The following is a 216740-nucleotide window of genomic DNA, read 5'->3' on the forward strand; positions in this document are numbered from 1 at the left end:
CGTGCTCCTCGACGAAAGCCGAAAGCGGTTCGAGACGCACGAGGCTTTGCAGTCTTCGCGCGGCTGGCACCTCGCGAGGCCCCGTCGCCGCGAAACGCACCGAGAGCCACAGGCTCATGCCCGGCGCATCGACACGTTCGACGTCAGGAGGCAACTGCCGGTCCCAGCCCGGCGCCACGAACGCGATAGCGCTCGGCTTGGTGAAACCGCGCGCATTGGCAAATTTGCCCGTCGACCAGACGACGTTCGTCCACATATCGAGCGCCCGGGCGTCGAGGTATTCGCCGCGCGTATTCGGCAGTAAGAGCACCATCGGCTCGGCGCTCAGATCGAGCCACGCCGTCGATGCCAGCGTGTCCACATCAGCGTGCGGCAACAGGCCGGCATCGTCCGCGGCCGGTAACGTGTCCTGGCGTTGCAGCGTGTTCACTCCCGCTCCGGGCGCCTGCCCCGCCGCGGCCGCCGCGCGGGCACTCGTCATCACGACGAGCGGGTAACCGAATACATAAGAGTCGGAGACTTCGTCCTTGGTCCAGCCAGGGTTACGAGGCGTGCTGGACGTGTGCATCGGCGCGGCACATCCGGCCAGCACGAGGACGGCAACGCCGACGATCCATGATGCAGCCCCGGCGGGTGAGAATGCGTGTCGCATTGTTGTTGTCTTTTTCATTTAGGAGTCGATGAAATATCCGCAAAACGGCATCGAGGATCCGACACATGGCACGCCGTCCGGCAAAGACGGCGCTCCCGGCTTCGTGTCGGATCGCGAAAGGGTTTTATCGTATCCTCAGGCGGTAAGCAAGGACAACACCGAAGCGAGGGTTTCCGGGGTGCGCGAAACTGCCGCTTGACCTTCCAATGATGGGAAGGTCAAAACTGTCGTTCATCGCGGCAGTGTCCGCTTGCCTATGCCGATTTCCATCATGACCGATCTCGCCTCTCCCCCAGCAGCGGCGGCCTCGCCGGCCGCGACCGCCGAACTCGATATCGGCGGCATGAGCTGTGCCTCGTGCGTGCGGCGCGTCGAAAAAGCGCTCTCGCGCGTTCCCGGCGTCGTCGACGTCTCGGTGAACCTCGCAACCGAGCGGGCCAGTGTAGGGCTCGCCACCGCCGCCGCGCCTGCGACGCTCGAGGCGCTCGTCGCGGCAGTCGCGGGGGCCGGCTACGAGGCGCGGCCCGTCGTGAATGCGCCAGGTCGATCGGACCGCGATTCGGGCACTGCGGCCGCAGGCACCGATGCCGATCGCGATGCCGCGCGCCATCGGCAATCGCGGCGCGAGCTGGCTGCGGTGGCCGTCGCCGCCGCTTTCTCTTTGCCACTGATGTTGCCGATGCTCGCCGAAGCCGTCGGCGGTCACTGGATGCTGCCGGCATGGCTGCAGTTGATATTGGCAAGCGTCGTGCAGTTCGCCTGCGGTGCGAGGTTTTATGTCGGGGCCTGGCATGCCGTGCGCGCTCGCACCGGCAACATGGATTTGCTCGTCGCGCTCGGCACTTCGGCCGCCTATGGGCTCAGCGTATGGCAGATGAGCGTGCATCCCGGCGACACGATGCACTTGTACTTCGAAGCCTCGGCCGTCGTCATTGCGCTCGTGCGGCTCGGCAAATGGCTCGAGACGCGCGCCAAGCGCGAGACCACTGCCGCGATCCGTGCCCTGAACGCGCTTCGGCCTGACCGCGCGCGGCTGCGGCAAGCTGACGGCAGCGAGCGCGAAGTGCCGCTCGACGAGGTGCGCGTCGGCATGGTCGTTCTCGTGCGGCCCGGCGAACGCGTGCCCGTCGACGGCTCGATTCTCGAAGGGCGCACCCACGTGGACGAAGCGCTGATCACGGGCGAAAGCCTGCCCGTCGCGAAAGCGCCCGGCGACCGGCTGACGGCCGGTTCGATCAACGGCGAGGGGCTCGTGGCCGTCACCACCACCGCGATCGGCGCGGAAACCACGCTCGCGCGCATCGTGCGGCTCGTCGAGACGGCGCAGGCCCACAAGGCGCCGATCCAGCGGCTCGTGGATCGCGTGAGTGCCGTATTCGTACCGGCGATCCTGCTGATCGCCGCGGCGACGCTCGCCGGCTGGCTGCTCTCGGGCGCATCGGCCGAGACCGCCATCCTCAACGCGGTGTCAGTGCTCGTCATTGCCTGCCCTTGCGCGCTCGGCCTGGCCACGCCCGCGGCCATCATGGCGGGCACGGGCGTCGCGGCACGGCACGGCGTGCTGATCAAGGACGCCGAAGCGCTTGAACTCGCGCAACGCGTCACGGTCGTCGCATTCGACAAGACCGGCACGCTCACGCTCGGCAAGCCGCGAGTCGTCGCATTCGAAAGCATCGGGATCGAGCGGAACCGGGCATGGACGCTCGCTGCCGCGCTCGAACGCGGCAGCGAACACCCGCTCGCGCGTGCGCTCGTCACCGCATTCGAAGCGCAAATGCGGACGGAAACGGGCGGCAACGTACCGGCGGTAGCACCTCTGCGGGCGCTTCACGTCCAGGCAGTGCCGGGCCGGGGCGTGCAAGGGGAAGTCGAAAGCACTACGCTCATGCTCGGCAATGGCGGCTGGCTCGACGCGCTCGGCATCGCCCCGCCAGCGCCCGTGCTCGCGCGGGCTCGCGAACTCGAGGCCGCCGGCAATACCGTATCGTGGCTCATGCGCGCCGAAGGGTCGGGCGTGAGCCCGACCGCGCTCGCACTGATCGCATTCGGTGACACGGTCAAGCCCGATGCACGCGCTGCCGTCGAACGTCTCGCGGCGCGCGGAATCGAGAGCGTGCTCGTGACCGGCGACAACCGCGGCGCCGCAGCTTCGGTGGCCGCTGCGCTCGGCATCGAAACGTTCCACGCCGGGGTGCTGCCCGAGGATAAAGCGCGCGTGGTGCGCGAAATCAAGGCGCAAAGCGGCGGCATCGTCGCGATGGCGGGTGACGGCATCAACAACGCGCCCGCCCTTGCGGCAGCCGATATCGGCCTCGCGTTCGCGAGCGGCACCGACATCGCGATGCATGCAGCCGGGATCACGCTCATGCGCGGCGAACCGTCGCTCGTCGCCGATGCGATCGACATCTCGCGGCGGACCTATCGCAAGATTCAGCAGAATTTGTTTTGGGCGTTCGTCTATAACCTGATCGGCATTCCGCTCGCCGCGCTCGGTTGGCTCAACCCGATGCTCGCGGGCGCCGCGATGGCGTTTTCGAGCGTCAGCGTCGTCACGAACGCATTGCTGCTCAAGCGTTGGAAACGCTAAACGGGAGCGGCTGGCGCATGGGTCCGTGGCAGCCGCCGGTCAACCGCCCCTGTGCGTGTGAGCGGTGCGCGCATGCCTGGCCGACGGCGTCAGCGTCGAAATAGATGCCGAAGGTGCGCCCGGCGCGGCGCCTTGGCGCGACGGGAGCGCGGCAAGCCTTCCCGCCATCGCGTCGGCCGTGCCGCGGATATCCGCCGCCGCACCGGAGGCCGTGTCGAGAAACGCCGCGAGCGCCAGCTGCTGGCTGCGCAGCAGCGCTTCGGTTTTTTGCTGTGCGGCGGCGCTTTCGCGCGCTACACGTGCAAGGACGACGAACTGTGCGATCGCGAGCGCCAGCATCAGGACACTCGCGCACGCCATGATAGTCAGCAGGCGCGCGCTGCGTCGACGGCTGGCGGCCGAGGCCCGGCGCTCTTCAGCGAGCGAGCGCGACAGCGCAGCGACGGTCTCGGCCAATGCCGCCGTCGATGCGGTTTGTGCGACCTGCGCCGCTCCGATGGCATCAGCGGAACCGGAAGCAGGCGAGTCGGCCGATGGCGGTGCCAATGACGATGACGATGACGATGAAGACCCCTGCGCGGCGCCCGATGTCCATGCGCGCTTGGCCGGCTGCAGCCTGTTGCGCGCCGGTCCGTCGGCCGGCCCGGCTTGGGCCGGGTCCGCACTGCCGGCGTCATCGACACGCAGATAAGCGGCGATGTCCGCGATCCGCGCGCCGGCCGGTTGCGGGATGACTTGCGCGCGCATCGAAGCGGGTGCCGGCTCGTGCAATGCCGCTGACGCAGCTCCCGTCTCGGGATCCGGGGACTGCGGGACCGTTTCGGCGTCCCGCTCGGCGGCGGCTCGCTGCGCTTCGGCGCGTGCGCGAAGCGAATCGAGCGCATCGGCCGGCACTTCGAAGCCGGCCAACGTGCCCTGACGCGGATCGAGGTTCAATGTTTCCAGGGCGCCGAAGAAATCGCTGTCGAGGCGTTCGGCGGGCGATTCCTCGCGCGAGTCTTGCGGATGGCCACGCCCGACCGAGCCCTCGCCGACGAGCGCAGCGCCTTCGTTGCCCTCAGGTCCCGCTGCAGCGATTGCAGGCGTGCTCGGTTCGGACACGGTGGGATTCGACGGCGCATCCGATGCGGGAGAAGCGGCACGCGCGCGCCGTCGGGCGGTCGCCGGGCGGCTGACGCGAGAGGTCGAAGATGCTGCGGAATCTGCCATAGCTGGAAAGCGGAAAGACGGTAAAGCGAAGAGCGCGGTCATGGCCGCGCGCGCGCGAATCTATTCGGTCGTCGTGTTCGGCGAACGCCGCATTGTCGCACGATCGGCAGGCGCGACAGCGTGGGAATCGAGCGGTGCGGCCGCGCCCGGTGCGGCGAATTTGAATTATCCTTTGCGCTTCGCGCGGTGGCCACCGCGTTCATCCGATAGGGCCGTTTGCCCCATACGCTTTATGTCCACTTCGATCGACGCTGCCATCGCGGCGCAAATCAGCGCCCTTCGCGAACACTATGCGCACGCGGTCATGCCGCTGTGGCGCGGAGCGGGCTACAACGCCGCCCTCCGCCTGCCGTACGAGGCCGTCAGCGCGGACGATCAGGCGCCGCTGCCTGTCGTCCGTTATCGCGCGATGGCCTGCGCGCGGCAACTGTTCGTGTTTTCGCTGGCCGGCGACGCCGAACATGCTCACACGCTGTTCGATTCAATGCGCCGCTATTTCCGCGACGCGCGCCACGGCGGATGGATCTATAGCGTCGATGCCGCCGGCGCGCCGCTCGACACGACGAAAGACCTCTATACACACGCATTCGTCATCTTCGCGTGCGCTCAGTATGCGAGCGCATTCGGCGAGCGCGATGCGCTCGACGTGCTGGCCGAAACGGCAGCATTGGTCGATGCGCGCTTTGCCGCGTCGGGTGGCCTTCTGCATGCCGCGCTCGACGAGAACTTCTCGACGGTGCGCACGAGCGCGCTGCAGAACCCGCTCATGCACTTGACCGAAGCGTACCTGGCCGCGCGTGCCGCCACGGGTGAGAGTGCCTATGACCGCTCGCTCGCGCGGCTTGCCGATGCCGTCGCCGGCACATTCGTGCATGCGCCGACAGGGGCGATCGCCGAATTGCCGATCGGCACGGCGGGCAACCGGCTCGAACCGGGCCACCAGTTCGAGTGGTTTTATCTGGCGGCGAGCGCCGGCAGCACGATCGCCGCATCGGGGCTGGCCGACTCGCTCGAGCGCGCGTTCGTCTTCGCGCAGCGCCACGGCGTGGACGCCGTCACGGGCGGCGTGTGCGCCGCGCTCAACGAGGACGGCTCGATTCAGGATGCAACGCAGCGCATCTGGGCGCAGACAGAATATCTGCGCGCGCTGGCGACACGCGGCACGGCCGACGATCTTCGAGCACTCGCATCGCAAATCGCCGCGTTTCGCGAGCGCTTTTTGCATTCTCGCGGCTGGTACGAGTGCAAGACTCCGGCCGGCGACGTTGCGCGCGCCGATATGCCGTCGACCACGCCCTACCATCTGGCGACGGCTTACGCGTCGTTGCCGGGCGCACGCTGACACCGTGCGTTACGGCGGATTCCCGCCTAGGGTTTACGGCAGTCACGGCGCTTGCTCGAGGGTCTCGGCCGGAGAATCGCATCCGCTCCTTGACTCCGCGCGCGAACGGTTCCTAGAGTGGAACCAATAGGACACGGGGCCGCGCCCCGCAAAGGGCCTCCCGATGACCGACTTCTTCGACCTGGCGCGCGGCGCGCTGCACGCTCAGCCGTTCAGCATGCTGCTCGGCACCGAGCTCGTGCAGATCGGCGAGCATGAAGTGACCTTGCGCCTGGCGATTCGCGACGAACTGCGGCAGCAGCACGGCTTCGTTCATGGCGGTGTCATCAGCTACCTTGCCGACAACGCGCTGACATTCGCCGGTGCGATCGCGCTCGGGCCCCGTGTCGTGACGGGCGAGTACAAGATCAACTATCTGCGTCCAGCCGTGCGCGGGGCACTGCTTGCTCGCGCGGAGCTCGTCTATGCCGGGCGCGGGCACGCCACATGCCAGTGCCGCATCTATCTGCTCGATGGCGACAAGGAAACCCTCGTTGCGCTGGCCCAAGGTACGATCAACCGCGTGGGAGACGGCCCGAACGCCGCGCCGGCGAACGGTCAGATCGAACAGGCATGACGCTCGAATCGAAAAGCACACTTCGGATCGAAGAAGCGAGCGTCGCCTACGCACTCATCGACGGCGACGCGGCCCTGCCTTACCTCGTCTTCCTGCACGAAGGTCTGGGCTGCACCGCCATGTGGGGCGACTTCCCCGAGCGGCTTTGCCGGGCAACCGGTTGCCCAGGGCTCGTCTACGATCGGGCCGGCTATGGACGGTCGTCGCCACTGCCGGCCGGGACGCAATGGGATACCGGCTATCTGCATCGTTCGGCCCAGCGCGAACTGCCGCAAGTGATGGCGCGGCTCGTGCCGCCAGCGGCACCCTATGTTCTCGTCGGTCATTCCGATGGCGGCAGCATCGCGCTCATTCACGGAGCCGAACGCAACCCGAGGTTGCGCGGCATCGTGACGATCGCGGCGCATGTGTTCGTCGAGGCAGTGACGCTCGCGGGCATACGCGATGCGCTCGCCGCGTGGCGCGCCGGCAAGCTGGCTGGACTCGCGCGATATCACGGCGAAAAGACGGCCGATGTCTTCCGCTTCTGGTCCGACGCATGGCTCGATCCGACCTTCGCGTCATGGAACATCGAGGCGCTGTTGCCGCGCATCGATGTGCCGCTGCTGGTCATGCAGGGCCAGGACGACCAGTACGGCACCGCGCGGCAAGTGCATTCGATCGCGCGGCATAGCGCGGGGCCGGCGAAAGAGGCACTGCTGCCCGCGTGCGGACACTCGCCGCACAAAGAGTGCCCCGAGGCCGTCCTGGCGGCGAGCGCGGAGTTTATTCGCTCGCTCGCAACGCGAATGCCTCTGGATCGCACGGCTGTCTGACGCTAGAATGGCGGCCCCTCGAACATTCGTGCCGGCGTATTCGCGCCCGGTGCATGTCGATCCGCGATCCGATCCATGGCAAAACTTCTGAACGACACCGAATTCCAGCGCTTCACCGAACTTCAGCACAAACAGGCGAGCTTCACGATCACGAGCGAAGAGGCCGACGAACTGCGGCTCATCGTCGAACGCGCGCAACAAAAACGCGACGATCGCGCCGCCGCCATGCGGGCCATCGAAGCCCACATCGAGCAATTCGAGATCACACCGGAAGAACTTTTCTCGCCCGAGCAGATCGGCGAAGCCGCGCGGACGTACGGGCTGATTGCCTCGTCGGCCAAGAAGGAGCGCGTCTTGCCGCCGACACTGACGTTCAACGGCAAGCCCTATCAATGGACGCGCACGTTGCCCGACGAAATTCGCTTGCCGCTCTTCGATGCATTCAAGGCCGGTGAATCGATCAAGCGTTTCCTCGCCACCCCGAAGGACACGACGCGAAACGCGACAACGATCGCTCGCCTCGAGCGCGAAACGGGCAACGTCTATGCCGAGGCATGGCTGGAGGAACTCTCGATCTCGCGCGGGCAAGTCGACGAAGCGGCCACAAAGCTCGCCGCCTAAGGCACGATCGGCGGCCGCCGCCCGAGCGCTCGGCGGGCGCGCCGGTTACAGCACCGCGAGCCGCACCGTGTCGCGGCCCGCACGCTTGGCCTCGTAAAGCATCCGATCGGCATGCCGATAAAGATCGTGGGGCAGATGGCGATTCTCGCTGCGGGCACCCCGCCATACGAAGCCGAAACTCGCCGTCAGCACCGCATCGCGCTTCGTGGGATGCGGCAACGCAAGCGCACGCACCGCCAGGCGCAGACGATCGATCGCAGCCAGCGCGTCGCTCGGCGATTCGGCGTTCAGCAGAATGCAGAACTCGTCGCCGCCAAGGCGAATCAGGCTGTCGCCCGCGTGCCGCAACTGATCGCGCACGGCTTGCGCGATTCTCTTCAGCGCATCGTCGCCGGCGCTGTGGCCGTACGTGTCGTTGTAAGCCTTGAAGCCGTCGATATCGAACAGGCAAAACGCAAGCGCGCCATCGACATGCCGCGACGACGCCCGCGCTCCGAACGTCTCGTCGATATGCCGGCGATTGAACGCGCCGGTCAGCTCATCCGTGACAGCAAGACGCGACAGTCTCGCCACTTCCGATTCCAGTTGGCGAATTCTCGCTTGCAAGCGTCCCCGTTGGGCGTCGTCGCCTTCAACGATCCCTTCTTTCCAGAGCCGCAGGAGAAACGCGCCTTCGGCAGCGAGACCCCGCCCGATGCGGCGGGCCCATGCCGCGCACAACGTCAGCCACGTCTGTCCGCGCGTCGGTCGAGCCCCCTTCCAGGACAGATCACTCATCGATTGCCAGCTCATTTCGGTACCTCGGAATTCATGATGCAGCGGGACGCTCAGGGCCGGTTCAGGCCTCGACGACGATCGTCGAGCAGCGCGGCGAGCTCAATTGAGTTCAGCGAGGCGATTATGCCAAGGCATATCCGGAGCAACTGCAAACAAGTGTCAGGCTCAGGGTGGGCGACGCCGACGAGGCGCGTCGCCAGGCCCGTCAGGAGGCTCGCGCCGGCTCGCCGGCCGGCCCGGGCTCGGCTTGCTCGGCTTGCTCGGCCAAGCGGGGCAGCGAAATCACGAATTCGGTTCCCTTGCCTTCCTCGCTGTGGACGGCCACCTCCCCGCCGTGCCGCACGATGACGGTCTTGACGAACGCCATGCCGAGCCCGGCACCGCCTACTTCGGGACGCTGCCCCGCATGGAAGCGGCGGAAGCGTTCGAACAAGCGGCCCTGCTTGTCGAGCGGAATGCCGTAACCCTGGTCGCGAATCGAGCAGGTCACGTGGGCGCCGCCCAGCGACGCTTGCGACGATTCGATCGAGCAGGTGATTTGCGTGCCGTCAGGGCTGTACTTGATGCCGTTTTGCAGGATGTTCACGAGCGAGCGCGTCAGCAGCGACCGCTCGGCGCAGATCCAGCATGCTTCCCTGTCTTCGTAGAAGGCATCGAGACGTATGCCCTTGGCATGTGCCTGCGGCCACACTTGGTCGCTCGCATCCAGCACGAGATCGGCGAGATTCACGGGCTCGAACTCATAGGCCTGCGATTCGGCGCGTGCAAGCTGGACGAAATCGTCCGCAAGCGTCAGCGCGCTCCTGGCATAGCGTGCGATGCGGTCCATGACATCGCGCACGGGCTCGGACTCGATGCGTGCGCGCTCGATCTCGACGAGCGCGAGGATCGATGCGTGCGGCGAGCGCATGTCGTGCGATAGCAGTTGCAAGGCGTCCTCACGCTGCCGTTCGGCTTCGTGCAGCGCCGTGATGTCGACCAAGCCGGCGATCCACCCGGCGGCTTCGCCGAACGCATTGCGGCACTCCGAATAACGCAGCAAGTAATCGCGCTCGTCGCGGCCGCGCACTTCGATGCCGGTCGTCATCATGCGCGCGTGCTCGGGCCGCGCCGGGTTCATGACGGCCGGCCAGTCCCTTCGGGCGATCCGCTCGTTTTCCACGTCCGCGTCGATCGTCTTCACGAACGAACAGTCGGCCAGCACGGCGTGCAATGGCCGCCCTTCCGGGCTCGGCGCCGCGAGCCGCGCGCAATACGCTCTTGCCGCACGGTTCGCGATCAACACGACGCCGTTCAGATCGGCAACGAGTATCGGCTCGGGCCCGCTGTCGAGACTGTCCCAGACGAAACGCTTCATGTCTCTCGCGCGTTGCGCCGCCTGAGCCATCAGCGACATCTGCTGTTCGAGTACGTCCCCCATGAATTCGCTCGGCCGCTTCGCCGCTTCGGGCAGCAGATAGGGCTCGGCCGCGAGCTGCCGCAGTTCCTTGCGCAGGTAGGCCATCGTCATTTCCAGACGGCGCCAGCTCCACAGCGGATAGACGACGATCAGTCCGAGGATCGCCGGTACGGGCGATACCCAAAGCCGCAGCCCATGCATCAGTACCGCGTCGCCCGCGAGCGCGAGCACGCCGAGCGCAATGGCGAGCGCCAGCGAGTACATCGGCGACAGCACGAGAAATCCAACGAGCAGCACCGCCAGCGGCAGGAGCGACGCGGCGAGCAACTCCGATGACGATGCGGGTCTGATGGCGCTGCCGCGCAGCAACATCTCGAGCACGCTCGCATGCGCATAGACGCCGGGCGTGACGCCGAACCGGCCCGACATCGGCGTGGCGAAGTGATCGTAGAGGCCGGATGCCGTCGAGCCGACGAGCACGATGCGGCCCCGCAGCAATTCGGGCGGCACGGTCCCCGCCAGCACCTGCGCAACCGAGACCTTCCGGAAGGACTCGTCGGGAACGAAAGGAACCAACACGCGCTGCTCTCCGCCCGGCCCGCCGGACTCGGCGAGCGGCACGGATTCGCGCGCCGGGCGGCCGTTACCGTCACCCATGCCGGCAACCCGTATCGCGCCGCGTTCGACGGCGCGCCGGACCGGAACGGTCAGCTGCGGCCAACGCGTGCGCGCGTCGCCCTCGTATAGCGCGACGCTGCGCACGACGCCGTCGCTGTCGACCTCGAAGTTGATATGGCCGAGCCCCGCGGCGGCGCCAGCCAATGCGGCAACGGGCAGCACCGCTTCGCGATGGCCGTCGGCGTCGGCCGGCGCAAGCAGAATCGGCAGATAAGTTTTACTGGCGGCGATCGCCCGGGCAAGCGCTGGATCGTCGGCGCCGGGCTCGGTGAATAGTACGTCGTAGACGATCGCGGCCGCGCCGCTCCGTGCGAGCGCATCGATCAGGCGAGCATGCACGCTGCGCGGCCACGGCCACCGGCCCAGCGCTTCGATGCTGTCATCGTCGATCTCGACGACGACGATATCGTTCGATACCGTCTTTGCGGACATCGCAAGAAAATCGTCGTAGACGAAGTGGTCCAGGCTCGCCGTCAGGCGCCAGCTCGAGCTCAGCGCGACGAACGCAATGGCGAGACACCCCGTGGCGATCCATTCGAGCAAAAACCGTCGCCCTATCGATCGGCCGAGCCGCGAGCGAATGATCCGGGCGAGCAGTGTCATTGCGACGGCCACACGCGCGCGATGGGGCGATCATGTTCGTATCGGCGCAGGTGCCCGGGCACCTGCCGGTTATCGTCGTCTCGCCTCATGGTTTCTCGTTTTCGATGCGATCGAGACGATAACCGAAACCGTGCATCGGCGCCAGGCGGGCGCCATGGCGGGGGTGCACGTCAAGCTTCGCGCGAACCATTTTCACAGGAGCCCCAATACTTATCGTTTACTATTCTCGCTGCCGCGAAAACGCAGGTTCGCGCGGAAAGCACCCAATCGGGGAATCGGTTCAACCCCCTTTTCTTCGGCGCAACGTTTCCATCGGTCAAACCATGCGAATCGCCATTCTTGACGATGATCCCAGTCAGTTGGAGTTTGCCACTCAATCGCTGAGCCCGGCAGGGCATACCTGTCACACGTTCAGCGAGGGCGGCGCGCTCATCCGCGAGCTGCGGCGCGAAAGCTTCGATCTGATCGTGCTCGACTGGAACGTCACCGACATGCAGGGCGACGAGGTGCTCGCCTGGGTGCGCAAACACTGCAACGAGACGCTGCCCGTGCTCTTCATGACCAGCCGGTCGCGCGAATCCGACATCGTCTCCGCGCTCAATGCCGGCGCCGACGACTACGTCGTGAAGCCAGTCGCGGCCCCGGTGCTGCTCGCACGCGTGTCCACTCTCCTGCGCAGAAGCTATCGCCGCGACCAAAGCATCGCGTCGCAGGAATTCGGCGACTATCTGTTCGATCTGCGCGAGAGCATCGTCTATCGCCAAACGGTGCCCGTCACGCTGTCGCAAAAGGAATTCCAGGTCGCGCTGCTGCTCTTCCGCAATCTCGGGCGCCCGCTCTCGCGCAGCCACATCGTCGAGACGGTCTGGAAGCAAACGTCCGACATCCCGTCGCGTACGCTCGATACGCACGTCTCATCGATCCGCATCAAGCTCGACCTGCGTCCGCAGAGCGGGTACTGCATCTACCCGGTCTACGGTTACGGGTATCGGCTCGAAAAGCTCGAAGCGGGCGAGGCCTGAGCCGGTGCCGCGGCGGCAGCGCCCTGCGGCACGCGCGCCGGCGGCCACCGCTCTCGTGGCCGCCGCAACTCACCACGACCAACGCACGCCGGCGTTCCCGCCAATCGTCCGCACGTGCTCCCCGTCGAGGTTCGCGCCCCAGTTGACGGCAGCATAGGCGCTGCCGTGCTTCGAGAAGCGCGTGACCAGGCCCGCGTCGATCCGGCCCGTCGTCTGATTGACCGGCGTTCCGATCGACGTAACGCTGTCATAGGTCTGGCGATCGCCGTTGGCAAACGCGTGCAGCACATTGAACGCCACAAAAGGCTGCCAGGCGGCACCCAGCGCGTCCCATGTCCCGGAGAACCGGACGCCGAACCTCGCCAGCACCGAATTCCCGCTGCCGAACGACACATTGGCCGCACCGTCGTTGAGATCCCGGATCGACAGGTGCTGGTAGACCAACTGGAGCTGCGGCTCCATCGTCAATCCATGTCCGATCGACAGCGGCAGACCGCCTTCGACCGAAGCCGTGACGGCAGTACCGTGCGTGCTGGCATGGACGTTCTCGCTCGATGTCGCATCCGCCGTGAGCGCGCTGCCCGAAACGACGGTATCCGTGTACCAGCCACTGGGCCCGATATGCGTCCAATAACCGGCGAGGCTATATGCGTTGACGGAAAGATGTCCCACGTCGGCACCCTGGACGCCCAGTGCCGAACCGCTCACGCCGCCCGTCGCGCGGGCCATGCCGAGATAGAAGCCGTAGTGGTTCCGGTGCCCCCCCTCCGCGCCGTCCGCATACACGTCGTGGCCGACCTGCAGCCCGCCCATCGAACCGTCGAATTGCGGGCTCACGTCGCCGCCCTCCGACAGCACGCTATGCGCACCCCAGACCCGGCCCCATGCCGCGGGCACCGCGCCCTTCTCTCCGAGGAGCGACTGATCGCCCTGCCGCTGATGGAACTCGTCGATTTGCATCCAGTCGAGCTGACGCATGACGCTCGGAATCTGCGCGTACAGCGCGACCTCGGGCCGGTACAGCGTGACCGGAGTGGCGCCGGCGGCCGGCAGCACGGGCGTGCCGGGGGCTGCGACGATATTGGCCGATGACGCGACGTTCGCGGCCGGCACCGTGTTGCGGAGGTACCAGTCCTGCGAGGTCCCCGCGGTCACGCCGCCTTTCACGAGGTAGTACTCGTACGCACCGGCCTTGACCACGCCGCCGGCCAACGCGAACGCACCGGCATCGGTGGTCGCGCCGTTGGCCGCCGCGACGACCTGGATGCCGTTCGACACGATCGGCGCGCCCTGACCGCCGACGTTCGTCACCTTCAGCGTCGTCGAACCCGTCGCCGTCCCGCCGTTGACGACCAGCTTGTCCGATGCCGCGTTGTCCCCGGCGAGTACGGTATTGAGCGCAATCGTGCCGTTTTGTCCAACATAGCTGTTGACGTTCAGCGTGTTGCCGGCCTGAGCGCCGCCGCCGAGTTGAACCAATCCCGCGTTCGTCAATTGACCGTTGATCGTAAAACTGCCCTGCGTGCCGGCTGCGACGGACGATTGCGCATGGCCCACCGCGATCGCGCTGCCTCGCGCGACTTCGGCGTTGGCGCTCGTCGCGGCCCCCGACAACGCATTCGCCACCGCGATCGTCCCATTATTCGTGACGTTGCCGTTGACCGAGCCATAACCGCCGAGCGTGGCACCCGGTGCGACGCTCGCCGGCCCGGCCACCGACGCACCGGTGTGCGACGCATCCCCGACGACGAGCGTGCCGGCCGCCACCGACGTCGCACCCGCATAGGTGTTGACGCCGTCGAGCACGAGCGTACCCGTGCCGGTCTTGGTCAAGCCGCCGGCACCCGTGACACCTTGCGCGATGGTCGACTGGAATGCCTGCGTATCGATCGTGCCGCCATTCGACGTGATCGTCACCGCACGCGTGCTGCTCAGATCGAAGCTGCTGCCCAACTGCAGCGTGCCGCCGTCGAACGTCATGCCGCCCAACGCACCGCCGAGCGCGCTATCCGCCGACACCGACAGCGTGCCCGCCTTCAGCAGCGTACCGCCCGTGTAGGTGTTGCCCCCGGCCGCGGAAGGCGCCAGCGTCAGCGTACCCGCCCCGTCTTTTTCGACGACACCCGTACCGCCGATCGCTCCGTTATAAACGCCGTCGACACCTTGCTCGAACTGCACGAGGCCATTGTCGGTCACCGTCGGGGGCAGGCTCTGTGCGCTCGCCTGCAGCACGGCGGGCTGATCGACCGTCACGCTCCCCGTGAACTGCGAACCGTCGCCATTGAGCACGAGCGTACCTTGCTGAACTTCGGCGGCGATCGAGCCGACCACTGCGCCGTTGACCGTCAGCGTCCCGGAGCCCGTTTTGTCGAGCGCGCCCGTCCCGTTGATGGTTTGATCGATCGTCGATTGGAAGCCCTGCGTATCGATCGTGCCGCCGTTCGAGGTGACCGAGATCGCTCGCGTATTGGCCAGATCGAAGCTGCTGCCCAACTGCAGCGTACCGCCGTCGAACGTCACACCGCCCGGGGTGCCGCCGAGCGCGCTGTCGGCCGACACCGAAAGCACGCCCTGCTTGAGCACTGTCCCGCCCGTGTAGGTATTGCCGCCGGCTGCGGATGGAGCGAGCGTCAGCGTGCCAACGCCGTCTTTTTCGACGGCACCCGAGCCACTCACGAGGCCCGTATACGTGCCCACCGTATCTTGCTGGAATTGGACGAGACCGTTGTCCGTCACGGCCAACGGCAAGCTTTGCGCACTGGCCCGCAGCGTGCCGGCCGAGTCGACTTGCATCGTGCCCGTATAGCTCGTGTTCGTGCCCGTCAGCACCAGCGTGCCTTGCTGAACTTCGGCCGAGGTGACGCCCATGCCGCCGATCGAATTCGCGATCGTCCAGGTGCCGCTATCCTTTTTCTGCAGCGTCTGGAAGCCGGTGATCGTCGCCGGCAACGTGTTGTTGCCGGTGCCATTGAGCGTCAGCAGGTTGCTGCCGCCGCCGCCGTTGATCGTGCCCGATACGCTCGAACCGGAGAACATGTTCAATGTGTCGTTGCCGCCCGCAAAAACCAGGTTGCCGATCACCTTGCCGAGATTGGTGAACACCACGGCGCCGTTGCCGGACGCTCCCATCACGTTGTTGGGTGCCTGGATGACGCCGGTCGCGTTATTGATGACCGTGTTCGTACCCGAGGTGTTCTGAAACCAGATAGCCGCGGAGTTGATGCCCCGGATCGTCCCGTTGTTCACGATCGTATTGCCGGTACCTTCCGGATTGACGGCCTCGGCGGTCGATTGTGTGCCGTTGGACAACACGGTCGCACCCTGTTGGACGGTCAGCGTGTTGTTATTGCGGAGATCGATCGTATTGCCGCCCGTACCGTACGTGCCGGTGGTATTCGTCGAGGCGTTCTGCACGAGCGCGCCGGAGCCCACCACGATGTTCGAGTTGTCCGACAGCGCGATCGCGCTGGTGTTGCCGACGACGATCTGCGCGTTCGGCCCCACGGTCACCTGAGCGCCGGACGCGGTTGTCGGCCCCGTTCCGATCGTCGTCGTCCAAGGCGACGGCGCCGAGGTGTCGCACGTCGTCGTCGCGCCCGAAGTCGTGCAGTTCGCGTGAGCCAGTGCCGGAATCAGCGCGACGTAGCCGAGAACGGCAAGCGTCGTCGCCTTAGGGCGCAGGCGCGATGCGTCCTTGGAGATTGGAGACCGAATTGCACGCGATTTCGTATGATCAATCGTTGCGTGCCGATGTAAATCTGAATTCCGCATATGCCCGTCCTCTCATCGTTTGTATTTGACGCTCGGCACTATAGCGGAACCGTTTTTAAAGAATTGCAAAGGATCGTAAAGCCTTTACCTGGTCGGTTAATTCGGCTTTTTGACGGCGCTTGAATTACGCCGAATCAGGTGCGAACCGATTGCCGCGGAGGCGATTGCCGGCGGCTGGCGAATCGGATGCCTACTGAAGCGGGAGTCGGACGGCGATCACCGAGGGATCGTCCGAGGCGTGGATCTCGAAGCCGTTCGCTCTCGCAAGCGCCAGCATAGGCGCGTTTTCGCGCAGGATTTCTCCCGTCACGAAGCGCGTGCCGCGAGTGCGCGCATAGTTGATGATCCGGGCGAGCAGTAATGTTCCGAGCCCTTTGCCCTTAATATCCGAGCGGACGGCCACGGCGAATTCGGCGCATTCATTATCGGGATCGGCGACAATACGCGCCACGCCAAACGTTTGCGCGACTCCATTTAGATCGATTTCCGCCGCGATGAGGGCCATTTCGCGGTCATAGTCGATTTGCGTCATACGCGCGAGTTGCGAATGATCGAAGCCGCGCACGGCGCCGAAGAATCGCAGCCGCAAATCGTCGGGCGACATGGCGGCAATCAATGCACGATGTGCCGCTTCGTCCTCGGGACGGATCGGGCGGATCGTCAAACGCTTGCCCTGCCAGTCCAGCGTCTCTTCCAGATGGCGTGGGTAGGGCACGATTGCAAGACGCCCGCGCGAGCTCGCAATCCGCAATCGCGGGGCGACAAGCACGACGCGGTCCGGCATGACACGCAGCACCGCACTCATACCCGCGATCTGCTCGACCGCGCACACCATCTCCGAGAGCGCGGTAAGCGCCTGCAAAAGCGGCTCGACGGGCACACGATTCGCGTACGGCGAGCGCGCGACGATCTCGCGTGCAAGAACGGGATTGAGCGGCGGCAGACCATAGGTGCAAAACGGCGCAGGCACACCGTTCGCCGGAGGCGCCGTAAAGCGGAACACGGGGCCGAAATCGGCATCGTCGTCGAGTTCGACCGTCACGTCGACGATCGCTTCGCCTTCGAACCGTTCGTCGAAGCTGGAGGTCCCGCCCTCGCCCTCGCCTTCCTTCGCATCGCCACCCTGCGCCAATCGTGCCGTCGTCGCGGCCGCTTCGGATTCCGGCCGGCTCGCGGCATGCGCCGCTACACGCAGGCCGAAGCACTCGACGAGATGCGCCGCTTCGTCGCCGTCGAGCGTCATCGTGCCCGCCGCCACGGCGTCGCGCACGCGCGCCTGGATCGCCGCAAGCGCTACCGGCACGTGCGCCGGCAAGCCCTGCGGAGTCTGCATCAGCAACTCGCGGCCGAGCCGGTAATCGACGAGTCGTGCAAACGCGCGTGCGAGGCGATGCGGCGTCGAATGCACGGCGATGCCATGCGTGCGCAACGCATCGCGCGCAGGCGCATCGAGCCCCCCGAAAAAGCAGGCGAGCATGCCGCGATGCGTAAAGCGCTGGCGCTCGATGAGCACGCGCGCCACCTCCTCGGCCGGTGCGCGATGTGTCGAGGCGTGCACGATAAACGCCGCACCCGTATCGTCGTGCGGCGCAAGCGCATCGAGCGCGCGGCCGAAATCCGCGGCATGAGCATCGTCGCCCAGCAGCACCGGGTTGCTCGGCGTCACGTGCGGCAAGGCCGACGCGAGCGCCTGCTTGGCGCCGTCGGACCATCGCGCGAGCTGAGCGCCGGCCGAAGCGAATGCATCGGATGCGAGCGCGGCCACGCCGCGGTCCGCCGCGATCAGTGTTGCGGTCGAACTTGCCGCAATCCGCCCGAGTCCGAGGGTTTCGATTTCGTCGAGCAGATCGTCGAGTGTTTCTACGCGCACCATCCCCGCACGGCGAAACGCCGCGGCATAAAGCGCATCGTCGGAATCGGCGCAACCTGTGCGCAGCACGAGCACGGGCTTGCCGCGAGCCGCAGCGCGCGCGGCCGACATGAACTTGCGTGCGGCCCGCACGGTCGAGAGCTCGAGCAGGATGGCGCGCGTCGCACCATCGCTGGCCAGGTAGTCGAGCACGTCGCCCGCATCGACATCGGCCTCGCCGCCGAGCGCGATCGCATGCGAAAAGCCCAGACCTCGAGCATCGGCCCAGCCGAGCACCGCATTCGTCAGCGCGTTCGATTGCGATACCCAGGCCACGCCGCCCGGCTTGACGATGCACGATGCGGCATCCAGTTGCGCCCCCAGCGCGGGCGTGATGACGCCAAGACTGCCCGGCCCTACGATGCGCAGCAAGTGCGGGCGGGCGGCGACGAGTACATCGTCGACGGCGGCCGATGCTTCGATACTGCGTGCGTCGCCGATCACGATCGCCGCGCGCGCTCCCATGCTGCCGAGCTTGTGCACGATGTCCGGCCATACCGCGCTCGGGGTGCAGAGCAACGCCACGCTTGGCGCTTCAGGGAGATCGGCCACATCGCCGAAAACGGGGTGACCGTCGAGTTCGTCGTATTTCGGATTGACAGGCCACACGGGGCCGGCGAAACCGCCGGTCAGCACGCGCTGCCAGACGATGGCGCCGAGGCTGCCCGGCCGAGAGGACGCGCCGATCACCGCGACCGATCGGGGCTTGAAAAGCGCATCGAGATTGCGGATGGTCATGAGCGATCCCTCGTTCGGGAAAAGGCACGGGACCTGCGTTGAGGCTGAAGCATCGCGGACTGCGCTTCACCGCAGCTCGGGTTGCGTCAGTTTACGACTTTCCGGGTGCGACGCTGGTATGTTGCCGCATTCCGGTGCACTCGATGTATTGGCCGTCAATCGTGCTCGGGAGAATCGCGGTCACCTCGAGGGCCATGCCAGCAGCTTGATACCTGCCGCGCCGAATGCGACGGCAAGGCCCCCTTCCAATGCGCGGCGCGTTCGTATGTAGAGCCGGCGCGCCGAATCCATGGAAAAGAGCGATGCATAACCGCTGAACACGAGCGATCCGATGACGGCGCAGCCGGGGATGACCGCGTCATGAGCGGACCCGGAGCGGCTGGACGAAAGCGCGACGATCGAAACCCACACAAGGACCGCCTTGGGATTCGTCAAATGCAGTAATGCCCCTCGGATGTATAAGCCTCTCGCAGTGTCCGGCCGCCCCGTTTTTCGCGGCGTCGCGGCAGCGGGTACGAGCGCGCTGCGTCCCGATTTGAAAGCCAACCAGAGAAGGTACAGCCCGCCAAAGAGTTTGACCGCGACGATGAATTGCGAATAGGCGACCAACGCCGCCGAGATACCGAGTTTCGCGACCGTCGCCCAGAACATCGATCCGGAAACGACGCCGAACGCGAACGCCAGCGCCGCCTTTCTTCCTTGGCTGGCCGCGATGGACATGATCGCCAGGTTGCTCGGTCCCGGGCTAGCGGTGCCGATGAAATAGGCGGTATAGGCGAGCAGCAGGTCTGCGGAAAGCCATGAATTTGCGGACACGTCAGGCCTTTTTCTCAGCCTCGGCCAACATCGCCTCGCTAATTGCGGTCTCGCCGCGCGCTTTCAGCGCGACAGCTGCCCCGCGAATATCGCGCGCCTCCTTGTTCTGGCCGAGCTTGGTCTTGCCGATCAGCCGCGTGATGTCGATTTCCAAGCCGACGATCGATTTGAGCATCGTATCGATATAGTCCTTCGGCGCATCCGACATCTTCCACGGCTCCGGCAGCGACGCCTCGTGCGTTCGGGTCAATCTGGCGACGACGCCGCGCACGTACCGCTCGTCGTCGTGGACGCGGATCCGGCCGTGTGCGTGGACGACGATGTAATTCCAGGTCGGCACCTGTTTGTGGAGCTCGTGCTTGCTCGGGTACCAGTTGGGCGAAATGTAGGCGTCCGCGGCGCGGAAGACCACGAGCACCTCGTCGCCGTCCGCGATGTCCTGCCATACAGGATTGGCTCGTGCGACATGGGCGCGCAAAACGCCGCACTCGCCTTCGCCGGCCGCCAGCTCGAACGGAATATGATTGGCGTCCAATCCGCTCTTGCCGTGCGTAATCAGCGTGCCAAACGGATGTTGCACGATGCAGGCGTGCAGGTTTTCGATCCGGGATTCGTTGAAAGCGGCTGGTATGTACATATCGGGTCCCGTAGCGGAGTAAGTGTGCCTGCTCGCCCTATTGCGTCTCGACAAAACCGAGTTTGCCTGAAAATGGACTCGTCCTGCAGGTCCAATCGTGAACGTTTTTACCAGGCCAGAGTCGTGTCGAACGTATTGCTAGACCGGGAGGCATCGTTGTCCAACAACGTAAGCGGCGCAGCAGGCTACGCCGAGAAGGCGCAGGTTCTCATCGCGCAATGGCGGGGCGTTACCTGGACCCGCTTGGCGTTCATTAACCGCGCATGAGGAAACTGCCGGCGCGATACGCCTTCGCGCCGTCCCAGGTGTGCCCGGTCGATTCGCGTGCCGGTGATGCCAGCATCGGGCGCCGCGTTCTGGCACGCTGCCTGCTAAGTTGACACAATGGGTGCACGACCCGTGCGCTCCCGGCGATGACTGCGCAATTACGTGTCGTTTCTTCGAGCCTTCGCCGTGCTCCGTCCACGGCCTTATGGAGCAATGCGCGCCATGCCAAGCGATTCGAATTCCATCGGCTCCGGTCATTCGGGGCGCGAAGCGGGCGCGCAGGGCGCTCTCTCGACTCAGGCTGCCAAGCGGCCAGCGCCCCCTTGCACAATTGTGATCTTCGGTGCGGGCGGCGACCTGACCCGGCGCCTGCTGATACCGGCTTTGTACCATCTTGCGCACGAAGCATTGCTCGACGACAGTCTTCGAATCATCGGCGTCAGTCACGGCGAGCGCGAAACACCCACCTGGCGCGACGCGTTACTCGAGTCGCTGCAGCAATCGATTGCGGACAAATCCAGCGAAGCGCATACGGACAAGCTGGACCGCAAGCCATGGGACTGGCTCGCGCAACGCATGCAATACCAAGCGGGCGAATTCGAAGACGATGCCACCTATGCGCAACTCAAACAACAAATCGATCAGGCCCAGCATGGCAATGTGATCTTCTATCTGGCCGTCGGTGCGCAGTTCTTCGAGCCCATCGTCGAGCGGCTCGGCAAGGCAGGCTTGCTGGAACAGAACGGGGGCTTTCGCCGTCTGATCGTCGAAAAGCCGTTCGGCAGCGATCTCGCATCGGCGCGCAAATTGAACGCACACATCCTGCGGTTCGCACAGGAATCGCAGGTGTACCGAATCGACCATTTTCTCGGTAAGGATACCGTGCAGAGCATCCTCGCCGTTCGCTTCGCGAACGCGATGTTCGAGCCGATCTGGCGGCGCGAATACATCGATAGCGTGCAGATTACAGCGGCCGAAACACTCGGCGTCGAAGGGCGCGGACAATTTTACGAACGCACCGGCGCGCTGCGCGACATGGTGCCGAATCACCTGTTCCAATTGCTCGCCGTAGTCGCACTGGAACCACCCAATTCGTTCGATGCGGAAGCGGTACGCGACAAGAAGGTCGAATTGTTCGAGGCGATCGAGCCGCTCATGCCCGACGATGTCGTGCTCGGTCAATACGAAGCGGGGCCGTCTGGAACAGCGTACCGCGACGAGCCGAACGTGGCGCCCGACAGCGCAACGGAAACCTACGTCGCGGCCCGCCTGCGAATCGACAACTGGCGCTGGGCCGGCGTACCGTTTTATCTGCGCACCGGCAAGCGGCTCGCGACGCGCCGCACCGAAATCGCAGTGCAATTGAAGCGCGTTCCATTCCTGCTGTTTCGCGATACCCCGGTGGAAACACTCACGCCCAACGTGCTGACGCTGCGCATCGACCCCTCGCACGGAACGAGCTTCGATTTCAACGTCAAGGTGCCGGGGCCGACGATGCTCATTGGCGCGGCGCGCTCGTCATTCGACTATGGCGATTTTTTCCCGCAGCGCCCGAACGTCGGGTATGAAACGTTGCTCTATGACTGCATGCTCGGCGACGCGACGCTCTTCCAGCGCGCGGACAGCATCGAGGCGAGTTGGGCTGCCGTCGATCGCATACTCCATCCGCAGCGCGGTACGGTACCTGTGCACGGCTACGCCGCCGGCAGCGCCGGTCCTGCCGAAGCCGACGCGCTCCTTGCCCGGGACGGCCGTGCGTGGCGGCCGCTAGACGAATAATATTGCGCGGTGCATCTGGAATAAATCGACGTAATAATCCGTTGTTCCCGGAGCACACGGCGGCCCATTGCGGGCTGCCGGATCGCGTTCACTCGAGAGACGGAGGCGGGGATGAAAGGTAACGTTAAGGCGGTCCGGCACATGCTCGGAGCCGGTTTGTGCGTGCTGATGTTGCACGGCGTGACGACCTATGCTGCGGAGGCGTTCGAGCTGACCTCGCCCGGCGTGCCCGACGGCGGCACGCTCGCCTCGATTCACGCGGGAAACCAAAACGATTGCGGTGGCCGCAACGTGTCGCCGGCATTGCAATGGCGCAATGCGCCCACCGGTACCCGCAGCTTCGCAATCACGATTTTCGATCCGGACGGGGCAAAGGGCCTCGGCGTCGTGCACTGGGTGATGTACCGCATTCCCGCTTCGACGACCTCGCTCACAGCGGGCGGCGAACCGCCAACGGGCGCGCTCATGGGACTGAACCTCAGCGGGCAGGCAGCATATCGCGGACCGTGCCCGCCCGCCGGGGAAATTCCACATCACTATGTCGTGCAGATTTACGCGCTCGACCTCGCGCCCGATTCGCTGCCGGCCGGACTGACACGCGATGCGCTACATGCGGCGATCAAGAATCATGTGCTGGCAAATACGAGCATCGTGATGCGTTTCGGGCGCTAGAGCGATCGGGGACGAGGCTTCGGCATGAGCGAATTGGACCTCCACACGATTTATCGCGATTACATCGATTGCCTGAATAGGCGGGATTGGGCGTCGCTCGGCCAGTTCGTCGGCGACGACGTCAGTCACAACGGTCGGCCGATCGGTTTATCGGGCTATCGAGAGATGTTGGAAAAAGATGTGCGCGATATACCGGACCTACGTTTTCAGATCGACCTGCTGGTGGTCGAGCCGCCTTTTGTGGCAAGCCGTCTGCGCTTCGATTGCTCGCCCAGATCCACCTTCCTCGGATTGGACGTCGGGGGCAGGCGGGTCGTCTTCGCCGAGAACGTCTTCTACGCGTTTCGCGGCGGCAAAATCGCGAACGTATGGTCCGTAATCGATAAGGGTGCGATCGAAGCTCAACTGTGAACCAGACCGCAGGGCCGCCGTTTTCGAGCAGGAACGGGTTTCACCGATGCCCGGCCGCCGGCACGGAAGCGGCGTTCGAACCGCCAGCGCGAGCCGCGCGCAGCAATTTCAATTGCGTCGTGAGCCATGCCTCGCTCGTCTGTGCCGGCGTATCGCCGCACTGAACCAGGTATGGCTTCCCGCTGATGCTGCTTTTCGTGGCGGCCAGTTCAATGAACTGTTCCGTGCTGCTCAGCGTAGTGCGCGCTTCGAGGTAGTGCAGCTTGGCGAGCATATGCGCCTTCGCTTTCTCCCCGGAATACCAACTGCCATTGCGATTGAACTTGCAATCCGATGTCTCGAGGCGTCCCATCAAGGAAGCAATCTCAGCCCGCACGATGGGCGGACTCTCGCCGGCTCTCACTGTCATCGCCATGCCGAGAGCCAACACCGTCAGCCCAACGCGAATATGCCGCAGCACCACGCGTGCTCCTCGAAATCGGCTGACGATCGCGCGCTACGACCGATCGCGGTTACGTGTGCGAGTCGCCGCCGTAATGACACCGATGCCCAGCATAATGACCGCGACGATGATCACCGTGTGTTGCGACACGTGCATCGCGATCAGCGCCCAGGAAACGCCGCCGATCAAGATCAGCCATCCGACTAGATATATGAGCAGGGTCATCGAATTCGCTCTCTCGTTTTGCAATGCCCAAGTTTAACGGATCGTAGAGCGATGACCGCATCGATGAAACGATGGAAATCTTCACGCGCCGCCCGTTACTGCCGGTTACACAAGCGACAGCCCGGTATCACCCGGCCTGTCCGCAATAAGTACCATGTAAGCAGGTGAACTACCGTCTGCGAGCCAACTTGCTGCAGGCGAAGCGAAAGGAAAATGAAACGAATTCTGTTGTCTGCTGCGCTCGGGGTTGCAGGTGTGTGCGCATCGGCCGGTGCCTTCGCGCACACCGATGTCGGCGTATATTTCGGCGTACCGGGGCCGGTGTACGAAGCGCCCCCACCCGTCTATTACGCGCCCCCGCCCCCGGTGGTCTACGAACAGCCCGCGCCCGTCTACTACGGTCCATATTATGGAGATGGCTATCGCCGGGAATGGCACGACAACGGCCGGCACCGGGGCTGGCGTCATCACCACCGCGACGACGATTGACCTTCAGACGATGCGGCCTTCGCGGCCGCATTTCATTTCGCGGCCCATGTCACCGCCACCTGCATCGAAACGAATCAAATCGCCTTACGAAACGGCGCACCCGACTGTTCACGCAATTCGTTGAACACGATCTTCGGCCAGGCCTTTTGCGCCACCTCGATCTCGGAGACATGCGAGGCAAGATAAGTCGGCGCGTTCGAAGCATCGAGCGCCATGCGCGCAGCGTACGCATCGGTGAACCGCCGCAACTCGCCCGCATCGTCGCATGTCACCCAACGTGACATCCGATAACGCGCCGGGAAAATGCGCACATCGACCTTGTATTCCGCCGAGAGGCGATGCGAGACCACTTCGAACTGCAGTTGCCCCACCGCCCCGAGAATCGTCGAGCCGCCGTGCGCGGGACGAAACACCTGAATCGCCCCTTCTTCGCCAAGCTGCTTGAGCGCTTCGCCAAGCTGCTTCGCACGCATCGGATCGACCACCTCGATGGTCTGAAAGATCTCGGGCGCAAAGAACGGCAAACCGACGAACTGCAGTTGCTCGCCCTCGGTCAACGTATCCCCGAGGCTTAGCGTGCCATGGTTAGGAATCCCGATGATGTCGCCGGGATAAGCCTCGCTGACCGTCTCGCGCCGCTGAGAAAGAAACGTCACGACGTTATTGGCCCGGAACGTCTTGCCCGAGCGCGTCACCTTCAACGCCATGCCGCGCTCGAAGCGCCCCGAGCACACGCGAATGAAGGCCACCCGATCGCGATGCGCCAGGTCCATATTCGCCTGGACTTTGAAAACGACACCGGTGAATTTCGGCTCGTCCGGCTGCACGGCCCGCTGCACCGCCATACGCATCGAAGGCGGCGGCGCGAGATCCACCAGCGCGTCGAGAATTTCCTTGACGCCGAAATTGTTGATGGCCGAGCCGAACAGCACCGGCGATTGGTCGCCCGCTAAAAACGCCTCGCGATCGAAAGCCGGCGTTGCCGCGCCGATCAGATCGATCTCTTCCTTCGCACGCTTCCAGGCGAAACCAAAGCGCGCTTCGCCCTGCTCCTCGCTGACGGCATGCAGCGTATCCACCGCACCGCCCGCCGTATCCTGCCCCGCGCGAAACACACGGACCTGATCGCGTTGAATATCGTAGACGCCCTGAAAGTCCTTACCCATGCCGATCGGCCAGGTGAACGGCACCGCGGCCACACCAAGGTGCCGCTCGATTTCATCGAGCAAATCGAGCGGCTCGCGTACCTCGCGATCGAGCTTGTTGATGAACGTGACGATCGGAGTGCGGCGCGCGCGGCAGACTTCGAGCAGCTTGAGCGTCTGTGCCTCGACGCCGTTGGCGCCGTCGATCACCATCACCGCGGCATCGACGGCCGTCAGCACCCGATAGGTATCTTCCGAGAAATCCTCGTGGCCCGGTGTATCGAGCAGATTGATGACGGCGTCGCCATACTCGAACTGCATGACCGAACTCGCCACGGAAATGCCGCGCTGCTTTTCGATCTCCATCCAGTCCGAGGTCGCATAACGGCTGCTCTTGCGGCCCTTGACGGTACCCGCGATCTGAATCGCGCCCGAAAACAACAGGAGCTTTTCGGTCAGCGTGGTCTTCCCCGCATCGGGGTGGGAGATAACCGCGAACGTGCGGCGGCGCTTGAGTTCGGCGACAGACATCGTGAATGGGCAAAAAAGGGCCAGCTCGCGAGTTCGAGCGGCGCGGGGGCGATGATACACGTGTCGCGCCGAGCGCGAGCGAACCGGTGCGCGGCGCATGGACGGAAAAGCCCGCCCGGGTATGCCGGGCGGGCGCGCCAATTCGATCGACGGTGGCCGTCGATGCCGGCCGGAAACTTTGGAGCGCTACCTAATACGGTATTCGCTGTACGCGCTTATGTGCTCAGAACGTCTGCCAGTCGAGGCTCTCGGCCGTGGCTGTCGCACTCGGAGCCGGCGCGCCAGCCGCGACAAGCGGCGCGGCAGACGCACGGCGTGGCGTCGCCGCGGACGCCGCAGTCGACGCACGTACCGCTGCGGGCACCGACGCCTTCACCGCGACAGAAGGCTTGACGGCACGACTCGGCGCGCGCGACGCGGCCCCTGCCGTCAACGCGGGTGCCGCACCGCGCGACGTACCCGCGCGCCGCGATTCGCTTCCATCGATCTTGAAAAACGCCACCGATTCGTTGAGTTGCTGCCCCTGGTGCTCGAGCGATTTCGACGCGGCCGCGGCTTCTTCGACGAGCGCGGCGTTTTGTTGCGTCACCTCGTCCATCTGCGTTATCGCCACATTGACCTGTTCGATGCCGCGGCTCTGTTCGTTCGATGCCGCCGCAATCTCACCCATGATGTCGGTCACGCGCGCAACTGCCTGCGTAACCTCGGCCATCGTTTCGCCGGCCTGGCTGGCATAGACCGCGCCGTCCTTCACACGCTGCACCGATTCGCCAATGAGATCCTTGATCTCCTTGGCCGCGCTCGACGAGCGTTGCGCAAGCGAGCGCACTTCGCTCGCCACCACAGCGAAGCCGCGACCTTGCTCGCCCGCGCGTGCCGCTTCCACCGCCGCGTTGAGCGCCAGGATATTGGTCTGGAACGCGATCCCCTCGATGAGGCCGGTGATGTCGGCGATCTTCGTCGAGCTGCTGCTGATCTCGTTCATCGTATTGACCACCCGGCTCACGACGCCGCTGCCTTTTTCCGCGACTTCCGAGGCGTTGGCCGCCAGCGCGCTCGCTTGCTGCGCATTATCGGCATTCTGGCGCACCGTCGAAGTCAGCTCTTCCATGCTCGCCGCCGTCTCCTGCAACGACGCAGCCTGCTGTTCCGTGCGAGAGGACAGATCCTGGTTGCCGGACGCGATCTGGCTCGAACCGGTGGCAATGCTGTCGGCGGCGGTACGGACCTGCCCGATCAGCTTCACGAGGCTCGCCTGCATTTCCCCCATCGACGCGAGCACGCTGCCCGCGGGCGCCGAGGGCGCGCCCGCGACCGGGCTCAAATCGCCCTCGGCCACGCGGCGGGTGATACCCGACAGCGCTCCCGGCTCTGCACCGAGCGAACGCGTGAGGCTACGCGTAATCAGGAAAGCCGCGAGCACCGCTGCCGCGAAGGATACGGCACAGATGACGAACATCACGATGCGCTGAGCGAGATACTGCTCGTGTGCCGCGTCCGCCATCCGATGGCCGCGTTCACGCGTATAGGCCGTGAAGGCATTCGTCGCCTTGATCAACTGGGCAAGCAGCGGACGGCACTGCGTATTCATCATCTCGACGGCTTCGGGGCGACGTCCCGCGAGCGCGGCGTCGGTAATGGCGCGTGCAACGGGGCCGTACTGCGTCTCGATGCGAACCATTTCGCCGACCAAGGCTTTCGCTTCCGGCGTCGCACTGGCAGAGGTCTCGATCGCTTCCTTGAGCTTGCCCATTCGCTGCGTCACATCGTTGTCCGCTGCCGCGACCTCGGTCTTTTCGATCTCGATGTCTTCGGGCTTCGTGACGAGGACGAGGTTGCGCGCCGCAATCGCGCGCCGATCCACGGCCGTACGCACCTCCGCGGCCAGGGTCGCGCGCGCATTGATTCCGTTGACATAGGTAGAAAAGCGTTCGTCGATGGTGCCGAGCGAATTCAACGCAAAACCCGATACCAGCAGCACCATTACGGCGAGCACGCCAAAAGCAGTAGTCAATTTGGCGCGCACCGTCATGTTTTTGAAGTCCATTTTCCTGCTCCCGATATATCGTCTTTAGAGACACCGGCATCTTCGCGGTTTACGCGATCGGAGCCAGTCTCAGGTGCTTTATCGGTGGAGCAGCGCAGCAACTTGACCTGCGCGGAGCACGCAAACGTTTGCCGTAGGGTTTTGGCGCATCGGTCCCTTCCCGCTCGGGAACTGCCCCGAGCAGGAAAACGCCGAATAATCATATGGTCTGAACAGAGGCCGCGTCGAAATGCTGCAGAAGTACGACGAATCAGATCGAATTGACGTTCATTAATGCTATTTTTCTTTTTATCGGCAATTCTGCATATTTATTTATGAACGTCCAAAACAGCAAAGGCGAGTCGCCTCTGCTGCTCTCGTCGCTCAAAGCGGTCCTTCCTTCACGGCCTCGCGATATACCTCGGCCACGCGCCGCGCAATCACCGAATTGTCGAAGTTGGCCATGGCGAAGTCACGGCAACGCTGCGCATCGGGCAACTTCAGCTTGCCGGAGAGCGCGTCGGTCAGACCCTCCGCGATGGCTTCGGCTCCCGTCGAACGCAGGATGAGATCGCGCGACAAGCCAGCCACGACTTCCGGCAGTCCACCAACGGGCGTAACGAGCACGGGCGTGCCTGCGGCGAGCGATTCGACCGTGATGAGGCCGAAGCCCTCGAGCGCGACCGTGGGCACGACGCTGATCGTCGCTGCCCGATAGAGCTCGGCTAAACGGTCGTCAGGCACGAAGCCCAGCAGCTTGACGTTGTTGCCCAGGCCGTGTTCGTCGATCCGGGCTTGCAGCTCGCCCGAGAGCCGGCCCTTGCCGGCGATCAGCAGCATGGCGTCGGGCCCGCGCTGCGCCTTGATGCGCGCCATCGCATCGATGAGATCTTCCAGGCCCATGCGGCGCACGAGTCGGCGCACCGCCACGACGATCGGCCGATCCTGGGGCAATTGCAATCGGGCCCGCGCCCGCGAGCGCGAGATATCGATGTCGAAACGGGCCACATCCACACAGCCGGGCACCACACGCACGCGCTCCGGCGCCACGCCGTAGCGCGAGGTCAGAATCTGTCCGAATGCCTCGGACAGCACGATGAAGCGCGTCGAACGCGCATAGACGCTGCGCTCGAGCCAATGCTTCGCGCGCTGCCCCAGTGTGGCGGCACCTTCGACACCGCTTTCGTCAGCCCACGGCCCCTGAAAATGCGAAACCCGCGCGATGTCGCGCGCCACATCGAGCCCAGGCCACGTATAAAGCGCGAAATGCGACGAGATGACATCGGGCCGCTCGACGCTGATCGCCTGCGCGAACGCCTTGCGCGCGGCCATCAGGCGCAACGGCAACGCGAGCGCGGCCGAGCCGAAACCGCGAATCGCGCCGTCGGTATCGTGCTCGACGCGCGGGGAGCCGGCCACCATTCCGCGCACCGAAACGCCCGCGCCCGGCAAGGCGTTCACGAGCGAGTAGTACATCCGATCCAGCCCCCCTTCCCGCTCGGGAAACCAGTGCATGCCGATCTGCAACGACTTGATGGCACTTTGACTCATTTCGAATCGCCCCCTTCGCTCGGCACCCAACGCGCACCCGGATGCGCATCGTCGATACCGCGCCCGGCACCGTTGCCGGCCTCGCTAGCTTTCGCCCGCAATACGCGGCGATAAATATCCATATAACGCGCCCCCATGCGCGACCATCCGAAGTCCCGCGCCACGCGGCCCGCCGCCACGCCCATCGAACAGGCCAGACGCACATCGCCCGCGAGCCGGGCCACCGCTCGAGCGAGCGCCGCGCTGTCGTCCGGATCGTCGAGCACGATGCCGCACTCGGCCGTGATGATCTCGGCACCGCCCGCCGTGCGTGCGGTCACCACGGGTAAGCTGGCCGCCATCGCTTCGAGCAACGACAGGCTCATCGCCTCATAGCGCGACGGAAACACGTACGCATCGACGCAGCGCATGAGGCCGGGCACGTCCTCGACGAAATCGAGAAAGTGCACACGGTCGGCCACGCCGAGCGCGCGCGCTTCATCCGGATACGGACTGCCCTTCACGCGCCCCGCAACGACCACCTGAACGCGCTCGGGCAACTGCTTGAGCGCGCGCAGCACGGTGCCCAGGTTCTTGCGCGGCGTACGCAAATCGCCGGCGAACAGCAACAAAAACGCATCGTCCGGCAAACCGAAGCGTTGCCGTGAGCCCGAGGCATGCTCGAACGTTTCGTTGTCCACACCGTTATGGACGACCTCGATATTCTCATCGGGCACGCCCGCGTTGCGCAGTTCGTCGGCAACTTTTTCGGAAACGGCGGCGACCACGCTCGAACGCCGGTACGCCCACCGCTCGAGGTGCGCGTTCAAGCGGGTATAGATGGCTTGATAGGCCGAGCGCGGACCGCCCACGAGCCGAAACGGATAATAAGGACTCTTCAGCCAACCGCTGTGCACGAAATGCGACGTGTTGACGTCCGCTTGCGCCCAGGTGATGAAGCCGTTCACATGCAGCACGTCGTATTCGTCGCGATGCGCATCGAGCCACTTGGCGCTTTTCAACGCGAAGAGCTGGTGCCGCAGCAAGGCACCGGGCCAGATGCGGCCGATCTCGATCGGTATCCACCGCACGCGCGGATGTTCGAGCAGCGAAGGCGCCACGTGAGAGGCGACGAGGGTCACGGCGCAGCCTTCGGCCAGCGCCGCGCGCGCCACTTCGTAATTGACGCGTCCCTGGCCGTCGTTGTGACGGACGGAATGCGTGACGATTGCTAATCTCATGGCGTCAATGCCTCGCTGACGAAGGAGGGGGCAAACCGCATCCTCGCATGCTGACGCTGCATCTTTCGCCAGTGCGCAGCCGCGATCAGCGACGCCATGCTCGTATAGAGCAGCAAACCGCCGGTACTGACGAGAGAATTGGTGAACACGAGCATCGCGAACATCGAGCATGCAAGCGCAAGACAGGCGGCACCGAACTTGTCGTCCTTGAGCGCAAACGACGCCCGCACGGTACGCGCCAGCAACCAGCCGATGCCGGACAAGTAGAGCAGCGTGCCGGGCCAGCCGAGCACGAATGGAATGTTCATGACGCCGCTATCGAAATTGCCGTATTTGCCGAGTTGATTGTCGGACTGCGTGAGCTTCGTCGAAGTACCGGTCGCGCCAAGCCCCATTCCAGCGATATTCGTGAATGCCGTCTCGGCGAAAGTCGCATAGAACTGGTTACGCTCGGCATAGCTGTGGTCGTCGTGCAAATTCGTGATCGTCTCCAGCCGCGCCTGCAAGCGGTCGGCAACCGGACCGATCGCCAGCAGCGGCATGGACAGACCCGCCAGCACGGCCAATCCGAGGATCGTGCGAACGCGCGTCCGGTTGCTCGACTTGGCGAGCTGGATGATGAGTGCGATCACCCAGCCTCCCCACGTCGAACGCACGAGACACAAGCCGAAGGATGCGAAGCCCGCCGCAGCGGCAGCCCAGCGCAAGCGCTGCGTCGCCGCCGGTACGAGCACGAGCGCGCCCATCATCGCGAACGCGAAAGGCCCCGACGAGTTCATCGTGCTGAACACGCGCACGCCGTAGCGGACGGGATCGCCCTCCGAGTTCATCTGCGAGCCGATCATCCACATCGCATCCCACGGCGGCATCAGAAAGAACTGAATGATGCCGTAGACGCCCATGACGAGCATGCCCCAGACGAACGTCGAGACGATGACTTGCCGGTACTGCGGAAAATCGCGGGCGTTGGCGATGATGTGCATGCCGATCAGCACCGGATACATCCAGTTCGCAAGGTCGTAAGTCGCCGCGAAAAACCCGACCGACGTCATACCGACGATGTACGCATAGCCGATGCCGAGCAAGATCAGCAGTATCGGCAAACCGCGCCAGCTTCCGAGCAGACGATAGCGCCGGATCAAGACGAAGCCGGAGATCATCGTCACTGCGACGGGCGCAACCTGCACGATGCTCGTGGGGGTAAATGCGCCCTTGAAGTAATCGGCAAGCCGCCGCACCTCGGGGCTCAGAAACCACATCCACCAAACGAAGCCGACGTAGCGCGCCGGACTCTTGAAATACAGCCAGAGGCCGACCGCGGTCGAGAGCGCCGGAAAGGCAAGCGTGAGCAACGCGCCCTGGTGCGCCGCGCACAGCGCGAGCGTAGCCAGCACCAGCAGCGCCTGCGGCAGCCAGTGCTTGGCGTCCGTACTGATAAAGCGCCCCGATACGCCCGGCCGCGCAGTGGTCGCGGCATACGTCACGGCGTCACCTTGCGCGCTTCGTGCGCGCCGAGGCGTGCCGCGCGCCAACGCTCGCGCACGGTCGAGCCGTTCTTCGAAACGAGTGCGAGCAACGGATGCACGAGACCCGGGTAGACGCGCGTGCCGACGAGCGTCCACCACCACCAGGCGAGCATGCGCTGCATCGGCGGCAAATACTCGCGCAACGTCAGATGCAGGTTGTACGCGGCGTTGCAAATCGAGACCGCCGATTGCGTATGGCGCTGATCCTCGCCGATGCGCGGCGCGGGGAAATGATCGACGGCGACTTGCGGGTCGTACATCACCTTCCATCCCGCCCGCTTCACGCGCATGCTGAACGCCATGTCGTTGTGCACCTGCGCGCCCGAGCCGCGCAAGCGCTCGTCAAAGCGAATGTCGTGAATCGCCGCGCGCCGGTAGCTCATATTGACGCCCTTGAGCAGATCGACTTCGCGCGCGCCGCCTACGCCGAGATGATGATTGCCGATGATTTTGCCGGTCAGCAAAATCCGGCCGACATCCTCGCGCCTGCCGTCGAGCAGGCGGCCGCGCTCGTGCACCCAGTCGCGCCCGCCGAGCGCCCCAAGCTTGGGCTCGGCGGCGAAGGCGGCCTCGATGCGCTGCAACCAGTCCCGGTGCGGCGCGGCGTCGTCGTCGGTGATTGCGATGATGTCGCCCGCCGACTTCTCGAGGCCGAGATTCAGCGCCGCGACGAGTCCCTTGGCTTCGACGATCACGCATTCGAGCGGGAGCGCGCCGGTCACCCCCGGCTCCGCCAGAACGGTATGCGTGACATAGTCGTCGGGTCTCACGACGACGACGACCTGATCGGCCGGCCGCACCTGTTGCTGCAGCGCCTTGAGACACCGCGCGAGATCGTCGGGCCGGCGATAAGAGGGAACGAGCACAGTCAGCTTCATGCGTTCAGATACTCCTGGACCGCCGCATAGCCCGCGCGCGAGAAGCTGCGCGAGCGAGGCGACACTGCGTTGAAGATACCGCCCTGAACCTGCACGCCGGCCGTCGCGAGCCGCTTGAGCGACGCCGCGATATCGGACTCGGCATGCACGCCCGAGCGCAATACGACAAAAGAGGCGCCGGCATGCGCGGCGATGATCGACGCATCGGTCACGGCCAGCAGCGGCGGGGTATCGATCAGCACGACGTCATAGCGTTTGCCCAATGCGTCGAGGTAGCTGTGCAGGTTCGACGACATCAGCAGCTCGGACGGATTGGTCGGCCGCGTGCCGCTCGGGATGAAATCGAGACCCGGCACGGGCGTCTTGCGCACCGCCTCTTCAACCGAAATCTGACCGGACAGCATTTCGGACAGGCCTGCCTGCAGACCGCCCCCGAAGTACTCGTGCAGCGTGCCGCGCCGCATGTCGGCATCGATGGCGAGCACTCGCTTGCCCGAATCCGCGAACAGCACGGCAAGATTGGCCGTCATGAACGTCTTGCCGATCCCGGGCGACGGCCCGGTGAGCAACAGCACGTTGTTCTTCGACTCGACGAGCGTGAACTGCATCGAGGTGCGCAGGCTGCGCAGACTTTCGATACAACTGTCGTTCGGTCTCGCGAGCGCGAGGATCGGCCGAGCACCCTTGCGATGACGCATATACGCGGCATCGAGCCGTTCGGCCTCGGTGCTCGACGGCACGAGCCCATACAACGGCAGACCGCAGGCGCGCTCCACGCGTTCGGGATCGTCGATCCCCTTGAGCAGATTGCGGCGCATGAAGACGACACCGGTACCGGCAATGAGGCCCAGCATCGTCGCGGCGGAAAGGATCAGCGCCTTCTTCGGCTTCGTGGGATCGCCCGGACGCAATGCGGCATCGATCAGATGGACGTTGCCGCCGGTACCGACTTTTTGAACTTGCAACTCCTGTACACGGTTGAGCAGCATCTCGTAGATGTCCTCCGCCACCTTCGCATTACGCTTCAACGTGACGCCCTTCACTTCCTTGGCAGGCAGATTGCGGAACCGCGAGGAGAAACTGTCGCGATCGGCCTTGAGCCGCTCGAGCTGCTGCTGCGCCGTGATGATGGCGGGATGGCTCGGGCCGTAGCGCTGATGGAGTTGATCCAGCTGCAATTGGAGCGCGGAAATCTGCTGCTCGTACTGGAGGCTGCCTTCGAGATAGCTCTTCGCCTCGTCACTCGGGTTGATCGAGCCCGATTGCGCTTGATAGGCGCTCAGTGCGGCCTCGGAACTTTCGAGATCCGCTTTCAGGCGCGGCGCTTCGCTTTCCAGAAAGTCCAGCATCTTCACCGCGTCGGCTTGCCGCGCGCTCGTGTATTCGTGCAGATACGACTGCGCCACGGCGTTGGCGAGCTGTGCCGCGCGCTCCGGGTTCTGGTTCTGCGTCGAGATCTGGATCACGCCGGTCTGCTTGCCCTGCTCCTGCACGTCGAGCGCCAGCTGAAAGCCGCTGATCGCATCGAGGTCGTTCGAGCGTACGACGGTAAAGCGCGTGCCGGGCAGCGCCACGAGTTGCTTGACGAGCATCGTCACACCGCCGCCCGAGGCCATGCGGCCCACTTCGCCATCGAGCAGCAGATTGCCCTGCTCGTCGCGCAGCGTGTAGTGATCGCCGCCCGTCACCGTCATCGTCAGTTTTTTGCCCTCGAGCGCGGGCGTGACTTGAAGCGAATCCACGTCCGCGATCTCGCCACCCCAGGCGTAGGAAGACAGGCCGAACCAGGGCTTGCCCGGCTCCCCGGGCGAAGCGAGACGCTCGGCAATTGCGCCGAGCACGGGAAACGTCTTCGGGGTCACCGAATAGTTGAGCTTGAACTGCTCGACCACCGGCGCGACCACGCCACGGCTTTTGATGATTTCGATCTCGGCATCGGTCGGCAGTGACGTGGATGCGCCCCCGCCCGCCGCCCCGCCGTTCGAATTCTGCGTGAGCCCCTGCGTGGCACTGCTCGGCGCCTCCACGCGAACGTGCGCATCGGCCGAATAGATCGGTTTGGCGAGAAAACAGTAAAGCGCCGCCAAGCCGATGATGGTTGCGGCAACGCCGATCAGCCAGCCGATATCGTCGAGCACGACATGCAGCAGCTGCCCGAGCACGACATCGTCCTCGTCGGATTGAAAAGCCGTCGGTAGGGGCGGTGCGATCGATTGGGCCAGAATGCTTGAGCTCGTCTTCATAGCGTCACTTCGTCAGCTGCTTCGTGAAAAAGATCGTCTGGAGCGTCGGCAGGATTTGCTGCATCACGCGGTTGAACTGCACCGCGGCGGACGTGCCGACATAGACGACATCGAAGGGTTGCAACGGGAACTGCGTCGACAGCAACAACGCATCGGGCTGCGTCATATCGAGCCGATAGATCTCGGGTGAGTTCGGATGCGCGCGCATGCCGCGGATCACATAGATCTGGCGCGGATTCGCGTCGGTATCGAGAATGCCGCCCGCCGTCGTCAGCGAATCGGCCACCGTCAGCGAGCCGCGGATCAACTGCACCGCGGTGGGCTGCTTCACTTCGCCCATCACGAAGACCCGGCTGTCGGTGCGATCGGGAATGTTGACGATATCGCCGTCCTGCAGCATGACGTTTTGCGAAATCTCGCCGCGGTCCAGCAGGCCGTTGGCATCGAGCGAGTATGACTTCCCGCCGCGCGTCAGGCGCACGCGCTGCAAGTCGGCGTTATCGGTCGCGCCGCCCGAGCGCGTGATCGCGTCGACGAGCGTGAGCGGCACGTCGGTAATGGCCAGCGGCCCCGGCGAATGCACGTCGCCCGTGACCTGCACGCGCTGCGAGCGGTAGGCAAGCACGCGCAGATCGAGCTGCGGATTATGGATATACGGCGCGAGCGCGGCGGAAAGGCGATCGCGCACTTGCTGTGGCGTTTGCCCGGCCACGTGAATGCGACCCACGAACGGGAAGAAGATCGAACCATCCGAGGCGACGGTCTGGCCGTAAGGGTCGGCCTGTCCTGGCAGCGCTGTCGTGTAAGGCTGAGCGAGTGCGCCCGCAACCGTCTGCGTCGTGTTGCCGCCCGAGGAGAACGACGTGCCTTGCGGCGTCGTCAGCTCGGGGTGATCCCAGACCGTAATGCCGAGAATGTCCTGCGGCCCGATGTGATAGCTGTACTGCTTGAGGCTCGGGAAGTGCGATTGGGGCAGCGGCCGCGGCGTGGCCTGCTGCGCCGCGACGAGCTCGGCAATCGTCTGCGCCGTGACACGGTGGACTTCGTATGTCGGTGCAGCGCCGGTGGGCTCCTCTTCGTGCAGGTGCGAGGTGTCGAGCGCGTTGCCCGGCGCGACGGCGCAGCCGGCGACGAGCGACGCGACAAGTGCAATGGCGGTCAGGGAAAGAAGGCTACGATTCATAGATGCGCGGGCTCAAGCTCAAGCGGAATAGGCGGCGACCGAGCCGCCGGGTCGTTTCGAACGCGCCGCTGCCGCTGTGGCATCGGGGCGTCCGATGGAGTGGTATTCGATGCCTGCTTCGGCGAGGGCGAGCGGGTCGTAAAGGTTGCGCCCGTCGAAGACGACGGCCTGCTTGAGCAGACGCTTGAATGCCTCGAAGTCAGGGCTCTTGAATGCCTTCCACTCCGTCAGGACGACCAGCGCATCGGAGCCGCTTACTGCGGCCATCTGGTCGTCGACGAGCGACAGGCGGCCAAGCGCCCCGGCGTCGTCGCGCAGATCGGACGCGAACGCGCGCTTCGCTTCGGTCATCGCGACCGGATCGTAAGCCACGATGCGCGCACCGCGCGCGAGCAACGCCGCGATCAACACGCGGCTCGGCGCTTCGCGCATGTCGTCGGTCTCCGGCTTGAACGCGAGCCCCCACACACCGAATGTGTGACCGGTCAGGTCTTCCCCGAAACGAGCCACGATCTTGCGCGCGAGCACCTGCTTTTGCGCGGCATTGACGGCCGATACGGCTTGCAGGATCTGCAGCGACTGCCCGCTTTCGTGCGCCGTGCGAACGAGCGCGTGCACATCTTTCGGAAAACAGGAGCCGCCGTAGCCGCAGCCGGCATACAGGAAGTGATAGCCGATGCGCGGATCGGAACCGATGCCGCGGCGCACGGCATCGATGTCGGCGCCGACGCGCTCGGCGAGGTTGGCCAGCTCGTTCATGAACGAAATGCGCGTGGCCAGCATCGCATTGGCGGCGTACTTCGTGAACTCGGCGGAGCGCACGTCCATGTTGAGCGTGCGCTCGTGATTGCGGTTGAAAGGCGCATACAGTCGCTTCATCAGCTCGCGCGCGCGTTCGCCGGGCATATCGTCATCGCAGCCGATGACGATGCGATCCGGCCGCGTGAAGTCCTCGATGGCGGCGCCTTCCTTGAGAAACTCGGGATTGGAGACCACCGAAAACAGCACGTCCTCGTTGCGCAGCTTCAGTTGCTCTGCGATCGTCTCGCGCACGCGCTCGGCCGTGCCCACGGGCACCGTCGATTTGTCGACGACGACGGTGAAGCCCTTCATGTATCGGCCGATGTCGCGAGCGGCCGCGAGCACGTATTGCAGATCGGCCGAGCCGTCTTCGTCGCTCGGCGTGCCGACGGCGATGAAGATCGCGTCGCCGTGCTCGATCGCGGGACGCACCTCGGTCGTAAACGACAGCCTGCCCGCCGCGCGATTGCGCGCGACGATCTCGCGCAGGCCCGGCTCGTGAATCGGCATGCCGCCCGATTCGAGGACGTCGATACGGTTCTTGTCGACGTCGAAGCAGCAGACGTCGTTACCGATGTCGGCAAGACATGCGCCTGTCACAAGACCGACGTATCCGCAGCCGATGATGGTCACGTTCATGTTTCGATGGCCTCAAGAAAAAACGAAGAAAACGTTGGACGCCACGCCGCAACTCGGCATGGCCCGATTCGGATCAATATGCGTTGCTGCCGGCAAAACCCTTCCATAGCGTGAGCACCACGATCTTGATGTCGAACCAGAACGTCCAGTTCTGGATGTAGTACAGATCTAGCTTGACGCGCCCGCTCATCTTTTCGATGCGGTCGGTCTCGCCGCGAAAACCGTGAATCTGCGCCCAGCCCGTGATGCCGGGCTTGATGCGATACCGGAACATGTAACCGTTGACGAGATCCTTGTAGAGATCGTCGTGCTCGAGTGCATGAGGACGCGGACCGACCACGGACATCTCGCCCTTGAGCACGTTGATGAACTGGGGCAGCTCATCGAGGCTCGTACGCCGCAAGAAACGCCCGACGCGCGTGATGCGCGGATCGTGCCGCGTCGCCTGCGTCACTTTGCCTTGCACCTCCTTGTGCACCTTCATCGTCCGGAACTTGTAGATCTCGAACGTATCGCCGTCGGCGCCTAAACGCCGCTGCCGAAAGAACACCGGCCCCGGCGAGGACAGTTTCACGAGCATCGCGATGACGAGCATGAGCGGCGCTAGAACGATCAGCGCAGCGAGCGCGAACATCCGGTCGAAGACGAGCTTCGGCCACGCACGCACATCGCCGAGCGGCGAGGCCGCCAGGTTGATGGCCGGCACGCCGAGCAAATCGACGACCTCCTGGTTCAGCAACGTGAGGCTGCTCACGTCGGGAATGAACCGGATGTTCACGAACTCGTGCTTCAACGCCGTGACGATTCGATGGATGGTCGGCTCCCGGGACATCGGCAACGCCAGCCAAAGCTCACGCACCTCCTTGCGCTTCACGAGCTCGATGAGCTCGTCGAAGTCGTACTTGAGCGGCACGCCGGCCATGGTGCGCCCGGCTTGCGCGCGATGCAGCTCATCGGGCTCGTCGTCGAAAACGCAAACGGGTGCGAAACCCGCCTCGGGCCGGGCCTTCATACGCTCGATGAGAAACGTCGCGTAAGGCCCCTTGCCGACGATCGCAACGGACTTCAGGTTGAACCCCTGCCGGCGCAGACGCTTCAGCGTCGTATAAACCAGCGCTTTCATCGCCAACAGCAAAGCGACCGTCGTGCATGCCCAAAAGGCAAGCCACGAACGCGACAGCGCGTCCACACGATGCACGCTGAAGCTCATCAGCACGCCGGTCGCTTCCACGATCAGCCACGCGAGCGCCGTGCGCCACAACAGATCGCTGAGCGGCTTGCCGCGCCACGAGCGATAAATTCCGAGCGCCGGAAACAAGACGACGACGAGCATGTCGTCGAACGCCATGGCGATGCTCTGCGTGTCGCTGAGCCACACCGGGTGCCCTGCATGCAGCGCGGCGGCGGCGAACGCGCCCAGGCTCGCCAACGCCACATCGATCATCCGGGAGAGAAGGCCCAGCATCGCAACACCTCGATTTCAGCCGTGTATTCATGGGCATCCATCAAGCGCTATCAAAAAGAACTGGGCAAGCAGACGAATATTCAAAAATATTTCAGAGGGGTTTTCCGGATTATTTTTCGATTTTTTTATTGATCGCGCTGCGGCAGTCGTCATATTTCGATGGCCAACCGCCCCGCGACGCCGTCAGGACGTGCGCCTCCCTCCCTTTTATCACCGGCTAATCCCCGGCTACCGCGCGTTTTCCGCCGACCCGCCAGCCGACGCCCGCGTTTTATTGTCGATTTCTTGCTGCCACACTTGCCTCATCGAATTCACCTCAAGTGGAGGCTCCAATGACCACGCCGATAGCCACCGTCGATGCAGATACAGCGGCCGCCCCGGTGATACGAGCTGTGCCGCCATCGCCGATGGCGCATACACGGTTCAAGATTCAACCCGTCATTCTGGCCGGGGGCTCGGGCACCCGCTTGTGGCCCATGTCGCGCGAGCAATATCCCAAGCAATTGATCGAGCTGCTTGGAGACGAATCGCTGCTGCAATCGACGGCGCACCGCCTCGACGGTCTCGAATCGGACTTTGCCCTTTCCGATCGGATCATGGTCGTGTGCGGCGACGATCATCGCTTCACCACCGCCGATCAACTGAGCGCACTCGGCGTCAATGCGCGTATCGTGCTCGAACCGCTCGGCCGCGACACCGCGCCCGCACTGACCATCGCAGCGCTCGATGCCCTTGCGCAAGCCGACGAAGATGCCGATGCGTTGATCGTCGCCATGCCGGCCGACCATGCCATTGCCGATCCCGAGAGCTTTCGCCGTGCCATCGCAAGCGCCGTGCGCTATGCGGCCAGGGGCATGGTTGCGACGCTCGGCATCGTGCCGACTGCCGCGGAGACCGGCTACGGCTACCTGCGACTCGGCGAGCCGATCGAAGACGACGCCGAGGCAAATACGCAAGGTCTTGCCGCGCGCATGCTCGCCCGCTTCGTCGAGAAGCCCGATCTCGAGCTCGCCGAACGGTACGTCGCCTCGGGCGAGTATTGGTGGAACAGCGGGATCTTCGTCGTGCGCGCCTCCACCTGGCTGCACGCACTGGCCCGGTTCGAGCCTGCCATCTACGAAGCGTGCGCGCATGCGCATGCGCGCGGCCGCCTGGACGGGGAGTTCTTCCGCCTCGATCGCGACGCGTTCGCCGCGTCGCCTTCCAATTCCATCGACTATGCCGTCATGGAGCGCCTCGCCGCCGACGCGACGTTGCCGCGCGGCGTAGCCGTGCCGCTCGCAGCCGGCTGGTCGGACGTCGGCTCCTGGAGCGCACTCTGGCAGATCCTGCCCAAGGACGACAGCGGCAACGTGAGCCGCGGCCGCGTCCTTTTCGAAGACTCGCAAGAAACGCTCGCTCACTCGGAAGGCAGGCTCGTCGCGTGCGTCGGCACGCGCGACCTCATCGTCGTCGAGACCGCGGATGCGGTGCTCGTCGCGGACAAATCGCATGTGCAGGACGTCAAAAAAGTCGTTTCACGGCTTCGCGCCGAAAGCGGCACAGAAGCGTCCGTCCACCGCAAGGTGCATCGCCCCTGGGGTTACTACGATTCCATCGATGCGGGCGAACGCTTCCAGGTCAAGCGCATCGTCGTGAAGCCCGGTGCACAGCTGTCGCTGCAGATGCATCACCATCGCGCCGAGCACTGGATCGTCGTACGCGGGACAGCCCGCGTCACGCGCGACGGCGAATCGTTCCTGCTTTCGGAGAACGAATCGACGTATATCCCGCTCGGCACGACGCACCGCCTCGAGAATCCCGGGAAGGTACCGCTCGAGATCATCGAAGTACAATCGGGCGCCTACCTCGGCGAAGACGACATCGTCCGCTTCGACGATACGTACGGACGCCAATAACGACACCCGCGGCGAGCGGCAAAGTCGCACAAAAAAGGCGGGCCAGCGATGGCCCGCTTTCCTTTTGACGGCTTCCTGACGGCTCCCACCGCGCTGCCTTCAGCCCGGCGCGTCCCGAGCTGCATTCGCTCGCACTTATCCCCGATAGTTGACGACAGGCGTCAGCAGGTCCAAATGCCCTTCAGGATAAGGCAGCCAGTCGAGCGCGCGGCGCCCGACGGCCGAGTCGAGCCTACGTGCAATGGATGGAGCGATGGCCGACAGCGGCGCGGGCAGAGGCCTTGCGGCGGCGTCCTTGGCTTCGCCACGCTGATCGGGATCGCCGCACGGTGATGGATCGAGTGCATCCTCGCTCGATGCGGCCGCCTCGGCAGCGCTGGCCGCCACGGATGCGCTCGATTGGCGATCGATCCAGTCGCGCGCCCATTCGAGCGCATGACGTTCCGCGCGCTCGTGATCCTCGAAGCGAGGGCCGATCAGCCCCGAGCGCTCGATCCGTTTGCCGTCCTTGGCGATTTCGGCCGAGGCACGATAGGCGGGCGGCGTTTGTCGCGTCACAGGCTGCGCCATCGCGCGGATGGTATAGCCGCAGTAGTCGTGCGTGCGCTCATGCACTTCGCTCGCGCTGAACGAGGGTAAGCCCAGCGACCTGCGCTCATGCATGGCACGCGATGCATCGCCGGCTGTCTGCAAGGGCCGCGAAGCGGCGACCGGCAGATCGCCCGCGCGCTGCGTGCAACTGCCTGCGTTCTGCCACGACTCGGGGTTGGTCCAGAACACGCCGCGCAAGCGAGGCGACTCCTGCGCCGGCTCAGGCTTGGGCTCGGGCAAGACAGTCGCCTGCGGCTGCGGCACATAGGCGAATGCGCGCCCCCCTTCGGAGAGAATCGAGACCATCTCGAACAAAGTGCCGTCGGCGAGCCACTCATCGAAGCGGCGCCGGCACGTCGGCCCTGACGGATAGCGTGCCGGCAGCTTCGACCAGCGCTCCCCCGTCGTAAGAATCCACAATACCGCGTTCGCCACTACGCGGGTCTCGGCGCGAGGCCTGCCGCGTCGATGCGGGTGAACAGGTTCGTCGGCCGCCAGCGCGGAAATACGCGCCCACTCGTCGTCGTTCAACTCTTCAAAATACATATTCTTCTCCACGCAGCCTGGCCCGGCTGCGACGCTCGGCTCATGCGAACGATCATTCACAAGAGCCGCGGGTTGCACAAAATGATTGTTATTTTGGCTATAACGACCAAATCCGCACTGGTAAAGTGCGAATTTGCCCTCCGGTGAAGCGCAAGAGGGGGTCTCGCTCGTGCGTGGGAAAGGAGTGCAGAAAGCGTACCATCGATGCCCGCACCCTCACTTGAATGCAAAGCTGAATCGATGCTATTCCGGGTTTCGATGAACCATACCGGGCACGCTGCTGCCAGCCCGCAACTCATCAAAGAGTCGCTATCTTAGAATATTTTTGCGACTGCGCAAACGCATAATGCATGGCGATTACAAAAAAAACCAATTGTCGCATCTCATGCAATTTGCTTAGCCTCCATACGCAAATTCGTCATCTACCCAATCGGAATAAATTTCACCATTCGAGTCGGAATTATTTGCGGATTGCCGAGCAGACGTGGCCCGCAGCTGGCGCCGGCGAGCCGTCTTGATTCAGGTCAGATCGCCCGCCAGGGAAGCGGCGACGCGTGATTCGATGCGGGCAACAGGGCTGGGATACGCGGGATGGTCGCATCCGGCCGATAGTCCCGCACCGTTGCGCAGGCGCTCCTTCATCGATGCCGTGAACTCGAATCGCAGAAAATGGACCGCCGAGGTCTTTTCATCATTGGCTCGATCCATGTCTTCGTCCGCTATGGCATAGACGCGCGGTTCCCCGTCGACCTCCAGAAACACGTGTGTTTCGATGCCCATGAGCCGCTTCAACGCGGCCCGCCGCTCCACCTCGTTCTCGTATTCGATCTGCATTGTAGCTTTCAAATTACTTCCATCTGGAACAAGAGGTAAATAGGCTTCCAATTCCCCTCGAATTCCCTCCTCATCGAAAATCTTCTCGATGTGTAACATTTCATGAATCTGGTAGCGAATTGTTAATTCGTCCTCGAATATCAAGGTCAAATGATTGCCGATGCGAACGATGCGCTGCTTCTTATGTTCGATCACTTCGTCGCGCATCGACTTGCGTGCTTTTGCGTAGGCTTCGAGCGTCATCAGCGATTCTCTGGAAATAGTCATCGGCCAATTCCTTGCAAGAAAAGAAAGCACAGTCGTTTAAATGTCATAAGCCTTACGCAGCAGCGTCAGCGGATGGGCCAGCGGCGCGCTGCCCAGCCCCGCCTCCTCGATGCCTTGCGCGATATGGTGCCCCGCCAGTTGGCAGTCCGAGGCAATGAAGGCCGGTTGAGGCTCCGCCATCGCCTTGAACACGGGCGCGCCGATTTTCATGGCCATGCGATGGAATTCCTTTTTGACGCCGAACGTGCCGGCATGCCCCGAGCAGCGTTCGACGACCTTGACCTCCGTGTCGGGCACGAGCGAGAGGGTGTCGTAAGTTTTACGTCCCAAGTTCTGTACGCGTCCGTGACAGGGCACGTGGTAGGAAATCTTACCGAGCGCGCGCTTGAAGTCGGTCTTCAGCAAACCGTCGCGGTGGCGCGACACGAAGTACTCGAATGGATCCCAAAATGCATCGCTGACCGCGCGAACGTCTTCGTCCTCCGGAAACATCAGCGGCAACTCGTGCTTGTACATGAGCACGCAGCTCGGAATCGCGGCCATGATGGCATAGCCGTCGCGCGCATATCGCGCGAGCACGGGAATGTTCTTCGCCTTCTTCGCGGCAACGCCTTCGAGGTTGCCTTGCTCCAGCAACGGCATGCCGCAGCACGCTTCGCTCGCCACCAGGACATAGGGAAGGTCGTTGTGCGCAAGCAGCGCCAACAGATCGTGGCCGATCCCCGGCTCGTTGAAGTTCACATAGCAGGTTGCATAGATCGCCACCTTGCCGGGCGTGCGCTCTCCGTCACGCACCGCGGTGCTGGGCGAACGCTTGGCCGTGCCGCGAAACTTGCGCGGGGCGAATTCAGGCAGCCAGGCGTTCTTGTCGACGCCGAGCGCTGATTCGAGCAGGCCGCGCGCGGGCTTCGACCGGTTCACGGCGTTCACCGTCTGGGTCACCACGGGAATACCCGCCAAGTGGCCGAGCGCATCCGTGCTCGAGAGCACTTTGTCGCGCAACGGCACTTCTCCCTTTTTGAACTTGGCTGCTTTCGCACGCAGCATCAGATGCGGGAAATCCACGTTCCACGGGTGAGGCGGCACGTACGGACACTTCGTCATGTAGCAGAGGTCGCACAGATAACACTGGTCGACCACTTTCGAGTAGGACTGACGATCGACGTCGTGGGCTTCGCCCGAGTCGGTTTCGTCCACGAGATCGAACAGCGTCGGAAAGGCGCCGCACAACGACACACAGCGGCGACATCCCGCGCAGATATCGAAAACCCGCGCCAGCTCCTTGTCGATCGCATCCGGATCGTAGAACGCTTCCGATTGCCAATCGAGCGGGTGTCGAATCGGCGCCTCCAGACTGCCTTCTTTATGCGGCATGAGGGCATGCTCCCCAGTTCTGCTGACGGTCTCCGGCACACGCGCAGTGCAAGGCGCGACGTACCGGCTCGAGCCGCGCGCCGCCGGAGGCTTGTGCGCCGCGCCGCGGCGTTCGCGGCGCGCGCATCGCTGCGGCCCGGTTCAGTCGGTGAGCGCTTCGAGCGCCTTCGTGTAGCGATTGGCGTGGCTGCGTTCAGCCTTGGCCAGCGTTTCGAACCAATTGGCGATTTCGTCGAAGCCTTCGTCGCGGGCCGTCTTCGCCATGCCCGGATACATGTCGGTGTACTCGTGGGTTTCGCCGGCAATCGCCGCTTGCAGGTTTTGCCGCGAAGTGCCGAACGGCAGGCCCGTGGCCGGATCGCCGACCGCCTCCAGGTATTCGAGGTGGCCGTGCGCGTGGCCCGTCTCGCCCTCCGCCGTCGAGCGGAACAGCGCAGCAACATCGTTTTGGCCTTCCACATCCGCTTTGGCCGCGAAATACAGATACCGGCGGTTCGCCTGCGACTCGCCCGCGAATGCGGCCTTCAGATTCTCTTCCGTTTTGGAGCCTTTCAACTGTCCCATCTGAATCTCCTGGTGGACCGGCAGACGCGGCGCAGCCGCGCGTTGCCGAAGTCTTGTACTGTAGGTAGGGAAACGGCGCGCACCACGACGCCCGCGAGCCGGACGCCGCTCTTTTAATCTAGGCGCTGGACGGGCCCATCCCCCAATTGGCATTTTCTATGCGGGCGATAGGCGTCGCCGCATCGCGATCGTCCGCAGTGCGCGGCCACCGCGGCACGCGCGGCAACCGGCTCGGATCCAACCGGCGCTTCGTCTGGGGATTGCCCGATCGGCGCCTAATGGGTATCGGCCACCGTTTCCGGCGCCTGCGCCACCGCTTCCTTGAGCGCGTCGAGAAACGACGTGCGCCACCAATGCACGTCGTATTGACGGATCGTCGTCATCAGCGCCGAATGCCGCTCGATGCGCTCGCCGAGCGGCATCGTGAGCGCGCGTTCGATCGCCTGCGCGGTACCTTGCGAATCGTAGGGATTCACGAGCAGCGCCTCTTTCAGTTGCTCGGCCGCCCCGGCAAAGCGCGAAAGCACGAGCACGCCCGGGTCGGCGGGGTCTTGCGCGGCAAGGAACTCCTTCGCGACGAGATTCATGCCGTCGCGCAGCGGCGTGACGAGCGCCACGTGCGCGGCGCGATAAACGCCCGGCAGCCGCCTGCGCGCGACGTTGCGGTGAATGTAGCGCACCGGCATCCAATCGAGCTCGCCATAGTCGCCGTTGATGGCGCCGCACAGGCTGTCCATCTCGCGACGCAGATGGTCATAGGCGCCGAGATCTTCGCGGCTCGGTGCGGCGATCTGAATCAGCGTCGCACGCTTGCGGTTCTCCGGATAGTGCTCGAGAAGATAACGAAATGCCTGGATGCGTTGCGGCAACCCCTTCGAGTAGTCGAGACGGTCGACGCCGATCAGCAACTGGCGGCGCGAGTACTCCTCCCGCATGCGGGCGAACATATCGAGGCCTTCACGCGCATCCGCAAGCGATGCGAACTCGCCGACGTCCATGCCGATCGGGAACGCACCCACCCGCAACGTGCGATTGAAAGCGCGCAAATAGCCGTCGGGCCGCCACTTCGCGCCCGCTTCGGTTTCGGCATAACGCACGAGGTGCATCATGTCCGATTCCGTTTGCAGACCGACGAGATCGTAGGCGAACAGCGAACGCATCAGCCATTCGTGCTCCGGAATGGCCGCCATGATGAGCGGCGGCGGCACGGGAATATGCAGGAAAAAGCCGATCGGATTCGTGCATCCCATTGCGCGTAACTCCGCGGCAAGCGGGATCAGGTGGTAATCGTGGACCCAGATGACGTCGCTCGGCTTGAGCAGCGGAAAGATGCGCTGAGCGAAGAGCTGATTGACGCGGCGATAGCCGGTTCCAAAGCGGACGTCGAACTGCGCGAGGTCGAGCCGGTTATGGAAGACCGGCCACAGCACGTTGTTCGAGTAGCCGAGGTAATACGTTTCGTAGTCCTGCTGACTGAGATCGACCGTTGCGAGCTGTACTTTGCCGACAGTCTGCGTATGCACGCCGCTGTGGCTGGCGACGCCCGGTGCATCGGTGAACGTCTTGCCGCTCCATCCGAACCACACGCCACCCGTTTGCTGCAAGCCGTCCTTGATCGCAACAGCAAGTCCGCCGGCCGCGGCCTTACGCGGATCCGCAACACGATTCGAAACTATGACTAGGCGACTCACTAAGGCTCCTTTGAAAAAGCGGGGAGTTGTTTTAGGTGAGCGGCTATGTTGTTGGTATTGCCGCGAGAGGTCTTCTGGTCGTAGTTATCGTTATTCGATTTGTTGTGCTGGCGATGGCTGCCGATGCGCGCTAATTTCGCATCACCCGCCGCATCTCCCGCCGCCTAACCAGCCGCATACCCGCGGCGTACATTGAGTGCCTGGCGGCATGCCCATCCAGCTTTATCTCGAAATTAAGCATGTAATGCTAACACATGCACCTGGCGGGAGCCATCCTTGCGGCGAATCGCAGTTTCCGCCCGTCGTCATGCCTCGGCGCGATTGGCCGCAACGAAGCGTGCGCAACATGGAACCAGAACGAGCAATCCAACCAACCACCAGAACGCGCTCGGCAGTCCGATGTTCTTCGCGATGAAGCCCATGCCGGCGGGTCCCGCAAGAATGCCGGCGTAGCCCGTGGTCGTGATCGCAGCGACAGCCAACCCAGTCGGCATCGAGCGCTGCGAGCCTGCTCGGCGAAACAACACCGGAACGATGTTCGAGGCACCGAGCCCGATCAGTAAAAAGCCGCCCATCGCCACCACCGCGATGGGCGCCGTCAACAAAACAGCAAACCCGGCAATCGCGAGCAATCCTCCCCAGAACATCGTCGATCGATCGCCGACGCGTGCGGTGACGGCATCGCCGCCGAAACGTCCGGCCGTCATCGCGATGGAGAACAGCATGTAGCCCAGCCCGCCCTGCGCTGCGCTGACGAGCCCCTTGCTCGTGATCAACAGCGCGCTCCAATCGAGCAGTGCGCCTTCGGCAAGGAACGTCACAGCGGCGAGCGCGGCGAGCAGCAGCACGATACCGCGCGGCATCGCGAAGAGCGGTCCCTCGGCGCTCGGAGCGGCATTCAGCAGTCTGGGCCTTGCAAGAAGGACGGCACCCAGCATTGCTGCCGAGCACAGCAGCGTACTGGCGAGCGCACCGAGGCGAATCGACAGCAAGAACGTCATGACCATCGAGCCCGCGAATCCCCCTACGCTGAACAGCGCGTGGAACCCCGACATCAACGGCCGGGCCGCCGCACGCTCGACTTCCACGGCATGAATGTTCATCGCGACATCCAATGAGCCGAGGGAGGCACCGAACGCGAATAGGGCGATGCCAAGCGCAAGCGGCGTGTTGACGAGCGTCAGGATCGGCAACAGCAGAACCAGCCCGATCCCCCCGCGACGATCACCGGCCGGCTGCCGTACCGCGCGCTGATCGCACCTGTGGCAATCATCGCGATGACCGATCCCAAGCCGATACACAGCAACAACACGCCGAGCACGGCGTCGTCGACGCCCAGCCTCAGCTTCGCAAACGGCACGAGCGGCGCCCAGCACGCTACGCCGAAGCCGGCCACAAAAAACGCAAGGCGCGTGGCGAGCCGGGTGGCGGCCCGGTCCGGGGAGATGTCTTCGATTTTCAAAGCGGGCCCTCGGTGCATGCGTGGCCGAGTACGGGCGCTGCCGCCGCGACGATGGAGGCGCCCGCCTCCGCCAACGCCAAGCGATGCGTGCGGGGCAGATCGTGCTCGACGATGAAACAGTCGATTTCCTCGATTGCGGCGACCCGGTATGGAGAGCGGGTGTCGAGTTTCTCGTTCGTCGAAAGGACTGCGCTGTGTTCGCTTACCGCAAGGACAGCGCGCTTGAATGCGGCATCGGCCATATCGAATACGCTGATGCCGCCCTTCGGGGAGACCGCGCAGGCCCCGAGAAAACAGCGGTCGATATTCATGCGGGCGACGCTTTGCAACGCGCTTGCATCGACACATCCGCCCACGACCGGATCGACCGTTCCGCCGATCATCACGAGCTGCAAATCGGATCGCCGCAGCGCGGCAGCGGCGATATCGATGGAATTCGTTGCGACAGTGAGCCCGAAGTCTTCGGGTAGGTAGCCAACCAGTGCGAGATTGGTGCTGCTGCTGTCGAGGAACAGGAACTCCCCTCTTTGAATCGACGGTACCGCGGCCCGCGCCAATGCCTGCTTGCGCTCGCTCGCCTCATCGATGCGCGCCGCCATAGGCCGGGACGCCGGCGTGACCGGCAACGCGCCGCCATAGACGCGGCGGCAAAGGCCTTGCGCCGCAAGCGCCCGCAGGTCGCGGCGTATGGCGTCTTCGGAAACGCCGAATTCGGCTGCCAGTACGGCAGCGACGACGGACTGGCCGTCGGCCAGCCGGCCGGCAATCGAATCGCGGCGCGCGAGCGGGAGTTCTTCGTTCATGCGCGAAATCATAACGTGCATAAACGAGAATGTAAACGTGCAACAACGTGCACTCATGCGAACACTCAGCGCGCCGATTGGCCCCTCGTCGGGGCACCGCAGGTTCGACTATGGGATAACCGACGAGCGCCGACGGCTCCTCAGCTGGTGTGCTGCCGTTCCTGCATGGCCGCTTGCATCCCACGCTGTATCGCCTCGGGTTCGAGATCGCGTACGTGCGATGCGATATGCCAACGGTGACCGAACGGGTCCTCGACGAAGCCCCAACGGTCGCCCCAGAACATGTCGGCCAACGGCATGACGACGGTCGCACCGGCCGCCACCGCGCGCTCGAAGGCCGCGTCGGCGTTTTCGACATACAAATAGAGACTCACCGGCGTGCCCTTGAGCGCTTTCGGGCCGAGCGAGCCGCACTCCGCGGACTCGTCCGTCAGCATGACCACGGAATTGCCGATCTTGATTTGCGCATGGCCGATGTTGCCGTCGGTGGTCAGCATGCGAAACAGTTCAACGGCGCCGAAAGCCCGCTTGTAGAAATCGATGGCGTCGGCAGCGCCTGCGCAGACGATCTGCGGCGTCAGCGAATGCATGCCTTCGGGAATGGGTTTGACGGAAGAGGTCGACATGACGGCTTGCTCCTATAAGTTGTTCGTAAAGTGAGCGCGGCCAGGAAGGCTTCGTTTTCGCCGGCTCTATCCGCACGACGAACGACGCGAACCGAAATCGACATCGACCTGCATTTTTTTCGCTATCGCCCCACCTTCGCGATATGAAGGAGATTTGCCGTGCCCGATTCGCCGAACGGCAAACCGGCGGCAATGGCGATCGAATCGCCGTCGCGCGCGAAGCCGGCGCCGCGCGCCGCCTCGCAAGCCAACGCGATCATGTCGTCCACGTCGTGCGCGTTGCGGTAAGGCATCGAGTGAATCCCCCAAACGAGCGCAAGCCTGCGCGCCACCTGCAACGAAGGTGTGAGCGCGATGATCGCGCTCGGGGCGCGCTCGCGTGCGGCGCGTACGCTCGTGAAACCCGAAAGCGTATAGGTCACCGTCACCGCCGGCCCGATCAGTTGCACGATCGTGCGCAACGCGCAGCAAATGGCGTCGGCCGTCGTCGATTGCGCGGGCGTATGCGACGCGTCGATGCCGAGCCGGTAGCCGGGATCGCGCTCCACCCGCTCGATGATGCGATTCATCATCGCGACGGCTTCGAGCGGGAACTTGCCGCTCGCGGATTCGGCGGACAGCATGACGGCATCGCTGCCTTCGTAGATCGCGCCGGCGACATCCGACGTCTCGGCGCGCGTCGGCACGGGCGAATTCGTCATCGATTCGAGCATTTGCGTGGCCACGACGACCGCCTTTCCCGCCGCCCGGCACGCGCCGACGATGCGCCGCTGCAGTTCGGGAATCTGCTCGGCCGGCAATTCGACGCCGAGATCGCCGCGGGCGACCATGATGCCGTCGCAGCGCGCGACGATGGCCTCGAGATGATCGATCGCAAGCGGTTTTTCGAGCTTGGCCATGATCCACGCGCGATCGCCGATCAGCGCGCGCGCTTCGTCGATATCCTCGGGCCGCTGCACGAACGACAATGCCACCCAATCGACGCCATGCTCGAGGCCGAACGCCAGATCCTCACGGTCCTTTGCGGTCAGCGCGGAAATGGGCAGCATGACGGCCGGCACGTTCACGCCTTTGCGATCGGAGATGCGTCCGCCCACCACCACGCGGGTTTCGGCGTAATCCGGGCCTTTCGATTCGACCGAAAGACGGATCTTGCCGTCGTCGAGCAGCAGTTCGGAACCGCGCTCGATCGCTTCGAAAATCTCCCGGTGCATGAGCGGCGCGCGGCGGTTCGTGCCGGCGGCCGGATTCATGTCGAGGCGAAACGACTCTCCCGCCAGGAGCTCGGCGCTCCCTCCTTCGAACGTGCCGAGCCGCAGCTTCGGTCCTTGCAGATCGAGCAGCACGCCGATCGGGCGCCCGCTTTCGCGCTCGAGCGCGCGGATGGCCGTGAGCCGCTGCAAATGGTCGCTTTGGGTTCCGTGGCTGAAGTTCAAGCGGAAAACGTCGACGCCGGCGTCGAACAGTTGCCGGATGACCTGCGGATCGGAACTCGACGGCCCGAGCGTGGCGATGATCTTTGCGTTGCGTTGCCGCTTCATTCCCGTGTCTCCCGTGTCCTGGATTCGATGGCCGCCATTAGAGTCGGCGCCAAAGTATCCCACTTTAGTGCTGCTCAAGAGTTTCGATAAGACCACCTCAAGTCGTCTGACTCGATACCCAATGTATCGAATTCACGGCTCTCCCACCACCCGTCCCGACGAATTATCAGCGCCTCCTCACCGAGGATGATCTCGTCAACGCTTCGAAGGAAGTGGTGGCAACGCTCATGCCCCCGCTCGACCCGTCCGTAATCGCACCCATTGCGACGTGCAAGTCGACGTGCGACAGTTGCGGGTTGTTTCGATTGCCGCCGCAGCGACAAGTCGGCAAAGCAAGACATTCGAAAACGAACTGCAAAATAAACAAAGAGGCGCAAATGTCCAATCAGAAATCGGCTGAAATAGCAGCACGCTTCGATCGCCTGCCGCCGTCGCGGACCGTCTGGACGATGGTCATTCTGATCTCGCTCGGCGGCATCTTCGAGTTCTACGATCTGTTCTTCACCGGCTACGTCGCGCCAGGGATGGTCCAGGCCGGTCTCTTCAAGCCCGAATCGCTCGGCTTTTTCGCGGCGCTCGCGCCCATCGCCGTGGCCGGCTTCGGCACATTCGTCTTCGCCACGTTCGCAGGACTCTGGATCGGCGCGCTCGTGTTCGGCTTCGTCGCCGATCGCCTCGGACGCCGGTTCATCTTTACGTGGTCGCTCATCTGGTACGTGATCTGCACGGCGATCATGGCATTCCAGCATTCCGGCCTTGCCATCAACCTCTGGCGCTTCGCCGCGGGCATCGGTATCGGCGTGGAACTCGTAACCATCGACTCCTACATCTCCGAACTCATCCCCAGCGGCGAGCGCGGCCGCGCGTATGCGGTCAATCAGTTCATCACCTTTTGCGCGGTGCCCGTCGTGGCATTTCTCGCCTTCATCCTCAAGGACACGCACCCACTGGGGCTCGAGTACTGGCGCGTCGTCATCCTGATCGGCACGCTCGGTGCGATCGCCGTCTGGATCATTCGCCGCAACGTTCCCGAAAGCCCGCGCTGGCTCGCGCGCCAAGGCCGTCTGGACGAGGCCGAGCGCATCGTCGCGGATATCGAACGCCGCGTCGCCGCGGAAAAGGGCATCGCGCTGCCGGCGCCGCAACCGATCTCGGCCGAAATGGAAGGCCGCGGCTCGATCGCCGAAATTTTCGGTCCGCTCTATCGGAAGCGCACGCTCATCCTGTCGATCTTCAACATGGCGCAGGTCATCGGCTTTTACGGCTTCGCCGCCTGGGTGCCGACGCTGCTGATCCATCGCGGCGTGCACGTGACCGCCAGCCTCGGCTACGCCTTCGTGATCGCCATCGCCAATCCGTTCGGCCCCCTGCTCGGCACGTTCTTCGCCGATAAGCTCGAACGCAAGACGCAAATCTGCGGCGGCCTGCTCATCATGGGCATCGTCATCGCGCTCTTTTCGCAAGCTTCGGAACCGGCCGTCCTCATCGTGCTCGGCGTGGTGTTCACGCTCGCCGCGAACGTCATGTCGTATGCCTACCACGGCTATCAGGCGGAACTCTTCCCAACTCGCATCCGAGCGCGCGCCGTCGGCTTCGTCTATTCGTGGAGCCGTATCGCCGCGGCGTTTGCAGGCCTGGCCATCGGCGTTTTGCTTCACAACTATGGCGTGCCCGGCGTGGCGACGTTCATCGGTGCGTCGATGGTCGTGGGCATCTGCATGATTCTGCTCGGGCCGTCTACCAAGGGACGCTCGCTCGAATCGATCAGCCACTGAAACAAAACACGCGCGGCCGATGCGCGCGCTGCCCGACAGGCGTACCCTTATCGCCAGGTGCCGGCGTGGCATTCCACGCCCCGCCGGCTTGCGAGGGAGGGTACTCATGAAGACGATCGTCCGGACCGGCGTGCATATCGAAGGCATTCACTGGACCGCCGAATACCTGGAAACGACGCATGAAATCCGCGTCTTCCGTGAAGGCGCCGAAGTCGGTGTCTACGATGCGCCGCCCACGCTGTTCGGCGAAGAAGCCGATGCGGGTTCGAAGAGCGTGGCAGATCATCGCGCCCTGGACGCCGCGTTGCGCGCCTACCTGATGCGCTTCGTTGCGGACCACGACGCCGAGGAGTAAGCCCGGCGCGCGGTCCTGGCCCAACCAGTGCTCACGGCGACGGTAAGCGCAGAAAGTCGAGTACCGTCTGCGTCAAAGCCGATGCCTGTTCCACATTGGGCAAATGCAGCGCCTCGAATGCGACGTGGCGTGCACCGGGAATGCGCGCCGCCAACGCCCTGCCTTCATCGACCGGAAAGCTCGCGTCGTGCGTGCCGCTCACGATGAGCGTCGGCGCCGCGATGCGCTCCACTTCTTGCGATAAATCCGTATCCGCGACCGCCGCGCAACTCGCGATGTACCCTTGCGCGTCCGTGTGCCGCACGACATCGCGAATCGCCTCGGCAACGAGGAGCTCGCGCGCACGAAACGCCGCGCTGAGCCAACGTTCGACCGACGCACTCGCCAGCGCGGGCATTCCGCCGCCTCGCGCCTGCTCCATGCGCTCGAGCCAGGTCTCCCGAGGCGCCAGATTGCGGGGCAGTGCGCTGATATCGACGAGCCGTCCGACGCGTTGGCCATGGCGTGCGGCCAGTGCCATGGCCGTCACGCCGCCCAGCGATATCCCGCATACATGTGCCTGATCGATCGCAAGCTCATCCATGAGCGCCAGGACATCCGCGCTCAGTTGCTCGATCGTGTACGGGCCCGGCGGCACACTCGAACGGCCATGCCCGCGCGCGTCGTAGCGCAGCACCCGGAAATGCCTCGCGAACGCGCCGATCTGCGGCGACCATAACGAAACGTCGGTGCCCAGGGCGTTCGACAATACCAGCCACGGCGCTCGTGCGTCGGCCGGGCCGTCGATTCGATAGTAGAGGCTGATTCCATTGACAGTGGCAAAGGGCATGAGCGTGAGACCTCCATGGCGAAAGCCCTATTGTGCTACAGCTCCCATGGCGCTCGCAGCGCACGCGGCCGCCCGTAAAACCCCTCCCCCGATTCTCGCGAAAACATGGAACAATGCCGCGCATGGGTGCGCGACTTGCACAATGCCGCACAGGATGTCCTACAACGACCAACCGGGAAAGGGGAGGAGTCAGTCATGAGCAGCACTAAATCGCGAGCCGGCAAGAAGAGCGCGTCGGGAAGCCGGTCGAAGGCGAGCGCTGCCGTCGATCTCGTCGAGCACGCTATCGCGCGTCCGACGCGCGAACAAGCCGAGGAAGCGGTGCGCGTGTTGCTGCGCTGGGCCGGAGACGATCCCGATCGCGAAGGACTGCGCGACACACCGGGACGCGTCACGCGCTCCTATGAGGAGTTCTTTGCCGGTTATCGCCTCGATCCGCGCGAAATACTCGCCCGAACGTTTTCGGAGGTCGACGGCTACGACGAGATGGTCGTACTCAAGGACATCCGCTTCGAAAGCTATTGCGAGCATCACATGGTGCCCATCGTCGGCCGCGCGCATGTCGCCTATCTGCCGAAACACCGCGTCGTCGGCATCTCGAAGCTCGCGAGGCTCGTCGATGCCTTCGCCAAACGGCTCCAGATTCAGGAAAAAATGACGGTCCAAATCGCCGACACGCTCAACGAGATTCTCCAGCCGCGCGGTGTCGGTGTCATCCTCGAAGCCGCGCATCAGTGCATCACCACGCGCGGCGTGCACAAGCCCGGCGTGGCAATGGTGACTTCGCGCATGCTGGGCTCGTTCAGGACCGATCCGTCGACACGCCGCGAGTTTCTCGCCATCGTCGGCAATCCGGGGGCGCTCGCGTTGCCCAACGTCTAACGCCCGGTGCCCGGTTTCGCCGAATTGCCGCACGCTGGGCCGCGCGTTCAGTGGCTCGTCAATCGAGGACCGGGAACACAGGCGAAGCTGCTCGCGAAGCGTCGATCGCCATGCCCCTTGTAGCGCGGCACATCCGGGTAGACGCACACAGGCCGTTCGAACTGGACGCCCGACGCCGGGTCGTCGTTGACATACTTCGTCGAAACGAACGACTCGGGCGCCCGCCCTTGCTCGACCCACGCCTGCAGCGCGCTGACGACGTCCCGCTCCGGGTCGAGGTGGACAGGCGGTAAGTTGCCGCCGACCGTATTGGGTCCCGGGCCGCCGCCGCAGTGGCTCATTCCCGGCGCCATGACGAGCCGATAAAACGACTGCGCCGCTCGGACGCCGCCGGCTTCATTCGCCACTTCCTCGAAATATTCGATCGGCAACGTCTGGGCGTTCAACGCGTCCGCCCAGCCCTGCGTCATGATCAGCTTGCCGCCGCGCCGACGAAAGCGCGAGAGATCGGGACTCATCGCATCGATGTTCGGCGACAAGACCGCATCGACACGATCGGCGTCGGCGGCAAAATCGAACGTCGTCCAGTCCCAGTCGGGATTGTCGAAGACGGTATTGGCCAACAACGGTTGCGCATAGTTCGGTACGAGCGCGCCTTGAATCAACGCCCACTGGCTTTCGCTGCCGCGCGCGAACCCGGGATAGAGCGCGCGGCCCGTGCGCGGGTCCAGCACCGGGGAATACAGCCGCTGTGCTTGCTGCACCTGCGCGGCACTCAGGCAGTGTGCGGGGTCCTCGCCCGCCTTGCACTGCAGGCGGGCCGGGTCGAAGTGGCACGTGAGCGGATTCGCAAGAAACCCGTCGCTGGCCGCATCGGTGCCTCCGCAGTGCTGCAGCACCGCCTGATTGAGCGTGGCCAGCGCGCTCGGCGTCAGTCGCGCCGCCGGCTGCTTCGCGGGCAGCAACGCGCCCCAGAGAAAGCTCTCCATGAGGTGGCTGTAATGCATGCCCGGCGAGCCGGCATGCACGCCGTCGTAGTCCTCGGGAAAGAACTCCGCCTCCTCCATCGCTTCGGCGCCGCCCGTCGAGCACCCGCTGTAGTAAGAGCGTGCGGGGGCCTGCCCGTAATACGCGCGAGTGATCGCCTTCGCCGCAACGGTCATCCAGTGAATCGACGTGTGTCCCCAATCCCGAAGCTGGACCGGATTCTGTGCCCATGACAACGGCTGACCGATCGCGCCCTGGGCACCGCCCCGGTGCCCCGTATCGGTGTTCGCGGCGACGAAGCCACGTGCCACCGCCGGCACGAGCGCGCTATAAACGATTGCGCCGCCGAAGCCGCCCGAGCCCACGCCCAGCAACCGGCCGTTCCAGCCACCGAGCGGCAGCCACACTTCGATGCCGATCTGCTCGGCGCTTTGCGTGCTGACCGTCGCGACCACGCGGCACACGGCCGTCGTCGTTTGGACGGGCGCGCCGCCCGGATCGTTGAATGTCGTGCCCGCCGGCACGGCCTCAGCCGATGAAACGCGTGTGTTCTCGATCGTCGCGCGCTCGAGCGCGCTGCATGCGCGCGTTTGTCCATCGTATCCGGCGGCTTGCGCCGCGCGCGCCGCACCGGCCTCGAGCATCGCCGCCGCGCATAGCGCGACGGCAAACAGCCAACGCGCGGCGATCGAGCGCCTCACAGTCATGCGGCGGTTCCCGCATCGATTCGGGCCGCTCCCATATTCGCCGCCATATCGGGTCGAAAGATCGCAATCCATCATCACACCTCCTCACAGGTAAGTCGTGCCGTCTCCTCGTGCGATTCGTTCGTCGCGGCAGCCCGAGTCAAGCGGGCGGCTCGATGTCGATGTCGATGTCCATATCGAGCAAGGCGGCGCTGATCGATTTCCCGTGCGCATCGAGCGCGAGGGAACGCGTCACGCCGCCACCGAGCGCGTGCTCGAGCACGAAGTTGAGCGCGCCTATTCGGGGCAACTCGTAGCGCCGCACCGGGCCGCGCACGATGCTCTGCAAATGCGCCTTCACACGCTCGGCGCTCAAATGGCGCACGAGATGCGGATAATCCCGCGCGTCGAAGCAAATGACCGATACGTTGAGCGTGTCGCCCTTATCGCCGGTTCGCCCATGCGCCAACTCGCGTAGTTTCATTTCAGGTTTCGAATATCTGGACCGATGGCGCGACCGTCTCGCGCGGCAGCAGCACCGATTGAACGGCAATGACCTCTCGCACGGACTTCGTGACGCCGCCTCCGGCGGCCGGGCCATTGGTATAGAGCGTTTCGACCTCGTTGCCGACCCGCGAAGCTTCATCGAACGAATCACAGCGTGCCACGACGCGCACGCGCACTTCGTATGGCTGCGTCTCGTGCGCAGCCGCCGTTTGTCCATAAAGCGAATCGACGCCGATGAGATCGCAGCGCAGCTCGCGTACCGCCACCCCTGTCATCGCCAATCGCTCGCGCACCACATCGAGCGCAAGACGCGCGCGTGCCAGTGCGCCCGGGCCCCCGTACGAGATCTGCCCTTCGCCGACAAAGCCGTCGAAGTACGCGACCGATGCCTTCAATGTGCCGGTGCGCGGCGTACCGCGCCCCCCGCTCACGGCGACACGGTCGGCACCGAGCCGCGTCACGCTGACCTGCGTGAAGTCGGCGACGACGTCGGGTTGAAGGTAGCGTTGCGGATCGTGGATCTCGTAGAGCAGTTGTTCCTTGCAGGTCGCCTCGGTCACGCATCCGCCCGCATGCGGCACCTTCGTCACGACGACGGTGCCGTCCTCGCGGACTTCGCCGATCGGAAAGCCGAGGCGCGCGAGGTTCGGGACCTCCTTGAGGCCCGGGTCCGCGAAATACCCGCCGGTGATCTGCCCAGCGCATTCGAGCAGATGGCCGACGACGGTACCCTGGCCCAGCCGCTCCCAATCGTCCATCGACCAACCGAACGCGTGGATCAGCGGCGCAAGAAACAGCGCGGGATCGGCGACGCGCCCGGTCAGCACGACGTCGGCGCCCGCGCGCAACGCATCGACGATCGGTTGCGCGCCGAGATAGGCATTCGCCGCGACGATTTTGTCCTTGAAAGCCGCCACCCGTTCGCCCGATTCCTCGAAGCGGTAGTGCCCGGCCAGTACCGCGTCGAGCACGTCGTCGCCCGTGACGGCCGCGATCTTCAACCGGTCGATACCGAGTTCCCGCGCGAGCTCCAGCGTCTTGCGCGCGGCAGCGACAGGATTGGCCGCACCCATGTTCGTCACGATACGCACGGCGCGTTTCGCTGCGAGCGGCAGTACCGCACACCAACGCGCCTCGAGCAGCGGGTCGTAGCCGAGTGACGCATCGCGGCGGCGCGCTTGCTGGGCCAGCGCGATCGTTCGCTCGGCCAGGCATTCGAAGACGAGATAGTCGAGCGAACCGTGCTCGACGAGTTCCACCGCCGGTTCGATGCGGTCGCCGGAGTACCCGGCGCCCGCACCGATTCGTATCGTGCGAGAAGGCGTGACTGTCGACATGACTTGCGGGGATCAAAGAGGAAAGATGCCGAAGACGACGCACGCGAGCGTCATCACGGCCGATGCGCCGAACAACAGCGGAAAGCTGAAGCGCTGGTGTTCCGCCAGATCGATACCGGTCAGGCCGATCACGAGGAACGTTGCCGGCGTCAACGGGCTGATGGGAAAGCCGGTCGTCATCTGGCCGAGTATCGCGGCCTGGCCGATCTTGACCGCCGGCACGCCGAGTTGCGCCGAGACCTCCGCAATCACGGGCAGCACACCGAAGTAGAACGAGTCCGGATCGAACAGCAGGCTGAGCGGCATCGAGACGAAGCCGAGAATGACCGGGATGTGCCCCGCCATCGAGGCCGGGACGAAACCGACCGCCGCCTGCGCCATCGCCTTGAGCATGCCGCTGCCCTGCATGATGCCGGTGAACACGCCCGCTGCCAGCAGGATGGCGGCCATCATCAGCGCCGCGCGCGCATGCGCGTCGATGCGCTTGCGCTGCATTTCCACGTTCGGGTAGTTGACGAGCAACGCGATGCACAACCCGATCATGAACATGAGGACGGGCGGAATTTTTTCGCCCATGGCGACCATCGTGCCCAGCACCGCCACCGTCAGCAGTATGTTGAACCAGAAATTGCGTGGGCGACGCAGGGCCTTTTCCTCATCGGTCAGATCGTGGCGCGCAAGCAGTACGTCGGTGGCCGCCAGGTTCGCGCCGAGCCGCCGCTCCTCGCGCTTGCCGAGCAGCCACGCCGTGCCGAAAACGAACACGAGACCGACGATCTGCACCGGGATCAGCGGGTTGAAAATCGCCGACACCGGCAGATGGAGGGATGCCGAGGCGCGGATCATCGGCCCGGTCCACGGCAGGAAGTTCACGCCGGCCGCGAGCGACACCGCCGCAGCCAACACGCGCCGATCCATGTTCAGCCGGTCGTAGAGCGGCAGCATGGCGGGTATCGCGATCAAAAAACAAACGGCACCCGAGCCGTCCAGATGAATGAGCAGTGCCAGCAACGCCGTTCCGACGACGATGCGGGTCGGGCGCGTGCCGACCGTGCGAAGAATGCGGTCGATGATCGGATCGAGCGTGCCCGCGTCAGTGATCGTGCCGAAGTAAAGAATGGCGAAGACGAACATGCCGACGACAGGTGCGAGCCCTTTTATGCCGGCGATGACGAAATGCGAGGTTTGCAGGCCGAATCCCCCGATCAATGAGGCGGCGACAGGCACTGCGATCAGCGCGACGAGCGCGGACATGCGTCGCGACAGGATCGCGACGAGCAATACGACGATGGCGGCAACGCCAAGTAAGGCCAGCACGGGTTTGTCTCCAATCTTGTCTTTTAATGGGCTAGAGCGTAGTGTCGGTACATCGATAAAACAATTGAAATGATTTGATTGCAGCAATCAACAAATGAAATGGATCTGAATCTGCGGGAGATACGTGCGTTCGTAGCCGTGGCACAGACGGGCAGCTTCACGCGCGCGGCGGCCAGGCTCAATTTGTCGCAGCCGGCATTGACGGTACAGATTCGTCGCCTCGAGGAAACGCTGGGCGCACGGCTTTTCGATCGAAACTCCCGGACGGTGACGTTGACGTCGGTGGGACGGGAGCTGTTGCCGGTTTTGCATAAGTCGCTGGCGGACATGCAGCGCGTACTCGACGATGCGCGTGCGTTGGGCGACGGCTCTCGCGGTGCGGTTCGTATCGCGTGCCTGCCATCGTTTGCCGCAGGGCGGCTGCCGGCTCTGATTCGGGACTTTCGGACCGATGCGCCGCATGTCACGTTCGAAATTCGCGATGTCGTGGCGAGCATGGTCAATCAGCTCGTGAAGGCCGGCGAATTCGATCTTGGGGTGACAGGCGGTGAAATCGTGGATCCGGAGCTCGAAATCCTGCACCGTGCGGAAGACCGACTCATGGTGGTCTGCCCGCGCGGGCATCCGCTTGCGAAAAAACGACGTGTTGGCGCTTCCGATCTTGCCGGTTACTCGCTGGTATTGACGGCTCCGGGGACCAGTGTGCGCGCCATCGTCGATGCCGCGTTCGACGAAGCCGAATGTACGCCTGACATTGCGTGCGAGCCGACCTACATGATGACCGCCGTGGCGATGGTTCGGGCGGGGCTCGGCATTACGATTCTGCCCGGCTCGGCGCCGGAGATTCGCGCCGAGCGCGAGCTGGTGGGCAGGCCCATCGACGATCGTCGATTCGTCCGACCCATCGCATTGATCAAGAAGCGGGCGAGAACGTTGCCGCCCGTGGCGTTGTCGTTCGCTGACGCGCTCAAGGCGGCGCTGCGAGGGTAGTGTCGGTCGTAGCGGCGCATACTGCGTGGCACATTCCCTGCTGGAATCAAACGCGAGCCTTTCAATGGCTCCTATTTGAATCCTTTACGAAAGGGAGGGCGCGATGAACAACGATATCGCTGCAGGGAAATGGAAACAGATGGTCGGGAAGGCGAAGGCTGCGTGGGGCGAGTTGACGGATGACGAGCTGACGCAGGCCGACGGGAATGCCGAACGGCTGGCGGGGTTGATCCAAGAGCGATATGGCAAGACGCGCGACGAAGCGGAATTGGAAGTTCGCCGCTTCTTCGATGCGAATCGGGATTAGGGATTAGCGATCACGACGGGCTGTAGCCGTCATGGTGGCCCCACGCGGCGCGCTTTGCGCGCTCGCGTGGGTCACCGATCGTCGCCATGCCTTCCCACGATGCCGGGAGGGGGCGGTCGCTATACGCTGCAACCGCCTAGACAGCGTGCTGCGCCTCGGAAATCCGGACGCGTCGCCCGCCATCGCGCGCGATGAGCGCTACCGCGCACAGCACACACCCCATGCCCCACCACTGGGCCGCGCCGATCGACTCGTGCAGTACAACAGCGGCAAGGCCGGCCGCCGACACGGGCACGAGAGCCGTCAACGCGCTCGCTTGCGCGCCTTCGATGCGCTGGACGCCCGCGAACCACAGCATGAAGCCAGCGACCGTCGGCACGAGCGCGTAATACGCCACACCGGCAAGTGCCACGGTATCGACAGGGCCCGCCGAATGCGGTTCGAGCAGCGCAGGAACGATCGATAGCGCGAGGCCGCCACCCGACATCAGCGTCGACAATTGCAGCGGCGACACCGGCGTGCGCAAGCGCTTATTGAGCAGGATGAAGAAGCCCTCGCAGAACACGGCCGCAACGACGAAAAGATCGCCGACCAACGAAGCGACCGCGCCTCTCGGGGCGAGCGATCCCGCCACGGCCGCCGTACCCGGTGCACCGATCGTGCAAACGAACACCCCCATCGTTGCAAGCGCAACGGCCGCGAACGTCATCGGCCCAGGCCGTTCCCGCAACGCGAACACGGCCACGAGTGCTGCGACCACCGGCATCGCCCCGGCGATGACACCCGCATCCGTCGCGGACGTCAGTCGCATTCCGCTCAGCAGAAGAACGGTATAGCCCACACTGCCCGAGGCAGCCTGGACGGCAAGCAGCGCCCTCTCCCGTGCGTCGAGCCGCGGCCACCGCTCGCCGGTCAAGCGCATCGCCACGACGAATATCGGAAAAGCGATCGCAAAACGCAGCGCCGTTGCCGTGAAAGGCGGCAGGCCGTGCGCGATCAACTTGCTGACGACTACCGTGCTGCCGACGCCGATCATCGCCAGCGTACAAAAGAGGTATCCCATCCAACGCGAAGCCATCTGCGCCACTCCGTTCTTCCAATGAATGGAACGCAGATTAGATACTCACGGGGGCGCAGGTCTTGAACGAAATTGCAGCGGGTTGGGCGATGGCCGATTAGCCTAGCCAATAGCTGCGGCAAAATTCGCCGGCGTGATCCCATAGAGGCGAACGAACGCGCGAGTCATATGGCTCTGATCGGCAAACCCCGCACCCGCTGCGGCGTCGGCTAGCGCGCAGCCCGTCGCGATCAATCGACGCGCGAGCGCGACACGCCGCTGAATCAGATAGGCATGCGGGGGCAGCCCCGTCTCGCGGGCAAACTCGCGCAACAATTGAAAGCGGCTCAATCCCGCATCGGCCGCCAGCGTGGCGAGCGTCACCGTATTGGCCGGATCGTCGTCAATGCGCATGCGCGCACGCGCCACCTCACGGGCAGCCGCATGTCCGCGCACGCCGGATCGGGCAGGCACGCATACGGTCGTATGCCGCGAAATGACATCCGCAAGCAAAGCGAACATCGCCTCCTCGCCCGCGAGCCGTCCGATGCTCGCGTCACCCGTGAGCGCGCCGCAATACGCGCGTTCGAATAGCGCGGCAAAACGCGCATCGCGTAGGACGGGGCGCTCGATTTCCAACGACGAGCCTGCGCGCACTTCCAGATCGCGGGCCACGTCATCCATGAGGGCGGGGGAAACATAGAGCATGTGCCAGACACGCCCCTGCTCATCGAGCGGGCTGCCGTCATGAACCTCGCCGGGATTGACCGTGATCGCATCACCGGCACGCGCCTCTACCGGCCCGCGCCCGCTCGACGAACGCTGTCCGCCGCGCACTACGAGACCGATACCGAAGCGCTCATGCGAATGACGCGCAAACGTTTGCGTCGTGTCCGCCGACGTGGCTTCGACTCCATCGATCGAGGAGCGATGCATCAAAACGCGTCCGCCCCTTTTCGTTTTCATTTACGTCCACGCTTGCCCGTTTCGGGCTCATCGTTGCGGCCGCCTTCGCGCACATTGCCCTGCGAAATGCTGGCGCCGGGCGCCACGCTATGCGTGAGCCAGACATTTCCGCCAATGACAGCGCCGCGGCCGATCGTCACACGCCCCAGGATCGTTGCGCCTGCATAGATCACGACATCGTCCTCGACGATCGGATGCCGCGCGTGGCCTTTCACGAGCGCGCCGTCGCTACCGGACGGAAAACTCTTCGCACCTAGCGTCACAGCCTGATAAAGCCGCACGCGCTCCCCGATCACAGCGGTTTGTCCAATCACGACGCCCGTGCCGTGATCGATGAAAAAGCTCGCGCCGATCTGCGCGCCGGGGTGAATATCGATGCCGGTCGCCGAGTGCGCGATCTCGTTGATGAAACGCGCAAGCAGCGGCACACCGAGCCGATGCAGCGCGTGCGCGAGCCGATGATGCATGACGGCCAGCACGCCCGGGTAGCAAAGCAGGATTTCCGTAATATGCTGCGCGGCGGGGTCCCCCGCGAACGCGGCTTGAATATCGCTGACGAGCAGCGCGCGAATGCGCGGCAACTCCGTGCCAAGCACACGCGTGATCTCGAACGCGCGCTCGACCAGCTCCAACTCCGAAGTCTGCGCATGCTCGGGCAAGAATCGCAGCGCCCGCCGTACCTGCTCGCATAGCAAACGCAACGTGGTTTCCAGCGTATGGCCGACGTAGTAGTCGACCGTTTCGTCAGTGAGGTCGGGCGCGCCGTAATGCGTGGGGAACATCGCCGCGCGCAGACCGTTGACGATGCCGACGATCGCCTCGCGCGAAGGCAGTTCGCGAATGCCGCGAGGATGACGCGTGCGATGCAGCTCTTCGCGCGAAGCACGAAGCTCGGCGACGATCTGCTCGAGTCCCCAATGACGGGAGGACGGAGTGGACATGATATGAAGGAACGCCGCTTGCGATGCGGCCGGGTAGTGACACTTCCGCAGAGATTACCGCGTTTTGCGAGAACGCCGCCAGCGGCGGGGTCACCCGCGATGCCCCGTCAAACGGTCAAGCTGCTGGCATCGATCCATCGCACGGCCCAATCGCGCGCATGTGCGATCGCCGCGGCTTCGTCGCAAAAGCGCAGTTCGGCCGGAAAAAAACGATTGGCCACGAGCTCCCCGTCGCTCGACCGTGAAATCACGACATATGGCTGGTATGCGCCATCCCCGGTCCGCGCGGGAGCGCAGTTCAGCAAATATCCGCGATGCGTGAATGCAGCGTCAGAATGCATGACTCGCCTGCCTCCGATACCCTTTTTATGTACTGCTACATACTGCTCGGCCGCCGGGCGCGTAGGTCTACAGCGCGGCGGCGAAGCAAGCGGGCAACCACGTTTTCGCCTGGCCGCCCGCTCGCAGGATAGGAATCATACTCCCTCGAAAACGCCTCTTCTATCGGAAATAAATCGGTCCAGTGCGGTCGGCGACAGCGACATGCGGCGACAGCATCCAGGCGACTGCGCGAGCCGAGCCCCGGAACGAGCCTTGCTCTCGATCGCCGGCGCCAAGACTGACCTCCCTACATGCCGCCATGCTCACGCCTTGCTTGAAGTTCGGCGCCGCTAAGCTACGATGGACAAAACACACACGCTGGCGCGAGCGCATCCGGCACCGGCGCGCTTGCCGCGCAGCACCGCTCACGCCGTCCTCCAGCGAGCAGACCATGATTGCGAGCCACCCCTTTCCCGGCAGGCCGCCGCGGCGCGCACCGCGCGCACTGCGCGCCAATCGGCATCCGCTCGATTCGGCCTCGGTCGGGCGCTTGAAGGCGGCGCTCGCTTGCCTTGTGCTTGGCTACGCGCTCGCGTGGATCGAGGTTCTGCTCGAGTTCCTCGTGCTTCCCGCCCCGGAGAATGCCGCGGGCGGCGTACCGCCGCTGCTCGCCGCCGTGCTGGCGCGCGTGCTGCTCGGTGCGCTTTATCTATTCGTTGCACTCCGTCATCGCTGGGCTCGCTGGCTCACCGTAACGCTTGGGTTTTTCTCGGCAATTTTTGTTACGCCGATGTTGCCAGGGGAGTGGCAGATTTTGCCAGTCGCATCGCTCGTTACCGGTCTGGGCGTGCTATGTCGGCTCGCAGCTGCGATACTGCTCGCGCTGCCGATGCGCGAACGCTGCAACGTGGCGTGATTCGGCCGTATCTTTCCAAGGAGATCGACATGAAGATCGTTGTGATCGGCGCGTCCGGCACCATTGGCCGGGCTGTCTGTGCGGAACTGAAACAACGTCACGAGATCGTCGAAGTCGGTGCGACGCGCGGCGACCACCACGTGGACGCAACCGATCTGCACAGCGTCGAACGGCTCTTTCATGACATCGGCCGCGTCGACGCCGTCGTGACGACGATGGGAGAAGTGCATTTCGGCCCGCTCGCCGAAATGACGGCCGATCAGTTCTGGATCGGTCTGCGCAACAAACTGATGGGACAAGTCAACGTCGTATTGGCGGCTCAGCATCACGTCAACGACGGCGGCTCGTTCACGTTGACGAGCGGCATTCTCTCCGACGAACCGATCCGGGGCGGCGTCAACGCCACCACCGCGAATCTCGCGCTCGAGGGTTTCGTGCGCGGCGCGGCAATCGAGTTGCCGCGCGGCATCCGGATCAATATCGTCAGCCCGACCCTGCTCGACGAATCGGTGGAGGCATACGGAGCGTACTTCAGAGGCTTCGAAACCGTCAGCGCGAAGCGCGTGGCGATTGCCTACAGCCGCAGTGTCGAAGGCGCTCAGACCGGGCGCGTTTATCGCGTCGGTGGCTGAGCCGATCGCCGTTCACACCGGCTCACGCAGGCAGCCGGCCCCGTGATCGGGCCGGCTGCCTGCTATGCACATCGCAGGTCAACGACGCTCGAACGTGCCGTCCCGCAGGCGCCAGAGCCCGAGCGGATTCTCATCGTGTACTGCTTGCGGCAACAATGCGGGCGGCAGATCCTGATAGCAAACCGGACGCAGGAAACGATCGATCGCAAGCGTGCCGACAGAAGTCGAACGTGGATCCGATGTCGCCGGGAACGGGCCACCGTGGACCATCGCGTGTGAGACCTCCACACCTGTCGGATAGCCGTTCGCGAGAATGCGGCCGGCCTTGCGTTCGAGAACCGGCAGCAGTTTGCGCGCAAGCTCGTGGTCGTCGCGCTCGAGGTGCAACGTGGCCGTCAGTTGGCCTTCGAGATGTTCCGCGAGTTCGACCATTTCGTCGATGTCACGACAAGTCACGATCAGCGACGTCGGACCGAAGATTTCATCTTCGAGCGGCGGTTGTTGCAGGAACTGCGATTGCGTCGTCGCGAACAGCGCCGGCAGTGCCGAATTCGGCGCATCGCTGGCCGCGCCGACAGCAACGCGCTTCACGCCTTCGACCCCACTGCGGCGCGTCACGCCGTCGCGATACGCCGAGGCGATTCCGGCCGTCAGCATCGTCTGTGCACCCTTCTTTTCGAGCGCTTTCACGGCCGCGTCGATGAACGCTTGCGTATTCGGCCCTTCGAGTACGACGACGAGACCGGGGTTCGTACAGAACTGACCGACGCCGAGCGTCAGCGATTCGACGAAACCGTTCGCCGTTTCCGCTGCACGCGACGCGAGCACGCCTGGCATTACGAACGTCGGATTGATACTGCTCATTTCGGCGTAGACCGGAATCGGCTCGCGGCGCTGCGCCGCGATCTTCATCAGTGCGATACCGCCGCCGCGCGAACCGGTGAAGCCAACGGCCTTGATGGCGGGGTGCGCGACAAGCGCTTCGCCGACCGCATTACCCGCACCGATCACGAGCGAGAAGACGCCGGCCGGCAAGCCGCACTCCTTGACCGCCTGCGCGATGGCACGGCCAACGAGTTCGGAAGTGCCCAGATGCGCCGGGTGCGCCTTGACGACGACGGGACAACCGGCGGCGAAAGCCGACGCGGTGTCGCCACCCGCCACCGAGAACGCCAGCGGGAAGTTGCTCGCACCGAAGACGGCCACCGGTCCCACTGGAATCTTCTGCAACCGCAAGTCGGAGCGCGGCAGCGGCTTGCGCTCGGGTTGTGCCGAGTCGAGCGTGGCGCCCAACCAGCGGCCATCGCGCACGAGCGCGGCGAACAGTTTCAACTGGCCGACAGTGCGACCGCGTTCGCCTTCGAGCCGCGCCTTCGGCAAGGCGGATTCGATATGCGCGCGCTCGATCAGCGCATCGCCCAACGCGATGATCTGCTCGGCGATCGCCTCCAGGAACCGGGCGCGCTGCTCGAGCGGGGCCTGGCGAAACGGGTCGAATGCCTCACGCGCGAGCCGGCAGGCACGATCGACGTCGTTCGCATCGCCCGCGCCGAACGCCGGCTCGATTTCCGCGTTGCGCGCGGGGTCGAACGCGCGCAGCGTGCCAGCCGTGCCGCGCACTGCCTCTGCGCCGATCAGCATGTGTCCGGTGATCTCCATCGTCAATCTCTCCTCAACTCAGGGATGCCGGGGCCGACTTGCCCCGGTCAGGGTCGCCACGACGCGCATACGCGACGTCGAAACCCACGATCTTCGCACGTTTCCGATTTTCGTGACGGACGTCGGATTGGCGGATGCCGAATTGCCAGTCCCGTAAAAGCTCACCCTTGTCAGCGCAAGCGACGTGGAAGCAGGTGCTCCCGTAAAAGCTCACCTCCGCCTTTCTTCCCTGTTGCCGGGTCTGCCGCGCTGGATGTCCCGATCGATCGGGAACGTTTCGCTCAGTGGCGCTAGCCCTCGCCGCTGGATGCAAGAAACCTCATGAGGAGGGACTACGCTGCCGTGCAGATCAACGTTAATCCACGGCCGTGCCGGCCGATGACCGGCGCGGGCGGCAGGAGTGAACCATGCCCCTACGGATCGGATCGTCCGCTGCACAGCTCGGCGATCACCACCCCGCGTCGACCAAAGATGGCAAAGCCCCCGGCGGGCTCCCCGCCGGCGCGGCACGCCCGGGGTTGAGCCGCGGCGACGCCATGCTGGGGGCGCTCACGCAACGCGCGAGCGCCGGCGGCGAGCGTCCCGCTGACGGCAATGGGTCGCTGCGACGCACGCAATCCATGAGCCGGCTGGCCGATTTTTCGCGCGTCGCGCTCGAACGGCAACGTACGCTGCCGGTGACCGCGAGAGAGCGATCGGACGCAGCGGCAAGCCTGCTTGTCGCGCGAGAACCTTCTCGGCCGGCGGAAAGCGGGCCCGCGTCGGCATCGGGCACGAATCCGCCGCGGCCGACGCTCAAGCCGGGTGCCGACAAGCCGAAGCCCGCTGCGCAGAACGCGAATCAATCGACGCCGGGGGCTCATGGCGCTCAGGGCGCTCATGCGGCAACCGTGGCACCCGCACCCGCCTACGGTTACCCGGTTTATTCGCCGCATTGGAGCGTGCCGGAATATCGCACGCACGTGGTGGGCGCGCATCGGCCGATCGGCTTTTCATACGGTCATGGAGAGGACGCATACGGCCGCGTGCATGCACACGTCGGCTTTCATTATTTCGGCCGTCGACATACGGTGCGCTTCGGGTTGCCGGGTTTGACGAGCGGATTCTTGAGCGGACTGCGCAGCGGCTTGTTCAACCCCGTCGTTTATCACGCGCCGCCGTCGGGCAGCTACTACGCTGGCTACGGCGCCCATACCGCGCCTTACGCGGGCCATTACGTTCAGCCGCAGGGTTATTTTGGGCATCCCGGTTATGCGATCGGGTATCCGCCCTCCTATGCGATCGGTTACCCCGCGGCTCGGCAAGCCTGACCGCTTCGTATATCTCATACACCAGGCACTCATGTTGACGTCAACGGCCAGCGATTTGCGCGCTTCCTAAAAATACTGTATATATATACTTGTTCATTTATACAGTATAGGCTCTGTATGGAACGGCTGATCCGAATTGCGAATGACGACGACCGGCAGGCGCTGGCTTGGCTCATGACCCACGCGGGGAACGTGCGCGTGACCGAAGCGGCGCGGCACTTGGCGCACTCGGGTCGTCCCGTGTTTGTCTCGGCACTGTGCCGCTATCTGGGGATCTGGCCGCCGGCACCGCGTCGGCCGGTTCGCGCCGCGCAAGACTGCGTGCTCGCGGAGCAGCATTTGGCGCAGATCCGACGAATTCTGGCCGGCGCGAAGCCAGCGACCGCGGCGGTCCACCACCGCTAGCCGCGACGCAGGTCGGGTTCACGCCGAGCGCGATCGCCACTACCCGACAATGCGCGCGACGAGCACTCCGTTCATCAGCAATACCGCCGCGGCAAACACGATGGCGAGCGACATTGCGAGCGGCCCCAGTCGATAGCCGCCCATCACCCGTCGCCGGCAGGCAACCGCCAACAACGCAATCATGGGTACGGGCACGGCGATGCTCAGTACGACCTGGCTCAGCACGAGCGCACGCGTGGCGTCCACACCCATTCCGACGACGATGAATCCCGGGAGCATCGTGACGAGCCGGCGCAACCAGAGCGGCACGGTAAAGCCCAGAAAATCCCGCATGATCATCTGCCCCGCCATCGTGCCGACGACCGAACTCGATATGCCCGATGCCATCAAGGCGGTCAGAAACAGCCCGCCTGCCATCGAACCGAAGAGCGGCATCAGCGTCCGATAGGCGACGTCGATCTGTGCCATCCGCGGGAATCCATAGTGAAACGCACCCGCGGCCATGGCCACCATCGTCATGTTGACGAGCCCCGCCACGCCGAGTGCGATGACGACTTCCGCGTTGGAATAGCGCAGCAGCGTGCGCCGTTCGCCATCGGTGAGCGGCGCGACGCGCTCGCCCGTCAGTCCCGAATGAAGAAACAGGGCATGCGGCATCACCGTGGCGCCCACGATACCCACAGCCACGAAGAGCGCCTCACGATCGGCGACCGTCGGCACGAACGTTCCGCGCGCAACTGCGCTCCAGTCGAGCGGCACGAACAGCAATTGCGCGAGATAGGCGATCACAATGACGCCGACCAGCGCACCGATCGCAAGCTCGAGCGGACGAAAACCGCGCCCCTGCATCAGCAGTAGCCCCCAGGTCAGCACAGCCGTGACGCCCATGCCGACGATGAGCGGCAGATGCGCAAGCAGCGAAAAACCGATAGCTGCCCCGAGGAACTCCGCCAGGTCGGTGGCCATCGCCGCGATCTCGGCGACGAACCACATCGCCAATGTCACCGGCTTGGGCGCAGCGCGTGCACAAACGCGGGCCAGGCTCTCGCCCGTCACCACCCCGACGCGCGCCGAAATCGACTGGAACAGCATCGCGACGACATTCGCAAACAGCACGACCCACAGCAACGCATATCCGTATCCCGCGCCTGCCTGCAGATTCGTTGCAATATTCCCGGGGTCCATGTAAGCGACCGAAACGACTACTGCCGGCCCGGCGAACGGCAGTAGCATGCGCGCGCCGCGGCGCCGGCCTTCGAGCACTTCGCGAAGCTGCCTGGCCGTACGAGCGCTCAAGCCTCGCCGACGATCTGACATGGGCACCTCGTTCATCGCGCCGTCTCGTAAGTGTTCATGCGTCCGATCGAATTCCTGCGGGAACAGAACGTGCTCTTCGGCTGACGTCCCACCCATTGTCGCCGCCGCATGAAACGACCCCGCACTTCGCATGCCAACCGCTGCGGTCCCACACCGCACGTCGGACGGTCTGTCATGTTCGGAAGGTCTGTCATGTTCGCCGCCGGTTGGATCACCGTCCTCGCACAAGCCACTCCACAGCACGATGCGCTCGCGCCTGCAGGAGTGCAAGCGGCCCATATCGCGCGCCTCTGGCACTTCACGCTCATCGTGACAGGCGCGGTCTTCGCCGCAGTGCTTCTGGCCGTACTCGTGGGGCTGGCGCGCCGCCGCGCCGATACGCCGGCCGCACCCGATCTGTCGGCCAATACCCGCCCGGAGCGCGGCCCGCGACGGGCCGTCATCGCGGCAACCACCGTTTCCGTCGTGCTGCTCGTCGGGCTGACAGTGGCCGACGCACTGACGGATCGGGCGCTTTCGAAACTGCCGGCCGCCCACGCGCTGCACGTCCAGGTTACCGGGTGGCAGTGGTGGTGGCAGGCAAACTACGCACCCGAGGACGGCGCACCCGGTTTCGCCGTCGCCAACGAACTGCACGTACCCGTAGGCCGGCCCGTGATCGTGTCGCTGGCGGCCGGCGATGTCATTCATAGTTTCTGGGTGCCGAACCTCCATGGCAAGAAGGACTTGTTGCCGGGCATCGGTTCGACGATCGAATTCCGCGCGGACCGGCCCGGCGCTTACCGCGGCCAATGCGCGGAGTTCTGCGGCACCGAACATGCGCTGATGGCCATGACTGTCATGGCCGACCCGCCCCAGCGCTATGCCGCCTGGGCAGCCGCGCAACGCCTGCCGGCCGCGCCGCCGGACAACGCACTGGCCGCGCGCGGCCGGGCGCTCTTCGAGGCGTCGGCATGCGCGAACTGCCATACCGTACGTGGCACGCATGCGCTCGGCATGCTCGCGCCCGACCTCACGCATCTGATGAGCCGCCGCACGCTGGCCGCGGGCGCGCTCGAAAACAATCCGGCCAACCTCGCCGCATGGATCCGTAATCCGCAGGCAGCCAAGCCCGGCGCGACCATGCCCGCGAGCGCGTTGCCGGCCCCCGACATTCAGGCGCTCGTCGCCTGGCTCACCACGCTCAAATGACGATGGCGCACACCGGCCCCGAGTTCTCGAGCAGCCGCGACGAACATCGAGTCGACGGCCCGACCGCCACCGATACCACGCGGCGCCTGCTCGCCCGCACATGGGACGACCCGCCGGGCATCGTCGGGATGCTCGCCGCGGTCAACCACAAGACCATCGCGCGCCGCTTCGTCGTCACGACGTTCGCATTTTTTGCGCTGGCAGGCATGCTCGCGCTCGCGATGCGTCTGCAGTTGGCACGGCCGGGCCTGCACCTCGTCGGCCCCGACCTGTACGACACGCTGTTCACGATGCACGGCACGACGATGATGTTTCTCTTCGGCGTCCCGGTCATGCAGGCCGTGGCGATTTATCTGATCCCATTGATGGTCGGCGCGCGCAGCATCGCCTTTCCGCGCATGAACGCCTATGCCTACTGGGTGTTCCTGTTCGGCGGACTCACGCTGTACGTCGCCTTCGTGCTCGGCGCCGGCCCGCGCGCGGGCTGGTTCAGCTATGTTCCGCTTGCGGGCCCCGACTACGCCACCGGCAAGGGCACCGACATCTGGGCGCAGATGATCACGTTCACCGAGCTTGCCTCGCTGCTCGAAGCCATCGTGCTGATCACGACGATCCTCAAGATGCGGGCACCCGGCATGTCGCTCAACCGCATACCGCTTTTCGCATGGGCCACGCTCGTCACGCAGTTCATGGTCATCTTCGCCATGCCGGCCGTGATGCTCGCCAGTACCGCGCTGATTCTCGACCGGCTCGTCGGGACGCAGTTCTTCAATCCGTCGCTCGGTGGCGACGTCCTGCTCTGGCAACACCTCTTCTGGTTCTTCGGCCACCCGGAGGTCTATCTGATCTTCATCCCGGCACTCGGTTTCATCTCGTCGATCCTGCCAACCTTCGCGCGGCGACCGATATTCGGCTACACCGCGATCGTCCTCGCGCTGATAGCGACCGCTTTCCTGGCCTTCGGGCTATGGGTTCACCACATGTTCGCCACCAGCGTTCCGCAGCTGGGCAAAAGTTTTTTCACCGCCGCGAGCGTGATGATCGCCCTTCCCTCCGGCCTGCAAATCTATTGCTGGATCGCCACGCTCCTCACAGGCCGCCTGAACCTCAAAACGCCGCTGCTGTTCGTCCTCGCATTCTTCTTCATTCTCGTGCTGGGCGGGATGACCGGCGTCATGCTCGGCTCGGTATCGCTCGATCTGCAGTTGCACGACACTTATTTCGTCGTCGCGCATCTGCACTACGTGCTGATCGGCGGTGCCGTCTTCCCGCTCTTCGCCGCCGTTCACTACTGGTTTCCGAAGGTCACGGGACGCATGCTCGACGAGCGGCTCGGACGCTGGCAGTTCTGGCTCTTCTTCATCGGCTTCAACGTCGCGTTTTTTCCGATGCACTGGCTGGGACTCCACGGCATGCCACGGCGCGTCTGGACCTATCCGGCCGGTATGGGCTGGTCCGCGATGAACCTGATCTCGACCGTCGGCGCGTGGACCATCGCGGCAAGTGTGCTGCTGTTCGTCTTCAACGTCTGGCGAAGCCTCCGGCATGGGCCCAGCGCGGGCCCGAATCCCTGGGGCGCCGGCACGCTCGAATGGGCCGCGCCGAGCCCGCCGCCGCCGCACAACTTCGATGCGCTGCCGGTCGTGCACGGCCGCGATCCGCTCTGGGATCCGCCAACGCATCCCGCCCATGTCAGCGGACTTGCGGCCGATGCCCGCGAGGTACTGCTCACGACGGTGCTCGACGCGCGCCCGGACCTGCGCTCGCTGTTCCCGACGCCATCGATCTGGCCGTTCGTCAGTGCCGTTGCCACGACCGTGCTCTTCATCGGTTCGATCTTCACGCCGTGGGCTGTCGTGTGGGGTTCCGTGCCGGTCGTCATTGCACTGACCGCATGGTTCTGGCCGACGCGGCGTCATCACGCGCAAGCCATGGCGCTGGAGCGCAAGCCATGAGCAGCGGCGATGCTTCCTCGCGCGACGGACGCGCTTCGGTCGATGTCCGCGATCTGCCGAGCTTCGGCTTCGGACATCGCAGCGCGATGTGGTGGGCGACGGCCGGACTGATGCTGATCGAGGGGACGGTCTTCGCGATCGCCGTCGCGATGTACTTCTACCTGCGCGATATCAACGCGGCGTGGCCGCTCGATGCCCCGCCGCCCGAGATGCGCTGGGGTACGGCAAACCTCGCGATTCTGCTCGTGAGCCTCGTGCCGAACGAATTGACGAAGCGGGCCGCGCAGCGTCTCGATCTACCGCGCTGCAGACTCTGGCTGACGATATGCCTCGCGTTTTCCCTCGCCTTTCTCGCCGTGCGCGGTCTCGAATTTGCGGCGCTCAACGTGAAGTGGTACGCGAACGCCTACGGATCGATCGTGTGGTTTCTGCTCGGCCTGCACACGACGCACCTGGTCACCGATACGATCGATACGGCCGTTCTGGGCGTGCTGCTGTTTACGGGACCGATCGAGGGTCGACGATTCGTCGATGTCAGCGAAAACGCGCTGTATTGGTATTTCGTCGTGCTCAGTTGGATACCGATTTACGCCGTCGTCTATCTGGCACCGCGAGCACTGTTTTGACGGCCGGCCGCGCCGGTCGAGCCGATGGAACCGGTCGAAGGAGAGGACGCACCGTATGAACGCAATGAAAACCTGGTTCGCGCTGCTGGCGGTACCCGCACTCGTGCTCGCGACACAAAGCGCCGACTATGCTCTCGTTCACTACGCCTGCGCGTGGCACACCCGAGCGCCGCTGAATGCCGTGAGCGGCATCGCGTTCGCTGTCTCGATTGCGGCGACTGCGCTGGCCTATCGTCGATGGCGCCAAACGTCCGTGCCGTTTTCGGCAAGTTATGAATCGCGCGACGCGCGCGAGGCATTTCTGGCGTTTGCCGCGACGATCGTCGGCGCGCTGGGCACGCTCGTGCAACTGATGATGTGGTTCCCGCAATGGCTGCTCTCCGCCTGCCGATGAGCGTGGGCGCCTGCGCGAGGTCGTCCGTGCGGTGTGCGACGGCGCTCTTCGCTGCCGCCCTCGCCGCGCCGGCCTCGGCGCATACGCCCGCCACGGTGGCCTCGGGTACACCCGTGTTTGGCTGGACGTTCGACTCGTGGGTGATCGCCTTACTCGCGCTGAGCCTGGCCGCGTATCTCGCGGGATTCGTCCGACTGACGCGACGTTCCCGTCTTGGACGTCGCGCGCGACAGACGCATCTGATGGCGTTCGCAGCGGGGTGGATCGTACTCGCCGCTGTGCTCGTCTCACCGCTCGACGCGTTGAGCGCGGCACTTTTTTCGGCGCACATGGTGCAGCATGAAGCGATGATGATCGTCGCCGCGCCGCTTCTCGTCGCGGGCCGGCCACTCGGCATCTGGATATGGGCGCTGCCGCAACGTGCCCGTATGGCGATCGGCCGTGTATTGCGCACGCGCGCATGGTCGGCCGCATGGCGCGCGCTGGTCGCTCCGCTGCCGGCCTGGGTTCTCCATGCCGTGGCGCTCTGGGCCTGGCACGCGCCGCCGTTCTTCGAGAGCGCACTCGCCCATTCCGCCGTTCATACCCTGCAACATGCAAGCTTCCTGGGGACCGCCCTGATCTTCTGGTGGTCGATTCTCGGCGAGGGGGCGGCACGGCGCGGTTCGGGCCATGCGATGCTTTCACTCTTCACGACGATGGTCCATACCGGCGCCCTCGGCGCGCTCATCACGCTCTCGCCGGGCGTCTGGTATCCGTCCTATGTCGAGCCGACGAGCGCACTCGGCATGGAGCCGCTCGGCGATCAACAACTTGGTGGGCTCGTCATGTGGGTGCCCGCCTCGCTCGCCTATTTGATCGGCGCGCTGATCGTTGCTGGACGATGGTTGACTCGCGCTCACTCTCCGCTCATTCCGCTCATATCGCACGCACCATCGGCAGAGCCGATTCCGGAGCCCAACGCTGCGTCGCTTCGGGAGCCCACGCGATGAAGGCCTCGCTCGCCCTGCGATTGCTGCTGCTGACGCTGCCTGCCATCGTCGCCATAGCGATGGGCAACGCCGGACGGGAAACAGCGCATGCCTCCACCGATGACGCAAAGCAGGCCGCCGCACCGCATCGGGCCGATGCTGTCTCGGGTGCCGACGCCACCCTGCTCGAACGCGGCGCGTACATCGCAAAAGCCGCTGACTGCGCAGGCTGCCATACAGCACCCGAAGGCGGGGCGCCTTACGCGGGCGGACTCGGCATGGGCTCGCCGTTCGGCACCATCGTAACCAGCAACATCACACCCGATGTGCGCTACGGCATCGGCCGCTACAGCTACGATGATTTCGCAAAAGCACTGCGCGAAGGCGTCGCGCGCGGCGGCAAGCGACTCTACCCGGCGATGCCGTACACGGCGTTCGCCAAAATGAGCGATGGCGACTTGCACGCGCTCTACACGTTCATGATGCAGGGCGTGCCACCGGTGTCGAAGCCGACGCCTCCCTCCGACGTCGCATTTCCGTTCAACCAGCGCTGGATGTTGCGTTTCTGGCAATGGGCGTTTATGCCGCACAAGGGCGTTCGGCAGCCATCGGGACGCGATGCGCAATGGTATCGTGGCGCCTATCTCGTTCAATCGCTGGGTCACTGCGGTGCATGCCATACGCCGCGCGGCTTCGCCTACGAAGAGCGCGGCTACGACGAATCGGCGCCGCGTTTCCTGACCGGTGGTATCAACGACCACTGGTTCGCGTCGAATCTGACAGGCGACGCGGGCTCCGGCTTAGGCCGCCTCAGCGAAATCGATATCGCGCGCTTCCTGAAGACGGGCCATGGCGCCGGCATCGTGGCCTACGGGAGCATGGTTCAGCAGATCGAGGACAGTACGCAATATCTCAGCGATGGCGACCTGCTCGCAATCGCCCACTACCTGAAGTCGCTGCCGGCGCGCGAACCTTCCGGCACGTTTGCACCGCAAGACGCATCGACTCAGCCGAGCGCGAACGGCAATCGCGTGGCCGACGATCAGTCGCTCGGAAACATCGTCTATCGATCGTTTTGCGCGCGTTGCCACAGGCTCGACGGCAAGGGCGTGCCCAATGTGTTCCCTGCGCTCGCGGGCAATCCGTCGGTGCTCGCGAAAGATACGACGTCGCTGATCCGCCTGCTCGTGGAGGGTGGAAACAGCCCCGCCACGAAGTCGGGTCCGCCTCGCCAACGGATGCCCGCGTTTGCCGGCACACTGGTCGACGCACAGATGGGACAAGTGCTGACCTACATCCGCAGCGCATGGGGCAACAGCGCTCAGCCGATCAGCGGCAACGACGTCAATGCGCTGCGGCAACTGCTGCATAAATGACATGACTCGAACGAAGCGCGCCGGTCGGTCCGACGCGCCGCTCGGCTACGGCTGACGCTGGCCGCCTTGGTGACGCGGCATCTTTTGCTGATTCTGTTGCTGCTGAGGCTGCCGGTGATCGCCACGATCATGCCCGCGCGGGTTGGTCGGCGCGGCCTGGCTGGGTTTTCGCGATGTCATCTGGTCCTCCTGTTGGCTGAAGAAAATCTCCGAGACTCGCCTCTATCGCGTCGCAACGGCTGTTCCCGGCCCGTGCGAGCGGGTCATACGAGCACATCCGCCATGTAAGGGGCGCATGCCGATGCGCGTGGTATCTTTGGGCCCGCCGGCGCTCACTGCCTGCCATCGAATGGCGCAAGCGGCGCGCCAGGATATATCCACAGACTTCGCGAGCCTCAAAGGCCAATTTCTCGATGGCAATGCAATTCGACGACGGGGAGCGCGCGGCCGTATATCGCGCCATCCATGAACGGCGGGACATGCGTCATTTCGTGCGCAAGCCGGTCGACCCGCACGTGCTCGCCCGCCTGTTCGATGCGGCGCATCACGCACCGAGCGTCGGATATATGCAGCCATGGAGAATCGTCAGGGTGACCGACGACGCACGGCGCAAAGCGCTGCACGATGCCGTCGAGCGCGAGCGCGCACGCACAGCCGTTGCGCTCGGCGAGCGCAGCGACGAATTCATGAAGCTCAAGGTGGAAGGCATGCTCGAGTGCGCCGAGCTGCTCGTCATGGCACTGATGGATGGCCGCGAAAAGCACGTATTCGGTCGCCGCACGATGCCCGATATGGATCTGGCGTCTGTTGCCTGCGCGATTCAGAACATGTGGCTCGCTGCACGCGCGGAAGGGCTCGGCATGGGATGGGTGTCGCTCTTCGAGGTGGACGACGTTCGCCGCTTGTTGCGGATGCCGGTGGGCGCCCGGCCTGTCGCCATACTATGCCTCGGGCACGTCGAGCGCTTCTATCCTCGGCCGATGCTCGAAATCGAACACTGGGCCCAACGAATGCCGCTATCCGAGTGCGTTTTCGAAAACGAATGGCCGCCGACGGACTCCGAGCGCTGAAGGCCCCAGGCCTCGCGCCCGGTTATCCCTCGCAGCGATAGAAATCCATATTCTGTCCGGCGGCGACGGCACGACGCAACCAATCCGGCGGATCTCCGTAGCCATCCCACGTATTGCCCATCGCATCGCGGTAAAGGATGGGCCGTTCAGCCTGCTTGTCGGCGGAAATCGATTCCGCCACAGCTTCGACCGTAATGCCGTATTCGTCCATGCGACGCCGGAGCCAGCGAATCAATCGTTCGCGAGCCTCGCCTTCAAGCTGTTCCATCGATGATTCCGGTTGTAGTTGATGCGGGGGTGTGGAGCCCCTTATTTGACCCGAGCCGAATCATACTCGACTCGCGGCAGCAGGCGGTTACAACCGCCCAACGGCGGGTCCGGATGGACGCGCGCCAGATTGTGTTTCAGGCCGTCGATGTCAATTATCGATACAAAACTTCCAAAAAGCAAAACGTCAAAACCAATAACGAGGTCTACTCCGCATATTGCGTCGGAGTATCCCAAAGCACGAAAGTGCCATCCCGTAAAAGCTCACCATCGGCGCCGCCGCGCGACAAGGTGAGCCTTTACGGGAGAAAATGCGGGACTTCGCGCGGCACGGCGGGCGCCAACTCGCCGAAAAGCGTCCCGCGAAGCAGAAAATCGCACGCAAAGCACCCTGCAACACACCGCAACGGGGCAAACAAGCACTCTTTATCCCGAAAAACCTCACCTCACGCCCCGGGGCTCCCGAAAAACCTCACCACGCGGGAGCCCGCCTCGTCGGACGGCGCGGCCTAGCCGCGGTATCCGGTCACCGGTGCGGTGGCTGAACCCGTCGACATGCGTACCATCATGGCCGCATCCAGCAACGCTTCCATCTGCTGGCGGTCATACGGCTTGCGCAGCATGGTGGCTCCGGCGAGCGCTTCCGGCTTGCGGCCGTCGGGCAGCTCGTCGTATCCCGATGCGAAGATCACGCGCAACCCCGGCTGCAATGCGACAGCCCGCATCGCCAGTTCGTCGCCGGACAGATCGGGCAGTGCGATGTCCGTCACGATCACATCGAACGTGTGCTTGCCGAGGAGTACCAGCGCTTGCGTCGCATCGGCGGCTTCAGTCACGGCATAGCCGAGATAGGACAGCATGTCCGCCGTTGTGAAGCGAACCATCGGGTCGTCATCGACCAGCAGCACGCGCCCGCGCAAGCGGCCAGGCATACGGACGGCGTTGACGGGCTGCGGATCGTCCGTCGCGAGCAACGGCGGCGAAGGCAATGCCGGCTTGCCTCGCACCTGATGCCGCAACACGTGGCGAATCTTGCGCGCCAGCGCTTCGCGGCTATAGGGTTTGCTGAGCAGATCGACGCCATCGTCGAGCCGGCCGCCATGCACGATCGCGTTATCGGTATAGCCCGACGTGAACAGAACCGCGATGTTGGGTAGTCGTTCCCGCGCGCGGCGGGCCAGCTCGGGACTGTCGAGGGGACCCGGCATGACGACGTCGGTGAATACCAGGTCGATCGGCACCCCGCTTTCGACGATCGCGAGCGCGCTTTGCGCATCCTTCGCCCGCAGCACGCGATACCCGAGCTCGGAGAGCAGATCGACGACCGTTCCGCGCACGTCTTCGTCATCCTCGACGACGAGAACGGTTTCCGTACCGCCCGTGATCGGCCCGGCCTCGATTTCGGTCTCGACATCCTCGGGCTGGCGCGCGCGCGGCAAATAGAGCCGCACGGTCGTACCCTGCTCGAGCTCGCTGTAGATCTTGATGTGTCCGCCCGATTGCTTGACGAAACCATAGACCATGCTGAGCCCGAGGCCCGTGCCGCGGCCTTCGGGTTTCGTCGTAAAGAACGGCTCGAAGACACGCTCGAGCAACTCGGCCGGTATACCGCAACCGGTGTCGGTCACGGCGACCATGACGTATTGGCCGGGCGCCACGTCAGGATGACGCGCGACATAGACGTCGTCGAGAAAAGCATTGCCCGCTTCGATCGTGAGCTTGCCGTGACCCTGCATCGCGTCGCGCGCATTGATCGCCAGATTGAGCAGGGCATTTTCGACCTGCACGGTATCGACGAACGTATTCCACAGGCCGCCCGTGATCACCGTTTCGATTTCGACGCTTTCTCCAAGCGAGCGGCGCAGCATGTCGTCAATGCCGCGAATCAGTCTGCCAAGATTGACCGTCTTCGGCGACAACGGTTGCCGACGTCCGAATGCCAGCAGTTGCGAAGCGAGCCGCGAACCGCGTGCCGTCGCGGCAACGGCGGTCTGCAGCCGCTGCTCGGCGCGCAGATTCCCCGATACGTCGCGGCTCAGCAGTTGAAGATTGCCGGCTATGACTTGCAAGACGTTGTTGAAATCGTGAGCGACACCGCCCGTAAGCTTGCCGATCGCCTCCATTTTTTGCGCCTGGCGCAATTGCGCCTCGGTATGCAGGCGTTCCGCAATCGCCGCGGCGACGCGTCTTTCCAGTACGACGTTCGCCTCGCGCAAAATCTGTTCGGCCTCCTTACGATCCGAGATATCGATGATCGAGCCGATGTAGCCGAGAAACTTTCCGTCGTCGCCGAAGCGCGGTACCGCCGCGCCCAACACCCAGCGATAATCGCCGGCAGCGGTCCGTACCCGGTATTCGGCGCGAAACGGCCTGCGTTCGGCATGGGCATCGAGAAAGGCCTGGCGGGCGCTCTCGCGATCCTCGTCGTGCAGTGCTGCCCAGGCGCCTGCGCCTATGGCCTCGTCGAGCGTCTGTCCGGTGAACTCGCACCAAGGCTGGTTCAGATAATCGAATTCGGCCTCCGGCGTGCTGATCCACATCATCACCGGTGCGTGATTGGCCATGTTCCGGAACCGCGCCTCGCTTTCGCGTAGATCGCGTGTGGCCTCGCGTCGCAGCCTCGCCATCTCGAGGTTTGCATTGACGCGCGCGAGAAGCTCGCGAGCCGAAAACGGCTTCGTCAGATAGTCGTCGGCGCCCGCGCCCAATCCCTCGACACTCGCCTCTTCGCCCGCACGCGCGGAAACGAGCACGACCGGCAGATCACGTAATTCGGAGTCCGAACGAATTGCACGCAGCAAGCCGAAGCCGTCGAGACCCGGCATCATGACGTCGCTCAAGACGACGTCGGGCCTGCGCTCGCGGATCGCCGCGAGCGCTTCGTGCCCATCGGCGGCAGTGTCGACCTCCCATTGCCCCCGCAACAACCGGCTCATATAGCGGCGCATGTCCTCGTTATCGTCGACGACAAGCACGCGCGCTCCCCTCGTCCGGCTGCCGAACGGCAGCGTCGGCAGATCGTCGGCGCGCTCGGACGGGGCCTCGTCGCCGTCCTCCGCGCCCGCCTGCGGCAGCCAGCGCAGGGCCTCTTCGACGTACGCACCGGCACGGTGGGGCGTCCATGCAAGCAGGCGTTCGGGACCGATGCGATCGGGCGCCAGATGGGCGGTGCCGAATGGAAGGCTCAGGGTGAATGCGGTACCGCGTCCCACCTCGCTATCGACGGAGATCGTGCCGCCGTGCAGCTTGACGAGTTCGTGCACGAGCGCGAGGCCGATACCGGACCCTTCGAAGGAGCGGCTGCGCTGCCCCTCGACACGGTGAAAACGCTCGAACAAGCGCGCAAGCTCGTTCGAGGGAATACCGACACCCGTATCGCGAACGACGATCTGCGCTGCTTCGCCGTCGGGCGACACCTGCGTGCGCACCTCGATGCGCCCTTCGAACGTGAACTTGAACGCATTGGATAGGAGGTTGAGGACGATCTTCTCCCACATATCGCGGTCGACGTAGACCGGCTGCGGCAGGCTCTCGCACTCGATAGACAATTCGAGGCCGGCCCGCTGGGTGGCCGACTCGAAACTCGACGCGAGTTCCGCGGTGAACTTGGCCACATCCGTCGGCTCGAACATCGCTGTCGCACGCCCCGCCTCGATGCGCGAGAAGTCGAGCAGCGAATTGACGAGCCTGAGCAACCGCACGCTGCTGCGGTGTGCGGTCAGCAGGCGGCGCCGTTGAGGCGGCTCCAGCGCATTCGCCGACGAATCGTTGATGGCATCTTCGAGCGGTCCCAGCATCAGCGTGAGCGGCGTCCGAAACTCGTGGCTCACGTTCGAAAAGAACGCGGTCTTGGCACGGTCGATTTCGGCCAGGACTTCGGCACGCCGCCGCTCGTCCTCGTAGGCCTGGGCATGGCCGATGGCCGCCGAAATCTGTCCGGCAACGAGCCCGAGAAAGCTTCGATAGTTACCGTCGTACAGGCGATACGGATTGAGCCCGACCACGAGCACGCCAGCCCGCCCGGTTTCCGCGCCCGGCACGATGGGCAGCAATGCCGCTTGCGCAGGGGGCTCGTCCCAAGGACCGCTCGGCAACGGTACGCCAATGCGTTCGTCAAGCTCCGAGACCACCGTGGGTGTGCGCGTGCGCAATACCTCGCCGACCGGCCAGATCGACGAATCGTCCGCGGCGATCGAATGCGGCGCGGCCCGGTGGGCGCGATCGACCCCGGCCGCACACGCGAGCTGGAGCGTCGGTGCGCCCATATCGTCCGCCATATAAATCATCGCGAACGGCAGATCGCGCGCGTTCGTGCCGAGTGCCTGCGCGCTGCGTGCGCACACTTCCTGCCAGGTTCGGGCACGCGTTGCATCGGCGGCCAGATCGCGCAACAGCGCCAGTTGCCGTTCGCCGATAACGCGTGGCGTATCGTCCGTACTTGCGCAAATGATTCCGCCGGCGCTGCCGTCGTCGTTTGGAATGGGGCTGAACGAGAACGTGTAATACGTTTCCTCGGGGTAGCCGTTACGCTCCATGACGAGCAGTTGCTCCTCGACATAAGTGCCGCGGCCCCCGCTCATCGCCATATCGAGCATCGGCTCGATATCGCTCCATATTTCGCCCCACACGTCCTTTATCGGCCGGCCCAGCGCCCATTCGTGCTTACCGCCGATAATCGACTTGTATGGATCGTTATAAAAATAGATCAATTGCTTGCCCCAGCCAATCCAGATCGGCTGGCTCGAATTGAGCATGATGCGCAGCGCGACTTTGAGGCTTTGCGGCCACGTATCAGGCGCACCGAGCGGCGTCCCGCTCCAATCGAATGCGCGGATGAGGCCTCCCAGTTCGCCGCCGCCCGAAAGAAAGTCCCAACCCTGCGGCTGGCGCAACGAATGCGATGCTTCGTTCATGTGGCAGTTCCTTGCTCGTCGATTCAGCAAAGATATCGCCGCCACTCGCAAAAACCAATATGCCGTATGGTCAAATCGCCGTAAATGCGCGAATAAAAATCGGGCACAAATCGTGCGCACCGCGACAACTGCAAGAATTACTGAGCGGGCGACCCGCCCTCCGACGAATCGGCAACAAAGTTGCGCGCGATCAACGGCTCACAGCGTATCGTCCGTCGCCAATGCCTCGCGCAACGCCCGATCGAGGCGCTCCCACGCGCGTTCGTCGGCGGGCAAGCCAAACCGCAGCCCGGGCACGACATCGAATCGTCGGACCCACACGGCGCGACGTGCGAGTCCGTCCTGCAGACGAGCGGCATCGGCGCGGCGTACCCAGGCAAAGAGGGGCGTATGCGTCGCTTTCAATCCGTGCCGCTCGAGCAAGGCCACGAGGCGCGCCGACGCGTCGCGCAGCTGGGTACGCATCGAGCGCTGCCACGGTTCGTCGAGCAACGCGGCCCGCACAACGCTACGCGCCGGGCCCGATACGGTCCACGGCCCACGCAGTCCACGCATCGCGTCATCGAGCGCGGCCGGAGCGAGCGCGAACCCGGCCCGGGCGCCAGCGAGGCCATAGAATTTGCCGACCGAGCGCAATACGACAAGGCCATCGGTCTCGATATGCGAGGCCACGCTGAGATGCGGCGTCGCCTCTACGAACGCCTCGTCGACGATAAGGCCTCCGCCGCGCGAAACGAGCTGACGATGCCAGTCGAGCAGCGTGGCTGCATCGAACGATTCGGTGCCGGGGTTGTTGGGGTTCACGACGACCAGATGCGTCAGCCTCGCCGGTAGCGGCACGCCCGGAGGAAGAAGGAAATCGGCGGCGTCGCGCCGATCGGCAAACGGCTCCGTGACGAAGCGCTCCACCGTAAAACCCGCGGCTGCGAACGCCGGCGCATATTCGCCGTAAGTCAGCAGGCCGATACCGATGCGCCCCACGGGCAGGACCTGCGGCAGGATGCGAATGGCCGCTTGGGTGCCTGCCACGGCCAGTGCGCGCGGCGCGCCATAATGGGCGGCCGCGATCGCTTCGAGATCGTCGCCGTCATCGGGCAAGCGCAGCCACGCCTGCGCGTCGATATCGGGCACCGGATAACCGCATGGATTGATGCCGGTCGAAAGGTCGATCCAGTCTTCGCGAGCAATGCCGTAACGGCGCACGGCTTCGGAAAGGTTGCCGCCATGAGGCACGGCAACGGAGACGATGGGACGCTCGGATGTCGACATGATCTGCTCAAAACACCATTGACGCGGCGGCTAGCAGGATCAGGCCGGCCAGCCATGCCAAGAGCGCCCGCCGGACGAGCGACAGCGCTCGCCCGATATCGCGGGCATGCGGCGCGGCGCCGCTGCCGAGCGGTGGGCGCGCTTCGTCGACGCCATGATAGCGGGCGCTTCCGCCGCACGATACGTCGAGGCTGCCGGCGCCGCTTGCCATGACAGGCCCCGCGTTCGGGCTGTCCCACGCCGCTGCCTGTGTCCGCCAACACCGCAATGCGTTGCGCGGATTGCCGCACAGCGCGTAAGTCAGCGCGGTCAGGCGCGCGGGCAGATAGTTGGCCGCATCGTCGAGGCGGGCGGCGGCCCAGCCGAACGAGATGAACCGCGGCGTGCGATAGCCCCACATCGCATCGAGCGTGTTGACGAGCCGATAGCCCAGCGCGCCCGGCCCTCCCGCGATGGCGAACCAGAACAAGGCCCCGAAAATCGCGTCGTTGCCGTTTTCGAGGGCCGATTCGACGGCAGCGCGTGCGACGGCCGATGCTTCCGCGTCCGAAAGATCGCGCGTGACGATGCGCGATGCCAGCGCGCGTGCGCGCGGCAAATCGCCGTTCGCGAGCGCGCCTTCGATCGGAGCGATGTGATCGGAAAGGCTGCGCGCACCGAGCGCGAACCACAGCAACAACGCATGGAGCATCCATCCAAACGCGACCGGTAGCACGCGCGCGAGCACGATCGATAGCGCGACCGGCGGCACGACAGCCACTGCCCAACCGACGACGCCGAGCGCGCGAACGCGCAGCGCGGCCAGCCGCGCGCGAGAATCGCATCGTTCGGTTCGCGTATCAACCGTATCGCGGTCCGGGTTGAGCGATCGTTCGAGCCGCTTTGCGAATCGCCCGAATGCGACGAGCGGATGAGCGCGCTGCGGCTCGCCCAGCCACCAGTCGAGTACGACGCCCACGATGGCGAGCATGGCGATGGCCGCGAAGGACGGCAGTGCCATCATTGCAATGCTCCCGCCGAAGCGTCCGTTGTCCGGCCGAGTTGCCGCACGCATGCGTATGCGCCGACGCGAGCGGCGGTGACATAATGCAGCCCTGCTTCACGGCACGCGCCCGCCGCGCGATGCTCGCGCAAAAGGCGCGCTTCGTATTCGACCCGCTCAGGACACCCCCCATGCCACGTGCGCTGATGATTCAAGGAACGAGCTCCGATTCGGGCAAAAGCACGCTTGTCGGCGCGCTGTGCCGAATCGCCGCGCGAGCCGGCATCCGCGTCGCGCCGTTCAAGCCGCAAAACATGTCGCTCAACAGCGCCGTCACCGTCGATGGCGGCGAAATCGGCCGCGCCCAGGCCTGGCAAGCGTTGGCGGCCGGTGTCGACCCTCATACGGATATGAACCCGGTGCTGCTCAAACCGAACAGCGACATCGGCGCGCAAGTCATCGTCCACGGTCGGGCGCGCGGCAACCTCGATGCGCGGGCCTATCACGCGTACAAGCCGATCGCCATGCAGGCCGTGCTCGAATCGTTCGAACGACTGCGGGCCGCCTACGATCTCGTGCTTGTGGAAGGCGCAGGCAGTCCGGCCGAAATCAACCTGCGCGAGGGCGATATCGCGAACATGGGCTTCGCCGAAGCGGCCGATTGCCCCGTCGTCATCGTTGCCGATATCGATCGAGGCGGCGTGTTCGCGCAAATCATCGGCACGCTCGCCTGTCTTTCGGAGGCTGAACGCGCGCGCGTCAAGGGCGTGATCGTCAACAAATTTCGGGGCGACCCGGCGCTTCTCCAACCCGGCATCGATTGGGTCGAAGCACGCACCGGCAAACCCGTGCTCGGCGTGGTGCCGTTCGTGCCAGGCCTTTGGCTCGATGCGGAGGACATGTTGCCGGCCGCACGGCACGCACCCGCCTCGGACGACACGGTGTTGCGCGTGATCGTGCCGGCGCTGCCGCGCATCAGCAATCACACCGATTTCGATCCGCTGCGCGCGCACCCGCAAGTCGACTTCCGCTACGTCCGGGCCGGCGAACCGCTGCCCGCAGCGGATCTCGTCATTCTGCCCGGCAGTAAAAGCGTTCAACGCGATCTCGCTTGGCTTCGCGCACAGGGGTGGGAGGGCTACCTGCGTCGCCATCTGCGGTATAACGGGAAGGTCATCGGCATATGCGGCGGAATGCAAATGCTCGGACGCGGCATGCGCGATCCGCTTGGCATCGAGAGCTCGACCGAACGCACCCGCGGCTTCGGGCTGCTCGATTTCGAGACCGAGCTTGCGCCCGAAAAACAACTCGTCCGCACCGAGGGTTCGCTGACACTCGGCGATGCGCCTGTGCATGGATATGAAATCCACATGGGGACGACGACGGGCACGGCGCTCGCGCGGCCGGCCATGTGGCTGCGCCAGGGCGCTAGCGACGAGCCGCGGCCCGACGGCGCCATATCCGACGATGGGCAGATTTTCGCCACTTATCTGCATGGCCTCTTCGACGGTCCCGATGCCTGCGCGGCATTGCTGCGCTGGGCGGGGCTCGATGATGCCCAGCGCATCGATCACGACGCGCGCAGGCTTGCGTCGATCGACACATTGGCCGACGCCGTTGCCGCGCACGTCGATGTACCAGCGCTTTGGCGCTTGATCGAATGAGCGGGAATCGCGATGAGCCAAGGCCGTTGTCCGTCGTTGCAAGGAACGGCGTAGTCTAGCGGGTCGCGGGATTTCCGTCGACGACGACGCCTGCGCATCCATCGTATCGCTTCCCGCAAAAGCTCACCTTATGCCGAGGCAGGCCGCGCGGTCGCGCATGATCGCGCACCGCGCGTCTGGCCGACGCGTCCCGAAAACACTCACCTTGATCGCCGCGGGGTAAGGCGTTACGAGCGCTGCAATCCCGAAAACGCTCACCTTTGGCTTCTTTGGGGCCGCTCACATAAGCCCCCTCTGCGGCAGGTCCCGGAAAAGCTCACCGGTGGGGGCCGAGCGAAGGCGATTCCGTCCTCGGCTCCCGAAAAACCTCACCCTCGAGGTGGCTCATACGTTCGGCGTTCGCCGTCGTTCGCTAAGACACGCCCATACCGTCGACGAGAACCAGATTGCGGCTGAGCGCCTTGTCGCGAAGGGCCAACGCGGCCGCGTACTCCTCGGATCGATACCACTTGCGCGCCTGCTCCATGCTCGGAAATTCGACGATGATGACGGCACGCGGCTGCCAACTGCCTTCCAGCGCCTCGATATCGCCACCACGTACGACATACCTGCCGCCATAAGCCGCAATCGATTCAGCGGCTCGCGTTCTATAAGCTTCGAACGCCTCGGCATCGCGAGGCGAGACATCGGAGATGAGATAAGCCGTCATGGGACTCCCGAAAATACTCACCGTTACGGACGGTCGCGATCACGCATACGATGCACCCTCCATCACCAGCTTTGCCGGTGTGATCGGCAACGATCGAACGCGCTTGCCGGTCGCGGCGAAAACCGCATTGGCGACCGCAGCCGCCACACCCGTCGCGCCGAGTTCACCGATACCTTTTGCGCCGAGCGGACTTGCATGCGCATCGAACTCGTCGACGAAATGGATTTGGATATCGGACGGAATATCGGCATTGACAGGCACCGCCACGCCAGCAAGATCTCTGGAGAGCCACCGCCCCAATGTCGGCTCATGATGCGTGCCTTCCATCGCCGCCATGCCCCAGCCCCAAATGATCCCGCCGATCATCTGGGCGCGCGCCGTGCGCGGATTGATGATGCGCCCCGCGCTATAGCTGCCGACCGCGCGCCGCAGCCGCAGTAGGCCCAATTCGGGATCGACGGCCACCTCGACGAAGATTGCGCCGAACGTCGAAATGGCTACGTCGCTGCCCTCGCCGTTCGCATTGAACGGCGCGCCGCCCGGCAAGCTGAACTCGCCGTCGGCCCTGAGCTCCGCCCGTCCGGCCTGACGCATGAGCTCGAAAATCGATTGCCCGCGCTCGTCGCTGCCGCTACGCCGGATCCGGCCGTCCGCCAGCTCGGCTTGCGAATCCGGAACGCCCGCAAGTTCCGCTAGCTGAGCCCGCACGGAACGCGCCGCGTAGAGAACCGAGGCACCGACACCCATCGTCGAAGACGATCCGTAAGTCGGCCCGCCTTTCGGCAATGCCGTATCGCCCATCGACAGCGATACCTGATCGAGCGACAAGCCGAGAACATCCGCCGCGATCTGCGGAAAAATCGTCAACGTGCCGGTGCCGATATCGTGGCAGCCCGTTTCGATCGTCGCTCGGCCACTTGCGTTGAGCCGCACGCGCGCCACGGACGGAAATCGAAAGCATCCCATCGAGCTCGTCGCCATGCCGCTGCCGAGCAGCCACGGTCCATCGCGTACCGGCTCCTGGGGACGGTCGTACCAGCCAAAGAGGCGCGCGCCTTCGGCGTAGGCCTCGCGCAGTTTTTTCGATGACCACGGCTTGCCCGTCGCCGGGTCCGTTTCCGCATAGTTGGCGAGACGAAAATCAAGCGGGTCCATACCCACGAGACGGGCCATTTCATCGATCGCGGAATCCAGCCCCCACAAGCCCGGTCCCTCCCAAGGAGCGCGCATGGCGGTCGGATGATTCACGTTCGCATGCCGCACCTTCTGCTTCGTCTGAATCGCGGGGCTCGCATAGACGCCCTGCGACGCGGACGTCGCATGCTCGACGAATTGCTCCGCAATCGACGTCACATTTTCGACGTCATGGCTCAACGCACTCAGGCGCCCGTCAGCGTCGGCGCCAAGCACCATGTGGTGGCGCATGTCCGGTTGATAGCCGACCATCGAATACATTTGAGCCCGGCTCAACACCAGCTTGATCGGGCGTTGCAGCACACGGGCAGCCGCGGCGGCAAGCAGTTCATGCGGCCAGACGAAACCTTTGCAGCCGAAACCTCCACCGGTGTGGTGGCAAATGACACGCACCTGCTCGGGCCTGATGCCGAACGCGCTCGAGAGCACGGCCTGCACGTTGTAGCCGTGCTGGGTCGTATCGAATATCGTCAGCTCGTCGCCGTCCCAGACCGCCTGGACGGCTGACGGCTCCATCGGGTTGTGATGCCGCGAAGGTTGCAGGTAATCGGCCTCGTGCCGATGCGCGGCGCTCGATAACCCATGAGCGATGTCGCCCTTCGAAAACTCGGCGGGTGCGTAGAGATTTTCTGTTGCGATGACCGCCGCGCCTTTACTTTGCGCAACGAAGGGCGAGACTTCGATATCGGCTCGCACGAGTCGCGCGGCCTGCTCCGCTTGCTCGAGGCGTTCGGCGGCGACGATGGCAATCGCTTGGCCGTGGTGGCGAATCGTCGTATCCTGCATCGGCAACAAGGTGATGGCCGAGGGTGCCGTCACGTTCGCAAAGTGCGGCATGTCGTCAACCGTCAATACGCGAACCACACCCGGCACCGACCCGGCCTCGTGTGTGTCGATCTGCCGAATCGTACCCGCAGGCACAGGCGAGCCGACCAGGACCACAAAAAGCGCCCCATCGAGCCGTTGATCGGCGGTGTACTTCGCCTGGCCGGTCACTTTGATGCGCCCATCTGGACGGGGCAACGCTTCGCCGATGCTCATGCGGCACCTCCTTCGGCGCGTTGCGCCGCCAACTGAAGCGCGCGCCAAGCGGCGTTACGCGCGATCACGGTCTTGTGTGCATTGTGCGAAAGCGCGCGGGCGGCAGCAAATTCCTGCTCGATCGCTCGACGCGCATCGGGCGATGCAACGGCCAGCCCTTGCAGATTGCGTTCGGCCCCGCTCAAGCGCCACGGCCGCATCGCCACGGACCCGAGCGCAATCCGCGCCTGGCGGATCACACCGCCATGGAGTTCGAGCCCTACCGCCGCGGAGGCAATCGCAAACTCGTAAGACTCTCGTTCGCGGACCTTCAGATAGGCTGAATTCGGCATCGCGCAGGGCAGCTCGATCGACGTAATCAGTTCGTCGTCGTCCATGACGTTGTGCTTTCGAATGCCGCGGTCGTCGGCGGGCAACGTATGAAAGTCGGCCGCCGAGACCCGACGCGTGCCGCGCGGAGATTCGATGACGATATCGGCCTCGAGCGCCGATAACGCGACTGCGGGGTCGGACGGTTGAACTGCGACGCAATCGTCGGTCCAGCCGAAGATCGCGTGCTTCTCGTTGATGCCGTGCCGTGCCGCACACCCTGAACCCGGCACACGCCGGTTGCAGGGAAGCACTTCGTCCGAACGAAAGTAAGGGCAGCGCGTGCGCTGCAACAGGTTGCCGCCGATCGAAGCGAGGTTGCGCAACTGAGCCGAGGCGGCCTTGAGGCACGCTTCAGACAGCGCGGGAAAGTCGTTCGCGACACGCGGATGGAGTGCAACCTCGTTGAGCGTGGCGAGCGCACCGATACGCAGTCCGCTCCCGCCCGGGATGCTTTCGATTCCCTTCAAGTCCTGCAGACGCGAAATGTCCACTATGTGAGCAGGGTGCTCGATACCGAGGCGCATCCAGTTCAGCAGCTCGGTGCCGCCGGCCAACAGCGCGGTCCGTTCGCCGAACCGCTTCAGCGCATCCTGGACATCGCCGGCGCGCGCGTAGGTAAACGGCTCCATCATTGCCCTCCGTTCGGCGCGCTTGCCCCAGCCTTGACGGCTTCGACGATCTGCGGGTACGACGAGCATCGACACAAGTTGCCGCTCATCCACTCTCGAATGTCGGCATCGCTTTTCGTATGACCTTCCCGCACGCAACAGACGGCGGACATGATCTGCCCCGGCGTGCAAAAGCCGCATTGAAAAGCGTCGCAGTCGATGAAAGCCTGCTGCATGGGATGCAGCGTTTCGCCTTGCGAAAGCCCTTCGATCGTCGTGACCGCGCGTCCGTCGGCCTGCGCCGCGAGTACCATGCACGCGTTCACGCGCTGCCCGTCGAGATGCACCGTACACGCGCCGCATTCGCCGAAATTGCAGCCCTTTTTCGTACCGGTGAGATGGAGATGCTCGCGCAAGGCATCGAGCAATGTGGTGCGCGTATCGAGCACGCAACGATGCGCGGAGCCGTTGACGTTCAACGTCAGTTCGATCACGTGCGCAATGTCTGTTGTCGGTGGGATAGCCACTTCGATCGTCTCCGTTCATCGCATTCTTGTGAACCCGCCTACCGTCGGGCAGCGGGTCTTAAAGATTAGGCGGTGACGGTAGGCGATTCAAGCGGTGCGTCCGGGGAACCTCGCCTGTGGCGAGCCCTCTTTCTACGAACTTCTGTGCGGGGCGCCAGTCCGTCGCGCTCGCGTGCACCCTTCCCGTAAAAGCTCACCATGGGCCGCCTGGTTGGCAGCCATTGCGGGCTCGGCCCGATAACGCGGGATGAACGGGACGACGCGGTTACCGCTGAGTGCTCGACGGTTGCCGACGAAGCGCAGGCCAAACGTACAGCGTGGCAGTGCCTGGCAACCCCGATACCTTTCGCGCCGCCGCCGCTTGCCGGTCCCGAAAGCCGAACGCGAGGGACACCACCGGGGTGCCTTGCTTCAACATGGTGTCCAGAAAGGCAGCGAGCTTCGGCATCGGCTTGATCATCAGATAGCAGGCAACGGCATCGGCGTCGCGCAGATCGCAATGGAAGAAGTTGCCTCTTTGCAGGCGGACGTTGCGTAAATGCCGCGTTCGCAAACGAGCGATCCAGTAGGGGAATGGCGATATTTCGATTCCGTGAATGCGTGCTTCGGGGAAAGCACGAGCCAACGCGCTCACGAGCATGCCCCAGCCGCAGCCGAGCTCGTATAGAACCGCCTGCTCCGGCACGCCGGCCTCTTTCAGCAAGGCAATCACTTCGGCCGCCTCCGCGCGGCTCGACGACATAGGAACGACGCCGGTCACGAAGTAATAGATCAGCACCGAAAGGGCGACGGCGATGCTGGTCGCCAATACGAACGTCGCAAAGATGTCGGACATCGAAGGCATGGAGGCTCGCCTGAAATCGCTATGTCGATCTATATCCGTAGGGGCCGCGCAATTGCCTAAAACCCCAACTTCAATTGAAACCCGATCGTGAAAGGCAGATTGTCGGAAGGAATCGGTGGCACGAGAATGAAATTCATGCCAACGCGCTTATACGTCACCATGACGAGCGGTGCGGCCACCGGCCCGATCGAATGATCGTGGCCGATGCCCCATCTGCCGTAGTTATAGCCCGAGATGATGCCGCCCATGACGGCGAGCCGAACGAATCCCCAATGAGCGAATTCGGGCGCCCACACGCCCCCGCCGTACCACGACGGACGAGCAAGCGAATTCCGGAACCCGCCTGCGGTCAACGCCCATTGCCCGTTGAGCCAGCACTCCACGCCGAGCCCGGGATTCACGTCTTCGAAAGACTGCTCGGGATGAATGTGATGTGACGCAATCATCGCGTCGATCCAGAGTCCGCTGCCGCACCAGTTGGCCGCATGCGCCGGCACCGATGACGACAGGACACCCGCGGCAATAGTCGCCGTCGACAAGGCCGCGCGCGCGATCGATTTCCGCGCGTAGCGTGCCACCACTTTCCAACGATGCATGTCCGCTCCGTTCGCCGGTCTGGCGCCGGCCATGAGTTCTCGTTCGTACGGCTCGAGGCCGCTAGCCGCGCACTGTACCGCAATACGCCGGCAAACCGCGCACGAGGAACCGAAGACACGCTCGGTTGGAACAGATCGAACCGGCGCCGTTTACGCGTGGACGGACAACCAACCTCAGAGCCCGAGATCGGACAACCCTGGATGATCGTCCGGCCGGCGCCCCAGCGGCCAGCGATAGAGCCGATCGCTTTCGCGTATCGGCAGATCGTTGATGCACGCGAACCGGCGCGCCATCAAACCATTTGCATCGAATTCCCAATTCTCGTTGCCGTAGGAGCGAAACCAATTGCCCGAATCGTCGTGCCACTCATAAGCGAATCGCACGGCAATCCGGTTGCCGTCGTGCGCCCAAAGCTCCTTGATGAGCCGGTAATCGAGCTCCTTGGCCCATTTGCGCCGCAAGAACGCAACGATTTCCGGACGCCCATTGACGAATTCCGCGCGGTTGCGCCAGACGCTTTGCGGCGTGTAAGCGAGCGCGACGCGCTCGGGTTCGCGCGTATTCCATCCATCCTCAGCGGCGCGCACTTTCTGAATGGCGGTTTCGCGAGTAAACGGCGGAAATGGCGGCCGCGATTCGTTCGATTGATTCGGATCTGACATGGTCTCTCCTTTACGTTCGGGCTAGTGAGAAAGTCTTTGTTCGCAAGGGCGCGCCGCTATACCGATGCGCGAGCATCGAGCAACGTCATGGCCGCGGCGCGCGCATCCCGCGCCGCGCCGGCACTGCCGCTCACGAGCGCCACGCCAATGGCCCCGTCGATCAGAATCAGCCATTGCCTGGCAAGCGATGCGGCCGCTTTTGTGTCTCGGCCTGTGTCCGCGACATAAGCGTCGCAAGTCACGCGAATGAATTGCAGCAACTGCGCCTTGTGCTCGCGTGCGACCACACGAATCGGGTCTTCGGCGCAGCCGATCTCGCCCGACGCATTCAAGAACGCGCAGCCATGGAAGTCCGGCGACGCAAACCATTCGCGCAGCACCTCGAACATCCCCAGCAATTGCTCGCGGGCCGTCTTCCCGCTGCGCCGCGTGCCGTCGACGAACCAGCTCATCCAGCGCTCGTGACGCCGCCGCAACGCAGCGGCCACCAGCGCATCTTTCGATTCGAAGTACGTATAAAAGCTTTTGCGCGTGGTCGCGGACTGCCGGACGATGGCGTCCACGCCGGTCGCGTGAATACCCCCCGCATAAACGAGCGCCTCCGCGGCGTCGAGCAGCTTGTCGCGCACACTGCTCCCCGCCGAGCCGCGTTCGTGCTCGTCCTCGTGCTCGCCGGTGCCATGTCGATCCGTATTTGCCATGGCGCTAAGGTAGAACGATCGTTCTACCTTGTCAATCGAGGTTTCGCATATAAGCTATAAGCCCCACCGATCGCTCAACCACTCCAATGAAAGAACTCAAGACAGCGAGCGTTAAAGCCGCGTACGCCATGCTGTTCGCGTTGATCGCCACGAGCACCGTTTTACTGCCCGCATGCACCCCATTGCGGGTGGTGACGCATACCGTCGGCACGGACGAAGCGCGCGTTCCCGCGGGCAGCTATGCGCTCGACGCACATCATTGGAGCATCACGTTCGATGTCGACCATTTGAAATATTCGCGCTTTACGATGCGTTTCGATAAAGCGCAGGGAACGCTCGATTGGAAGCCGGGCGGCATGGAAGCGAGCACCGTGGACGTTTCGATCGACGCATCGAGCGTCGACACCAACGTAGCGCTGCTGGACAAGCTCGTGAAAGGACCGGATATGTTCGACGCAGCGAACCATCCAACGATTCGCTTCGTCAGCACGCGCGTCATGCGCACGGGCAACGCCGAGGGTAAGCTCGAAGGGAATCTGACGATCCGCGGCGTCACGCGGCCAGTGGTGCTCGATCTGAAATTCAACGGCTACGGCGTCGATCCGCTGACCAAGGAAAACAAGCTCGGCTTTTCCGCGCAAGGACACTTCAGCCGTTCGCAATTCGGACTCGGGACGTGGTACCCCGCGGTCGGCGACGATGTACGGGTGAGAATCGAAGCCGAATTCGCACGGCACGCGGACGCCGAAGCCCGATAGGGGCCGACGTTCGTCGACGGCCTCAACCTCTCAAGCGTCGGTCCAGTCGAGAATCACCTTGCCGCTTTCGCCCGACAACATCGCGGCGAATGCCTGTTCGTAGTCCGCGACCGCAAAGCGGTGCGTCAGAATCGGCGACAAGTCGAGCCCGCTTTGGAGCATCGCGACCATCTTGTACCAGGTCTCGAACATTTCCCGGCCGTAGATCCCCTTGATCTCGAGGCCCTTGAAGATGACCTGATTCCAGTCGATCGCCGTCTGCGCCGGGGGAATGCCGAGCAACGCAACTTTGCCGCCGTGATTCATTGCTTCGAGCAAGCTCGTAAATGCGCTCGGGACGCCCGACATTTCGAGGCCCACATCGAAGCCCTCCGTCATATGCAGTTCGGCCATGACATCGCGCAGCGATTCGCGCGCGACATTCACGGCACGCGTCGCCCCCATCTTGCGCGCGAGTGCCAGACGATAGTCGTTGACATCGGTGATCACCACGTTGCGCGCGCCGACATGCTTCGCTATCGCGGCCGCCATGATGCCGATGGGGCCCGCACCGGTGATCAACACATCCTCGCCGACGAGATTGAACGACAGTGCCGTATGCGTCGCGTTGCCGAAGGGATCGAAGATGGCGGCGAGATCGTCGGAGATCTCATCGGGAATCTTGAAGGCGTTGAATGCGGGAATGACGAGAAATTCGGCGAATGCACCCGCGCGATTGACGCCGACCCCCACGGTATTGCGGCACAGATGCCGGCGTCCGGCTCGGCAGTTGCGGCAAAAGCCGCAGGTGATGTGGCCTTCGCCCGATACGCGATCGCCGATGGAAAAACCGCGCACCTCCTGCCCCATAGCCACGATTTCGCCAACGTACTCGTGGCCGACGTGCATCGGCACGGGAATCGTCTTTTGCGCCCAGTCGTCCCATTTCCATATATGGATGTCGGTCCCGCAGATCGCGGTCCGCTTGATGCGGATCATGACATCGTTATGACCGACCTCGGGTTTGGCCACACGGGTCAGCGTCAAGCCAGGAGCACGCTCGAGTTTCGCCAGTGCTTTCATGGTTTCGCTCCTTCTCTCAAACGATGCCGAGCGATTTGCCGACTCGCTTGAACGCATCGATCGCGCGATCGATCTGTTCGGGCGTGTGTGCCGCGCTCATCTGCGTGCGAATGCGCGCACGCCCTTTCGGCACGACCGGATAAGAAAACCCGATGACGTAGACGCCTTCTTGCAACAGCGCGTCCGCCATGCGTGAAGCGATTTGGGCATCCCCCAGCATGACGGGAATGATCGGATGTTCGCCCGGTACGAGCGTGAAACCGGCTGCGCTCATCGCCTCCCGAAAACGCTCACCGTTGGCGCGCACCCGGCGACGCAGTTCGGCACCTTCATCGCTTCGCAAGAGATCGAGCACCGCGAGCGATGCCGCTGCGATGCTGGGTGTGAGCGTATTGGAAAAGAGGTACGGACGTGAGCGCTGCCGCAAGAGTTCGACGATTTCGCGGCGCGCCGCGACGTAGCCGCCCGACGCTCCGCCAAGCGCCTTGCCGAGCGTGCCCGTCACAATGTCCACGCGGCCCTCGACGCCGCAGTATTCGGGCGTGCCCCGGCCGTGTTCGCCGACGAAGCCGACCGCGTGCGAATCGTCGACCATCACGAGCGCGCCATAACGATCGGCCAGGTCGCAAATCCCCGCCAGGTTAGCGATGATGCCATCCATCGAAAAGACGCCATCGGTCGCAATCAGCTTGAAGCGTGCCCCGGCCGCATCGGCTTCGCGCAACTTCGCTTCGAGGTCGGCCAGATCGTTGTTCTTGTAACGGTAACGCTTGGCTTTCGAAAGCCTCACGCCGTCGATGATGCTCGCGTGATTGAGCTCGTCGCTGATGATGGCGTCGTTCTCGTCCGTCAACGTCTCGAACAATCCACCGTTTGCGTCGAAGCAGCTCGAATAGAGAATCGAGTCTTCGGTGCCGAGAAATTCCGAAATGACATGTTCGAGCGTCTTATGCACCGTCTGCGTACCGCAAATGAACCGCACCGATGCCATCCCGAAACCGTCGTTGTCGAGCCCTTGCTTCGCCGCTGCAATCATGCGGGCATCATTCGCAAGACCGAGATAGTTGTTCGCACAGAAGTTGAGCACGTCTTCGCCGTTTGCCAGCTGAATAGCCGCGGACTGAGGACTGGCAATGACGCGCTCGGATTTGTAAAAACCGTCGGCTCGGATCTGGTCGATCGTCTTGCGCAAATGGGCAAGATAAGTTTCGCGCATCGTTGCTGCTCCTGTAAGAGTCGGTTCGAATCGCGCGCTTCCCGGATCACGGGTCGATACGCGCATGTAGCTGTTATAGTCGGTCATCGCCGATAGCGGACGATTTCAATTTTTCGAACACAAGTTCGATATATCGAACAACTTTAAGCGATCGGAAACCAAATGGCAAGCACGGGCAACCGGCGCGGCCCGCACGCGTCTTCACCCGCGGTTGGAGCAGGCGCCCCCAGCGCCGCGCCACCGCGCGTCGGTGAGCAAATTCAGCGGCTCAGAATGGATCGCAAGATGACGCTCGACGACCTGTCTCGCGCAGCGGGGGTGTCGAAGTCGATGCTGTCGGAAATCGAGCGCGACAAGGCAAACCCCACTATCGCTGTCGCATGGCGGTTGACGAACGCGCTCGGCGTCAGCCTGGACCAGCTGTTCGCCACGCACAAAGCCCCGGAGACCGTCGTCGTGGCAGGTCCACACGATATTCCGACGCTCGATGGGCACGAAGCGAAGTATCAACTGCGCGTATGGGGCCCGATCGAGTTGGCCGGTAAATTCGAATGGTATGAATTGACGTTGCAAGCTGGCGGCGCTCTCGTCTCCAATGCCCATGAACCCGGTACGCGCGAACACTTGACCGTGCTGCAAGGATCGATCGAGGTCGAGGTCGATGGCGTGGTCAAGCGCCTGAAAACCGCCGATACGGCGCGTTACGTGGCGGATGTCGATCACGCGGTGCGCAACGCAGGCAAAGGTGAAGCCAAAGCGTTGCTCGTCGTCATCCACGGATAATTTCGCAAGCGGTCTATAAAACCCGCCTTTACAAGTTGTCTCCCGACGCAGGAGGCTCTCCGCTCATGTTATCAACCGATTCCGAAGCAACCCTCATTGCCCTTGCGCGGGAGTCGTCATGGTTTTGGCCTGCACTGGTTGCGGTCCGAACCCTGAATCTCCCCTCGTGGTGCATCGGCGCGGGTGCGGTCCGGAACCTCGTGTGGGACTCGCTGCATGGACTGGATATGCCGTCGGCATTGTCTGACATCGATGTTGCGTACTTCGATAGCACCGATCTTTCTGCAGAGCGCGACGCGACATTTCAATCCATGCTAGCTGACACGCACCCCCAGTTCCCGTGGGAGGTGACCAATCAGGCCGCAGTTCATACTTGGTTCGAGGCAACATTTGGTCACACTGTGCCGCCTTTCAAGTCGCTGGAGGCCGCCGTTGCGTCGTGGCCAGAGTATGCGACTGCAGTCGGGCTGACACTGCTTCGCGACGACTCGATCGAGGTCACTGCCCCGTATGGGTTGGACGATTTGTTTGCTATGGTGGTCCGTCGGAATCCCGCGCGAGTCAGTGTCGCAACGTATCGAGAGCGAGTGGCACAGAAGCAGTATCGCAATCGTTGGCCCCGCGCGGTCATCGTTCCTTGCTAATTGCACGTATGTTGACTTACCGACCTTCGCACTGTGCGCCTCGGCCGCGAACAGTTTGCCGATCAGCACAACGGGGCGCGCGGTTAGCAGCACGACCTCCGGCGCTCATCGGAAGGGCGTCTTTATTGGTCTGAGTGCAAGTGTCCACGCGGACACCTAGCATTGGCCCAGATACTGTATATTTGTACAGGTTATCTCGATTTCAAACCGGCCATGAGAGAACAAGACCTCGCTCCAATACGCTTGCGGGCGGCAGCCCGCGACCTCGAACAAATCGTCCGCCACATTGCGGCGCGCTACATCGTCCAGGGTGTGCCGCTGACGTGGCGCCTGCTTCATGCCATCGAAGCCGAGGCGCTCGCCGATCTCGGTTTCGCAAGCCGCCACGAAGCGTTCATCCTGGATCTGTTCAAGCGCCCGGCGGACCTGGCTTATCCAGAAACAGACGACCCCGCTACGTTCGGGCGATCGAATGCGCTGCCAGCCGCGCTGGCGTTCGCGGTCGCGGCGTATGAAGAAGCACAGGAAAAACCGCCGGCCGGCGGCACGCGAAAGCAGGCGGACCGGTCACCCCACGCTCGAGGCTAGCGCGGCCAAGCGGCGCGTGCATGCCTGTGTGGCTCCTGGAAACACTCACGCAAGCCATCCCGAAAAAGCTCACCTCGAGCGTCGGGCCCCCGGCGGACTGAATCGCAGGCAAGTCGACTCGTCAGGCATGCGAAGCTGTGCCGTGCCCGCTCATGAAGCGGGTCACCGCTTCGAGCCGCGAAAGGCCGACACCCGACGAATGCTCGCACTCGGGGCACAGCAATTCGTAACCATCGTCGAGTTGACCGAGTTCCGGTTCGCCGTCCGGACACTTCGGACAACGAGCGGGCAGCAATACATGCCCATCGAGCAACGTTCCGAGCGTGGCGAAATGCGCATCGCTCAGTTGGCCGGCCAGTGCAAGCTCGCAGACCACATCGGCTAATTCCGGCGAAACCGCGGAGCGCGCACGCAGCGCATCGAGCTCGCGCGTCAAGGCGTCGATTTCGTCGGACTGCCCGCGCATCTGCGTTTCGAGGCGATCGGCCTTTCCCTTGGCGGCACTCAATTGCTGAATGAAGTCGAATTCTTTCCGGCTGGCATCGCGAATGCCGGCCTGATAGGTACTGGCCATACTGCGCAACGAATCGAGCTCGACGAGCATTGGCTTGACTCGGCGCTCGGCTTCGGCGATCGCATCTTTGATCTGAGTGGCGTAGTGCTCCGCGTTTTGCCGCATTTCCGCGTGAAGCGAATCGATGCGTTCGCGTAATTTTGCGTTAGTCGTGCGTTCGTCATCGAGCAACCGGCCGAGCTTTTCGTTGTCGGCCAGGAGCCGCGCTGCGGTGGCGGTCAATGTCTCGTGACTCGATGCGCGTTGTGTCTGCTCGCTGGCGAACTCGGCCTCGAGTTCGCGTACCCGTGCCCAAGCAGTCTGGGCGAGAGACTCGCTGCGTTGGAGCGCCTCGTTCAGCGTTTCCTGCCGAACCTCGGCATCACGCACGCGGCGTTGAGCGTCTTCGAGCGTTGCCTGCATTTCGAGGCGCTCGGTCTCCAACATTTCTTTCGCATGCGCGAGTGCCTGCGCGAAGAGCTCGCCGAGCAGTTCTCCGGCTTTGTCTTCCAGCGACGGTGGAATCGCCCCGGCGCCGACCTTGACCTTCGAAGTCTCGCGAATACGCTCCCAGAAATGATCGATGTCTTTGGGGATGTCGCTTGCGCTGCCGGTTTGCGTCAGCTCCCGCACAGCAGCCATCGAAGGACGGATGCCCAAATCGAAAAACAACCGCTTGCACGCATGGAGCGACAATTCGCGACGATGCAGCCCGCGGGCCTTCATCGATTCCAACTCTTGCCGGATGAGCTGTCGTTGCTCGTCTAGGATGGACATGGGCGCAAACTCGGTTTCAATGTGTGCGGATCATAACGGATTACGTAGCAGGCAATACGATCGGACAGAGAACTGTCGTTTTTTGGCGACCGACCCGCTGCATCGTCGCTACCAAGGCTTGTGCGGCGGGGCCGTTCAAGCAGATCCGTGAAACAAAGCGAAGGAGGTGAATCAAGTCTTTGATTGTAAAGGGATGTACCAAAGCAGCGTCGATAGAGGCCATGTTTCACGGACAGGTGTGCCCCAAGCTTGGGAAGATTGTTCCAACAATTTTCTAACGACACACGACGGTCTTTCTTGAGAGTCATAGAAGTAAACACCCTTGAACCTTATTTAAAAACGTTAACGACTCCGCAAACCCTTGCTGCTCACGGGGTTGCGCGGTGCAACGTGAGCTTTTGCGGGGGCAATCGTGAGACGTTGCGGGAGCCATGCGTGATGAGGTTCGGGAATGACCGTGAGCCGCTGCGGGATAGGTCGTGAGCGGATTCGGGAGCCGCACCGAAAACGGGCTCGCCAAAACGTGAGCCTTTACGGGATCGATCAGGCGCCTGTGTCCCGCTCTCCGTGGCCCGCAGATCCGCGAGCACCATCGAGCAGGTGAGGTTTTCCGGGAGCGCTGCGCACCTCGGTTTACGCCTCCAATCTACCCCGCTCAGAGGCCAACGTGAGCAAACACGGGAGCCATGGCCCGTCTGAGGTGAGGCTTTTCAGGAGGACATCGCACTTTGCAGGGAAGGTCCTGTGAAGGGTGAGCTTTTACGGGACCGTGCCGATGGTTTCCTGTCGGCGGCCTTCGCGCGTTGGGCTGCTCACCGGCGGTGTCTTCTATGGTGAGCCTTTTCGGGAGCTTTGCGAAACTGCTGCGCCATCTCAGAGGAGCATGCCTCCGCGCGCCCGAAGGTGAGTGTTTGCGGGAGACATTGAGGCCGGTCACCTCCGAGGACCAAGGAAGTTAGTCATTACTCTCGCAGTAAGCCGCACCGACATTGATTGGTGAGTGGGTATCAGGGCGTGCGGTAGACGCAAAGGTGAGAGTTTGCAGGGGGCTTTCATAGATGGAGGTATAGCTCGTTCATCGAAGGTCCGTCCGTCTGAGGTGAGGGAATACAGGAGATACAGTGATGAAAGAGGTTCCTCGAGGAGTTGTCTCTAAGTGTCGGTAGCGACAGACAAATTTGCTGGATCCCGATCGACGGGTGAGACTTTGCGGGGGTGAGCGGATGCAGGGTCGACGACCGTCGGATCGCTTGTCGCGGGGCGCAAAGGTGAGTGTTTTCAGGACCATAGCGGAGGCCGATTTACGGGCGTTGCGGTTCCGGACCGCGACTGGACGGGCCCTGTGGCCTATGTGAGGTGAGGAGTTTCGGGATGCACCGTCGATATCTCCTGCAAGCCGATACCGCGACTGCGCGACCCCGCGAGCGCATTTCGGTACGCCACGTTGCGGACGTCGGTGCGATTTGCAGCCGCGTTGCCTATTGCTTGCAGCTCCGCGCTCGTCGGTTGAGATGTGAGCGCGCGAGTTCGACCATGTGGAATATGTGAGTCAGACTGCGAGTAAAGCGGGGTTCGGCGGGATGGAGCGCGGGTTCGTCGTGAAATCGCGACAATCGATAAAGTGAGCTTATTCAGGACCCTGCGCAGGCATTTCGCACCGACTGTCGATCGCTTATTTTGCGCTATGCCTCAACAGACAACGCTCGTTGCGCGACTCCGTCTTCCGGGTAGGTGAGCGTTTTCGGGATTCACCCGAGGTGAGGCGCCGTTTCTTGGCCAGATTCACCGAACACGGTGAGAGCCTGCCTGTAGACGAGGTTCACCGCACTCCGGTATGCTCTTGGCAAATCTCTTCTTGACCTGACGCATGGCAACGAAGCGCGCGAAGAAAACCGATGTGGTGAGTCCAAGCTCCGCCGAGTTGCGCAAAGCGGTCGAGGCCATCGCGATTCAGCCGAAGAGCGGCAAAATCACGCTGCTCACCCGCAAACTGTTCAATGTCCTGCTTGCTGTTGCGCAGCAGGCTGACGATTCGGGCGATACCTACAGGGCACTGCTGTCGGACATCGTTGCGAACTCCGCCTTCGATTCGAACGACACCGCGCTCGTCAAAGAACATTTGCGTCGTATGGTGTCAGTGCAGGTCGAATGGAGCCAGGGCACATCCAGCCAGAAGCCGGGGCGCAAGTGGGGCATCTCGACGCTGATCGCCGATGCGGAAATCCTCGAAGACCCTGCCACGCGCCGCGTGTGGGTGGAGTTTTCGTTCGCGCCGAAGATCAAGAAAAAGCTCCTCGACCCGGTGCAGTATGCACGCTTGAGCCTGCAGTTTCAAAGCCAACTGCGCAGCAGCGCGGGCCTGGCGCTGTACGAGATTTGTGTGCGCTACCTGACGAATCCGAGCCACCTCACGATGCGCGAATCGTGGGCGTGGTGGCGGCCGATTCTCTCCGGTACGCCCGATACGGAAGCTGGCGACGAAGCGAAACGCGAGTACAAATACTTCAAACGCGACTACCTGCGGCCCGCTATCGCCGAAGTGAATGCGGTGACGAACATCTTCGTCGAGTTGATCGAACATCGCGAGGGACGCAGGGTGGCGGAGATACAGTTTCGGGTGACCGAGCGAAAACAGCCCATGCTCGCGCTGGATGAACATCCAAACGTCTTCGATAGCACGCTCGTGGACCGGATGGTGAAGCTCGGCATTCCGCTCAAGGAAGCGCAAACGCTTTATGCGGACAGTGAAGAGAATCGGATACGCGCCGCGCTGCAGATGACCGAGCAACGCATGCGCAGTACCACGTTGCCTCCCGTTCGCAGCGCGGGTGCCTTGTTCAAGGATGCCCTGAAAAAAGGCTATGCGCCTGCCGTGGAGATTCCGGCGCCGGCTGAAGGTGCGGCCAAGGTTTCGGCTATCTCGGCACCTACGGACGAACTCAAGGCACGGCTCGTCGACGAATATGGCGCCTACCGCCGCAAGGAAGCGAAGGCGCTTTACGAGGAGCAAGGCCAGTCCGAGCAGGAGCTGGCCAGGCGCTCGTTCGAGGAGGACACCCTGGCCGAGCTCGGTGCGCACATGCGCGACGAATGGCGCCGCCGTGGACTCAATTCGAAGTTGGTCGAAACGGCATTTTTCGACTGGCTCGCGCGCAAGACCTGGGGTGAGCCGACGGACGGCGATCTGCTCGCCTTCACCCTTCGCCATTCGCGCGCAACGGCGTAGGCGCCGCTGCCGCATCCTCGCTTCGCCCTACCCCACTCCTTCTTCCGGGATTCGTCTTTGGGGGCACGCTGCCCTATTGCGCGGGCAGCAGAATTGCCTCGAGCTGGCGAAGAATCTCGTCGCGCTTTTCCCGTGCCAGCCCGCGTAGCCGCAACTCGATGCGGTCATCGCCGTAGGATTTCAACTCTCCCACCGACGCGCCGTCCAACTTGATCTCCACGCGCTGAGCGTAACGCTGCCTGCCAACGGGCTTGGAATTTTCCTGCGGGCCGGTGCGGCCTTTGACGATGTCGGCAACTTGGCGCGTGCTCAGATCGTCCGAGAGAATTTTGTTGATCAGTCGCAGCGTGGCTTCGACCCCGCGCGCGGAATGATATCGGCCGACCTGATAGGCCATGTTCGAGCCGAAGCGATCGGGCCTGGAGACCATCTCCTGCATTATCGATTCGGGCAGTTTCGACAGCGAGAGTGCTACCGCGACGGTCGATTCGTCGAGGCCCAAATGTTCTGCGAGTTCCTTTTGGCTCTGGAAGTGCTGTTCGTCGAGAAAGCGACGCCACACCACCGCGTTGTCGAAAACCGTCTGCGAATCACGCTGGACGTTCAGATCGTAGCCAAGCTTATAGCTTTGGATGCCGACGGGAAGGTCAACGACGATGGCTTTGACCGTTTCCTTGTTGGCTTCCTTGAGCGCCCGGACCCGGCGGCCGCCGTCGCTGACGAAGTAGGTGCCGGGGTTGCCGTAGTCGGGAATGACGTGGATGGCCTGCTGCTGCCCTTGCTTCGCCAGATTCACCGCCAACTCCGCGATCGACGCCTTGATGTAAAAATGGCGCGGATTGAATGGGCTCGGTTTGATTGCTTTGAGATCGAGCTCGATAACTTGGCCCGGAGTGTAGCCATGGGTCATGCGCCAAGCGCGGTATTCGGGGGACTCGTTCGCATCATCGTTATCAGCGGGAGCCGTCATCGTGCTCGTCTTCGGCGTCAGCTTCGAAGGCGATGCTGCATCGTTCTTGACGAGGGTATCGATGGCGTTGAGCCGATCGAGAGCCGTTCGCTTTTCACTGCTGGTAGTATCCGGCCGCGCTTGAAAGCCTTTGGCGAATTGGGACGGTTTCATTGAGGGTCCTTTATGCGCATAAACTCAGGGGAGCAAGGCCGCGATCTCGTCGGCACAAGCGCGAATTTCCGCCGCGGCGAGCTTTGCGCCTCGGTCGTTCATCTGCAATACGGTCTGACCGAGAGCCATCGCCTGCTTGTATGCCTCGCGCGTCGGAATTTGCGTTTTCAGTAATGGGAAGCCGAGGTCTTCCAGCGCGCGTTTGAGTTCGCGCGTCAGCATTCTTTTTTCCTCGGTCTTGTTGAGCAGAAATACCGCCTTCAGATCCTCGTTCATTACTTGCGCCTGCTGAACAAGCTTGACGAGTCCTACGCTGGACCAGTAGTCAGCGGGCGACGACGACGTCGGAATCACTGCAATGGATGCGGCAAGCAGGACTACGCCCGAGACTTTCTCCGTAATAGACGGCGGGCAATCGACGACGATAACGTCGTAGTCGCCGATGAACTTCTTTATCTCTCGGTGAATTTGCCCTCCGGCCTCTGCGAGGTTGACGACCGGGAACGGGATGCCGGTGTCTGCGTCGGACGACGCGCTCGACCAATGAATGAGGGTGTTTTGGCCATCGGCATCGACCACGAGGACTCGCTTGCCCTTCTCGTGAAAAGCCGCACCGAGATGCATAGCGACGGTGCTTTTGCCGACTCCGCCTTTCTGTTGGGTAACCGCGACGATCTCAGCTGCCAATTTATTCGCTCCGTAACAGGTCGATGAATTCTACCTGGGAGTTTTTTTATTTCAATGATTAATGTGGCTCTTGCGCGACGATATGTCGTTTGGACGAGGGTTTATGCGCATAAACCGCCCTCGGCGCGAGCGGGATGCGTTTTCCGATACGAGGTCACCGTCGCTGAACGCACAGCGGCGGCTTTTTGCGTGGCGGGCAGTTTCAATCAGAACGCCATAGCTTGAGCGACGCGGCTTGCATCGCTGGGCGTTGTCCTTAAGCTGGTTCGAGAACCGAGAACCGAGAACCGAGAGCCGAGAACCGAGAGCCGAGAGCCGAGAGCCGAGAGCCGAGAGCCGAGAGCCGAGAGCCGAGAGCCGAGAGCCGAGAGCCGAGAGCCGAGAGCCGAGAGCCGAGAGCCGAGAGCCGAGAGCCGAGAGCCGAGAGCCGAGAGCCGAGAGCCGAGAGCCGAGAGCCGAGAGCCGAGAGCCGAGAGCCGAGAGCCGAGAGCCGAGAGCCGAGAGCCGAGAGCCGAGAGCCGAGAGCCGAGAGCCGAGAGCCGAGAGCCGAGAGCCGAGAGCCGAGAGCCGAGAGCCGAGAGCCGAGAGCCGAGAGCCGAGAGCCGAGAGCCGAGAGCCGAGAGCCGAGAGCCGACTACATCGTGTCGATCGGAACAATTCGGGACCGTGGCTAGTGTTTCATGGACCTAGCTCGTGTATGACGCGAACCCCGCGCCGAATGCGCTCCCCGGGGCCGCATCGAACGTTTGGGCGCAATTGCGTCGCCCGAAAATGTTTTTTTGGATTAACGGACACCTACACCAGGGCACCTATCTTCGGATCGGACTGACGTCCGCTCCTTAACGCCCCATCGCGCACGGGCCGCCGTGGCTCGCGCCCCGGGGTGATCGCGCTTTTCACACTCCTTCCCGGGAGCGGCCAAGGGGGCAACGCTTTATGCGCATAAAGTTCTCGGTTCCCGCGGATGGTTGCCGGTGCCGAATGGCAACGAGACGTTGCGCTGGCGCCGCCGAGTAGCCCGTAATCTCGTCAGAGACGGCCGTCAGCAAACCCGCGCCGAGCCGGCACCTTCCACAACACCTCCAGCGCTACGGTCTTACAGTTCATAAGACGCGAACTCAATCCGGAGCCAGCCCGTTACCGCGTCATCGAGATGCATTCAAAAAAAATCAAAAACATTGAATTCGACGAAGAGCAACTTATTCCCTAACAACTCCCGGCTGTCGTGCTGTCACGTGGCAGGCTCCTCGCTCGAAGCGTCGCCAGTATTTCCGGAGCACATCCACTAAGCTGCGCTACCGTGGCGGTTCCGCGTTTCGTAGAATCACGACCGAATATTTCCAACCTCCTGGCAGGAGCTGTTTGTCCATGATCACCATCTATCACAACACACGCTGTTCCAAGTCGCGTTCCACCTGTGAACTGATCGACAGTACGTTGAATACATCTGGCGAGCCGGTGCGCATCGTCGAATACCTGAAGGAACCGCTCAGAGTGGACGAATTGAAAGCGCTTCATCGCATGCTCGGCGGGCGGGTTCGCGACATGATTCGCGATACGGAGCCCGTGTACGACGAACTCGGACTCGCTGACGCTTTGCTCGACGACGATGCTCTTTTCGCTGCGCTTGCGGGCCATCCCATCTTGCTCCAGCGGCCGATCGTGACGCGCAACGGTAAAGCCGTCATCGGGCGACCGCCCGAGGCGGTCCGTGCATTGTTCGCTTGACCTGTCTTACAGTCGGCAGTACCGGATGGACGCCGGACGCCGTCGTCATCCGAACGTCATGATTGTGACGATCGGTAAGCGGGGAGGCGGAAACCAAAGTTATCCACAGATTCTGTGGAAAAGGTTGTGGAAAGGCGGCCTGAAACCCAGAGCCCGCTGCCATCTGACTGGGCTGCGCATAAATTGGCCGCTGGTTCGACACATGGGCGACTATCATGGAAAGCTCGTCGTCCCGGAGGTACCTGGGGGCGGCGCCTCTCAATGTGCAAGGAGCGACTTGATGGCTTATCGAATCGAAGTGGTGGTGGGCAGTCTGCGCCGGGATTCGTTCAACAAGCAACTGGCGCAGGCGCTCGCCCGGCTCGCAGGCTCGGAGATGACGTTCTCGTACCTGGATCTCGGCGTGTTGCCGCTTTATTCGCAGGACTACGATGCGGACTTCCCGCCAGTCGCGCGCGAGTTCAAGCAGCGGATAGAAGCAGCAGATGGGCTCTTGTTCGTGACGCCTGAGTACAACCGTTCGATGCCTGGCGTACTCAAAAACGCGCTCGATTGGGGCTCGCGTCCATGGGGACATAACTCGTGGAAGGACAAACCCGCGGCCGTTTGCGGTATCTCTGTCGGTGCGACGGGTACGGCGCTCGCACAGCAGCACTTACGCAACGTGCTCGCGTATCTCGACGTGCCCACGATGGGCCAGCCCGAAATATTCCTCAAGCACACCGAAGACTTTTTCGACGCGTCGGGGAATATCGCCAACGAGAGCACGCGCAAGTTCCTGCAAGGGTTCGTCGATCGCTTCGCCGCCTGGGTGCAACGGCAGACGGCGAAGCATTGAAGGTGCATCGCGTGCTAGCGACCGCTATCGATCGTCGCGCTCGCTGCCGTGAAAATGCTCTTCCTCCTGCAGGTACTCGTCGGGCACAGACGACGGCGAAGCGCTTGGCGCTGCTGGCGTGACGGCCGCACCGGACGGCGTACCGGCATCTTGTGCCCGCGCCTCGTCGCGCCGTCCAGCGAACACCGCGCCCATACCGGGGGCCGCGCCCGCGGCAACGGCCATGGCGTCTGACTCGCTCGCGGCCACGTCCTTGGCTGCTGCCGGGCCGGACGGCTCCGCGGCTTGCTCTTTTCGCGCGAAACTATGCACCCTGCCGCGCGTGGTCACGGTGGGGTTTCGCCGAAAACCGAGTTCCTCGAGCGGCGAGCGCTCCCGCGCCACCTCGTCGGCCGGAGCGCACCACGTGGCAGCCCGTTCTTCGATGTCCATCGGGTTGCGCGCGGCGAGGGCGGCGCGAACCGCCTCGCATTGCGCGTCATCGACGACATCCACGCTCAGCATGACCGCCCCCCGGCGCACGGCTTCGGCGTATTGAGTCGTTTCGCGCCGTGGCGGCTCGCTCGCGAAAAGCGATTCGAAGAATCGCTCGATGCTCGCGAGCAGCCCTTCGTCGACATGCGGCGGCTCGACAACCGTTGTGGCGTCGGTGGCGTACGTCGGCTCACAACGCGCTTGCAGCGTAATAGATGTCCGGGCGATTCCCTGGACGACCAATGCGTCGCGAGCTTCCTCCGCCCCGGCGTACGTATCGAAAAATGCAATGACCGTGTGCTGCATGATGCGCTCCCCCTATCGACTTTTAGTCACGGCACATTAATTGTTGCAAATAATGGGCCGGCCCCGCTCAACTCGCCTTGCCCGCCGCTGGGGCATGTTCTTCCCGTTCTCGCCGGATGGTCTGCAGCATCGCGTCGAGCAGGGCGATATCGAAAGGTTTTGACAGCACGCGTACGCGGACATTCCGCGCGCGTTCGAGTTCTTGCGCATAACCCGTCACAAGAATGACGGGCAGCGGGGGCACGAGCGACTGCGCCAACTCCGCCAGATCGAGGCCATTGCGGGTACCCGGCATATGGATGTCCGAAATGACGACATCGAATGCCGGCGTCGTGGGGTGCCCGATGAGTTGCAGTGCGGCATCGGCATTGAATAGGCAGGTGACGTCATGCCCCATCATGCGCAGCAAGGCTTCGGTGCCAGCGGCGACCTCGTCGTTATCTTCGACGAGCAAAATGCGCAGACCGCTGCTGGCCACCGCGCTTCCGGAGCGCAGCGAGTCGAGAGCGGGCTCGGCCGGCGTGGCGGTGGAGCGCGGCAAATACAGTCGTACGGATGTCCCGACGCCTAACGTGCTATCGATCGTCGCGAGTCCGCCTGAACGCTCGCAAAATGCGAAGACTTGCGGCAATCCGAGCCCCGTACCCATCCCCTGCGGTTTCGTCGTATAAAGCGGCTCGAATGCGTGAGCAAGGACTTCCGGCGACATTCCCGTTCCGGTGTCTTCGAGTGTCACGACCACGAATTCGCCGGTGAGCGCGAACCCGCTTTCGCGCTCGAGGCGAATGTCATGCGCGCGAATCGTGAACTGCCCGCCGTTCGGCATCGCGTCGCGCGCATTGACGGCAATATTGATCAGCGCAAGCTCGAGTTCGGCGATATCCACCTCGATAGGCCAAATCGGGTTGGCGATATCGATGACGAGACTGACCTTCGCGCCGAGCGATGCATGGAGGAATTCGCGGCTGGCTGCGATCCAACGCGCCAGATCGATCGTCTCGCTGCGCAGCGGTTGTTTGCGCGCGACGCCGAGCAACTGGCGCGTGAGGGATTGGCCGCTTTTGAGCGCGCGCTCGATCGCACCGAGTTCGCTTTCGATCTGGGCGGACCCGCGGCGCCGCGCGATCTGGACGTTGGTGGCAACAATCATCAGCAGATTGTTGAAGTCGTGCGCGACCGTGCCGACGAGGTTGCCCAACGCCTCCATCTTGCGCGATTGCCGGTACGCCGTTTCGATGGAGCGCCGCATCGAAGCTTCGGCTTGCCAGCGCGTCCATGCTTCTTCTTCGGCCGAAAGACGTCGTAACGATAGGCCGAGAACGAACCAAAGGACGATGGATGGAACGAAAATCGATACAGCAAGCACGGCAACGCGGTGCGACCAGTCTGCCCAAATCGCCGCACCGCTATACGCGCATGAGACATATACCGGGTAGGCGCCGACGCGCCGGAACGCAAGAATCTCGCCGTGACCGGTCTCCGGCGAATGACCGACTCGAATCACACCCGCCTTGGTGCCGCGTTGGAGCGCGGAAGCAAACGCCGGCGGCGGGGCGGCCTCGCTCGACTGCGGGTACGACGCCAGCACCGCGCCATCCGAGCGCATCAGCGAGATCGTGAGCGCACGGCTCTCCGAGCCAAGCAGTTCCCGGTAAAACGATTCGAAGTACGAACGCCGCAGCGCGACGGAAACGAGGCCGCCGAACTTGCCGTCGGGCAGGCGCCGGGCAATGCCTGTATTGAATACCGCCTCGCCGCTGCCGGCATGCCAGACCATGACCTTCGAGACATGCTCGAGAATCTGCCCGCCTCGAATGCCGACGAAATCGTCGCGCCCGGCGATCGACGCGAGCGGCGCGGGGTAATAGCGGCTGTTCGCGAGGAGCAGCCCGTCGGGCCCGAAGATCGAAATTGAGCCCACCTGCGGGTAGCCGCCGCCGATTTTGACGAGACTGTCGTGGATGTATGCTTCGCGGGCGCGCACCTGGCTGTCGTCGAGCCCGTGCACGAGGTCGTCCACGCGGGCATCGAGCGTTTCGTTCAGATCGAAAACCTTGAGCGCGTGCTCCTCGGCGATGCGCACGGTGCGCACCGCAGCGTCGGTCGCACGAGCGACACCGGTGCGGAAATCCGAATAGGCCACGGCCGCCGCATAGACGCACGGCAGGACGATCGCCGCTCCGAGCATGACGATCAGCGTGGTGCGCCGTCCCCCGAAGTCGGGCTCCGGGACGCTCGGGTACGACGACTCTTCCTGCCAACTCGAAGGCGTCGGGTTCGCTGCCGGTGCGTCGCGCCGGTGACGCGTCATGGTCGAGAGATCCAAGGAGGGATAGGTTGCCTGATTCCAATCATAAGCGACTTGAATCGCTGCCTAACGTGTGCGCCGTTACATTTATGAGGCTCATCGACCTTTCGGCCGACGAAAACAGCGACGAAATCGGAAGCGCAAACGTACACAAAAGAATAATCCACGCAATATTAGCGGAATATGTCCGTTCCATTTCTTCACATCGATAAATGCTGCGACGTTTCATCGTTCTGCCGAAACTGGGGGAGTTGATTTTCCGTCTGTTTGCCAAGAGAATTTGGCTCACTTTTACGAGAAAACACGCGTCCTGCGGGGGACGCACCTGTGAGGCATGCCTGCTTCGCCGCCATGCGCGTGCGCGAAGCCGCCGCGGCGCCTCTTCCGGTCCGTCCGGAAAGCGCGCTGCTCGCCGCGCGCTCGCAGCCTGCCGACCTGAGCTCGCCCTCTCGCTAAAGAAGGTTTCCGAGCCGCCGTTAACTCGGTGTAGATTGATCCGCCTTTTCGTCACGCCTGCCATGCCCTTGCCGATTGTGATCGCCGATGACTCCCTGCTTGCTCGCAAGGTTCTGACGAAAGCCTTGCCGGACGACTGGGACGTCGACATCACCTATGCATCGAACGGCCGCGAGGCGCTCGCGCTTTATCGGGCGGGCAAAGCGTCGGTCATGTTCCTCGACCTCACGATGCCCGACATGAACGGCTATCAGGTACTCGAGGCCTTGCGGCACGAGGACCTCAATACCTTCGTTATCGTGGTGTCGGCAGACGTACAACCTCTTGCGCAGGAGCGCGTTCGCGCGCTCGGCGCCGCCGCGTTCGTCGCCAAGCCCGTGACCCCCGAGGTCTTGCTGCCAATCCTCAAGGAGTACGGCTTGTATGCGTGAGACCGTTCTGACCGAAGACCAGCGCGACGCATTGCAGGAAATCGCCAATCTGGCGATGGGCCAGGCCGCCACGCGCCTCGCGACGCTGCTCGACACGTTCATCGAGCTGTCCGTGCCGCGGGTGAGAGTGGTGCGAGTCGAGGATGCGGCGCGCACGCTGCGCGACATGACCGGCATCGACGAGCATGTCATCGCCGTGCGTCAGGGTTTTCGGTCGGACATCAAAGGCGAGGCGCTCGTCATTTGCCGCAGCAGCGGCGTCGGCAATCTGTGCGCACTCGTCAATGACCCGTATGTTCATTCGGCATATGAATCGGTCAGCCAGACCGAGTTGATGTTCGATGTGGCGAACGTGCTGACCGGTGCGTGCGTGTCGTGCATCATGAATCAGCTCGATCGCACGCCGATCTTCTCGGCGCCCGGGCTGCTCGGCGAAAAGCTCGCGCTCGAAGATGTCTTTCATGCCGACGTGCTGGCCTGGCGGACGGCACTGCTGCTCGAAGTCAACTTCTCGCTCGAAGATAAGACGTTCCGCGCCCATCTCGTCATGCTGATGGCCGAAGAATCCATTCGCCGCATGAACGAGGCGCTCAATGCGATCCTGTCCAGCCTATGAATCAAGTGATGGAGCAGTCTCTCAGCGATCTCGTCATCGAGCGGGTGGACTTCGGCATCTTCGTGCTCGATCGCACGATGAAGGTACTGATGTGGAATCGCTTCATGCAGGACCACAGCGGATTGCCGGCCGAGCAAGTCGTCGGCAAGTCGGTCTTCGATAGTTTTCCCGAACTGCCGCGCGTCTGGCTCACGCGCAAGGTAGAGAGCGTCTTTCAGCTCGGCAGCTTCGCCTTCAGCTCCTGGGAGCAGCGGCCCTATCTGTTCAAGTTCGACCACGACCGGCCCATCACCGGCGGCGTCGATTTCATGCAGCAGGATTGCACGTTCATGCCGCTTACGCGCGGGCGCGAAGTCGTCGCGGTGTGCGTGACGATTTCCGACGTCACGAATGTGAGCGTGATGCAACGCGAGCGCGAGGAGGCCGTCGTCAAGCTGCGCGAGTATGCGAACCGCGACGGTCTGACGGGCATCGCGAACCGGCGCTTTTTCGAAGCGCGGCTGCGCGACGAATTTGCGCGCTGGCAGCGCTACGGCGGCGAGCTTTCGGTGCTGCTCTTCGATCTAGATCATTTCAAGGACATCAACGACCGGTTCGGGCACGCCGTGGGCGATACCGTGCTGCGCGTGATGGCGCAGCGGGTGGCCGATGCGTTGCGCGCGCAGGACATCTTCGGGCGTTTCGGCGGCGAAGAATTCGCGCTGCTGTTGCCCTGCACGCCGCTTGCCGATGCCATGATCGTCGCCGAAAAAATCCGGACCACGATCTGCGATACGCCGGTGGAAGCCGAAGGCGTGCGCGTGCCCGTGACCGCCAGTGTCGGCGGTGCCGCTGCGCGCCCCGGTCTGCCGGGCTACGAAGTCCTCATCAACGAGGCCGATGCGGCGCTTTACAGCGCCAAACGGCAAGGCCGCAACCGCTCGGTCGCGCTGGCCTGACGGGCCCCAAAAAAGGTTGATATACTTTGGCGCGTTTCCGGCACTCCCGCCGGCGCATTGCGGCTGATCGCGCGGGCCGATGACGCCGCGTGGTGCCTTAACGGCACGCCGCGCGGGGTATCGACTTTCAATCGCCCGGGAGGGCGCCACAGCGGAGTTCGCCTTGGCTGTTTCAAATCTCGTCGTGGACGAATCCGAAACCGACGCCGCCGCCGTCACCTCGAGCAGCTCGTTTTATCTCGCGATGCGCATTCTGCCTGCGCCCCAACGCGATGCGATGTATCAGGTCTACGCATTTTGCCGGGCGGTCGACGACATCGCGGACAGCGACGCGCCGCGCGCGGAACGCAGCGCCGCTCTTGGGCGATGGCGCAACGATATCGACGCCTGTTACGCGGGCACGCCGCGGCCGTCGCTCGCCGCGCTGACGCGTCATATCCGCACGTTCGATCTGCAACGCGAGGATTTTCACGCGATGATCGACGGCATGGCGATGGATGCGGCCGCCGATATCTGCGCGCCCGACGAAGCCACGCTCGATCTTTACTGTGACCGCGTCGCGAGTGCCGCGGGGCGGCTCTCGGTGCGGATTTTCGGCATGCAGGAGGAGCCGGGAAGGGCCCTGTCGTACCATCTCGGCCGAGCATTGCAGTTGACGAACATCCTGCGCGATATCGACGAAGACGCCGCGATCAATCGCTGTTATCTGCCGCGCGAGCTGTTGGCGCGGGAAGGGATCGCGGCTGCGAATCCGCTCGCGATCGCGGACGATCCATCGCTGCCGCGCGTCTGCGCGACGTTGGCCGAGCGCGCCCTTGACCACTTCCGTCGAGCCGATGCGATCATGGACGCCGCCCCGAAGAAAGTCGTGCGGGCGCCACGGATCATGTCGGGCGTCTATCGGTTCCTGCTCGAGCGCACGCTCGAACGCGGGTTCGACGTGCCGCGCACGCCGGTGTCCAAGCCACGCCTGCGGCTCATGTGGATCGTCGCCCGGTACGCGCTCTTTTAAATCCGGGCGAGCGGAAGCACACCGCACAAAGCGCAACGGGGCGACATGAGCGCTTCTCAATCAAACGTATACATGCCGATGAACGATTTTTCCTCAGCACATGCCGCCGTTGCCGCGCTCGATGCCACGCGCGCGGCACCCGGGGACGATGCGCTGGAGAGCGCGATTTCGCGCGCGACCGATGCGATCCTGGCCGATCAGCGCCCTGACGGCCATTGGGTCTACGAGCTCGAAGCCGATGCGACGATTCCCGCCGAATACATCCTGCTCGTCCATTACCTCGGCGAGACGCCGAACGCAGAGCTCGAACGCAAGATCGTGCGCTACTTGCGCCGGATTCAGCTCGACGACGGCGGCTGGCCGCTTTTCACGGATGGCGCGCTCGATATCAGCGCCAGCGTGAAGGCTTATTTCGCGCTGAAAATGGCGGGCGAACCCGAGAGCGCGGATCACATGCAGCGCGCGCGTCGCGCGATTCTGGCCGCGGGCGGGGCCGAAGCCGTCAATGTCTTCACGCGCATCCTGCTTGCGCTGTACGGCGTGATGCCCTGGCGTGCCGTCCCGATGATGCCCGTGGAAATCGCTCTGTTGCCGCAGTGGTTTCCGTTTCATCTGTCCAAGGTCTCGTATTGGGCCCGCACGGTGATCGTGCCGTTGCTCGTGCTCAACGCCCGGCGTCCGGTGGCGCGCAATCCACGTGGCGTTCGCATCGACGAGCTGTTTCGCGGTGCGTCGGGCGATGCCCGGCTGCTGCCGCGCGCACCGCATCAAAGCAAGGGCTGGTTCGCGTTCTTTCGTGCCGTGGACAGCGTGCTGCGCGTGACCGACCGATTGTTTCCGAAGGCGACACGGCAGCGTGCGATCGAGGCGGCCGTCGCGTTCGTCGATGAGCGCCTGAATGGCGAAGACGGGCTCGGCGCGATTTTCCCGGCGATGGCGAACGCCGTCATGATGTACGACACGCTCGGTTATCCACCCGATCATCCGAACCGCGCGATCGCGCGGGCATCGATCGAGAAGCTGCTCGTGATCGGCGACGACGAGGCTTACTGTCAGCCGTGTCTGTCGCCGGTCTGGGACACCTCGCTCGCGGCGCATGCGCTCTTGGAGACGGAGCTGCCGCGCGCCGAGCAGGCGGCGTTGCTCGGCATCCAGTGGCTGCGCCCGCTGCAGATTCTCGATGTACGGGGCGATTGGATCTCGCGTCGCCCGAACGTGCGGCCGGGGGGTGGGCATTCCAGTATGCGAATCCGCACTACCCCGATGTCGACGATACGGCTGTCGTTGCCATGGCGATGGAGCGCGCAGCGAAGCTCACGGGCTCCAACGTGGACCGCGAGGCGATCGCACGCGCACGCGAGTGGGTGGTCGGCATGCAGAGCAGCGACGGCGGATGGGGCGCCTTCGAGCCCGAAAACACGCATTACCACCTCAACAACATTCCGTTCTCCGACCACGGTGCGTTGCTCGATCCGCCGACGGCCGACGTATCAGGGCGTTGCCTGTCGATGCTCGCGCAGTTGGGCGAGTTGCCGGCCGCGAGCGAGCCTGCCCGGCGCGCCTACGACTACTTGCTCGACGAGCAGAAGGACGACGGCAGCTGGTACGGCCGCTGGGGCATGAATTACATCTACGGCACCTGGACGGCGCTCTGTGCGCTCAACGCGGCCGGCATGTCTCACGAGGACCCGCGGATCCGCCGCGCCGTGCAATGGCTCGCGGCAATTCAGAACGACGATGGCGGCTGGGGCGAGGACGGCACGAGCTACAAGCTCGACTATCGCGGCTACGAGCGCGCGCTCAGCACGGCCTCGCAAACGGCTTGGGCGCTCCTTGGGCTCATGGCGGCCGGTGCGGTCGCGCATCCCGCGGTCGAACGCGGGGTGGCCTACCTGCTGCGCACGCAGCGCGAGCACGGTTTGTGGGACGAGACGCGTTTTACCGCGACCGGCTTTCCGCGCGTCTTTTACCTTCGCTATCACGGCTACCGCAAGTTCTTTCCGCTATGGGCGCTCGCCCGCTATCGGAACCTCGTGCGCGGCCGGCAGGTGCGCGTATCTGTCGGCATGTAACGATGGAACCGCACGCGCCACTGCCCGTGATTGCCGTGACGGGCATGGCATTCGAAGCCCGCATCGCGCGCGGCGAGGGTGTGCAAGCGGTCTATGCGGCCCGCAGCGACTTGCTCGAACGCGCACTGGCCGCGGCGCTGGCACGCGGCGCATCGGGTGTCATCAGCTTCGGTACGGCGGGCGGTCTCGCCGCCGATCTCCGGGCCGGTACGCTGATCGTCGCCGATGCCATCGATGGCCCGGACGGTAGCATGCCGACGGACTCCGCCTGGCGCGAGCGCATCGTCGGGAAGCTTGCTGCCGCGACGCTCGACGCGCCCTGGCAGTGCGGCGTGCTCGCGGCCGTCACGGCACCGCTGACAAGCACCGAACAAAAGGCCGCGCTCAACCGGGCCCGCGGTGCGTTGGCTGTCGATATGGAGTCTCACATCGCGGCCGGGATGGCGCGCGCGCACGGCCTGCCGTTCATGGCCTGCCGGGCGATCGTCGACCCGGCGTGGCGAGCGCTGCCCGAGGCGGCCACAGCGGGCCTGCGCGACGACGGCACGACGGCTCTCGTCCCGATTCTCGCGTCGCTCATACGTGCGCCTTCGCAGCTCGGCGCGATGATCCGGCTTGCCGCCGATGCGCACGCAGCGCGTGCCGCGCTCACCGAAGCGCGCCGCACGCTTGGGCCCGCATTCGCGCGGCCCTGACGTCGCCTTTTTCCGCTATTTGGATTGTGGCGCGCTGGCCGGCGCCGCAGGCTCGGGCGTGATTGCGGCCGGAGCGGGGGTGACGCCGCTTGCCGGCGCGGGTGCGGGCGTCGTCGAAGGCACGGCGTCGCTCGCGGCAGCGGGTGCTGCGGTCGTGCCGCTCGAATCGCTTTCACCCTCGTCGCCATAGTTCGGCAGCGCCGGTGCGGCCGCGGCGCCGCCCGTGTTCGTCCGTGAGCGCCGTTGTTGCAGATAGGCGTCGCGGACGAACGAGTATTTGTCGAGGGCTGCCTGTTCGAGGATGTTCGTCGCGCCGAGCATGTCGGAGCGCACGCTCACGAACTGCAGGATGTAAAGCGGGGTGCGTGCCGCCGGCTCGACATAGTTCAGCGGATTGAAGCGAACATCGACGGCGAGTCCGACGCTGTCGCGAAACGTGCTGGGACCGAAGATCGGCAGGACCAGATAGGGTCCGGAGGGGATGCCCCAACGCCCGAGGGTCAGCCCGAAGTCCTGATGATGCTTGGGCAGCCGGGCGAGCGTCGCGAAGTCGATCAGGCCGCCTACCCCGAACGTCGTGTTCATCGTGAAGCGCATCAGGTCCGAAGTGGCATCCGTAATTCTGAGTTGCAGCAACTCATTGGCCACGTTGGTCAAATCGCCCAGATTCGAGAAGAAATTGCTGATGGCCGTGCGCAACGGGTGCGGCGTGATCTTCTGATAGCCCTTCGCGATCGGCACGGCCACGCTTTTGTCGACGGCATCGTTGAAGCGAAAGATCGCCCGGTTCATCGGCTCGAGCGGATCGCCCGCCGTTCGGTTCGGTGCGCTCGCACAGCCGGCCAGGACGATCGCGGCGCCCAGCGCCACAGGGAGGGTCCGCAACTTATCCATCGATTCCTTCTAGTTCTTTTGTGGGCGGGTGAGCGTCGCGCGGTCTGCCCATCAATATGGGCTGAAAGACGACCGCGCCGATGAGCGTACACGAAAGCGCGAGCGCGAGCAGTCTGCCCATGCTCGCAGTGCCGGGATGGTGCGAGAGCCAGAGGCTGCCGAACGCTGCAGCCGTCGTAGCGGCGCTGAACAGCACAGCGTGCGTGAGGCTCGATGCGAGCAGGCTCGTCTGGCCGTTGCGCCACGCCATCACGAAGTAGACCTTGAACGCCACGCCGACGCCCAGCATCAGCGGCAACGCAATGATGTTGGCGAAATTGAGCGGCATGTCGAAAGCCACGCAGAGCTCCAGCGTGACGATGGCCGAAACGAGCAGCGGGATCATCGTTCGCAACACATCGGCGAAACGGCCCAGGGCGATCCAGAGCAGCACCGTGATCGCGATAACGGCCAGCGCGGCCGCCTGCAGAAACGCCTTGATGATCGTGTTGGCCGAATGCAGGATCGAAATTGGGCCGCCCGTGGCACCCGGCTCGGCTTTCTTCACGGCATTGGCGAAGCGGCGCAGCATCGTATCGTCGCCGGGGTCCACGCCCGGGGGCACGCGCGGGGAGATCTGCACCAGCGCACGACCGTCCGGGGCAACCCACTGGCGAACCATCTCGGGCGGCAGCGTCTGTCGTGTGATTGCCGAAGGCTGCAATAGCATCGTCAATTGGCGCAGCGCAAGGCGAAGCGGAACGGAGAATGCCGCTTCGGCGCGATCGCGCGTGGCGGGATCGGCGGCAGCGAGCCGTGCGAGCGATGCCGACAGGTGCTTCGCTTCGGCCGCACCGGGCCCGGGGTGATCCTCGGCCGCATAGGAGAGCTGATTGGAGGCGCGCTTGAGTGCGGCGACGCGCTGAGCGTCGGTCGCCGGCGCGGCCGGCTGCTGCGTCAGCGCGGGCAGCAGCGACTGGGCGGCTTGTGCGATCGATGCGAGCTTTTGCGGCTGATCGGCGGGAATCAGCGACGAGAGCGTCGTTACGCGCCCGACCTCGGACAGATTCGTCAGCCGCGCCGCGACGGCATCCGCGGCGCTCAACGATGGCGCGAGCACCGATACGTTGTTGACCGCTGCTTCGGGCGAGTCCTTGAGCGAAAGCAGCGTCGCCATCGATTCGGTGTGGGGATCCTTCAGATGCAGCGGATTGAAATCGAAGCGAAGATGCAGGAGCAGCGGCAATGCACCGATTACCACGACGAGCGTGCCGATCAGTATCGGCTTGCGATGGTCCTGCAGGTATTCGTCGATGGGTGCGAGCGCCGTGAAGCCCGGCCGCGCGGGCTCCCCGGGCGGTGCCATCAGCTTGATCAGGGCGGGCAGCAGCGTCATCGTGCTCAGATAGGCGACGATCATGCCGACGCCGGCGATGAGCCCGAGTTCGGACACGCCGCGATAAGCCGTCGGCAGAAACGCGAAGAAGCTCGTGGCGACGGCCGTCGCAGCCAGCGTCAACGGCGCGCCCATCGAATGCGCCGTGCCGACGAGCGCATGATCGAGGCGCTCGTCGCGGTAGCGTTCCTCTCGATATTTGACGCCGTACTGGATTGCGAAGTCGGCACCGAGACCGACGAACAGCACCATGAACGCGACCGAAATCATGTTGAACGAGCCGACCATCAACAGCCCCAGCGCGGCAGTAATGGGCAGCCCGACGGCCAGCGTCACGAACACGGCGAGGATCATCCGCTTCGAGCGCAGCGCGAGCCACAGGATGCCGAGCACCACCGCGAGCGTCGCGATGCCGTTCACGAGCGCTCCGTCTTCGACCGAAGCGAATTCCTCGTCGGCGAGCGGCTGTTCCCCGGTCAGCCGAACCACGGCGCCGAAGCGCTTTTGCAGCTCGAGCTGCCGGGCCGCGGCGCGAATGGCAGCCGTGGCCTCGGCGCCGGGCCGCAGCACCGCATAGTTCACGACGGGCGCCACGGTGACGAAGGCGCGAGCCGGCTGGCGAGCGGAGTCCGCATCGACGAGCGCGCGCCACGAGAAGGCGGCGGGTTTGCCGGCGAGGACCGCATCGACGGTGTCCGCGCTGCGCGAAAAAAGGGTCGTCAGTCCAGGCAGCGTAACTTGACCCGATTCGAGCGGCAGACCCAGCATGGTCGACAGCGTCGTGGCGAGCCCCGTCAGACTCGGGTCGTGCGCGAGCGTGTTGACGAGCGGGCGGGCGCTGGCCAGCTGCGATGTCGTGCCGCTCAGCGTGCGGGGGGAGACGAACAGCAGGCCGTTGTGTTCGAAGAACGGGCCGCCGCCCGGTTGCGAGACATCGCCCACCTTGCTCGCATACGCTGGCGCTTTGAGCCCGGTCGCGAGCGCGTCGGCCGCGGCGTCGGCGAGTTCGGGCGCCGGGGCCTCGACTACCGCGAGGATCGTCTGGCCGCGTTGGGGAAAGGCCCGATCGATGGCGTCGCCGAGCGCCGACCATTGGGGATCGTTCTCGATCAGCGTGCTGATATCGGTATTGATCCGAAAATGGCGGGCGATATAGACGCTGCTTGCGGCCGCCAACACCAACGAAAGCGCGACGACCCAGACCGGGCGGCGCACCGACGAGGCAACGAGGCGAACGATGAGGGACATCAGCATGAATCGGCCAGCTCGGAAAGGGCAAACGACAAAATAAGCAAGTATACCGGCCAACGGGTATCGCGCCGCGTCGAGCGCGCGACGCACGGCCAAAGCTGCCCGGGTACGCGCGATGCTTGTATCGCCAGTTATACGTTTGCAAGCAGCTGTATCAAACGGATGCTCGACCCGCGCCGCTCGGTATACTGCCGCTACACCGGACACCCGAGCAGGCAACGCGCCTGCGCTGGCGCTCCGGCTTCTTCTCCACTCGAACCCGATTCCCCATGAAACGTCATCTGTTCGCTTTTTTCACGGCTGCGTTCGTCAGCCTGGCCGCTCAGGCGCAGACTGCGCCCGTCGACGTGGTCCAGCATGCGGTGCGCGGCACGGTCGACGCGATGAAGAAGGACCCCGCCGCCAGCGGCGGAGACATGACGAAGATAAAGCAAATCGTCAATGACGACTTCATTCCGGCGACCGATTTTGGCCGCACGACGCGCATTGCCGTCGGCGAGGCGTACAAGCAGGCCACGCCCGAGCAGCAAAAGGAGCTGGTCGACCAGTTCAGTAAGTTGATGACGGCCACCTATGCCGCCTCGCTCGCGCAACTGGGCACGCAAGACGCCAAGTTCAGCTTCAAGGAAAGCACCACGACGGGCAACGATGCGCTCGTCACGTCGACGGTCACCACACCGGGCGACTCCCAGACGGTCGCTTATCGGCTCGGCAAGGTCGGCGGCGCCTGGAAAATCTACGACATCGACATGTCCGGGGCTTGGTTGATCCAGGTCTATCAAGGGCAGTTCAAGACGCAACTGCAAAAAGGCGGCGTGCCCGCGCTCATCGACTTCCTCAAAAAGCATAACGCGCGGACCGAGTGAGCAGCCTCAGCGGCGACGCCGCTCGACCGCGAATTTGATCAATTCCGCTTGCCCCTCGATCTCGAGCTTGCGCTTGAGATTGAGGCGGTGCGTTTCCACGGTACGGACCGATAAACCGTAGCGTTCCGCGATCTGCTTGCTCGCGAGACCTTCCGCCAGTGCGTCGAGAATCTCCAGCTCGCGCGGCGTGAGCCGCTCCACCGGCGTTTGCAGCGCGCTCGCTTGAATCATGCGAGCAGCGACTCCCGCGCTGAAGAACGTGCGATTGCCCAGCACCGCCTCGATGGCATGCACGATCTCGGTGGCGGGCGAATCCTTGAGTACATAGCCGCTTGCGCCGGCGCGCACCGCCTGCGTCACATACTCGACGTTGTCGTGCATCGACAGCATCAGCACGCGCACCGCCGGAAACCGCTCGTGAAAGATGCCGGCAAGCACGATGCCGTTCATGCCATTCATGCCGACATCCATCAATGCGAGATCCGGGTTCGACGTTTCCGCCAGCGCGAGCGCTTCTTGCGCGTTGCCGGCTTCGCCCACGACATGCAGGCCGGGTACCGCTTCGAGCCGCAGGCGCAGGCCGTCGCGAACGAGCGGATGATCGTCGACGAGAATGATATTGGCGATGGACTGATGCTGTGCGGTCATGAAGTGCGGCTCTGGGAGGCGAGGGAAGGGGATTCACGTTTTTTCGACGGCAGCGGCACGCGTGCCGTAACGACTGTGCGGCCCGGCTCCGACGCGAGCGTCAACGTGCCGCCGAGCGGCTCGAGCCGCTCGCGCATGTTGCGCAGGCCGATGCCGCCGCGTGCATCGGCCTGCACGCGGTCGATGTCGAAGCCGCGACCGTCGTCCGAGATCGAGAGGGCGACGGCGTGCTCGGACACATCGAGCGCGAGTGTCGCATGCGCGGCGTGTGCGTGCCGCACGATATTGGCGAGCGCTTCCTGCGCGATTCTGAACAATGCCGTATTGACGCCTTCGGACAGCCCTAGCAGGCGAGCGTGGGCCGCATCGTCGTCAGTAGTCCGAACGAATGCGATATCGATGCCCGCTTCTTCACCGAGCTCGCGAGTCAGTTGCTCGAGCGCCGCCGCGAGTCCGAGATCGTCGAGCATGGCAGGCCGAAGCGCGTGCGAGATGTGGCGTACCTCGCGCAGCGCATCGGCGAGACGCGTGAGGCCGGTGGCCAGCGGGGCCTGGGGATCGGACGCGCCGACGCGCTGCGGGCCGGCAGATTCGAGGCGTGCGAGCGCCGATTCGACGAGCAGCTTCACCGAGACGAGCTTCTGACTGATGCCGTCGTGCAATTCTCGCGAGAGCCGCGCGCGCTCTTGTTCCTGCGATTCGACGACTTGCTGCGCGAGGCGCTTGAGCTTCGCATCGGCGCTGCGATATTCGGTGACGTTGACGAACACGGCGCATGCGGCAATGACGATGAAACCCGCCAACGCAATGGCCCCGATCCACATCATCGTGCGCCGGATGTTGGCCGATGCACTTTCGTCGATCCGTGCGAGGGCGGCAGTCACGCCGTCGAGATAGATGCCCGTGCCGATCATCCAGCCCCACCGCGGCAGCAAGACGACATAGCCCAGTTTCGGTTCGAGCTGATTCGTCGATGGCCGATGCCAGACGTATCGCACATAGCCGCCGCCGTGCTTCGCGGCCGCGATGAGCTCCTGGATGGTCAACGCGCCTTGCGGATCGCGCATCCCCCAAAGATTGCGGCCGACGAGGTCGGGCTCGCGCGGATGCATCAGCGAATTGCCCTCCATGTCGTAGACGAAGAAATAGCCGTCGGGTCCGAAGTCCATGTTTTGCAGTACGGCCAGCGCGCGATGCCGCAGCGCCTCGTCATCGCGCGGATCCTGAGCGACGGCTTCGTCAAGCGGCGCGATCGCGCTCGTCGCGAGTTCCACGTAGTGCCGCAACTCCGTCTGCTTGCTCGACATATAGGCCGCTTCGACGGTTGCGTGTTGCGCTTTCGCGAGCGCTGTCGCTTGCAGTCGAACCCCGATGCCGATACCCGCTATCGCAACGAGGAACGGCACGATCGCCAGCAGAAAGATTTTGGTTTTGACCTTCATCGCTGAAACGTTGATGGCATGCGCGCGTGCGGCGCTCATGCAGTTGATACGTACTACTACTTAGCCCTGTTACGTAGTTATGCGCTTGTGAGGGGCAGAGCGAATCTGAATACTACACGCGCATCGGTGCGTCATGCCTCTTGCTCGCTTGACCGCTGCGGGCCGGTCGCAGGATCGGAACTTCATAAGGATCGACGGAGGAGGAGACAATCGTGAATCCTACGAATCGGCTCGGGCGCTTTGCGCTCTGGTCACTGCTCGCCCTGGCGGGCGCATACGCATTCGGCACCATTGCACTCGCGCACGGCGAGCGGGTGAGTGCGCTGTGGGTCGTCATCGCGGCCGTCTGCGTTTATCTGATCGCCTACCGCTTCTACAGCCGTTTCATTGCGAGCCGCGTATTGCAGCTAGACGGGCGCCGGATGACGCCGGCCGTCAAGCACAACGACGGCCTCGATTACGTCCCGACGCATCGCTTCGTGCTGTTCGGCCATCACTTCGCCGCCATTGCCGGCGCCGGCCCGCTCGTGGGACCGGTACTCGCCGCACAGATGGGCTACACGCCGGGGATGCTCTGGCTGCTTGCGGGCGTCGTCTTTGCGGGTGCGGTGCAGGACTTCGTGGTGCTTTTCATTTCGACGCGCCGAGACGGTCGCTCGCTCGGCGATCTCGTGAAGATGGAACTGGGAACGGTGCCAGGCGTGATCGCGCTGTTCGGCGCGTTTCTGATCATGATCATCATTCTTGCCGTGCTCGCACTGATCGTCGTCAAGGCGCTCACGAACTCGCCCTGGGGGACGTTCACGGTGGCCGCAACCATTCCGATCGCGTTGTTCATGGGCGTCTACACACGCTTCATTCGGCCCGGCCGCATCGGCGAAGTCTCGATCATCGGCTTCGTGTCGTTGATGGCGTCGATCGCGTTCGGTCAGCATGTGCATGACGTGCCGGCGCTCGCCGCGTGGTTCACGTTCAGCGGTGCGCAGCTCACGTGGATCTTGATTGGCTATGGGTGCGTATCGTCGGTTCTGCCCGTGTGGCTGCTGCTTGCGCCGCGCGATTATTTGTCGACGTTCCTGAAGATCGGCACCATTCTCGGTCTCGCCATTGGCATTCTCATCGTCGCGCCTGAAATGAAGATGCCGGCGTTCACTAAGTTCGTCGATGGCACCGGTCCCGTCTGGTCCGGCAGCCTGTTTCCGTTCCTCTTCATCACCATTGCATGCGGTGCCGTTTCAGGCTTCCATGCGCTGATCGCGTCGGGGACTACGCCGAAGCTGCTCGAAAACGAAATCGATGCACGCTTCATCGGTTACGGCGCGATGTTGATGGAATCGCTCGTCGCGATCATGGCGCTCGTAGCGGCCTGCGTGATCGAGCCGGGCGTCTACTTTGCGATGAATGCGCCCGCAGCGTTGCTGGGCACGACGCCCGAGGCGGTCGCACAGACAGTGACGCACTGGGGCTTCCTGCTGACGCCCGATATGCTGACGGAGACGGCACGCGCGGTAGGCGAAACGACGATCGTCGGTCGTGCGGGCGGTGCTCCGACGCTCGCAGTCGGCATGGCGCAGATTCTTCATCGCGTGATCGGCGGTCCGGCGATGATGGCCTTCTGGTATCACTTTGCGATTCTCTTCGAGGCGCTCTTCATTCTGACGGCCGTCGATGCGGGCACGCGCGCAGGCCGCTTCATGTTGCAGGATCTGCTGGGCTCGTTCCACCCGGCGCTCAAGCGCACCGAATCGCTGCCGGCCAACTTGATTGCGACGGCGCTATGCGTGGCCGCGTGGGGCTACTTCCTCCATCAGGGCGTGGTCGATCCGCTCGGCGGAATCAATACGCTTTGGCCGCTTTTCGGTGTATCGAATCAGATGCTGGCGGCGATTGCGCTGGTGCTCGGGACGGTGGTGCTGTTCAAGATGAAGCGCGAGCGTTATGCGTGGGTCACGATTGTGCCGACGGCATGGTTGCTCGTCTGTACGCTGACTGCGGGCTGGCAGAAGATCTTCTCGGCCGATCCGAGGGTGGGTTTCCTCGCTCATGCGGCGAAGCTTGGCGCATCGGCGGATGCAGGGAAGGTGCTTGCACCCGCAAAGTCGATCGAGCAGATGCGCCGTGTCATCTTCAACGACTACATCGACGCGACGTTGTGTGCGCTTTTCGTTGTCGTCGTATTGAGCATGGTGGTGTACGGCGCGCTCGCGATCATGCGCGCTCGTCGCAGCGATCGGCCGAGCACGTTGGAAACGCCGTTCGAACAGGCGCCTCAGGTCGGGCAGACCGTCGCCGCCGCGCAATGATTCGGGTACGACGATGTTCTCCAATCTCAACGAACTGCGCAGCGCCGGCCGTTATCTCGGTCAGGCGCTGCGCCTGATGGTCGGCTTGCCCGATTACGACGCGTATGTGAATCACATGCGCGCGACGCATCCCGATGCACCTGTCATGAGCTACGAAGCGTTCTTTCGGGAGCGGCAGAACGCGCGATATGGGGCCGGGGCCGGGAAGTGTTGCTGAGAACGCGATTTGGTGCCTATCCGGCTCCGTGAGCCGGTCAGCACGGCGTCGTCGATACCTGCATAGGCAACGATTGTTCGAAATTTGAAAAAAGTCTTGTCAACTTTCGGCTCTTTTTCCGGGCCGCTCACAAACCTACACTGCCTCCTGTCGACATCGAAACCAGCGCGTCGAACGAACCAACCGAGACGCGTTCCAGTTACCAGATAAGCACCGGAGGTCATCATGAAATCGAAACTCATCGCAGGTCTTTTGATCGCAACGTCGGCTGCACTCGCAGCGCCCGCATTCGCAAGCGGCCTCGGCCCGGCACCGTTTTATCGGCCTGTAATCGCCGATTCCTCGTCACACGCCGACGTGCCTGTCCAAGCGGCGGCGGTCGAACAACAAGCCGCAGGCTCGAGCGACGTTGGCGGTACCGCGGTAACCGTGCAATCGGGTGGGGTTCACAGCTCGATCGCTCGGGCCCAATCGAGCGTCGACGACCTGTATCGCGGTCGTTGATCGGCGGGGCGGGCGGCGGGTTTCCTGTTAGATCAGGCACCGCCGCGAGCTCACCGTGCGCCGAAGTATCGGCCTTGAAATGCAATAAGCCCCGCGCTCAGCAACAAGAGCGCGGGGCTTATGTTTTTATCGACGATAGAACCGCAACACCGTTTTCAAGGCGCGCGTACCGCCGCGCCGTGAAAACCGTCAATGCGCGGGGGCTGTCCGCCGTGTCTTCTTCGTGCTCGCCGCGCGACCGATTTCCTCGAGCTTGATCTCGACGTGCCGCGAGAACACGTATTCGGCGGGACGCTGCTTGTCGAGCGGGATGTCCTTCGCGTAGGCACCTTCGATCTTCGGCCCGCGCAAGCTGACGCCCAACGCCTTCAGCGGATGTGCCACTGTGTCCATGACGGCCGTCGCTTCGAAGCCGCTATGCACCATGCAGTCGGCGCACTTCTCGTAGTTGCCGGTGCCGTAGGCGTCCCAGTCCGTTTCTTCCATCAGTTCCTTGAACGTCTTGGCATATCCCTCGCCAACGAGGTAGCACGGACGTTGCCAACCGAATACCGTACGCGCGGGGTTGCCCCAGGGCGTGCAGTGATAGGTCTGGTTGCCGGCCAGGAAATCGAGGAACAGCGCCGATTGGCTGAACGCCCAGTTCTTGCCGCGACTGCCGCGCTTGAAGATCTCGCGGAAAAGTTGCTTCGTCTTGTCGCGGTTCAAAAAGTGCTGCTGGTCGGGCGCACGCTCATAAGCGTAACCGGGCGAGACCGTGATGCCGTCCACACCGATCGGGCCGACCGTATCGAAGAACGCGGCCACGCGGTCCGGTTGAGCGTCGTTGAACAGCGTGCAGTTGATGTTGACGCGAAAGCCTCGGCGCTTGGCCTCGCGAATGGCAGCCACGGCCTTGTCGTACACGCCTTCTTGCGAGACCGAGTGATCGTGCATCGCCTTGTCGCCGTCCAGGTGCACGGACCAGACGAAGTACGGACTCGGCTGGTAATCGTCCATCTTCTTTTCCATCAGCAGCGCGTTCGTGCAGAGATAGACGAACTTCTTGCGCTTGATGATGCCGCGGACGATCTCGGGCATGTCCTTATGCAGGAGCGGTTCTCCGCCTGCGATCGAGACCACCGGCGCGCCGCATTCGTCGACGGCGCCGAGGCATTCCTCGACCGACAGCCGTTGATTCAGGATCGGATCGGGGTAATCGATCTTGCCGCAGCCATTGCATGCGAGATTGCAGCGAAAGAGCGGCTCGAGCATCAGCGCGAGCGGGTAGCGTTTGTTGCCCGTGAAATGCTGGCGCGCGATATAAGCGCCCACGCGGACCTTCTGAAGAAGCGGGATCGACAAGGCGTCCTCCTTAAACTTAACGTGCGGCGACGGGCTCGGCGAGCTTCGACGGCAGCTTGAATTCGACTTTTTCCTCGCGGCCGGCCATCGTCGATACTTCGACTGGGCCAAGCGCGCGCAAGGCGCCGATCACATGTTCGACCATTTCCTCGGGCGCCGAAGCGCCCGCCGTGATACCGACGGCTTGCGCATTGGCAAACCATTCCGGCTTCACTTCCGAGCCGTCCGCCACGAGATAGCTCGGTACGCCGCTCTCCGCGCCGATTTCGCGCAGGCGGTTCGAGTTCGAACTGTTGGTCGCACCCACGACCAACAGAACATCGACATGCGCGCTGAGCTCCCGCACCGCGGCCTGGCGGTTTTGGGTCGCATAGCAAATATCGCGCGTGTCGGGCCCGACGATATCGGTGAACCGGCGCATCAAGGCATCGATGATGCCACGCGTATCGTCGACCGAAAGCGTCGTCTGCGTCACATATGCGAGCGGCGTATCGTCGGCCAGCTCGAGCTTGGCGACTTCCGCTTCGCTTTGCACGAGCAGCACCTTGCCGGGAATCTGGCCGATCGTGCCTTCGACTTCGGGATGTCCGGCATGGCCGATCAGGATCAGCGTGCGCCCGGCGGCGACATACTGACGCCCCTGGACATGAACCTTCGTGACGAGCGGGCAGGTGGCGTCGAGCACGTCGAGCCCGCGGCTTTCGGCATCGTGTTCCACTTTCTGCGCCACCCCATGCGCGCTGAAAACGGTCACCGCGCCATGGGGCACCTCGTCGAGCTCTTCGACGAAACGCGCACCCTTGCTGCGCAAGTTTTCCACCACGTGCCGATTATGGACGATCTCGTGGCGCACATAAACGGGCGCACCGTGCCGCTGGAGCGCGCGATCGACGATCTCGATTGCGCGGACGACTCCCGCGCAAAAGCCGCGCGGTTGAGCAAGGATGACTCGCATATTCTGGCGAACTCCGACTGAATCGGGGTATCGAACCAAGCCGACGACATGGCTCGCAATCGCCCGGACCCAACCAATTATTAGAAAGCGGGCGTGATAGCCGGCAAAGGAATCAAAACGCGCATTCTAACGCGTTTCGGCCATGGCACGCTCCCAAGCTGGCTTGGCCGCGTTGTACGGACGCGCCATCGGAGCCTGCCCGGTCCGCCGCACGGCAGCGCGGCGCCGACCACAGTAAACTAGGCAGCCTCGCCGAGACCCTTACAATTCGCTGACTCGATCGCTATGACCTATTCCCCGGCCCGCACCATCAATATAGTTGCTCGCAAGCTGGAGCGCCGAGCATGAACGCCGTGCTTTTCGCCGTATCCGTCGTTTCTCTCGTCATCTGGGTTGTCCTGCTTTTCGCGCGCGGCGGTTTCTGGCGCACGCGCCCCCCGGCATTCCTGCCGTCCGGCCAGCTCGAAGCCCTGACCGAATGGCCGGCCGTGGTGGCCATCGTGCCGGCCCGCAACGAGGCCGACGTGATCGGTCAGGCTATCGGCACCCTGCTGGTGCAGGAATACGCAGGGGACTTTCACGTCATCGTCGTCGACGATCACAGTACCGATGGTACGGCCGATGCCGCACGCGCCGCCGCGCTCGCGCTCGGGCGGCCCGAGCGGCTCACGGTCATCGAGGCGGCCGCCCTGCCGCCCGGATGGTCGGGCAAAGTGTGGGCACAGTCGCAAGGCATTGCGGCCGTCAAATCGCTGGGCCTTCCCGCGCAGTATTTACTGTTGACCGATGCGGACATCGGCCACCCTCCCGAAGCCGTGGCCCAGCTCGTTGCGCGTGCAACGGCCGAAGGGCGCGATCTCGTCTCGTTGATGGTTCGCCTGCGGTGCGATTCGTTTTGGGAGAAGGCGCTGATTCCGGCATTCGTCTTTTTCTTCGCAAAGCTCTACCCGTTCGCATGGGTCAACGATCCGCGCAACAAGACCGCGGCGGCGGCCGGAGGCTGCATGCTCGTCAGGCGCGACGCGCTCGAAGACGCGGGGGGCATCGAGTCGATTCGCGCAGAGCTCATCGACGATTGCAGTCTGGCCGCCCGGATCAAGCATCGTGGCGGCGGCAGGCATCCGATTCGGCTCGACGTGGCGGCGCGAAGCGTGTCGCTTCGGCCTTACGATAGTCCGCGCGAAATCTGGAACATGATCGCGCGCACGGCATTCACGCAACTGCGTTATTCGCCGTGGCTGCTGGCCGGCACACTGGTGGGGATGGCGCTGATCTATCTCGCTCCGCCCGTGATCGCGCTCGTGCGCGGTGCGCCCGGTTGGCCGGCGTGGCTCGCGTGGGCCGCGATGTGCTGCGCCTATGCGCCGATGCTGCGTTACTACGGCCGCTCGCCTTATTGGGCGCCGGCGTTGCCGCTCGTCGCACTTTTTTATGTAGGTGCAACGCTTGCCTCGGCTGTGCGCTATTGGCGCGGTAAGGGCGGTCAGTGGAAGGCGCGCGTGCAGGCACCGGTCCAGGACCGCTGAGGGACCGTTCGCCTCGGCCGGCTCACTGCGACAACAACATATAGAGCTGAACGACGACATCCGGCGCAAACGTGAACGGCACCCACCCATGGCCGGTGTGGCGCGCCACGAGCAGGCGGTCGCCGTTCGGCTGTTTTTGCACGGCCATGACGGGGTTTTTTGTCGATGCGAAACGCCACCCGGGCGGGATCGCCATCGGGGGCTCCGGCGACATCGAGGCGCGAGCGTTCGCGAGCTCTTCGATGAGCTGCCCGATTTGCTCGGGCTGCAGTGTCACCGATTGAGCGCCGATAGCGAGCGTCAGCGCGTTTTGCGACGGGCGGCTCACGTGCAGCGCAGGCTTTTCGTCTGAATCAGGATCCGAAGCGGGGGCGGCTGCGGCTTCGGGCGCTGCGGCGGCGAGCGCGGCTTGTGCGAGCCGGTTGAGCTCGTTGATCTGATCGACGCGCACTTCGAGTGCGCCGATCTGTTCTTGAAGGTTCATGCGCGGCATAGTCCGGAAAGAACTCGCGATTTTACCGGCTCGCTACGCGTATCTCCGCATCGCCCGATATCGACGTTGTAACAAAATGCACGCAACGCGCGGCGTGCCACCGGTGCGCTACGTACCGAGATAGCCCGCCGCGCGGAACCAATCCAGCGCGTCGTAGAGACCTTCACGATACGGGCGCGCGCGATAGCCAAGCTCCCGTTCGGCCTTCGCGGAGGTGAAATACATCTTGTTTTTAGCCATTTTCAGGCCGTCGATGGTCACGAACGGCTCGCGGCGCGTGAGCTTCGCGACACACTCGGCGCCGAACGCGAGCGGGTAGAGCGGCCAACGCGGCAGGCTGATCGTGGGCGGCTTTCGCCCCGTGCGTGCGGCGATATCGGCGAGCATTTGCTGAAGCGGCAGGTTCTCGCCGCCGAGGATATAACGCTCTCCAACGCGCCCGTGTTCGAGCGCGAGCAAATGTCCCGTGGCGACATCGTCGACATGCACGAGGTTCAGCCCCGTGTCGACGAATGCGGGAATTTTGCCGAGCGCCGCCTCCACGATGATCCGTCCCGTCGGGGTCGGCCGTACATCGCGCGGACCGATCGGCGTGGATGGATTGACGATGACGGCCGGCAGGCGTTCGGCCGCGATCATGCGCTCGACGGCGCGTTCGGCAAGGACCTTGCTGCGCTTGTAGACGCCGATGGCTTCGTCGGCGCGCAGCGGCGCCGTTTCGTCGGCGATGCGTCCTTCGCGCGTCACTTTCAACGTGGCAACGCTGCTCGTATAGACGATACGCTCGACACCCGAGGCAAGCGCGGCACGCATCGTTGCCTCGGTGCCTTCGAGGTTCGCGCGTTCGATCTCGTCGGGGTCCGGCGCCCAAAGGCGATAATCGGCCGCCACGTGAAACAGATACCGCACGCCGCCGAGTGCCGCGCGCATCGATGCCTCGTCGCGCATATCGCCTATGACGACTTCGGCATCGAGCGTTTCAAGGTTTTTGCGCGGACTGGTTGCGCGTACGAGTACGCGTACCTTGAAGCCGCGCTCGATTGCCGCGCGCGCGACAGCCGAGCCGACAAAGCCCGATGCCCCGGTGACGAGCACGAGATCGCCCGAAGTGGCCCTCATCTGACTGGATTCCTCGATTCATGACCCGCGGCGCGGGCGGGTCCGCCGCGCCGAAACGTGCGATTGTAATCGCTGACGAAGGCGAGAGCCGCAATCGAACGGTTTTCGTGAATTCAACGACAGCGCGCCGATTCGCTCATTCCAAGGCGAGAACGCCTTGATTGAAGCGCTGAATGAACGCGTGCGCCTGCGCGGCCGGCATCGGACGGGCGAATCGATATCCTTGCACGACGCTGCAACCGTGGCGGCGCAAGAAGGCGAGCTGCATGTCGGTTTCGACGCCCTCCGCGACGACGCTGAAGCCGAGCGCGCGCCCGAGCGACAAGATGGCGCGCGTGATGACTTCGTCCTCCCGATGCACGCCGATGCCGCGCACGAACGACATGTCGAGCTTGAGGCGCTCGGCGCGAAAACGCCGCAGATACGACAGGCTCGAGTAGCCGGTGCCGAAGTCGTCGATGGCGATGTCGATATCCATCGCGCGCAAGGCGCGCAACACATCGAGCGAGCCGAGATTGAGCAACGCACTTTCGGTGATTTCGACCTCGAGAAGTTGCGGCGAGAGCTGGGCGCGCGAAAGCGCCCGCTGAACGACGCGCACGATATCGCCGCGCGCGAATTGGCGGGGCGAAAGGTTGACCGACATGCGCAGGCCCGGCAGAGTCGCTTGCCACGTCTGCGCCTGAAAACAGGCCTGCTGCATGACCCATTCGCCGATCGCGACGATGAGGCCGTTTTCTTCGGCGATCGGGATGAAGGTCGCTGGGCTCACGGGGCCAAGCTCGGAATCGTCCCAACGCAACAGCGCTTCGACACCCGTCACGCGATTTGTCCGCACGTCGACTTGCGGCTGGTAGGCAAGACGGAATTCTCCGTTCGCGAGTGCCACACGCATGCGCCGCGACAGCGCGAGCCGCTGATCGGCCTGCCGGCCGAGTTCCGCCGTAAAGCGCTGTACACCGTTGCGGCCGTTCGATTTCGCGCGGTTCATCGCGAGATCGGCGCGCCGCAGCAAGGTTTCCGCATCGGCGCCGTCGCTCGGAAAACACGCGATGCCGATACTCGTCTCCACATGAAACTCGCTATCGTCGACGACCACGGGCTGAGCGAAGGTCTGCGAGACGCGCGCGAGCACTTCGCTCAGCCGATCGTCGACACCGCTTTCGAGCACGATGATCACGAACTCGTCGCCGCCGTAGCGCGCGACCGTATCCGTTGGCTCCGTGGACGCGGACAACCGCGCACCGATCTCTTGCAACAGGCGGTCGCCGACACCGTGGCCAAGGCTGTCGTTGACATCCTTGAAGTGATCGATATCCATGAAGACGAGTGCGACGCGCGTACCGGACGTCTGCGCGTCGCGAATCGCCTGTTCGAGCCTTTCGGTGAACCGGTTGCGGTTCGGCAGCATCGTCAGCGAATCGACGTTGGCTTGCCGATTGAGCAGCTCGCGCGACTGCACGAGTTCGGTCACGTCCTCGTAGCTGCCGAGCACGCCGATCACCGTGCCGTCGGCGCTTCTGATCGGTGCCTTCGAGGTATGCAGCCAGCGCAGCTCGCCGCGGGCGGTCGGCACCAATTCCTCGTAGTGCAGGGGTTTGCCGCTTTCGACGAGTTCCCGATCGCGACGACGCGCCTCGGCCGCCGTGCTATGCCACGGCATATCGTCATCGGTGAGCCCTGCGATCGCGTCGCGGTGCTCGATTGCCGCATCCTGCGCGAACGCGCGATTGCCGCCCAAATAGTGGGAGTTGACGTCCTTCCAGAAAATCCGTTGCGGCACACTGTCGATGACCGCCTCGAGCATCTGCTTGGATTCCTGCAGGGCCGCTTGCGCCAGTTCCTTTTCGATCGCGTCTTTTTGGGCGCGAGCACGTTCGATTCCGATGCGCCAATGCGCATGCACGCCGTAAGCGAAAACGACACAGGCGGCCGCAACGGCCGCGGCATCCAACTGGTGGCCCGATGCGAAGCGACCGGTTGCGAGCCAGGCGGCGTACGCAGCCGCCGCGCCCAGCGCGAGGGCCGCGACGGTCCGTGCCTGTTCGGCGTGCCGAATCGTGGCTTTTCCGTGGCGATCGACTCGTGCCGCGTGGTGTCGTTGACCCACCGTAAAGTCTCCTGTCACGCCGATGAGCAAGCGCGCAAACTCAATAGTGCGATTTAACGGCTGTTTTGCCGGCATTCTTTAGACTAGTAAGCGGTGCCCCGATGCGGTGCACGCAAGGCGACTACAATGCCGGCTTGGAGCAGCCGAGCATTGGGAGACGCGGGTATGACTGGGCCCGATTTGAACACGAGGATCGAAACGTATTACGTGCATGTGCGCGGTGTCGTGCAAGGTGTCGGGTTCCGTCATGCGACGGTGCGGCGCGCGCACGAACTCGGCATCACCGGCTGGGTCTCCAATCTGGCGGACGGCTCCGTCGAGGCGTTGGTGCAGGGGCCGGCAGAACAGATCGACAGAATGCTCGAATGGATGCGGCGCGGGCCGCCCTCGGCCCGCGTCACCGATTTCGTCAGCGAAGAGCGGGCGCTCGAGAAGCGTTTCGCACGTTTCGAGCAGCATTGAGTTCAACCGATATCACCTGTTCGTTGCATTGTCATCGAAAGACAGCTCCTGATCTGATCCGCCGAAGCGATGGCCAGCACAATACCAACAATTTCCCCTTTTAAATGAATTCTTCTGTAGTGGGTCGCGGAATTGCGCTGTCAGTCGCGGCGTCAGCGTTGTTTGCACTATTTGCGGCCTATACGCGGTTACTTTCGCCGCTCGGCGGTGTGGACATCTTTGCGTGGCGCATCGTTTGGACCGTGCCCGGCGCGTTGCTGCTCGTCGCGTGGCGCTCGCGCCTGCCGCAATTGCGCGATCTTCTCGTGCAAGCCAGCCGCGCGCCGCGATTGGCGTTCAAGCTCGTGACGTGCGCAGCGTTGATGGGCTCCCAGCTCCTGCTCTTCATGTGGGCACCCCTCCATGGCCATATGCTCGAGGTGTCGCTCGGTTATTTTTTGCTGCCGCTTTCCATGGTCCTCGTCGGCCGATTCTACTATCGCGAAGAGCTCGCGCGGTTGCAATGGCTCGCCGTTGCCTGCGCCGCGATTGGCGTCGCCCACGAACTACGTGCCACACATGCGTTTTCCTGGCCCACGCTCGTCGTCGTGCTCGGCTATCCCCCGTACTTCGTCGTACGACGCACGATTGCCTCGGATTCGCTCGTCACGTTTGCGACCGAGGTACTGCTTTTGCTGCCGGCCGCCATCTGGCTCATTGCCACGAGCGCCACAGCGCATGCCGCGTTTCGTCTTCCGGTGCTCGGCGCGCTGTTGCTGCCCGGGCTTGGCGCACTCAGCACGATCGCGCTTGCCTGCTATCTGAAAGCGAGCCGCCTGATGCCGATGGCACTGTTCGGCATTCTCGGCTATGTGGAGCCGGTATTGATCGTTCTGGTATCGGTGCTGCTGCTCGGCGAGACGCTGCGCGCGGGACAACTCGCCACCTACGTGCCGATCTGGTTCGCGGTGGCAATCACGGCCGCGCATGCCGTGCTGTTGTTGCGTTCTCGATAGCTTCGCGCAAGCGCGGCCGCCATCCCAGTTCGAACAGCGCCTCGGCCAGCACGAACAGCGGTCCGATGAGGAGGCCGATCAGATCGTCGGCGAAAGCGGGCTTTCTGTGCTCGTAGGCGGCATGCCCCACGAATTGAAAGACCCAGCCGACGACGAAGAGGGCGACGCCCGTGCCGGCCCATGTCGTCGTCGACGATGACGCGATCCATCTCCCAAGCGCCAGACACCCGGCGCTGACGAATGCCATCGCCACGCCGAGCGGCGCATCGAGTGCGAGGTAATAGAGCGTCGCCGCGCCGAAGACGAGCCATGCAGGCGAGACGGCGAGTGGGAGCACGCCGAACGTCGAGGCTGGCCGGCTCAGCAACACGGCGAGCGCGACGACGATCATTGGAATGCCGACGAAATGGGTGGCGATATTGCGTCTGTCGCGGTGATAGGCCGCATATTGCGCGAGCTGATCGGTCAGCGTTTTCATCGTGGGCGAAATTCCGGTTGAAGCGAGCGCAGCCTGAGGGGTGCTTCGCGAGCATTTCGCACCATCGCACGGTTTGGGCAAGCGCTTCAACCGATTGAATGGGGCATTCGCTGAAAACGCCGGTGCTCGCGCGAGTGCGCGCGGCCTTTCGTCGCTATTTTCGAACGATCGGCGCCGACGATGCGACGGCAGGATTTTCCACATCGCGGACTGCGAAAATCCGTGGTTTCATCAATCGCTATTCGCATTGGCTGACGTACGCCGTCACTATCGATAAATGAGGCGCAGCGCTATACTCGTTGCCGCTTTGCAAACCGCATACGCCCGTCACGGGATTTGGGCCCCTCCAGGAAATAACGGAGGAATCAAGCCGCACAGCCCCTCGATTTCAAGCATGGATAACAAAGAGCGTCGCGAATCGCGACGGTATCCGATTGCGTGCCCATATCCGGTGAAGTCGTACCGGGTGGTTTCGGTATTGATTGCAACAACGCTGCTTGGCGCGTGTGCCGTCGGCCCCGACTTCAAAGCTCCACCGCCGCCTGTGGCGTCGTCCGTGACGGAAACGCCGCTGCCGCCGCAAACGCAGGCCACGCCCGTTGCGGGCGGCGAATCGCAGACATTCACCGCTGCCGCGGCACTCGATTCGCACTGGTGGCGTGCCTATGGCTCGCCAACGCTGGAGCGGCTCGTCGACGAAGCGCTGCGCGCGAGTCCGACCGTGGCGTCAGCGCAGGCTGCGCTGCGCGCTGCGCAGCAGCAAGTCGCCGCGCAGCGCGGCGGACTGTTTCCTTCGGCGAGCGGCAGCTTCACCGCTTCACGGCAGAAGATCAACGGCGCCGCCCAAGGCTTTCCTGAAGCGGGCAGTTTCCTGTTCACGCTGTATAACGCGTCCGTCAGCCTCTCGTACAACTTCGACGTATTCGGCGGCGTGCGGCGCGGCATCGAAGCGCAGGAGGCGGCGCGCGACGCACAGCAGGAAGAACTGCAGGCCACTTATCAGACGCTCGCGGCAAACGTTGTGACGGCGGCGCTGCTCGAAGCGTCGCTGCGCGCGCAAATCGATGCGACGCAGAGCCTCATCGCGTCGGCCCAGCATCAGGCCGACTTGAGCCGCCAGCAGTTCGAGCTCGGCGGCGCATCGCGATCGGACGTGCTGTCGGCCGAATCGAATCTCGCATCCATGCAAGCGCTGTTGCCGCCGCTCGAGCAGCAGCTTGCCGCGGCGCGCTCCCAGCTGGCTGTCTATCTGGGCCGTTCTCCCGCCGACTACACCGAGGCGAGCTTCGAGCTCGCATCGCTGCATTTACCGCGCGAGATTCCCGTCATGCTGCCGTCCGATATCGTGCGCCAGCGGCCCGATATTCGCCGCGCCGAAGCGCAATTGCATCAGGCGAGTGCGAACATCGGCGTCGCCACGGCCAACATGCTGCCGCAGTTCGGCCTCAGTGCAAGTACGGGCGATTCGGCCCAAAAGCTGGGCTCGCTTTTTTCGAGCGGCGTTTTTTCCCTGGCCGGCAATGTCACGCAGCCGCTTTTTCAAGGGGGCACACTCAATGCCAGGCGGCGCGCGGCGATCGCGCTTTACGATCAGTCGCTTGCGCAATATCGACAGACGGTTCTGCTTGCATTCAAGAATGTGTCGGATTCACTGCGCGCGCTCGATACCGATGCGCAGACGCTCAACGCGCAATACCGCGCGCAGCAGGCGGCTGCGGACAGTCTGAGCCTGATCGAGCAACGCTTTGGCCTCGGTGGCGCCAATCACGTCGAGCTGCTCGTCGCTCAGCAGCAGTATGAGCGCTCGCGGATTGCTTACGTCCAAGCGCTGGCCTCGCGTTATCAGGACACTGCGGCCCTGTTTTTGTCGCTCGGCGGCGATTGGCGCGACCGGCAAGCCGGAGACGGTGCGCAGCGCGCGCCGGCGCTGCAGCAATGAACCCATGAGACCAGTCGTTCGACACCACTAGAAAACCCGATATGACGGACAAGACGGACAAATCCGAGCTCCTGCGCCAATTGCGCATCGATCGCGACAAACGAGGCGGTGACGAAGGCGGTCCACGCTGGCGATGGGTTGTCGCTGCGATCGTCGCCCTGTTGATCGTATTGGGAGCTGGCGCGCTGATCTGGTCCCGATCGGCCGTGCCGGAAGTCAAAGCCGCTGCCGCGCGTGCGGTTTCGACGGGCTCCGACGCGTCGGGGCCATCCGGCGCATCGATTCTGGATGCCTCGGGCTACGTCGTGGCGCGCCGGCAAGCAACCGTCTCCGCCAAGATCACGGGCAAGCTGTCCGAGCTCTTCATCGAAGAGGGGCAGCACATCAAGGAAAACGAGATCGTCGCAAAGCTCGATGATACGAACGCTGCCGCCGCGCTCATGCAGGCGAAAGCCGGCGTGATACAGGCCGAGGCTACGGTTGCGCAGGCCAAGGCGGCCGCGGACGATATCGCGCCGATCTACCGCCGCGATCGCAAGCTCGCGGCCGCCGGCGTGATCAGCGCCGAAGTGCTCGATACGAGCAAGGCGAATTTCGACGCGAAGCAGACCGATCTGGCGGTGGCCCAAGGCAATCTCGCCGTGCGCCGGGCGGCCTTGCTGGTGGCGCAGCGCGAGGAGGAAGATACGATCGTGCACGCCCCATTTACCGGCGTCGTGACGACGAAGAATGCGCAGCCGGGCGAAATCGTCTCGCCGCTGTCTGCCGGAGGCGGCTTCACCCGCACGGGGATTTGCACACTTGTCGATATGGATTCTCTCGAAGTCGAGGTCGACGTGAGCGAGAATTTCATCAGCCGTGTGCATGCCGGCGAACCCGCGATCCTCAAGCTCAACGCGTATCCGGACTGGCAGATCCCGGCCTATGTCATCGCCGTCATTCCGACGGCCGATCGCAGCAAGGCGACGGTCAAGGTGCGCGTCGGCTTCAAGTCGCGCGATCCGCGCATCCTGCCCGAGATGGGCGCACGGGTCTCGTTCATGAGCAGCGAGAACAAGTCGGGGGCGACGCCGGCCGCGGGCGGCGTCGTGATTCCGGCCGAAGCGGTGGTGCCGGGCGCTCAGTCGGGCGCGGACACGGGCGCAGTATTTGTGATCCATGGCGATACGGTCGAGCGGCGCGTCGTGCGGCTCGGTGCGCGTTCCGCCGATGGACAGGTAGTGTTGTCGGGCCTTTCGGCGGGCGAGCGCGTCGCGCTTGGCGACTTTTCAAAGCTGAAGGATGGGGCACGCGTCAAGATCGCCGAGCGCTGAACGGCGCTCAACACGCAGCCGACACTTCAACGAGGAGCAACACATGAGTGCAATCGTTTCTCTGCGCGACGTCGTCAAGACCTATACGCGCGGCAAGCAGTCCGTGGAAGTGCTGCACCGCCTCAATCTCTCGGTGGCCGAGGGCGACTTCGTCGCGCTGATGGGCCCGTCGGGCTCAGGCAAGACGACGGTGCTCAATCTGATCGGAGGTATCGACCATCCGACGAGCGGCGAGATCGTCGTGGCCGGAGAGCATATCGACCGGCTCAAGGGCAGCCGTCTGGCCCGTTGGCGTGCCGATAACGTCGGCTTCGTGTTCCAGTTCTACAACCTGATGCCGATGCTGAGTGCCGAGCGCAACGTCGAGTTGCCGCTTTTGTTGACGTCGCTGAGCAAGGAAGAGCGGCGGCGCAACGTGCAGACCGCGCTATCGGTGGTGGGATTGGAGGACCGGATGAAGCATAAGCCGTCCGAGCTCTCCGGGGGGCAGGCGCAGCGTGTAGCGATTGCGCGAGCGCTCGTCTCGGATCCGAAGCTGCTCGTATGCGACGAGCCGACAGGCGACCTAGACCGCGCCACGGCCGATGAGATCCTGCATTTGCTCCAGGTGCTCAACCGCGAGTACGGCAAGACCATCATCATGGTGACGCACGACCAAAAAGCGGCCGATTTCGCCACGCATACGCTGCACCTCGACAAGGGCAGGCTCGTCGACGAGCGCGTCAGGACTGAAGCGTAAGCCCCGGAGGCTGAAAAATGAAATTCATTCCCTTGATATGGGCCATGCTATGGCGCAAGAAAATGCGTACGTCGCTGACGCTCTTATCGATCGTCATTGCGTTCTTGCTGTTCGGCATGCTGCAAGGCATCAACGCGGCGTTTCAGGAAACCATTGAGCGGTCGAATGTCGATCGCCTCATCGTGACGAACCGGATTTCGCTGACCGAGAGCCTGCCGTACGCCTATCTGTCACAGCTCGAAACGATCCCCGGCGTCGCCAAGGTGTCGCACGAGTCGTGGTTCGGTCCGTACTATCAGGACCCGAAGAACTTTCTCGCCGCGTTTCCAGTCGAGCCCGATCGCGAGTTTGCCGCGCATCCGGAAGTCGTGGTTCCTAAGGACCAGATCGAAGCGTTGAAGCGCACGCGCACAGGCGCAATCATCGGAAAAGGGCTTGCCGCGAAGTACGGATGGAAGATCGGCCAGCGCATCCCACTACATTCGACGATCTGGGTGAAGGCATCCGACGGAACGTCGGATTGGGATTTCGATATCGTCGGCATCTATGAAGAGCCTTCCAATCGCGCGCGTGAAGACGCCATGTTCTTCAATTACAAGTATTTCGACGAGGCGCGCAGTTTCGGCAAGGGTACGGTGGGCTGGTATGTCGTTCAATTGAGCGATCCGCGGCAATCGGCTCAGGTGGCCGCCGAGATCGACAAGCGTTTCGCCAATTCGCCCAACGAGACCAAGACCCAGACTGAGAAAGAGTTTCAGCAGTCCTTCATGAAACAGATCGCGGATATCAGCCTGATCGTCACCTACATTCTTTTTGCGGTGTTCTTTGCGTTGCTCTTTGCCGTCGGCAGCACGGCGATGCAAGCGGTGCGCGAGCAGGTGCCTGAGCTTGCCGTGCTGAAGACGCTTGGGTTCAGCGATACGCAGGTGCTCATGCTGGTGCTCGTGCAGGCGTTGATGTTGTGCGTCGTTGCAGCCCTGGTGGGGCTTGGCGTCGCGAGTCTGCTGTTTCCGATGTTGCGCGACACGTTCGGTGTCGTGAAGATGCCGGCGAGCGTCATTGCCGAAGGTGTGTTGATGGCCGCCATCCTGGCAGCCGCCACGGGTATCGTGCCCGCGTGGCGTGCCAAGCGGCTAGTGATCGTGGAGGCCCTACGCTCATGATGATGAAGCAAATCGTAGCCGTTACCGCGATGAACCTGCGCAGTTTGCCCCAGCGTATGGGCACGGCGTGGGTCATCGTGATTGGGATTGCGGTCACCGTTGCAGTCATGGTGTCCGTGCTCGCCATGGCCGAGGGATTCACCAAGACGCTCAAAGGCACCGCCCGGACAGACCGCGCGATCGTATTGCGCTCGGGTTCGGAAGGCGAACTCGCCAGTACGATCTCGCGGGAGAATACGCAGACGATCATGGATGCGCCCGGGGTTCGCAAGGATGCGGCGGGGCGGCCCATCGCATCGGCCGAAGCCGTCGTCATCGTTGCGTTGCCGCAGAAGAAGGACGGCGTGGACGCGAACGTGACGCTGCGTGGAATCGGCGCAGATGCGTCGACGTTGCGGCCTGAAATGCATCTGATTGCCGGGCGCATGTTCAAGCCGGCTGTGCGCGAGATCATCGTCGGGAAGTCGGCCCTGGCTCAGTTCAAAGGCCTCGAGCTAGGTAGCCGGATTGCATTTCGCGATTCAGAGTGGACCGTGGTGGGCGTGTTCGAAACCGGTGGAGATGCGCATGAGTCCGAATTGCAGGGGGATGTCGAGACCGTGTTGTCCGCTTATCGGCGCAATCTTTTTCAATCGGTTTCGGTGATGCTCGACTCGGCCGGTGCATTCGATCGCTTCAAAGCCGCGTTGACGACGGACCCGACGCTGAAGGTCAGCGTGGAGCGCGAGACGGACTACTATGCGGCTCAATCGAGCCGTCTCTCGAAGCTGCTGAATCTGCTGGCGTATTTCGTCGGCGGCATCATGGCGCTGGGCGCGTGCTTTGGCGCACTCAATACCATGTATACGGCTGTCTCCACGCGGACACGCGAGATTGCGACGCTGCGCGCCATTGGTTTCGGCGGGTTGCCGATCGTCATTTCGGTTCTGGTAGAGTCGTTGCTGCTCGCCTTGATCGGCAGTGCGATCGGCTCCGTTGCCGCATGGATTTTTTTCGACGGCAATACGGTCAATACGCTTGGCGCCAGTTTTACCCAGGTGGTGTTTCATCTGACCGTCACGGCATCGTTGCTGGTTTCGGGCGTTGTACTGGCCTGTACCGTGGGCATGCTTGGGGGGCTGCTGCCTGCCATTCGTGCGGCGCGCTTGCCGATTGCAACGGCGTTGCGTGCGAATTGAGTCGTAGCATTTCAACTATTTCTGAGCGAAGCGAATTCGAACGGAGGAGCGTTTTTCCATGTGGCAGCAGAGCGAGCGATACCCCGATCCCCGCGTTCAGATCATCGATTCGGAGTTCGAAGCGTTTTGTCTTCCGCTTGCGGCCGTCGAGCGCATTGCCACCGGGTTTCGCTGGTGCGAAGGCCCCGTGTGGTTCGGCGATGGCCGCTATCTGCTGTGGAGCGACATTCCCGACAACCGGATCATGAAGTGGGAGGAAGAGACCGGAGCGGTGAGTGTTTTCAGGAAGCCGTCGAATTTTGCTAATGGGCATACGCGTGATCGCCAGGGGCGGCTTATCAGCTGCGAGCATGGCGGCAGGCGTGTCACGCGCACCGAATACGATGGCTCGCTGACGGTGATCCTCGATTCCTTCGGTGGCAAGCCGTTGAATTCGCCGAACGATATTGTCGTGAAGTCCGACGGCTCCATTTGGTTCACCGATCCGATTTTCGGGATTCTTGGGTATTACGAGGGTTATCAGGCGGAGCCTGAGCTACCGCAGCATGTTTATCGTGTCGACGCGGCGACGGGCGAGGCGTCGGTCGTGGCTGCCGATGTGGCCGGGCCGAACGGGCTGTGCTTTTCGCCTGACGAGCGGTTGTTTTATCTCATCGAATCGCGGGGCACGCCGAACCGCAAGATCTGGGTGTATGACGTGGCCGACGATGGCAGGACGATCGAAAACGGCCGTGTGTTCCTGGATGCAGGGGAGGCCACCATCGACGGCATGCGCTGCGATATTCACGGCAATCTTTGGTGCGGTTGGGGCATGGGTAGCGAAGAGCTCGACGGCGTCATGGTGATTTCGCCGCGCGGCAAGCTCATCGGGCGTATTGCATTGCCGGAGCGATGCGCGAATCTGTGCTTCGGCGGGTTGCAGCGCAATCGCCTTTTTATGGCGTCGTGTCAGTCGGTGTATGCGTTGTATGTCAATACGCAGGGGGTGGCTGGGGGGTGAGGCGGTTCGCCACCCGGCGCATGAGGCGAGAGCAATCAGCCTATATATGATTCTTCGAGGCTAGGCCTAGGATTTCCAACGTTGGGGTGCGAAATTTGCGTAACTGACTAACATCGGCCTGCTACGCAAGGCGGTGTGTCGCGAGCCACTCGCGCAGCGCATTGTTCATGCGCGTCTGCCACCCCTCGCCGGTTGCTCTGAACCGCTCGATGATATCGGCGTCGTACCGCACAGTCAGCGCGACCTTCGGTTGTTCCAGCTTTGGTCTGCCGCCGCGTCGCCTCATTTGGGCGAATTGCTCATCCGATGGCACGAATGTGTCCGGGTCGCTGTCGATGCCACGTTGAATGGCCGCGTCTTCCGCTGGGGTGGGTATGTGCAGCTTAGGTTTGTTCGACATAGCGTTTCACCTCTCGCGAATTTGCCCTGCGCAGACTGATCAATAGGCATCCGCATGAGCGGACGCAGAACCGCCGCTGTCAATCCTAAACGTCGACTCTTTTCTGGCGAGCTGTTTGCGGAAATTTCAGCCAAATGCCTGCCGGCGGCACAGTACGGTGGGATTTGAGGCGGCGGCGAGGTAGCGTAGGCGGCTCCGATAGCACGACGCTCGCCCGATGCGGGCACTTCCCCCTTTTGCCAAATCAGTCGAGTTCTCATTCCGGAAGATCGCCATGGCTTTGGCCGTCGCAATGTCGCTGCACTGTGGTGGCTTTCGCCTCAACGCCACCAACGCGATCACTGCGGTCGCCGACATGAATGCGAGCGCCTTCGGAAGTTCATACGTTTTTTTCTCCGTGTTCTCGCGCTACAGCGACGAAATCAAGCGCGCGCCGCATTCCGTCGGGTCGTTGTGAAACGCGACTGGTACGCCATGGTGTTGGCGCGTGCTGTTTTCGGGGACTATGGCGAAATGGCCGCCACACTTGGGGCACCATGTCAGATGGCCCTTCAGCGCGACGGGCACGCCTAACGCCTTCAAATCATCGCTGGCGGTGGTTACGTGACCGCCGTGCGTCGTCTTGTCGTTCAAGCGGATTACCCCGCGTCCGTTTTCGTCTTTCATTCTCAACCTCGCGTTGATATATATCGTGTGTTCCGTTCGGCATCATGCGCGTTGCGTCACCCGGCCCCTGCCTGCAGCTGGATTGTCGAGCCACACCGCTGCGTTCAGCCTGCCATCGGATTCACCGCTCCAATCTTGGGCACGGCTTTTCGGGTCGTTCGGGTACTCGCCGCGCTGCTGAGCCAAGACGGTGTCGCCCCAGCCGACCGGTGTGCCGGGGCGGGGCTCGGCGTATGGATCGTCTGAAGCGATGACGGAAATTCGTTCGATCGAGTCGGGCCAGACGGGATCGCGGCAGGTTGCGTTCGCGATTATTCGCATGACGGTGAAGACCAAAATCAGCGGCATCATCATCAGTCGAACGACGACGGGTGCGCGCATTCCGAAGCTGTACATCGAAAAAAGGAACGACTCGCGCGATGTTTCTCGCTGCGTATGAAATAGCATCGGTTTAGGCAGACCGTTGGCGCCATCGTTCATATACGCGCACCAGTAGTTCCACTGCGCGAGCGCCATTTCGACTTGCAGCCTGCCGGTCCATTCACGGCCGATCGAGAACACACGGGTGACGTTGCCATGATCGTCGACCGTATAGTGACGAATGTGGAAGACGGTGCCGAAGGATGTGGTCTCGCGGTGGAGGCAGAAGATCGAGTCTTCTGTCCAAGGTGCCTCCCAGACCACGTCACCCTCGCCGGGTTTGGCGAAGAAGCGTCGCGCGCGAATCGCGTATAGCTTGCGGGCTTCGCGATGAAAGCGGATTGGTCGGTGGCGCAAGCCGAAGAATAATCCTCGTCCCAGCTTCCAGACGATCGAACCGAAAAGAGCTACCGGAACAAGTGCTATGCAATTAAATACAAACATCCAGAACGCGGGCGCTGGATCGGTGTGCGTAAGGAAATAGATGTACGGACCGATTCCGATACATGCGAAGGCTACTACGACGCCGGTGGCGAACCACTGTTTTTCAAGAAACGACGGTTCGATCACGTCCATAAACGTCGAATTGATGCTGAAAGTCGAGCCGAAATCTTGAACGTCTGGACCAACAGATCGACCGGTCGGCAAGCGATGAGCCAGATCCCACTCCGGCACCGGTTTGCCAATACATTTGGTCATGACTCGTTCGTCCATGTGTCGGCTTCCTACTCCGAGTCAGATGCGTTGCGCCTCTGCGAACAAGTCATAGTGCCCCTTACAGTCAACGAAAAACATGCCTCAAGAATCTAACGAACATAGGAAGCAGATAAAAGAAAGCGATAAACAGGATGGCGCCAGAGATGTACGGACTGTAGATTCTTGCTTTTTTTAAGCTCATTTCCTTCCGAAAGACGCCATCGCAGAAGCCAGGATCGACAGTCTCGACGATCAATATTCGTTGCAAATCTTCCTTTTGATTCTTCTCTCTCTCGACGCCTTCCCGGATGTAGCGCTCCGCGAGTGCCTCGAATTGAGCCCTTGTCAGCAGGCTGCTTTCAATCATCCATTCCAGAGCAGCCGCGGGGCCGCCGATGGCCGGCTGCTGACCGTCTTTCGCGAAATCCGGCCGATCGCCTAGTTGGTCCTTTGCCTGCTCGTAAAGTGGTTGATCAATGAGAGCAAGCGTCCACAATGTATTGAGACAGACGAGATTATGGGGAATGCCTTCCGCACTGGCGGCGGCGGTAGCGGACGGATCAGCCAAGTAATGAGCGGTCTCCTCTGTCACAGACAATTCATGCACGCTGCCCGTTTCCCCGTCATCTGTGTTTGTCATTGTGGCAGTCACCCTATTCAAGCCCCGGCGGGTTGCCGGACGTTCATCCTTGGACCGTAATTCGGTAGCGCATCAACGCGCTGAGCTGTTGAGCCAAGCCGCTGCGTGGACTCCTCCGTGCGGCTCAATTGTCGCTCTTTGAAGCGACTCCGCTAAACGTCTTGGGATGTTGCGCATTGACGCAAGTCTTATTCCAGCCGGAAAATTCGAATGCGGTCGCATACCTCCCTCCATTGCTTTCATCAAGAATACCGTAATCTAGCTCGGGCTTCTCCAATGCGAGCGGACCATATTCGGAAATTAGCGGATCATTCGAGTCGGTCACGTAGATAAAGCGCGCCCGGACAGCTTTACCGTCGGCATTTTTGTATGCGACATGTCCGCAGATGAAAGTTCGCTTCAAGTTCCGGACTGGGTCCGTTCCATGCAGGTCATGAGTCATTTCGTATTCATCGTCAAATCTAATATCTCGAGCGCTGGCTAGAGCCGATTTGACAGCCGTTTCTGCAGCACCATATTTCGCCGATGCACTTGGTGGGTAGCTACCGAGCAAAGCGAGTCCTACATACAGGGATGTGACGATTTGCCTTTTCATTTTTTCATGAGCTGTAATTAGCCCTGCACTGCCGGGCGCGCCATCTTCGAATGAGGATTCTCGAGCCAAGCCAGCGCGTACTTGCAGCCATCAGGTTCCCCGGACCAGCCTTCAACCCGTGCTTTCGGATCGTTCGGGTACTCGCCGCGCTGCTGAGCCAAGACTGTGTCGCCCCACCCAACTGGTGTGCCGGGGCGGGGTTCGGCATAGGGATCGTCGGAAGCGACGGCCGAAATGCGTTCGATTGCGTCAGGCCAGATAGGATCGCGACAGGTCGCGTTGGCCAGCATCCGCATGACCGTGAACACCAGGATCAGCGGCATCATGAGCAATCGAGCGGCGACGGGTGCGCGCATGCCGAAGCTGTACATCGAAAACAGGAACGATTCGCGCAACGTTTCGCGTTGCGTGTGAAACAGCATCGGCTTGGGCAGACCGTTTGGGCCGTCATTCATATACGCGCACCAGTAGTTCCACTGTGCGAGCGCCATTTCGACTTGCAGTCTACCGGTCCATTCGCGGCCGATTGAGAACACACGGTTGACGTTGCCGTGATCGTCGACCGTATAGTGCCGAATGTGAAAAATTGTGCCGAAGGATGTGATCTCGCGGTGGAGGCAGAAGATGGAGTCTTCTGTCCACGGTGCCTCCCAGACCACGTCACCGTCGCCGGGTTTGGCGAAGAAGCGTCGCAAGCGAATCGCATATAGCTTGCGGGTTTCACGATGAAAGCGAATCGGACGGTAGCACAAGCCGAAGAACAGACCTCGCCCAAGTCTCCAAGCCATTCCGCCAAACAACACTACGAAGCATAGAGCCATCACATCGGCCACAAACAGATAAAACGATGAGGAATCACCTGTGTGGGTGTAACTGTACATATACGGGCCATATAAGGCGGCCAAAAATAGAACGAACACACCTGTAATGAACCATTGCTTCTCTAGAAATGACGGTTCAATTACGTCCATAAAGACGGAATTGATGTTGAACGTCGAACCGAAGTCTTGAATATCTGGGCTCACCGGCCGATCGGTCGCTAAGCGATGGGCTAGATCCCACTCTGGGATGGGTCTGCCAATGCATTTCTTCATGACGCGCTCGTCCATTCTCAGTCTCCTGCGGCCGAACTAAAAGCCTTGAGTTCTGCTTCGAGCGAAGCATAGTGTTCCCCCTTGCTGAATTTGCAGCGAGAGACCCAGTCTTTGATGGCGGACGCCTTGAAAAGCGCGATAGCTATTCCCACCAGGATCGATAAGATCAGGGCCGGCCAGAAAAGTGGGAGGCTGAAGAATGCGGCAGCGGCAATATATATGCCGAGAGCTCCGCTTGCAACGTAAAGAATCGAAAGCCCGTCTTCCTTATTGCCGTGTGCCTCGGGGGCATTTTTGAGAAGGTCGAAGCCGGCTAATACAATGCCAGCAATCGCTCCCAGCCCCCGCCCGATCTTCGCGCCGAGCTCAGCCCACTCGCCGGCGCCAGCCCACTGTTTCATAATGAATGCCGACAACGGATGAGCCGGTGCCTTGGCGACGGTCTCCGATGCCGTCTCTATGACGGTTCCGACGATCGAAACGACAGCGCCGACCGCCTTGAGCCCAGTTTCCCCTTGATTGAACTGGTCACTGCCAGCCCAATCCTTAGCCGCGAACGTCAGTGTTGCCATCTGAAAAATCACCGTCACGACACCGAGATTGAACTCTCGGGACGAATTGAGCCACTTCTTTGCGGCATCCACACCAGGCACTCTGATGGCCTTGATCGCATCGGCGTCCAACTTTCCGTCCTTGACCAGGGCATCCACATCCATCTCATAGGCAACGATATTCGGATCGCGCGGTGGCGCGGCTTTTATGACCTGCTTACCGACTTGAGTCGCCGATGCGCGCTGGTCGGTACGGTCGCCGTCCAGTTGGACGCCCGCTGCCCGGGCTTCCCGCAGGACCCAGTCTCGAATTGCAAGCTTGCTGACCTGCGATGGCTTGAGGCGAACGCCGGACTGCATCGCCAGACGAATGGTCACAAATCCGATCGCCGCGCCGCGTGCCGTACTTGTGAGTACGCCGACGATATGATTGGCGGTAGTCACGATAAGCCGGTCCCGCAAGCTGGCCGCGTTACCTAGACTCTCGATCTTCTTGAACGCTTCCTTGTATAAGTTCAGGAAGTTCTCGTACTGGATATCGGAACCGTGTACCTGCGCATCCGCTGCTTTTATCATCGCATCCTGATTGAACAGCAGGGCGCGCACGTAGACATTGCGGACATTCGCGGCCTGACCGTTCAGCCACTCATCGATCACCTTCTTGCATGGTTCCGTACCGGCGGCCGACCCAATTGCCTGTGCACACGACTCACTGTACGCATAGCCGCTGCGAAGATCCTGCGGGTCGTGATTACCCGCCATCCATTCCGCAAGCAGCTTCGAATTGAGCCAATCGGCATGCGCTTGCACTAGGGGCTGCCATTTCGGCTTGAACGCTTCGAGCGCTTGCTGATACTCCTGCGGGAAGCGTTTCAGTGCTTCCTCGTCCAACACGCTGGTTCGCTTGCCATTCGGCCCGACCTTGGTCGATGCTTCTTCCCAAGCCTCATTGGCGGACGCCTCTACCGTCGCTGGAACGTTGGCCATCCGCGCATCTTCTTCCTTCGCAGCCTGTTCAAAGCTACCGGTCTTGAAGACGCCTTTGATCAAACGATAAAGCCCGGTCACATCGGTCATGGGCGGGGCGTTGTAATTTCCGACTCGCGAATTGAGGTCGTTGACTTGTTGGGCCGTCTGAGACATTCGGTACGACAGTCCAGTCGATGCCTTGGCGTTGGCGCGAATACCGGCTTCGGCGCGCTCTAAAAGTTGAGCTGAGACGTACTTCCAGTAAATCTGTTCGTCGAAACCATTGTTCAGATTCGGGACCGTCAATTCGGCGAGATCGTTCGAGATACCGACGGGATCGTTGACCGCAACAATGAAGCCTTTCTTGAACGGTGACTTTGCCATCGCGTCGCCGATGCGGTTCGCGATTTTGCGTTGACGCAGGCGGATTTCTTCCTTTGGAGCTTGGTTGCTGAACCCGAACGCATCCTTCATCGCCTGATCGTCCATCGCGAAATGCGCTACCTTGCTTTGACTGGCTTGAAATTCCCCTGTATCGACGGCGCCACCCTTGAGCATCGCTGGGATGTTGATGCACTGCATATGCAGCTTGCGCCAAGCCTCGTCGCCGATCTTTTTATGAACGAGATCCTTGGTCCATCGCACGTTCGACCAGCCGATCCAAAGATTGGTCGCTTCTTCAGTTTCAATCCCGGGAGTATGCGCGATACTAACGCATCGACCCAGCGACTCGAACTCCGTTTCCAGATTGTTGGTGCAACTCTGGGTGAGCGCGTCCTTCGCACCCGGCGGCGGCGTCGTATCAGGCGGGAAATACCACAGCGAGCCATCGTCGAGAACCATATATGCGCTGAGCCGCTTACGCTTTTCATCGTAGGTGTATAGATAGCCCTCTCGCAGTGCACGCAGCGTGTACTTGGCGGTACCAACTGACGGCGGAGCGCGACCATCGATCTTGAAGTTGCCGGACAAGGCCGGCGCTTTCGCGGCACCACGTGGGCACGCGAGGGCATATCGAACCGGATAGATCAGCAGCGACTGCCGATCGCACAACGGGCATCCTTTAGTTGTCATGATTTTGATCCCTGAATTTCGGCATCGAGTGCAAAGTCATTGCGTACACGCTCCGACATGAACCCCACAAGCACATCCACGTCTTCCGCGTCGCTGTTCAGCGCCACATCGGAAAACAACTGATCGAGGGCCGCGGGCAACCGAGCAGTTTGCTCGACGGACATGACGGGTAGACGACGCATCACGCGATCCGCGGTTTCGCTGCGATTGATGCGCGTCCATTGCTCCGAGCGCGGCCAGCCTGACGATCGATCGGCGTCCCTGGACCCGTCGCCAGTACCAGTAACGCTCCAGCGGTGTCCTGCCCATGCGAACTGCCACACCTTGACCGGGCCGAGCAACGCCTCGCGCTGCGCCGGATCGAGGATCGCCAACGTCAATGCCAATACACGCGGATCGTAATACCGCCAGAACACCGACTTGCCGCCAGCTCCCGGGCCCACCAAATACTGTGCGATATGTTCGCTAACGGCATCGACGCCGGCATCGCTATCTAACCATGCGCATACCACTGGCGGACGTTCGACGTGCGTTTCCGCCATCCAGGACTCAGTCGCCAGCACACGTCCTTCATCGTCCAACGCGGCAACGTCGATCAATTGCGGCATCAGCTCTTCCCGATGGGCAAGTGTGCGGTGTACGCAGGGGCGCATGCTCAGTGCGGCCAGTTCAGGCACATGGACGAGCATAGTCGGTTCGACGAGCAAAAAGCCGTGCATCAATGGCCCCGAAGACGCTGGGGCGGCCTGCATCTGGGAGATCGTCACGATGGCTTCCTCAGGTCAGCGCGACCGACGCCTGACCGGCCTGCGACGCAGCGCCAGCGACCTGCTCGCACAAATCGTTGCCGGGGAACTGCGCAGGCACGCTCTCCGGTCCGACCGTATCGTGACTGCCCGCATGAACCTTGTTCTCGCCGGGCGTATAACCGACGATGCCTTTCGCGCTGACCTCGAACTGACTGTTGCCCGCCGTCAACCGGATACCCTGCTTCGCAGTGATATTGATCCAGTCCGTTGTACTGATGATCGCAACGACCTTTTTCGCGAGCAGTTCGAGGTCGTCGTTTTGCGCATGCACTTGAACCTTACCGCTCGCCGCGACGAGCTTCATACCCATTCGGTGCACGAACAACGAGAACTTTTCCGAGACGCTCGTAAAAAGCGATTTGCCCGCCGCGATCGAGACGTTCTGGCCTGCAGTGACAGCCACATGCTGGCCGCCCGCCATATGAACGGTTGCAGGAGTAGTCATCTCGAGGCCGGCCGCGCCCGCCAGCAACAAGTGCGGTTCGTTCAGCTCCGGGAACGATCCATCGCCGCTAGCGCCACCGCCTGAGCCCTTGATGCCGTCGGCCTGCGACTTCAGTTCATCGGCGACCAGGCTCTGATCGGCGCCGCTGTCCTGCGCATCATGCTTCTGAGCGAGCTTGCCAAGTTGGTCGTGCAGTGTTTGCGCCTTGGACAGACGCGATACGGGCTCACTCACATCCGCGATATGCGCTTGACCCTTCGGCCGGCCCTCGGTGCTGACCACCATCCCCTGAGCCGTGCGGACCGCCCCGACTCCGTCGGTGCGCAACTCGAAGCCCTCGCCACGCGCATCCTGCCGTCCCTGCCAATCCTCGATACGCGTGACGCTGCCCAGCGACAATTGGCTGGCCTTATGGTCGCTGCGCAATTGTGTCTGAATGGCGCCCGCCGTATCGTCGAAAATCAAATGATTGCTGTTGCCCGCCGCCCGGTTGCCGGCATCGCCCACCAACTCGCGGCTGCGAATGCCCGTCAATGCGCGCTGATGCGGCAACTGCCACGCCGGCTGATTCGTCGTATTACCGACCCGCCCCGTGACGATCGGATGGTCCGGATTACCGTCGAGCCATTGAACGACCACTTCCGCGCCAATTCGCGGCAGCGCTGTCATGCCCTGGCTTCCGCCTGCCCAGCCACTCGACACGCGCACCCAGGTCGTGTACTTGCCTTCTCTGTCCCAATGGAACTGCACGAGACATCGCCCGTGCTCGTCGGTGAAGATACTGTCGCCTTTCGAGTCGACGACGGGTTGCGGCGCGACGACGGTGGCCGTCTGGGGCGCCAGTATGCGTGTATCGACGCTGTTGTAGCCGGGCGCTGGCCGCCACCGCAGGTCCCGACGGACACACCTAAAGGCGTTCTCGTACGCAGCTGGCGCGTCAACGCCCTGAAGGTAGTTGTTCGTCGCAACGTGACGCGCGGAAACGATCAGGTATTCGTCGTCGCGGCTCGTGCGGCCGATCATGCCGCCGAAGTGATCGGTCAACCGGAACCAGCGGCCAGGCATCACGGAGCGGCAATTGCCGCGCGCCTCATAGTGTCGCGCGTTCGCCTCGATTGCGTTGACACGTCGCTGCGCCAACCGCTGGCCATCGTCGGCGTTGCGGTAGCCGTACGCACCGGCGTACTCGTACCATTCGAGCTTTGGAATGCGGCCGTCCCATCCGTCGACCTGCGCATCGGCCAGGCCGCCGGTATTTGCCGTGCGCCCAGGATCCTTGAAGTCGGCCCGCGATAGCGACATGTGCGTGGACGTGACCGTCTGAACGGGCGACCACGATGCAATACCATCCGCTTCCTGCGACCCGGCCTCGCTCTGATAGCGAATCTCCGGGGTGCTGCCATCGATCGGCTGGTCGTCGCGAAGCGGATCGGACAGGATCAGCTTATGACCTTTGGCCGTATGTTCGTACCAGTAGGTGAGGCCCAGGTGCTCCCAGCGACGATGGACGTAATTGTGGTCGTGCTCGTCGAACTGGCACGCCATCTTCATCCTCGGGTCGTCCTCGCGGACTCTCCACTCCCAGACGGGCAGGTAGCCGTAATTTTGAAAGATGGCGCCGGTTTGACCGGCTATCGTCATGTCCTTGAAAAGCCGGTTATTCTTGCGCAGCGTCAGATAGCGTAACCAGGGGCCGATCTCGGCTTCGTAAAACGCAATCCCGCCATCCGCCTTTGTCAAGCGAAACGAAAATATATAGCCGGTGAAATACCGAAAGTTGCCATCGTTGCGCAGCAATCGCGCGGACACCAACTTTCCAACGAAATCTTTCGGGTCGAGCTTCGCATTGTCGGACAGAATTTCGACAATGAATCGGAAATCGCGCGACAGGAATTCTTCCCCTTCCAGACGATTCGCCAGCAGAATTTCCCCGGGAGCGTCGCCGTCTGGAAACGACAGCGTCAAAAACCGATTATTCTGCCCTCCCGCAGCGAGCTTTCGGAGGTCTTGAACGGACAGGTCGGTATTCATTTGTATGCTTGACGGATCGCCGATATCGACGGTCGCGCGATTCTACACACAAATTTGTTTCCACAAAATAGAATGAGCCGTCAATTACTCGATAAGAATATTTTTCCGAATCGCCCCCATCCAATTGGTAATATTTGCTTGTGAATTGCCTGTAATCTCGGCTGCAGACAGAACCTACATTGTCCGCAGCGCGAAGCGCTTCAATTTGCCTGTCTCTGTGCGCGGCAATGCCTCGATGAATCGAATCACGCGCGGATACTTGTACGGCGCCACATGGCTTTTCACGAATGCCTGTAACTCGGCAACGAGCGTATCGTCCGCCACATAACCCGGATTGACGACGACGAACGCCTTGACGATTTGCCCGCGTTCGTCGTCGGGCACGCCGATCACACCGCACTCGGCGACAGCTTCGTGCTCGAGCAGCACGCTTTCGACCTCGGGCCCTGAGATGTTATAGCCAGCAGATACGATGATGTCGTCGGCACGCGCCTGGTAAAACACGTAGCCGTCCTCGTCCATATAGACCGCATCGCCAGGCAGATTCCAACCTTCGCGCACAAACGTTTTTTGCCTTTCGTCCGCAAGATAGCGGCAGCCCGTCGGGCCGCGCACGGCGAGTTTGCCGACCGTACCCGGTGGCAGCCGCCGCATGGCATCGTCGACGACCGCGATTTCGTAGCCCGGCACCGCCTTGCCGATAGCGTGCGGGCGAATATCCTCGGCTGCGCATGAGATAAAAATATGGATCATCTCGGTGCCGCCGAGACCGTCGATCATTTCGATACCCGTGGCTTCACGCCAGAGGGCGCGCGTGGCGTCGGGCAGCGCTTCGCCGGCCGATACGGTCTTTGCGAGGCTCGACAGATCGAAGCGCGCGACATGCGGGGCCATTTGCCGATAAAACGTTGGCGCCGTGAACACGATCGTCGCGCGAAAACGGTCGATCGTTTGCAGCAGTGACTCCGGGGTGAGCTTTTCGATGAGCACCGTCGATGCGCCGACACGCAACGGGAAGCAGAGCAGACCGCCCAACCCGAATGTGAATGCGAGCGGAGGTGTGCCGCAAAACACGTCGTCGGCGTTCGGCCGCAGAACATGGCGTGGGAAAAGGTCGCACATCGCCAGCACATCGCGATGAAAATGCATGCAGCCTTTCGGTGCGCCCGTCGTGCCGCTTGTAAAAGCGATCAGGCAGACATCGTCGGCCGCCGTATCGCAAGCATCGAAATGCGCAGGCTTCCCAGCGGCACGCGTGTCGAGCGAGTCGTGCGCATCGCTATGAAAGAACGCCACCTGTGCGAGATCCGGGGCGAAGTATTCATCGCCGGGCTCGCGGCACCGGTTCAATTCATCGGCAAGCCGCGCATCGCACAGCGCAGCGCCGATGCGCGCCTTATCGATGATTTGCTTCAGTTCTTTGGCACGCAAAAGCGGCATCGTCGGCACGACGACAAGCCCGGCTTTGAGACTGGCCAGCAACGCCGCAGCCATTTGCAGCGTATTGGGTCCGCGCAGCAGCATGCGATTGCCGGGTCGGAGTGCCAAGTCGTCTACGAGCACGTGCGCCCAGCGATCGACCATGGCGCGAAGCTCGTTGTAGGTCGTCGCGTTCGGCTGACCGTCGACGTTCGACCAGATCGCAACCCGCTCGCCGTGCCCCGCGTCGATTGCCTCATCGAGCAACGCCGCGGCGCAATTGAGGCGGGCAGGGTAGGCAAGGCCGGGATCGTCGAGCCGCAATACGGGCCATTGCTCGAGCGGGGGCGAATTGTCCCGGGCGAAAGTATCGACGTGGGCAGACGGTTCCATGACATCCCTCCGGGATCAGTCGGGAATGACGGCGGTGGCTTCGATTTCGACTTTGGCTTCATCTTCGATCAGTGCGGCCACCTGCATGGCGCTCATGGCGATGTCGTAGTCGCCGATCACCTCGCGAAACGCCTGTCCCACTTCCCGCAATGAAGCCAGGTATTCGCGCTTGTCGGTGACGTACCATGTCATGCGCACGAGATGCTCGGGCCGGCCGCCTGCGGCCTCCAGTGCAGCGGCGACATTGAGCAGCGCCTGACGCGCCTGCGCCGCAAACTCCGTCGAATGAAATTGTTCGTCGGCGTCCCAGCCGATTTGCCCGGCGATATAAACGGACGTACCGCGTGCGGCAACCGCGTTGGCGTACCCGCGCGGCTTCGTCCAGCCGGATGGAAGAAAAGTGCGTTTCATAGCGACAGGGCCTCGAAGCTCAAAGGTGACGATGCAGCGCGTTCGAGCGCGGTGCGGATGTCGTCAGGAATATCGATCGATTGATGTGAAGCCAGCGATGTAGTCACGAGCACTTGCTTCGATCGGAAGCAGACACCGTCATGACGAAGCGCTTCGATGCCGATGGAGATCGAGCGTCGTCCGAGCGCATCGAGCGACAATCGCATCGATAGCGATTCGCCCATTCGGCTCGGGCGGACGAATTCGCATTCAAGTTTGACAATCGGCAGGCCGATGCGGCGCGTTCCGATCATCGCTGCATAGTCGATGCCGAGCCCCTCGTTGAACCAATCTTCGACAAGGGCGTTCGTGAGCGTCAGATATTGCGGAAAAAACACGATGCCGGCCGGGTCGCAATGCGAGAAGCGAACCCGCACCGACCGCTCGAAGAGGATGGCGCCCGGAATGCTCATCGCACAGCCCCTTCGCGCGCAGCATGTTGCGCCAGAAGGTCGCGCCCAACGATCAATTGCTGAACTTCTGTCGCCCCTTCGTAAATGCGCAACGCACGGATCTCGCGATAAAGCGTCTCGACGGTCGTTCCGCTTTGCACGCCCTGAGCCCCCCAGATCTGCACGGCCGCATCGATGACTTGCTGCGCGCCTTCGGTGGCGTGCCACTTCGCCATGGCCGCTTCGCGCGTCACGCGTTTGCCTTGATCGCGCATCCAGGCCGCCCGATAGACGAGCAGTGCGGCGCTATCGATCGTCAACGCCATTTGCGCGAGCTTTGTCTGTGTCAACGGCAAGTCGGAAAGCGTTTGCCCGAAAAGATGCCGCGTGCTTGCGCGGTGCAGCGCCTCGGCCAGCGCGCGGCGGGCAAAGCCGAGCGCTGCTGCCGCCACCGAAGTGCGGAAGATGTCGAGCGTGCGCATGGCAAGCTTGAACCCTTCGCCCGGCGCGCCGAGCATATAGTGCTTGGATAAACGTGCGCCCGCGAATTCCAGCCGGGCGAGCGGATGCGGTGCAATGACTTCGAGGCGCTCCGCAATCGTGAGTCCGGGCGTATCCGCGTCGACGATGAATGCACTGATGCCGCGTGCACCGGGTGCCTCGCCCGTGCGTGCGAAGACGATATAGAAGTCGGCAATGCCGCCGTTCGAAATCCATGTCTTCTCGCCTTCGAGAACATAGGCATCGCCGTCGTCGTGCGCTGTCAGCGCAAGTGCGGCCACATCCGAGCCGGACTCGGGCTCCGTCAAGGCGAACGCGGCAATCGCCGTGCCGTTGGCAACGGCCGGCAGATACCGCTGCTTTTGCGCTTGCGTACCGGCGAGCGTGATCGCGCCCGAACCCAGCCCCTGCATGGCTAGCGCGAAGTCGGCGAGACCCGCGTGTTTCGCCAGGGTCTCGCGTAACAGACAGACCGCACGGGTATCGATTTCGTCGCCATCGCCGCCGTACGTTCGTCCGCCGATGCCATAGCGCAGCCACCCGGCTTCGCCGAGCATACGCACGAGTTGGCGACATCCTTCATCCGCGCCATCGCGTTCGTGCAACAGCGAGCTCACTGCAGGCAAGTGCTCGTTGCACCACGCATCGATATCCGTCGCGAGGGTGCGGTGCCGCGCTTCAAAAAACGGCCAATCCAGCATGCTCGAAGGGGCGTCGATCGCCACGTCAATCTCCTTTGAATTCGGGACGTGCCTTCGCCGCAAATGCGCGGTAAGCCCGCTCGAAGTCCTGGGTAGCCATGCACACTGCCTGCGCCTGGGCCTCCGCCTCGAGGGCGTCGTCGACGCTCATGCTCCATTCCTGATGCAGCATCCGCTTCGTCATGCCGTGCGCGAAGGTCGGGCCACTCGCGAGTGTGCGCGCCAATTCGGTTGCCTGTGCAACCAAATCGCCGGGCTCGCAGAGGCGGTTATAAAAACCCCAGGCGTAGGCTTCTTCGCCGCTCGCCGCCCGCCCCGTAAAAAGAAGCTCCGATGCACGTCCCTGGCCGATGATGCGCGGCAGAATGGCGCAGGCGCCCATATCGCAGCCCGCGAGACCGACGCGCGTGAACAGAAACGCCAGCTTGCTGCGCGCGGTGGCGTAGCGTAGATCGGCCGCCATGGCGAGAATCGCTCCCGCTCCGGCGCATACGCCGTCCACGGCCGCGACAATCGGCTGCGGACAATGGCGCATGGCTTTCACGACATCCCCCGTCATTCGCGTGAACATCAGCAGCTCCGGCATCGGCAAGCCGATCAGTGGACCGATGATTTCGTGCACGTCGCCGCCCGAGCAGAAGTTCTCTCCGGCGCCATAGATCACTATTGTTTTGACATCTGTTGCGTAGGCGAGCTGGCGGAACAGATCGCGCAGTTCGGCATAGGAATCGAAGGTCAGTGGATTCTTGCGGTCGGGACGGTTCAGCACGATCGTGCCCACGCCGTCGCTGACGGACCAGCCGAAGTGGTGGGTCGCATAGCCGGCAAGGGCGACGGCGTTGCCTGCGTGCAGGCGGGCGGCGGATGAGGGTGAATGAGTCATGGGCGGGTTCGAATCGTTCGTTGGACGTCAGGCACAGTGCGTGATGGTGCGTAAGCGGCCATTCAACGCCGCGCGTTTTCCACCAAATGCGTTTTCAATTTGCCGAGACGCTGATACATCTTCGACTTCTCGTCGCGGCCCAGGCCGCCCAACAGCTCCACGACCCATTGTTCGTGGGCGCGCGCCATCTTGTCGAAAGCGATGCGGCCCGCGGGCGTCAGACGCACGCTGAAGGCGCGTCGGTCGTTTGGGTCTGCCTCGCGTGCAACGAAACCCTCTTTCTCGAGTTGATCGGTGATACCTGTCACGTTGCCGCCGGTGACCATCAGGCGCCGCGAGATTTCGCTCATTTTCAGTCCTTCGGGATGGCGTTCGAGTTGGGCCATCAAGTCGAAGCGCGGCAGTGTGGTCTCGAATTCGTCTCGCAGGCGGCGACGCAGCTCGGCTTGCACGAGATTGGTGGTTGCGAGCAATCTCAACCATAGGCGCAGACTCATATGGCTATCGGCGCCTGTACGGGCTTCCATATCGACGACATTGTCGCCGCGCGCTGGCTTCGTCGTTTCGATCGATTGAGCGGCGTCTTTTTTTGCCGAGGAACGGGCAGTGCGGCTCACATTACTTCTCCACCAGAGATTGAAATCGATTGACCGGTCATGGCCGACGATTCGGGCTGCACGAGCCAGAGCACCGCATGCGCGACTTCTTCCGGCGACATGAAGCGTTGTTGCGGGTTGGCGCGCTGCAACGCGGTGCGGGCTTCGTTCATGCTTCGGCCCGTTTTGGAGACGACTTGATCGAGTGCGGTATGCAGCAGCTCGGTTTCGGTGTAGCCGGGGCAAACCGCGTTGACGGTAATGCCTTTGGCCGCGACTTCGAGCGCCAGCGAGCGGGTCAGACCGATGACGCCATGCTTCGCGGCGCAGTAGGCGGCCACGTAGGGATAGCCGATTTGCCCCGCGGTGCTGGCCACATTGACGATGCGGCCGTATTTTCTTTGGAGCATCGCGGGCAAGACCGCCTGCGTGCAGAGGAAGACGCCGGTCAGATTGACGTCGAGCATGCGGCGCCACAGCGCCAGATCGGTAGCCGTGAAGGGGGAGGCTTGCGCCTGGCCGGCGTTGTCGATCAGGATATCGACCGGCCCCATCGCCTGCACCGCTGCGGCGAAGGCTTGCGCGACCGACTCGGGTTCCGTCACGTCCATCGTGATGCAACCCACATCGTCATAGGCGGCGAGTTGTTCGCGTTGGGCGGCAAGTTTCTTTGCATCGCGGCCCGTCAGCGTCAGGCGCGCGCCGGCTTGCGCGAGCGAGCGTGCAATTGCTGCGCCGATGCCGCTGCCTCCGCCTGTCACGACGGCGTGCTTACCGTTGAGCGAGTGGTTGTTCATTGCGTGTCCGATATCGGCAAAGATGGGGTTTGAGCACGCTCGCGTTCTGCGTTGCGTTCGAGTTGGGCCTTTGCGGCCGTGTATTGCTTGGGCCAGCCGATGTCGAGGTAGCCGATTTTTGCGGCCTCGGTGAGCGTCCATGCCGGGTTGGCCAAATGCGGCCGCGCGACGGCGCACAAATCCGCGCGACCGGCTGCGATGATGCTGTTCGCGTGATCGGCCTCTGAGATCGCGCCAACCGCTATCGTCGCGATGCCGGCCTCGTTGCGAATGCGATCGGAAAACGGCGTCTGGTACATGCGGCCGTAGACCGGCTTTTCGAGCTTGCTGACTTGCCCCGAGGAAACGTCGATCATGTCGGCGCCGGCCGCTTTGAATGCGCGGGCAATCTGTACCGCGTCGTCCGGCGTCGTGCCGCCTTCCACCCAGTCGTGCGCCGAGATGCGTACGGAAATCGGTTTGCTCTGAGGCCATACACGGCGAATGGCGGCGAATACTTCGAGCGGATAGCGCAGCCGATGTTCGAGCGCCCCGCCGTATTCGTCCGTGCGCCGATTCGTCAACGGAGAAATGAAGCTGGATAGAAAGTAGCCGTGTGCGCAGTGCAGTTCGAGCCAATCGAAGCCCGCTTCGTCCGCCATCTGCGCTGCGCGCACGAACTGGTTTTCGATTTCGCGCAAATCGTCGAGCGTGGCTTCGCGTGACCATTGGCTGATGCCCGCCAGATATTGTTGCGGCGAAGCGGAAACGAGTGGCCAGTTGCCTTCGTCGAGCGGCTGGTCGATACCTTCCCAGCTGACGCGCGTCGATGCTTTTGCGCCGGCATGACCGAGCTGCATGCCGATTTTGGCATCGCTTGCGCCGTGTACGAAATCGACGATGCGCTGCCACGCTTGCCGATGTTCGCTTGTATACATGCCTGGGCAGCCGGGCGTAATGCGGCCTTCGGCGCTGACGCAGGTCATTTCGGTCATTACCAGCGCGGCGCCGCCCATGGCACGGGCGCCGAGGTGGGTCAGGTGATAGTCGCCCACCGTGCCTTCGACGGCCGAGTATTGCGCCATCGGCGAAACGACGATGCGGTTTTTCAGCCGGACGCCGCGTACAGCGTAGGGTGTGAACATCGGCGGAATCGAGCGTGCCGTGCGCGGTTGCGGCGTACCCGTGCGCGCGGCGAGCCAGTTTTCGAAGCTGGCTACGTAATGTGCATCGCGTGCCCGCAGATTTTCATGCGAAATGCGCTGCGATCGCGTCAGTAGCGAATAGGCGAATTGCTCCGGTTCGAACGAGGCATATCGGTCGACATGCTCGAACCACTCCGTCGAATTGCGAGCGGCGTTTTGCAGTCGTAGCACGTCGACACTGCGTATGCGTTTGTATCGATCGAGCGCGGCTGGAAGATCGTCGGCATGAGCATCGATACTGTTTGCGAGTTCGATTGCGTCTTCAAGCGCGAGCTTGGTGCCGGAGCCGATGGAAAAATGCGCTGTATGGGCTGCGTCGCCCATCAGAACAACTGGCGTCGATCCGCCGTCCGAACGCGGCCTGAGATGAACCCACTCGCGATTGACCACGCGTGGAAAACGAATCCACTGTGAGGAGCCGCGCAGGTGCGCCGCATTCGAGATCAGCGGGTTGCCGTCGAGGTACTTCGCGAAGAGGCGCTCGCAAAACGCGATGCCTTGCTCCTTGCTCATCTCTTCGAGTCCGGCGGCACGCCAGACGCGCTCGGGTGCTTCCACGATGAATGTTGATGTGTCGTCGTCGAAGCGATAGGCGTGCGCTTGAAACCAACCCCATTCCGTCTGCTCGAATGCAAATGTAAAGGCATCGAAGCGCTTTTTCGTGCCGAGCCATACGAAGCGGCAGTCGCGCAAGTCGATATCCGGTTGGTAGGTCGCGGCGTACTTCTGTCGGATTGCGCTGTTCGCGCCGTCGGACGCGATGATGAGGTCGGCGTCGTAGCGGTCGTCGTCCGTCACGCTGGTTTCGAACACGAGTTCGACACCGAGCGCTTCGCAACGGGCTTGCAGGATATTGAGCAGACGTTTGCGGCCGATACCGCAGAACCCATGACCCGATGAGCGGAGGGTGCGGCCACGGAAGTGGATATCGATGTCGTCCCAGTGGTTGAAGGCGTCCAGGATCATATCCGCGCTTGGCGGATCGGCTGCGCGGAGATTGTCGAGCGTTTGATCCGAGAAAACTACGCCCCAGCCGAACGTGTCGTAGGGGCGGTTGCGCTCGATGACCGATACATGGTGCGCCGGGTTGCGCAATTTCATCAGGAGGCCGAAGTAGAGGCCGGCGGGACCCCCTCCGATACAGACGATGCGCATGTTCCATCCTCCTTGGCGATGGAGGAAATTTAGGTTGGAATAGTTTAGATGTCAAGTATTGTGGTGGCGATAGCCGTTGCGCTTACACCAATGATCCGGAGTAATAAAGTCCGTCTTGGGGACAGGTGGCGCGTGCGTCCCCCGATCCCAGGGCCGGGCGACCGCGACAACACGGGGAGTATCGCCCCGGCGCCGCTGGCGCGAATCCACTCATTGGCAGCGAAGGACGTGTCCGCTGCTCCATTGGGTTCAAACTGACGATATCCTCAAAGCACGTTGCACGCGCGATTATCGGGACGGCAACAACTCATGTCGGCGACTACCCGCCTTTCACATGCGTCGTAGGTCCGACACCACAGGCAGCTAACAGAGTGGTCCCGTCGTCTGCGCCGGCCACAAGCGGTTCCGCCGTTGCACCCGGCGTTTCAAGGGCGTGCGTCGCCTGTGACCACATTTCGGTTTACGGCATCCAGGATTGGGGCGCCCAGGATGAAATGCCTTTGCGTCCCAATGCCGCACGGCGATATCACCCGATAACCTTGCAAAATGCTTACAGATGCGCTCTAATGGAACGACTGCCGCATTCTTGATTTGATTACTCGCTGGCCACTGACTTGAGGTCATAGTCGTGCTTTTCATCCCGCGTTCTCGCCTCGCCTTGTTCTGCACTCCTGCACTAATGGGGGCGCGTACTGGCGGGCACTGGAAAACCGATACCTCTAGGCGCACACAAAACCGCGCCAGCTGCGCGGATAAGGCAGCACTTTCTCCTGCCCGGCTCTCCGAATAAACCAAAAGCCAATTAAACGAGAGCCGGGCCCACCATCTTTCTGTTGACCACCGACGGTGCTCCATCGCGGCTTGCGTGATGGGTGTCCGCTCGCGTGCCGAACGAACTCGAGATCCATTGCGCTGCCTGTGCGCCGCTCCTTAGCCGCGCGACCTAACTGCAGCGGGATGGGATCGTCGTCGAAGGATAGAGAAGCCATGAGAAAGCAAACCAGACATCTGAATGAGACGCCGACGCTCAGTCGGGAACGCTCCGTCGCAATCATCGGCCCTGTCAGTTGTCAGGCCCAATGCCAGGGCTACCGATTGACGGCCCGAGCAGAACCCGTGAAGAGTGCGTTGCATGCAGCCCATCTTGTGATCGAACTGCCAGGCTGCCCGACGCAGCGCTGCTTCCACGCGCTGGATTATTTTTACGACCCAGCACAGGCCTTGCAGTACGCGATCCGATGGGGGCGGATTTGGGTCGAGCACCGGCTTGCGAAAGTCGCCGTACAGCGCGTCATATCAACAAGCCCGGCAAGCAACGCCGAACTGCTTTTGAAAGAGGAACGCACTAACCGGGCAGGTAATCATGAATGAATTGTCAGGCGAAAAAACAGTACGCTTCATTGCGCGAAAGCCAGGCAGTCCAACGGCGGCGCTTGTCTACTGGCTTGACGTGACGGAGCCGTCCAGTGAGGTGAGCTTCACCGAGATAACCCAGCGCTTCGCTCCCCTGATGCAGGTCGTCTTTCCTGACGATCGACCCGGTGCGTTCGTCAACCGGAGCGCGTTGCTCGCCATACAGCACTTGGGAACCATCGATCGACTTGTTTTCCTGGACCGTTCGTCGCTCGACATCTGGAACGACCGCGATTGCGCGGATATCTGTAACCTGTATTCCAGCCGGAGGCACACATGTTGTCTGCCAATCACCTGACGATCACGGCGATGACCGGCCGCGCGGCGTGCCAGTCGTTCGTTTGCGGATCCGACATGGAATGGTGGTTTCGGAGGGGACCAGCCGTTCGACTGTGCGCTTTATAGCTCGGGCGAGCGGCAGAAGCTGGCCGAGAGGATACCGCCACACCGGCTCTCACTTCCCGAAAGCAAGGCGCGTCCATGTGACGCCCTTGTTCCTGTTTGCTTGCTGGGCTGAGCCGCTGCGAACGTTGAGCAGAAGCTCGAGACGATGGGCTTCGGCAAGCCGGATCGTGTCCGCCTCGGAGACGTCGAACATGCGCCGCCCCTCCGGAAACGGGCCATGGCGCAACGACAAGATGACGACGCCACCATCGACTAACAGGTCAGAGATGGTGCCCATGCCTCGGCGACGTTGGACTTCGTCGAGGTGCATCCACGCTGCGGTAACCATAACAACGTCGAACCGGTTCGCCCTCTCGCGGACGAGGCACAGATCCGGCAAGCTATCGTCGAGCCAGACAACGCTGGAAGCGGGATAGATGTTGGTCGCAGCAGCCCGCAGTTCGTCGACGGGCTCAACCGCCAACACCGCGTGCCCCATCGATGCCAATGCGGCAGCATCGCGGCCCATGCCTGCCCCTAGATCGAGGATGCGTGAAGGTACGTCCGGGATCAGATGCAGAACTGGTCGGTGGTGGTCTTCGAATGAAATCTTGCGCCATTCATTAGCCAAAGCCTCGGCATGCTTGGCATAACCTTCGGTTCCCGGAACGTCGATCGACATTGGTGCATCGTGGATGGTCAGATCGGTCGATTGTCGACGATTCTGGTCGAGGTGTCGAATGACGGTTCATGGCCGGCGACTGCCCGGCGTGGCCGCCCAAATCCGACCCACCTCGGCCATTGGAGCGCACGAGGATTACATTTCACCAACAGGTTCCGCGGGTCCTGCCTGATTCCGCGGAACGACTACCGCGCGAATGGCAACTAGCCATTGGGCTTCGAGCTTCGAAAGCTCCTTTTCGACTGCCTCGGGGTCCTGCAGCAGATGGATGGCCGATTCTTCGGGCACCCCCACCTCCTCGAGGGTGACTTCGTCGAGCGACGTACCCAGACCCTGCAGACGTTGCGCAAGCGGCGGATGAGTATCGACGGGGTGCGCGACCGCTGTCTTGCCAAGCTCGTCGCGCGCGGCGTCCCAGTCCATCGCGCCGAGCGCATTGCTGCAGCCGTTCTGATACGTCACTGACAAGTTCTCATACATGCGTCCTTCGGCCAGTTCACCGATATGCGCCCGCATGAGCGGGCCCCATTGGCGCGCATGGGTCGCGATTTTCACCAATGCACGCGCAAGCGACCGGGCGTCCGACGCCTCAGCGCCCGCCTGATCGGCGAGCATTTCGCGCTCTCGTCCGATGGAGCGCTCCGCGGACGCAAAGACATTCCAGCACGTACCCAGCGTCACGATGGCCGGCAGACGTGCGAGATCCGAAGCATTGCCTCCGCGCGACGACGCCATCGCAGACCACGTCTGGCCGAGTCGTGAGTAGGCGGGCGCAAAGCGTTTGCTGTAAATCACGTCGTCGCCCCGGAAGTGTCCGAGTTCGTGGCCAATCACTGCCGCAAACTCCGGCTTGCTGAACAAGCGCATCGTGCACAGCGAAATAAACAGCGTTTCGTTCGCGACCGTGCCGTGACGGCCAAACAACGCAACGGGCCCTGCGGTAACGAAGAAATTGGGCTCGAGCCCGGCGATGATATTGGCCGGTGACCGTGCGCCGAGCCGACGTGCGATGTCGTCGACGAATTGAAACAATCGAGGCTGAGACTCGCGATCGAGTTGCACGGCCTTGATAAGCATCGGTGTTTCCTTGAGGAACTGGAACGTCGAGCGCAGCAGCGTCCAGCACACGAGCAGCGCTGCAAATCCCACTGTGGCGAGCAGCACCGCGTGAACCTGATGAATCGTCATGGTCTCGATCGTGTAGACCGAAAAGACGAACAACACCGCTTGCCCGAACACCGAGAGCGCGAGCAGAAACATCACGGCACGCACAACGAAGCCGAATATCCCGCTCAGCCGCGCGCGATTCGTGCCGGCGATCGCTCTGCCGCCGTAAATCACGAGCAAGATCAAACCACCGATGGCGGCAATCGCCCACGAAGCGTATTTGACGATCGCGACCTCGTCCGCCGGGGAACACATTTCCTTATAGCCCTCCGCGTTTCCCCCAGCGCGGATCTGTGCACAAACCGAGACATAGCTCAGGTGCCGGGCTTGATAGTTTTCTTCGGTGACCAGGCGCTGATTGAACACTACCGAATCGTGAAACTGGCTCTCGTACTCCGAGGCCATGAAGTGCGCCGTCAGTACGCCGAACACGGGAATGAAGAATAGGCAGGCGAGCAACATGCACAGCGCCTTGGTGCGGGAAAGCGGTTTGTTGGCCATTTGCAGGTCTCTTCGAGCGTGATCGTACTTTCGCGACGACAGCGTCGCGAAGCGCGGAGTTGCTATTTCGGCAAACCTCGCCCTTTCTTGATGATTTATCGGCAAAAAACGGGCATGGAAACGCCCTCAAGAATCGAATCAGAGTGCCGATAACTCCTTTATTCATTGCCGGCGAATTCAATCAGTCAATACATCCCCATGTCAGCCCGCACGATGAGCCAACATGCCGATCGTGTAATCCGGCATTGCTCTCCCGCATATTCCCGCGCGGCGGGCACCCGGCACGGCGATCCCTCGATATTCCGCGCCCCCACGGTAATCGCGCTGGCGTGCTCAGCGCTCGCAAGCGCTGCCGTTCTTGCCGCCCCCGCCGGCGGCGCGGTCACCGCGGGTAGCGCCAACATCAGCCAGACGGGTGCAACTACCACCATTACCCAGAATACGAACAAGCTCGCGATCGACTGGTCGAAATTCAGCATCCAGGCCGGCGAAACCGTCAATTTCCTCCAGCCAGGCACCGGGTCGATCGCGCTGAACCGCGTAACGGGCAGAGAGCCGAGTGCCATTCTGGGCAACCTCAATGCCAACGGCACCGTATTCGTTCTCAATCCGAACGGCGTCCTGTTCGGCAGCAGCGCGCAGGTCAATGTCGGCGGGCTGGTCGCGAGCACGCTTGGCTTGAGCGACGCCGATTTTTTGGCGGGCCGCTACGCGCTCAGTGGCGCGAGCACGGCAAGCGTCATCAATCAAGGAACGCTTATGGTGCCGCCCGGCGGCAAGGTCGCGTTGATCGCGATCGCCGTGAACAATGGGGGCACCATCAACGCGCCACAGGGCAGTGTGCTGATGGCAGGTGCGAGCGCTGTCACGCTGACACTCGTAGACGGCAGCCCGCTCGGCTATACGATCAGTCGCGGTGCAGCCCGCACGCTCGCCGCCAACGGGGGCCTGATTCAGGCGGACGGCGGCCATGTTGTGCTGACCGCCAAAGGACTCGACGCTTTGAGCGAAGCCGTCGTTAGCTCAAGCGGCGTGGTGCGCGCTCGCTCGGTGGCCAACAAACAAGGCACTATCGAGTTGATCGGCGACCCGGACTCCGGCGCCGCGGCCGTCAGCGGACAACTCGACGCCAGCGCGCCAGAAGTCGGGGGCATAGGGGGCGCGGTCAAAGTGCTCGGTGCCAAGGTGGGGCTTTTCGACGGCGCACGCGTCGACGTCAGCGGCATGGCCGGCGGCGGCACGGCGCTGATCGGCGGAAACTCGCGCGGTGCTGGCCCCGAGCACGATGCATCGGCAGCGTACGTCGCAAGCGGTGCCGCGATCGATGCCGACGCCGTTCGCACTGGCAGCGGCGGCAAAATAGTCGTCTGGGGCACCGACAGTGCAAACGTGCACGGCTTGCTTTCCGCCAATGGCGGAGTCGCAGGCGGTAACGGCGGCAGCATCGAGACGTCCGGCCATGTCTTGGACACCGATGGCATTGCGGTGAGCGTGGCTGCGGGAACGACGGGCGGCACAGGGGGACTGTGGCTGCTCGACCCGTACAACGTTACGATATCCACGGGCACTCAAACGGGCGGGGCGTTTTCGAGCAACGTCTGGACACCCAGCGCCAATGGCTCCGTCGTCAACGTCTCGAGCATCCAGAGCATTCTGAACAGTGGCGGCAACGTCACGATCACTACCGCCGGCGCGGGCACGCAAGAAGGCAACATCGCCATCAACGGCAGCATCGCCAAGACCGCCGCCGGCAATGCCGCGCTGACCTTGATTGCCGACGGTCGTATCACGACAAACGCCAGCAGCGGCGCGCACCGAACGATCACAAGCACGAGCGGCGCGCTCAACGTATCGATGACGGCCAATGCGGCGACGAGCGCATCGAACACCAACGGCATCAAGTTCAGCTACCTCGATATCACCGCCAACGGCGGCAATATCAGCGCGGTGTCCACCGGTGCGCGGTCGGGCACCGTTGCGGCACTCGATCTCGAGAACAGCACGTGGGTGACGACCGGCAGTGGCACGATTAGTCTGTCGGGCACGATGCCCAGCAACGGCAACAGCCAGGGCGTGTACCTGAAATCGACGACGCTGAGAACGGCTTCCGGCGCGATTGCGATATCCGGCACGAGCGGCGGCATCGCTACGGTCACGGGCACCAACAGCGGCGGCGCACCGCTTTTTTCCATCAACGACATCGGCGTGGACCTCGTCGGCGGCAATACGATTCAGAGCACGAGTGGCGGCGCGATCACGTTGACCGGCACCGCAACGGGGGCGACGAGCACATGGGCCGGCAGCGGCGTCACGATCGGCGCGCTGGACAGCCTCTCGACGTCGGGCGCGCTGACGATCGTCGGAACTGCGAGCAATCCCACGTCGACGACTTATCGCAATCAGCTTTCAGCCGTCAATATCACGGCGACGTCCTCGAATGCGGCGACCTTGAGCGGCGGGACTGTCGATATCGCTGGCACGAATGAAGTCATGGGCGGCTCAGCCAGCACGAGCAATGCAAACGCCGCAGTGAAATTCGCCGGCAAAGTGAACGTCACGGCAACCAGCGGCGCTATCGCCATTTCCGGATCGAACGCCGGCGGGGACGGCGTGTGGGGTTCCGGCACCGCCGCTGTGACAATGAGCGCGCCCAGCGCTTCATCGATCGATATCGACGCGCGTTCGCTCGATTCGGTGAGCGGGTATAGCGGGTTCTATATCGGCAACGGTGCAACGTTGACGGTCGCGACCGCGGCGCCGCTTAACATCACCGCGCTCAGTAACGTGGAGGCGCGCAAGGCGGTCTGGAACAAAGGTGGACTGATCACGCCCGGCAACCTCAACATAACGTCCACGGGCGGTTCCATCGCGGACGATACGACCCATGGCGGCTACTTCCAGGTAAGCGGTACAACGACGATCGACGCGAGCGGATCGGGCAACACAATCAGCCTGACCAACAGCGGGAACGCCTTCAACGGGACACTCTCGATGAACGCGGCCGATACGACGCTGTCCAATAGCACGGACCTGACGTTGGCTACGTCGGCAATCGCCGGAAACTTGACGCTCACCGCACCCGGCATCGCTCAAACCGGTGCTGTCAGGGTCACGGGCGCCACTGCGCTTGACGCCGGCAGCAACGCCATCACGCTCGGCAATAGCGGCAATACGTTCTCCGAAGCGATCGCGTTGACGGCCGCGGATGCGACGCTCTCGAGCGGCTCGTCACTGAACATGGGCGCATCCACGCTCAGCGGTTCGCTGAACCTGGCCGCAAGCGGCATTACGCAAAGCGGTACGTTGAACGTAAGCGGCGCCACCACGCTCAACGCCGGCAGCGGCTCGCTCGCACTGACCAATAGCGGCAACTCGTTCAGTCTGCTCTCGGTCGGCAGTGCCGCCGATGCGACCATCACCGCGGCCACCGCCTTCACCGTCTCCGGCGTGAACTCGACTGGCAACGTGCGCCTGACGACGCTCTCCGGCAATCTGACCACGACCGGTAACTGGACCGTCTCGAACGGCGATCTGACGCTGTCCGCCGGTGCCGCTACCGCGCGCGGAACGAGCAGTGGCGGCGATGTGAAGAACAGCGCGACTTTTACGCTGGACACGGGCAAAACGGCCACCGTGTACAGCGGCTCCATCGATTCGACATTGCTGGGCGGCTCGCTCGCCCAGCGGGCGGCCGCGGGCTCGGGCAATTTCCGCTACGACAGACAGAATGGCGACGCAGCCGGCGCGACGGGCATCGGTGATGGCGCTACATACGTCATGTATCGCCAGCGGCCGACGGTCACAGTCACGCCGACGGACTCCACCAACACCAAGGTGTACAACGGTAGCGCCGGCGTGGACCCGCAGCTGGCCTATGGCACGAGGGGACAAGTCAACGGAGATACCGCGGCGCAAATCTTCTCGGGCTCGCTCGAGCGCGCGTCGGGGCAAAACGTCGGCAGCTACGTGATAGCGTCGGGCACGCTGGCCGATCAGCTCGGCTATCAGGTAACGTTCACCACCGGCCATACCTTCGGAATCACCCCCGCGCCGCTTGCGATCTCGGTCAACGGCGCGAGTCGGTACATCGGCCAACAAAACCCGTCGTTCAGCGCTTCATACAGCGGACTAGTCAGCGGAGAGACGATACAAACGGCGGGACTCCAAGGCCAGTTGAGCTTTTCGACCACCGCCAATACTCTTTCCGGCGCCGGGGCCTACGCCGTTTCCGTGGATGGACTCTCGAGCCAAAACTACAGCATCAGCTATGTTCCCGGGATACTGACAGTCCGCACGGCGAGTGTGTCCACCGTCATGCTCGGGTCCACTTCCATGGACCCATCGTACGTGAGCGCCATTGCCGATGCCGAGGCCAAAGCACGCGTGAGCGGCAGAGTCGACGCACCGTTGCCTGCACAAAAGATCAGGCTGGGGTGGCGCGCCGTGGCGGCCACCTTCCATATCGACGATTCCGTTGGCGATGAGGTGGGTGGCACTCGCGCGGCAGCATCGGAGTGAACTGCAGCATCATGTCATTGCGCAAGATAAAACGCCGCGCCGGATTCGCGCGCGCAGGCTTGGGAGTTGCCATACCGGGCCTGCTCGTCACCTTCGCATCACACGCCGCGTTAGCTCAGGTTCGGCCTGACGCCGGCGGCGTCGCACGCGACGTCGCACCGATCGAAGCGCTACCTGCTCCCTCGAAAGACAGGTCGCTCGCTCTGCCGAAAGACACCGACACCGATGCGTTGCCGCAAGACGGAACACGCATTTCCGTGCGTCGCGTTCGAGTGACGGGTGCGCATCTCTATTTGCCGCGCGTTCTTGAAGCGCTCGTTGTCGGCCTCAACGACGGCGAGCGCACGCTCGCAGATCTCGTGCGAGGCGCCGCACGTATTACGCATTTCTATCGCGATCACGGATGGATACTGGCGCACGCGTACGTGCCGGCTCAATCGATCAAGAACGGCGACGTCGAAATCCGCGTCGAGGAAGGAACGCTGTCGAGCGTACACGTCGTGAACGATCCGCACAGCCGCCTGCGTTCGAGCGTAATCGACGCGCATCTTGCAGCGATTGAACGCGGCGCCCCGTTAAATCAGCCGGAAGTCGACCGGGCATTGCTGCTGCTATCGGACTTGAGCGGTGCGCGACTTACTGCAAACCTTACGGCCGGCGCTCAGCCTGGGCAGACCGTGTTGGACGTCCGCAACGCGGCGACGCCGCTCCTCAGCGGCGAGCTGAGCGCGGACAACTACGGTTCACGCTACACGGGTAAGGCCCGCATCGGTGGCTCTCTGAGCCTGAACAGTCCCCTCGGCTATGGCGAGCAGTTCACCGCCCATTTCCTTGCGAGCGACTCGAACCTTTACTATGGACGGCTCGCAGGGCAGATGCCCGTGGCCAACGCCGGCTTGAGCACCGGTATGAGCCTCACGCACACTCAGTATCTGCTCGGGTCTGACTTCGCCGCGCTCGGTGCCCGCGGGCGCGCGGACATCGTCCAGTGGAACCTGGCCTATGCGGTCGTGCGGAGCGTCCCGGTCAATGTCATCGGGCAATTCACATCGGAATACCGCGACTTGTTCGACGAAGTCGGCGCGACGTCGAGCGACACACATAAACACGCGTTTCACCAAAGCATCAACCTGCTGTTCAGCGGCAAAGACGAATTGATAGCGGGCGCGAACACACAGGCTGCGCTGCGCCTCGGCACGGGTACGCTGACGATCCTGTCGCAGCCTGCAGCGGCGATCGACGCCGCGGGCGCTCAGTCCACAGGACGATACGGTACGCTCAACCTCGATCTGCAGCGCAATCAGCAGTTGAGCAGCCGCTGGAGCGTACTCCTCAGTGCGCGCGGGCAACTCGCCTCACGCAACCTCGATTCGTACCAGAAGTTCACGCTGGGCGGCCCCGGCGGCGTACGTGCCTATCCGGCCGGGGAAGGCACTGGTGACGAAGGCTGGCTCGCATCCGCGGAGCTTTCGTACAAGATCAGCCCCATGTTGATTCCCAGCGTGTTTTACGACCTCGGCGGGGTGACGATCAACAAGCATCCCTACCTCGATAGCGCGAATTCGCGGGTACTGCGGGGATATGGCGCAGGCATCCACGGCAGCCGCGGCACCTTCACCTGGAGCTTTGCTCTGGCGTTTCGCGGCGCTCAGCATGCCCAGGCCGAGCCGGACAGCCCGATGCGTGGATGGGTACAGATCGGCTGGGCCTTCTAGTCGCCCGACAGACGCGGCTCGTTTCACTCCTGATACCGTCGTTGCCTCGTTGCTGCAGCTGCTACAGCGGCACTCCGCTCTATTTATCATGCACGGATCTTGGCTCAAGCCGCACTTCTTGTACTTGCGCCCACTGCCGCAGTGGCATGAGTCGTTGCGACCGAGTTTCTGACGACTGACTTTACGTGAATATTGTGTCAAAGCATCGCGCACTTTAGATGCGGCTTCACAGATTTTGCAGACGGTGTCTGCAAAATCAATGTCGTCCCGATTGTGCAGCCCTTGTCTGCAATTTCTAGTAGACGATCGGGTATGGGTGGCGATGACGACTGGCTACTCGAACCGGAGCACGCCCGCAAGTCGAGAGCCCGCCGATTCCAGGGCTGGAGAACGGTCGCATTGACGGACTTTATTATCACGGATCGCTATTGCGTGGCTCGAGTCACTCATCCCCGCTGATCAGGGTTGGCGTTTGCCTCGGCCACCAGCGGGTTTGCCAGCCGTCAAACGCGAACTCTCAGATGGCTTGCTGGCCGGCTTGCTGCGTGGCTTTTGCCCACTGAATGGATAACCGCTGGACGAGTTTGCACCTTTACCCGCGGTCAGAGCACGCGGCGTCGCGGGCTTGCGTTTGTTTTCGCCACTTTGCGGATGCGGTTTCTTGCTGAGTACCGGCACGGCGCCGGGCGCAGCGTGCGACACCTTGGGCTTCTTTGGCTTTTTGGGTTTTTTGACGATCTGGCCCGTCGCGCTGGTTTGTGGCACGCGGTGGTCGGCCTCGAAACCCGGCTCTTCTTTACGGGGCAACGTTTGCCGGATCAGCGCTTCGATCGCAGCGAGTTGCGGCGCTTCATCGGCACACACGAGGGACACCGCCGCGCCGCTGGCGCCCGCGCGGGCGGTACGGCCAATACGGTGCACATAGTCTTGCGCCACGATCGGCAGGTCAACGTTGATCACCAGCGGCAGGTCGTCGATATCCAGCCCGCGCGCAGCAACATCGGTGGCTACCAGCATATTGACTTCGCCGCTCTTGAAGCGCTCCAGCGCGCGCAGGCGCGCGGGTTGCGGCTTGTCACCGTGAATGGTGTCGACCGAATAGCCGGCCTCATCCAGCAAGGCTGCCAGATAATCCACGCCATTGCGGGTTTTGACGAACACGAGAGCGTGCTCCCAGTGGTTCTCGGCGACAAGGTGCATGAAGAGGTCAGGCTTGTTCTTTTTGTCCACCGGCACGACCCACTGCTTGATGTTGCTGGCGGTGGCATTGGGCGGGCTGACGCTGATATTGACCGGGCCGCGAAGAATGCTCGCCGCCATGGCTCGGATGTCATCGGTAAATGTGGCGGAAAACAGCAGGGTCTGGCGCCGAGCGGGCAAGCTAGCAAAGACGGCGTTGAGTTCGCGCGCAAAGCCTAGATCCAGCATGCGGTCGGCTTCGTCCAGCACCAGCGTTTGTATCTGATCAAACTGGACTGCGTTCTGGCGATTCAGATCCAACAAACGGCCCGGCGTGGCAACGAGCACATCGACGCCTTTGCGCAACTTCATCATCTGCGGGTTGATGCTGACACCGCCGTAGGCGGCCAGAAATCGCAAGTCGAGGCCTTTGCCGTAATCGATAAAGCTTTGCAGCACTTGTTCAGCCAGTTCACGCGTGGGCACCAGCACCAGGACACGCACGCGGTTGCTGGAGACCGCCGGGCCGTGTTGCACTAGCCGCTGTAACAGCGGGAGCGCAAAACCCGCCGTTTTGCCAGTGCCGGTCTGTGCCGCAGCCATGACGTCCTTGCCAGTCAGCACGGCGGGAATTGCCTTGGCCTGCACCGGCGTAGGGGTCCGGTAGTTGAGGTCCTGCACGTTACGCAGCAGGGGATCGATCAGGCCAAGCGAAGCAAAAGACATTGGCGTATTCCGGCTAAAGCTGCAATTCTAGCGGTTACCGCCTGTGTTGAAAGCCCGACGGTCAGGACTCCGTCCCGGGCGCGCCTCGCAAGCGGTCATTCGAAGCAGCCGAGACAAGACGAACGTACTCTCGAGGAGAAGCGTGATGAGTCACAAGACCCCTTTCGCCCGTCATACTTTGGCGCTGTTGATGGGTATGACGATTTCATGCACAGGCATCGCCGCCCGAGCTGAGACGCTGAGTGAACAGGTCGTCGGAACGTGGGCCTACGTATCGGTCGATACCGTGCGCCCGGACGGCAGCCGGCAACCCATGTTCGGCACCAATCCGCAAGGGCTCGCGATCTTCGACGGGAGTGGGCACTATGTTCTGATGACATCGCGCGCCGACATCGCAAAGTTTGAGTCCCCCAACCGGATGAAGGGCACGCCTGAGGAAAACAGATCCGTCGTGCAAGGATCGATCGCTCACTTCGGGACCTACACCGTGGACGAAGCTGACAAGACAATCACTTTCCATGTCGTCGCCAGCACGTTTCCGAACTGGAATGGAGTCGAGCAAAAGCGGCCATTCGTCATCAGTGGAGACAAACTCAAGTGGACGACGTCCGCTTCCAGCGGGGGCACGGCCGAGGTGGTCCTGCGGCGCCTTAAATGATGCATTCGCGTTCGAGCCTCGCCCCTCGCGCGAACCCCGTTGGCCGACCTCAGTGCCTGGCCCGCAGCGCTTTCGCGAGATCGGCCAGCCGATAGGGCTTCGGCACGAACGTCACATCGTTCAGTTGGCCACTATCGTCGTGAAGCGGAGCGGGCAAGTACCCCGATGTCAGCACCATCCTGATCATCGGATACTGCGAGCGGACCAGACGTGCAAGGTCGAGCCCGCTAATGCCGTGGGGCATCGAAATATCGCTGACGACGACGCCGATGTCTATCCGATCCCTGAGGATTTCCACCGCCTCCGATGCGCTGCTCGCCGGCACCACCTCGTACCCGATGCTCACCAGCAGTTCCGACGCCAAGCCCAACACGTCGGGCTCATCCTCGACCAGCAGAACGGTCTCGGCCTTCGGTGAGGGAGGCACCTTCACCGGTGCCGCCGGCTCCGCGGCCGGCAGATACAGTTCAACTCGCGTGCCTTTGTCCAATTCGCTCGACAGTTGGACATCGCCACCCGATTGCGCGATGAATCCGTACACCTGGCTGAGCCCGAGCCCCGTCCCCTTGCCGGCCTGCTTCGTCGTAAAAAACGGCTCGAACGCTTGTGCCAGCACATCCTTGTCCATGCCTGTCCCCGTATCGGTGACCGAGACGCGGATGTAACGACCGGCAGGCAATGCCGGGGTGACCGCCGTGCCCGAGTCGACTATCTGCGTGCGAATCGTGATCGTGCCGCCGTCAGGCATGGCGTCGACCGCGTTGACAACGAGATTGAGCAACGCAGCCTCGAAACGCGCGGCATCGACAATTGCCAGGGCTGACTGGGCGTCAAGGGAATATTCCAGACGAATGCTGCGATTGCCAGCGCGTGAAAGCATCGGCGCGAAGTCGCGAATCAGTGCGTTCAGCTCGTGTAACTGGGCCTGCAGCGGCTGTTGCCGCGCGAACGAAAGCAACTGTTGGGTGAGCGATGCGCCGCGGTCGATCGCCCTTCGCATCCCCTCGATCATTTTTCTGTCGATCGACGTGCGCGACTGGATCGCCAGTACTTCGAGACCGTTGGAAAGCACCGCCAGAAGGTTGTTGAAATCGTGCGCGACGCCGCCCGTCAAGCGCCCGATCGCCTCCATCTTCTGCGACTGGAACAGCGCCGCGTTCGCTTTCTCGAGCGCCAGCGCCGCTTCCTTGCGCTCGGTGATGTCGCGCGTCACTTTTGCGAATCCGACGAGAGAACCGTCATCGTCCCGGATGGCATCTACCACGACGTGCGCCCAAAAGCGGCTGCCGTCTTTGCGAATCCGCCATCCTTCGCGTTCGGCACGGCCGTCGCGCGCGGCGGTGGCCAGAATCTGCGCGGGCACGCCGGCCGCCTTGTCCTCGTCGGTGTAGAAACGCGAGAAATGCTCGCCGAGGATCTCCGACCGCTTGTACCCTTTGATCCGCTCCGCGCCGACATTCCAACTGGTCACGACGCCCGCCGGCGAAAGCATGAAGATCGCGTAGTCCGTGACGCCTTGGACCAGAATCCGGAACTGCTCCTCCGTTTCCCGCGTCGCGTCCTGCCTGTTGTCTGTCTGGCTCATGGTGGCAAATCCAGTCTGGGTGAAGGCATCGCTCTCGAGCAGATTCTACCGCTCGCATCCGCAAAGCTGCCTTCGGCAAACAATCTACAATTGGGTCCCTCGGGCCGCTCGCGAAGCGTGCGCACGCATAGCGTCCCGGCTCTGTCCATGTTTACTACCCCCACTTGTCCTATGACACAAACCCTGCGCGACCTCACTACCCTCGAAGCCCGTGTTCTCGGCGTCCTGGTCGAAAAGCAGCACACCGTCCCGGACACCTACCCACTGTCGCTGAACGCCTTGACGGCAGGATGCAACCAAAAGACTGCGCGTTCGCCCGTCATGAACGTCACCGAATCCGAAGTCCAGACCGCGATCGATGGTCTGAAGCGTCTGAGCCTCGTCATGGAAGCGAGCAGTAGCCGGGTCACGCGTTACGAACACAATATGAATCGCGTCCTCGGGATACCGAGCCAAGCTGCGGCGCTGCTGACCATTCTGCTACTGCGCGGCCCGCAGACGGCTGCCGAATTGCGACTGAACGCGGCACGTCTGCACGGTTTCGCGGACAACTCGTCGGTCGAGGCGTTCCTCGACGAACTCGCCGCACGCACGCCAGCGCTCGCCATCAAGCTGCCCTGTGCCCCCGGCGAACGCGGAAACCGCTGGATGCATCTGCTGTGCGGCGAGGTGAACATCGACGAAATGGCGGGCGCGCGCGAATTCACCGAAGCCTCGATCCCGTCCTCCGAGTTCGAGGCGTTGAGAGCCGAACAAAAGCGCCTGGCCAACGAAGTCACCCAACTGCGGGCACTCGTACAGCGCATGGCAGCCGAGTTGGGCATGCCGATCGACGACCCGGCACACGATTGAACTTCCATCGCCGAGGCTTGCTCATCGCTGAAACAACGCAGATACGTCGATGTCGGGGATTCGCTCGAGTTCGTCGCGGCGGCTGTCGCACGCTCGCCGGATCGCCGCGCCCGGTAAGACCCACACCACCACGGAAACGGCGGCGAGGCTTCCCAGTATCACGAACGCCGTCGGAAACCCGAGGCGGCTGGCAAGCCATCCGCCCAGCAACGGACTCAGGCAGCCGCCGATGGCCTCGACGGTGAACAGCGCACCCTGGCCCAGATTGACGCGCCCGCTGCCGTGCAATAAATGGACGACCAGCGCCGGTATCGCGACGCTTTGCAGCCCGGAGCCCACGCCATCCAGAATCTGGACCGGCGCAATGCCCCAGGGTGTCGTCAGCCATGCGGCGATCAACCCTCTGACCGGCAGCGTGACGAGTGTGGCGAGAATGACCCACCAGAATCCCCAGCGTCGGATGGCGCGATACGCATAGGCAGCGGCGATCAACATCACGACTTGTGAAATGACGAGGTTGGCGGCGGTGAGCTGGCTTGCGAGGCTGTGGTGATCGGCCGCAACCGCAAGGCTGTATAGCGGCAGCATCGCGGAGTTGCCGAGGCTGAACGCGGCCAGCGCGATGGCAAGTAGCCGCAGCGGCCGGTTCTGCAACAGCACGCGCACGCTCTGCGCACGCGCTTGCGAGCGATCTTTATCGTCGTCGTGCGCAAGGCCGCGTGCGTAGTGCCGATGGACCGCGCGCGAGGGAATGAGCAGCACCGATGCAATGCAAGCAACGCCGAAGACGGCACTGAGCACGAACACATACGAGATGCCGAACCGCCATCCGGCCGCCCCGGAGAACAGGGCTGCCGCGATGTTGCCGGCATGATTCGCAACTTGGTTGCGGCTGTATTGCAGATCGAAGTTCTTTCGGCCGACCATCCCGAGTGTCAAGCCGGTCAACGTTGGACCCATGAGCGAACCCGCAACGGCGGTCGCGATCTGCGCCGATGCAATCGGCCAGTACCCGCGCGAAAGCCAGATCACGATCGCGGCGACAATCGTCAGTGCGCTGGCACCCACGACGAGGGAGCGCCGATGGGAGATGGCATCGACAAGTGCACCCGCGGGTGTCGTGACGAGCATCGCGACAATCGCGCCCATCGTCAAGACGGAGCCGATCGTATCGGTGCGCCACCCGTGTTCCTGCAGATAAATGCCGAGGAAGGGGCCGGCACCCGCCTGGACATCGGCTGCAAAGAAACTGACCGCGAGTAGTGGAATGGTCGGCTTCACTCAAACGATTGGGTTGTGGCGTTACCCCGGTAGAGCATCTATCGTGCCCGCTCGATGACCCGCCGGCCGGTACGTGGCGGTTGCCCCACTGGCCGCACGCTGGCTCAATTGCTTCCGGACTAAACTACCGGCAAGCAACGGCAAGAATCGCTACCCGACGCCGGTGCGCGCGGTGCGAAGGAAAGTCATGGAACGGGAGCTTCGCGTGAAGGAACAGAGCCAAGCCGTACATGCGCTTCCTGTCAAGCTCAAGAAAAACGATACGATCGAGAGTGCGTTTCGGCGCATTGCCCGGAACTGCCTCGCACAGGTGCACGGTAACGAACCCGGCGTCGTGTCGGGTCATGATGCTTCGAGCGTTCATCAGATGCGCGTGGGCCTGCGACGTTTGCGTTCCGCATTCGATCTTTTCGAGGGTGTCGTTTCGACGCCATCTTTCTTGCAGGAACTGCGATGGATCGCGGGCGAACTCGGTGCCGCTCGCGACTGGGATGTCATGCTCAATTCGACGCTGCACACGGCGTTCGATGGTGCCCCAGGCGATACCGACACAGGTGCGGTGACGCAAGCGGCCGCGGACATCGGTAAGCGCAATCGCGCGGCCGCCGCAGCGGCAGTCGGCTCTGCGCGCTACACGCGGCTCGCCGCCGAGTTGACGCGTTGGGTCGATGAGGCGGGGTGGCGCGAAGAGATGAACGGCGACCAGCTCGCCGCACTCGATCGACCGATCGAGGCATTCGCCGGCGAGACGCTGCGCAAGCGGCACCGAAAGCTGATCAAGCGTGGCCGGCACCTGCCGGATCTCGATGCGCAGCGGCGTCACCGCGCACGCATTGCCGCGAAGAAACTGCGCTATGCCACGGAGTTCTTCGGTTCGCTCTATCCGAGCGAGGTCGTGCGCCATTACCTGCAGGCGCTCGGCAAGCTTCAGGACGACCTCGGCTGGCGCAACGATGTGGCGGTGGGAGAGGGCCTCCTCAAAGGATTGACCTCGGACCACGAGCAGACTGCGGCCGGTGTGGCGTATGCGAGAGGCTATCTCGCGTCGCGCGTTGCGGCGGATCACGATTCGCTGAAGAAGTTGTGGAAGCGCTTTCGTCGCTTGTCGCCCCCGCACTGAAGCCTGCCAGGCGCTTCGGTTGCGTCTCCCGAATCGACGGGTTATCGAGTCTGTGCAGTCGTCAGCAGGAGCCGATGCTCGGCCGGACCGGGCAGCAATGCCGCCGATTCGCCGTGGACCCATACGCGGTGGCCTGCGAGAAAGTACGGCGACATGGGGCTGCCCGATTGTCCGCCGGGCATCTCGAAGAGCGCATCGCCCTCATGCCCGGGCGATATCACGAACCGTTCCGACGCGCCGAACGACGGCGCCTGCACACGCGGCATGTTCGCGTCGCCGGGCAGCGGCTCGCGCGGAGCCATCAGCAGGCCGCGCAGCATCGGCAGCCACGTGGGTATCATCCGCGCGAACGGATGCGCAATCGCTGCGCGGTTGCGCTCGCCCCAGCGCGCATCGGCAAGCGGTGTGCCGTCGCGCGTGACGACCTCGATACTCCGATCGATCCGGTCGAGCACGAATGCGTGCCAGTCGGCAACGCCCGGCGGAAGCCACGCATGATGCTGCGCGAGCACTTCCATCACCGCGAGCGAGCGCGAGGTCGCGAGCCGATAGCGAAAATTCGGATCGCGTTTGGCGAGCGTCTCGTCGAGGCGGCCGAACCATGCGTCGTACATCGCCGCATGGAGCGTGCGAAGCAGCGTGTAGCCCACCGAGTCGGCATCGGCACGGCCATTCCATTGCTCGAGCAGGCGTCGATACTCGGCGCGCTGCGGGTGGCCGGCGAGCGCGTTCCCATCGAGTGCGTCGAGTGCGATGCGGCGCCATCGCTCGATCCAGAGCGCGCGATCGTCGATCTGCAGAGCGAGCATATCGCGCTCGGCGAAATGCTCGTGCGCAAACAGCGCGTCGCGGATTTGCGTTGCACGGGCGCCGACGTCGCTGCCTGCGTCGCCGATCGGTGATTGCGCGGCGCCGCTCAACTGTCGGCTGTTCGCGGTCCACAGGCGCGCTGCAGGGGGGTCGATGCGGCGCGGATAGTCGGTCGGATCGAGGTAGCCGTCCCACCCGCGGTACACGTTCGCGCGCACCGGTAAATCCGTCAGAGCGGGCGCCGCGGATGGCGCGGATGCCGGTGATGCAACGGCCCGGCGCGGCAACGGCCCGGCGAGCGTCCAGCCGATATGCCCGGCAGCGTCCGCCACGACGATGTTCTGCGTAGGGATTCCGCACGCCGCCGCGGCAGCCAGCGCCGACGGCACGTCGTTCGCATCGGCGAGCCGGCCGAGCCCGAGATTCACTGCGCGCGCGTCGTGTGCGGCCCAGCGGATCGCATAGCTGTGCCCACCTGCCTGCGACATCGGCCCCCAGCGCGTATCGGCGACATCGAGTTCGGCGGCCGGCGCGCCGCGCACGTCGATCCGTTCGCGATGTACCCGCGCGCGCTCCCAATCGCCGTTCGGTGTGCGGTAGCGCAACGGGTCGTGCGGATCGACATCGAGTTCGACGACGTCGATGAAGTTGCCGTAGCTGTTCGTGAAGCCCCATGCGATACGGCCGTTGCTGCCGGCAACGATGCCGGGCGTGCCGGGCAGGCTGACGCCGGTTAATTGACGAACTACGCCGTTTCGATCGGGCGCACGCAGCACGACGCGGTACCAGATATTCGGCAGCGACAGGCCGAGATGCATATCGTTGGCGACGATCGCCCGGCCGTCGAAGCTTGCATTCCGATTGATCGCCCAGCTGTTGCTGCCGATCATGGAGGTGTCCAAGCCCGACGCACCGGGATCGAGCTCAGCAGTGCGCAGTGGCGCCGCCCGCACCCAGTCAGGTGCGGGCGGTGGTGTCGGCGCGGCGGTACTCGTCGACGCGTCATCGGGCGCCGGCATCGAGTCGAGCGGCGCGTCCCAGTGGCTCGAGGTTGGCAGCAGAAATCGCAGCAGATCGGGCGACACGCGCTCGCTCAGTGCCGCGCGGGCCAGCGTGCGGCGCAGTTCGCCGTATTGCAGATCGAAGTACATCGCGTAGACGACCAGCAGCGTGTCTTCGGCACGCCAGGATTGCGGCTGGCTGCGCAGCAGCCAGTACTCGAATGGCCGGCTGCGCAGCGATGCGAGCCCGTCGTTGACGCCTGCCGCGTAGCGTTCGAGCAGCGCGCGCGAGTTGGGGTCGAGCGCTGCGGCAATCTCGTGCGCACGGGCGCGGAACCGGTGCAACCGGTGAGTGCGGTCGAGTTCCACCGCGGCCGGCCCGATCAGAGCGGCGAGTTCGCCGGCCGCAACGCGGCGCAGCAGGTCCATTTGAAAGAAGCGATCTTGCGCATGGGCGAAGCCGGTGGCGTACGCGAGATCGGCGGCGCTGCCGGCGCTGATGGTCGGCACGCCGAGCGCGTCGCGCTCGATCGTGGCCTCGTGGCTAAGCGCGGGCGCCGGGTACGTGCCGTCGAGCGAGGGCAGGCCCGCGCGCAAGAGCGCGCGTCCGCCGACGCCGGCCAGCGCGAGCAGCGCCGAACCCAGCAACACCGCGACGATAGCGGCGCGAAGTATTCGGGAGGGCCTGCGCGGCCGTGCGACGCCAGGCGGCATGCCTTCAAGGCCCGGCTCGCTGACGCGCTTCACGACGTTGTCCGTCGTATAGCCCCTCTCTTTCATGAAGATGTTTCCTCTTTACGCACTCACGGCGCGGCGACCCGCATGAACGTATCATGATTCGTCGAAACCGCGTGAGGCCAAGGCTCGCGCTTGTCGGGGGCATGCACGACGACGAACCACATCGTCTCCATTCGATCTCCGAGCAGGATTCCGCTGAACGACGCAAGCATGTCGCGGCCCTTGCTGTTGCCGGCAAATGCGAAGTTGATGCATGCGCCTTGCGTGATGCCTGTCACTTCGAGCGTTTGTCCGTAAAAACCGCTGTCGTCCAATGCGGTGCGAAATGTACCCGACAGCTTGCCGTTTGCTTCGTTCGCGATGACGAGCTCGCTGCCATATTGGTTTTTCCAGGTTCCTATCCATTCCATGTCAGGCTCCTAACCGTTCACAAGAGTAGACAAGGGAAGCAATCGGAATGCCGCGCGGCGATCGTCGAGCAGACCGATGCCTAAAGGTTCACCGATTGTTGCCGATATGCGGTTAACGCCTCGTTTGCCTCGTCGGCCGTCATGAACTTACTCACGCAGTCCAACCGTTGCCAGCACTCAGCGCTTGCAGACCGAAAGGCGATCTGAAGTGCGACGAATCGGTATCGCCCTCGGCGTGGCCGCCATCGCCGCACTGCTTCTGGTAGCGCTGTGCGGCTACCGGCAGCGGACGTCTGTGCCGGCGAGCGCGCCGAGACCGGCCGCCACGACCCTCACCGCATTGATCTGGGCTCCTGACTGGCCCCAGCAGATGCTTCAGATCGCGGCCGAGTTCATGCGGCTGAACCCGGATATCCGCGTGAACGTACAGTTCATGATCGGCGACACGGTCGAGGACAATATCAAGCCGCGAATCGCATCGGGCAATCTGCCCGATCTCGTCAGTGTCAACCCTAATGCCTATGCAGCCGAGCTGGCCGACGAGGGGGTGCTTGCCGATGTCGGCTCGACCGCGGCGTGGGCCAACATGCTCGGTCCGTTGAAGGAGGATTGGACCAGTCGCCAGGGCAAGGATTTCGGCATATCCGGCGGCGTGGCGACGACGCCGATCTATTACAACAAGGCCATGTTCGCAAAAGCCGGGATCAAGGATTTGCCGACGGATTTCCGAGCGTTCCTGCTGGTCTGCGAGCAACTCAAGCGCGCGGGGTTCGTACCGATCATGCTCAACGGCGGGTTTCCGAACATGCTCGGGAACGGCCCGTTCGCTTCAGGCTTCGCCAACGATGTCGCGGCACGCGAGATCGGCTGGAAGCGGAAGATCGGCGACGGCTCGCTCGATCTGAATACTCCGGAGGTGGCCGACATCTTTGCCAAGATGCTGCTGTTGGTCGACCGCGGATACGTGCAGAAAGGTTTCATGGCCACCGATTACGATGGCGGCATCCAGCTTTTCAAGCAAGGCAAGGTCGCGATGGTCTTGCATGGCAGCTGGGCAGCCGGTCTGCTCCTGCACGGGAACCCATTCCAAGTCGGTGTTTTCATCCCGCCCTGGAACGCGCCCGGCAAGCTCGTCGTGCCCGTAATGGGCAGCGAAACCGGGTTTGCGGTCTGCGAGACGCCGCGCAAGGCTGCCGCCATGCGTTTTCTCGAATTCATCGCCGGAAAGGGTTTTTCCATTCTCCAACGAAAGCGCCACAACATTCCGCCGTTCGAGCATGTGACGGGACCGATCGTGACCGATCAGATCATGATCGACTACACCAACAGGGTCGGCCGCTTTCCCGTCACTTCGAGCCCTTACTATTCGGTGCTACCTTCGAACTCGATCGAAGAGTTGCATCGGCTGATGCAGGATGTGCTACTCGGGAAGATGACGGCCGCGGAAGCGGCGACGCTCCTCGACCAGTCGGTCAAGAATCAGGCAACGATGCACTATAAATGAACCCAATCATCGTTCCGCTGCGACGCATGTTCGCCTACCTTTCGCTGGATGTACTGCGCCGCGTCGAGATCCGCTACCGGCTGATGACGGCATTCGTCCTGCTTTCACTGCTGCCTTTGCTGATTTCGGGCTACATCTCGTATGCCGAATCCACGGCCGCAATCAAGGAGAAGGCGGAGATCTTTTCGAAGGAGGCGGTCAGGCAGGTATCGAAGAATATCGAATTGGAGATGGCGCAGATCGAGACCGAAAGCACTCATCTCATGCTGTCGGACAGGGTCCAGGATAGTCTCGTGAAAGCCGTCAGCGGTTCGGCGAAAGAACAAAGCGGGGCGCGGGAGCAGGTCACGAAGCTGTTGCTGGAACGCTATGGCTCGATGGATTTCATCAACCAGAAGTACCTGCTCGACAATCGCGACCGCATCATGGACACGCAGGCATTCGCGCTGCTGACCCACGACGTGATGCACTTGGCGGAGCGCGCCCGCAGCCTCAATGGGCGTCCGTACTGGGGCAGCCACGATATCGGCGGCGGGCGGCGGGATCTCGCCATGGCGCGCGCCATTATCGGTAAAAGCGGCAATCACCAGATCGGCAGCCTGGTTCTCATCATTCGTCCCGAACACTTCTCGGCGATCTTCAACGAATTCGCCGTAGGCAGCGGAACCCAGATTTGCGTTTTCGATGCCGGCGACAATCGCATCGTTCTGCGCGCGGGCGGAGGTTCGAACGACCTCGGTGGCCTGGCTCCGCCCGAGCTGGTCAAGAAGATAGCCAACCGGCAACCCAATCGCAGCTCGAACGGTTTCATCGATTTCACGGGCAACGGTGGCGGCCACTACCTTGCCACGTACACGGGAATTCCCGGTACTTCGTGGTTCGTCATCAGTGCGATTGCCGAACAGAAGCTGACTGGGGAGGCGCAGTCGGCTCGCAACGAAATCATACTGGTCGGCATATCGGGTCTTTTGCTCTCGATTTTTCTCGCCTACTTCATTTCGCACAGCATTACAGGGCCGCTGAACGAGCTCGTACGCAAGATGGACGATACGGGCAACGAGGCAGGGGCGGGCGCCGACGCGTTGGCGCAGGCAAGCGGCGATGCGCGTCGCGTCGACGAGTTGGGAAGATTGGCGCAACGGTTCGAACGGATGAGCGCCGCGATCGGCCAGAAAATCCAGAAGATCAATGAAATCAACGCGTCTCTCGAGGAGACCGTCGCTGATCGAACGGTAGCGCTGACGAGACGGGAGCGGGCTTTTCGGACCCTCATCGAAAACTCGCCGGACACGATCACTCGCTATGACCGGGATTTCCGCCGCACTTACGCCAATCCGGCCTTTTGCGCGATGGCCGGATGCACGCTCGAAGAAGCGCTCGGCAAGCGGCCCTCCGAATTTCCGGGCGGCGCGGACACGCGGCGCTACGAATACAAGATAGGCGAAGCGATTTCGACCGGGAAAAGGACGCAATTCGAATTGAAGTGGAAGGGCGAGAATGGGCGGGAGCAATGCTCGCACATTTCTCTGACGCCGGAAATCGACTCCTCGGGCAACGTCAGTTCCGTGCTTGCCATCGGCCGCGATCTGTCGGACCGCATGGTGTTCGAGGAAACCATCTGGAAGCAAGCCAATTTCGATGCGTTGACCAGATTACCCAATCGTCAGATGTTTCATAACCGCTTGGAGCACGAGGCGCGGTTATCCGAAAGTTGCGGCAAGCAAATGGCGTTGATGTTGATCGACCTCGATCGCTTCAAGGAGGTCAACGACTCCCTCGGACACGACAAGGGGGATGTTTTGCTGATCGAGGCCGCCCGGCGAATCAGCTCGTGTGTGCGGGAGTCGGATACGGTCGCCCGTCTTGGCGGCGACGAATTCACGATCATTTTGCCTAGGCTTGACGACACGGCAAGTGTCGGAGAGATTGCCGGCGCGATCATCGAGAAGCTGGTCGAGCCATTCGATCTAGGTTCGGACGAGGCTTTCATTTCGGCGAGCATCGGCGTGACGATCTATCCTGACGATGCCGCCGAGCTCGACGTGCTGTTCAAGAATGTCGATCAGGCCATGTACGCGGCTAAAAATGCCGGGCGAAACCGCGTAGGCTACTTCACGCCCGATTTGCGCGTCGCCGCGCAAAAGCGCCTTCGCTTGACGAGCGATCTACGGGCCGCGATCCAGGGCAATCAGTTCCAGGTTTACTATCAGCCGATCGTCGACCTCGCGACGGGGGAGATCCGCAAGGCGGAGGCGCTGATCCGCTGGCTGCATCCCGAGCGCGGGATGGTGAGCCCTCACGACTTCATTCCGTTGGCCGAAGAAACGGGCCTCATCGTCGCGATCGGCGATTGGGTCTTCAAACAGGCGGTGCAGTGCGCACGGCAATGGCGCGACCGCTTCGACCCGTCCTTTCAGATCAGCGTCAACATGTCGCCCGTGCAGATTCGACAAGACAGTCAGGTTTGCGCTCACTGGTCGGATTATCTTGCGCAGGAAGGCATGCCCGGCCAAAGCATCGCCGTTGAAATCACCGAGGGTCTCTTGCTCGATGCCGAGCTCAACGAAAAGCTTTTGACGTTCCGCGACGCCGGAATCCGCGTGTCGATCGACGACTTCGGCACCGGCTATTCGTCATTGGCTTATCTGAAGCGATTCGATATCGATTACCTGAAGATCGATCGGTCGTTCGTGCACAACGTTGGATTCGACGGCAACAATCAGGCGCTTTGCGAGGCCATGGTGGTACTGGCGCACAAGCTGGGATTGCAAGTCATTGCGGAGGGCGTGGAGACGACGGAGCAACGCGATTTTCTGCGTGCCATCGGGTGCGACTTTGCCCAGGGTTTCCTATATTCGCAGCCCGTTGCGCCCGGGCAGTTCGAAGTGCTCGTATGGCCGAGCTGCGGCGAGCAGGCGGGCGCCGGACGGCTGCTTACGGAGTGGCCGATGTAATCGGTGTTGTGACCTTGACTTCGTCCCGGGCGGAACTAGATTCCAACCAGCTACTCGAGCTACGCGTCGCTCGAGACAAGAAAGGGGGGGCGATCATGATCCCGTGGGAAATCGAAGGCACCGAATTAATCAGCTGCAATTGTTCATACGGTTGCCCTTGCCAGTTCAGCGCAACGCCTACCCATGGCTTTTGCGAAGCGATGGGGGCCATTTCCATCAGCAGCGGTTATTACGGCGACGTGCACCTTGACGGCGTCAAGATCGCGGTCGTCTTTCAGTGGCCGGGGCCCATTCACGAGGGTAAGGGGAAATGCCAGCCGGTCGTCGACGAGCGGACAAGCCCCGAGCAACGCGAAGCGATTCTGAAAATCATGACGGGGCAGGACACCGAGCCGTTCGCAACGATGTTCTCGGTCTACGCCTCGACGCTCGAGCAGGCATTCGATCCGATCTTCACGAAGATCGAGTTCGACGTGGATGTCGATGCCAGGCGTGGGCGCGTTCATGTCGACGGGGTATTCGATCTCGTTGGGGAGCCGATTCGCAATATCGTGACCGGCGCCGAGCATCGCGCCCGGATCGATCTACCGCAAGGTTTCGAGTATGAGCTGGCCGAGATCGGCTCGGGCGCGGGCCGCTCCGAGGGCAATCTCACGCTCGATTTCAAGGGCACTTATGCGCAGTTCGCGCGGCTGCACATGAACAACAAGGGCTTGATCCGTCATCGCCCTGCCGCATGAGCCGTATCGACGATCTGCTTCGGCGCGAGCGCGCCATTACCGCGTTCGGCTTGATTGCGGTTGTCGCGTTGTCGTGGTCCTATCTCTGGTCTGGCGCGGGCATGGGCATGTCCGCGCTGCGCATGACGTCGATCGCACTGTTTCCCCACCTCTTGACCGATCGGGCGGGCAGCATGGATCCCTCCTTGCCGACCGCGATTCTCATGTGGTGGACGATGATGATCGCGATGATGACGCCCAGTGCCGCGCCGCTCGTCCTGTTGTATCGACGCGTATTACGGCACTACGGCGCTGCCGGGACGGGTACGGCGGTGCCTTCGCTCATGCTGTTGGCCGGCTATCTGGCGACGTGGCTCGCATTCTCGATCGGCATGGCGTTGCTGCAGAACATTTTGCAGCCGACAGGGCTCATGTCCGACATGATGCTTTGGTCGCGGAGTGCGTTGTTTTCGGCGATCGTGCTGGTTGCTGCCGGGCTTTATCAATTCTCGCCATTCAAACGTGCATGCCTCGCGCAATGCCGGTCGCCGGCGAATTTCCTCATGACGCATTGGCGCCCCGGTGTCTTCGGCAGTTTGATGCTCGGGATGCGCCACGGCGCTTATTGCGTGGGGTGCTGCTGGATGCTGATGGCGCTGCTGTTCGTTGGCGGAATCATGAATCTCGTCTGGATCGCGGCGCTCTCGTTTTTTGTGTTCGTCGAAAAGCTTTTGCCTGGCGGCGAGTACGTGGGACGCGCGCTGGGTGCGGTGTTGATCGTTTGGGCGGGGGTGACGTTGGTGGTATGACCGGCGAACGCATTCAATCCGAGCCCAGCAGCGTTACGCCGTAGTCCGGGTCGTCGCACGCGTCCAGCGCTGCAATTCGGAAACGACCGCCTCGAACGAAGGCCGGCTCGCGGCGTCTTCGCTCAGACACGCCGCAGCGAGCGCTTCGAGTCCACTCGCCAGAGGCGCCGTTCGCTCGGTGCAGCACGCGATCAGCTCTTCGAGCAAATAGCCGAATGCCCGTACCTCAAGCCGTTGCAACGCCGACCCAAGTCTTCGATTCGCGGTGTCGTACAAAGACGCCGCCCCGAAATCTCCCAACAACGCGCGCTCGCCACCGCGGTGCAAGATGTTGTGCGCATAGAGATCGCCATGCATGATCCCGCGCTCATGCAGATGTCGAGCAGCCGACGCAATGCCATAGGCGATATCGCATGCTGCAGCCGCATCGAACCGGGCATCGGCCGGATATATGTCGCGTGTGCAGGAATCAAGGCTCGGCGGCCCCGCCAGATTAGCGAACGCAGGGTCGATCAGCTCCATGACCAGGCCGTGCTGGCCCATGGGGTGGCCCGTTACCCTACCGAGCACAGGAATCAGATTCGCGTGGCGTCCCGCATGAATGCACGCGGCCATCTCCCGGTCCGGCAAACCGTCGCTCGTGACGGCGCCTTTGAAAAGCTTCACCGCGACCGATCGCGCATCGCGCTCTTCACCTTGAACAAGCAGCTTGGCGCGATAAATGATGCCCGATGCGCCTTCGCCGAGCTTTTCATCGAGGACGAGCGATTCCCATTGAATATCGGCGATCGTCGTTTCGGCCGAGGCCGCTGCTTCGAGCGATGCGCCGAACGGGTTGCCGGCGTAGGCCAGCCACGACAGGCGGGGCAAGTCGGCGAGCCATTCGGGTAGCGCTGCCAGCCGATTCGCCGAAAGACGCAGAAGTTCGAGCCGGGTGCAGGCAGCCATTTCGTCCGGCAGCGCGCTGAGCCGGTTACCCGCAAGCATCAACTTTTGCAGCAGCGAACACTGTCCAAGTTCGGCTGGCAGCACCTCGACCTCGTTGTCCGTCAGAATCAGCCAGCGCAGCTCACGCGGCAGCGATTTGGCCGATACGCGGCGTATCCGATTCGCCTTGAACCCGACCATGCCGAGTTGTCGGCATTCGCCAAGGACATCGGGCAATTCGGTGAAGCGGTTATTCGAGGCGAAAAGGATGCGCAGTTTCGTTAGCCGGGGCAAATCGTCGGGCAGCGTCGACAGTGCATTTCCCGAAAGGTCGAGGACTTCGAGCGTCTCGGCAAGCGAAAAAATTTCGCGCGGGAACTCGGTCAGCCCGCAAGCAAGCTTGAGTTCCCGGGCTCCGATGAGTTGTCCGGCCTGCAGTTGTTCAAGGGAGGCATTCACTATGGCAAGCGGTATCCGAAAAGCGGGGGATGAGTCGGCGCAACGCCGCCCATTCTACTATCGGACGATCGGCCTTCGCCTCCGGCGGCGCGGTTGCCCGCCTCAATCGGCAACCCGCCCCGCATAGGCGATGCAGCGCCGGGCGAGCACCTCCGTGGGATCCACGAGTTGCGCACGCCGCCCCGCTCGGCCGATGAATACGCCGCTGGGCACCAGTAACGGAAGCTCGGTGCATCCGAGAATCATGACTTCGATGCCTGCGTCGAGCAGCCCCTCGATGGCCGCGCGAATGTCGTCCTGACATTGGCCGGTAGTAAAGCCCGCTTTCACCCCTTTCTCGCCGTAGATGGCGGCCATCACGCGCGCCTGGAGTGCCGGCTCGGGCGCACCCTGATTCAACCCGGACGCCGCGAGCGCTGTCCGATAGACACCGCTTTCGATCGTGCCCGAGGTGGCCAGCACGCCGATATTGCGCACAGAGGGAAACGTCTCGCGCAGATAGTCGACAGTGACACTCAGCATGTTCACGATCGGTATCCCGAGATACGGCTCGATGCGATCGACGAACGCGTGGGCGGTGTTGCAAGGAATCGCGATGATGTCCGCTCCCCCGTCCTCGAGCTTTTTGCATGTCGCATAGAGAGACACGGTCGGGTCGGCGCCGTCGCCGATCAGGTTCGCCGTCCGGTCCGGAATCTGCGGGTTGTGCTCGACCAGCAGCTTGATATGGTCTTGATCGCGCGAGGCCGGCGTATGACGGACGATCTTGTTCAGGAAATCGACGGTGGCGGCCGGCCCGACGCCACCGACTACCCCGACCTTGAACACCGGCGACGGTGAATCGAGGCATCCCGACACGATGTATTGCGCATACGCCATGTTGGAATCGATGACCGGGACGGCGCCGGCCGCGATCGAATGCGGGAGAAGCGGAATCTCCGTCATGCCGGGCACGATGACCTCCGCACCCTGGTCCGCGAGGTCCAGGCATGCGCGGCGCAGCAGTTCGACCGGACGTCCGTGCAGATTGCCGCGTTTGATGCCGTCGCGTCCGTAGACGGCTTGCGTCACGAGATCGATACCCTCGTGCAAGCGGGGGTGCAGCACTTCGAACTGCGGCGCGCCAAAGTATCGTTCGAACAATCGATGTTCGCGCGTGTAATCCGATGCCAAAACCCCGATACGCCGGGCATGGGGGTGCTCATTCCGTACATGGCTGCGGACCGCCTCGACGATATTGGCAATCCGCAGATTCGTGTTCTCGTTCAGTTCGTCGATGAACGTATGACTGAGAAAGCATGGCAGTACGATCGTCGTCACGCCGCGTTTTTCGAAATCGCGAATCATGTCGAAGATATAGAGCTTGCGTGCGGTTGTCGCGGCACTGCCTGTGCCGGAACACCGGAACGGATACTGCTCGAATATCGCGTCGGCATGATCCGCGTCGGACGCGGCGGGCGTTGCCTGGGCAAGCTTGAAGAAAACGTCGGCGCCGGCCAACGGGCCCAGGCCTCCGATGACCCCATATTTGCGTCGCTTTTCCGGCATTCGCGTGATCATCGTATTTCCGCCGCGCGCCGATCGAATTGTGCTTCGTCCGATGTGCCGGGACGCGCCTTTTCCCATTTGGCGATGACAGCCGTCGCAACGCTATTGCCAATGACGTTCGTCATGGTACGGCCCATATCGAGCACCTGATCGATGGCGAGAACCATCGCCACGCCGGCGGCAGGCAAATGGAAAAGCGGCGCAACGGCAGCCACGACGACCACCGATCCGCGCGGCACGCTCGCCATGCCTTTACTGCTCAGCATGAGAATCAGCAACATGAAGATCTGCTGCGAGAGCGGCATCTGAATGCCGAACGCTTGAGCAATGAAAATGGCCGCGAACGCTTGATACATCATCGAGCCATCGAGATTGAACGCGTAGCCCAGCGGGAGCGTGAAGCCGACCACCTTTTTATCGACGCCGAATTTCTCGAGCTGCTCGGTCAGAGCCGGATACGCTGCTTCGCTGCTGGCCGTCGAGAATGCGAGCATCGCCGGCTGGCGTACCGCTTTGAGCAAAGCTCCGATACGCCGCCCGAGAAAGAGATAACCGAGGCCGATCAGAATGGCCCACAGCGCGAACAGCCCCAGATAGAACGAGCCGATGAGCTTCCCGTAGGTATAGAGCACCTCGAGACCGCGTAGCGTAACTGCCGAAGCGATGGCCCCGAAGACGCCGAACGGCGCGGCGCGCATGACGTAATCGGTCAGTCGCAACATGACGGGGACCATTCCATCGATCGCCTGGATGACGATGGCGACGCGGGGATCACGCTTCAGCGCGCCCAGCGCGAGACCGAGAAAAATAGCGAATACGAGGATCTGCAAGATATCGTTGCGCGCCATCGCGTCGACAAGGCTCGTCGGAAATGCATGCGTGATCACGTCTTTGGCGTTCAGTGCCGATGTGTTGAGCCCGGTGCTGACTTCGCCGGCGCCTGCGATCAGGTGAAGACCGGCGCCCGGCTGCAATGCGTTGGCCATCAGGAGTCCGAGACTCAGCGAGACCAGGGAGGCGCAGACGAACCAGCCGATCGAGCGCAGGCCGATGCGGCCGACGTCCTGGCCGCCGTCCATACCGGCGAGCCCCGATACGAGCGTGGCAAAGACGAGCGGCGCAATGATCATCTTGATCAGCCGAAGAAAAATGTCGGTGACGATCGAGAAATATCCGGCGACGGTCTTCAGCGTGGCCGCATCCGAAAAGCCCGTATGACAAAGATAGCCAGCGATGACGCCGAGGAGCATGCCGGCTGCGATGCTGAGTGTAAGTCGATTTTTCATGGGTCCGTCCGTGGTTGGCGCGGCAGCGTCGCAGGACGACCGGCTCGCGCGGAGAAGGCTGAGCGGACGCTGGGCCAAGGCGTCGCGTTCAGCACACGAACGGATGGTAGGCGGGTCAAAAAAGCCGGCGATGCGGCTCCGACATGTGCCTATGCGAGATTCGCATAAGCCGGGAAAGCCCTATCCGAGGGCGGCGGCTCCCGCGCGCAGATGGTGCCAAAGCGTATCGAGAAACTCGCTGCGGTTCGACGAATCACGGTAGACGCGCAATTCGATCTGCAGATGCCAGGCGGTGCCTCCGGCAGGCACGAGGTCCCCGGCCGCAAGTTCGGCGGTAATGGCGCTCTTGGGCAGCCAGGCCACGCCTTCGCCTTCGACGACGAGTTTCTTGAGCACTTCGGCCATGTCGGACTCGTAATGCAGTTGCAGCGCCGGGGCGTCCGACGCCCTCGCGAGAAGCAGCGCCAGACAGCGCCCGAAGTAGCTCGTATTCGTGTACGAAATGAGAGGAAGCGGCTGCTTTTTCGTGCCGGGCAGGCGAAAGAGCGGTGCAAGGCGCGCGTTCGGTCGGCTGATGGGCATCAGCGTATCGATCCCGACGGTCACGTGCTCGTACCGTGCGGGATCGAGGTGCAGCGGCAGCTCGGGATGATGATAGGCGAACATGAGCTCGCAATTGCCATTGACGAGCATCAGTATCGAATCATGGACGTTCGTGGGAATGACGCGTGCGCGCACATCGCCGAGGCGGGCGGACAGCGCCTTGAGCCAGGCCGGCAAAAAATTGAGCGCGATCGTGTGACCCGCGGCGATTTGCAGACTTTTGCCCGCGATGCGCTGTTCGGTGCGGATGATCGCCCGCGTATCGAACAGCTTGGCGAGAATATCGTCGGCCACTTCGCGAAATAGCTGCCCCGCCGGTGTCAGGACAGGCGGAAAGCTGCTGCGATCGATCAGCTCCGCGCCGATCCATTGTTCGAGAGACTGGATGCGGCGGCTGAAACCCGATTGCGTCACGTTGCGAAACTCGGCCGCCCGCGAGAAGCTTTGATATTGCGCGAGGGCGATGAAATCCTCGATCCACTTGATTTCCATGGCTGACCGTCGGGGCGGGAGGGGCGGAAGGGCTGCTTGGTGCGAAGGTTCTCATTATGCACAGGTTCCCCCCGAGTCAACGGTGGCCATGGGCGGTGGCGCATCACGCGCTGAACGGCATGCAGCACTGAGCCGGGGCGAGCGGGTCGCTCAACTGGGCTTCGAACGAAGTGAAGAGCGCCTCTTCGAGCACGTTCCAGTGCGCACCGTGCCGAAATGGCGCGGAGTGCGCATGCCAGCAGGAAACGGCGGCCTTGTCGCCGAATTTCTGTGAAGCCAGCGCGACCAAGCCCCACGGATAGTCATGTGCCGGCAAGTCGAGCCATGCCTGGCAATTTTGCTTCATCCAGGTCCCATAGAACGCGGCGCTGGTGTGTCCCGGGACGCCGATATCGGAGAGGATCGGAAATATCTGCGCGACAGCCGTCGGGTAAAAAGACTGGTCGGCCAGATGCTGCGTGCTGGGCTCGTACTTCCCCGAAGACCAGAACACCTTGACGATGGCGTTCGATAGCCGGTCCGCCTGGCTTCGCCACTTTCCGGCGCCGCGGGCGTCGCCGATGCGCGCGCGATAGGCGCTCAATGTCCGCATCGCGTCATGGACTTCGACGTTATCCATCAGCAACGCGACGTGTAGGGTCGACGATATTTGATAAACACCTGTCTTTGGATCGTAAAGGCGTGCCAGGTAAGTGGTCGACTTGTCCAGGCTCGACTGCCAGTTGGGCGGCATCTTTGGAGAGGGCGAATAGCGGGCCAGCAGCTCGATCCATAGCGCGAGTGCCGAATCGTCCGCATCGGCGTGCGCGCACGACGCGATGTTCCCGTTGCGCTCGCAAAAGCGGTCGAACGTTCCATCGGCGTTTTGCCGTGGCATCAGCCATTCGATCCATTTGAGCGCGGCGCTTCGCACATCGGCGTGCGCGGCGTCGGCACTGATCAGTGCCTTGGCTGCGAAATACGGATCGACGACATCGCCGTGCAGTAGCACGGTGATGGCGCCGTCGGGCCGCTGGTAGCCGAGCAGGAAGGGCTCGGCTGCGGGCGTGGGTGCGCTGAGCAGGCACGAGGACACGATCGAGGCTATGCCAGTGCGCAACAGTCGGAGCCCCATCCGCCCATTCGAGCGGTATGAGGCGCTTGCCGCCAGCGGCGGCGGAACGGCAAAGTGTTTATGGCGCATTGATCAAGGTCCCGACGAGGTTGTTGGCAATGGGGCTGCCAAGTCCGGTGACGTAGTCGTATCCGGGCACGGCCGTGCATAACGCTCCGCACGAACCGTTGGTGCCCGAGAGGATGTCGTGGTAATTCGTGGCGGATGCGGTAGCCCCAGCGCCGTACACCATTCCATTGATGGTGCTCACGGCGTTCAGGGTCGTTTTTCCATTGGCGACGCGTACTCCGTTCGCGATCGCGAGCAGGCCTGACCATTGCGGCGCCCCGGCGCTCGTGCCGCCAACGACGAACCAGCCGGTTTGCCCTTGGTACCCGTAGGCGTCGTACACCGCGAAGCCCGATGCCGGGTCCGCACTGTATGCGACATCCGGCACGCCTCGCGCACCGATCGAATCGCCCGGAATCGCGAAGCTCGACTGATAAGCGGGTTCTGCCTCATAGGTGCTTTGTCCTCCGCCGCTTCCGGACCACGCTTCTTCTCCGAGGTAGTTTCCGCTGGCGTCGACGCTGATCGAGGTTCCCCCAACGGCGAGCACGTACGGCGATGCCGCGGGGTAATCGACCGTGGCGCCTCCGTCGCCCGATGCGGCGACGAACGAGACGCCGTTGGCACTGATGAACTGCCCGTCATACTGCGTTTCGGACAAAAACTCCGGCCCGCCCCAACTCATCGCCACCACGTTGGCGCCCGCACCGCGCGGCTTCGGCGCTACCGCCATCGCGACGGCACTCATGAGGTCCTGGAAGCTGTTGGATGCGGCTTCGACCAGCACGATCTTCGCCTGTGGGGCGATTGCGTGCGCCCATTCGACATCGAGGGAGCTTTCGAGCGCCCAGCCAGGATCCGCCCGCAGGCGGTGTTTGCTGACGCCGCTGTATAGCTTGGAGAAGCAGCCGTTCCCGGTCGTGCACGCGGGCAGACCGAACGTGTTGTCGAACACCTTCAGGCTCGACTCGGCATCGGGATTGTCATAGGCGTCGACGATCGCGATCACCTGGCCGCTGCCTTGGCCGCCTTGGGGGAGTTGGTCGATGCCGTAGAAGTGGCGAATCTGCTGCGGCGATAGACCGTTCGGCCCCAGGGCCGTATTTCCATGCACATGAAACGGCGGCCGGGCATAGCCGACAGGCGGACGAGCGGATTGTTGCGCGAGCACCGGTTGAGCGCCGAAAAAGGCGGCCGCACAACCGATCAACATCGACGAAACGCGTCGGAACGAGCTTTGCATGAGGCGGCCTCCGAAGATTCCCGATACCAGGCGGCATGCGCCCGTCGCATAACGGCGGGGAGCACGCCAGTGAGTGAACGCACGCGCTCAGGGAGCCTTGGCGCTCGTGAAGGTCAATGACGTTCCGGCTCCCGCGATCACGAGCCAGTTCGTCGCGTCGGTGGCCACGACCGTTGCCGAGCCGCTCGTCACGATGGGCAGCAGGTAGGCGGACTTCGGCAGAAGCCACGTCATGTCCTGCAGTCCAGCCGGATTGGAAGCGTTGAACGACCAGCCGGCTCCGTTGTCGCTTGATGTCCAGGTCGTCTGCAGACGGCGCTTGCCGAACTTCGCGAGATCGTCGAACTTGTACCACTTGAACTGGCCTGCGGCGGCAAGCTGGTTGGCGTACGTGAATATGCTCGCAAGCGTGTTCGTATAGAAGATTGCGCCCTGCGGATGCATGTACACCATTCTCGTCGTGCGGTTCGCCACATTGAAATTCATCAGCGAGAGGTACCAGTTGGTGACATCGGTAGTCGGGACGTTGTACTGCTGGAACTCGTCGAACGTCGCGTACACGCCAAACGGCGAGACGGGAATTGCCCAGATATTGGGCGTCAGCAACGCACCGTTACGATAGGCGCGCGTCGGTCCCATCCCCGTATGCCCCGTAAAGTAGTAGCTGGAGTAGCCGTTGTTCTGCAGCCAGGCGATGGCCCACGTCGGTGCATTGCCCTCCGGCGCGGCCCACTCGATGTCGGGCGTACCGTCCACCGTTTGCATGGCGGAGTGATTGAGCACGAGGTATTGCTCGAACGTGCTCTCGTTGGTCTCGCTCGCGTTGAAGCCCCAGTAATCGTGCATCCAGCCGCCTTGGCTGCCGACGTTGTGCCCCTGCTTGATCAGGTAATGCATCAGGTTTTGTGCTGACGAGTTATTGAGAATATTGATTCCCAACCCGTCGCCGACGGCCACGCTATCCGGGCCGGCTGTGACCGAGATGGTAAATGGACCGTTCTTCCATACGTTGTAGTTCTTCAGTTGCTGCGCGGGCTGAATGGCATCCTTCTCGCAGAAATGCCAGTCGATGATCATGCCGCCCAGGGCTTTCGGCTGCAGCGAGAGCATTGGCATATGCAGGAGGTCGACCGCGAAGTAATTCAACATGCCGTGCAGCGGCATCCCGTCCGTCTGCCCCTCCAGATAGGAGAGCGGCATGTTGACGAAAAGCACCCCTCCGTTGCCATATTGTTGGTAACCCGCCACGAGTCCGAAATTCGGCGAAGTCAACAGCGTGGTGCCGTTGTAGGTGCCTTGCGTGACGAAGCTCGGGTAGGTCAGGAACCCATAGACGTAGCCGGAGATGCCTTCGAGCACGTCTGCCGTCGCGGCGGTACTCGCCAATGGCGCCGCAATCTTGAGCGTCGTCGTAGTCGTCGTCGTGGTCGATGTAGCCGAGTAGGTGCCGTGCTTGACCGACGGACCGGTTTTCACCGCACCGAGATTCAAGCTGGTCGCGCTCACCGTCCCGGTCGAAGTCGTCCGGTAGTTGAAATAGGCTTGATGGTTATACCCTGTCAGCCCTCCCGGGTTCGACAGGCTCGGCTGGAGATACAACGATTGTGTGGATGTCAGCAAGGACGGAGTACTGGTCGTCGAGGTCGAAGTCGCTGTCAACGTCGTCGCGGCCGCTGTGGTGCCGCTGCCGTTCCAGGTCATGGATTTCCCCGGCGGGACCAGCAGCGTACGCAACGTGCTGCCCATCCCCGTCACGGGTCCGAGGCCGATCATGTTGCCGAGAAGCGAGTCATAGAGCACGTAATTGACGCCTGCCATGTCGCTGAATCTCGACTGCGGTATCGGGTAAAAGCCGGCAGCGTTCAGGGCGCCGAAGTCATAGACCAGCATGACGCGGCCGCCGTTGAGCGCATAGTTGTGAATCGCGCTCACGAGCGTGTCGTCGGCGGTGGTATGGATCTGATCGGGCAAGATCAGTCCTCTGTACTGCTGAGGCAACGATGCGACCGTCTGCTCGAATGCAGTGTCGTTGATCAGCGTGATTTGCACGCCGTCTTCGGATGCCGCATCGAGCCATGCGGACACTCGAGGATCGGGCAGCGCAAAGTTGTCGGGCAATAGCAGCAGCAATTGATTCGTTGCTGCATTGGCGAGGCCGGCTGGAACCAGCAAGCAGAGCGCGAGCGCGTACAGCACGCGCCGGATGAAGACCGATATGCTGAACATGAACATCTCCTTGACTAGTTCGACCAATTGCCATCCCGCCTGACGTACTGAGTGTGCGGCCGGGGAATACTTGCGGTGATTCACCTTCGAAACCCTGCGCGGCCACCAACGTGCCGATTCACGCCGGGCCAGCTCGCGCAGTAGCTGTACAGGCCCAGCAGGAGGCCGAGCAGAAGCGGTGCCCCCAGGACAAAAAAACAGAGCGGAACAAAAAGCAAAGACCCGTAAAAGACGATGCTGGCGTGAAGCGCAAGAAAAAAAGGCGCGATCGCAATGAAGTAGCTGACGATCAAAAGCGTCGCGAGCGTCTTTTGCGTCAGCGTGAAATTCAGCGTGTAATACGTCAATGACATCGTGATGGGAATGATTTTTATTCCGATCATTTGCGTCAGGACCATCTCGCGCATATGTTCTTGCGCGGAGTACGGAAAGCTGTTCGAAGATGGCAGGAAGTACATGCAAACGGCGAACTGGACAGCCGCGAGTGCACGTACGAGATAAGCGACGGGAAGCCATCGTTCCTTGTGCACGAAGGTCGCCCCAAACGCGGCCATGCAGGCGAGCGCCGTGAGCCCCAAGAGCACTTTCCCGGGGTATCGACCGGCCCATTGCAGCACGACCGAGGGCGAGGCAAGCCAGGCACCGTCGTCGCGAATGTCGGCGATCCTCATCGGTACGTTGACCCAGCGGCTTGCATACGCGAAGGCGGCGGACCAATACTGCAGGACCGACCGCCACGTGTAAGCCAGCACGACATACGAGGCGGGCAACAGCAACAGCGACGACATCAACCAATGCCGCGGCGACGCGAGGGCGCTCACGGAACGATCGTATTCGCTGCTGCCTTCGAATGACTTCATGGCTGCGCTCACCAGGAATGGAACAGGCTGATCTCAAAACCGCGCCGGCTGTAATACGGGTTGTGATAAGCGTTGAACTCGAGCTGCGCGCCCCATGTCTTGGTGAGCCAGTAGCGCCATTGCACGTCGATTTCGTTACTGCGGAAGTCCACGATCTGGTTGCCCGCGCCAATGGCTTGATAGGCCTCACGCCCGAACGAGCCGCGGACACCGAGAACGCTTTTGCCGATCGTGCCGTACGAAACGGCGGCGTAGTAGGCGGGTGCCTTGACGGAGCCAGGCGCATCGACGTTGTAGTTCATCCCGATCTCGCCGATCAGCTTCGGCGTCGCGTACCAGATGACGCCGGCGTGATAGAGCTGATCTCGATGCCCGCTGCGATTCCAGGCGTAGCCCGCACCCAGCGACAGCACCAGGTTGCGTTGCGGCAGCACTTTCCTGTTCAGCGACAGGTCGACACGCTCGCTCGGCAAGATCGTGCCCGACGTCGTGCCGGAAAAGCCGATTGCGCCAAACCAGTCCGCATCGAAATCGCGCACGTAATTGACGGCGCCGAACGTTGTACTTTGACCGAAGCGGCGCAACTGGGACAGCTCGCCGGTGACTGTCTGATTGCCGAATTGATGCAGGCCCCTCAAGCGGACGCCATACCAATCCCCGTAATTGTTGGTGACGTACGCCCTCGAGTAGCCGAGGTCCAATTCGGAACGGCTCGCGCTCGGCGGCGCGACGTGCTCGGCGACCGCATTGGATAGTTCTCCCTCGCTCGGCCGGTTCGGCACGTCTGCGAGCACTGGCGGAGATGCGCCATTGCTCGCAGCGGAAGCGGCCTTGTCTTTGGCCAACGCATCCGCGGCCTGCTGCTCGAGAGACTGCGCACATGTCATCGATGACGCCGTGAGGAAAAACACAGCGGCGACTGCGTCCCGCACGCGCCCCGATCCGGTCGATTTCATTTTTCTTAGTTGCATTCCCGCCCCCCGCCGCCTGAAACATCGAACGCCGTGCTCGCTATACTCGCTTCGTCGAACCGGCCGGTCCGTTCTGCAATCAATTGGCCGAAAACACAGACGCCGCCTCGAATGCCGATTTCGGAGGCGCATACGCTGACGGCGTTGTCGGCGCGACCGATCCAGGCGCGATCGATCCATAGCGGACCGTCGACACTGAGCACACCGTCCACTACGCAGTCGCGGCGCAGCCGTGCTTCGCGCCGGGCAAACACGGCGCCGCGCACCATGGCGCCGGCACCTACTTCGATGGTGCCCGCCTTGATGCTGCCTCGAACGAGGCTCGACTCGCCGATATGGAGAGATCCGTTGACGATCAGATCGGCCTCCACGAGCGCGTGGGCGGGCAATCGCAGATTGCCGAAAACCAAATAGCGTGACGTGCCGGCGCGGTGCTGAACCCCAGCCAGCAGGCGGGTCATCGAGACGGCATCGAGTTGGTCCGCGCGATGCTCGGCTGGCGGATCGCGCGGCGCACCGAAGATGATCGGCATCCCGTGCAAATGCCGAAAACGGCAGGCGCTGCGCACTCGCATCGTCGATGCCGCGACGACGCCTATGAAATCCTCTCGATCGGAATCGATGTGCGGTAGGTACGTCCTGCCTTCGGTGCACGATGTCAACCGCGATGCATCGATCGGCAAGTCTTCGTCGATCGCTAGCGGCGCGACATCGCGCGACGCGCACAGCTCCGCGATCAGCGGAATGAACGGCAAAACGAACAAGCCGGCGAGAAGCAGTACAAACAGAATTGCGCTCACCGCTCACCTCGCTTTGGAAGGTTTGCGGAAGCGCTCGGTCTTGTCCCATCGCAGTTCGCGCTTGAACAGAGCGTCGAGCACAAGCCCCGACAGCGCCGAGAGCACACATGCAATGGTCACGCCGAATCCGATCACGTTGAGCGGCATCAACCTGAGTCGTGTCGAATGACCGTCGAGGCGCGTCGCCACGACAATTTCAAAGAAAACGCCGAAGTTTCCGAACGTATTGAACGTGAACAGCGCGAGTAGCCACGCCAGCGACGACGCGAACGACATTTGTTCGGCGCCGAGCAGATAGATGAAGATTGCATCGACCCAGCCGACGAGCAGCATGGCGGGCATCGCGTACACGCCCAGCAGTAGCGCACCGTCGATTCGGCGCAGGAGAGGCACGGCGGGATTGAGAAGCAAAGGAGCGAGGCAGCGAAACATCGTCTGGTTGTGCCCCTTCGCCCAACGCTTCAGTTGGCGGGCGCGCACATCCCATCGTTCCGGCACCTCCTCGTAGCATTCGGCGTGGTTCAGATAAACCGTCTGCCATCCGGCCAGCAATAGCCGGTACGTCATGTCGGTGTCTTCCGCCAGTGTGTCGTCGCGCCATCCCCCGACCTCTTCGAGGGCGCTTTTGCGCAATCCGCCGACCGTCCCACCATATTGCGGGACAAGCTCGAGATTCATCCTCGCTTGCTGATTGACCTGGTAGCCTCCGGCCCGCTCGAGATCGAGCAGCCGCGTCAGCAGATTGCGGTTCGCGTTGTGGGGGACGACACGGCCCATGACCGCGCCCACCTCCGGATCGAAAAACGGAGCGACCAGTTCCTTCAAAAGCCCCGGTCTTGGTAGATAGTCCGCATCGAAGACGATCAGGATGTCGCCGTTCATGAAACGGAGCGCGTCCTTCAGTGCGGCGGCTTTGCCCCCCTTCCCGTCGACGCGGTGAAACGGGCGAATCAAGTCCGGAGCCCGCGCCTGTACTTCGTCTATCAGCGCGCGCGTGTTGTCGGTGGAGCGGTCGTTGACCGGAACGATCGTCAACCGGTCGCGCGGATAGGTCGTCTTGAGCAGCGCTTCGAGGCAATCGACGATGACGGATTCCTCGTTGTGCGCGGCCACGAAGACGGTCAGCGCCGGCCAGGGCCCGTTGACGATCGAGCGGTAAATGGCGCTTTGCCGCGTGAACAGCCGGTTCAGGCTGAATACGTAGTGACGCACGGTATAGACGATCAACAACAGCACCACCAGCACCAGAATGGCGTCCGCCGATACGACCCATACCCCGCGGACGCCAGTTCCGGCTTCGGGCGGCGAGGGAGGTTTGAATGATGGCGTGTCCGGAGACAATTGCAGCTGCCCTTCGTCCACAGTCGATATATCGTTCGCCGCGATCTCCACCATGGCACCGCGATGGGGGCTGGCCGATGAGTGCGGGTGCTCGCCGGTTTGCGCTGTGACCAATTGAAGACGATGCTGCACGACAGAGGGAGCGACAGGCTCCGAATGCGCGTCCAGATGAACCAGGAGCGATAAGGCAGACGCCAGCGCCAGGTTGATCGACAGGCCACACACTGCCTCGAGGCCCCGGATGCGGTTCCCCCGGCGCCTGCTGTACCCGCAGGCTCCCCGATGAAACTTCGACGACCCATCGCTCTCGATCATGACAATTTCGCTCGCTTTGAGCGCCGCGATTAGGCGGAGCGCAGAGCATGCAGTCCCAAGGCAATAGGGTTGGAGGGCGGACTCAGCGAGCTCATGACGCTCTGTACCGCCGAGGGCCTGGCCGGCAGGGTCAGCAAGGCGTCGACGATTCTTTCGCTCGCGTGGCCGTCTCCATAGGGGTTCGTCGCATGTGCCATCGCGTCGTACTGGGTGCGATCGTCGAGCAGGCTGCTGACTTCGGCGACGACGCGCTCCGTCTGCGTGCCGACGAGCCGCGCCGTGCCCGCCTCGACAGCTTCGGGGCGCTCGGTCGTTTCGCGCGTGACGAGTACCGGCTTGCCGAGCGCCGGGGCTTCTTCCTGGATGCCGCCGGAATCCGTGATGATGAGATGGGCGCGCGACATCAGAAAGACGAATGGCAGGTAGTCCTGCGGCTCGATCAAGAACACGTTCGAGACGCCGTGCAGTATCGCGTGCACGGGTTCCTGCACCTTGGGATTCAAATGGACGGGATAGACGAGTTGAACGTCGTCGTACTTGAGCGCGATTTGACGCAGCGCCTCGCAAAAATGCTTGAACGGTTCGCCGAAGCTTTCGCGTCGATGTCCTGTCACGAGAATCAGGCGGCGGCCGGGATCGAGAAACGGATAGCGCGACGCCACCCGTTCGACGAGTTCCCTGTCATGCTCTAGCTTGTCCGTGATCTGCAGCAGCGCGTCGATCACGGTATTGCCCGTCATCACGACATGCGATGCTGGTGCGCCTTCGCTGAACAGGTTGTGTTTCGCGTGCTCCGTCGGGGCGAACAGCCATGACGCCACGGCATCGGTCACGCGCCGATTCAGTTCCTCGGGCCACGGCGACCAGATGTTGCCCGTGCGCAAGCCCGCCTCCACGTGACCAACGGGAATGTAGCGATAGAAGGCGGCCAGGCTCGCAGCGAGGGTCGTCGTCGTATCGCCGTGAACGAGCACGACATCCGGCTTCCATTGGTCATAAATGGCGCCGATCGACTGCAGGATATCGGAGGTGAGGGCGCCAAGGGTTTGACCGTCGCGCATCAGATTCAGATCGAAGTCCGGCACGATCTCGAACAGCTGGAGCACCTGATCCAACATTTGCCGGTGCTGAGCCGTAACACACACTTTTGCTTCGACACCGCACTGCTCCGCCAAAACTCGCACGAGCGGCGCCATCTTGATTGCTTCCGGGCGCGTGCCGAACACCGTCAATACCTTGTTCATTTCCGTCCTCGTTTGGCGTATTGCGGCTGATAAAAGCGGACGGTTGGCGTGCCGAAACAGTTTATGCATGCCGGCATATATCGACCGCCGCAAACTGGGGTATCGCGCTTCTCGACTCAGGCCGAAACAGCGAAAGACGGGAAATGCCGAGAAAAAGAAAAACCCCAAATTCGAATAGGACATCGATGCTCGCGCGACCGACGGTATCGATAACGCATATCTCTCTCCTTCCCCGTGAGACGTAGGTCAGAACGGTGGCGGGATTGGGTTGGCCGGCAATTCAGATACGGCGGCATCGAGGTGCAATCGCCGATTCACAGGTTTAACTGAAATTAGTTATTTCCTCTGAATCCAGCCGAGGGCGCATCGTTGTTAGGCAGGAGTCTACTGAGCCGGAATCGAACCTTGTGTAAGATACCCAACACTTAGAGGAGGAAAACGCTGCATCGCAGCGTTTACTTAAAGCAGATCAATAATGCGGCTCATCCTTTATAGTAATCCGACGAATCCAATATTTATCGGACTTTTAATTTTAGGATCGCCGTTTAAACTGATCTTTGGTGGCCGCACCGAGCGATATATTCAGCGACTCGTATTGGCGGGTTCGCGGTGGGCTTCCTGCCGCTTGTTGGTCGGCGCGAAGAGGGTGCTGCGCTGAATCCAGACGCGGCGGAATTGCTCGACTTCGCGTTCCTCGGAGAACACGGTCGATGAAGGCTTGACCAGGTCGTGCCGCGATACGATGCCGACGAGACGAAGCGATTTTTCGTCTTCGACCACCGGCACGCGTACAAGGCCGGTAATCGCGAGGCGAGCGGCCACGTTCCGGCAGGTCTCGCCCGGCAGCGCGATTTCGGGCCGTTCACGCGCGAAGAAGCTGCCGATCGGCTTCTCGGATTGACCCGGTGCGATTCGATCGAGCAGCACGCGATCGACCATGCCAAGGAGCGTCCCCGAGGCGACCACGGGGTACGCGCGATACTTCTGAGCCGGCCCGAAGTAGCGGTGCAGGACATCGGCCAATGTTGTGCTCGCATCGATCGTTTCGACGGCGCGGGTCATGACTTCCTCGACGTAATGCCGTTCGAGCGGATCGATGCTGTATTCGCGATAGATGTGATACCCGCGGCGGGCGATCTTCTCCGTCAAGATCGAGCGGCGCATGAGCAGGACGGTAAAGCCGTAGGCCACCGCGGCGGCGGCGAGCAGCGGCAGCAGCGCGTTTGCATCGCCCGTGAGCTCGAACGCGAAGATGGCTGCCATCACGGGCGCGCGCATCATGCCGCCGAGCGCCGCGGCCATGAAGATGAGCGGCCAGACAGCGGGGTCGCCGCCGGGCATATACGGGCCGACTATCGCGCCGACGCCCGCGCCCATCATCAGCAACGGTGCGAGGACGCCGCCCGAGGTGCCCGAAGCGAGCGCAATGACCCAGATGATGGCTTTGACGAGGACGATGGCGATTACGGCGTGGATGGCCAGATGATTTTGCAGCAGGTCGCCGATGACGTCGTATCCGACACCGAGCGTGCGCGGCTGGAAATAGCCGCCGATACCGACCGCGATCGCACCCAGTGCGGGCCACCACATCCAATGGATGGGAAGTTTGCCGAACAGATCTTCGACTTTATAGAGCCAGGTCGACAACCCCCACGACAACGCGCCGGCGATGAGTCCCGCTGCGGCCGACGAGAGCAGGCCGATCGGGCCGAGCGGTAATGTCTGGAGCGGAAACAAGGGGCCGGTGCCGAGCAGAAGCGGCCGCGTGAAGCCGGCCACGGCACATGCGATGGCGACCGGCAAGAGGCTGCGAGGGCGCAGCTCGAACAGCAGCAGTTCGATGGCGAGCAGCACCGCGGCGACGGGGGTGCCGAATACGGCCGTCATGCCGGCCACCGCGCCCGCCACGAGCAGCGCCTTGCGTTCGGCGCTCGACAGATGGAAGTATTGCGCCACCAGCGAACCGATCGCGCCGCCGGTCATGATGATCGGGCCCTCGGCGCCGAATGGGCCGCCGCTGCCGATTGCGATAGCGGAAGCAAGCGGCTTCAGCACGGCCACTTTCGGAGACATCTTGCTCTTGCCGAACAGGATGGCTTCGATGGCTTCGGGGATGCCGTGTCCACGAATCTGCTCGGAGCCGAACCGCGCGATGAGGCCGACCAGCAGCCCGCCGACGACCGGTGCCGCAATGACGAACAGCCCCAGCGTGTTGCCGGCGGGAGACAGATTCGCCGTCGAAGTCGTCTGGAAAAAGAAGAGATTCGAAAAGAAGCGGATCAAATGCAGCAAAAAGTCGGCGGCGACGGTGCTCAGCACGCCGCCAACGGCGGCAATCGCGCTGATGCGCAGCAGTCTTACATCGGTTGCGAAATCGCCCTTGTGCTCGCTCATGGTTCCTTTGCCTGTACCGCGAATCGGTAGCGTAAAGGGCGTATTTATATCATAATGTGATGCAATACGCCGCACATGGAGACGGCCGGTCGTCAATCAGCCCTCCGCGACCATCTCCACGATCGTTGCCAGCAGCCCCTTCACGACGGCGGGCAGGCGCCTTTCGCGCATCGTCGTCACTTGCAGCATGCGCTGGTTCAATACCGGTTCATCGATCGGCCGCGAAACGAGCGAAGCTCTGCTCCGCACGCCTTTGAGCGCGATGGCGCTCCCCAGCGTGACGGCACCGGCAAGGACCGCGAACATATGCAAAGCCGCCGAGTTGTTGCTGCTCAGTACCGGTTCGATCCGAATGCCACGCATGGAACACGCCAGGTCGAACAGCTGCCGCACCGTGGTTCCGCGTTCGAGCAGTGCGACGGGGTATCCCTGAAGGTCGACGAGCGTCAGCGATGAATGCGCCGCAAGCGGATGGCGAGGTTCGAGCAGCGCGCACACGGGCACCTGCGCCGAATAGACGATGTTCAGCGCCGACGTGCTACCGCTCGAAAATGCAATGCCGATATCGGCCTCGCCGACCGCGACCCAATGCTCCACTTGTGCGGGTGTTCCCGAGCGTAGCGCGTAGCGCGCGTTCGGCGCCGCCTCGCGATGACGCGCGAGTGCGGCGGGCAGCAGCGAACGCGTGAAGCCTTCCGTGCAAGCAATTCGCACGAGTTTGCCGCCGCGCGCCTCGCCCGCCGAAATTTCGCCCAGCACCGCATCGGCTTCCAGTAACGTTCTGCGCGCGTGCTCGGCCAGCAACTCGCCGGCTTCCGTCAGAACCATGCCGCGCGGCATGCGTTCGAAGAGCGGGGCGCCGACATCATGTTCTAGCTTGCTGATCTGCCGGCTGATCGCGGATACCGCCACATGCAGATTATCCGACGCGGCCGCGAGCGAGCCCGTACGGGCGACCTCGACGAAGTAGCGAAGCGCGATTCCGTGCAGCATGGCTTGGGTCCCCGTTGCGTTGCCTTTTCGGCAACTGTAGTCGACAAATTTGAGATTGTTGCGAATTTTTGGCGTTTTTAACCTTGCGCTATCAACTCGGAATCGCTTTTCCCATCGCGCTGATTGGCCACGGAGGTCATTTGACTACAAGCCACACCCCACGGAACGTCCGTCAGGAGGCGATCGACGACGCGTTCGCGGTCTACGATTCGGGTCAACTGCTCGACGAGCTTACGCGCCGTGTCGGATTTCGGACGGAGAGCCAGAACCCGGCGAGAGCGGATGAATTGCGTGCCTATCTGACCGACGAGATGACGCCAACGCTCGAGCGTCTCGGCTTTAGCTGCCGAGTGGCCGAAAACCCCGTGGCCGCGAGCGCGCCGTTTCTGATCGCCGAACGAATCGAGGATGCGGCGCTGCCGACCGTGCTGCTATACGGCCACGGCGATGTCGTGCGCGGTTACGACGAGCAATGGCGCGCGGGCTTGGCCCCGTGGCAAGTGACCGTGGAAGGCGACCGCTGGTACGGCCGTGGCACGGCGGACAATAAGGGCCAGCACACGATCAACTTTGCGGCGCTTGCCGTGGTGCTCGCTGCGCGCGACGGCAAGCTCGGCTACAACGTGAAGATCATCTTCGAAACAGGCGAGGAGATTGGCTCGCCGGGGCTCGGGGAATTCTGCGCGCAAGAGCGTGCCGCACTCGCGGCCGACGTCTTCATCGCATCCGACGGCCCGCGCGTGAGCGCCCAGCGCCCGACCGTGTTTCTCGGTTCGCGCGGCGGCATCAACTTCGATCTGACGGTCGATTTGCGCGAAGGCGCACATCACTCGGGCAACTGGGGCGGTGTACTGCGCAATCCCGCCATTGTGCTTGCGCATGCCATCGCGAGCCTCGTCGACAAGCGTGGCGCAATCGTCGTCGAGGGGCTCCGCCCGCCGCCCGTACCCGATGCCGTGCATCGCGCGCTCGCCGACATCGAGCTCGGCGGCGATGACGATGGACCGCGAATCGACCCGGACTGGGGCGAACCGGGACTGACGCCGACCGAGCGCGTCATCGCGTGGAATGCGCTCGAGGTCCTGGCCTTCAAGGCCGGCAATCCGGATGCGCCCGTCAATGCGATCCCGCCCGTTGCTCGCGCGACTTGTCAATTGCGTTATGTGGTCGGCACCGACAGTGCCAATGCGGCCCGCTCTCTCGAGGCGCATTTCGCGCGCCATGGTTTTCCGGAGGTACAGGTATCGGTCGAGCGGATTGCGGCCGCGACACGGCTCGATCCGGACGATCCGTGGGTCGATTGGGTGCTTTCGTCGATGCGGGTCACGGCCGGCAAGAAACCAGCGCTGCTGCCGAACCTTGGCGGCACCGTGCCGAACGACGTTTTCGCCGACACGCTCGGCTTGCCGACGCTCTGGATACCGCATTCGTATCCCGCGTGCGCACAGCATGCGCCGAACGAGCATCTGCTCGGCTCGGTCGCGCGCGAGGCGCTGGGCGTGATGGCCGGCATCTGGTGGGACCTCGGCGACGATGCGAAGCGCATCGTCGAGCTGCGTGCATCGTCGGTCAACCATCGAGTGTCGGCATGAGTCACCATCCCGTGTCTTCTCCGGCCTTGCGCAAGCCATTGACCCTGACGCAAATCGTCGTTGCAACGTCGGCCGGCAATGCGCTCGAATGGTTCGATATCGCAATCTATGCGTTCTTTGCGATCTATATCGGCAAGAACTTTTTCCCGACGACGAATGAAACGGCCTCGATGTTGTTGACGTTCGGTTCCTTCGGCGCGTCTTATCTCGTGCGCCCGATCGGTGGCATCGTGTTGGGCGCTTATGCCGACAAGCGCGGCCGCAAAGCGGCACTGATGGCCTCGGTGGGCCTGATGATGGTGGGGACCGCAATCGTCGCGCTGATTCCCGGGTACGACCGGATCGGTCTGGCCGCGCCTCTCGGTGTATTCGCGGCGAGACTCATCCAGGGGTTTTCGGCGGGCGGCGAGTTCGGCGCATCGACGGCGATGCTCGTCGAGCATGCGCCGCACCGGCGTGGCTTTCTTGCAAGCTGGCAATTCGCTACGCAGGGTCTCGCGACGCTGCTCGCCGCCACGTTCGGTTTTGCGCTCGCCCGGCTGCTGCCGCATGCCGAGCTCGAATCATGGGGTTGGCGGGTTCCGTTTTTCTTCGGGCTTCTCATTGGGCCGCTCGGGCTTTATCTGCGCCGCTTCCTCGAAGACGCGCCCGCTTTTACCGAGGCCGCACGCACGCAGACACCAGTGCGCGACGTGATCATGCGGCAAAAGGGAATGGTGCTCGTTGCGGCCGGCGCGCTGGCCGTCTCGACTTCGGTCAACTATCTGCTGCAATACCTGCCGACGTTCGCGATCCGCCAACTGCACATGCCCGCGTCGACGGGTTTCGCCGCGACGATGATGGGCGGCATCATTCTGACCTGCGTTACGCCGCTGGCAGGGTATGTGTCGGACCGGATCGGCAGGCTCAAGCAGATGGTGACGGTCGGGATCGTGCTCGTCGTGACCGTTTATCCCGCGTTCTCGTATGCGGTCGAGCATGGATCCGCGGTCGCGCTGTTTGGGCTCGTCATCTGGCTCGCACTGTTGAAGTCGATCTATTTCGGCGCGCTGCCGGCGTTGATGTCGGAGATTTTTCCGGCAGCGACGCGCTCGACGGGCATGTCGATCGGCTACAACATCGGGGTGACCGTGTTCGGCGGCTTCACGCCTGCCATCATCACGTGGCTCGTCAGTGTGACGGCGAACCGCAGTGCGCCGGGCTTTTATCTGATGGCGACTGCGATGATCAGTCTTGCTGCGCTCGCATCGGTGAGCCGCGCAAAGCCGGCACGTATGGATAGCCGGCTGGTAGCGAAGCGGGGCTGAGGTTTTCGTACGAGGTCGATGCGGCGCGTCATCTGGCCAAACTACGCCGGCATCGACGCGACTTCGCTCGCGATCGGTGCGGTAGCGATTGGCCCGGTATCCTCCGGCGAGAAACTTATCGAGCGAGGCCGCAACCATGGTACGTGTTTCGACATCTCCGTCGCTGCCTCACGATGAACCTGTGTGCCAGGACGCAGAGCGTGCCCGCGCGGCCGGTCTTGGATCGCTGGTGGGCGTTACGTGGGGGCAGTGGGATGAGAGCCTGAGAGGATTGCGAGAGCATGCCGGGACAAGGCCGCATAAAGCCGTTACAACGCTGCCGCGCGAATGGAAAGTCTTTATGACGTGGGCCGCTTGTATGCCCGGTGTTGACGGACGGCGCCGCACGCCGTCCGGCCCCATCTTTCCTTAGAACGTCACCGCTGCCTTCAGGCTGGCAACGGCGGCCGCGTTCAGACGGATCTGAACTTGCTGGGAGTAGTTGAGCGTGTAGCCGCTACCTGAGCCTGCCGACGCTACAGGGTACACGCTACCCCCTATCACAGTCCCCGCCCTAATGAGGCTCCCCGTATATACGTTGCCATTGAGCTCGTAATACGTGCGATAGACGTGCGTTGTCATATTCGGGCGAGTGGCGGCGGCGATATAAGTCGTTACACCGTTGACGGTCGACACGCTACCGTTGCTGAGCGTGTAGGTCGTCGCGTCGGAACTCGAAGTGATGCCGCCGGCCGACATCAAGGCCGCGATCGTCGTGCCCGTTGCAACCGGGTTCGGTGTATTGCCGGTTGTCGCACCCGTGTAGTCGACCACCGTGTACGTGTCTGCTGCTTCGGTGGCCGTATATTGCAGATATGCGGCGCCAGAAGCCCAGGTAGCCGACGGCTTCAGCAGCGCCGAGTTGAAGTAAAGCGAATTGAACCAATGTGCGAATTCCGTCGGGGCCGACGTTACCGCGCCGCTCAAAGGAACGATCGACAGGTTGCTGCGCAGCTTGCTTTCGACGACAGTGGTGCCGTCGGCCGAGAGCAAATCGACTTTGATCTTATCGCCCTGATAGCTTGCATTGTCGAGCGAGGTCGAACCGACGACGATCGCGCCATTGATCAGATACCGCCCCGGTATGAACGTTGCCGGAACACTGAGCGTGCTGGCAAGCGATGTCGGTGAGGACGTGGTGAACGATTGCGTACCCGTCGCCGGCGACGCTGGGACCGAAGCGTGCGCTTCCACGAAATAAGAGGTTCCGTTCGAAGGCGTGCCCGAAAGCGGCAAGAACCAACTGAGTTCGTAGGATTGCGTGGACCCTAGCGCGAATTGCTCGAACGTTTGCTGGTCCGCGCTCAGCGCGGATTGACTGTTCGCCGTTGCGCTCGTGCTGCTACCGCCGCCCCCTCCACAACCCGCCAACAACGCGGATAAACCCAGCCCCATGGTCAAAACTGCTTGTTTGTAGTATCTCATTTCCCGTAATCTAATTGTTATAAATAGAATGATATTTGTAAGTTTTCGCCTGAACCTCGATTGGATTTCTAATCGATTCGGTTGTGGCGATGAGAATTTACAAAAAAATTCCGAGCACGGGAAGTGAAAATGCGACGTCAGCGAACAGATATCTCTTTATTCAAACGTTGAAACGTTTGCGCTTAAGCCGCTGGAGCAAGCGACGCGCCGACAATGCCATGTCTTCGAAGCGCATCGGCCACGAACCCCGACGCTTTCATTTCCTCGACGAATTCGTCGAGCGCGAGAGCCGCGGCTTCGCCACGGCTCTTCGGCACGCCCATTGCCTGCTGAATGACCATGAACCGTTCGCCGAGCAGCCGAAGTCCCGCGATCTGCCTGGCGTTGGCTTCCAGCTGCTGCTTGACGCCCGCGGCGACTTCGAGGCCTTGCTCGAGAAACGTTTGCACGACGGCGGGTGACGTCGGCGCGCGAACGATCTGCGCCGCTTTCAGCTCGCGCGTCAGAAACAAGTCATAAGCGCTGCCTTTGCCGACGACCACGCGATTGTGCGGCTGGTCCACCTCGTCATTCGTTTGGATCGGCGAATCGCTGCGCACGAGATAACAGCCTTCGATCAATACATAAGGCGCCGTGAACGCGATTTTTTCGCCGCGCAATGGATCGACCGCAAAAAAACCGAAATCCGCGCGCTCCTCACCGACTGCCTGAACCGATTTGCCTGCCGAGTCGAATACGACGAGCTCCAGTTCGACACCGAGTCTTTCGGCAAATGCTCGAGCGAGATCGATCGATACGCCGAATGGCTCGCCGGTTTTCGGGTCGACATTGGCCAGGATAGGATTGCCGAGATTGATCGATGCGCGCAGCTTGCCGGTGGGTGCGAAAGCGTCGACGTCGATTTTCATGAATGCTCCTGCTTCGAATGGGTGCGTTAAGCCGCGCGATACTCAAGTCTAGCGCGTTGCGGCCGTTAAACGGAGAGGCAACGAAAGCCGCAACTTTCGTCCTTCCCTCAAAGCGACGCCAGGAGAAACAACCAGATATGCTCGCATCGATTCGTGCCCGAATTCTGGCGGCTTGCGTCGCCATTGTCGTCGTAGCGCTGGCCGTGACGGGCGGCGTAGCCTATGTCGTCGTCAAGCAGCACAACGACGAGGCGATCGACCAGAACCTCAAGTCCATCCTGTCCGGACACGCGCTTGCGATCGACGAATGGATTGCCGGCCGGGCCAAGCAGACGCAGGCGCTTGCCGACACGATGACGATCGGCGAGGGCGACCCGCTGCCGGCGCTGAAGCTGCTTGCCAAATCGGGCGGCTTCGAGGTCATGACGCTCGGCCTGCCGGACAAGACGGCGTTCTCGAACGTGCCGCTGAAGCCGGACTACGACCCGACGGCGCGCCCTTGGTACAAGCAGGCGGTGGCCGAGGGGCACCTGGTTGTGACGGCGCTCTACAAAGACGCGTCGAACGGCAAACCCGCGTTTGCGTTTGCGGTACCTATCGTTCGTGACGGAAATGTGAAAGGCGTGATGGCGGCCAGCCTCTATATGGAGAGCGTGAGCAGCATCGTGACGTCGGTCCATCCGACGCCGTCGAGCTTCGCCTTTCTCGTCGACAAGAGCGGCCAACTGATCGCATCGGCCACGACCGATCTCATCATGAAACCGGCCACCGGTCTTTCGCCGAGCTTGACGCCGGATGCGCTCAAAGCGCTCGAATCGGCTTCGGCACCGGTTGCGGTGGATATCGGCGGCGCGACGAAGCTGCTGCGGGCGCAGCCGATCGCCGGTACGGATTGGTCCCTCGTGCTCGCGCTCGACAAGTCCGATGTCACGGCTGGCATGCATGCCGTGGCGACGACCACGCTTATCGCGATCATCGTCGTGGCCCTGATCGCCGCTGCGTTGGTGGGCATGCTGACGAACGCCGCATTCAAGCGCGTGCTGCTCGTGCGCGATGCGCTGACCGATGTGGCGAGCGGCAGCGGTGATCTGACGATGCGATTGCCGACGGACGGCAAGGACGAGGCGGCGCAGATCGCGCATGCGTTCAATCTGTTTGCGGAAAAAATCAGCACGATCCTGCTGCAGATTCGCGAGAGCAGCGAATCGGTCAACGTCGCCAGCGCAGAAATCGCGCAGGGTAATCAGGACTTGTCGAGCCGCACGGAGCTTGCCGCCTCGAGTCTGCAGGAGACTGCGGCCGCGCTCGAAGAGATTGCCGGTACCGCGCGTAATTCGGCCGATGCGGTTACGCAAGTGAGTCAGCTCGCGGTTTCAGCTTCGGGTGTGGCCACGCGCGGAGGCGAGGTCGTGGGCGAGGTGGTTTCGACGATGGATGAAATCACCAAAGCCTCGGACAAGATGGCCGATATCATCGGCGTGATCGACGGCATTGCATTCCAGACCAACATCCTTGCGCTCAACGCAGCGGTCGAGGCAGCGCGGGCCAGCGAGCACGGGCGAGGGTTCGCCGTCGTGGCGGCCGAGGTGAGGGCGCTCGCGCAGCGTAGCGCGCAGGCCGCCAAGGAGATCAAGGAGCTGATTCACTCGTCCGTGGAGAAGATCGGGACCGGATCGCAACTGGTTCAGACGGCCGGTGCGACCATGAATGAGATCGTGGAGAGCGTGCGGGGTATCACGGGCGTTATTGACGAGATTACCGTTGCTACGTCTGAGCAGAGCACCGGGCTCAGTCAGGTCAATCAGGCGCTTTCGCAGCTCGATCATTCGACGCAGCAAAATGCGGCGCTTGTCGAACAGTCGGCCGCGGCTGCGGAGCAGTTGCGCGAGCAGGCGGCTAAGCTCGCGCAGGCGGTGGGGGAGTTCAAGTTGGCGCGGGGGTGAGAACGAGGGCTGGCGCAAATTGTTAAGCAGCACGCCGAGGAAGTGGTTTGATCTTCGGGATCGGCTGCTGCTGCGCCTGGGAGGTGTCAGAAATCTTGTGTGCCGAGGTCGGTTAAAGGATCTCAGCTCATGGCATTCGTGAAGCGCTCGCCGAATAGA

Annotated in this window: 177 protein-coding genes and 4 pseudogenes (1 of these 181 cut by a window edge); 70 read left to right on the top strand and 111 right to left on the bottom strand. The window is 62.9% G+C overall.

The features are described 5' to 3' along the window. Positions 1 to 652, bottom strand: the 5' portion of a protein-coding gene (locus ACR9ZC_RS06025; protein WP_481579736.1) for a DUF1254 domain-containing protein. 812 nt of this gene lie to the left of the window's left edge; 652 of the gene's 1464 nt are visible here — the first part of the coding sequence; it begins with the start codon at positions 650 to 652; the stop codon falls past the left edge of the window. A gap of 28 nt (positions 653 to 680) precedes the next feature. Between ACR9ZC_RS06025 and ACR9ZC_RS06030 the strand changes: the two genes are divergently transcribed. Then, on the top strand, positions 681 to 851 hold the full coding sequence (locus ACR9ZC_RS06030; protein ID WP_481579523.1) for a hypothetical protein: 171 nt from the start codon (positions 681 to 683) through the stop codon (positions 849 to 851). A gap of 72 nt (positions 852 to 923) precedes the next feature. Further along, a complete protein-coding gene (locus tag ACR9ZC_RS06035) occupies positions 924 to 3239 on the top strand; it encodes a heavy metal translocating P-type ATPase (RefSeq protein ID WP_481579524.1) in 2316 nt (771 codons plus the stop codon). Between the two features lie 39 nt (positions 3240 to 3278). On the opposite strand, the gene ACR9ZC_RS06040 is transcribed toward ACR9ZC_RS06035, so the two are convergent. Further along, on the bottom strand, positions 3279 to 4340 hold the full coding sequence (locus ACR9ZC_RS06040; RefSeq protein ID WP_481579525.1) for a hypothetical protein: 1062 nt from the start codon (positions 4338 to 4340) through the stop codon (positions 3279 to 3281). Positions 4341 to 4680: 340 nt separating this feature from the next. Here ACR9ZC_RS06040 and ACR9ZC_RS06045 point away from each other — a divergent pair, with 340 nt between their 5' ends. The 4 genes from ACR9ZC_RS06045 to ACR9ZC_RS06060 all read left to right on the top strand — a co-directional run bounded on the left by ACR9ZC_RS06045 (position 4681) and on the right by ACR9ZC_RS06060 (position 7842). After that, positions 4681 to 5790, top strand: coding sequence for an AGE family epimerase/isomerase (locus ACR9ZC_RS06045; RefSeq protein ID WP_481579526.1), 1110 nt, complete (start codon positions 4681 to 4683; stop codon positions 5788 to 5790). Between the two features lie 163 nt (positions 5791 to 5953). Further along, positions 5954 to 6406 (top strand): PaaI family thioesterase, encoded by a 453-nt coding sequence (locus ACR9ZC_RS06050; RefSeq protein ID WP_481579527.1) that lies wholly within the window; start codon positions 5954 to 5956, stop codon positions 6404 to 6406. Beyond that, a complete protein-coding gene (locus tag ACR9ZC_RS06055) occupies positions 6403 to 7221 on the top strand; it encodes an alpha/beta fold hydrolase (RefSeq protein WP_481579528.1) in 819 nt (272 codons plus the stop codon). Before ACR9ZC_RS06050 ends, ACR9ZC_RS06055 begins: the two co-directional genes overlap by 4 nt. A gap of 75 nt (positions 7222 to 7296) precedes the next feature. Continuing rightward, on the top strand, positions 7297 to 7842 hold the full coding sequence (locus ACR9ZC_RS06060) for a hypothetical protein (RefSeq protein ID WP_331574108.1): 546 nt from the start codon (positions 7297 to 7299) through the stop codon (positions 7840 to 7842). Between the two features lie 45 nt (positions 7843 to 7887). Here ACR9ZC_RS06060 and ACR9ZC_RS06065 read toward each other — a convergent pair whose 3' ends face one another. Then, entirely contained in the window at positions 7888 to 8619 is a 732-nt protein-coding gene (locus tag ACR9ZC_RS06065) for a GGDEF domain-containing protein (RefSeq protein WP_481579529.1), read from the bottom strand. Positions 8620 to 8824: 205 nt separating this feature from the next. Beyond that, on the bottom strand, positions 8825 to 11311 hold the full coding sequence (locus tag ACR9ZC_RS06070; RefSeq protein ID WP_481579530.1) for a CHASE2 domain-containing protein: 2487 nt from the start codon (positions 11309 to 11311) through the stop codon (positions 8825 to 8827). 311 nt (positions 11312 to 11622) lie between these two features. Between ACR9ZC_RS06070 and ACR9ZC_RS06075 the strand changes: the two genes are divergently transcribed. Further along, the gene (locus tag ACR9ZC_RS06075; protein ID WP_481579531.1) at positions 11623 to 12321 is read left to right on the top strand and encodes a response regulator transcription factor; all 699 of its coding nucleotides are present in this window, start codon (positions 11623 to 11625) and stop codon (positions 12319 to 12321) included. 69 nt (positions 12322 to 12390) lie between these two features. Here the strand turns inward: ACR9ZC_RS06075 and ACR9ZC_RS06080 are convergent, their stop codons facing one another. The 4 genes from ACR9ZC_RS06080 to ACR9ZC_RS06095 all read right to left on the bottom strand — a co-directional run bounded on the left by ACR9ZC_RS06080 (position 12391) and on the right by ACR9ZC_RS06095 (position 20192). Then, positions 12391 to 16092, bottom strand: coding sequence for an autotransporter outer membrane beta-barrel domain-containing protein (locus tag ACR9ZC_RS06080; RefSeq protein ID WP_481579532.1), 3702 nt, complete (start codon positions 16090 to 16092; stop codon positions 12391 to 12393). Positions 16093 to 16282: 190 nt separating this feature from the next. Then, positions 16283 to 18739, bottom strand: a complete 2457-nt coding sequence (locus ACR9ZC_RS06085) for a bifunctional acetate--CoA ligase family protein/GNAT family N-acetyltransferase (RefSeq protein ID WP_481579533.1) — start codon at positions 18737 to 18739, stop codon at positions 16283 to 16285. A 180-nt stretch (positions 18740 to 18919) separates the two neighbouring features. Continuing rightward, positions 18920 to 19555 carry a LysE family translocator gene (locus ACR9ZC_RS06090; protein ID WP_481579534.1) on the bottom strand — a complete coding sequence of 212 codons (636 nt, stop codon included), beginning with the start codon at positions 19553 to 19555 and terminating at the stop codon, positions 18920 to 18922. Between the two features lies 1 nt (position 19556). Next, positions 19557 to 20192 carry an FMN-binding negative transcriptional regulator gene (locus ACR9ZC_RS06095; RefSeq protein WP_481579535.1) on the bottom strand — a complete coding sequence of 212 codons (636 nt, stop codon included), beginning with the start codon at positions 20190 to 20192 and terminating at the stop codon, positions 19557 to 19559. Between the two features lie 489 nt (positions 20193 to 20681). Between ACR9ZC_RS06095 and zwf the strand changes: the two genes are divergently transcribed. The 3 genes from zwf to ACR9ZC_RS06110 all read left to right on the top strand — a co-directional run bounded on the left by zwf (position 20682) and on the right by ACR9ZC_RS06110 (position 23321). Next, complete coding sequence (gene zwf / locus ACR9ZC_RS06100; protein WP_481579536.1) at positions 20682 to 22238, top strand: glucose-6-phosphate dehydrogenase; 1557 nt, start codon at positions 20682 to 20684, stop codon at positions 22236 to 22238. Between the two features lie 111 nt (positions 22239 to 22349). Further along, positions 22350 to 22910 carry a YbhB/YbcL family Raf kinase inhibitor-like protein gene (locus ACR9ZC_RS06105; RefSeq protein WP_481579537.1) on the top strand — a complete coding sequence of 187 codons (561 nt, stop codon included), beginning with the start codon at positions 22350 to 22352 and terminating at the stop codon, positions 22908 to 22910. Between the two features lie 24 nt (positions 22911 to 22934). After that, positions 22935 to 23321 carry an ester cyclase gene (locus ACR9ZC_RS06110; protein ID WP_481579538.1) on the top strand — a complete coding sequence of 129 codons (387 nt, stop codon included), beginning with the start codon at positions 22935 to 22937 and terminating at the stop codon, positions 23319 to 23321. A gap of 40 nt (positions 23322 to 23361) precedes the next feature. On the opposite strand, the gene ACR9ZC_RS06115 is transcribed toward ACR9ZC_RS06110, so the two are convergent. Beyond that, positions 23362 to 23781: a YfeK family protein gene (locus ACR9ZC_RS06115; protein ID WP_481579539.1), complete on the bottom strand. Its 420-nt coding sequence runs from the start codon at positions 23779 to 23781 to the stop codon at positions 23362 to 23364. A gap of 36 nt (positions 23782 to 23817) precedes the next feature. Then, positions 23818 to 23988 carry a hypothetical protein gene (locus ACR9ZC_RS06120; protein ID WP_331570251.1) on the bottom strand — a complete coding sequence of 57 codons (171 nt, stop codon included), beginning with the start codon at positions 23986 to 23988 and terminating at the stop codon, positions 23818 to 23820. Positions 23989 to 24201: 213 nt separating this feature from the next. On the opposite strand from ACR9ZC_RS06120, the gene ACR9ZC_RS06125 reads away from it, so the two are divergent. Continuing rightward, positions 24202 to 24477, top strand: a complete 276-nt coding sequence (locus tag ACR9ZC_RS06125; RefSeq protein WP_481579540.1) for a hypothetical protein — start codon at positions 24202 to 24204, stop codon at positions 24475 to 24477. 74 nt (positions 24478 to 24551) lie between these two features. Here the strand turns inward: ACR9ZC_RS06125 and ACR9ZC_RS06130 are convergent, their stop codons facing one another. The 10 genes from ACR9ZC_RS06130 to ACR9ZC_RS06175 all read right to left on the bottom strand — a co-directional run bounded on the left by ACR9ZC_RS06130 (position 24552) and on the right by ACR9ZC_RS06175 (position 39685). Beyond that, positions 24552 to 26153, bottom strand: a complete 1602-nt coding sequence (locus ACR9ZC_RS06130; protein WP_481579541.1) for a peptide chain release factor 3 — start codon at positions 26151 to 26153, stop codon at positions 24552 to 24554. Between the two features lie 223 nt (positions 26154 to 26376). Beyond that, positions 26377 to 28200: a methyl-accepting chemotaxis protein gene (locus tag ACR9ZC_RS06135; protein ID WP_481579542.1), complete on the bottom strand. Its 1824-nt coding sequence runs from the start codon at positions 28198 to 28200 to the stop codon at positions 26377 to 26379. A 363-nt stretch (positions 28201 to 28563) separates the two neighbouring features. Continuing rightward, the gene (locus ACR9ZC_RS06140) at positions 28564 to 29730 is read right to left on the bottom strand and encodes a glycosyltransferase family 4 protein (RefSeq protein WP_481579543.1); all 1167 of its coding nucleotides are present in this window, start codon (positions 29728 to 29730) and stop codon (positions 28564 to 28566) included. Then, on the bottom strand, positions 29727 to 30950 hold the full coding sequence (locus tag ACR9ZC_RS06145) for a glycosyltransferase family 4 protein (RefSeq protein WP_481579544.1): 1224 nt from the start codon (positions 30948 to 30950) through the stop codon (positions 29727 to 29729). Before ACR9ZC_RS06145 ends, ACR9ZC_RS06140 begins: the two co-directional genes overlap by 4 nt. Next, on the bottom strand, positions 30947 to 32434 hold the full coding sequence (locus ACR9ZC_RS06150) for an O-antigen ligase family protein (RefSeq protein WP_481579545.1): 1488 nt from the start codon (positions 32432 to 32434) through the stop codon (positions 30947 to 30949). The genes ACR9ZC_RS06145 and ACR9ZC_RS06150 overlap by 4 nt, the downstream gene beginning before the upstream one ends. Next, positions 32431 to 33354 carry a glycosyltransferase family 2 protein gene (locus ACR9ZC_RS06155; protein ID WP_481579546.1) on the bottom strand — a complete coding sequence of 308 codons (924 nt, stop codon included), beginning with the start codon at positions 33352 to 33354 and terminating at the stop codon, positions 32431 to 32433. The genes ACR9ZC_RS06150 and ACR9ZC_RS06155 overlap by 4 nt, the downstream gene beginning before the upstream one ends. Next, positions 33351 to 35597, bottom strand: a complete 2247-nt coding sequence (locus tag ACR9ZC_RS06160; RefSeq protein WP_481579547.1) for a polysaccharide biosynthesis tyrosine autokinase — start codon at positions 35595 to 35597, stop codon at positions 33351 to 33353. The genes ACR9ZC_RS06155 and ACR9ZC_RS06160 overlap by 4 nt, the downstream gene beginning before the upstream one ends. A 4-nt stretch (positions 35598 to 35601) precedes the next feature. Next, positions 35602 to 36780 (bottom strand): polysaccharide biosynthesis/export family protein, encoded by a 1179-nt coding sequence (locus ACR9ZC_RS06165; protein ID WP_481579548.1) that lies wholly within the window; start codon positions 36778 to 36780, stop codon positions 35602 to 35604. Between the two features lie 18 nt (positions 36781 to 36798). Next, positions 36799 to 38220, bottom strand: coding sequence for a UDP-glucose dehydrogenase family protein (locus tag ACR9ZC_RS06170; RefSeq protein ID WP_481579549.1), 1422 nt, complete (start codon positions 38218 to 38220; stop codon positions 36799 to 36801). 73 nt (positions 38221 to 38293) lie between these two features. Then, positions 38294 to 39685, bottom strand: a complete 1392-nt coding sequence (locus ACR9ZC_RS06175) for an undecaprenyl-phosphate glucose phosphotransferase (RefSeq protein ID WP_481579550.1) — start codon at positions 39683 to 39685, stop codon at positions 38294 to 38296. Between the two features lie 332 nt (positions 39686 to 40017). Between ACR9ZC_RS06175 and ACR9ZC_RS06180 the strand changes: the two genes are divergently transcribed. Further along, a complete protein-coding gene (locus ACR9ZC_RS06180; protein WP_481579551.1) occupies positions 40018 to 41583 on the top strand; it encodes a mannose-1-phosphate guanylyltransferase/mannose-6-phosphate isomerase in 1566 nt (521 codons plus the stop codon). 135 nt (positions 41584 to 41718) lie between these two features. On the opposite strand, the gene ACR9ZC_RS06185 is transcribed toward ACR9ZC_RS06180, so the two are convergent. The 9 genes and pseudogenes from ACR9ZC_RS06185 to pyk form a co-directional block, all read right to left on the bottom strand. Then, positions 41719 to 42720, bottom strand: a complete 1002-nt coding sequence (locus tag ACR9ZC_RS06185) for a DUF6566 family protein (protein ID WP_481579552.1) — start codon at positions 42718 to 42720, stop codon at positions 41719 to 41721. 519 nt (positions 42721 to 43239) lie between these two features. Continuing rightward, complete coding sequence (locus tag ACR9ZC_RS06190) at positions 43240 to 43821, bottom strand: DUF3501 family protein (RefSeq protein WP_481579553.1); 582 nt, start codon at positions 43819 to 43821, stop codon at positions 43240 to 43242. Positions 43822 to 43857: 36 nt separating this feature from the next. After that, the gene (locus ACR9ZC_RS06195) at positions 43858 to 45195 is read right to left on the bottom strand and encodes a heterodisulfide reductase-related iron-sulfur binding cluster (RefSeq protein ID WP_481579554.1); all 1338 of its coding nucleotides are present in this window, start codon (positions 45193 to 45195) and stop codon (positions 43858 to 43860) included. Positions 45196 to 45336: 141 nt separating this feature from the next. Then, positions 45337 to 45759 (bottom strand): rubrerythrin family protein, encoded by a 423-nt coding sequence (locus ACR9ZC_RS06200; protein WP_481579555.1) that lies wholly within the window; start codon positions 45757 to 45759, stop codon positions 45337 to 45339. A 275-nt stretch (positions 45760 to 46034) separates the two neighbouring features. After that, on the bottom strand, positions 46035 to 47450 hold the full coding sequence (otsA, locus tag ACR9ZC_RS06205; protein WP_481579556.1) for an alpha,alpha-trehalose-phosphate synthase (UDP-forming): 1416 nt from the start codon (positions 47448 to 47450) through the stop codon (positions 46035 to 46037). 305 nt (positions 47451 to 47755) lie between these two features. After that, a pseudogene (locus ACR9ZC_RS06210) lies at positions 47756 to 48897 on the bottom strand (MFS transporter). 11 nt (positions 48898 to 48908) lie between these two features. Continuing rightward, positions 48909 to 49715, bottom strand: a complete 807-nt coding sequence (locus ACR9ZC_RS06215; protein ID WP_481579557.1) for a DeoR/GlpR family DNA-binding transcription regulator — start codon at positions 49713 to 49715, stop codon at positions 48909 to 48911. A gap of 140 nt (positions 49716 to 49855) precedes the next feature. Then, complete coding sequence (locus ACR9ZC_RS06220) at positions 49856 to 50341, bottom strand: VOC family protein (RefSeq protein ID WP_481579558.1); 486 nt, start codon at positions 50339 to 50341, stop codon at positions 49856 to 49858. A 122-nt stretch (positions 50342 to 50463) separates the two neighbouring features. Next, positions 50464 to 51882, bottom strand: coding sequence for a pyruvate kinase (gene pyk / locus ACR9ZC_RS06225; protein WP_481579559.1), 1419 nt, complete (start codon positions 51880 to 51882; stop codon positions 50464 to 50466). Between the two features lie 449 nt (positions 51883 to 52331). Here pyk and ACR9ZC_RS06230 point away from each other — a divergent pair, with 449 nt between their 5' ends. Then, positions 52332 to 53657: an MFS transporter gene (locus ACR9ZC_RS06230; RefSeq protein ID WP_331571118.1), complete on the top strand. Its 1326-nt coding sequence runs from the start codon at positions 52332 to 52334 to the stop codon at positions 53655 to 53657. Between the two features lie 106 nt (positions 53658 to 53763). Further along, on the top strand, positions 53764 to 54012 hold the full coding sequence (locus ACR9ZC_RS06235; protein ID WP_481579560.1) for a hypothetical protein: 249 nt from the start codon (positions 53764 to 53766) through the stop codon (positions 54010 to 54012). 31 nt (positions 54013 to 54043) lie between these two features. Here ACR9ZC_RS06235 and pcaD read toward each other — a convergent pair whose 3' ends face one another. Then, complete coding sequence (gene pcaD, locus ACR9ZC_RS06240; RefSeq protein WP_481579561.1) at positions 54044 to 54841, bottom strand: 3-oxoadipate enol-lactonase; 798 nt, start codon at positions 54839 to 54841, stop codon at positions 54044 to 54046. Between the two features lie 195 nt (positions 54842 to 55036). Between pcaD and folE the strand changes: the two genes are divergently transcribed. Further along, the gene (gene folE, locus ACR9ZC_RS06245; protein WP_481579562.1) at positions 55037 to 55723 is read left to right on the top strand and encodes a GTP cyclohydrolase I FolE; all 687 of its coding nucleotides are present in this window, start codon (positions 55037 to 55039) and stop codon (positions 55721 to 55723) included. Positions 55724 to 55770: 47 nt separating this feature from the next. On the opposite strand, the gene ACR9ZC_RS06250 is transcribed toward folE, so the two are convergent. The 4 genes from ACR9ZC_RS06250 to ACR9ZC_RS06265 all read right to left on the bottom strand — a co-directional run bounded on the left by ACR9ZC_RS06250 (position 55771) and on the right by ACR9ZC_RS06265 (position 60557). After that, a complete protein-coding gene (locus ACR9ZC_RS06250; RefSeq protein WP_481579563.1) occupies positions 55771 to 57417 on the bottom strand; it encodes a tannase/feruloyl esterase family alpha/beta hydrolase in 1647 nt (548 codons plus the stop codon). A 139-nt stretch (positions 57418 to 57556) separates the two neighbouring features. Then, the gene (locus tag ACR9ZC_RS06255; protein ID WP_481579564.1) at positions 57557 to 57880 is read right to left on the bottom strand and encodes an AtuA-related protein; all 324 of its coding nucleotides are present in this window, start codon (positions 57878 to 57880) and stop codon (positions 57557 to 57559) included. Position 57881: 1 nt separating this feature from the next. Beyond that, positions 57882 to 59240, bottom strand: a complete 1359-nt coding sequence (locus tag ACR9ZC_RS06260) for an acyclic terpene utilization AtuA family protein (RefSeq protein ID WP_481579565.1) — start codon at positions 59238 to 59240, stop codon at positions 57882 to 57884. 12 nt (positions 59241 to 59252) lie between these two features. Further along, positions 59253 to 60557 (bottom strand): CitMHS family transporter, encoded by a 1305-nt coding sequence (locus ACR9ZC_RS06265; RefSeq protein WP_481579566.1) that lies wholly within the window; start codon positions 60555 to 60557, stop codon positions 59253 to 59255. Positions 60558 to 60656: 99 nt separating this feature from the next. Here ACR9ZC_RS06265 and ACR9ZC_RS06270 point away from each other — a divergent pair, with 99 nt between their 5' ends. After that, the gene (locus tag ACR9ZC_RS06270; RefSeq protein ID WP_481579567.1) at positions 60657 to 61547 is read left to right on the top strand and encodes a LysR family transcriptional regulator; all 891 of its coding nucleotides are present in this window, start codon (positions 60657 to 60659) and stop codon (positions 61545 to 61547) included. A gap of 103 nt (positions 61548 to 61650) precedes the next feature. Continuing rightward, positions 61651 to 61854 carry a CsbD family protein gene (locus ACR9ZC_RS06275; RefSeq protein ID WP_331571084.1) on the top strand — a complete coding sequence of 68 codons (204 nt, stop codon included), beginning with the start codon at positions 61651 to 61653 and terminating at the stop codon, positions 61852 to 61854. Between the two features lie 136 nt (positions 61855 to 61990). On the opposite strand, the gene ACR9ZC_RS06280 is transcribed toward ACR9ZC_RS06275, so the two are convergent. The 4 genes from ACR9ZC_RS06280 to ACR9ZC_RS06295 all read right to left on the bottom strand — a co-directional run bounded on the left by ACR9ZC_RS06280 (position 61991) and on the right by ACR9ZC_RS06295 (position 65159). Then, on the bottom strand, positions 61991 to 62932 hold the full coding sequence (locus ACR9ZC_RS06280) for a DMT family transporter (RefSeq protein ID WP_481579568.1): 942 nt from the start codon (positions 62930 to 62932) through the stop codon (positions 61991 to 61993). Between the two features lie 102 nt (positions 62933 to 63034). Further along, on the bottom strand, positions 63035 to 63847 hold the full coding sequence (locus ACR9ZC_RS06285) for an AraC family transcriptional regulator (protein ID WP_481579569.1): 813 nt from the start codon (positions 63845 to 63847) through the stop codon (positions 63035 to 63037). A 26-nt stretch (positions 63848 to 63873) separates the two neighbouring features. Next, on the bottom strand, positions 63874 to 64818 hold the full coding sequence (epsC, locus tag ACR9ZC_RS06290) for a serine O-acetyltransferase EpsC (protein WP_481579570.1): 945 nt from the start codon (positions 64816 to 64818) through the stop codon (positions 63874 to 63876). A 107-nt stretch (positions 64819 to 64925) separates the two neighbouring features. Beyond that, positions 64926 to 65159: a hypothetical protein gene (locus ACR9ZC_RS06295; RefSeq protein WP_331572978.1), complete on the bottom strand. Its 234-nt coding sequence runs from the start codon at positions 65157 to 65159 to the stop codon at positions 64926 to 64928. Positions 65160 to 65590: 431 nt separating this feature from the next. Between ACR9ZC_RS06295 and ACR9ZC_RS06300 the strand changes: the two genes are divergently transcribed. Next, on the top strand, positions 65591 to 66055 hold the full coding sequence (locus ACR9ZC_RS06300) for a hypothetical protein (RefSeq protein ID WP_481579571.1): 465 nt from the start codon (positions 65591 to 65593) through the stop codon (positions 66053 to 66055). 29 nt (positions 66056 to 66084) lie between these two features. After that, entirely contained in the window at positions 66085 to 66687 is a 603-nt protein-coding gene (locus ACR9ZC_RS06305) for a short chain dehydrogenase (RefSeq protein ID WP_481579572.1), read from the top strand. Positions 66688 to 66765: 78 nt separating this feature from the next. Here the strand turns inward: ACR9ZC_RS06305 and ACR9ZC_RS06310 are convergent, their stop codons facing one another. Then, a complete protein-coding gene (locus tag ACR9ZC_RS06310; RefSeq protein WP_481579573.1) occupies positions 66766 to 68346 on the bottom strand; it encodes an aldehyde dehydrogenase (NADP(+)) in 1581 nt (526 codons plus the stop codon). Between the two features lie 407 nt (positions 68347 to 68753). Here ACR9ZC_RS06310 and ACR9ZC_RS06315 point away from each other — a divergent pair, with 407 nt between their 5' ends. Then, complete coding sequence (locus tag ACR9ZC_RS06315) at positions 68754 to 69656, top strand: hypothetical protein (protein ID WP_481579574.1); 903 nt, start codon at positions 68754 to 68756, stop codon at positions 69654 to 69656. 117 nt (positions 69657 to 69773) lie between these two features. Beyond that, positions 69774 to 70061 (top strand): CppA family protein, encoded by a 288-nt coding sequence (locus ACR9ZC_RS06320; RefSeq protein ID WP_331568596.1) that lies wholly within the window; start codon positions 69774 to 69776, stop codon positions 70059 to 70061. Between the two features lie 39 nt (positions 70062 to 70100). Here ACR9ZC_RS06320 and ACR9ZC_RS06325 read toward each other — a convergent pair whose 3' ends face one another. Beyond that, positions 70101 to 71378: an Nramp family divalent metal transporter gene (locus tag ACR9ZC_RS06325; protein ID WP_481579575.1), complete on the bottom strand. Its 1278-nt coding sequence runs from the start codon at positions 71376 to 71378 to the stop codon at positions 70101 to 70103. A 192-nt stretch (positions 71379 to 71570) separates the two neighbouring features. Here ACR9ZC_RS06325 and coxB point away from each other — a divergent pair, with 192 nt between their 5' ends. The 7 genes from coxB to bluB all read left to right on the top strand — a co-directional run bounded on the left by coxB (position 71571) and on the right by bluB (position 78961). Then, complete coding sequence (gene coxB / locus ACR9ZC_RS06330) at positions 71571 to 72569, top strand: cytochrome c oxidase subunit II (protein ID WP_481579576.1); 999 nt, start codon at positions 71571 to 71573, stop codon at positions 72567 to 72569. A 2-nt stretch (positions 72570 to 72571) separates the two neighbouring features. Beyond that, positions 72572 to 74524 (top strand): cytochrome c oxidase subunit I, encoded by a 1953-nt coding sequence (gene ctaD / locus ACR9ZC_RS06335; RefSeq protein ID WP_481579737.1) that lies wholly within the window; start codon positions 72572 to 72574, stop codon positions 74522 to 74524. Next, complete coding sequence (locus ACR9ZC_RS06340) at positions 74521 to 75150, top strand: cytochrome c oxidase subunit 3 (RefSeq protein WP_481579577.1); 630 nt, start codon at positions 74521 to 74523, stop codon at positions 75148 to 75150. Before ctaD ends, ACR9ZC_RS06340 begins: the two co-directional genes overlap by 4 nt. Positions 75151 to 75205: 55 nt before the next feature. Next, entirely contained in the window at positions 75206 to 75544 is a 339-nt protein-coding gene (locus tag ACR9ZC_RS06345; protein ID WP_440561022.1) for a hypothetical protein, read from the top strand. After that, positions 75520 to 76536: a cytochrome c oxidase assembly protein gene (locus tag ACR9ZC_RS06350; protein WP_481579578.1), complete on the top strand. Its 1017-nt coding sequence runs from the start codon at positions 75520 to 75522 to the stop codon at positions 76534 to 76536. Before ACR9ZC_RS06345 ends, ACR9ZC_RS06350 begins: the two co-directional genes overlap by 25 nt. A 59-nt stretch (positions 76537 to 76595) precedes the next feature. Next, the gene (locus ACR9ZC_RS06355; RefSeq protein WP_481579738.1) at positions 76596 to 77891 is read left to right on the top strand and encodes a c-type cytochrome; all 1296 of its coding nucleotides are present in this window, start codon (positions 76596 to 76598) and stop codon (positions 77889 to 77891) included. Between the two features lie 413 nt (positions 77892 to 78304). Further along, positions 78305 to 78961, top strand: coding sequence for a 5,6-dimethylbenzimidazole synthase (bluB, locus tag ACR9ZC_RS06360; protein ID WP_481579579.1), 657 nt, complete (start codon positions 78305 to 78307; stop codon positions 78959 to 78961). Between the two features lie 22 nt (positions 78962 to 78983). Here the strand turns inward: bluB and ACR9ZC_RS06365 are convergent, their stop codons facing one another. From ACR9ZC_RS06365 to ACR9ZC_RS06380, 4 genes are all read right to left on the bottom strand, one after another. Beyond that, positions 78984 to 79229 carry an H-NS family nucleoid-associated regulatory protein gene (locus ACR9ZC_RS06365; protein WP_173260386.1) on the bottom strand — a complete coding sequence of 82 codons (246 nt, stop codon included), beginning with the start codon at positions 79227 to 79229 and terminating at the stop codon, positions 78984 to 78986. A gap of 508 nt (positions 79230 to 79737) precedes the next feature. After that, on the bottom strand, positions 79738 to 84141 hold the full coding sequence (locus ACR9ZC_RS06370) for a response regulator (RefSeq protein ID WP_481579580.1): 4404 nt from the start codon (positions 84139 to 84141) through the stop codon (positions 79738 to 79740). A 198-nt stretch (positions 84142 to 84339) separates the two neighbouring features. Further along, on the bottom strand, positions 84340 to 85410 hold the full coding sequence (gene cobD, locus ACR9ZC_RS06375; protein ID WP_481579581.1) for a threonine-phosphate decarboxylase CobD: 1071 nt from the start codon (positions 85408 to 85410) through the stop codon (positions 84340 to 84342). A gap of 7 nt (positions 85411 to 85417) precedes the next feature. Next, complete coding sequence (locus tag ACR9ZC_RS06380; RefSeq protein ID WP_481579739.1) at positions 85418 to 86410, bottom strand: CobD/CbiB family cobalamin biosynthesis protein; 993 nt, start codon at positions 86408 to 86410, stop codon at positions 85418 to 85420. A 173-nt stretch (positions 86411 to 86583) separates the two neighbouring features. Between ACR9ZC_RS06380 and ACR9ZC_RS06385 the strand changes: the two genes are divergently transcribed. Beyond that, positions 86584 to 88056: a cobyric acid synthase gene (locus ACR9ZC_RS06385; protein WP_481579582.1), complete on the top strand. Its 1473-nt coding sequence runs from the start codon at positions 86584 to 86586 to the stop codon at positions 88054 to 88056. Positions 88057 to 88468: 412 nt separating this feature from the next. Here the strand turns inward: ACR9ZC_RS06385 and ACR9ZC_RS06390 are convergent, their stop codons facing one another. From ACR9ZC_RS06390 to ACR9ZC_RS06425, 8 genes are all read right to left on the bottom strand, one after another. After that, positions 88469 to 88765, bottom strand: a complete 297-nt coding sequence (locus tag ACR9ZC_RS06390; RefSeq protein ID WP_481579583.1) for a DUF1330 domain-containing protein — start codon at positions 88763 to 88765, stop codon at positions 88469 to 88471. 39 nt (positions 88766 to 88804) lie between these two features. Further along, entirely contained in the window at positions 88805 to 91000 is a 2196-nt protein-coding gene (locus tag ACR9ZC_RS06395; protein ID WP_481579584.1) for a xanthine dehydrogenase family protein molybdopterin-binding subunit, read from the bottom strand. Continuing rightward, positions 90997 to 92004 carry an FAD binding domain-containing protein gene (locus ACR9ZC_RS06400; RefSeq protein ID WP_481579585.1) on the bottom strand — a complete coding sequence of 336 codons (1008 nt, stop codon included), beginning with the start codon at positions 92002 to 92004 and terminating at the stop codon, positions 90997 to 90999. The genes ACR9ZC_RS06395 and ACR9ZC_RS06400 overlap by 4 nt, the downstream gene beginning before the upstream one ends. After that, positions 92001 to 92507, bottom strand: a complete 507-nt coding sequence (locus tag ACR9ZC_RS06405) for a (2Fe-2S)-binding protein (protein WP_331569955.1) — start codon at positions 92505 to 92507, stop codon at positions 92001 to 92003. Before ACR9ZC_RS06405 ends, ACR9ZC_RS06400 begins: the two co-directional genes overlap by 4 nt. Positions 92508 to 92772: 265 nt before the next feature. Further along, positions 92773 to 93351, bottom strand: coding sequence for a class I SAM-dependent methyltransferase (locus ACR9ZC_RS06410; RefSeq protein ID WP_481579586.1), 579 nt, complete (start codon positions 93349 to 93351; stop codon positions 92773 to 92775). Between the two features lie 56 nt (positions 93352 to 93407). Then, positions 93408 to 93947: a hypothetical protein gene (locus ACR9ZC_RS06415; protein WP_481579587.1), complete on the bottom strand. Its 540-nt coding sequence runs from the start codon at positions 93945 to 93947 to the stop codon at positions 93408 to 93410. Between the two features lie 174 nt (positions 93948 to 94121). Continuing rightward, a complete protein-coding gene (locus tag ACR9ZC_RS06420; protein ID WP_331569949.1) occupies positions 94122 to 94610 on the bottom strand; it encodes a nuclear transport factor 2 family protein in 489 nt (162 codons plus the stop codon). A 56-nt stretch (positions 94611 to 94666) separates the two neighbouring features. Then, positions 94667 to 95311 (bottom strand): TetR/AcrR family transcriptional regulator, encoded by a 645-nt coding sequence (locus tag ACR9ZC_RS06425; protein ID WP_481579588.1) that lies wholly within the window; start codon positions 95309 to 95311, stop codon positions 94667 to 94669. A gap of 128 nt (positions 95312 to 95439) precedes the next feature. Between ACR9ZC_RS06425 and ACR9ZC_RS06430 the strand changes: the two genes are divergently transcribed. Continuing rightward, positions 95440 to 96069: a YceI family protein gene (locus ACR9ZC_RS06430; RefSeq protein WP_481579740.1), complete on the top strand. Its 630-nt coding sequence runs from the start codon at positions 95440 to 95442 to the stop codon at positions 96067 to 96069. 30 nt (positions 96070 to 96099) lie between these two features. On the opposite strand, the gene tdh is transcribed toward ACR9ZC_RS06430, so the two are convergent. Continuing rightward, a complete protein-coding gene (gene tdh / locus ACR9ZC_RS06435; RefSeq protein ID WP_331569943.1) occupies positions 96100 to 97131 on the bottom strand; it encodes an L-threonine 3-dehydrogenase in 1032 nt (343 codons plus the stop codon). Between the two features lie 16 nt (positions 97132 to 97147). Beyond that, entirely contained in the window at positions 97148 to 98347 is a 1200-nt protein-coding gene (locus tag ACR9ZC_RS06440; protein ID WP_481579589.1) for a glycine C-acetyltransferase, read from the bottom strand. A 162-nt stretch (positions 98348 to 98509) separates the two neighbouring features. Here ACR9ZC_RS06440 and ACR9ZC_RS06445 point away from each other — a divergent pair, with 162 nt between their 5' ends. The 3 genes from ACR9ZC_RS06445 (at position 98510) to ACR9ZC_RS06455 (ending at position 100362) form a co-directional block, all read left to right on the top strand. Next, positions 98510 to 99130 carry a helix-turn-helix domain-containing protein gene (locus tag ACR9ZC_RS06445; protein WP_331569939.1) on the top strand — a complete coding sequence of 207 codons (621 nt, stop codon included), beginning with the start codon at positions 98510 to 98512 and terminating at the stop codon, positions 99128 to 99130. 65 nt (positions 99131 to 99195) lie between these two features. Next, a complete protein-coding gene (locus tag ACR9ZC_RS06450) occupies positions 99196 to 99774 on the top strand; it encodes a nucleotidyltransferase family protein (protein ID WP_481579590.1) in 579 nt (192 codons plus the stop codon). 213 nt (positions 99775 to 99987) lie between these two features. Next, the gene (locus ACR9ZC_RS06455; RefSeq protein WP_481579591.1) at positions 99988 to 100362 is read left to right on the top strand and encodes a DUF2471 family protein; all 375 of its coding nucleotides are present in this window, start codon (positions 99988 to 99990) and stop codon (positions 100360 to 100362) included. A gap of 121 nt (positions 100363 to 100483) precedes the next feature. Here the strand turns inward: ACR9ZC_RS06455 and ACR9ZC_RS06460 are convergent, their stop codons facing one another. Further along, entirely contained in the window at positions 100484 to 101692 is a 1209-nt protein-coding gene (locus ACR9ZC_RS06460; RefSeq protein WP_481579592.1) for a DNA-binding protein, read from the bottom strand. 1867 nt (positions 101693 to 103559) lie between these two features. Here ACR9ZC_RS06460 and ACR9ZC_RS06465 point away from each other — a divergent pair. After that, on the top strand, positions 103560 to 104918 hold the full coding sequence (locus tag ACR9ZC_RS06465; RefSeq protein WP_481579593.1) for a RepB family plasmid replication initiator protein: 1359 nt from the start codon (positions 103560 to 103562) through the stop codon (positions 104916 to 104918). A gap of 73 nt (positions 104919 to 104991) precedes the next feature. Here the strand turns inward: ACR9ZC_RS06465 and ACR9ZC_RS06470 are convergent, their stop codons facing one another. From ACR9ZC_RS06470 to ACR9ZC_RS06480, 3 genes are read right to left on the bottom strand one after another with little or no spacing between them, the layout of a single operon-like run. Then, positions 104992 to 106041 (bottom strand): ParB/RepB/Spo0J family partition protein, encoded by a 1050-nt coding sequence (locus ACR9ZC_RS06470; protein WP_331571689.1) that lies wholly within the window; start codon positions 106039 to 106041, stop codon positions 104992 to 104994. 24 nt (positions 106042 to 106065) lie between these two features. Then, positions 106066 to 106728, bottom strand: a complete 663-nt coding sequence (gene parA, locus ACR9ZC_RS06475; RefSeq protein WP_481579594.1) for a ParA family partition ATPase — start codon at positions 106726 to 106728, stop codon at positions 106066 to 106068. A 51-nt stretch (positions 106729 to 106779) separates the two neighbouring features. Continuing rightward, positions 106780 to 107385 (bottom strand): DUF6944 family repetitive protein, encoded by a 606-nt coding sequence (locus ACR9ZC_RS06480; protein WP_481579595.1) that lies wholly within the window; start codon positions 107383 to 107385, stop codon positions 106780 to 106782. A gap of 711 nt (positions 107386 to 108096) precedes the next feature. Between ACR9ZC_RS06480 and arsC the strand changes: the two genes are divergently transcribed. Both arsC and ACR9ZC_RS06490 read left to right on the top strand, forming a co-directional pair. After that, entirely contained in the window at positions 108097 to 108456 is a 360-nt protein-coding gene (gene arsC, locus ACR9ZC_RS06485) for an arsenate reductase (glutaredoxin) (protein WP_481579596.1), read from the top strand. A 280-nt stretch (positions 108457 to 108736) separates the two neighbouring features. Next, a complete protein-coding gene (locus ACR9ZC_RS06490; protein WP_481579597.1) occupies positions 108737 to 109294 on the top strand; it encodes an NADPH-dependent FMN reductase in 558 nt (185 codons plus the stop codon). Between the two features lie 24 nt (positions 109295 to 109318). On the opposite strand, the gene ACR9ZC_RS06495 is transcribed toward ACR9ZC_RS06490, so the two are convergent. Together ACR9ZC_RS06495 and ACR9ZC_RS06500 are read right to left on the bottom strand one after the other, a co-directional pair. Then, entirely contained in the window at positions 109319 to 110074 is a 756-nt protein-coding gene (locus ACR9ZC_RS06495) for a hypothetical protein (protein WP_481579598.1), read from the bottom strand. A gap of 67 nt (positions 110075 to 110141) precedes the next feature. Then, positions 110142 to 112385: a hybrid sensor histidine kinase/response regulator gene (locus ACR9ZC_RS06500; protein ID WP_481579599.1), complete on the bottom strand. Its 2244-nt coding sequence runs from the start codon at positions 112383 to 112385 to the stop codon at positions 110142 to 110144. A 515-nt stretch (positions 112386 to 112900) separates the two neighbouring features. On the opposite strand from ACR9ZC_RS06500, the gene ACR9ZC_RS06505 reads away from it, so the two are divergent. The 6 genes and pseudogenes from ACR9ZC_RS06505 to ACR9ZC_RS06530 all read left to right on the top strand — a co-directional run bounded on the left by ACR9ZC_RS06505 (position 112901) and on the right by ACR9ZC_RS06530 (position 118602). Further along, positions 112901 to 113269, top strand: a complete 369-nt coding sequence (locus ACR9ZC_RS06505) for a response regulator (RefSeq protein ID WP_481579600.1) — start codon at positions 112901 to 112903, stop codon at positions 113267 to 113269. After that, a complete protein-coding gene (locus ACR9ZC_RS06510) occupies positions 113262 to 113885 on the top strand; it encodes a chemotaxis protein CheC (protein WP_173260263.1) in 624 nt (207 codons plus the stop codon). Before ACR9ZC_RS06505 ends, ACR9ZC_RS06510 begins: the two co-directional genes overlap by 8 nt. A gap of 8 nt (positions 113886 to 113893) precedes the next feature. Next, on the top strand, positions 113894 to 114823 hold the full coding sequence (locus ACR9ZC_RS06515; protein ID WP_481579601.1) for a sensor domain-containing diguanylate cyclase: 930 nt from the start codon (positions 113894 to 113896) through the stop codon (positions 114821 to 114823). A 163-nt stretch (positions 114824 to 114986) separates the two neighbouring features. After that, positions 114987 to 115835 carry a presqualene diphosphate synthase HpnD gene (gene hpnD / locus ACR9ZC_RS06520; protein ID WP_440558805.1) on the top strand — a complete coding sequence of 283 codons (849 nt, stop codon included), beginning with the start codon at positions 114987 to 114989 and terminating at the stop codon, positions 115833 to 115835. 78 nt (positions 115836 to 115913) lie between these two features. Continuing rightward, positions 115914 to 117907: pseudogene (gene shc / locus ACR9ZC_RS06525) on the top strand (squalene--hopene cyclase). A gap of 2 nt (positions 117908 to 117909) precedes the next feature. Further along, positions 117910 to 118602, top strand: coding sequence for a phosphorylase (locus tag ACR9ZC_RS06530; protein WP_481579602.1), 693 nt, complete (start codon positions 117910 to 117912; stop codon positions 118600 to 118602). A gap of 15 nt (positions 118603 to 118617) precedes the next feature. On the opposite strand, the gene ACR9ZC_RS06535 is transcribed toward ACR9ZC_RS06530, so the two are convergent. Both ACR9ZC_RS06535 and hpnN read right to left on the bottom strand, forming a co-directional pair. Then, positions 118618 to 119487 (bottom strand): MlaA family lipoprotein, encoded by an 870-nt coding sequence (locus tag ACR9ZC_RS06535; RefSeq protein ID WP_481579741.1) that lies wholly within the window; start codon positions 119485 to 119487, stop codon positions 118618 to 118620. A 1-nt stretch (position 119488) separates the two neighbouring features. Then, entirely contained in the window at positions 119489 to 122125 is a 2637-nt protein-coding gene (hpnN, locus tag ACR9ZC_RS06540) for a hopanoid transporter HpnN (protein ID WP_481579603.1), read from the bottom strand. Between the two features lie 266 nt (positions 122126 to 122391). Between hpnN and ACR9ZC_RS06545 the strand changes: the two genes are divergently transcribed. Then, positions 122392 to 122988 carry an MlaC/ttg2D family ABC transporter substrate-binding protein gene (locus ACR9ZC_RS06545; RefSeq protein WP_331569099.1) on the top strand — a complete coding sequence of 199 codons (597 nt, stop codon included), beginning with the start codon at positions 122392 to 122394 and terminating at the stop codon, positions 122986 to 122988. Positions 122989 to 122994: 6 nt separating this feature from the next. On the opposite strand, the gene ACR9ZC_RS06550 is transcribed toward ACR9ZC_RS06545, so the two are convergent. Both ACR9ZC_RS06550 and ACR9ZC_RS06555 read right to left on the bottom strand, forming a co-directional pair. Next, positions 122995 to 123636 carry a response regulator transcription factor gene (locus ACR9ZC_RS06550; RefSeq protein ID WP_331569101.1) on the bottom strand — a complete coding sequence of 214 codons (642 nt, stop codon included), beginning with the start codon at positions 123634 to 123636 and terminating at the stop codon, positions 122995 to 122997. Further along, entirely contained in the window at positions 123633 to 125078 is a 1446-nt protein-coding gene (locus ACR9ZC_RS06555) for a cache domain-containing protein (RefSeq protein WP_331569174.1), read from the bottom strand. Before ACR9ZC_RS06555 ends, ACR9ZC_RS06550 begins: the two co-directional genes overlap by 4 nt. Positions 125079 to 125290: 212 nt before the next feature. On the opposite strand from ACR9ZC_RS06555, the gene ACR9ZC_RS06560 reads away from it, so the two are divergent. The 3 genes from ACR9ZC_RS06560 to ACR9ZC_RS06570 all read left to right on the top strand — a co-directional run bounded on the left by ACR9ZC_RS06560 (position 125291) and on the right by ACR9ZC_RS06570 (position 128102). Then, positions 125291 to 127381, top strand: coding sequence for a carbon starvation CstA family protein (locus ACR9ZC_RS06560; RefSeq protein ID WP_481579604.1), 2091 nt, complete (start codon positions 125291 to 125293; stop codon positions 127379 to 127381). 13 nt (positions 127382 to 127394) lie between these two features. Next, the gene (locus ACR9ZC_RS06565; RefSeq protein WP_481579605.1) at positions 127395 to 127598 is read left to right on the top strand and encodes a YbdD/YjiX family protein; all 204 of its coding nucleotides are present in this window, start codon (positions 127395 to 127397) and stop codon (positions 127596 to 127598) included. A gap of 225 nt (positions 127599 to 127823) precedes the next feature. Further along, entirely contained in the window at positions 127824 to 128102 is a 279-nt protein-coding gene (locus tag ACR9ZC_RS06570; RefSeq protein ID WP_481579606.1) for a hypothetical protein, read from the top strand. A 189-nt stretch (positions 128103 to 128291) separates the two neighbouring features. Here ACR9ZC_RS06570 and hpnH read toward each other — a convergent pair whose 3' ends face one another. Further along, on the bottom strand, positions 128292 to 129446 hold the full coding sequence (gene hpnH / locus ACR9ZC_RS06575; protein ID WP_481579607.1) for an adenosyl-hopene transferase HpnH: 1155 nt from the start codon (positions 129444 to 129446) through the stop codon (positions 128292 to 128294). A 16-nt stretch (positions 129447 to 129462) separates the two neighbouring features. Then, positions 129463 to 130401: a 4-hydroxy-3-methylbut-2-enyl diphosphate reductase gene (gene ispH / locus ACR9ZC_RS06580; RefSeq protein ID WP_481579608.1), complete on the bottom strand. Its 939-nt coding sequence runs from the start codon at positions 130399 to 130401 to the stop codon at positions 129463 to 129465. Between the two features lie 344 nt (positions 130402 to 130745). Here ispH and ACR9ZC_RS06585 point away from each other — a divergent pair, with 344 nt between their 5' ends. Beyond that, complete coding sequence (locus ACR9ZC_RS06585) at positions 130746 to 131927, top strand: glycosyltransferase (RefSeq protein WP_481579609.1); 1182 nt, start codon at positions 130746 to 130748, stop codon at positions 131925 to 131927. Positions 131928 to 131949: 22 nt separating this feature from the next. Here ACR9ZC_RS06585 and ACR9ZC_RS06590 read toward each other — a convergent pair whose 3' ends face one another. The 3 genes from ACR9ZC_RS06590 to ACR9ZC_RS06600 form a co-directional block, all read right to left on the bottom strand. After that, positions 131950 to 132411 carry a hypothetical protein gene (locus ACR9ZC_RS06590; RefSeq protein WP_331569115.1) on the bottom strand — a complete coding sequence of 154 codons (462 nt, stop codon included), beginning with the start codon at positions 132409 to 132411 and terminating at the stop codon, positions 131950 to 131952. Between the two features lie 117 nt (positions 132412 to 132528). After that, positions 132529 to 133539 (bottom strand): hopanoid-associated sugar epimerase, encoded by a 1011-nt coding sequence (gene hpnA / locus ACR9ZC_RS06595; RefSeq protein WP_481579610.1) that lies wholly within the window; start codon positions 133537 to 133539, stop codon positions 132529 to 132531. A gap of 136 nt (positions 133540 to 133675) precedes the next feature. Then, complete coding sequence (locus ACR9ZC_RS06600; protein WP_481579611.1) at positions 133676 to 135649, bottom strand: putative bifunctional diguanylate cyclase/phosphodiesterase; 1974 nt, start codon at positions 135647 to 135649, stop codon at positions 133676 to 133678. A gap of 165 nt (positions 135650 to 135814) precedes the next feature. Between ACR9ZC_RS06600 and ACR9ZC_RS06605 the strand changes: the two genes are divergently transcribed. Continuing rightward, a complete protein-coding gene (locus ACR9ZC_RS06605) occupies positions 135815 to 136111 on the top strand; it encodes an acylphosphatase (RefSeq protein WP_331569121.1) in 297 nt (98 codons plus the stop codon). Positions 136112 to 136215: 104 nt separating this feature from the next. Beyond that, positions 136216 to 137106, top strand: a complete 891-nt coding sequence (rarD, locus tag ACR9ZC_RS06610) for an EamA family transporter RarD (protein WP_481579612.1) — start codon at positions 136216 to 136218, stop codon at positions 137104 to 137106. Here rarD and ACR9ZC_RS06615 read toward each other — a convergent pair. After that, positions 137066 to 137584 carry an Mpo1 family 2-hydroxy fatty acid dioxygenase gene (locus tag ACR9ZC_RS06615; RefSeq protein ID WP_481579613.1) on the bottom strand — a complete coding sequence of 173 codons (519 nt, stop codon included), beginning with the start codon at positions 137582 to 137584 and terminating at the stop codon, positions 137066 to 137068. The two genes, rarD and ACR9ZC_RS06615, sit on opposite strands and share 41 nt — an antisense overlap. A gap of 394 nt (positions 137585 to 137978) precedes the next feature. On the opposite strand from ACR9ZC_RS06615, the gene ACR9ZC_RS06620 reads away from it, so the two are divergent. The 6 genes from ACR9ZC_RS06620 to ACR9ZC_RS06645 are packed head-to-tail and all read left to right on the top strand — an operon-like array spanning position 137979 to position 144916. Further along, positions 137979 to 139523, top strand: a complete 1545-nt coding sequence (locus tag ACR9ZC_RS06620; protein ID WP_481579614.1) for an efflux transporter outer membrane subunit — start codon at positions 137979 to 137981, stop codon at positions 139521 to 139523. A gap of 41 nt (positions 139524 to 139564) precedes the next feature. Continuing rightward, entirely contained in the window at positions 139565 to 140836 is a 1272-nt protein-coding gene (locus ACR9ZC_RS06625) for an efflux RND transporter periplasmic adaptor subunit (RefSeq protein WP_481579615.1), read from the top strand. A gap of 43 nt (positions 140837 to 140879) precedes the next feature. Next, positions 140880 to 141575, top strand: a complete 696-nt coding sequence (locus ACR9ZC_RS06630; RefSeq protein ID WP_481579616.1) for an ABC transporter ATP-binding protein — start codon at positions 140880 to 140882, stop codon at positions 141573 to 141575. A gap of 17 nt (positions 141576 to 141592) precedes the next feature. Then, positions 141593 to 142738 carry an ABC transporter permease gene (locus ACR9ZC_RS06635; RefSeq protein ID WP_481579617.1) on the top strand — a complete coding sequence of 382 codons (1146 nt, stop codon included), beginning with the start codon at positions 141593 to 141595 and terminating at the stop codon, positions 142736 to 142738. After that, positions 142735 to 143916 carry an ABC transporter permease gene (locus ACR9ZC_RS06640; RefSeq protein WP_481579618.1) on the top strand — a complete coding sequence of 394 codons (1182 nt, stop codon included), beginning with the start codon at positions 142735 to 142737 and terminating at the stop codon, positions 143914 to 143916. The genes ACR9ZC_RS06635 and ACR9ZC_RS06640 overlap by 4 nt, the downstream gene beginning before the upstream one ends. Before the next feature lie 58 nt (positions 143917 to 143974). Beyond that, positions 143975 to 144916: an SMP-30/gluconolactonase/LRE family protein gene (locus ACR9ZC_RS06645; protein ID WP_481579619.1), complete on the top strand. Its 942-nt coding sequence runs from the start codon at positions 143975 to 143977 to the stop codon at positions 144914 to 144916. Between the two features lie 121 nt (positions 144917 to 145037). On the opposite strand, the gene ACR9ZC_RS06650 is transcribed toward ACR9ZC_RS06645, so the two are convergent. Continuing rightward, positions 145038 to 145316: a BrnA antitoxin family protein gene (locus tag ACR9ZC_RS06650; RefSeq protein WP_440559941.1), complete on the bottom strand. Its 279-nt coding sequence runs from the start codon at positions 145314 to 145316 to the stop codon at positions 145038 to 145040. 217 nt (positions 145317 to 145533) lie between these two features. Between ACR9ZC_RS06650 and ACR9ZC_RS06655 the strand changes: the two genes are divergently transcribed. Next, entirely contained in the window at positions 145534 to 145773 is a 240-nt protein-coding gene (locus tag ACR9ZC_RS06655; RefSeq protein ID WP_481579748.1) for a hypothetical protein, read from the top strand. Here ACR9ZC_RS06655 and ACR9ZC_RS06660 read toward each other — a convergent pair. From ACR9ZC_RS06660 to ACR9ZC_RS06735, 16 genes are all read right to left on the bottom strand, one after another. Continuing rightward, complete coding sequence (locus ACR9ZC_RS06660) at positions 145725 to 145982, bottom strand: PAAR domain-containing protein (RefSeq protein ID WP_331569139.1); 258 nt, start codon at positions 145980 to 145982, stop codon at positions 145725 to 145727. The two genes, ACR9ZC_RS06655 and ACR9ZC_RS06660, sit on opposite strands and share 49 nt — an antisense overlap. 42 nt (positions 145983 to 146024) lie before the next feature. Beyond that, a complete protein-coding gene (locus ACR9ZC_RS06665; RefSeq protein ID WP_481579620.1) occupies positions 146025 to 147116 on the bottom strand; it encodes a DUF6708 domain-containing protein in 1092 nt (363 codons plus the stop codon). A 67-nt stretch (positions 147117 to 147183) separates the two neighbouring features. Then, a complete protein-coding gene (locus ACR9ZC_RS06670) occupies positions 147184 to 147738 on the bottom strand; it encodes a hypothetical protein (protein WP_481579621.1) in 555 nt (184 codons plus the stop codon). A 124-nt stretch (positions 147739 to 147862) separates the two neighbouring features. Continuing rightward, the gene (locus tag ACR9ZC_RS06675) at positions 147863 to 148402 is read right to left on the bottom strand and encodes a hypothetical protein (protein ID WP_481579749.1); all 540 of its coding nucleotides are present in this window, start codon (positions 148400 to 148402) and stop codon (positions 147863 to 147865) included. Continuing rightward, on the bottom strand, positions 148351 to 149442 hold the full coding sequence (locus tag ACR9ZC_RS06680) for a DUF6708 domain-containing protein (protein WP_481579622.1): 1092 nt from the start codon (positions 149440 to 149442) through the stop codon (positions 148351 to 148353). Before ACR9ZC_RS06680 ends, ACR9ZC_RS06675 begins: the two co-directional genes overlap by 52 nt. Before the next feature lie 2 nt (positions 149443 to 149444). Then, entirely contained in the window at positions 149445 to 152021 is a 2577-nt protein-coding gene (locus ACR9ZC_RS06685; RefSeq protein ID WP_481579623.1) for a T6SS effector BTH_I2691 family protein, read from the bottom strand. Beyond that, positions 152018 to 152740, bottom strand: a complete 723-nt coding sequence (locus ACR9ZC_RS06690) for a DUF4123 domain-containing protein (protein WP_481579624.1) — start codon at positions 152738 to 152740, stop codon at positions 152018 to 152020. Before ACR9ZC_RS06690 ends, ACR9ZC_RS06685 begins: the two co-directional genes overlap by 4 nt. A gap of 58 nt (positions 152741 to 152798) precedes the next feature. After that, the gene (locus tag ACR9ZC_RS06695; RefSeq protein ID WP_481579625.1) at positions 152799 to 155306 is read right to left on the bottom strand and encodes a type VI secretion system Vgr family protein; all 2508 of its coding nucleotides are present in this window, start codon (positions 155304 to 155306) and stop codon (positions 152799 to 152801) included. Positions 155307 to 155480: 174 nt separating this feature from the next. Next, positions 155481 to 157118 carry an AMP-binding protein gene (locus ACR9ZC_RS06700; RefSeq protein WP_481579626.1) on the bottom strand — a complete coding sequence of 546 codons (1638 nt, stop codon included), beginning with the start codon at positions 157116 to 157118 and terminating at the stop codon, positions 155481 to 155483. Positions 157119 to 157133: 15 nt separating this feature from the next. After that, positions 157134 to 157529: a RidA family protein gene (locus ACR9ZC_RS06705; protein WP_331569158.1), complete on the bottom strand. Its 396-nt coding sequence runs from the start codon at positions 157527 to 157529 to the stop codon at positions 157134 to 157136. After that, positions 157526 to 157981 carry an acyl-CoA thioesterase gene (locus tag ACR9ZC_RS06710; protein WP_481579627.1) on the bottom strand — a complete coding sequence of 152 codons (456 nt, stop codon included), beginning with the start codon at positions 157979 to 157981 and terminating at the stop codon, positions 157526 to 157528. Before ACR9ZC_RS06710 ends, ACR9ZC_RS06705 begins: the two co-directional genes overlap by 4 nt. Continuing rightward, positions 157978 to 159162, bottom strand: a complete 1185-nt coding sequence (locus tag ACR9ZC_RS06715) for an acyl-CoA dehydrogenase family protein (protein WP_481579742.1) — start codon at positions 159160 to 159162, stop codon at positions 157978 to 157980. The genes ACR9ZC_RS06710 and ACR9ZC_RS06715 overlap by 4 nt, the downstream gene beginning before the upstream one ends. Before the next feature lie 25 nt (positions 159163 to 159187). After that, the gene (locus ACR9ZC_RS06720) at positions 159188 to 160045 is read right to left on the bottom strand and encodes an enoyl-CoA hydratase family protein (protein WP_481579628.1); all 858 of its coding nucleotides are present in this window, start codon (positions 160043 to 160045) and stop codon (positions 159188 to 159190) included. A gap of 62 nt (positions 160046 to 160107) precedes the next feature. Further along, positions 160108 to 160662: a MarR family winged helix-turn-helix transcriptional regulator gene (locus ACR9ZC_RS06725; RefSeq protein WP_481579629.1), complete on the bottom strand. Its 555-nt coding sequence runs from the start codon at positions 160660 to 160662 to the stop codon at positions 160108 to 160110. After that, on the bottom strand, positions 160659 to 161438 hold the full coding sequence (locus ACR9ZC_RS06730; RefSeq protein WP_481579630.1) for an SDR family NAD(P)-dependent oxidoreductase: 780 nt from the start codon (positions 161436 to 161438) through the stop codon (positions 160659 to 160661). The genes ACR9ZC_RS06725 and ACR9ZC_RS06730 overlap by 4 nt, the downstream gene beginning before the upstream one ends. After that, entirely contained in the window at positions 161435 to 163777 is a 2343-nt protein-coding gene (locus ACR9ZC_RS06735) for a bifunctional salicylyl-CoA 5-hydroxylase/oxidoreductase (protein ID WP_481579631.1), read from the bottom strand. Before ACR9ZC_RS06735 ends, ACR9ZC_RS06730 begins: the two co-directional genes overlap by 4 nt. A gap of 987 nt (positions 163778 to 164764) precedes the next feature. Between ACR9ZC_RS06735 and ACR9ZC_RS06740 the strand changes: the two genes are divergently transcribed. Continuing rightward, positions 164765 to 165148 carry a hypothetical protein gene (locus tag ACR9ZC_RS06740; RefSeq protein ID WP_481579632.1) on the top strand — a complete coding sequence of 128 codons (384 nt, stop codon included), beginning with the start codon at positions 164765 to 164767 and terminating at the stop codon, positions 165146 to 165148. After that, complete coding sequence (locus tag ACR9ZC_RS06745) at positions 165141 to 165488, top strand: hypothetical protein (protein WP_481579633.1); 348 nt, start codon at positions 165141 to 165143, stop codon at positions 165486 to 165488. Before ACR9ZC_RS06740 ends, ACR9ZC_RS06745 begins: the two co-directional genes overlap by 8 nt. Positions 165489 to 165644: 156 nt before the next feature. Here the strand turns inward: ACR9ZC_RS06745 and ACR9ZC_RS06750 are convergent, their stop codons facing one another. Both ACR9ZC_RS06750 and ACR9ZC_RS06755 read right to left on the bottom strand, forming a co-directional pair. Next, positions 165645 to 166256 (bottom strand): class I SAM-dependent methyltransferase, encoded by a 612-nt coding sequence (locus tag ACR9ZC_RS06750; protein WP_481579634.1) that lies wholly within the window; start codon positions 166254 to 166256, stop codon positions 165645 to 165647. Positions 166257 to 166391: 135 nt separating this feature from the next. Next, positions 166392 to 167924, bottom strand: a complete 1533-nt coding sequence (locus tag ACR9ZC_RS06755) for a M48 family metallopeptidase (protein WP_481579635.1) — start codon at positions 167922 to 167924, stop codon at positions 166392 to 166394. Positions 167925 to 168137: 213 nt separating this feature from the next. Between ACR9ZC_RS06755 and ACR9ZC_RS06760 the strand changes: the two genes are divergently transcribed. Further along, positions 168138 to 172442 (top strand): beta strand repeat-containing protein, encoded by a 4305-nt coding sequence (locus tag ACR9ZC_RS06760; RefSeq protein ID WP_481579636.1) that lies wholly within the window; start codon positions 168138 to 168140, stop codon positions 172440 to 172442. A gap of 11 nt (positions 172443 to 172453) precedes the next feature. Next, positions 172454 to 174157, top strand: coding sequence for a ShlB/FhaC/HecB family hemolysin secretion/activation protein (locus ACR9ZC_RS06765; RefSeq protein ID WP_481579637.1), 1704 nt, complete (start codon positions 172454 to 172456; stop codon positions 174155 to 174157). A gap of 111 nt (positions 174158 to 174268) precedes the next feature. Here ACR9ZC_RS06765 and ACR9ZC_RS06770 read toward each other — a convergent pair. Beyond that, a pseudogene (locus ACR9ZC_RS06770) lies at positions 174269 to 174370 on the bottom strand (SEC-C metal-binding domain-containing protein); the annotation flags it as partial. Positions 174371 to 174616: 246 nt separating this feature from the next. After that, positions 174617 to 176062: a DEAD/DEAH box helicase gene (locus ACR9ZC_RS06775; RefSeq protein ID WP_481579638.1), complete on the bottom strand. Its 1446-nt coding sequence runs from the start codon at positions 176060 to 176062 to the stop codon at positions 174617 to 174619. A gap of 145 nt (positions 176063 to 176207) precedes the next feature. On the opposite strand from ACR9ZC_RS06775, the gene ACR9ZC_RS06780 reads away from it, so the two are divergent. Further along, positions 176208 to 176720, top strand: coding sequence for a lipocalin-like domain-containing protein (locus ACR9ZC_RS06780; RefSeq protein WP_481579639.1), 513 nt, complete (start codon positions 176208 to 176210; stop codon positions 176718 to 176720). 49 nt (positions 176721 to 176769) lie between these two features. Here ACR9ZC_RS06780 and ACR9ZC_RS06785 read toward each other — a convergent pair whose 3' ends face one another. Further along, positions 176770 to 178305: an ATP-binding protein gene (locus ACR9ZC_RS06785; protein ID WP_481579640.1), complete on the bottom strand. Its 1536-nt coding sequence runs from the start codon at positions 178303 to 178305 to the stop codon at positions 176770 to 176772. Between the two features lie 147 nt (positions 178306 to 178452). On the opposite strand from ACR9ZC_RS06785, the gene ACR9ZC_RS06790 reads away from it, so the two are divergent. Beyond that, positions 178453 to 179157, top strand: a complete 705-nt coding sequence (locus ACR9ZC_RS06790; protein WP_481579641.1) for a YceH family protein — start codon at positions 178453 to 178455, stop codon at positions 179155 to 179157. A 21-nt stretch (positions 179158 to 179178) separates the two neighbouring features. On the opposite strand, the gene ACR9ZC_RS06795 is transcribed toward ACR9ZC_RS06790, so the two are convergent. Then, positions 179179 to 180438 carry an MFS transporter gene (locus tag ACR9ZC_RS06795; RefSeq protein WP_481579642.1) on the bottom strand — a complete coding sequence of 420 codons (1260 nt, stop codon included), beginning with the start codon at positions 180436 to 180438 and terminating at the stop codon, positions 179179 to 179181. Between the two features lie 187 nt (positions 180439 to 180625). Between ACR9ZC_RS06795 and ACR9ZC_RS06800 the strand changes: the two genes are divergently transcribed. Then, complete coding sequence (locus ACR9ZC_RS06800; RefSeq protein WP_481579643.1) at positions 180626 to 181558, top strand: CHAD domain-containing protein; 933 nt, start codon at positions 180626 to 180628, stop codon at positions 181556 to 181558. 41 nt (positions 181559 to 181599) lie between these two features. On the opposite strand, the gene ACR9ZC_RS06805 is transcribed toward ACR9ZC_RS06800, so the two are convergent. Together ACR9ZC_RS06805 and ACR9ZC_RS06810 are read right to left on the bottom strand one after the other, a co-directional pair. Beyond that, positions 181600 to 184149: a penicillin acylase family protein gene (locus ACR9ZC_RS06805; protein ID WP_481579644.1), complete on the bottom strand. Its 2550-nt coding sequence runs from the start codon at positions 184147 to 184149 to the stop codon at positions 181600 to 181602. Between the two features lie 23 nt (positions 184150 to 184172). Continuing rightward, entirely contained in the window at positions 184173 to 184517 is a 345-nt protein-coding gene (locus ACR9ZC_RS06810; RefSeq protein ID WP_481579645.1) for an avidin/streptavidin family protein, read from the bottom strand. A 208-nt stretch (positions 184518 to 184725) separates the two neighbouring features. Here ACR9ZC_RS06810 and ACR9ZC_RS06815 point away from each other — a divergent pair, with 208 nt between their 5' ends. From ACR9ZC_RS06815 to ACR9ZC_RS06830, 4 genes are all read left to right on the top strand, one after another. Then, positions 184726 to 186021 (top strand): ABC transporter substrate-binding protein, encoded by a 1296-nt coding sequence (locus ACR9ZC_RS06815; RefSeq protein ID WP_481579646.1) that lies wholly within the window; start codon positions 184726 to 184728, stop codon positions 186019 to 186021. Next, on the top strand, positions 186018 to 188975 hold the full coding sequence (locus ACR9ZC_RS06820) for a bifunctional diguanylate cyclase/phosphodiesterase (RefSeq protein WP_481579647.1): 2958 nt from the start codon (positions 186018 to 186020) through the stop codon (positions 188973 to 188975). The genes ACR9ZC_RS06815 and ACR9ZC_RS06820 overlap by 4 nt, the downstream gene beginning before the upstream one ends. A gap of 95 nt (positions 188976 to 189070) precedes the next feature. Further along, positions 189071 to 189715, top strand: a complete 645-nt coding sequence (locus tag ACR9ZC_RS06825) for a DUF1326 domain-containing protein (RefSeq protein ID WP_481579648.1) — start codon at positions 189071 to 189073, stop codon at positions 189713 to 189715. Then, a complete protein-coding gene (locus ACR9ZC_RS06830) occupies positions 189712 to 190503 on the top strand; it encodes a DUF2182 domain-containing protein (protein WP_481579649.1) in 792 nt (263 codons plus the stop codon). The genes ACR9ZC_RS06825 and ACR9ZC_RS06830 overlap by 4 nt, the downstream gene beginning before the upstream one ends. A gap of 33 nt (positions 190504 to 190536) precedes the next feature. Here ACR9ZC_RS06830 and ACR9ZC_RS06835 read toward each other — a convergent pair whose 3' ends face one another. The 14 genes and pseudogenes from ACR9ZC_RS06835 to ACR9ZC_RS06900 all read right to left on the bottom strand — a co-directional run bounded on the left by ACR9ZC_RS06835 (position 190537) and on the right by ACR9ZC_RS06900 (position 209367). Further along, a complete protein-coding gene (locus ACR9ZC_RS06835) occupies positions 190537 to 191889 on the bottom strand; it encodes a leucine-rich repeat-containing protein kinase family protein (RefSeq protein WP_481579650.1) in 1353 nt (450 codons plus the stop codon). Between the two features lie 102 nt (positions 191890 to 191991). Next, positions 191992 to 193449, bottom strand: a complete 1458-nt coding sequence (cuyB, locus tag ACR9ZC_RS06840) for a cysteate racemase (protein WP_481579651.1) — start codon at positions 193447 to 193449, stop codon at positions 191992 to 191994. After that, a complete protein-coding gene (locus ACR9ZC_RS06845; protein WP_481579652.1) occupies positions 193446 to 194723 on the bottom strand; it encodes a dicarboxylate/amino acid:cation symporter in 1278 nt (425 codons plus the stop codon). The genes cuyB and ACR9ZC_RS06845 overlap by 4 nt, the downstream gene beginning before the upstream one ends. A gap of 180 nt (positions 194724 to 194903) precedes the next feature. After that, the gene (locus ACR9ZC_RS06850) at positions 194904 to 195818 is read right to left on the bottom strand and encodes a LysR substrate-binding domain-containing protein (RefSeq protein WP_331570629.1); all 915 of its coding nucleotides are present in this window, start codon (positions 195816 to 195818) and stop codon (positions 194904 to 194906) included. A 103-nt stretch (positions 195819 to 195921) separates the two neighbouring features. After that, on the bottom strand, positions 195922 to 196932 hold the full coding sequence (locus tag ACR9ZC_RS06855; RefSeq protein ID WP_481579653.1) for a prenyltransferase/squalene oxidase repeat-containing protein: 1011 nt from the start codon (positions 196930 to 196932) through the stop codon (positions 195922 to 195924). Positions 196933 to 196990: 58 nt separating this feature from the next. Next, on the bottom strand, positions 196991 to 198223 hold the full coding sequence (locus ACR9ZC_RS06860) for a S53 family peptidase (protein WP_481579654.1): 1233 nt from the start codon (positions 198221 to 198223) through the stop codon (positions 196991 to 196993). An 87-nt stretch (positions 198224 to 198310) separates the two neighbouring features. Continuing rightward, entirely contained in the window at positions 198311 to 200455 is a 2145-nt protein-coding gene (locus ACR9ZC_RS06865) for a polysaccharide deacetylase family protein (protein ID WP_481579743.1), read from the bottom strand. 74 nt (positions 200456 to 200529) lie between these two features. Continuing rightward, positions 200530 to 201309, bottom strand: coding sequence for a hypothetical protein (locus ACR9ZC_RS06870; RefSeq protein WP_481579655.1), 780 nt, complete (start codon positions 201307 to 201309; stop codon positions 200530 to 200532). Between the two features lie 8 nt (positions 201310 to 201317). Further along, a pseudogene (locus tag ACR9ZC_RS06875) lies at positions 201318 to 202100 on the bottom strand (YaiO family outer membrane beta-barrel protein); the annotation flags it as partial. Between the two features lie 170 nt (positions 202101 to 202270). Then, positions 202271 to 203080 (bottom strand): bactofilin family protein, encoded by an 810-nt coding sequence (locus ACR9ZC_RS06880; RefSeq protein ID WP_481579656.1) that lies wholly within the window; start codon positions 203078 to 203080, stop codon positions 202271 to 202273. A gap of 3 nt (positions 203081 to 203083) precedes the next feature. Beyond that, positions 203084 to 204736: a glycosyltransferase family 2 protein gene (locus ACR9ZC_RS06885; RefSeq protein WP_481579657.1), complete on the bottom strand. Its 1653-nt coding sequence runs from the start codon at positions 204734 to 204736 to the stop codon at positions 203084 to 203086. 29 nt (positions 204737 to 204765) lie between these two features. Then, positions 204766 to 205980, bottom strand: coding sequence for a non-hydrolyzing UDP-N-acetylglucosamine 2-epimerase (wecB, locus tag ACR9ZC_RS06890; RefSeq protein WP_481579658.1), 1215 nt, complete (start codon positions 205978 to 205980; stop codon positions 204766 to 204768). Between the two features lie 582 nt (positions 205981 to 206562). Continuing rightward, complete coding sequence (locus ACR9ZC_RS06895; RefSeq protein ID WP_481579659.1) at positions 206563 to 208374, bottom strand: chloride channel protein; 1812 nt, start codon at positions 208372 to 208374, stop codon at positions 206563 to 206565. Positions 208375 to 208470: 96 nt separating this feature from the next. Next, complete coding sequence (locus ACR9ZC_RS06900) at positions 208471 to 209367, bottom strand: LysR family transcriptional regulator (protein ID WP_481579660.1); 897 nt, start codon at positions 209365 to 209367, stop codon at positions 208471 to 208473. Positions 209368 to 209507: 140 nt separating this feature from the next. Between ACR9ZC_RS06900 and ACR9ZC_RS06905 the strand changes: the two genes are divergently transcribed. Both ACR9ZC_RS06905 and ACR9ZC_RS06910 read left to right on the top strand, forming a co-directional pair. Next, positions 209508 to 210959: a M20 family metallopeptidase gene (locus ACR9ZC_RS06905; protein ID WP_481579661.1), complete on the top strand. Its 1452-nt coding sequence runs from the start codon at positions 209508 to 209510 to the stop codon at positions 210957 to 210959. Next, a complete protein-coding gene (locus ACR9ZC_RS06910; protein ID WP_481579662.1) occupies positions 210956 to 212266 on the top strand; it encodes an MFS transporter in 1311 nt (436 codons plus the stop codon). Before ACR9ZC_RS06905 ends, ACR9ZC_RS06910 begins: the two co-directional genes overlap by 4 nt. A 408-nt stretch (positions 212267 to 212674) precedes the next feature. Here ACR9ZC_RS06910 and ACR9ZC_RS06915 read toward each other — a convergent pair whose 3' ends face one another. Both ACR9ZC_RS06915 and ACR9ZC_RS06920 read right to left on the bottom strand, forming a co-directional pair. Continuing rightward, the gene (locus tag ACR9ZC_RS06915) at positions 212675 to 213700 is read right to left on the bottom strand and encodes a hypothetical protein (protein WP_481579663.1); all 1026 of its coding nucleotides are present in this window, start codon (positions 213698 to 213700) and stop codon (positions 212675 to 212677) included. Between the two features lie 212 nt (positions 213701 to 213912). After that, positions 213913 to 214638 (bottom strand): ABC transporter substrate-binding protein, encoded by a 726-nt coding sequence (locus ACR9ZC_RS06920; protein ID WP_481579664.1) that lies wholly within the window; start codon positions 214636 to 214638, stop codon positions 213913 to 213915. A 137-nt stretch (positions 214639 to 214775) separates the two neighbouring features. Here ACR9ZC_RS06920 and ACR9ZC_RS06925 point away from each other — a divergent pair, with 137 nt between their 5' ends. After that, a complete protein-coding gene (locus ACR9ZC_RS06925; RefSeq protein WP_481579665.1) occupies positions 214776 to 216581 on the top strand; it encodes a methyl-accepting chemotaxis protein in 1806 nt (601 codons plus the stop codon). Positions 216582 to 216740 lie beyond the last annotated feature (159 nt).

This window comes from Trinickia sp. HAY1-2D, from assembly GCF_056754935.1.

Excerpts from the sequence above, each read along its gene's own strand:
- ACR9ZC_RS06030 (WP_481579523.1), top strand. The coding sequence starts at position 681 with ATGAAATATCCGCAAAACGGCATCGAGGATCCGACACATGGCACGCCG.
- ACR9ZC_RS06035 (WP_481579524.1), top strand. The coding sequence starts at position 924 with ATGACCGATCTCGCCTCTCCCCCAGCAGCGGCGGCCTCGCCGGCCGCG.
- ACR9ZC_RS06045 (WP_481579526.1), top strand. The coding sequence starts at position 4,681 with ATGTCCACTTCGATCGACGCTGCCATCGCGGCGCAAATCAGCGCCCTT.
- ACR9ZC_RS06050 (WP_481579527.1), top strand. The coding sequence starts at position 5,954 with ATGACCGACTTCTTCGACCTGGCGCGCGGCGCGCTGCACGCTCAGCCG.
- ACR9ZC_RS06055 (WP_481579528.1), top strand. The coding sequence starts at position 6,403 with ATGACGCTCGAATCGAAAAGCACACTTCGGATCGAAGAAGCGAGCGTC.
- ACR9ZC_RS06060 (WP_331574108.1), top strand. The coding sequence starts at position 7,297 with ATGGCAAAACTTCTGAACGACACCGAATTCCAGCGCTTCACCGAACTT.
- ACR9ZC_RS06065 (WP_481579529.1), bottom strand. The coding sequence starts at position 8,619 with ATGAGTGATCTGTCCTGGAAGGGGGCTCGACCGACGCGCGGACAGACG.
- ACR9ZC_RS06075 (WP_481579531.1), top strand. The coding sequence starts at position 11,623 with ATGCGAATCGCCATTCTTGACGATGATCCCAGTCAGTTGGAGTTTGCC.
- ACR9ZC_RS06080 (WP_481579532.1), bottom strand. The coding sequence starts at position 16,092 with ATGCGGAATTCAGATTTACATCGGCACGCAACGATTGATCATACGAAA.
- ACR9ZC_RS06085 (WP_481579533.1), bottom strand. The coding sequence starts at position 18,739 with ATGACCATCCGCAATCTCGATGCGCTTTTCAAGCCCCGATCGGTCGCG.
- ACR9ZC_RS06095 (WP_481579535.1), bottom strand. The coding sequence starts at position 20,192 with ATGTACATACCAGCCGCTTTCAACGAATCCCGGATCGAAAACCTGCAC.
- zwf (WP_481579536.1), top strand. The coding sequence starts at position 20,682 with ATGCCAAGCGATTCGAATTCCATCGGCTCCGGTCATTCGGGGCGCGAA.
- ACR9ZC_RS06105 (WP_481579537.1), top strand. The coding sequence starts at position 22,350 with ATGAAAGGTAACGTTAAGGCGGTCCGGCACATGCTCGGAGCCGGTTTG.
- ACR9ZC_RS06110 (WP_481579538.1), top strand. The coding sequence starts at position 22,935 with ATGAGCGAATTGGACCTCCACACGATTTATCGCGATTACATCGATTGC.
- ACR9ZC_RS06120 (WP_331570251.1), bottom strand. The coding sequence starts at position 23,988 with ATGACCCTGCTCATATATCTAGTCGGATGGCTGATCTTGATCGGCGGC.
- ACR9ZC_RS06125 (WP_481579540.1), top strand. The coding sequence starts at position 24,202 with ATGAAACGAATTCTGTTGTCTGCTGCGCTCGGGGTTGCAGGTGTGTGC.
- ACR9ZC_RS06130 (WP_481579541.1), bottom strand. The coding sequence starts at position 26,153 with ATGTCTGTCGCCGAACTCAAGCGCCGCCGCACGTTCGCGGTTATCTCC.
- ACR9ZC_RS06135 (WP_481579542.1), bottom strand. The coding sequence starts at position 28,200 with ATGGACTTCAAAAACATGACGGTGCGCGCCAAATTGACTACTGCTTTT.
- ACR9ZC_RS06140 (WP_481579543.1), bottom strand. The coding sequence starts at position 29,730 with ATGAGTCAAAGTGCCATCAAGTCGTTGCAGATCGGCATGCACTGGTTT.
- ACR9ZC_RS06145 (WP_481579544.1), bottom strand. The coding sequence starts at position 30,950 with ATGAGATTAGCAATCGTCACGCATTCCGTCCGTCACAACGACGGCCAG.
- ACR9ZC_RS06155 (WP_481579546.1), bottom strand. The coding sequence starts at position 33,354 with ATGAAGCTGACTGTGCTCGTTCCCTCTTATCGCCGGCCCGACGATCTC.
- ACR9ZC_RS06160 (WP_481579547.1), bottom strand. The coding sequence starts at position 35,597 with ATGAAGACGAGCTCAAGCATTCTGGCCCAATCGATCGCACCGCCCCTA.
- ACR9ZC_RS06165 (WP_481579548.1), bottom strand. The coding sequence starts at position 36,780 with ATGAATCGTAGCCTTCTTTCCCTGACCGCCATTGCACTTGTCGCGTCG.
- ACR9ZC_RS06170 (WP_481579549.1), bottom strand. The coding sequence starts at position 38,220 with ATGAACGTGACCATCATCGGCTGCGGATACGTCGGTCTTGTGACAGGC.
- ACR9ZC_RS06175 (WP_481579550.1), bottom strand. The coding sequence starts at position 39,685 with ATGCTGGGCCTTCTCTCCCGGATGATCGATGTGGCGTTGGCGAGCCTG.
- ACR9ZC_RS06180 (WP_481579551.1), top strand. The coding sequence starts at position 40,018 with ATGACCACGCCGATAGCCACCGTCGATGCAGATACAGCGGCCGCCCCG.
- ACR9ZC_RS06185 (WP_481579552.1), bottom strand. The coding sequence starts at position 42,720 with ATGTATTTTGAAGAGTTGAACGACGACGAGTGGGCGCGTATTTCCGCG.
- ACR9ZC_RS06190 (WP_481579553.1), bottom strand. The coding sequence starts at position 43,821 with ATGACTATTTCCAGAGAATCGCTGATGACGCTCGAAGCCTACGCAAAA.
- ACR9ZC_RS06195 (WP_481579554.1), bottom strand. The coding sequence starts at position 45,195 with ATGCCGCATAAAGAAGGCAGTCTGGAGGCGCCGATTCGACACCCGCTC.
- ACR9ZC_RS06200 (WP_481579555.1), bottom strand. The coding sequence starts at position 45,759 with ATGGGACAGTTGAAAGGCTCCAAAACGGAAGAGAATCTGAAGGCCGCA.
- ACR9ZC_RS06215 (WP_481579557.1), bottom strand. The coding sequence starts at position 49,715 with ATGAACGAAGAACTCCCGCTCGCGCGCCGCGATTCGATTGCCGGCCGG.
- ACR9ZC_RS06220 (WP_481579558.1), bottom strand. The coding sequence starts at position 50,341 with ATGTCGACCTCTTCCGTCAAACCCATTCCCGAAGGCATGCATTCGCTG.
- pyk (WP_481579559.1), bottom strand. The coding sequence starts at position 51,882 with ATGAAGCGGCAACGCAACGCAAAGATCATCGCCACGCTCGGGCCGTCG.
- ACR9ZC_RS06230 (WP_331571118.1), top strand. The coding sequence starts at position 52,332 with ATGGTCATTCTGATCTCGCTCGGCGGCATCTTCGAGTTCTACGATCTG.
- ACR9ZC_RS06235 (WP_481579560.1), top strand. The coding sequence starts at position 53,764 with ATGAAGACGATCGTCCGGACCGGCGTGCATATCGAAGGCATTCACTGG.
- pcaD (WP_481579561.1), bottom strand. The coding sequence starts at position 54,841 with ATGCCCTTTGCCACTGTCAATGGAATCAGCCTCTACTATCGAATCGAC.
- folE (WP_481579562.1), top strand. The coding sequence starts at position 55,037 with ATGAGCAGCACTAAATCGCGAGCCGGCAAGAAGAGCGCGTCGGGAAGC.
- ACR9ZC_RS06250 (WP_481579563.1), bottom strand. The coding sequence starts at position 57,417 with ATGACTGTGAGGCGCTCGATCGCCGCGCGTTGGCTGTTTGCCGTCGCG.
- ACR9ZC_RS06255 (WP_481579564.1), bottom strand. The coding sequence starts at position 57,880 with ATGAAACTACGCGAGTTGGCGCATGGGCGAACCGGCGATAAGGGCGAC.
- ACR9ZC_RS06260 (WP_481579565.1), bottom strand. The coding sequence starts at position 59,240 with ATGTCGACAGTCACGCCTTCTCGCACGATACGAATCGGTGCGGGCGCC.
- ACR9ZC_RS06270 (WP_481579567.1), top strand. The coding sequence starts at position 60,657 with ATGGATCTGAATCTGCGGGAGATACGTGCGTTCGTAGCCGTGGCACAG.
- ACR9ZC_RS06275 (WP_331571084.1), top strand. The coding sequence starts at position 61,651 with ATGAACAACGATATCGCTGCAGGGAAATGGAAACAGATGGTCGGGAAG.
- ACR9ZC_RS06280 (WP_481579568.1), bottom strand. The coding sequence starts at position 62,932 with ATGGCTTCGCGTTGGATGGGATACCTCTTTTGTACGCTGGCGATGATC.
- ACR9ZC_RS06285 (WP_481579569.1), bottom strand. The coding sequence starts at position 63,847 with ATGCATCGCTCCTCGATCGATGGAGTCGAAGCCACGTCGGCGGACACG.
- epsC (WP_481579570.1), bottom strand. The coding sequence starts at position 64,818 with ATGTCCACTCCGTCCTCCCGTCATTGGGGACTCGAGCAGATCGTCGCC.
- ACR9ZC_RS06295 (WP_331572978.1), bottom strand. The coding sequence starts at position 65,159 with ATGCATTCTGACGCTGCATTCACGCATCGCGGATATTTGCTGAACTGC.
- ACR9ZC_RS06300 (WP_481579571.1), top strand. The coding sequence starts at position 65,591 with ATGATTGCGAGCCACCCCTTTCCCGGCAGGCCGCCGCGGCGCGCACCG.
- ACR9ZC_RS06305 (WP_481579572.1), top strand. The coding sequence starts at position 66,085 with ATGAAGATCGTTGTGATCGGCGCGTCCGGCACCATTGGCCGGGCTGTC.
- ACR9ZC_RS06310 (WP_481579573.1), bottom strand. The coding sequence starts at position 68,346 with ATGGAGATCACCGGACACATGCTGATCGGCGCAGAGGCAGTGCGCGGC.
- ACR9ZC_RS06315 (WP_481579574.1), top strand. The coding sequence starts at position 68,754 with ATGCCCCTACGGATCGGATCGTCCGCTGCACAGCTCGGCGATCACCAC.
- ACR9ZC_RS06320 (WP_331568596.1), top strand. The coding sequence starts at position 69,774 with ATGGAACGGCTGATCCGAATTGCGAATGACGACGACCGGCAGGCGCTG.
- ACR9ZC_RS06325 (WP_481579575.1), bottom strand. The coding sequence starts at position 71,378 with ATGTCAGATCGTCGGCGAGGCTTGAGCGCTCGTACGGCCAGGCAGCTT.
- coxB (WP_481579576.1), top strand. The coding sequence starts at position 71,571 with ATGTTCGCCGCCGGTTGGATCACCGTCCTCGCACAAGCCACTCCACAG.
- ctaD (WP_481579737.1), top strand. The coding sequence starts at position 72,572 with ATGGCGCACACCGGCCCCGAGTTCTCGAGCAGCCGCGACGAACATCGA.
- ACR9ZC_RS06340 (WP_481579577.1), top strand. The coding sequence starts at position 74,521 with ATGAGCAGCGGCGATGCTTCCTCGCGCGACGGACGCGCTTCGGTCGAT.
- ACR9ZC_RS06345 (WP_440561022.1), top strand. The coding sequence starts at position 75,206 with ATGAACGCAATGAAAACCTGGTTCGCGCTGCTGGCGGTACCCGCACTC.
- ACR9ZC_RS06350 (WP_481579578.1), top strand. The coding sequence starts at position 75,520 with ATGGCTGCTCTCCGCCTGCCGATGAGCGTGGGCGCCTGCGCGAGGTCG.
- ACR9ZC_RS06355 (WP_481579738.1), top strand. The coding sequence starts at position 76,596 with ATGGGCAACGCCGGACGGGAAACAGCGCATGCCTCCACCGATGACGCA.
- bluB (WP_481579579.1), top strand. The coding sequence starts at position 78,305 with ATGGCAATGCAATTCGACGACGGGGAGCGCGCGGCCGTATATCGCGCC.
- ACR9ZC_RS06365 (WP_173260386.1), bottom strand. The coding sequence starts at position 79,229 with ATGGAACAGCTTGAAGGCGAGGCTCGCGAACGATTGATTCGCTGGCTC.
- ACR9ZC_RS06370 (WP_481579580.1), bottom strand. The coding sequence starts at position 84,141 with ATGAACGAAGCATCGCATTCGTTGCGCCAGCCGCAGGGTTGGGACTTT.
- cobD (WP_481579581.1), bottom strand. The coding sequence starts at position 85,410 with ATGTCGACATCCGAGCGTCCCATCGTCTCCGTTGCCGTGCCTCATGGC.
- ACR9ZC_RS06380 (WP_481579739.1), bottom strand. The coding sequence starts at position 86,410 with ATGGCACTGCCGTCCTTCGCGGCCATCGCCATGCTCGCCATCGTGGGC.
- ACR9ZC_RS06385 (WP_481579582.1), top strand. The coding sequence starts at position 86,584 with ATGCCACGTGCGCTGATGATTCAAGGAACGAGCTCCGATTCGGGCAAA.
- ACR9ZC_RS06390 (WP_481579583.1), bottom strand. The coding sequence starts at position 88,765 with ATGACGGCTTATCTCATCTCCGATGTCTCGCCTCGCGATGCCGAGGCG.
- ACR9ZC_RS06395 (WP_481579584.1), bottom strand. The coding sequence starts at position 91,000 with ATGAGCATCGGCGAAGCGTTGCCCCGTCCAGATGGGCGCATCAAAGTG.
- ACR9ZC_RS06400 (WP_481579585.1), bottom strand. The coding sequence starts at position 92,004 with ATGATGGAGCCGTTTACCTACGCGCGCGCCGGCGATGTCCAGGATGCG.
- ACR9ZC_RS06410 (WP_481579586.1), bottom strand. The coding sequence starts at position 93,351 with ATGCCTTCGATGTCCGACATCTTTGCGACGTTCGTATTGGCGACCAGC.
- ACR9ZC_RS06415 (WP_481579587.1), bottom strand. The coding sequence starts at position 93,947 with ATGCATCGTTGGAAAGTGGTGGCACGCTACGCGCGGAAATCGATCGCG.
- ACR9ZC_RS06420 (WP_331569949.1), bottom strand. The coding sequence starts at position 94,610 with ATGTCAGATCCGAATCAATCGAACGAATCGCGGCCGCCATTTCCGCCG.
- ACR9ZC_RS06425 (WP_481579588.1), bottom strand. The coding sequence starts at position 95,311 with ATGGCAAATACGGATCGACATGGCACCGGCGAGCACGAGGACGAGCAC.
- ACR9ZC_RS06430 (WP_481579740.1), top strand. The coding sequence starts at position 95,440 with ATGCTGTTCGCGTTGATCGCCACGAGCACCGTTTTACTGCCCGCATGC.
- tdh (WP_331569943.1), bottom strand. The coding sequence starts at position 97,131 with ATGAAAGCACTGGCGAAACTCGAGCGTGCTCCTGGCTTGACGCTGACC.
- ACR9ZC_RS06440 (WP_481579589.1), bottom strand. The coding sequence starts at position 98,347 with ATGCGCGAAACTTATCTTGCCCATTTGCGCAAGACGATCGACCAGATC.
- ACR9ZC_RS06445 (WP_331569939.1), top strand. The coding sequence starts at position 98,510 with ATGGCAAGCACGGGCAACCGGCGCGGCCCGCACGCGTCTTCACCCGCG.
- ACR9ZC_RS06450 (WP_481579590.1), top strand. The coding sequence starts at position 99,196 with ATGTTATCAACCGATTCCGAAGCAACCCTCATTGCCCTTGCGCGGGAG.
- ACR9ZC_RS06455 (WP_481579591.1), top strand. The coding sequence starts at position 99,988 with ATGAGAGAACAAGACCTCGCTCCAATACGCTTGCGGGCGGCAGCCCGC.
- ACR9ZC_RS06460 (WP_481579592.1), bottom strand. The coding sequence starts at position 101,692 with ATGTCCATCCTAGACGAGCAACGACAGCTCATCCGGCAAGAGTTGGAA.
- ACR9ZC_RS06465 (WP_481579593.1), top strand. The coding sequence starts at position 103,560 with ATGGCAACGAAGCGCGCGAAGAAAACCGATGTGGTGAGTCCAAGCTCC.
- ACR9ZC_RS06470 (WP_331571689.1), bottom strand. The coding sequence starts at position 106,041 with ATGAAACCGTCCCAATTCGCCAAAGGCTTTCAAGCGCGGCCGGATACT.
- arsC (WP_481579596.1), top strand. The coding sequence starts at position 108,097 with ATGATCACCATCTATCACAACACACGCTGTTCCAAGTCGCGTTCCACC.
- ACR9ZC_RS06490 (WP_481579597.1), top strand. The coding sequence starts at position 108,737 with ATGGCTTATCGAATCGAAGTGGTGGTGGGCAGTCTGCGCCGGGATTCG.
- ACR9ZC_RS06495 (WP_481579598.1), bottom strand. The coding sequence starts at position 110,074 with ATGCAGCACACGGTCATTGCATTTTTCGATACGTACGCCGGGGCGGAG.
- ACR9ZC_RS06500 (WP_481579599.1), bottom strand. The coding sequence starts at position 112,385 with ATGACGCGTCACCGGCGCGACGCACCGGCAGCGAACCCGACGCCTTCG.
- ACR9ZC_RS06505 (WP_481579600.1), top strand. The coding sequence starts at position 112,901 with ATGCCCTTGCCGATTGTGATCGCCGATGACTCCCTGCTTGCTCGCAAG.
- ACR9ZC_RS06510 (WP_173260263.1), top strand. The coding sequence starts at position 113,262 with ATGCGTGAGACCGTTCTGACCGAAGACCAGCGCGACGCATTGCAGGAA.
- ACR9ZC_RS06515 (WP_481579601.1), top strand. The coding sequence starts at position 113,894 with ATGGAGCAGTCTCTCAGCGATCTCGTCATCGAGCGGGTGGACTTCGGC.
- ACR9ZC_RS06530 (WP_481579602.1), top strand. The coding sequence starts at position 117,910 with ATGGAACCGCACGCGCCACTGCCCGTGATTGCCGTGACGGGCATGGCA.
- hpnN (WP_481579603.1), bottom strand. The coding sequence starts at position 122,125 with ATGCTGATGTCCCTCATCGTTCGCCTCGTTGCCTCGTCGGTGCGCCGC.
- ACR9ZC_RS06545 (WP_331569099.1), top strand. The coding sequence starts at position 122,392 with ATGAAACGTCATCTGTTCGCTTTTTTCACGGCTGCGTTCGTCAGCCTG.
- ACR9ZC_RS06550 (WP_331569101.1), bottom strand. The coding sequence starts at position 123,636 with ATGACCGCACAGCATCAGTCCATCGCCAATATCATTCTCGTCGACGAT.
- ACR9ZC_RS06555 (WP_331569174.1), bottom strand. The coding sequence starts at position 125,078 with ATGAAGGTCAAAACCAAAATCTTTCTGCTGGCGATCGTGCCGTTCCTC.
- ACR9ZC_RS06565 (WP_481579605.1), top strand. The coding sequence starts at position 127,395 with ATGTTCTCCAATCTCAACGAACTGCGCAGCGCCGGCCGTTATCTCGGT.
- ACR9ZC_RS06570 (WP_481579606.1), top strand. The coding sequence starts at position 127,824 with ATGAAATCGAAACTCATCGCAGGTCTTTTGATCGCAACGTCGGCTGCA.
- ispH (WP_481579608.1), bottom strand. The coding sequence starts at position 130,401 with ATGCGAGTCATCCTTGCTCAACCGCGCGGCTTTTGCGCGGGAGTCGTC.
- ACR9ZC_RS06585 (WP_481579609.1), top strand. The coding sequence starts at position 130,746 with ATGAACGCCGTGCTTTTCGCCGTATCCGTCGTTTCTCTCGTCATCTGG.
- ACR9ZC_RS06590 (WP_331569115.1), bottom strand. The coding sequence starts at position 132,411 with ATGAACCTTCAAGAACAGATCGGCGCACTCGAAGTGCGCGTCGATCAG.
- hpnA (WP_481579610.1), bottom strand. The coding sequence starts at position 133,539 with ATGAGGGCCACTTCGGGCGATCTCGTGCTCGTCACCGGGGCATCGGGC.
- ACR9ZC_RS06605 (WP_331569121.1), top strand. The coding sequence starts at position 135,815 with ATGACTGGGCCCGATTTGAACACGAGGATCGAAACGTATTACGTGCAT.
- rarD (WP_481579612.1), top strand. The coding sequence starts at position 136,216 with ATGAATTCTTCTGTAGTGGGTCGCGGAATTGCGCTGTCAGTCGCGGCG.
- ACR9ZC_RS06615 (WP_481579613.1), bottom strand. The coding sequence starts at position 137,584 with ATGAAAACGCTGACCGATCAGCTCGCGCAATATGCGGCCTATCACCGC.
- ACR9ZC_RS06620 (WP_481579614.1), top strand. The coding sequence starts at position 137,979 with ATGGATAACAAAGAGCGTCGCGAATCGCGACGGTATCCGATTGCGTGC.
- ACR9ZC_RS06625 (WP_481579615.1), top strand. The coding sequence starts at position 139,565 with ATGACGGACAAGACGGACAAATCCGAGCTCCTGCGCCAATTGCGCATC.
- ACR9ZC_RS06630 (WP_481579616.1), top strand. The coding sequence starts at position 140,880 with ATGAGTGCAATCGTTTCTCTGCGCGACGTCGTCAAGACCTATACGCGC.
- ACR9ZC_RS06635 (WP_481579617.1), top strand. The coding sequence starts at position 141,593 with ATGAAATTCATTCCCTTGATATGGGCCATGCTATGGCGCAAGAAAATG.
- ACR9ZC_RS06640 (WP_481579618.1), top strand. The coding sequence starts at position 142,735 with ATGATGATGAAGCAAATCGTAGCCGTTACCGCGATGAACCTGCGCAGT.
- ACR9ZC_RS06645 (WP_481579619.1), top strand. The coding sequence starts at position 143,975 with ATGTGGCAGCAGAGCGAGCGATACCCCGATCCCCGCGTTCAGATCATC.
- ACR9ZC_RS06650 (WP_440559941.1), bottom strand. The coding sequence starts at position 145,316 with ATGTCGAACAAACCTAAGCTGCACATACCCACCCCAGCGGAAGACGCG.
- ACR9ZC_RS06655 (WP_481579748.1), top strand. The coding sequence starts at position 145,534 with ATGCGGGCACTTCCCCCTTTTGCCAAATCAGTCGAGTTCTCATTCCGG.
- ACR9ZC_RS06660 (WP_331569139.1), bottom strand. The coding sequence starts at position 145,982 with ATGAAAGACGAAAACGGACGCGGGGTAATCCGCTTGAACGACAAGACG.
- ACR9ZC_RS06665 (WP_481579620.1), bottom strand. The coding sequence starts at position 147,116 with ATGGACGAACGAGTCATGACCAAATGTATTGGCAAACCGGTGCCGGAG.
- ACR9ZC_RS06670 (WP_481579621.1), bottom strand. The coding sequence starts at position 147,738 with ATGACAAACACAGATGACGGGGAAACGGGCAGCGTGCATGAATTGTCT.
- ACR9ZC_RS06680 (WP_481579622.1), bottom strand. The coding sequence starts at position 149,442 with ATGGACGAGCGCGTCATGAAGAAATGCATTGGCAGACCCATCCCAGAG.
- ACR9ZC_RS06685 (WP_481579623.1), bottom strand. The coding sequence starts at position 152,021 with ATGACAACTAAAGGATGCCCGTTGTGCGATCGGCAGTCGCTGCTGATC.
- ACR9ZC_RS06690 (WP_481579624.1), bottom strand. The coding sequence starts at position 152,740 with ATGCACGGCTTTTTGCTCGTCGAACCGACTATGCTCGTCCATGTGCCT.
- ACR9ZC_RS06695 (WP_481579625.1), bottom strand. The coding sequence starts at position 155,306 with ATGAATACCGACCTGTCCGTTCAAGACCTCCGAAAGCTCGCTGCGGGA.
- ACR9ZC_RS06700 (WP_481579626.1), bottom strand. The coding sequence starts at position 157,118 with ATGGAACCGTCTGCCCACGTCGATACTTTCGCCCGGGACAATTCGCCC.
- ACR9ZC_RS06705 (WP_331569158.1), bottom strand. The coding sequence starts at position 157,529 with ATGAAACGCACTTTTCTTCCATCCGGCTGGACGAAGCCGCGCGGGTAC.
- ACR9ZC_RS06710 (WP_481579627.1), bottom strand. The coding sequence starts at position 157,981 with ATGAGCATTCCGGGCGCCATCCTCTTCGAGCGGTCGGTGCGGGTTCGC.
- ACR9ZC_RS06715 (WP_481579742.1), bottom strand. The coding sequence starts at position 159,162 with ATGCTGGATTGGCCGTTTTTTGAAGCGCGGCACCGCACCCTCGCGACG.
- ACR9ZC_RS06720 (WP_481579628.1), bottom strand. The coding sequence starts at position 160,045 with ATGACTCATTCACCCTCATCCGCCGCCCGCCTGCACGCAGGCAACGCC.
- ACR9ZC_RS06730 (WP_481579630.1), bottom strand. The coding sequence starts at position 161,438 with ATGAACAACCACTCGCTCAACGGTAAGCACGCCGTCGTGACAGGCGGA.
- ACR9ZC_RS06735 (WP_481579631.1), bottom strand. The coding sequence starts at position 163,777 with ATGCGCATCGTCTGTATCGGAGGGGGTCCCGCCGGCCTCTACTTCGGC.
- ACR9ZC_RS06740 (WP_481579632.1), top strand. The coding sequence starts at position 164,765 with ATGAGAAAGCAAACCAGACATCTGAATGAGACGCCGACGCTCAGTCGG.
- ACR9ZC_RS06745 (WP_481579633.1), top strand. The coding sequence starts at position 165,141 with ATGAATGAATTGTCAGGCGAAAAAACAGTACGCTTCATTGCGCGAAAG.
- ACR9ZC_RS06750 (WP_481579634.1), bottom strand. The coding sequence starts at position 166,256 with ATGTCGATCGACGTTCCGGGAACCGAAGGTTATGCCAAGCATGCCGAG.
- ACR9ZC_RS06755 (WP_481579635.1), bottom strand. The coding sequence starts at position 167,924 with ATGGCCAACAAACCGCTTTCCCGCACCAAGGCGCTGTGCATGTTGCTC.
- ACR9ZC_RS06760 (WP_481579636.1), top strand. The coding sequence starts at position 168,138 with ATGAGCCAACATGCCGATCGTGTAATCCGGCATTGCTCTCCCGCATAT.
- ACR9ZC_RS06765 (WP_481579637.1), top strand. The coding sequence starts at position 172,454 with ATGTCATTGCGCAAGATAAAACGCCGCGCCGGATTCGCGCGCGCAGGC.
- ACR9ZC_RS06775 (WP_481579638.1), bottom strand. The coding sequence starts at position 176,062 with ATGTCTTTTGCTTCGCTTGGCCTGATCGATCCCCTGCTGCGTAACGTG.
- ACR9ZC_RS06780 (WP_481579639.1), top strand. The coding sequence starts at position 176,208 with ATGAGTCACAAGACCCCTTTCGCCCGTCATACTTTGGCGCTGTTGATG.
- ACR9ZC_RS06785 (WP_481579640.1), bottom strand. The coding sequence starts at position 178,305 with ATGAGCCAGACAGACAACAGGCAGGACGCGACGCGGGAAACGGAGGAG.
- ACR9ZC_RS06790 (WP_481579641.1), top strand. The coding sequence starts at position 178,453 with ATGTTTACTACCCCCACTTGTCCTATGACACAAACCCTGCGCGACCTC.
- ACR9ZC_RS06800 (WP_481579643.1), top strand. The coding sequence starts at position 180,626 with ATGGAACGGGAGCTTCGCGTGAAGGAACAGAGCCAAGCCGTACATGCG.
- ACR9ZC_RS06805 (WP_481579644.1), bottom strand. The coding sequence starts at position 184,149 with ATGAAAGAGAGGGGCTATACGACGGACAACGTCGTGAAGCGCGTCAGC.
- ACR9ZC_RS06810 (WP_481579645.1), bottom strand. The coding sequence starts at position 184,517 with ATGGAATGGATAGGAACCTGGAAAAACCAATATGGCAGCGAGCTCGTC.
- ACR9ZC_RS06820 (WP_481579647.1), top strand. The coding sequence starts at position 186,018 with ATGAACCCAATCATCGTTCCGCTGCGACGCATGTTCGCCTACCTTTCG.
- ACR9ZC_RS06825 (WP_481579648.1), top strand. The coding sequence starts at position 189,071 with ATGATCCCGTGGGAAATCGAAGGCACCGAATTAATCAGCTGCAATTGT.
- ACR9ZC_RS06830 (WP_481579649.1), top strand. The coding sequence starts at position 189,712 with ATGAGCCGTATCGACGATCTGCTTCGGCGCGAGCGCGCCATTACCGCG.
- cuyB (WP_481579651.1), bottom strand. The coding sequence starts at position 193,449 with ATGATCACGCGAATGCCGGAAAAGCGACGCAAATATGGGGTCATCGGA.
- ACR9ZC_RS06845 (WP_481579652.1), bottom strand. The coding sequence starts at position 194,723 with ATGAAAAATCGACTTACACTCAGCATCGCAGCCGGCATGCTCCTCGGC.
- ACR9ZC_RS06850 (WP_331570629.1), bottom strand. The coding sequence starts at position 195,818 with ATGGAAATCAAGTGGATCGAGGATTTCATCGCCCTCGCGCAATATCAA.
- ACR9ZC_RS06855 (WP_481579653.1), bottom strand. The coding sequence starts at position 196,932 with ATGGGGCTCCGACTGTTGCGCACTGGCATAGCCTCGATCGTGTCCTCG.
- ACR9ZC_RS06860 (WP_481579654.1), bottom strand. The coding sequence starts at position 198,223 with ATGCAAAGCTCGTTCCGACGCGTTTCGTCGATGTTGATCGGTTGTGCG.
- ACR9ZC_RS06865 (WP_481579743.1), bottom strand. The coding sequence starts at position 200,455 with ATGTTCATGTTCAGCATATCGGTCTTCATCCGGCGCGTGCTGTACGCG.
- ACR9ZC_RS06870 (WP_481579655.1), bottom strand. The coding sequence starts at position 201,309 with ATGAAGTCATTCGAAGGCAGCAGCGAATACGATCGTTCCGTGAGCGCC.
- ACR9ZC_RS06885 (WP_481579657.1), bottom strand. The coding sequence starts at position 204,736 with ATGATCGAGAGCGATGGGTCGTCGAAGTTTCATCGGGGAGCCTGCGGG.
- wecB (WP_481579658.1), bottom strand. The coding sequence starts at position 205,980 with ATGAACAAGGTATTGACGGTGTTCGGCACGCGCCCGGAAGCAATCAAG.
- ACR9ZC_RS06895 (WP_481579659.1), bottom strand. The coding sequence starts at position 208,374 with ATGAGCGAGCACAAGGGCGATTTCGCAACCGATGTAAGACTGCTGCGC.
- ACR9ZC_RS06900 (WP_481579660.1), bottom strand. The coding sequence starts at position 209,367 with ATGCTGCACGGAATCGCGCTTCGCTACTTCGTCGAGGTCGCCCGTACG.
- ACR9ZC_RS06910 (WP_481579662.1), top strand. The coding sequence starts at position 210,956 with ATGAGTCACCATCCCGTGTCTTCTCCGGCCTTGCGCAAGCCATTGACC.
- ACR9ZC_RS06915 (WP_481579663.1), bottom strand. The coding sequence starts at position 213,700 with ATGGGGCTGGGTTTATCCGCGTTGTTGGCGGGTTGTGGAGGGGGCGGC.
- ACR9ZC_RS06920 (WP_481579664.1), bottom strand. The coding sequence starts at position 214,638 with ATGAAAATCGACGTCGACGCTTTCGCACCCACCGGCAAGCTGCGCGCA.
- ACR9ZC_RS06925 (WP_481579665.1), top strand. The coding sequence starts at position 214,776 with ATGCTCGCATCGATTCGTGCCCGAATTCTGGCGGCTTGCGTCGCCATT.